General features: G+C 61.0%; 182 protein-coding genes, 5 tRNA genes and 2 pseudogenes (2 of these 189 only partly in view). 97 read left to right on the top strand and 92 right to left on the bottom strand.

The features are described 5' to 3' along the window. The 10 genes from ROSERS_RS17015 to dhaK all read right to left on the bottom strand — a co-directional run. Positions 1-715 carry the beginning of a hypothetical protein gene (locus ROSERS_RS17015; protein ID WP_041333974.1) on the bottom strand. 1,304 nt of this gene lie to the left of the window's left edge, so the window shows 715 of its 2,019 coding nt (coding positions 1-715); it begins with the start codon at positions 713-715; the stop codon falls past the left edge of the window. Positions 716-802: 87 nt separating this feature from the next. Further along, positions 803-2,875, bottom strand: a complete 2,073-nt coding sequence (locus ROSERS_RS17010; protein WP_011958009.1) for a serine/threonine-protein kinase — start codon at positions 2,873-2,875, stop codon at positions 803-805. After that, complete coding sequence (gene ptsP / locus ROSERS_RS17005) at positions 2,872-4,542, bottom strand: phosphoenolpyruvate--protein phosphotransferase (RefSeq protein ID WP_011958008.1); 1,671 nt, start codon at positions 4,540-4,542, stop codon at positions 2,872-2,874. Before ptsP ends, ROSERS_RS17010 begins: the two co-directional genes overlap by 4 nt. Then, positions 4,543-4,818, bottom strand: coding sequence for an HPr family phosphocarrier protein (locus tag ROSERS_RS17000; protein WP_041333972.1), 276 nt, complete (start codon positions 4,816-4,818; stop codon positions 4,543-4,545). It abuts the gene before it with no gap. Positions 4,819-4,866: 48 nt separating this feature from the next. After that, a complete protein-coding gene (locus ROSERS_RS16995; protein ID WP_232282646.1) occupies positions 4,867-5,262 on the bottom strand; it encodes a PTS-dependent dihydroxyacetone kinase phosphotransferase subunit DhaM in 396 nt (131 codons plus the stop codon). Between the two features lie 15 nt (positions 5,263-5,277). Then, positions 5,278-6,525 carry an anaerobic glycerol-3-phosphate dehydrogenase subunit C gene (locus ROSERS_RS16990; protein WP_011958005.1) on the bottom strand — a complete coding sequence of 416 codons (1,248 nt, stop codon included), beginning with the start codon at positions 6,523-6,525 and terminating at the stop codon, positions 5,278-5,280. Next, the gene (gene glpB / locus ROSERS_RS16985; protein ID WP_011958004.1) at positions 6,522-7,766 is read right to left on the bottom strand and encodes a glycerol-3-phosphate dehydrogenase subunit GlpB; all 1,245 of its coding nucleotides are present in this window, start codon (positions 7,764-7,766) and stop codon (positions 6,522-6,524) included. Before glpB ends, ROSERS_RS16990 begins: the two co-directional genes overlap by 4 nt. A 15-nt stretch (positions 7,767-7,781) precedes the next feature. Continuing rightward, positions 7,782-9,461, bottom strand: a complete 1,680-nt coding sequence (gene glpA / locus ROSERS_RS16980) for an anaerobic glycerol-3-phosphate dehydrogenase subunit GlpA (RefSeq protein WP_011958003.1) — start codon at positions 9,459-9,461, stop codon at positions 7,782-7,784. A gap of 21 nt (positions 9,462-9,482) precedes the next feature. Then, the gene (dhaL, locus tag ROSERS_RS16975; protein ID WP_011958002.1) at positions 9,483-10,148 is read right to left on the bottom strand and encodes a dihydroxyacetone kinase subunit DhaL; all 666 of its coding nucleotides are present in this window, start codon (positions 10,146-10,148) and stop codon (positions 9,483-9,485) included. 86 nt (positions 10,149-10,234) lie between these two features. After that, the gene (dhaK, locus tag ROSERS_RS16970; protein WP_011958001.1) at positions 10,235-11,227 is read right to left on the bottom strand and encodes a dihydroxyacetone kinase subunit DhaK; all 993 of its coding nucleotides are present in this window, start codon (positions 11,225-11,227) and stop codon (positions 10,235-10,237) included. A gap of 327 nt (positions 11,228-11,554) precedes the next feature. Between dhaK and ROSERS_RS16965 the strand changes: the two genes are divergently transcribed. Next, on the top strand, positions 11,555-11,794 hold the full coding sequence (locus tag ROSERS_RS16965; RefSeq protein WP_011958000.1) for a hypothetical protein: 240 nt from the start codon (positions 11,555-11,557) through the stop codon (positions 11,792-11,794). Here the strand turns inward: ROSERS_RS16965 and ROSERS_RS16960 are convergent, their stop codons facing one another. Further along, positions 11,795-12,079 carry a metal-sensitive transcriptional regulator gene (locus ROSERS_RS16960; RefSeq protein ID WP_011957999.1) on the bottom strand — a complete coding sequence of 95 codons (285 nt, stop codon included), beginning with the start codon at positions 12,077-12,079 and terminating at the stop codon, positions 11,795-11,797. It lies immediately after the preceding gene. Positions 12,080-12,096: 17 nt separating this feature from the next. Continuing rightward, the gene (trxA, locus tag ROSERS_RS16955) at positions 12,097-12,450 is read right to left on the bottom strand and encodes a thioredoxin (RefSeq protein WP_083763314.1); all 354 of its coding nucleotides are present in this window, start codon (positions 12,448-12,450) and stop codon (positions 12,097-12,099) included. A gap of 77 nt (positions 12,451-12,527) precedes the next feature. Between trxA and ROSERS_RS16950 the strand changes: the two genes are divergently transcribed. After that, positions 12,528-13,040, top strand: coding sequence for a GNAT family N-acetyltransferase (locus ROSERS_RS16950; protein ID WP_011957997.1), 513 nt, complete (start codon positions 12,528-12,530; stop codon positions 13,038-13,040). A gap of 6 nt (positions 13,041-13,046) precedes the next feature. Here ROSERS_RS16950 and ROSERS_RS16945 read toward each other — a convergent pair whose 3' ends face one another. After that, a complete protein-coding gene (locus ROSERS_RS16945; RefSeq protein WP_011957996.1) occupies positions 13,047-13,388 on the bottom strand; it encodes a hypothetical protein in 342 nt (113 codons plus the stop codon). Between the two features lie 298 nt (positions 13,389-13,686). Here ROSERS_RS16945 and ROSERS_RS16940 point away from each other — a divergent pair, with 298 nt between their 5' ends. From ROSERS_RS16940 to ROSERS_RS16920, 5 genes are all read left to right on the top strand, one after another. Beyond that, positions 13,687-15,237: an acyl-CoA carboxylase subunit beta gene (locus tag ROSERS_RS16940; protein WP_011957995.1), complete on the top strand. Its 1,551-nt coding sequence runs from the start codon at positions 13,687-13,689 to the stop codon at positions 15,235-15,237. Between the two features lie 386 nt (positions 15,238-15,623). Then, positions 15,624-16,088 carry an ATP-binding protein gene (locus tag ROSERS_RS16935; RefSeq protein ID WP_157041127.1) on the top strand — a complete coding sequence of 155 codons (465 nt, stop codon included), beginning with the start codon at positions 15,624-15,626 and terminating at the stop codon, positions 16,086-16,088. 2 nt (positions 16,089-16,090) lie between these two features. Next, positions 16,091-16,534 (top strand): ATP-binding protein, encoded by a 444-nt coding sequence (locus tag ROSERS_RS24300; RefSeq protein WP_011957993.1) that lies wholly within the window; start codon positions 16,091-16,093, stop codon positions 16,532-16,534. Between the two features lie 79 nt (positions 16,535-16,613). Beyond that, positions 16,614-16,976 carry an STAS domain-containing protein gene (locus tag ROSERS_RS16925; RefSeq protein ID WP_011957992.1) on the top strand — a complete coding sequence of 121 codons (363 nt, stop codon included), beginning with the start codon at positions 16,614-16,616 and terminating at the stop codon, positions 16,974-16,976. An 18-nt stretch (positions 16,977-16,994) separates the two neighbouring features. After that, positions 16,995-17,348 (top strand): hypothetical protein, encoded by a 354-nt coding sequence (locus ROSERS_RS16920; protein WP_157041126.1) that lies wholly within the window; start codon positions 16,995-16,997, stop codon positions 17,346-17,348. Positions 17,349-17,351: 3 nt separating this feature from the next. Here ROSERS_RS16920 and ROSERS_RS16915 read toward each other — a convergent pair whose 3' ends face one another. The 10 genes from ROSERS_RS16915 to ROSERS_RS16870 all read right to left on the bottom strand — a co-directional run bounded on the left by ROSERS_RS16915 (position 17,352) and on the right by ROSERS_RS16870 (position 25,824). Beyond that, positions 17,352-18,719, bottom strand: a complete 1,368-nt coding sequence (locus ROSERS_RS16915) for a DUF58 domain-containing protein (protein ID WP_157041125.1) — start codon at positions 18,717-18,719, stop codon at positions 17,352-17,354. 3 nt (positions 18,720-18,722) lie between these two features. After that, positions 18,723-19,283, bottom strand: a complete 561-nt coding sequence (locus ROSERS_RS16910; protein ID WP_011957989.1) for a TIGR00730 family Rossman fold protein — start codon at positions 19,281-19,283, stop codon at positions 18,723-18,725. Positions 19,284-19,304: 21 nt separating this feature from the next. Then, a complete protein-coding gene (locus ROSERS_RS16905) occupies positions 19,305-20,051 on the bottom strand; it encodes a glucose 1-dehydrogenase (protein ID WP_011957988.1) in 747 nt (248 codons plus the stop codon). Positions 20,052-20,148: 97 nt separating this feature from the next. Further along, on the bottom strand, positions 20,149-20,871 hold the full coding sequence (locus tag ROSERS_RS16900; protein WP_011957987.1) for an LrgB family protein: 723 nt from the start codon (positions 20,869-20,871) through the stop codon (positions 20,149-20,151). Beyond that, positions 20,852-21,214, bottom strand: a complete 363-nt coding sequence (locus ROSERS_RS16895; RefSeq protein WP_232282644.1) for a CidA/LrgA family protein — start codon at positions 21,212-21,214, stop codon at positions 20,852-20,854. The genes ROSERS_RS16900 and ROSERS_RS16895 overlap by 20 nt, the downstream gene beginning before the upstream one ends. A gap of 226 nt (positions 21,215-21,440) precedes the next feature. Continuing rightward, the gene (locus ROSERS_RS16890) at positions 21,441-22,106 is read right to left on the bottom strand and encodes an HAD family hydrolase (RefSeq protein WP_011957985.1); all 666 of its coding nucleotides are present in this window, start codon (positions 22,104-22,106) and stop codon (positions 21,441-21,443) included. Continuing rightward, complete coding sequence (gene rbsK, locus ROSERS_RS16885) at positions 22,103-23,020, bottom strand: ribokinase (RefSeq protein ID WP_011957984.1); 918 nt, start codon at positions 23,018-23,020, stop codon at positions 22,103-22,105. The genes ROSERS_RS16890 and rbsK overlap by 4 nt, the downstream gene beginning before the upstream one ends. A gap of 107 nt (positions 23,021-23,127) precedes the next feature. Then, the gene (locus ROSERS_RS16880; protein ID WP_011957983.1) at positions 23,128-23,955 is read right to left on the bottom strand and encodes an ABC transporter permease; all 828 of its coding nucleotides are present in this window, start codon (positions 23,953-23,955) and stop codon (positions 23,128-23,130) included. 208 nt (positions 23,956-24,163) lie between these two features. Beyond that, a complete protein-coding gene (locus tag ROSERS_RS16875; protein ID WP_011957982.1) occupies positions 24,164-24,808 on the bottom strand; it encodes a response regulator transcription factor in 645 nt (214 codons plus the stop codon). Next, a complete protein-coding gene (locus ROSERS_RS16870; RefSeq protein ID WP_157041124.1) occupies positions 24,805-25,824 on the bottom strand; it encodes a sensor histidine kinase in 1,020 nt (339 codons plus the stop codon). The genes ROSERS_RS16875 and ROSERS_RS16870 overlap by 4 nt, the downstream gene beginning before the upstream one ends. Positions 25,825-26,088: 264 nt before the next feature. Between ROSERS_RS16870 and ROSERS_RS16865 the strand changes: the two genes are divergently transcribed. The 4 genes from ROSERS_RS16865 (at position 26,089) to ROSERS_RS16845 (ending at position 31,244) form a co-directional block, all read left to right on the top strand. Beyond that, positions 26,089-27,519: a circularly permuted type 2 ATP-grasp protein gene (locus tag ROSERS_RS16865; protein ID WP_011957980.1), complete on the top strand. Its 1,431-nt coding sequence runs from the start codon at positions 26,089-26,091 to the stop codon at positions 27,517-27,519. Then, positions 27,512-28,486: an alpha-E domain-containing protein gene (locus ROSERS_RS16860; protein ID WP_011957979.1), complete on the top strand. Its 975-nt coding sequence runs from the start codon at positions 27,512-27,514 to the stop codon at positions 28,484-28,486. The genes ROSERS_RS16865 and ROSERS_RS16860 overlap by 8 nt, the downstream gene beginning before the upstream one ends. 634 nt (positions 28,487-29,120) lie before the next feature. Next, positions 29,121-30,178, top strand: a protein-coding gene (locus ROSERS_RS25185) for an IS5-like element ISRfsp3 family transposase (RefSeq protein WP_085979421.1) whose coding sequence is annotated in 2 segments (ribosomal slippage) — positions 29,121-29,652 and positions 29,652-30,178 — 1,059 coding nt in all. Because the reading frame shifts where the segments join, the coding sequence is not laid out codon by codon here. A gap of 115 nt (positions 30,179-30,293) precedes the next feature. Continuing rightward, entirely contained in the window at positions 30,294-31,244 is a 951-nt protein-coding gene (locus tag ROSERS_RS16845) for a transglutaminase family protein (RefSeq protein WP_011957978.1), read from the top strand. 34 nt (positions 31,245-31,278) lie between these two features. Here ROSERS_RS16845 and ROSERS_RS16840 read toward each other — a convergent pair whose 3' ends face one another. After that, positions 31,279-31,722 (bottom strand): hypothetical protein, encoded by a 444-nt coding sequence (locus tag ROSERS_RS16840; protein WP_011957977.1) that lies wholly within the window; start codon positions 31,720-31,722, stop codon positions 31,279-31,281. 106 nt (positions 31,723-31,828) lie between these two features. Further along, entirely contained in the window at positions 31,829-32,836 is a 1,008-nt protein-coding gene (locus ROSERS_RS16835) for a MerR family transcriptional regulator (protein ID WP_011957976.1), read from the bottom strand. Between the two features lie 510 nt (positions 32,837-33,346). On the opposite strand from ROSERS_RS16835, the gene pufB reads away from it, so the two are divergent. From pufB to ROSERS_RS16805, 7 genes and pseudogenes are all read left to right on the top strand, one after another. Continuing rightward, a complete protein-coding gene (gene pufB / locus ROSERS_RS16830) occupies positions 33,347-33,517 on the top strand; it encodes a light-harvesting antenna LH1, beta subunit (protein WP_011957975.1) in 171 nt (56 codons plus the stop codon). A gap of 21 nt (positions 33,518-33,538) precedes the next feature. Then, positions 33,539-33,655, top strand: a pseudogene (locus ROSERS_RS25180) (light-harvesting protein); the annotation flags it as partial. Between the two features lie 185 nt (positions 33,656-33,840). Continuing rightward, positions 33,841-35,772 carry a photosynthetic reaction center subunit M gene (locus tag ROSERS_RS16825; protein ID WP_011957973.1) on the top strand — a complete coding sequence of 644 codons (1,932 nt, stop codon included), beginning with the start codon at positions 33,841-33,843 and terminating at the stop codon, positions 35,770-35,772. A gap of 98 nt (positions 35,773-35,870) precedes the next feature. Next, entirely contained in the window at positions 35,871-36,833 is a 963-nt protein-coding gene (locus ROSERS_RS16820) for a photosynthetic reaction center cytochrome c subunit family protein (protein ID WP_011957972.1), read from the top strand. Positions 36,834-36,922: 89 nt separating this feature from the next. After that, positions 36,923-37,885: a chlorophyll synthase ChlG gene (gene chlG, locus ROSERS_RS16815; protein WP_332249055.1), complete on the top strand. Its 963-nt coding sequence runs from the start codon at positions 36,923-36,925 to the stop codon at positions 37,883-37,885. Positions 37,886-38,021: 136 nt separating this feature from the next. Further along, positions 38,022-39,242 (top strand): geranylgeranyl diphosphate reductase, encoded by a 1,221-nt coding sequence (locus ROSERS_RS16810; protein ID WP_011957970.1) that lies wholly within the window; start codon positions 38,022-38,024, stop codon positions 39,240-39,242. A 35-nt stretch (positions 39,243-39,277) separates the two neighbouring features. Further along, a complete protein-coding gene (locus ROSERS_RS16805; RefSeq protein ID WP_157041123.1) occupies positions 39,278-40,039 on the top strand; it encodes a DUF3623 family protein in 762 nt (253 codons plus the stop codon). Between the two features lie 52 nt (positions 40,040-40,091). Here the strand turns inward: ROSERS_RS16805 and ROSERS_RS16800 are convergent, their stop codons facing one another. Further along, positions 40,092-40,937, bottom strand: a complete 846-nt coding sequence (locus ROSERS_RS16800) for a universal stress protein (protein WP_011957968.1) — start codon at positions 40,935-40,937, stop codon at positions 40,092-40,094. A gap of 296 nt (positions 40,938-41,233) precedes the next feature. Between ROSERS_RS16800 and bchF the strand changes: the two genes are divergently transcribed. The 10 genes from bchF to ROSERS_RS26925 all read left to right on the top strand — a co-directional run bounded on the left by bchF (position 41,234) and on the right by ROSERS_RS26925 (position 57,120). After that, positions 41,234-41,719, top strand: a complete 486-nt coding sequence (gene bchF / locus ROSERS_RS16795) for a 2-vinyl bacteriochlorophyllide hydratase (protein WP_011957967.1) — start codon at positions 41,234-41,236, stop codon at positions 41,717-41,719. Between the two features lie 11 nt (positions 41,720-41,730). Further along, positions 41,731-42,702 (top strand): zinc-binding dehydrogenase, encoded by a 972-nt coding sequence (locus tag ROSERS_RS16790; RefSeq protein ID WP_041333960.1) that lies wholly within the window; start codon positions 41,731-41,733, stop codon positions 42,700-42,702. A 138-nt stretch (positions 42,703-42,840) separates the two neighbouring features. Next, positions 42,841-44,019: a chlorophyllide a reductase iron protein subunit X gene (locus ROSERS_RS16785; protein ID WP_011957965.1), complete on the top strand. Its 1,179-nt coding sequence runs from the start codon at positions 42,841-42,843 to the stop codon at positions 44,017-44,019. A gap of 111 nt (positions 44,020-44,130) precedes the next feature. Then, entirely contained in the window at positions 44,131-44,877 is a 747-nt protein-coding gene (locus ROSERS_RS16780; protein ID WP_011957964.1) for a DUF169 domain-containing protein, read from the top strand. Between the two features lie 72 nt (positions 44,878-44,949). After that, positions 44,950-45,141, top strand: coding sequence for a hypothetical protein (locus ROSERS_RS16775; RefSeq protein WP_011957963.1), 192 nt, complete (start codon positions 44,950-44,952; stop codon positions 45,139-45,141). A 457-nt stretch (positions 45,142-45,598) separates the two neighbouring features. After that, positions 45,599-46,867, top strand: coding sequence for a chlorophyllide a reductase subunit Y (bchY, locus tag ROSERS_RS16770; RefSeq protein WP_011957962.1), 1,269 nt, complete (start codon positions 45,599-45,601; stop codon positions 46,865-46,867). A 5-nt stretch (positions 46,868-46,872) separates the two neighbouring features. Then, positions 46,873-48,354, top strand: a complete 1,482-nt coding sequence (gene bchZ, locus ROSERS_RS16765) for a chlorophyllide a reductase subunit Z (protein WP_011957961.1) — start codon at positions 46,873-46,875, stop codon at positions 48,352-48,354. Between the two features lie 581 nt (positions 48,355-48,935). Continuing rightward, on the top strand, positions 48,936-49,898 hold the full coding sequence (locus ROSERS_RS16760) for an IS110 family transposase (RefSeq protein WP_011957960.1): 963 nt from the start codon (positions 48,936-48,938) through the stop codon (positions 49,896-49,898). A 232-nt stretch (positions 49,899-50,130) separates the two neighbouring features. Continuing rightward, positions 50,131-51,504, top strand: coding sequence for a caspase family protein (locus ROSERS_RS16755; protein ID WP_011957959.1), 1,374 nt, complete (start codon positions 50,131-50,133; stop codon positions 51,502-51,504). Between the two features lie 1,137 nt (positions 51,505-52,641). Then, positions 52,642-57,120 carry an ATP-binding protein gene (locus ROSERS_RS26925; RefSeq protein ID WP_011957958.1) on the top strand — a complete coding sequence of 1,493 codons (4,479 nt, stop codon included), beginning with the start codon at positions 52,642-52,644 and terminating at the stop codon, positions 57,118-57,120. Between the two features lie 17 nt (positions 57,121-57,137). Here ROSERS_RS26925 and ROSERS_RS16745 read toward each other — a convergent pair whose 3' ends face one another. Next, complete coding sequence (locus ROSERS_RS16745; protein WP_011957957.1) at positions 57,138-57,644, bottom strand: low molecular weight protein-tyrosine-phosphatase; 507 nt, start codon at positions 57,642-57,644, stop codon at positions 57,138-57,140. Between the two features lie 60 nt (positions 57,645-57,704). On the opposite strand from ROSERS_RS16745, the gene ROSERS_RS16740 reads away from it, so the two are divergent. Then, on the top strand, positions 57,705-58,439 hold the full coding sequence (locus tag ROSERS_RS16740) for a YggS family pyridoxal phosphate-dependent enzyme (RefSeq protein ID WP_011957956.1): 735 nt from the start codon (positions 57,705-57,707) through the stop codon (positions 58,437-58,439). Positions 58,440-58,515: 76 nt separating this feature from the next. Beyond that, on the top strand, positions 58,516-59,388 hold the full coding sequence (gene sucD / locus ROSERS_RS16735; protein WP_011957955.1) for a succinate--CoA ligase subunit alpha: 873 nt from the start codon (positions 58,516-58,518) through the stop codon (positions 59,386-59,388). 504 nt (positions 59,389-59,892) lie between these two features. Here sucD and ROSERS_RS16730 read toward each other — a convergent pair. From ROSERS_RS16730 to dnaK, 4 genes are all read right to left on the bottom strand, one after another. Beyond that, the gene (locus ROSERS_RS16730) at positions 59,893-60,081 is read right to left on the bottom strand and encodes a hypothetical protein (RefSeq protein ID WP_011957954.1); all 189 of its coding nucleotides are present in this window, start codon (positions 60,079-60,081) and stop codon (positions 59,893-59,895) included. 14 nt (positions 60,082-60,095) lie between these two features. Further along, positions 60,096-60,491 (bottom strand): ribosome silencing factor, encoded by a 396-nt coding sequence (gene rsfS / locus ROSERS_RS16725; protein ID WP_232282642.1) that lies wholly within the window; start codon positions 60,489-60,491, stop codon positions 60,096-60,098. Positions 60,492-60,764: 273 nt separating this feature from the next. Beyond that, positions 60,765-61,241, bottom strand: coding sequence for a CvpA family protein (locus tag ROSERS_RS16720; protein ID WP_011957952.1), 477 nt, complete (start codon positions 61,239-61,241; stop codon positions 60,765-60,767). A 619-nt stretch (positions 61,242-61,860) separates the two neighbouring features. After that, the gene (dnaK, locus tag ROSERS_RS16715) at positions 61,861-63,735 is read right to left on the bottom strand and encodes a molecular chaperone DnaK (protein WP_011957951.1); all 1,875 of its coding nucleotides are present in this window, start codon (positions 63,733-63,735) and stop codon (positions 61,861-61,863) included. Positions 63,736-63,991: 256 nt separating this feature from the next. Here dnaK and ROSERS_RS16710 point away from each other — a divergent pair, with 256 nt between their 5' ends. Genes ROSERS_RS16710 through aroQ form a run of 3 tightly spaced genes read left to right on the top strand, consistent with a single transcriptional unit; the run spans position 63,992 to position 74,233 of the window. Continuing rightward, complete coding sequence (locus ROSERS_RS16710; protein WP_011957950.1) at positions 63,992-68,311, top strand: right-handed parallel beta-helix repeat-containing protein; 4,320 nt, start codon at positions 63,992-63,994, stop codon at positions 68,309-68,311. A gap of 13 nt (positions 68,312-68,324) precedes the next feature. Beyond that, a complete protein-coding gene (locus tag ROSERS_RS16705) occupies positions 68,325-73,802 on the top strand; it encodes an NEW3 domain-containing protein (protein ID WP_157041121.1) in 5,478 nt (1,825 codons plus the stop codon). Further along, on the top strand, positions 73,799-74,233 hold the full coding sequence (gene aroQ, locus ROSERS_RS16700) for a type II 3-dehydroquinate dehydratase (RefSeq protein WP_011957948.1): 435 nt from the start codon (positions 73,799-73,801) through the stop codon (positions 74,231-74,233). Before ROSERS_RS16705 ends, aroQ begins: the two co-directional genes overlap by 4 nt. On the opposite strand, the gene ROSERS_RS16695 is transcribed toward aroQ, so the two are convergent. The 4 genes from ROSERS_RS16695 to ROSERS_RS16680 are packed head-to-tail and all read right to left on the bottom strand — an operon-like array spanning position 74,230 to position 77,243. After that, positions 74,230-74,913 carry a glycosyltransferase family 2 protein gene (locus ROSERS_RS16695; RefSeq protein ID WP_011957947.1) on the bottom strand — a complete coding sequence of 228 codons (684 nt, stop codon included), beginning with the start codon at positions 74,911-74,913 and terminating at the stop codon, positions 74,230-74,232. The two genes, aroQ and ROSERS_RS16695, sit on opposite strands and share 4 nt — an antisense overlap. Before the next feature lie 6 nt (positions 74,914-74,919). After that, on the bottom strand, positions 74,920-75,270 hold the full coding sequence (locus ROSERS_RS16690; protein ID WP_011957946.1) for a hypothetical protein: 351 nt from the start codon (positions 75,268-75,270) through the stop codon (positions 74,920-74,922). A gap of 17 nt (positions 75,271-75,287) precedes the next feature. After that, complete coding sequence (locus ROSERS_RS16685) at positions 75,288-76,454, bottom strand: pyridoxal phosphate-dependent aminotransferase (protein WP_011957945.1); 1,167 nt, start codon at positions 76,452-76,454, stop codon at positions 75,288-75,290. A 12-nt stretch (positions 76,455-76,466) separates the two neighbouring features. Continuing rightward, entirely contained in the window at positions 76,467-77,243 is a 777-nt protein-coding gene (locus tag ROSERS_RS16680) for an SDR family NAD(P)-dependent oxidoreductase (protein WP_011957944.1), read from the bottom strand. Between the two features lie 190 nt (positions 77,244-77,433). Here ROSERS_RS16680 and ROSERS_RS16675 point away from each other — a divergent pair, with 190 nt between their 5' ends. The 13 genes from ROSERS_RS16675 (at position 77,434) to ROSERS_RS16615 (ending at position 88,342) form a co-directional block, all read left to right on the top strand. Continuing rightward, the gene (locus ROSERS_RS16675) at positions 77,434-78,069 is read left to right on the top strand and encodes a helix-turn-helix transcriptional regulator (protein ID WP_011957943.1); all 636 of its coding nucleotides are present in this window, start codon (positions 77,434-77,436) and stop codon (positions 78,067-78,069) included. A 49-nt stretch (positions 78,070-78,118) separates the two neighbouring features. Beyond that, entirely contained in the window at positions 78,119-78,724 is a 606-nt protein-coding gene (locus ROSERS_RS16670) for a superoxide dismutase (protein ID WP_011957942.1), read from the top strand. A gap of 173 nt (positions 78,725-78,897) precedes the next feature. Then, positions 78,898-79,779: a pyridoxal 5'-phosphate synthase lyase subunit PdxS gene (gene pdxS, locus ROSERS_RS16665; RefSeq protein ID WP_011957941.1), complete on the top strand. Its 882-nt coding sequence runs from the start codon at positions 78,898-78,900 to the stop codon at positions 79,777-79,779. A gap of 22 nt (positions 79,780-79,801) precedes the next feature. After that, on the top strand, positions 79,802-80,371 hold the full coding sequence (gene pdxT, locus ROSERS_RS16660) for a pyridoxal 5'-phosphate synthase glutaminase subunit PdxT (RefSeq protein ID WP_011957940.1): 570 nt from the start codon (positions 79,802-79,804) through the stop codon (positions 80,369-80,371). Between the two features lie 29 nt (positions 80,372-80,400). Beyond that, positions 80,401-81,471: a hypothetical protein gene (locus ROSERS_RS16655; RefSeq protein ID WP_011957939.1), complete on the top strand. Its 1,071-nt coding sequence runs from the start codon at positions 80,401-80,403 to the stop codon at positions 81,469-81,471. Next, entirely contained in the window at positions 81,392-83,008 is a 1,617-nt protein-coding gene (locus ROSERS_RS16650; protein WP_011957938.1) for a R3H domain-containing nucleic acid-binding protein, read from the top strand. The genes ROSERS_RS16655 and ROSERS_RS16650 overlap by 80 nt, the downstream gene beginning before the upstream one ends. A 26-nt stretch (positions 83,009-83,034) precedes the next feature. Beyond that, positions 83,035-83,715 (top strand): dTMP kinase, encoded by a 681-nt coding sequence (gene tmk, locus ROSERS_RS16645; protein ID WP_011957937.1) that lies wholly within the window; start codon positions 83,035-83,037, stop codon positions 83,713-83,715. A gap of 17 nt (positions 83,716-83,732) precedes the next feature. Next, positions 83,733-84,071, top strand: a complete 339-nt coding sequence (locus ROSERS_RS16640; protein ID WP_011957936.1) for a cyclic-di-AMP receptor — start codon at positions 83,733-83,735, stop codon at positions 84,069-84,071. A gap of 67 nt (positions 84,072-84,138) precedes the next feature. Further along, entirely contained in the window at positions 84,139-84,648 is a 510-nt protein-coding gene (locus ROSERS_RS16635; protein ID WP_011957935.1) for a zinc ribbon domain-containing protein, read from the top strand. Further along, positions 84,638-85,447, top strand: coding sequence for a DsbA family protein (locus ROSERS_RS16630; protein WP_011957934.1), 810 nt, complete (start codon positions 84,638-84,640; stop codon positions 85,445-85,447). The genes ROSERS_RS16635 and ROSERS_RS16630 overlap by 11 nt, the downstream gene beginning before the upstream one ends. Then, complete coding sequence (locus tag ROSERS_RS16625) at positions 85,444-86,400, top strand: P1 family peptidase (RefSeq protein WP_011957933.1); 957 nt, start codon at positions 85,444-85,446, stop codon at positions 86,398-86,400. Before ROSERS_RS16630 ends, ROSERS_RS16625 begins: the two co-directional genes overlap by 4 nt. A 54-nt stretch (positions 86,401-86,454) precedes the next feature. Next, on the top strand, positions 86,455-87,321 hold the full coding sequence (locus ROSERS_RS16620) for a Rossmann-like and DUF2520 domain-containing protein (protein WP_157041120.1): 867 nt from the start codon (positions 86,455-86,457) through the stop codon (positions 87,319-87,321). Positions 87,322-87,793: 472 nt separating this feature from the next. Then, positions 87,794-88,342, top strand: a complete 549-nt coding sequence (locus ROSERS_RS16615; RefSeq protein WP_011957931.1) for an AAA family ATPase — start codon at positions 87,794-87,796, stop codon at positions 88,340-88,342. Between the two features lie 2 nt (positions 88,343-88,344). On the opposite strand, the gene ruvX is transcribed toward ROSERS_RS16615, so the two are convergent. The 3 genes from ruvX to alaS are packed head-to-tail and all read right to left on the bottom strand — an operon-like array spanning position 88,345 to position 93,522. Further along, positions 88,345-88,770, bottom strand: a complete 426-nt coding sequence (ruvX, locus tag ROSERS_RS16610; RefSeq protein WP_011957930.1) for a Holliday junction resolvase RuvX — start codon at positions 88,768-88,770, stop codon at positions 88,345-88,347. 18 nt (positions 88,771-88,788) lie between these two features. Then, positions 88,789-90,786, bottom strand: a complete 1,998-nt coding sequence (locus tag ROSERS_RS16605) for a hypothetical protein (RefSeq protein WP_011957929.1) — start codon at positions 90,784-90,786, stop codon at positions 88,789-88,791. Positions 90,787-90,804: 18 nt separating this feature from the next. Further along, on the bottom strand, positions 90,805-93,522 hold the full coding sequence (gene alaS / locus ROSERS_RS16600) for an alanine--tRNA ligase (protein WP_041333950.1): 2,718 nt from the start codon (positions 93,520-93,522) through the stop codon (positions 90,805-90,807). 677 nt (positions 93,523-94,199) lie between these two features. Between alaS and rho the strand changes: the two genes are divergently transcribed. The 4 genes from rho (at position 94,200) to ROSERS_RS16580 (ending at position 97,846) form a co-directional block, all read left to right on the top strand. Beyond that, positions 94,200-95,447 carry a transcription termination factor Rho gene (gene rho, locus ROSERS_RS16595; protein ID WP_041335610.1) on the top strand — a complete coding sequence of 416 codons (1,248 nt, stop codon included), beginning with the start codon at positions 94,200-94,202 and terminating at the stop codon, positions 95,445-95,447. Positions 95,448-95,677: 230 nt separating this feature from the next. Then, the gene (locus ROSERS_RS16590) at positions 95,678-96,649 is read left to right on the top strand and encodes a TIGR00266 family protein (RefSeq protein ID WP_041333946.1); all 972 of its coding nucleotides are present in this window, start codon (positions 95,678-95,680) and stop codon (positions 96,647-96,649) included. A gap of 182 nt (positions 96,650-96,831) precedes the next feature. Then, positions 96,832-97,380: an inorganic diphosphatase gene (locus ROSERS_RS16585; protein WP_366946611.1), complete on the top strand. Its 549-nt coding sequence runs from the start codon at positions 96,832-96,834 to the stop codon at positions 97,378-97,380. A 16-nt stretch (positions 97,381-97,396) separates the two neighbouring features. Next, the gene (locus tag ROSERS_RS16580; RefSeq protein WP_011957924.1) at positions 97,397-97,846 is read left to right on the top strand and encodes an NUDIX hydrolase; all 450 of its coding nucleotides are present in this window, start codon (positions 97,397-97,399) and stop codon (positions 97,844-97,846) included. A 55-nt stretch (positions 97,847-97,901) separates the two neighbouring features. Here ROSERS_RS16580 and ROSERS_RS16575 read toward each other — a convergent pair whose 3' ends face one another. The 8 genes from ROSERS_RS16575 to ROSERS_RS16540 all read right to left on the bottom strand — a co-directional run bounded on the left by ROSERS_RS16575 (position 97,902) and on the right by ROSERS_RS16540 (position 102,106). Next, positions 97,902-98,618, bottom strand: coding sequence for a hypothetical protein (locus ROSERS_RS16575; RefSeq protein ID WP_011957923.1), 717 nt, complete (start codon positions 98,616-98,618; stop codon positions 97,902-97,904). A gap of 204 nt (positions 98,619-98,822) precedes the next feature. After that, positions 98,823-98,913, bottom strand: a tRNA-Ser gene (locus ROSERS_RS16570). Positions 98,914-98,926: 13 nt separating this feature from the next. Further along, positions 98,927-99,018 (bottom strand) — tRNA-Ser (locus tag ROSERS_RS16565). 38 nt (positions 99,019-99,056) lie between these two features. Further along, a tRNA-Trp gene (locus ROSERS_RS16560) sits at positions 99,057-99,132 on the bottom strand. Positions 99,133-99,205: 73 nt separating this feature from the next. Continuing rightward, complete coding sequence (locus tag ROSERS_RS16555) at positions 99,206-99,694, bottom strand: hypothetical protein (protein WP_011957922.1); 489 nt, start codon at positions 99,692-99,694, stop codon at positions 99,206-99,208. Between the two features lie 133 nt (positions 99,695-99,827). Next, positions 99,828-100,490 carry a deoxyribose-phosphate aldolase gene (deoC, locus tag ROSERS_RS16550; protein WP_011957921.1) on the bottom strand — a complete coding sequence of 221 codons (663 nt, stop codon included), beginning with the start codon at positions 100,488-100,490 and terminating at the stop codon, positions 99,828-99,830. Positions 100,491-100,508: 18 nt separating this feature from the next. After that, on the bottom strand, positions 100,509-101,771 hold the full coding sequence (locus tag ROSERS_RS16545) for a lactate racemase domain-containing protein (protein WP_011957920.1): 1,263 nt from the start codon (positions 101,769-101,771) through the stop codon (positions 100,509-100,511). 11 nt (positions 101,772-101,782) lie between these two features. After that, entirely contained in the window at positions 101,783-102,106 is a 324-nt protein-coding gene (locus tag ROSERS_RS16540) for a Rieske (2Fe-2S) protein (RefSeq protein ID WP_041333940.1), read from the bottom strand. A 148-nt stretch (positions 102,107-102,254) separates the two neighbouring features. Between ROSERS_RS16540 and ROSERS_RS16535 the strand changes: the two genes are divergently transcribed. After that, positions 102,255-102,345 (top strand) — tRNA-Ser (locus ROSERS_RS16535). 48 nt (positions 102,346-102,393) lie between these two features. Here ROSERS_RS16535 and ROSERS_RS16530 read toward each other — a convergent pair. Both ROSERS_RS16530 and ROSERS_RS24290 read right to left on the bottom strand, forming a co-directional pair. Then, entirely contained in the window at positions 102,394-103,902 is a 1,509-nt protein-coding gene (locus tag ROSERS_RS16530; protein ID WP_011957918.1) for an HlyD family efflux transporter periplasmic adaptor subunit, read from the bottom strand. 40 nt (positions 103,903-103,942) lie between these two features. Next, on the bottom strand, positions 103,943-105,109 hold the full coding sequence (locus ROSERS_RS24290; protein ID WP_011957917.1) for an ABC transporter ATP-binding protein: 1,167 nt from the start codon (positions 105,107-105,109) through the stop codon (positions 103,943-103,945). Between the two features lie 571 nt (positions 105,110-105,680). Between ROSERS_RS24290 and ROSERS_RS16520 the strand changes: the two genes are divergently transcribed. The 5 genes from ROSERS_RS16520 (at position 105,681) to ROSERS_RS16500 (ending at position 111,967) form a co-directional block, all read left to right on the top strand. Next, positions 105,681-106,214 (top strand): hypothetical protein, encoded by a 534-nt coding sequence (locus ROSERS_RS16520; protein WP_232282641.1) that lies wholly within the window; start codon positions 105,681-105,683, stop codon positions 106,212-106,214. A gap of 231 nt (positions 106,215-106,445) precedes the next feature. Beyond that, entirely contained in the window at positions 106,446-107,627 is a 1,182-nt protein-coding gene (locus ROSERS_RS16515) for a COG1470 family protein (RefSeq protein ID WP_011957915.1), read from the top strand. A gap of 129 nt (positions 107,628-107,756) precedes the next feature. Further along, the gene (locus ROSERS_RS16510; protein WP_041333937.1) at positions 107,757-108,710 is read left to right on the top strand and encodes an ABC transporter ATP-binding protein; all 954 of its coding nucleotides are present in this window, start codon (positions 107,757-107,759) and stop codon (positions 108,708-108,710) included. After that, positions 108,694-109,677: an ABC transporter permease gene (locus ROSERS_RS16505; RefSeq protein ID WP_011957913.1), complete on the top strand. Its 984-nt coding sequence runs from the start codon at positions 108,694-108,696 to the stop codon at positions 109,675-109,677. The genes ROSERS_RS16510 and ROSERS_RS16505 overlap by 17 nt, the downstream gene beginning before the upstream one ends. Positions 109,678-109,888: 211 nt before the next feature. Continuing rightward, positions 109,889-111,967, top strand: a complete 2,079-nt coding sequence (locus ROSERS_RS16500; RefSeq protein ID WP_011957912.1) for a S41 family peptidase — start codon at positions 109,889-109,891, stop codon at positions 111,965-111,967. 3 nt (positions 111,968-111,970) lie between these two features. Here the strand turns inward: ROSERS_RS16500 and ROSERS_RS16495 are convergent, their stop codons facing one another. The 8 genes from ROSERS_RS16495 to accD all read right to left on the bottom strand — a co-directional run bounded on the left by ROSERS_RS16495 (position 111,971) and on the right by accD (position 129,883). Further along, positions 111,971-114,010 carry a hypothetical protein gene (locus tag ROSERS_RS16495; RefSeq protein ID WP_011957911.1) on the bottom strand — a complete coding sequence of 680 codons (2,040 nt, stop codon included), beginning with the start codon at positions 114,008-114,010 and terminating at the stop codon, positions 111,971-111,973. 99 nt (positions 114,011-114,109) lie between these two features. After that, on the bottom strand, positions 114,110-115,105 hold the full coding sequence (gene acuI, locus ROSERS_RS16490; RefSeq protein ID WP_011957910.1) for an acrylyl-CoA reductase (NADPH): 996 nt from the start codon (positions 115,103-115,105) through the stop codon (positions 114,110-114,112). Between the two features lie 22 nt (positions 115,106-115,127). Beyond that, positions 115,128-116,675: an aldehyde dehydrogenase family protein gene (locus ROSERS_RS16485; RefSeq protein WP_011957909.1), complete on the bottom strand. Its 1,548-nt coding sequence runs from the start codon at positions 116,673-116,675 to the stop codon at positions 115,128-115,130. Positions 116,676-116,751: 76 nt separating this feature from the next. Continuing rightward, on the bottom strand, positions 116,752-118,116 hold the full coding sequence (accC, locus tag ROSERS_RS16480) for an acetyl-CoA carboxylase biotin carboxylase subunit (protein ID WP_011957908.1): 1,365 nt from the start codon (positions 118,114-118,116) through the stop codon (positions 116,752-116,754). Between the two features lie 263 nt (positions 118,117-118,379). Continuing rightward, the gene (locus ROSERS_RS16475; protein WP_011957907.1) at positions 118,380-124,118 is read right to left on the bottom strand and encodes an AMP-binding protein; all 5,739 of its coding nucleotides are present in this window, start codon (positions 124,116-124,118) and stop codon (positions 118,380-118,382) included. 37 nt (positions 124,119-124,155) lie between these two features. After that, positions 124,156-127,854: an SDR family NAD(P)-dependent oxidoreductase gene (locus ROSERS_RS16470; RefSeq protein ID WP_011957906.1), complete on the bottom strand. Its 3,699-nt coding sequence runs from the start codon at positions 127,852-127,854 to the stop codon at positions 124,156-124,158. Between the two features lie 265 nt (positions 127,855-128,119). After that, entirely contained in the window at positions 128,120-128,956 is an 837-nt protein-coding gene (locus tag ROSERS_RS16465; RefSeq protein ID WP_011957905.1) for an acetyl-CoA carboxylase carboxyltransferase subunit alpha, read from the bottom strand. A 24-nt stretch (positions 128,957-128,980) separates the two neighbouring features. Further along, positions 128,981-129,883, bottom strand: a complete 903-nt coding sequence (gene accD / locus ROSERS_RS16460) for an acetyl-CoA carboxylase, carboxyltransferase subunit beta (protein ID WP_011957904.1) — start codon at positions 129,881-129,883, stop codon at positions 128,981-128,983. Between the two features lie 515 nt (positions 129,884-130,398). Here accD and ROSERS_RS16455 point away from each other — a divergent pair. Both ROSERS_RS16455 and ROSERS_RS16450 read left to right on the top strand, forming a co-directional pair. Beyond that, complete coding sequence (locus ROSERS_RS16455) at positions 130,399-131,805, top strand: hemolysin family protein (protein WP_041335601.1); 1,407 nt, start codon at positions 130,399-130,401, stop codon at positions 131,803-131,805. 43 nt (positions 131,806-131,848) lie between these two features. Beyond that, positions 131,849-133,408 (top strand): hypothetical protein, encoded by a 1,560-nt coding sequence (locus ROSERS_RS16450; RefSeq protein WP_011957901.1) that lies wholly within the window; start codon positions 131,849-131,851, stop codon positions 133,406-133,408. Here the strand turns inward: ROSERS_RS16450 and moaD are convergent. The 7 genes from moaD to ROSERS_RS16405 all read right to left on the bottom strand — a co-directional run bounded on the left by moaD (position 133,390) and on the right by ROSERS_RS16405 (position 141,712). Continuing rightward, positions 133,390-134,106: a molybdopterin converting factor subunit 1 gene (gene moaD / locus ROSERS_RS16445; RefSeq protein ID WP_011957900.1), complete on the bottom strand. Its 717-nt coding sequence runs from the start codon at positions 134,104-134,106 to the stop codon at positions 133,390-133,392. The genes ROSERS_RS16450 and moaD overlap by 19 nt on opposite strands. A 2,243-nt stretch (positions 134,107-136,349) precedes the next feature. Beyond that, on the bottom strand, positions 136,350-137,126 hold the full coding sequence (gene hisF, locus ROSERS_RS16430) for an imidazole glycerol phosphate synthase subunit HisF (protein WP_011957899.1): 777 nt from the start codon (positions 137,124-137,126) through the stop codon (positions 136,350-136,352). Positions 137,127-137,151: 25 nt separating this feature from the next. Continuing rightward, complete coding sequence (locus tag ROSERS_RS16425; protein WP_011957898.1) at positions 137,152-138,264, bottom strand: hypothetical protein; 1,113 nt, start codon at positions 138,262-138,264, stop codon at positions 137,152-137,154. A gap of 10 nt (positions 138,265-138,274) precedes the next feature. Further along, positions 138,275-138,988, bottom strand: coding sequence for a 1-(5-phosphoribosyl)-5-[(5-phosphoribosylamino)methylideneamino]imidazole-4-carboxamide isomerase (hisA, locus tag ROSERS_RS16420; RefSeq protein WP_011957897.1), 714 nt, complete (start codon positions 138,986-138,988; stop codon positions 138,275-138,277). Beyond that, positions 138,988-139,611 (bottom strand): imidazole glycerol phosphate synthase subunit HisH, encoded by a 624-nt coding sequence (gene hisH / locus ROSERS_RS16415; protein ID WP_011957896.1) that lies wholly within the window; start codon positions 139,609-139,611, stop codon positions 138,988-138,990. Before hisH ends, hisA begins: the two co-directional genes overlap by 1 nt. An 18-nt stretch (positions 139,612-139,629) precedes the next feature. After that, positions 139,630-140,664, bottom strand: coding sequence for a histone deacetylase family protein (locus ROSERS_RS16410; protein ID WP_011957895.1), 1,035 nt, complete (start codon positions 140,662-140,664; stop codon positions 139,630-139,632). Between the two features lie 91 nt (positions 140,665-140,755). Continuing rightward, positions 140,756-141,712 (bottom strand): A/G-specific adenine glycosylase, encoded by a 957-nt coding sequence (locus ROSERS_RS16405; protein WP_011957894.1) that lies wholly within the window; start codon positions 141,710-141,712, stop codon positions 140,756-140,758. Positions 141,713-141,761: 49 nt separating this feature from the next. On the opposite strand from ROSERS_RS16405, the gene ROSERS_RS16400 reads away from it, so the two are divergent. The 13 genes from ROSERS_RS16400 (at position 141,762) to ROSERS_RS16340 (ending at position 155,806) form a co-directional block, all read left to right on the top strand. Next, complete coding sequence (locus tag ROSERS_RS16400; protein ID WP_011957893.1) at positions 141,762-143,480, top strand: sensor histidine kinase; 1,719 nt, start codon at positions 141,762-141,764, stop codon at positions 143,478-143,480. A gap of 207 nt (positions 143,481-143,687) precedes the next feature. Continuing rightward, on the top strand, positions 143,688-145,142 hold the full coding sequence (gene hisZ, locus ROSERS_RS16395) for an ATP phosphoribosyltransferase regulatory subunit (protein WP_011957892.1): 1,455 nt from the start codon (positions 143,688-143,690) through the stop codon (positions 145,140-145,142). Between the two features lie 3 nt (positions 145,143-145,145). Further along, positions 145,146-146,024, top strand: coding sequence for a DUF4129 domain-containing protein (locus tag ROSERS_RS16390; protein WP_011957891.1), 879 nt, complete (start codon positions 145,146-145,148; stop codon positions 146,022-146,024). 59 nt (positions 146,025-146,083) lie between these two features. After that, positions 146,084-146,671: a hypothetical protein gene (locus ROSERS_RS16385; RefSeq protein ID WP_011957890.1), complete on the top strand. Its 588-nt coding sequence runs from the start codon at positions 146,084-146,086 to the stop codon at positions 146,669-146,671. Between the two features lie 5 nt (positions 146,672-146,676). Beyond that, on the top strand, positions 146,677-147,633 hold the full coding sequence (locus ROSERS_RS16380; protein ID WP_011957889.1) for an AAA family ATPase: 957 nt from the start codon (positions 146,677-146,679) through the stop codon (positions 147,631-147,633). Beyond that, positions 147,630-148,889, top strand: coding sequence for a DUF58 domain-containing protein (locus tag ROSERS_RS16375; RefSeq protein ID WP_011957888.1), 1,260 nt, complete (start codon positions 147,630-147,632; stop codon positions 148,887-148,889). Before ROSERS_RS16380 ends, ROSERS_RS16375 begins: the two co-directional genes overlap by 4 nt. A 168-nt stretch (positions 148,890-149,057) precedes the next feature. Then, positions 149,058-149,660 carry a Uma2 family endonuclease gene (locus ROSERS_RS16370; protein ID WP_011957887.1) on the top strand — a complete coding sequence of 201 codons (603 nt, stop codon included), beginning with the start codon at positions 149,058-149,060 and terminating at the stop codon, positions 149,658-149,660. Between the two features lie 96 nt (positions 149,661-149,756). After that, positions 149,757-150,338: a hypothetical protein gene (locus ROSERS_RS16365; protein ID WP_232282640.1), complete on the top strand. Its 582-nt coding sequence runs from the start codon at positions 149,757-149,759 to the stop codon at positions 150,336-150,338. Between the two features lie 51 nt (positions 150,339-150,389). Then, positions 150,390-151,409 carry an ATP phosphoribosyltransferase gene (hisG, locus tag ROSERS_RS16360; RefSeq protein WP_041335592.1) on the top strand — a complete coding sequence of 340 codons (1,020 nt, stop codon included), beginning with the start codon at positions 150,390-150,392 and terminating at the stop codon, positions 151,407-151,409. Further along, positions 151,406-152,737, top strand: a complete 1,332-nt coding sequence (gene hisD / locus ROSERS_RS16355; RefSeq protein WP_011957884.1) for a histidinol dehydrogenase — start codon at positions 151,406-151,408, stop codon at positions 152,735-152,737. Before hisG ends, hisD begins: the two co-directional genes overlap by 4 nt. A gap of 61 nt (positions 152,738-152,798) precedes the next feature. After that, a complete protein-coding gene (locus tag ROSERS_RS16350) occupies positions 152,799-153,056 on the top strand; it encodes a YggT family protein (protein ID WP_011957883.1) in 258 nt (85 codons plus the stop codon). Positions 153,057-153,145: 89 nt separating this feature from the next. Next, positions 153,146-154,792: a spermidine synthase gene (locus ROSERS_RS16345; RefSeq protein ID WP_011957882.1), complete on the top strand. Its 1,647-nt coding sequence runs from the start codon at positions 153,146-153,148 to the stop codon at positions 154,790-154,792. 90 nt (positions 154,793-154,882) lie between these two features. Further along, complete coding sequence (locus ROSERS_RS16340; protein ID WP_157041118.1) at positions 154,883-155,806, top strand: AEC family transporter; 924 nt, start codon at positions 154,883-154,885, stop codon at positions 155,804-155,806. Between the two features lie 189 nt (positions 155,807-155,995). On the opposite strand, the gene ROSERS_RS16335 is transcribed toward ROSERS_RS16340, so the two are convergent. From ROSERS_RS16335 to accB, 4 genes are all read right to left on the bottom strand, one after another. Then, the gene (locus tag ROSERS_RS16335) at positions 155,996-157,870 is read right to left on the bottom strand and encodes a hypothetical protein (RefSeq protein ID WP_011957880.1); all 1,875 of its coding nucleotides are present in this window, start codon (positions 157,868-157,870) and stop codon (positions 155,996-155,998) included. Next, a complete protein-coding gene (xseB, locus tag ROSERS_RS16330; protein WP_011957879.1) occupies positions 157,867-158,100 on the bottom strand; it encodes an exodeoxyribonuclease VII small subunit in 234 nt (77 codons plus the stop codon). The genes ROSERS_RS16335 and xseB overlap by 4 nt, the downstream gene beginning before the upstream one ends. An 84-nt stretch (positions 158,101-158,184) precedes the next feature. Beyond that, positions 158,185-159,366, bottom strand: coding sequence for an exodeoxyribonuclease VII large subunit (gene xseA, locus ROSERS_RS16325; RefSeq protein ID WP_011957878.1), 1,182 nt, complete (start codon positions 159,364-159,366; stop codon positions 158,185-158,187). A gap of 54 nt (positions 159,367-159,420) precedes the next feature. Next, complete coding sequence (gene accB, locus ROSERS_RS16320; protein ID WP_011957877.1) at positions 159,421-159,969, bottom strand: acetyl-CoA carboxylase biotin carboxyl carrier protein; 549 nt, start codon at positions 159,967-159,969, stop codon at positions 159,421-159,423. 192 nt (positions 159,970-160,161) lie between these two features. On the opposite strand from accB, the gene ROSERS_RS16315 reads away from it, so the two are divergent. The 3 genes from ROSERS_RS16315 to ROSERS_RS16305 all read left to right on the top strand — a co-directional run bounded on the left by ROSERS_RS16315 (position 160,162) and on the right by ROSERS_RS16305 (position 161,777). Then, positions 160,162-160,728, top strand: a complete 567-nt coding sequence (locus ROSERS_RS16315) for a D-sedoheptulose-7-phosphate isomerase (protein ID WP_011957876.1) — start codon at positions 160,162-160,164, stop codon at positions 160,726-160,728. After that, on the top strand, positions 160,725-161,663 hold the full coding sequence (locus ROSERS_RS16310) for an ROK family protein (RefSeq protein ID WP_041333922.1): 939 nt from the start codon (positions 160,725-160,727) through the stop codon (positions 161,661-161,663). The genes ROSERS_RS16315 and ROSERS_RS16310 overlap by 4 nt, the downstream gene beginning before the upstream one ends. Before the next feature lie 37 nt (positions 161,664-161,700). Next, positions 161,701-161,777: transfer RNA gene (locus ROSERS_RS16305), tRNA-Arg, on the top strand. A 56-nt stretch (positions 161,778-161,833) separates the two neighbouring features. Here ROSERS_RS16305 and ROSERS_RS16300 read toward each other — a convergent pair. Beyond that, the gene (locus tag ROSERS_RS16300; protein ID WP_011957874.1) at positions 161,834-162,592 is read right to left on the bottom strand and encodes a response regulator transcription factor; all 759 of its coding nucleotides are present in this window, start codon (positions 162,590-162,592) and stop codon (positions 161,834-161,836) included. 155 nt (positions 162,593-162,747) lie between these two features. Continuing rightward, complete coding sequence (locus ROSERS_RS16295; RefSeq protein WP_011957873.1) at positions 162,748-164,787, bottom strand: tRNA uridine-5-carboxymethylaminomethyl modification enzyme MnmG/GidA; 2,040 nt, start codon at positions 164,785-164,787, stop codon at positions 162,748-162,750. A gap of 363 nt (positions 164,788-165,150) precedes the next feature. On the opposite strand from ROSERS_RS16295, the gene ROSERS_RS16290 reads away from it, so the two are divergent. From ROSERS_RS16290 to puhE, 4 genes are all read left to right on the top strand, one after another. Beyond that, complete coding sequence (locus ROSERS_RS16290; RefSeq protein WP_232282639.1) at positions 165,151-165,726, top strand: hypothetical protein; 576 nt, start codon at positions 165,151-165,153, stop codon at positions 165,724-165,726. Positions 165,727-165,732: 6 nt separating this feature from the next. After that, the gene (locus tag ROSERS_RS16285; RefSeq protein WP_011957871.1) at positions 165,733-167,181 is read left to right on the top strand and encodes a cyclic nucleotide-binding domain-containing protein; all 1,449 of its coding nucleotides are present in this window, start codon (positions 165,733-165,735) and stop codon (positions 167,179-167,181) included. Positions 167,182-167,298: 117 nt separating this feature from the next. Next, on the top strand, positions 167,299-168,723 hold the full coding sequence (locus ROSERS_RS16280; protein ID WP_011957870.1) for a BCD family MFS transporter: 1,425 nt from the start codon (positions 167,299-167,301) through the stop codon (positions 168,721-168,723). A 256-nt stretch (positions 168,724-168,979) separates the two neighbouring features. Further along, positions 168,980-169,723: a putative photosynthetic complex assembly protein PuhE gene (puhE, locus tag ROSERS_RS16275; protein ID WP_232282638.1), complete on the top strand. Its 744-nt coding sequence runs from the start codon at positions 168,980-168,982 to the stop codon at positions 169,721-169,723. A gap of 5 nt (positions 169,724-169,728) precedes the next feature. Here puhE and ROSERS_RS16270 read toward each other — a convergent pair whose 3' ends face one another. Then, positions 169,729-170,718 (bottom strand): NAD(P)H-dependent amine dehydrogenase family protein, encoded by a 990-nt coding sequence (locus ROSERS_RS16270; RefSeq protein ID WP_011957868.1) that lies wholly within the window; start codon positions 170,716-170,718, stop codon positions 169,729-169,731. 71 nt (positions 170,719-170,789) lie between these two features. Between ROSERS_RS16270 and ROSERS_RS16265 the strand changes: the two genes are divergently transcribed. The 4 genes from ROSERS_RS16265 to ROSERS_RS16250 all read left to right on the top strand — a co-directional run bounded on the left by ROSERS_RS16265 (position 170,790) and on the right by ROSERS_RS16250 (position 175,347). Next, entirely contained in the window at positions 170,790-172,142 is a 1,353-nt protein-coding gene (locus ROSERS_RS16265; protein ID WP_011957867.1) for a response regulator, read from the top strand. A 108-nt stretch (positions 172,143-172,250) separates the two neighbouring features. After that, positions 172,251-173,636, top strand: coding sequence for a tRNA uridine-5-carboxymethylaminomethyl(34) synthesis GTPase MnmE (mnmE, locus tag ROSERS_RS16260; RefSeq protein ID WP_041333916.1), 1,386 nt, complete (start codon positions 172,251-172,253; stop codon positions 173,634-173,636). Beyond that, complete coding sequence (locus ROSERS_RS16255) at positions 173,636-174,964, top strand: DUF58 domain-containing protein (protein WP_011957865.1); 1,329 nt, start codon at positions 173,636-173,638, stop codon at positions 174,962-174,964. Before mnmE ends, ROSERS_RS16255 begins: the two co-directional genes overlap by 1 nt. A gap of 104 nt (positions 174,965-175,068) precedes the next feature. Further along, a complete protein-coding gene (locus tag ROSERS_RS16250; protein WP_157041117.1) occupies positions 175,069-175,347 on the top strand; it encodes a hypothetical protein in 279 nt (92 codons plus the stop codon). 237 nt (positions 175,348-175,584) lie between these two features. On the opposite strand, the gene ROSERS_RS16245 is transcribed toward ROSERS_RS16250, so the two are convergent. Then, positions 175,585-176,835 carry a hypothetical protein gene (locus ROSERS_RS16245; RefSeq protein WP_011957863.1) on the bottom strand — a complete coding sequence of 417 codons (1,251 nt, stop codon included), beginning with the start codon at positions 176,833-176,835 and terminating at the stop codon, positions 175,585-175,587. A 430-nt stretch (positions 176,836-177,265) separates the two neighbouring features. Here ROSERS_RS16245 and ROSERS_RS16240 point away from each other — a divergent pair, with 430 nt between their 5' ends. Continuing rightward, on the top strand, positions 177,266-178,303 hold the full coding sequence (locus ROSERS_RS16240; RefSeq protein ID WP_011957862.1) for a sigma-70 family RNA polymerase sigma factor: 1,038 nt from the start codon (positions 177,266-177,268) through the stop codon (positions 178,301-178,303). A 144-nt stretch (positions 178,304-178,447) separates the two neighbouring features. Here the strand turns inward: ROSERS_RS16240 and ROSERS_RS16235 are convergent, their stop codons facing one another. Then, positions 178,448-181,630, bottom strand: coding sequence for a VPS10 domain-containing protein (locus tag ROSERS_RS16235; RefSeq protein ID WP_011957861.1), 3,183 nt, complete (start codon positions 181,628-181,630; stop codon positions 178,448-178,450). A 180-nt stretch (positions 181,631-181,810) separates the two neighbouring features. Beyond that, entirely contained in the window at positions 181,811-183,490 is a 1,680-nt protein-coding gene (ilvD, locus tag ROSERS_RS16230; protein ID WP_011957860.1) for a dihydroxy-acid dehydratase, read from the bottom strand. Between the two features lie 112 nt (positions 183,491-183,602). Here ilvD and uvrC point away from each other — a divergent pair, with 112 nt between their 5' ends. Beyond that, on the top strand, positions 183,603-185,612 hold the full coding sequence (gene uvrC, locus ROSERS_RS16225) for an excinuclease ABC subunit UvrC (RefSeq protein WP_011957859.1): 2,010 nt from the start codon (positions 183,603-183,605) through the stop codon (positions 185,610-185,612). 925 nt (positions 185,613-186,537) lie between these two features. Here uvrC and ROSERS_RS16220 read toward each other — a convergent pair. Together ROSERS_RS16220 and ROSERS_RS16215 are read right to left on the bottom strand one after the other, a co-directional pair. Then, entirely contained in the window at positions 186,538-187,506 is a 969-nt protein-coding gene (locus ROSERS_RS16220) for a CAP domain-containing protein (protein WP_011957858.1), read from the bottom strand. Positions 187,507-187,904: 398 nt separating this feature from the next. Further along, positions 187,905-189,545: an O-antigen ligase family protein gene (locus ROSERS_RS16215; RefSeq protein ID WP_011957857.1), complete on the bottom strand. Its 1,641-nt coding sequence runs from the start codon at positions 189,543-189,545 to the stop codon at positions 187,905-187,907. 120 nt (positions 189,546-189,665) lie between these two features. On the opposite strand from ROSERS_RS16215, the gene ROSERS_RS16210 reads away from it, so the two are divergent. The 5 genes from ROSERS_RS16210 to ROSERS_RS16190 all read left to right on the top strand — a co-directional run bounded on the left by ROSERS_RS16210 (position 189,666) and on the right by ROSERS_RS16190 (position 195,437). Further along, entirely contained in the window at positions 189,666-190,547 is an 882-nt protein-coding gene (locus ROSERS_RS16210; protein ID WP_011957856.1) for a carbohydrate ABC transporter permease, read from the top strand. After that, positions 190,531-191,358 carry a carbohydrate ABC transporter permease gene (locus ROSERS_RS16205; RefSeq protein WP_157041116.1) on the top strand — a complete coding sequence of 276 codons (828 nt, stop codon included), beginning with the start codon at positions 190,531-190,533 and terminating at the stop codon, positions 191,356-191,358. Before ROSERS_RS16210 ends, ROSERS_RS16205 begins: the two co-directional genes overlap by 17 nt. Positions 191,359-191,433: 75 nt before the next feature. Then, positions 191,434-192,717, top strand: a complete 1,284-nt coding sequence (locus ROSERS_RS16200) for an ABC transporter substrate-binding protein (RefSeq protein ID WP_011957854.1) — start codon at positions 191,434-191,436, stop codon at positions 192,715-192,717. Positions 192,718-192,726: 9 nt separating this feature from the next. Beyond that, positions 192,727-194,940, top strand: a complete 2,214-nt coding sequence (locus tag ROSERS_RS16195) for a transglutaminase TgpA family protein (RefSeq protein ID WP_011957853.1) — start codon at positions 192,727-192,729, stop codon at positions 194,938-194,940. Between the two features lie 77 nt (positions 194,941-195,017). After that, a complete protein-coding gene (locus ROSERS_RS16190; protein WP_011957852.1) occupies positions 195,018-195,437 on the top strand; it encodes a hypothetical protein in 420 nt (139 codons plus the stop codon). Positions 195,438-196,414: 977 nt separating this feature from the next. On the opposite strand, the gene ROSERS_RS16185 is transcribed toward ROSERS_RS16190, so the two are convergent. From ROSERS_RS16185 to ROSERS_RS16135, 12 genes are all read right to left on the bottom strand, one after another. After that, positions 196,415-197,530, bottom strand: a complete 1,116-nt coding sequence (locus ROSERS_RS16185) for a flavin-containing monooxygenase (protein WP_011957851.1) — start codon at positions 197,528-197,530, stop codon at positions 196,415-196,417. Continuing rightward, a complete protein-coding gene (locus tag ROSERS_RS24285) occupies positions 197,527-199,107 on the bottom strand; it encodes an SDR family NAD(P)-dependent oxidoreductase (protein WP_198136313.1) in 1,581 nt (526 codons plus the stop codon). Before ROSERS_RS24285 ends, ROSERS_RS16185 begins: the two co-directional genes overlap by 4 nt. Before the next feature lie 26 nt (positions 199,108-199,133). Then, entirely contained in the window at positions 199,134-199,949 is an 816-nt protein-coding gene (locus tag ROSERS_RS16175; RefSeq protein WP_011957849.1) for a TVP38/TMEM64 family protein, read from the bottom strand. Positions 199,950-200,815: 866 nt separating this feature from the next. Continuing rightward, positions 200,816-201,433 (bottom strand): CDP-alcohol phosphatidyltransferase family protein, encoded by a 618-nt coding sequence (locus ROSERS_RS16170; RefSeq protein ID WP_011957848.1) that lies wholly within the window; start codon positions 201,431-201,433, stop codon positions 200,816-200,818. A 69-nt stretch (positions 201,434-201,502) separates the two neighbouring features. Continuing rightward, positions 201,503-202,963: a dihydrolipoyl dehydrogenase family protein gene (locus ROSERS_RS16165; protein ID WP_011957847.1), complete on the bottom strand. Its 1,461-nt coding sequence runs from the start codon at positions 202,961-202,963 to the stop codon at positions 201,503-201,505. Between the two features lie 108 nt (positions 202,964-203,071). Continuing rightward, entirely contained in the window at positions 203,072-204,655 is a 1,584-nt protein-coding gene (locus ROSERS_RS26920) for a hypothetical protein (RefSeq protein WP_442969656.1), read from the bottom strand. 16 nt (positions 204,656-204,671) lie between these two features. Further along, complete coding sequence (locus ROSERS_RS26915) at positions 204,672-206,048, bottom strand: G8 domain-containing protein (RefSeq protein ID WP_011957845.1); 1,377 nt, start codon at positions 206,046-206,048, stop codon at positions 204,672-204,674. Positions 206,049-206,508: 460 nt separating this feature from the next. Further along, positions 206,509-208,368 carry a hypothetical protein gene (locus tag ROSERS_RS16155; protein WP_011957844.1) on the bottom strand — a complete coding sequence of 620 codons (1,860 nt, stop codon included), beginning with the start codon at positions 208,366-208,368 and terminating at the stop codon, positions 206,509-206,511. Then, a complete protein-coding gene (locus tag ROSERS_RS16150; RefSeq protein WP_011957843.1) occupies positions 208,361-213,967 on the bottom strand; it encodes a hypothetical protein in 5,607 nt (1,868 codons plus the stop codon). Before ROSERS_RS16150 ends, ROSERS_RS16155 begins: the two co-directional genes overlap by 8 nt. A gap of 73 nt (positions 213,968-214,040) precedes the next feature. Next, entirely contained in the window at positions 214,041-214,895 is an 855-nt protein-coding gene (locus ROSERS_RS16145; RefSeq protein WP_011957842.1) for a hypothetical protein, read from the bottom strand. After that, entirely contained in the window at positions 214,883-217,294 is a 2,412-nt protein-coding gene (locus ROSERS_RS16140) for a DUF6603 domain-containing protein (RefSeq protein ID WP_011957841.1), read from the bottom strand. The genes ROSERS_RS16145 and ROSERS_RS16140 overlap by 13 nt, the downstream gene beginning before the upstream one ends. 28 nt (positions 217,295-217,322) lie before the next feature. Beyond that, a complete protein-coding gene (locus ROSERS_RS16135) occupies positions 217,323-219,443 on the bottom strand; it encodes an alkaline phosphatase D family protein (RefSeq protein WP_011957840.1) in 2,121 nt (706 codons plus the stop codon). A gap of 92 nt (positions 219,444-219,535) precedes the next feature. Here ROSERS_RS16135 and ROSERS_RS16130 point away from each other — a divergent pair, with 92 nt between their 5' ends. Genes ROSERS_RS16130 through ROSERS_RS26160 form a run of 3 tightly spaced genes read left to right on the top strand, consistent with a single transcriptional unit; the run spans position 219,536 to position 220,352 of the window. Continuing rightward, positions 219,536-219,955, top strand: a complete 420-nt coding sequence (locus ROSERS_RS16130) for a hypothetical protein (protein ID WP_157041115.1) — start codon at positions 219,536-219,538, stop codon at positions 219,953-219,955. A 36-nt stretch (positions 219,956-219,991) separates the two neighbouring features. Continuing rightward, positions 219,992-220,156: a hypothetical protein gene (locus ROSERS_RS26165; RefSeq protein WP_157041114.1), complete on the top strand. Its 165-nt coding sequence runs from the start codon at positions 219,992-219,994 to the stop codon at positions 220,154-220,156. 28 nt (positions 220,157-220,184) lie between these two features. Continuing rightward, positions 220,185-220,352 carry a hypothetical protein gene (locus tag ROSERS_RS26160; protein ID WP_157041113.1) on the top strand — a complete coding sequence of 56 codons (168 nt, stop codon included), beginning with the start codon at positions 220,185-220,187 and terminating at the stop codon, positions 220,350-220,352. Between the two features lie 29 nt (positions 220,353-220,381). Here ROSERS_RS26160 and ROSERS_RS16125 read toward each other — a convergent pair whose 3' ends face one another. Continuing rightward, the gene (locus ROSERS_RS16125; RefSeq protein WP_011957839.1) at positions 220,382-220,738 is read right to left on the bottom strand and encodes a hypothetical protein; all 357 of its coding nucleotides are present in this window, start codon (positions 220,736-220,738) and stop codon (positions 220,382-220,384) included. A gap of 472 nt (positions 220,739-221,210) precedes the next feature. Here ROSERS_RS16125 and ROSERS_RS16120 point away from each other — a divergent pair, with 472 nt between their 5' ends. From ROSERS_RS16120 to ROSERS_RS26910, 4 genes are all read left to right on the top strand, one after another. After that, on the top strand, positions 221,211-221,507 hold the full coding sequence (locus ROSERS_RS16120; RefSeq protein ID WP_198136312.1) for a hypothetical protein: 297 nt from the start codon (positions 221,211-221,213) through the stop codon (positions 221,505-221,507). Between the two features lie 284 nt (positions 221,508-221,791). Continuing rightward, entirely contained in the window at positions 221,792-222,991 is a 1,200-nt protein-coding gene (locus tag ROSERS_RS16115) for an NB-ARC domain-containing protein (RefSeq protein WP_011957837.1), read from the top strand. Between the two features lie 3 nt (positions 222,992-222,994). Then, positions 222,995-224,221 (top strand): tetratricopeptide repeat protein, encoded by a 1,227-nt coding sequence (locus ROSERS_RS16110; protein ID WP_011957836.1) that lies wholly within the window; start codon positions 222,995-222,997, stop codon positions 224,219-224,221. A 406-nt stretch (positions 224,222-224,627) separates the two neighbouring features. After that, complete coding sequence (locus ROSERS_RS26910) at positions 224,628-225,836, top strand: NACHT domain-containing protein (RefSeq protein ID WP_011957835.1); 1,209 nt, start codon at positions 224,628-224,630, stop codon at positions 225,834-225,836. On the opposite strand, the pseudogene ROSERS_RS26905 reads toward ROSERS_RS26910, so the two are convergent. The 4 genes and pseudogenes from ROSERS_RS26905 to ROSERS_RS16085 all read right to left on the bottom strand — a co-directional run. Further along, positions 225,785-225,904 (bottom strand): annotated as a pseudogene (locus tag ROSERS_RS26905) (transposase family protein); the annotation flags it as partial. The gene ROSERS_RS26910 and the pseudogene ROSERS_RS26905 sit on opposite strands and share 52 nt — an antisense overlap. Positions 225,905-227,712: 1,808 nt before the next feature. Further along, positions 227,713-227,976: a DUF5615 family PIN-like protein gene (locus tag ROSERS_RS16095; RefSeq protein ID WP_011957834.1), complete on the bottom strand. Its 264-nt coding sequence runs from the start codon at positions 227,974-227,976 to the stop codon at positions 227,713-227,715. Positions 227,977-227,985: 9 nt separating this feature from the next. Then, positions 227,986-228,312: a DUF433 domain-containing protein gene (locus ROSERS_RS16090; RefSeq protein ID WP_011957833.1), complete on the bottom strand. Its 327-nt coding sequence runs from the start codon at positions 228,310-228,312 to the stop codon at positions 227,986-227,988. A 59-nt stretch (positions 228,313-228,371) separates the two neighbouring features. Then, on the bottom strand, positions 228,372-229,523 hold the full coding sequence (locus ROSERS_RS16085; protein WP_011957832.1) for a CHAT domain-containing protein: 1,152 nt from the start codon (positions 229,521-229,523) through the stop codon (positions 228,372-228,374). A gap of 555 nt (positions 229,524-230,078) precedes the next feature. Between ROSERS_RS16085 and ROSERS_RS16080 the strand changes: the two genes are divergently transcribed. Beyond that, positions 230,079-230,686, top strand: partial view of an IS110 family transposase gene (locus tag ROSERS_RS16080; RefSeq protein WP_011957831.1) — the 5' portion only. Its footprint extends 355 nt past the window's final position; 608 of the gene's 963 nt are visible here — the first part of the coding sequence; it begins with the start codon at positions 230,079-230,081; its stop codon lies off the right edge, out of view.

Genomic DNA, 230,686 nt, shown 5'->3' with positions numbered 1-230,686 from the left:
CCTGCAATAGCACCGTTACCCGCCCGCCCGCACTCTGCCCGTCCCCGTTCGACGGATCGCCATCAGCAGTCTTCGGCTCCGCCAGCAGGCGGTAACTGACGCGCCAGGCGGGTGCAGGCGCGATGTATCCGATCAGGAGGTCGTGCTCACCCTCAGAGAGGCGCACAATCGCTGCCCGGCGGTCTTCCTCGCTCTGCGCCGCGCGCAGAAAGTAGGTCATATCCGACGCAGCGCGATCATCCAGGATCACCATGCGCGCGATGCGCTTCACCGGTATACTGCGCACTTCGCGCTGCTCCGCCATGTACAGCGAGACCAGCGGGCGGTCGAGCGGTTCGTCCTCATCGACGTCGATGCCGATCACCGCCCCTTCGACGGTTTCCTCGCCCTGCGCTTCGTGGCGGCGCTCAGGGTCGATCCAGAAACGCACCTGTCGCCCGCGCAGGTCGCGCAACAGATCGAGCAGGCTGCGCGTGTCGGAAAGGTGGATCGAACCGCGTTTGATCTGCGCTTCGCGGTCTTCCGGCGTCTCGAAATCGATGCCGCGCACATACCCCGCGCCGAGATCGAGCACAATCAGGCTTTTGAGAATATCGTCCATCGCGGCGCGCGGGAAGGTCAGGCGCAGTTCGGCGCCGGTGACCGAACCGCGTCGTTCAAAATAGCCGACACCGTGCCGGTAGACCAGCATCCGGCGAATGGGGAGATCGGACATGGTTTTCTCGCTTTCCGGAACATTGGCGCCTCGGCGCGAGGCATCGCGCCAGGGTGAGTATAGCAGCAAATGCGTTGGCTGTCACTATCACATCATAAGCAGCGCCAGTGCGACTGCCAGTACGATGGTCAGTCCGGTCGCCGTCAGCGCGGCGATCCGATCCCAGTTCAGGAAGCGCCGATCATCGGGGAGGAGACGCTCGAAGCCGTAGATATACCAGCGGTAGAGTACCGGTTCGCACTTTTGTGCAGTGCGCCCGCGCTGTTTTGGCTTCGTCCATTCGTCAAGGTCGAAGACGATTTCGGTGACGGGAATAAAACTGATCGCCAGTTCGCTCAGAATAATGCGCGTGTCGGAATTCAGGCGTTCTTCCGCCTGTTTGATCAGACGATCCACTTCTGCGACCAGTCGCCATTCGGGGCGAAATCCTTCGCTCGCCTGCTCACGATAGACCTCGCGCTTGCGGCAGTTGCGTTGCAGCCACTGTTCATCGATGCCGGGCAGATCGTCGTGCGCGGTCAGGAGAGTCGCCCGGCGTAGCCAGTGGAAAGTTTTGTGAACGATCAGGCGACTGACGCCATCGCAGCGTGTGCAGTGAATACCGCCCGTGCCCTGACAGTCGGGGCACGGAATGAGCGTCGGCGCGGCGGCGACCTCTGGTTGGGGTGCGACGGCAGCCTGTGCCGCGTCTGGCGTTTCGGTCGATACAGCCAGGGAGTTATGGCGCCTGCGTCCGTCTGCTGCGACGGCAGCCTGTGCGACACCCGGCGCTTCATTCAATGCCGGTGAGGTGGATGGGGCAGGGATGCGCCGGCGACCGTTGCACCGCGCGCAGATCGTCCGTCCGATCCCTTTACACGTATCGCACTGAATGACCCGTGTCGAACCGGGGAGGCGCTCCACGCCCCCCGCTTCATTCTCAAACCCCCTGGGAGCGGGGAGCTTCACCTCCCACCGGTCGAGTTCACGTTCCAGTTTGGGATCCTTGTGGTAGGTATAATCTGGTTCTTCTGCGGTTTGCGCTGGCTCGCGCGTTTCGTACAGGACGCGCAGGGTGTACCAGTAGATGTTGCGGTGCGTCGTCTGCCGGATCTCCGCCAGGCGCCCCAGTGATGGACGACGCAGACCCAGCGGTCGCGCCCGGCTCCACGCATTCAGCAAACCGGCAATCGTGCGGGGATCGTTGAGTTCTTTCGCCCGCTCGAGCGCTTCCTGCATCGGCGCTTTGATCAGGTCAGCCGCCAGCACCTTTTCAACAGCGTGCGGCGCTTCTGGCGGCGCTGGCGAAACCGGAGCGGCAGCAGGCGGTGTGCCAGCGCTAACCTGGGTTGTGCTGGAGTGACGCCGCAGCACCTGGTCGAGCGCATCGGCGGCTGCGCGGGCGCCGGGGTACCGTTTTGCCGGTTCGAGCGCCAGCATGGTGCGAATAATATCGTCAACCTCGGCGGGCACGCCGGTAACCCCGCGATCACGCAGCGACATCGGCGGCGCGAACGGTCCGCCACCTTCGCCCAAACCAGGCGTGTACGTCCACGGCAAGGCGCCAGCGAGCATCATGAACAACACGACACCCAGGCTATAGATGTCGGAGAGATGGGTCACTGCGGTGGCCGACGCAGCGTGTTCGGGGGAAAGGAACCCTGGCGTGCCCATCACTTTGTTGATGGTCGTCATCCCTGCCTTGCCCGATTCGCGGGCGATGCCGAAATCGGAGAGGAGCACTCGTTGACCGGCGCTTTCGACAAGAATGTTGCCGGTCGATATGTCGCGGTGAACGACGCCGTGCGCGTGGGCATAATCGAGCGCAGCAGCAGCACAGCGAAAGATATGCGCCGCCTGGTCGAGCGGCAAACGCCCACACTGGTTGAGCAGGTCGCGCAGCGATCCGCCCGCGACATACTCCATGACCGTATAGTGAAAGGGCGCCTGATACCCGTGGTCATAGATCGGCACGATATGTTCGTGACGCAGTTGACTGGTGATCTCCGCCTCGCGGGTGAAGCGGTCGATCCATTCGGCGTCCTGCGACAGCAGGATTTTGATCGCCACCCGCCGTTCGCGCAGGGTGCGATGACGCGCCAGCCAGACCTGGCTCATCCCGCCTTTGCCGATCTGTCGTTCCAGGCGGTAATTGCCGATCCATTCAGGAAAGGTGCTCATACGTAGATATTCAATACGGAGCGTGCTGCGGCGCGCGCTTCCGCCAGAGCGGTTTCGCTGAGACGCTCCTTGACCCCAGGGATGCTTGCCGGATTCATGCTCAACTGAAACACGCCAAGTCCAACCAGAAGCGACGCCAGTTCCGGGACGCCGGCAATCTCGCCGCAGACGCATACCGGCAGATGGGCGCGCGCCGCAGCGCCGACAGTCTGCGCGATCAGTCGCAGCACCGCAGCGGAGTGCTGCGGATAGCGGGTCGAAACATCGGCGCTGGTACGATCGGCAGCGAGCGTATACTGCGCCAGATCGTTGCTGCCAATGCTGAAGAATGCCGCCTCACGCGCGATCAGGTCGGCGGTCACCGCCGCAGCCGGCGTTTCGATCATAACGCCGACCGGCACATCGGCGCGGTGCGGGATCTGATCGCGCGCCAGCGACTCGGCGGCGGCGCGGACCTGCGCCCGCGCCCACGTCACTTCGTCGGGGGTTGTGACCATAGGGAGCAGGATGCGCAGGTCGCCGTGAACCGCCGCCCGGAGCATGGCGCGGATCTGCGTCTGGAACAGATCGGGATGCAGCATGGAGAGGCGCAACCCGCGAATGCCGAGCGAAGGGTTGAGTTCACGCGGCAGTTCGAGATACTCCACCCGCTTATCGCCGCCGATGTCCAGCGTGCGAATAATGACCGCCTGCCCTTTCATGGTTTCCACCACTGTCCGATACGCTTCGTACTGCTCCTGCTCATCAGGCGGCGTGTTTCGTCCCATGAACAGAAACTCGGTGCGAAACAATCCGATCCCCTCCGCGCCCCGTTCAAGCGCGATGCGCGCTTCCAGCGGATGGCTGATATTCGCCCAGATCGTCACCAGTTCGCCGCTCGCCATGCGTCCCGGCTGATCGTGCAGGGGATGGCGCTGCACCCGCGCCGCGACCGTTCCCGAAGCCCGGCGTTCATACGCCGACCACTCAAACGTATCAGGATCGACGATCACCAGGGCAGCGTGTCCGTCGAGCACCAGCGGCGCATGATCGGGGATCGCCAGGGTTGCGGCGCCCAAACCGACGACTGCCGGGATGCCGAAGGCGCGCGCCAGGATTGTCGTGTGACTGTTCGGTCCGCCTTCGGCAGTGACAAACCCGGCGACACGCCCATCGCGCAGGCTGACCGCCTCGGCGGGGGTCAGGTCGCTGGCGACCAGGATCGCGCCAATCGGGAGATCGTGCATGTGGCGCGCCTCGCCACGCAGTGCGGTCAGGATCGCGCGGCGCACGCTGTCGATGTCGCTGGAGCGTTCGCGCAGGTAGGGGTCATCAATCGCTTCGATGGTTTCGCGCAGCGCGCTGATGGCAACCGTCAGCGCCTGTTCCAGGCTGACGTGCCCTTCGCGCATACGCCGCGCCACATCCTGTGTCAGGGTCTCATCTTCGACGAGCAGCGCATGGGCATCGAAGATGCGTGCTTCCTCCAGGCGTCCCTCTTCGCGCAGGATCGCTGCCAGCGCCCGAAGTTGACCGGCAGCCGTTGCCTGAGCAGCAACGAGTCGTCTGATCGCCGCATCGACGTCGGCATCGATCACGTGCCAGGCGTGATGGTCAGGCAGGTAACGCACCGCCCGTCCGAGCGCCACTCCCGGCGAACCGCCAGCGCCACGCAGGTAAATCGCCATTTATTCCTCGGTTGCGAGTTGATCCAGTAATGCAGCCAGCGCTGCTACCGCCTCACGTTCATCCTCACCCTCGGCGCGGATCAAGATCTGATGCCCCTGAGCAGCGCCGAGTTGCAGCAGGTTCAACAGGCTGACCGGAAGTTCAGCCGAAGATCGCCGGGTAACGTTACGCACCGTGATGCGACTGCGAAATTCGCGTGTTTTGCGATAGAAGTCGGCTGCCGGGCGGGCATGCAGTCCTAACGGATGTCGTATCCTGACCAGTCGCTCTTCCATACACCTTGATAGCGCACTTCCACCGTCTACCTCAGAATACATACCAGACTACGGATGACTCGTCCCATGTTCCTGGACTTTCACCAGATCACGCCCGCGCAGTGCGGCTGCGGCGGTTTCTTCCAGGGTGGCGCCAACCGATGCCTCGACGGCGGCGAAGTAGGCGCCTTCCACCAGCGGTGCGTTGCTGATAACGACACGCATGTGCGGCTCATCTTCGAGTACAGCTTCGACGCTCAGCGCGGCGCTCACGAAATCGACCAGAACCAGGATGCCGTCGCTGCTGGCGATCTGCCGCAGACCCTGACGAATGGCATCGGTGCTGATTCCCAGCGATCCGTCTACCGCGCCGCCGACTGCGACGATCGGCACCTGCCCGCGGGTTACCTGTTCGGTAAACTCTTTCACGCCGCTGGCGAGACGTTCGCTGTGAGCAACGATCAACAGACCAACCATAACTTACGTCACGAGACCATACGCTTCAGCGAGGATTTCGATGGGATGGCGCGCCGTGACGCCGGCGCCGTGGCTGATCTGCCAGCGGCACGTCTCCGAGTCGCACAGCGCCATCGTGGAACCTGAACGGCGCACCATGTCGAACAGCGGCGCGCCAACGTCCATACTGATCTGATACTTCTCGACTTTCAGCCCATACGTCCCGGCGATGCCGCAACAACTGGCATGGGTTTCGATCAGTTGCAACCCTGGAACGAGTTCCAGCACATCGAGCGCCGGGCGCCCGATGCGGTGGGCGCGCAACTGGCACGGCGGATGATACGGCAGGGTGCGCTCGATGGGACGAAAGTCGGTCCGCAACTCGCCTCGTTCGTGCAGCATGCGCAAAAACTCGAAGATGTCATACGTCTGCCGGGCGACGGCGCGCACAGTGTCGCTCTGCATACCGAGCAGTTCTGGCGCTTCTTCTTTGAGTGTCAGGGTGCAACTGGTGCTGGCGCCGACGATGGGAATGTTGCGCAATGCGTAGGGCGCCAGGAGCGCGATGTTTGCCTCGTGTGCGCGGCGCGCAGCGGCGAAGTCGCCGTTCGAGAGCAGCGGCAGACCACAGCAGCGCTGATCCGGCAGCAGCACCTCAAACCCGTTGTGTTCGAGTACGGCAACCACTGCTCTGCCGATCCATGGTTCGTAGTAGTTGGCTGCGCACCCATGGAAATAGACGACCTGCCCTTTTGTGGCAACCAGCTGAGCAGTGCGCCGACGCCGGAACCAGGATCGAAACGTCGAGCGGCTGAATGGCGGGAGCGGCGCTTCCCGCGCGATCCCCAACGTCCGTTCGATAATGACCCGCAACGGCTTGAAACTGAGCGCCGCATTCGCCAGCGGCGCCTGCGGTCCTGCTCCCAGACGCCCGATCAACCCCGAGCGACTGATCAACCGGTTACGCAGCGGTATGCCACGCTCCGCCACCAGACGCGCCCGCGCGCGCGCGTTCAGTTCCGCGATCCGGACGCCGGTCGGGCACACCTCGTTGCACACGCGACATCCTGAGCAGTAGTCTACCGACTCGTCGGGAGACGGTTGACGGTCGTGCCGGAAGCGTTGCGCCTGCGGACCGACATACTTGGGTCCGGGGAAAAGGTCGGTTACTGCGCTGACCGGGCATGCCGCAGTGCAGATGTTGCACTTGATGCAATGGTCGAGCGATTGTTCAAGGGAATGCTCAATATGATCCACCGGTATGATCGTCATGATGCGGTTCCTGCCAGTATGCGTCCTGCTGCCCAGCCGGTAGCGATTGAAACGCCGCTGCGACTGCGTTCGCGGACGGTATCGGTTGCTCCAAGCGTTGCGCCGGCAACGGCGACATTGGTGTAGACCGGTGCACCGTGCATGTCGATGGGTCGGAGGCATGGATCGACCGGAACGCCAGCGGTGTAGATCGCATGCCCTGCCGGATCGAGGAAACGCGGTGAAAACCAGTCAGCGCGGTTTGCCGGTGCGCACACCGGCAGATCGAGAGCGGTTTCGCGAATAATGCCCATGTGGTCGGTGCGGATTCCGCCGCCTGCGATCCCGCCGGTCGCCAGCAGCAGGCGCTCGACCCGGTGCTCCTGCTGACGCGCCGCCGCTTCGCTCCAGACGGCAGTAAGCCAGCGTTCTTCGCCGTGACCGCGAAGAACCTCTGAGCCGATCTGAAGCCGTCCACCGGAACGTTCAATTGCATCGCGCAGGATGGTGAACAGCCGCATGCCGGGAACTGACGGCGGCAACGTTGGTATCTCAAACACCTGCGCACCGCTGGCGCGCTGAAGATCGGCAACCACGCTGAGCGGATCGCGCAAACCAAGGATGGCTGGCAGCCCAATCCGCGTCGCCGATCCGCGCTGCGTGTGGAGTTGTCTGCCGATCTCCGCCCGAAATGCCGGGTCATCGAACATGCGCGCAAGGATGACCGTGGTATATTCACGTCGGCGGAATGCAGCGGGGATGGTCAGGTACACGCCGCGCGCCGCCACTCCCTGAGCCGCAAGATTGGCGGCGATGAACGGTGGATAGAAATCGCGCAATTCGCGGAACCCGGCGATCAGCATCTCTCCGCCCAGGCGGACATCACCGGCGGCCATCGTCACCGGCATCAGTGCAACCGGGCGCAACGCGCCTGCCGCCGTGGGAAGCAGCACATTGCGCTCCAATCCGCCAACGTAGGGGTAACGGGCTGCTTCTGTCAGCGCGCGGAAGCGAGCGATTGCCTCTTCAACGGCGTGCGCACCGATCAGCGCATATGGGTGCTGTGGGTGTGTCGCGCCGATCTCGTGGATCGCCTCTCGTGGCGTGCGTTCATCGGCGCCCCAGACATCGACAGTTCCGGCAGTCCAGTGGGTCGCCCCCTGCCCCTTCGCCAGCACCAGCGGTTGCAATCCTGCCTCTGCCAGCGCCAGAGCGCCCATTAAGCCGCTCAAGCCGGCGCCGATCACGAGTGTGGTGCGCATATCGCTCCCCTATCGTCACACGATCGCTGCAATCACAACATCGCGCGACGCCTCAATCGCCGTATCCGTAGTCTCCGGCAAACGATCAACTGCCAGCGTTTCCAGGTAGTTCAACTCGTCGAGGCGCTCCTGGCGGAGTTGATCGCCCCACAGCGTTGGCGTGACGCCTTTCCAGCGTTCCTGCAGAAAGTGTGTGAGCAATGCCGACGCGGGTGGTACACCGGCAGCCTGCTGCGCGGGCGAATGCTGGTTGCGGAGTTCGTACCAGATCGCCGCAGCGCGATAGGTGCAGAACCCACCCTGGCACGGACCCATGCCGAGGCGCGTATCGCGGCGCAGATCGTCGAGATTGGCAGTGCCCTCGCTCTGGATTGCCGCCTCGAGTTGGGCGCGGGTGACAAGTTCGCATTCGCAGATCAGATCGCCATAACTATCGTCCGCCTCGACTTCCGCCAGTCGATGTCCCAGCAGATAGAACGGCGAGGTCAGAATGGCGAACCGCGCGCGTGCGCGGCGATCCTGATCGGGCGCTGCGCCGTGGTGCAACGCTTCGATAGGCAGATCCGCCGTCCGACACGGCACAGTCACCCCAAGCCTGGCGGCAACCAGATCAACCGTTTTCTCCGCCATCAGGCGATACGTGGTCCACTTTCCACCGACCACGCTGACCATCCCGGCGACCCCATCGCGCGTTTCATGGTCGAGCAGTTTGTAGGTGCGGGGAATATCACGGTCGCTGCCAGCGTCGTTTTCCTTATACAACGGGCGCACCCCTGCCCATGCCCGCAGCGTGCGCATGTGACTCACGCCGGGGACAAGCCACTCGCCCTCTTCCAGGATCAGATCGACCTCTTCCGGGGTTATATCGTACACATCCGGGTCGGGAACCGGTATATCGGTCGTTCCAAGCACCGCAACCGTGTGGATCGGCACGATAATGTCGCCATCCGCTGGCATCTTGCAGCGGTTCACCACCGTATTGACGATCCGATGATTCATGGCGATCATCGTCCCCTTGCCGGGAACGACGCTGATGCGCAGACCGGCAAGCGCCGCAATCTTCCCTGCCCACGCCCCGGTCGCATTGATGATGAAACTGGCATGGATGCGCACCGTTTCGCCACTGCGCAGGTCCTCACACACCGCGCCAATAATCCGGTCTGCCGTGCGTTCCAGTTCAACGACGCGGTGATAGGTCAGCACCTGCGCGCCGTAGCGCCGTGCATCATCCGCATTGGCGTGGGTGGCGAGAAATGAGTCGGCGGCGCCATCGCGTACCGCGAATGCCCGCCTGATGCGCGGGTTGAGCAGCGGTTCACGTTGAAGCGCCTCGCGTACCGGTATCTCTTCGACCCAAACACCGGTGCGCCGGCAGGCGGCGACAAACTGATCGGCGAAGGCTTCATCGTCCGCCGGGGTCACGACGAACAACCCGCCGGTTTCTTCGATGCAGTGCGACATGATCCGGCGCAGAATCTCATTCTCGCGCGCGCATTCCTCCGCCGATTGCGGATCCTTCACCACATAACGCCCGCCGGAATGCAGCAACCCGTGATAGCGCCCCGTCGTGCCATGCGTCAGGTCGCCCTTCTCGACCAGGGCGCAGCGAATGCCGCGCAGCGCCAGATCGCGCAGAACGCCCGTCCCGGTTGCGCCGCCGCCAATCACCAGAACATCCGTCGTCAGTGTACGCATCGTGTCATTCCTCGCTGGTATCTACAGGTTCTGCATCTCCGGCGTCCCGGTTGGCGGATCGTCATCGAGACCAACCATTGCACGGGCGATATAGTATGCAGAGGTTGCGCCAGGGTCCTGATGCCCGATACTGCGCGGACCAAGGAACGCTGCGCGGCCCTTGGTCGCCTGCATCGGGATTGTTGCGCGCATGCCTTCTTCGACGGCGGCAAGCGCGCAGCGCGCCGCCTCTTCGAGCGAACTTCCGTTCATGATGGCATCGCGGAACGTTTCAACTCCCGGTGCAATCGCATCGAGCATCGTTTTCTCGCCGCGCTGCACCCGACCACGTTCCACAATGCCTTCGAGCGCCACTTCGAGCGCCGCAGCAATATCCCTTCCGTCAATAACCGATCGTCCAGCCAGCAGCGCGCCAGCGCGCCGAAATGCCGTTCCGTACAGCGGACCGGCTGCACCGCCGACGGTTGCCAGGAGAGTCTTCCCGGTCATATCAAGGATAGCGCCAATATCGCTCTCCTGAAATGTATCGAGTTTGACGACCACCGCAGAGAAACCGCGATTCAGATTGGCGCCGTGATCTGCATCGCCAATCACCGTATCGAGTTCCGTCAATTCGGCTGCGTGGTCACGGATCAGCGCGGCAGCGCGCTCAATGAAGCGGATGACATGGTCAACGGTGATCTGCATCCGGGAAGCCTCCAAATAAACATCTCCTCACAGGTGCGTGTTGCATGGATAGCAATCAGTCGATGGTATCAGGGCTTTATGCTGAACTATATTCCCCAACGCAGCGCCGGTGTCCATGCCGGAGCATCCCATAACCGCAGCAATTCATCGTCGAGACGCGTCAATGTTACCGTACATCCTGCCATGTTGAGCGACGTCATATAATGACCCACCAGACTCCGCTCGATCGTGATATTGTGGGTCGTACACCAGCGTGCAACTTCATTGAATGCGACATACAACTCAAGGTACGTGGTTGCACCCAACCCATTGACGAACGCCAGCGTCCGATCCCCGGCGCGCAGGTTCAGGTCATCGCGAAGATTGTCGCACAAGCGATCAATAATCTGAGACACCGGCGCAAGCGTGCTGCGTTGCCAGCCTGCCTCGCCATGGATACCGATGCCGATCTCGATCTCGTGATCGTCCAGATGAAAGGACGGGCGGGCAAGCGATGGCACGGTACAGGCGGAGAGCGCAACGCCGATCGAGCGACTCTGATTGGCAGCATGGTGCGCGATCCGGGCGCACTCGTCGAGCGAGGCGCCCATCTCCGCAGCCGCGCCAGCGATTTTCTCTACGATCACAGTGGCGCCGGTGCCGCGGCGCAGTTCTGCTGCCGGACCTGCAATATCATCGGCCACGATGACCGTCGCAACCGGGATGCCCTCGGCAGTGATCATCTCGATAGCGATCTCGAAATTCATCCGATCGCCGGCATAGTTTTTGATAATGTACAGAACGCCTGCGTCGCTGGCGGCTTCGTGCGTGGCCGCCAGAATCTGATCCGGCGTCGGCGATGTGAAAATGGCGCCAGGACAGGCAGCAGTCAGCATCCCTCGCCCGACATACCCGATATGCATCGGTTCGTGTCCGCTGCCGCCGCCGCTCACGACCGCAACCCGGTCGCGGAGCGGCGCATCGGCGCGAATGACATAATCCGGGTTACGTCGCACACGGATCAGTTCTGGATGGGCGCACGCCAGACCATCAAGCGCGTCGGACACAAGCGTATCGGGTGTATTGATGAGCATCTTCACTCGTGCGCCCTCCTGGCGTATCACTATGTGACCACACTGTCATTGTTGCGCGCTGGATCGCACTACTGCGCTGGTTGTTGATGAGCAATGTACGCGCGTTATTATACCAGAAGCCGATGATCGGCATATCCCTGCAAGAAGGCGGTTTGCAGGGAATTGGGATGTGAGCGCGCGATCTGATAAGGAATGCGCTCCCCGTCTGGATGTGACGGGCGTCGCATGAATGGTGCATTTGTTCCGTCTCCGCCCGGACGGCGCAGTCAGGCGATAACGCGGGCGGTTGCGCCGTGCACTGGCTGAGAAGCCGTCGTCGTGAGGCGACGGAGAATGTCACAAAGCGTGCAGACGGCATTCAGTGGCGCGCAGGTCGAGATTTTCCTTTCGCACGGTACGGTGGGAAGCATGGGCGAGGGCAGACAGTTGCTGGGTGTCCTCACTGCTGCCGCCGATGGCGCATTCAGCGGGACATTCGCCGTGAGCGGAGTGAACGCCGGCGATGTTGTGAGTGCAACATCAACCGGCGCCTATACATCAGAGTTTGGTGCGAATGGACTGGTGGGACCGTAATTATCGCGCCGACTTGAGCACGTCGAGCAGGCGCGCAATCTCTTCCGAGTCGATGGTTGCGCCAGAGCAAAGGCAATCGCGCGCATAGGTTTCCGCCAGCAGCGCGCTCAGACTTCCAACTGCGGCCTTAACGGCAGCGAGTTGGGTCACGATCTCCTTGCAATCACGACACTCTTCAATCATCCGTTGAATGCCGCGCACCTGACCTTCAATCCGGCGCAGTCGCACCAGGACATCGTGACGCAACTCATCGCTTATCGGGCGCACAGGTCGCGGTGCGGACATCGCTTTCTCCCCTGCGCTTATGCAGCAACGGCTGCATCAAATGCCTCTTTCAGCATGCGCTTGGGACCGGCGCCGACAATCCGATTGATCTCCTTGCCGTTCTTGAAAAAGATCATGGTCGGGATTGCCATGATGCCAAACTTGCTCATCCAGAGCTGATGGTCGTCGGTGTTGACTTTGGCAACCTTGACTTTGCCATCGTACTCGTTTGCCAGTTCTTCGAGGATCGGCGCAATGACCCGGCATGGACCGCACCACGGCGCCCAGAAGTCGACAACAACCGGAATGTCGGACTTCAGCACCTGCTGCTCGAAATCATCGTCGGTGACAGTGACAGGCTTTGCCATAACGGTTTGATACTCCCTTTGCATTCGTGGTCTATACATACCTCCCAGGGGTATGCCGATACAGTATAATCTGACTGTATCATGAAGTCAAGGAGTGCGGAATGGTGATCGAGCGCATCAATGCAGCCACATTTCGTGCTGCACGCCCTGGATTGGTGGCACTGTTGAAAGACGCGGTGGAGAGCGGCGCTTCGCTTGGCTTTCTGATGCCGCTCGATACTGCGACGGCGCAACGTTACTGGGATGCCATTTGCGATGATGTTATCGAACGTCTGCGTGTATTGCTGGTTGCACGTGAAGGCGACACGATCATCGGCGCCGTTCAACTGGAGCTGGCGCAGAAACCGGGTGAGCAGCATCGTGCGCAAATGAAAAAACTGATGGTACTGCGTTCGGCGCGGCGCCGGGGCGTTGCGCGGGCATTGCTGGCGGCAGTGGAAGAAGAAGCGCGGCGTGAAGGTCGCTCGCTGCTGATCCTCGATACGCGCGAGGGCGATCCGGCGGAACTGCTGTACCAGGCGTGCGGGTACACCTTCGCCGGGCGCATCCCGAAATATGCCTGCAGCGCTGATGGATCGTTGCACACGGCGGTCATCTATTATCGGTTGCTCTGATCGTCGTCACAGCAGTGGAATGACCAGCCCGACGGTGCCAGCGATGAGCAGCGGCACGACAACGTATGCAAACCGGCGTAGAAGCCGCTGTGCACGAGCGCCAGCTGCCAGGTACGGCTCACCCACGGCGATCCATGTGACCATGCCCACCGTCAGTGCGACCATCGTGAGTTCGTAGGCTAATCGGGCGGCGTCTCCCAGATTGAGCCACACATAGTAGATCTCAAAGAAGGCGCGCAGCCAGATAACGTAACAGACGACAGCCGCAAGCGCCAGCACCGCCAGCCACAGTCCCCACACTGCAACGCTGCGCAACCATGTGCGCTCCGCTGGTTGATGATCGATCATTGTGCACCTCGTTCTCGATCACGATATTTCATCATATCAGACGAGCGTGGAGGGATAGGGTGTTGCGCGAGGAATGATATGGTCTTTGAGTAATTATTCCGCTATAGCCCGCGCAGGCGGGCTTCGCCTTGCCTAGCCGAGGGCTTCAGCCCCACGGCTAGCGCGGGATAGCGGATTTATTTCTCAATCTCCATTTCATAACCCTCAGTCTATGGATTCGTAACTGGCGCTACCCTGCCGGTGTATCTCCGTCTCGTATAATCACGCTGATGCATTGCCTATAAGGACAGGTGTGCCAATGAAGACAACTCGCGAGCGCATCGAGGATCTGCGTCGGCGGCGTGAGCGCGCACGCACGACCGATCCGGAGGCTGCGGCGAAGCAGCACGCACGTGGCAAAATGACGGCTCGTGAACGGATCGACAAATTGCTCGATCCCGGTTCATTCGTCGAGCTCGACGCTTTTGCCGTCCATCGCACCACCGCGTTCGGCATGGATCGCCACAAGCCGCTGGGTGATGGGGTGATTACCGGTTATGGTACGATCGATGGTCGGCACGTCTGCCTCTTTTCGCAGGATTTTACCGTGTTTGGCGGATCCCTCGGCGAAGTGTTCGCCGAGAAGATCTGCAAGGTGATGGACCTCTCCCTGCGTATGGGCGTGCCATGTATCGGCTTGAACGACTCCGGCGGCGCACGCATCCAGGAAGGGGTCGTCAGTCTGGGTGGCTATGCGGAGATCTTCTACCGCAATGTGATGGCGTCTGGCGTGGTGCCGCAACTGTCGGTGATCGCCGGACCCTGCGCTGGCGGCGCGGTCTATTCCCCGGCAATGACCGACTTCATCCTCATGGTCAAGGGCAGTTCGCAAATGTTCATCACCGGTCCCGACGTCATCAAGACTGTCACCGGCGAGGATGTCGGCTTTGAGGAACTGGGCGGCGCTATGACGCACAACTCGCGCAGCGGCGTGGCGCATTTCGCCGCCGACAGCGAAGAAGAAGCGTTCGATCAGGTGCGGGCGCTCCTCTCCTTCCTGCCATCGAATAACCTGGAAGATCCGCCCTATGTCCCGCCCGACGACGATCCTGATCGCATGGACGAAAACCTGCAAACGATCATTCCCGACAATCCGCGCAAGCCATACGATATGCTCCAGGTGATCGAAGCGGTTGTCGATGAGGGCAGTTTTCTCGAAGTGCAACCCTTCTGGGCGCGCAATATCATTATCGGCTTTGCGCGTCTCGACGGGCACGCGGTTGGCGTTGTCGCCAATCAACCTGCGCACCTGGCGGGGACGCTCGATATCGACTCATCGGTCAAGGCGGCGCGTTTTGTGCGCTTCTGCGATGCGTTCAACATTCCACTGATCACCTTTGTCGATGTGCCCGGATTCCTGCCCGGAACACAGCAGGAGTATGGCGGCATTATCCGTCATGGCGCAAAGTTGTTGTATGCATACTGCGAGGCGACGGTGCCGAAACTGACTGTGATCACACGCAAAGCGTATGGCGGCGCATACGATGTGATGGCGAGCAAGCATATCCGCGCCGATTTCAACGTTGCCTGGCCCACCGCCGAGATCGCGGTGATGGGCGCCGATGCAGCCGTCAAGATCATCTTCCGCCGTGAACTGGCGCAGGCTGCCGATCCGGCGGCGCGCCTGGCGGAACTGGTCGAAGACTACCAGAACCGCTTCGCCAACCCGTATATCGCTGCCGAGCGCGGGTACCTCGACGATGTCATCGAGCCGCGCGAAACGCGCCCCGCGCTGATCCGCGCGTTGCGTCTGGCGCGCGGGAAACGACAAACCCTGCCGCCGCGCAAACACGGCAACATTCCGCTGTGAACAGGGTTGATGCTGCATATCCGTTGTTCTGATGCCCTGGTTCTCCTCATTTCCCCCGCTCCCTTCTCCCGCTGGCGGGAGAAGGGAGCGCAAGAATCTCTCCCCCTCACTCCGCGTGATCGTTGCTTTCGCCTCCACATCGCGTCCAGCCTCTTGATCCAATCGATACAGCAACACATTGGTTATGCCAGCGTTCTATACTATGAGCGGCGTAGCATGGTGTACCGGTGCAGACTCGCAGTTGCGCCGATGGAACATGAACCATTGGAGGCATCGACCCAAATTCCCTATTGCTTCCCGACAGGGAGTCGTGCTAAGATGAGAGCCGTGCCTGATGCATTATGCACGATCTGTGTTCGGTGCATGCCATGAGTGGGCGAAGTGCTATGGCGGATGTGAGTCACAACGCCGGGCCGGTCGAGCGTGTCGTTGAGTTACATTTGCCCAGCCGACTTGGCTATGAAAAAGTTGCAATGGACGCAGCAGCGTCACTTGCCCGGCGCATGGGATTCAGCGCCGATCGGGTCGATGCATTGCGTACTGCGCTGGCTGAGGCGATTACGAACGCGATTGAGCACGGGAATGCTCACGATGCGCGGATGCGCGTGCTGGTGATGCTGACGGTTCGTCCGTCTGAACTGGTTGTCAGCGTTGCCGATCAGGGATGCAAACCGCTTGAGCTGGCACACCTTTCACCGCCCCCTACGATTGAAGAATCGTTTACACGGGGAGACAAGGGGGGTTGGGGTATCTGGCTGATCCGTGAGTTGATGGACGAGGTGGAGTTTACCACGGCTCCGTCCGGCGGCAATCAGGTACGTATGGTCATTCATCTGGAGAAACAGTCATAAGCATGTACGATCCATCCATCTCGTCCTCGATCGACCTTTCGATACCGAGTGAACTGGGCTATGAGCGGGTTGTGCGCGAAGCAGTCGCTTCATTTGCGCATCGCCTTGGTTTCGCAACCGAACGTGTTGAGGATTTGAAGACCGCAGTCAGTGAGGCATGCCTCAATGCCATCGAGCATGGTAATGCACAGACGCCAGGGCTGCGCGTCGATGTGACGTGTGTCTGGGATGGTTCCGGGTTGACGGTCTGCGTGCAGGATCAGGGATTGAAACCGTATTCCGGTCACGTAACATCGTGTATCGAGCAGCGGTTGCGCGGTGATGCGCCGCCACGCGGTCTCGGTCTGTACCTGATCACGCAACTGGTCGATGCGTGTGGCTTTGAGCCTTCGCCCGGCGGCGGCAATGTGTTGTATATGTGTATGCGCCGTTGTCCAAGGGCGTGATTCATAATGCGGAATTTCCTGTCCTGCTTTGATTTTGACGACGCGGCAACAGCAGGCGCAGGTGGCAGGAGTGATCAGTATGCTGGACGACGACCTGAATGTGCACATTCGTGAGCGAGAAGGTGTGGCGATCATCGATCTGATCGGTGATGTGACAACCTTCGCCGAGGAAAAGATCACGAACGCCTACAATGAAGTTTCACGCAAAGGCGCGCGCAATATCCTGCTGAACTTTCGCCAGAACGACTATATCAATAGCGCTGGCATTGCGATCCTGATCGGGATTGTGACCGAGGTCAACCGCAATAATCAGCGCCTGGCGATGAGTGGTCTCTCGCAGCACTTCCAGAAGATTTTTCGCATGGTCGGTCTGGCGCAGTATGTCGATATCTATCAGGACGAAGACGAGGCGATCCGGGGCTTTACCGCCGCAATGGCGTGATGCGCCGGGTGGGTGGCGATGGGTGATTTCTTTTTATTGTTTGTTCTCTTCGCGGCTCTCCTGCTTCTTGCTGCATACCTGTTGTGGCGCTATTGGGCGACGCTTACGTCGCTCTCTCCTGATGAGGAACGTTTCGAGGAGCGTATCGCTGCGCTGAATGAACGTCAGGCGCACCGGTACAGCGATGAAGAACTGGCGATGCCGGTCACCGAAGAAGATGCCTGGCGCATGATGGTGGAGCGTGGGCGTCGTGCGACACGCCGGGAACGTTCCACGGGGGATTTGATGCGTCGCCGCGCCCGACGCCTGACAGACGGTTCGAGCCGTCTCCTGCCCGACCGTCGTCTGCCGCGCAAACCGGATCATGAGTAACGCCTATCGTTCTCTGCGCACGTCGCCGATAACCTTCCCCAACGGCGAGATTCGCAGCGTTGCTCGCGGTCGTGGCGGGTTCACCAGCGGCAATGGTTGTCCAACCACGCAAACATACGAGCGCGCGCCGAGGGCCGCCAGCCGCTCTTCGAGAGCAGATGCACGCAATGGCGCCGGGACAATCAGCATCGCCAGCGCTGCGCCGGGTCGTCCTCGCTGCCATTCGGCGAGTGCAGGCAGCCACGCCCCGTCGAGCGCAGGTGTGATCACCGCCAGCGCTGTGCCCGACCCGCGTTCGCGCCGCACGACGTCGCCGATGGGCAGCGTCCCTGTGGCACGGACGTCTGCCAGTTCTTCCAGGATGCGCCATAGCTGGCGAGGTCCGCGTCCCGCCTGCACCAGGCGCGGACGTCCATCGTCTGCCAGGAAACCGACAAGCCGTTCTTCATCCAGCGCCTTTGCTGCAAGCGAAGCCGCAATGACGACTGCCAGTTCGAGCGGCGTCTCCCAGAAGTGCGGCGCTTCGGGCAGCGCCGATGATTGGAGCGAAACCGGTGCAGCGACCGTGCCGCTTGTGATCGCAGATTCCTGGTATGCTTCCGCACAGAGATCGAGTGCGATCCAGAGCGTGCCAGCGCGCTCCTGGTCGAACTCTTTGACCATCAACCGGTTGGTGCGCGCAACGGTGGGCCAGTGAATGTGGTTGAGCATGTCACTTGGTGCGTACTCGCGCACGCTACTGGCGTCTGGCGTCGTGTGGCGGCGAAGGATGTCGGCGCGGGCGACACTGCCGGATCGTCCCAGCGGCAATGTCAGCCCTCTCACGTGCGCCAGCGGCGGATAGATGACGATCTGCCGCGTGCGTTCTTCGCGCCATTCGTACTCGAAGATGCCAAAGGGATCGGCGGTGCGCGCCCGTAACGGACCAAGCGTGTAGATGCCGCGCTGTACACACATCGCTCCGGTTGTCCAGGTGCGATGATCGTTGCGATCAACCGAAACAACGCGCCGGGCGCTATAGCCGGGGATGGTTGAGACGTCATCGATCTCCAGCCAGAGCACCGGTAAGTGTGCGCAATTGTGAAGACACCACGTTTCTTCCAGCGTATCGCCCACCTGCGCCCACTTCTGGCTCAGGCGACGATCAAGGTGGAGCCGGGGTCCGACGTATCGTACCCAGCCGTATGATGCCAGCGTGAGGATCAGGCAACTGTACGCCAGGAAAAACAACCAGCGGTACGGGGCGGCAAGCGCAAGCAGCAGCAGCAACGGACCGACAAAAAGCGCTGGCGGTCGCCGCACCCGAATATTTCCGCCGGATGTCAACCAGCGCCATCCCCGACGCCCACCGTCAAGCATGATTCGCGTCACATATCACCGCCCGGAATTCGAGCCAGGGACCATGTGTTCCAGATAGGTCAGCGCCGCCTCACTATCGGCTTTTACGGTGTACAACCGGCGATAGCGCTCGTGCGCGAAATTCTGAGCAAAGATGTACTCGAATTGGGTCAGCAATGGATCGAAATACCCGCCGATATTGACAATAACAATCGGTTTGTTGTGATAGCCAAGCATGCGCAGGGTCATGATTTCCAGCAACTCTTCGAGGGTGCCAAAGCCCCCTGGCAGAGCGACGAACGCATTGGCGCGGTCGTCCATGATCTGCTTGCGTTCGCGCAGGGTGGCGGTCACGATCAACTCGTCCGCCTCACGGTATCCAACTTCGCGTTCGAGCAGCGTCTGCGGAATGACGCCAATGACCCGACCGCCTGCGCCGTGCACGGCGCGCGCAACCGCTCCCATCAATCCGATGCTGCCGCCGCCGTAGACCAGCGTCCATCCACGCCGCGCCATCCCCTCGCCAAAGGTGTGAGCCGCGTCCAGGTAGAGTGCCGGTACATGGTCGCTTGAGGCGCAATAGACGCATACGTGCATTGTTTTGTCTCCTTTGGTGTATTATGATGCCAGGTATCCGCCATCAACCCCCAGCACCTGACCGGTCACGAATGATGCAGCTGGCGACGCCAGCCAGAGGACTGCTTCGGCGACTTCCTCCGGCGTGCCGAGACGTCGCATCGGAATAACCGCAGCGAAACGTTCCGGGTTGCCGCCGCCAGCCTTCGCCAGCATCCCGGTTGCAATCCGTCCCGGCGCCACAGCATTGATGCGCACGCCCTGAGCGGCGTATTCCATGGCAGCAGAACGGGTCAGGGAGATAACCGCTGCTTTTGCTGCGGCATACAGCGCCACGCCGACCGTCGAGTTGCGCGCGCCCGTCGTCGATGCATTGTTGATGATGATACCCTGACCCTGCTTCAGCATCTGCGCCAGTTCATACTTCATGCACAAAAAGGTTCCGCGTACATTTGTGTCGAAAACAGGATCAAACTCGCGCTCGTCCTGATCCGCCAGCGGGGCGACCGGTCCGAACCATCCGGCATTATTGAACGCAATGTCGAGACGGCCAAACGTCGCAACGGTTGTGTCGATCAGGGCGCGCACCGCCACGGGTTGGGTTACATCGGTGGGAACGAACAGCGCCGTTCCCCCCGTCGCCCGGATTGCAGCGACCGTCTCTTCGCCAGTGCTGGCGTTGCGATTGCCGATCACCACCCGCGCGCCATGACGTCCGAACGCTAACGCTGTCGCGCGTCCAATTCCTGAACCTCCACCAGTGATGACCACGACGCTTTCATTGAACATGATCGATGTCCTGAGACGTTGCAACACGATGTTCAAGATCAGCCTGGCACAGGCGACAGTGCATGATACCACGGTGGGATGAAGATCAATTCGGTCGTTACAAACCCAGCAGTCTCGCCAGCAGCGGCGCCAGCAACGTGGTCAATGCGCCATTCAACCCCATTGCCAGCCCTGCAAACGCACCAGCCTCGGCGTGCATCTGCAATGCGCGCGCCGTACCGATCCCGTGCGACGCAACCCCGATCGCCAGACCACGCGCCGCCTGATCGTCTACTCGCAGGCGGTCGAACAACTCTTGTGCGATGACCGCGCCAATGATGCCGGTGACGATCACCAGCACCGCCGTCAGCGATGGCAGCCCGCCGATCTGTTCGGAGATGCCCATTGCAATCGGTGTTGTGACCGACTTGGGCGCCAGGGAACGCAGCGTGACTTCCGATACACCCATGGGACGACCGATGGCGACCACCGATAGGATAGATGTGAGCGAACCGATCAGAAGCGCACCGCTGAGCGGCAGCAGCATGCGGCGCAATCGACCGGCGTAGCGCCAGAGCGGCAACGCCAGCGCTACGGTCGTCGGGCCGAGCAGGAAATGGACGAACTGAGCGCCATCAAAGTAGCGCTGATAGGGTGTGCCGGTCACGGTCAGGAAGACAACCAGGAGAACAACCGAGAGAAGAACCGGATTTGCCAGAGGCCATTGCCCAACCCGCTGATACGCCAGATCTGTCAGATAATAGACCAGGAGTGTGGCGGTCAGCCAGAGGAGCGGGGTCTGCGCCAGGTAGACCCAGATGTCAGTAACGTTCGGCTGCACCTTTGTGTTCCTTTCTGCGTCCGGTCAACCGCACGAGGATCAGCAGTGCGCCGGCAGTCGTTATCATGGTGACGACGGTGCTGATCAACAGGATTGCCACGAGTGCCAGCCATTCGGACTGCATCAGTTGGACATGGTTCATGATGCCGACCCCGGCCGGTACGAAGAAGAGTGGCAGCAGACGCAGCAGCCCCTGCCCGACCTGATCGAGCCAGTCTGGCGCGCCGCGCCACAGCAGCATACCGAACAGAAGCAGCATTCCGAGTACCGGTCCAGGCGCTGGCAGGTTGAGCGCCCGCGCGGTAACCTCGCCTGCGAGTTGACAGACGAGAAGAACGGTCATTCCTCGTACCATGGTCATTTGCTCCCAAGTGTGTGCAGATAACGGTTCGTTGTTGCGGTTCGGCGGACCGATCCGCGAGTTGCGACGTATGAGTCTTGAGATCCGGCATAGCCCGCGCAGGCGGGCTTCGTACCAGCAGCGTGTGGCTTATAATGACTTTACTGCAAAAATGCACCGCTGAGACGCTGAGGGCACAGAGAACTCCAAAAACGAAACAGTTCGGTTCTCAGTTCTCACGCGCCAGCAGGTCGAGCAATTGTTCAGGCGGCAGGTCTGCCAGTGAACGCAGGCGCAGGGTATGGGGCGGCAATGGCAGCGCGTCGAGCAGCGCGACCGGAACTGCGATACAGCGCATACCTGCCGCTTCCGCAGCGCGCATGCCGTTCGGAGAGTCTTCCAGCACGACGCAGGATTCTGGCGCCACATCGAGGCAGGCGGCAGCGCTCAGGAACAGATCAGGAGCGGGTTTGACCCGCAACCCATCGCTCCGGGTGCGCACGCAATGGAAACTGTCTCGTATTCGGTGATGTTCGAGCCATCCCTCGACCCACTCGCGCGACGCGCTTGATGCGACTGCCAGGCGGATACCGCGTTTACGGGCTGCGACGATCAACTCGCGCACGCCAGGTTGAAGCGGTTGCTGTGCGCATAGTGCGACATAACGTTCACGATGTTCGCGTCGCAATGCTTCACGATCAAGGATGACGCCCGTCAATGACTCAAGTTCGCCGTAGGGATCGTAGCCATCGGTTGTGCCAAGCCCGTGCATCCATCGTTCAGGACGAAGATCCGCGCCATACCGGCGGTACTGTTCACTCAGGACGATGAAATCCGGCGTTTCAGTATCAAGGATCAGTCCATCGAAGTCGAAAATCAACGCTTTGAGTGTCACAGATGCTCCTGTGCAAGCAGGGTCAGCACTTCGTTCCGTTCCGGCATCGATGGTTGTGCGCCATGTCTGGTAACCGACAGCGCTCCTGCTGCCAGTCCCCAGCGTATGGCTTCATCGAAGGAACGCCCCTCGCTCAAGGCAACCGCCAGCCCGCCGTTGAATGCATCACCGGCAGCGACCGTATCGACCGGTGTGACGGTGAAGGGAGACCAGAACTGCTCACCTTCGGCATCGGCAGTCAGCGCACCGCAGGCGCCGAGTTTGAGCGCCACTCTGCGGGCGCCACGTGCGATCAAGGCGCGCGCTGCTGCGATTGCTCCCTGGTCATCATGAACGGCGATACCGGTGAGGGTCGTCGCTTCGTGTTCATTGGGGGTTATGATGTCCGCCAGCGCATACAGTTCGTCAGGCAGCGGCAATGCCGGCGCCGGATCGAGAATGACCGTCACTCCGCGCGTGTGCGCAGCGCGTGCCGCCGCAACGACCGTTTCAATCGGCACTTCGAGTTGCAGCAGGAGCGCGCGGGCGCCATCAAGCGCCCGTTCCAGCCGTGGAATATCTGCGATGCTGACAGCGCCATTGGCGCCTGGAACGATCACAATTGTGTTCTCTGCTGTGTCATCGACAGCGATCAGCGCCACTCCTGACGGACCAGGCGTTGTCAGAACGCCATCATCCTGCACCCCAAAGGAGCGAAGGCTGGCGCGCAATTGTTCGCCGAACAGATCATCGCCGACGCGACCGACCATGCGGGTTGGCACGCCGAGCCGGGCGCAGGCGACCGCCTGGTTTGCGCCTTTGCCGCCAGGCGCGGTGAAGAACGTATGACCGGTCAGCGTTTCACCGGGCGTCGGCAGGCGCGGTGTGCGTACCACCAGATCCATGTTGATGCTGCCGAAGACAACAACCGCCACACGCGATCTCCTCATACAAACGGCAGAGTCTCCAGCGCCTATTATACGCGGTATGCGTGAAGGCGATTGTGCGTCGTGGTCAGGCGGTCAGACAGAATCGTTCGCCGTCAGAGGTCGCGTTGTCCAAACGAACGCATCGCCAGTAGCAGCGCAACGGCAGCGTACACCACAGCGTAGATAACCATCGCCTCACTGGGGACGGAAGCGGTTGAAAACGGTCCGGGGAGATTATTCGCCAGCGGCGGTTGCATCAGATAGGCAACGCGTCGCCACAGCGCCTCAACCGGCAACAGCAGACTGGTAATAATGCCGATCCGCACCGCATCGCTCGATTGCAGCAGCGCGCCGATCTGTTCGACCCACGAGCCAATGAACGCCAGCCCATAGAGCAAAAAGAGCGCCACGCCATTCGTCAGCGTCGAGAGGCGCGTGCCGCCAAGGAGCGAGAGAGAGAGGAGAGTCAGGGCTTCAAGCGCCAGCAACGGCAGCCCGACTGCAACATTGGGGGGCCAGTATCCGACGATCAGCCACATCGCAGCAACGACGCCAAGGCTCAGCAGCCCCAGGTACCCCGTCAGCATAAGGGCAAAGCCGATCCATTTGCCAAGCAGCGTCTGCCAGCGGCGGATCGGGCGTGTCACCAGCGCCTGGATGGTATGCGTCGAGATTTCGCCAGCAACTGTATCGACTGAGGCGAAAATTGCCAGCATAATCGTCAGGAAGTGGACCACATAGAGACCGGCGATCAGCAGGAAACTCTGCGCCTGACGCTGGATCGCCAGTGGCGCGTTCCGTTCCATTTCGCGGGCAATCAGCCACACGCCGATGCCAAACAACGCCACAAACAGAGCGCCAATGATCAGCGCCGCCAGCACCATACGTCGCCGCCGCGCTTCGTGAAAGGTTAACCACGTGATGGTCAGAACTGCATTCATCTTAACGTTGAACGTTATAACGTTGAACGTTGAACGTTCCACATTCAACGTTCAAGGCCCAACCTTCGACTTTCAACCTTCAACCTTCCAACCTTCAACCTTCGACCTTCAACCTTCAACCTTCGACTTCCAACCTTCAACCTTCCAACCTTCAACCTTCAACCTTCGACTTCCAACCTTCAACCTTCCAACCTTCAACCTTCGACCTTCAACGTTCCCCGCCTTCGCGGTAGTACACCTGCGCCGCCTCCGTGCGATTGGTAACCCCCAGTTTCTGGAAGATATTCTGCAAATGATATTTCACCGTGCTCTCCTGCACCACCAGTCGTTCGGCGATCTGGGCGTTTGGCATGCCTTCTGCGAGCAGGCGCAACACATCGCGCTCGCGCTGAGTGAGACGCGCGAGCAGACTGGTATGCTGCGTCTGCGATGGATCGGCAGCCTGGCGCACCACGCGCGGAAACACAATCTGCCCATGCGCCACGTTGCGGATCGTCGCAATCGTCTGGCGAGGCGGATCGGTCTTCAGCGCAAACCCATCCGCCTGCAACTCCCACGCCGACTGCAATGCTCCTCCATCGCCAAAGGCGGTCAGAATCACAATCTTGACCGGCATGCCGCGCCGACGGATCTCGCGCAGGCATGACAGTCCATCACGGGTGGGCATCGCCAGATCCATCACCACCACATCCGGTCGTTCGCTCTCGATGAGTGCGAGGAGCGACTCGCCATCGGTTGCAGTGGCGACCACCGTCATATCATTTTCACGTTCCAGCAGACCGCGCAATCCTTCGAGCACCAGTTCGTGGTCGTCAGCAAGGACGACTCGAATCGGACGATTGAGATCGGTCATACTGCCTCCTTCGCCGGCACCCGCACAATCACGCGCGTCCCGTGCCCTGGCCGACTCAGGACCTGCAATTGCCCGCCAACCAGATGGACGCGCTCGCGCATACCTCGCAGTCCAATGTGTTCCTGCCGTTCGGTTGCGCCAGGTCCTTCCAGCGGCGGCGGATCGAATCCGCGACCTTCATCAACAACAATGAGTTCGATCCAGCCCTCGTGCGCTCGAACGCGCACCTCATGGCGATCAACGCCAGCATGCCGGTAACTGTTCGACAGCGCCTCCTGCAGCACACGGTACAGCGCAATCTTGACCGGCAGTTCCACCGGCGGCAGTTCATTTTCGATCTCCAGCGCCACCTGGTTACCGGTCAACGCCTCGTGTTGCATCGCAAGCCCGCGCAGGACGGATGGCAGCGGTCGCATCTCAAACTCAGCCAGGCGAAAACCGCTCAACGTCGCCCGGATCTCCTGCAGTGCGCTCTCCATCAACCCGTTCATACGCTCGATGATCGGTTCGATCTCCCGGCGCAGCGCTGTGTCGCCGTGCTCTTCCAGACGCGCCTGAACCAGCGCCAGATGGGATGAAACGGCGAAGAGTTTTTGAACCGGACCGTCGTGGATGTCGAGAATAATACGCTGGAGTTCTTCCTCGGTCACTGCAAGCATCCGCCGTCCGGCTTGCAATTGCAGACCCCACGTGTGCTGATGGCGATCCTCGACCAGCAGAGTGGCCAGTTCAACCAGCGCCTGCGCCATACTCAGTTCTGATGGTTGCGGCAGCGGCGACGTGGGAGCGAACTCGATCCGCAGACGCCCGACTTCGATGGCGCCTTCGCTGATCGGTATTTCCAGCGTTTGAGCGGCACCGGCGGGGATGCTGGCATTCTCGCACCGCGCAACAACCTGAGCTGGCAGGCGCGGATCGATCCGCAGCAAAAGTTCCGCCCGGGCAGCACCCAGACGACGGCTCAGTTCACCCAGCAGGCGCTGATAGGCATCTGCCAGCGCAAGCGTCGTGTCCATGCCGCTGTTCCACGCCTTTCGAACTCGATGGTGCGAATCCGGCGCGCGCCACTGAAGGGCGGCAGACCGTTTATGCCGGTTGGATCTGCTGTTCCTAACAGTATAGCACGCTGCGTGAAATATGGAACAACATGCAGGTTGACGGGGCTTGACGAAATGTGCACAAAGACGTACTATATACCTGCTCAATTCTGGCATGTACTAACCGGCAGTGTGGCCCCTCGCACGTTCCTTGCAGGGCGCCTTTTGTTTATATTGCACAAAATGTTTACCTCATACGATATTGACATTGCCTGGGACGAAATGTTCACTGCCGATGGGCGCCCGCGCCCGCATTACCTCCCCCTGTACGAGCGACTGACAACGCTCTCCGCCGAGGAGCTCTATCGACGGCAGCAGGCGGCTGATGCCGCATTCCTCAACCAGGGCATCACGTTTGCAGTATACGGTCATGGCGATGGCACAGAGAAAATTTTTCCCTACGATCTGATCCCGCGCATCATTCCTGCGGCGGAATGGTCGGTGATCGAGCGTGGTCTGACGCAGCGTATCACCGCGCTGAACATGTTTCTGCGTGATGTGTACCACGAAGGGCGCATCCTCGCAGATAACGTCGTTCCGCGCGAACTGGTCTACAGTTGCGCCTACTACCGGCGTGAAATGCGGGGCGTGCGGGTTCCGCGCGATGTCTATATTGCGATTGTCGGAACCGATCTCGTGCGCGATGCCGATGGGCGTTTTCTGGTGCTCGAAGACAATCTGCGCGTGCCCAGCGGCGTGTCGTATATGCTGGTCAATCGTCAGGTGATGAAGCGCACCTTCCCGACGCTGTTCGAGCGCTACAATGTCCGTCCAACCGACCATTACGGTCAGGCGTTGCTGGAAACACTGCGTGCTCTCGATCCGCTGCAACGACCGGACCCCACGATTGTGCTGCTTACACCCGGCGTCTACAATTCAGCATATTTCGAGCACACGTTCCTGGCGCGTCAGATGGGGGTGCAACTGGTCGAAGGGCGCGACCTGCTCGTCCACGATAACCGGGTGTATATGCGCACCACAGCAGGATTGCAACGTGTCGATGTCATTTACCGTCGTCTCGACGATGATTTTCTCGATCCGCTGGCATTTCGACCCGACTCGGCGCTTGGCGTGGCGGGGCTGTTCAATGCCTATCGTGCCGGGAATGTGGGTCTGGCAAATGCCATCGGCACCGGCATTGCCGATGACAAGGCGATCTATGCGTATGTGCCGCGCATCATTCGTTATTACCTGGGTGAAGATCCAATCCTGCCGAATGTCGAGACGTATCTGGCGTGCAATGAAACTGATCGGCGCTATATCCTCGACAACCTGGACAAACTTGTTATCAAGGCGGTCGGTGAGTCGGGCGGCTATGGGATGCTGATAGGTCCGCACAGCACCCGTGAGCAGCACGAGGAGTTTCGGCGTCGGATCCTTGCAGCGCCACGCAACTACATCGCGCAACCGACCATCATGCTTTCCCGTGCCGCCTGTTTTGTTGACGGGCGGGTGGAGCCGCGCCATGTTGATCTGCGCCCCTACATCCTGTATGGCGAGAAGATCGTCATTGTGCCGGGGGGGCTGACGCGGGTGGCATTGCGGCGCGGGTCGCTGGTCGTCAATTCATCGCAGGGTGGCGGAAGCAAAGATACCTGGGTGCTCAATGACTAAAACGCCAATGCTCAGCCGGGTCGCCGACAGTCTCTTCTGGATGGCGCGCTATCTGGAGCGTGCCGAACACACGGCGCGCCTGCTTGATGTGCATTTGCATAGCGCGCTCGATCTGACGCCAACCGCCGCCGAGCGGCGCTGGCGTCGCCTGCTGCTGGCGTTGCACAGCCAGCCGCCCGCTGCTGGCGTCACTCCCTATGCGATCACCCAGGCATTGACCTTCGATATGTCCAACAGCGACTCGATCGCGGCATGTATTACGACGGCGCGCGACAATGCCCGTCAGGTGCGTGAGCGCATCAGTTCCGAAATGTGGGAGCAGGTCAACCGCCTCTATCTCCAGATTCGTCATACCTCAATGGAAGAGATGTGGTCGGGTGAACCGCACCTCTTTTTTCGATCGGTCAAAGAAGGCGTTCACCTGTTTCAGGGCATCACCGATGCAACCCTGAGCCATGATGAGGGATGGTGGTTCATTCAGATCGGGCGGTATCTTGAGCGCGCCATGGCGACCGCAGCGTTGCTCGATGTTCATTTCTGTTCGCTCGAAGGATCGGACGCTGAGATGCTCGATTACTTCGAGTGGGTCGCTCTGTTGAAGAGTTGCACGGCGTTCGAGGCGTACTGTAAAGTGTACACTGCCAGCATTCGTCCTGAGGATGTTGCCGAGTTCCTGTTGCTGAATGCCGAGTTCCCGCGTTCGATCCGCTTTGCCGCCGATATGATCCAGGAAGCGGCGCAGTCCATCGGTCGCTCCAGCGCCCACCGCGCTACTGCACGCGTCGAACGCCTTGCCGGTCGTCTGCGCGCAGTACTTGATTATGGTCAGGTGGATGAGATTATGACCGATATGCACACATTTCTGATGTCCATTCGTCGTATGTGCGTCCAGGTGCACGATGAGATCTATCGGGCGTGCATCAGTTATCCGGCGGATGAAGCGTTGAAGGGCGAAGGCGTTCCCTGAGCGTATGCTCCCGGAGCGAAGCGCCTGCCGCTGCGGTCTGCGATAGAAGTACAAATTATGAGTCTCAAAGAATTAAACCCGGTCTGGCTCGCGCAGGCGAGCGTTGCGCCACGTAGCCGAGGGCTTGTTGAACCTCCTCGGACGACCCGCGATCAATAGTGCGCTTCCTACGCGGCGCCCGAAATGGATTTCGGTCTACGAGCGGCGGCCGCAGTGGATTTCGGTCTACAAGTGGCGACCTGCGAGAGACGACCGAAATGATGGTCTTTGAAGAAATAATCCGGTATAGCCCGCGCAGGCGGGCTTCGCCCTGGATAGCCGAGGGCTTATGGTCTTTGAAGAAATAATCCGGTATAGCCCGCGCAGGCGGGCTTCGCCCTGGATAGCCGAGGGCTTTAGCCCGACGGCAAGAGCGCATACCGGATTAAATTCTCAATCTCTATAATTTCGGTCTACACTCCGCCGGAAGCATGCGCCTCGTGCGACATTGTAGACGCGAACGATGGTCAACATATCTGAAAATGCTGTAAGCGAAAAGTTCCTTGCTCTCAATTCTCAGTTCTTAGTTCTCAGTAGACATCATCAAGATTTAGTGATATACTATTTTTGTACAATCTGAAAATGGAGAAAAACGATGTGTAAGTATCGATCCATTATCGAAAATCCGGAGAAATTACGCTCTATGACCGGACTGACCGTTGAAGAGTTCCACGCGCTGGTTCCGATCTTCCACGCCGCATTTGAAGCGTATATGAAACGTCGCACGATTGATGGCCGCGTCCGATATTGTCGTCGCTACGTCTCGTATGCAAACTCGCCGCTTCCGACAACAGAAGATAAATTGCTCTTTATTTTGACCTACTTAAAACAAAACCCAACGCAAGTGATGCACGGACACCTCTTTCAAATGAGCCAATCAAACGTAAGCAAATGGGTGCATCTTTTGCACGGAGCGCTGAACTATGCGCTTTCACAGCAAAATCTCCTGCCTGCGCGCACTGCCGACGACCTGGCGAGGCGATTGCAGGAAGAACCGTCGTGTGAAGAACCGTCGTGTGAAGAACCGTCGTGTGAAGAACCGTCGTGTGAAGAACCGTCGTGTGAAGAACCGTCGTGTGAAGAACCGTCGTGTGAAGAACCGTCGCATGCGACAAAAGCGCCCCCCTTTTTATCCATGACGGCGTAGAACGTCCCATTCGCCGTCCAAGCGACAAAGTCGACCGGGAGTTGTATTACAGCGGTAAGAAGAAACGACATACGCTTAAGAACGTTCTCATCATTGATGAGTTTGGCTCTATTCACTTTTTGAGTGACACCTACGAAGGAAGGGTCCACGATAAATGTATTGCGGATGAAGCGGGATACACCCTTCCAAACGCGAGCATTCTCTATCAAGACGCCGGATTTCAAGGATTTACCCTGCCTGGCGTCCAGATTATGCAGCCAAAGAAGAAGCCGCGCAATGGAACCCTCACGCCGCAGGAAAAGGAGGAAAACCGGCGTATCTCATCCGTTCGCGTTCGTATTGAACATGTTATCGGCGATATCAAGCGGTATCGAATCATTCACGACATTATCCGCTTCAGTTGTTCCGAATTTCGGGATATGGTCATGGAAACATGTTGCGGGCTGCATAACTTCCGAATTTGGCTGAAACGCAAAAAGCAGTCCAAAAATCAAAACGAATCTTGATGAAGTCTAGTTCTCAATTCTCAGTTCTCAATTCTCAGTTCTCAGTTCTCAATTCTCAGTTCTCAGTTCTCAATTCTCAGTTCTTAGTTCTTAGTTCTCAGTTCTCAGTTCTCCCATGTACTATCACATTCGCCATCTGACCCGGTTCCGTTACAGCGCGCCCGTCAGCGAAAGCGTGATGGAAGTGCGTATGCAACCGCGCAGCGATGGTTCCCAGCGTCTCCATACGTTTCAAATGACGACGATACCGCGCGCAACGCTGTTCAGTTACCGCGACGTTCTTGGGAATGTGGTACATCACTTCGATGTGCCCGGTCGCCACAAATTGCTGACAATCATCGCTGAAGCGCTGGTGGAAGCGCTTGAACCGCCGCCGCTGCCCCCGCTCGACAGCGATGCCTGGCTCGCCCTCGATGCACTTGCTGCCAGCGGCGAACAGTGGGAGATGCTCCAGCCCAGCCGTTTTGCATATGCAAGTGACCTGCTGCGCTCATTTGCGGATGAATTGAAGATGCAGCGCGGCAGTGATCCGCTGACAACCCTCTGCTGGCTCACCGGGCGCATCTACCACGCCTTCGAATACGCACCCGGCAGCACCCATGTGCACTCGCCGGTCGACGACGCCCTGCGCACCCGACGCGGCGTCTGTCAGGATTTCGCGCATATTATGATCGCACTGGCGCGCATGTTGGGCATTCCGTGTCGCTACGTCAGCGGCTATCTTTTTCACCGTGCTGAAGACCATGATCGCTCCGAGGCGGACGCGACCCATGCCTGGGTGGAAGCCCTGCTGCCCGGTGTGGGATGGGTGGGGTTCGATCCGACGAACAACCTGATAGCCGGTGCACGCCACATTCGCGTGGCTATCGGGCGCGACTATGCCGATGTTCCGCCGTCGCGCGGAGTGTACAAAGGTCAGGCAACGAGCGAACTCGATGTGGCGGTGCGTGTCACCCTGGTTGCAACGCCTGCGGAGACAGCCGACGACACAACGCCTGAATGGCGCGCGGTCGAGCGTTCGTTCATCGCTGAAGCGGAGGCGCAGCAGATGCAGGCGCAGCAATAGACGCCAGAATTCGTTCTATCGATCAGGTTTGATATTACGGCTCAGTTTCTTCCCCAATCGCGTAGATGGTCGCCAGGATCGCCTCTTCGAGCGCCGCCAGGTTATCGCGGTCGTGATCATCGAGCGCCACTTCGCGTCGCACCGCTTCGAAGTACCAGCGCACCATCGACTGAATGTGATGCTGCGTCACGCCGTACCGCAGCAACAGGCGAACGCTCCACTCAATCTCACGTTGCAGCACCGACGGCGCCTGCAGCGCGAGCGCCACCAGCACCAGTTGATGGAGCCGTCGGGGTGTGCGACTGAATGTCACCTGATGATACTGACTGCCGTGGCGCGATTCGATATCCGCCAGCAATCCTGCGAACGTTGACATGAGGCGATGATTGACCGCAGAACAGATCGCCTCGCGGCGTTGATCGAGCGCCTGGGCGATCTCCGGTCCACGACTGCTCAGCCACGTCGTCAATGAGCGCATATTTGCACTTTCTAGCGCCGTTCTTGCGTGTGTGCCGGGAAGAATTGCCGGCGCATCGGCATGCTGGTCTTACTTCTGCCTGAAGCCGCCAAACCGACATTCCAGATCAATGGCGAAAGAAGTGCGACTGTCGCATCCAGCGTTCTGGATCGATCTCTTCACCGAGATCATCCGCCCGGATAACCGCTTCGCGCAGGTCATTGCCGAGAAAGATACCGGGAATGCGACCGCGAAGCTCAGGATGGCGATCAAACACCTGACCGCTATAGGCGAACACCAGGCGATGGCGACGGCGACCTTCGACAATCCGGGCAATTTCGAGCAGACCGGGCACATGCTCCGCCATCGACACCGACATACACACAAGCGCCGGCGCCATGCGCATCAGGAAGCCATCAAGTCCTTCCGCCGACACGGTTTGCCCCAGGTAGATCAGTTCCCAGCCGCGTTGTTCCATCAGCAGCGAGAACATAATCAACCCGATCTCGTGCTGTTCTTCAGGCGCGCACCCGGCGATCAGACGCGGACCGATGGCGAACGGCGCGTGGATCTGCAACAACCCGAGCAGGCGCTGGCGCACGAAGTTGGTCACCACCCGCTCCTCTGCCACGCACACATCCCCCTGCGCCCAGCGCTCGCCAATATCGACCAGCATGGGATAAAAAAGATCGAGCACCAGCGTCTCGATAGGGAAGAGGGCCACGGCGGTATTGACAAGCAAATGCGCCTGGCGCAGGTTCGTGCTGAGGAGCGCCTCGGTCAATTGTGTGCGCAGATCGGGCCATCCGGCGTCCGCCAGTGTTGGCGGAGGCGGCTGCGATTGCGGCGCGCGAGGAGTAGCATTACCTGAGTCGCTGATGTCGCGCAACAGTGCGACCGCCTGACTGATCGCCAGTCCCTCCTCGGTACACTGCTTCAGCCACTTAATGATCTCGATATCGCGCTGCGAATAGAGCCGATGACCGTGATCGGAGCGAGTCGGGCGCGGAACGCCGTAGCGTTGCTCCCATGCGCGTAGTGTCGAAACATTGACCTGGGTCTGCTGAACGACTGCCTTGATATTGTAGCGTGGCACGTCTGACAGCGTCAGCAGGTGATGGACCTGCTCCAACATCGGGGTTCTCCATCTCTAGAACGGTCAAGCGTCGGCATACGCACCACGTGGTTTGCCCGGCGGCAAACCCGGGAGGAATGCCACGCACACGGTCGGCGCCGCGTATTCACCCTGCAACGTGGCAGTTCCGGCAGCAGGGTGAAGCAAGGTTGCTCGCTTCTTCCCCTCCTTTTGGCTAGGATTGTAGGGCTTTATTATAGTATACGCACAGGGATTGTCAAACGCTGTAGTGCATACTCTGACGCAGGGTTGCAACTTCATAACTCAGGCTTTTGCACACAGTCTGCATAACCCTTGCATAGTAGATGTGTGAGGGATTTTGATTGACGCGCTGGCTTTCACAGGAGTATAATCCCGGTGAAACCCGCGCATACTCTTGACAACGTGGAGCTCTGACACGCTCAGATGTGAGAAGCGACAGGCAGCAACTGGCGCGGGGGAAACGTTGTCACGCAGTTCATGAAGCACTGCGTCATCGAGTCAGGCAGATGAGGAAAGGGGGTGACCCACATGTCCGACAAACCACAGAACGACCTGGTGCCCGATCAGTGGAAGCCGCTCTTCAACAACGCAGAGTGGTTGGTTCATGACATTGTCGTGAAGACGATCTACGGCGGTCTGGTTATCGCGGTGATTGCCCATATCCTGTGTTGGGCCTGGACGCCCTGGCTCAGGTTCTAGTTAAGATTTGGAGGCGCTTGTATGAAAGATCGACCGTTCGAGTTCCGGACAGTGGTGGTGGTCTCCACCCTGATCGGCCTCGTGATGGCGCTGCTCATCCACTTTGTGGTGCTCAGCTCGCCAATCATTCCCTGGCTGAAGTAGGAACGTCGCTCATTCTGCCTGGCGATCGTAAGGAGAGGAGGACAGTGGGCTGGCACGTGGCAGCGCATCAGCCCCTGTCCTGTCTTTACGCTGTAGGTATCCAGGTGCTGGCTTTGCCTGTGGAGATGTACCATCTTCGCGTAAGCCAATCCATATGCTAGAAAGCGAGAGCACACGATATGTCCGCTGTGCCACGCGCGCTGCCGCTGCCGAGTGGAGAGACTCTCCCCGCTGAGGCGATTTCCTCCACAGGCTCGCAGGCAGCATCCGCAGAAGTCATTCCGTTCTCGATCATCGAGGAGTTCTATAAGCGCCCCGGTAAGACCCTTGCGGCGCGCTTCTTTGGAGTCGATCCGTTCGACTTCTGGATCGGTCGCTTCTATGTCGGTCTGTTCGGCGCGATCTCGATTGTCGGTATTGTTCTGGGGGTCGCGTTCTATCTGTACGAGGGTGTGGTCAACGAGGGAACGTTCAACATCCTGGCGATGCGCATCGAGCCGCCGCCGGTTTCGGAAGGTTTCAATATCAGCCCTGGCAAGCCCGGCTTCTTCTGGTTCCTGACGATGGTTTCAGCGACCATTGCTTTCATTGGCTGGTTGCTGCGCCAGATTGACATCAGCCTGAAGCTGGATATGGGCATGGAGGTGCCGATTGCATTCGGCGCGGTCGTGTCGTCGTGGATCACCCTCCAATGGCTGCGCCCGATTGCGATGGGCGGCTGGGGGCACGGCTTCCCGCTCGGCATTACGCACCACCTCGATTGGGTGTCGAACATCGGGTATCAGTACTACAACTTCTTCTACAACCCATTCCATGCCATCGGTATTACGCTGCTCTTCGCCTCGACGCTGTTCCTGCACATGCACGGTTCGGCAGTGCTGAGCGAGGCGCGACGGAATATCAGCGACCAGAACATCCACGTTTTCTGGCGCAATATCCTGGGCTATAGCATCGGCGAAATCGGTATTCACCGTGTCGCGTTCTGGACAGGCGCTGCATCGGTGCTGTTCTCGAACCTGTGCATCTTCCTGTCCGGCACGTTTGTGAAGGACTGGAACGCTTTCTGGGGCTTCTGGGACAGGATGCCGATCTGGAACGGCATCGGTCAGGGGGCACTGGCGGCGGGTCTGGCGTTGATGGGTGTCGGGTTGGTGCTGGGGCGTGCCCGCGAGACGCCGGAGCCGGTCGATCTACGCGACGAGGAGTACCGTGACGGGCTGGAAGGCACGATTGCCAAACCGCCAGGGCATGTTGGCTGGATGCAGCGCCTGCTCGGCGAAGGGCAGGTTGGTCCGATCTATGTCGGTCTGTGGGGCGTGATTTCGTTCATCACCTTCTTCGCCAGCGCGTTTATCATCCTGGTGGATTACGGTCGTCAGGTCGAGTGGAATGCAGTCATCTACCTGCGTGAGTTCTGGAACCTGGCGGTCTATCCCCCGCCGACCGAGTATGGCCTGAGCTGGAATGTGCCCTGGGACAAGGGCGGTGCATGGCTGGCGGCGACGTTCTTCCTGCATCTCTCGGTGCTGACATGGTGGGCGCGTCTGTATACACGCGCAAAAGCCACGCGCATCGGCACACACCTTGCCTGGGGGTTCGCTTCAGCACTGTCGCTCTACTTCGTCATCTATCTGTTCCATCCGCTCGCGCTCGGCAACTGGAGCGCCGCACCGGGCCACGGCTTCCGCGCGATCCTGGACTGGACGAACTATGTGAGCATCCACTGGGGCAACTTCTACTACAACCCCTTCCACATGCTCTCGATCTTCTTCCTGCTCGGATCGACGCTGTTGCTGGCGATGCACGGGGCGACGATTGTGGCGACCTCGAAGTGGAAGTCGGAGATGGAGTTTACCGAGATGATGGCGGAAGGTCCCGGCACGCAGCGCGCCCAACTCTTCTGGCGCTGGGTGATGGGCTGGAACGCCAACTCGTACAACATCCACATCTGGGCGTGGTGGTTCGCGGCGTTGACCGCAATTACCGGCGCGATAGGCCTGTTCCTGAGCGGTACGGTCATACCCGACTGGTATACATGGGGTGAGTCGATCAAGATTGTGGCGCCTATGCCGCCACTTGAGTACTGGTGGCAGCAGTTTATCTTCCGGTAAGCGCGTGTGGCGCGGGCGGATGAGCGCCATTCGCCCGCCCACGTGGCGGGGCCAGTGTTATGCCTCGTCCGCAGCACTGCTAGAGAGGAATAGAAGCGATGATCCAGCAGCCTCCAACGCTCTTTCCGGAAATCACGAATACCGTCCGCGGCAGGTTCTACATCGTGGCCGGACTCATCTCGGCCGTTATGGCCGTGGCAAGTATCGTGATTTTCTGGTGGATCTTTTATACGGTCATTCCGGCGCCTCCACCGCCGTTGCAGAACCCGATCTACGTCAATTACACCCAGGAGCCGACGAATTATATCAGCGCCGAGTCGCTCGCGGCAATGAATGCCTATATTCAGGCGAATCCGCAACCGCAGGCGGTGCAGGTGCTGAAAGGAATGACCACGGCGCAGATCTCGGCATACATGGTGGCGCATGTTTCCGGCGGTCTGAAGGTCGATTGCAGCTACTGCCACAATATCGCCAACTTCGCCCAGACGGACGGCTATCCGAATGCGGCAAAGAAGGTGACGGCACGCAAGATGATGCTGATGTCCGCCGACCTGAACCAGAACTATACCGCCAAACTGCCAGCATCTGTCGGCGGCTATCAGATTACGTGCGCAACCTGCCACAACGGGAAGGCGGCAGGTCTGGAGCCGTATCCGATCGAGATTATGAACACGCTGCCGAACGACTGGCGCCTGCCGCTTGATCTGGACTACCCTGGCGGTCTGGTCGTCACCGGTCGGAAGGATGTGTCGAACGCGGAGGTGGAGCAGAATCAGTTCGCCATGTATCATATGAACGTCAGTATGGGGCAGGGATGCACCTTCTGCCACAATTCGCGCTACTTCCCAAGCTATGAGGTTGAGCAGAAGAACCATTCCATCATCATGCTCCAGATGTCGAAGCATATTCAGGAAACATATGTTGCGCCGGGCGGGCGGATTGCCGATGGCATCATGGCCGGAAAGAGTCCTTCGTGCTGGCTGTGCCATCAGGGCGCCCGCATCCCGCCGGGTGCAGCAAAGCCGGGCCAGGTGCCGGCAGTGCTTTCAAGCACACCGTAGCCCTGGCGCCACGGGGGTGTGATGCGTGCTGTGTGATGTGTGAGCGTCATTGCGCATCACACAGCATTTCTTGTTTGTTGTGGCGTCGTATGCCTGCCGTGGCGACTTTCTTCTTTGACTCGCAGGAGAGGAAGCCAATGCCGGAATCAACCGCTTCGACCGCGTCATCTCGGGCTTCGCCCAGCCCGATGTTGATTCTGCGGCGCTCTGTTGAGCTAATGAAACCGGTGACATGGTTTGCGCCGTCATGGGCGTTTCTGTGCGGTTCTATCGCCAGCGGCGCCAGTCAGTGGACGGTCACCGATGTAGGACGTATCGCACTGGGAACACTGCTTGCCGGTCCGATCCTCTGCGGGATGGCGCAGGTCGTCAATGATTACTGCGATCGCGACGTGGATGCGATCAACGAGCCGCAGCGCCTGATTCCGTCGGGTCTGGTATCGACGCGGCAGGTGTTTATTACCGTTGGCGTGCTGGTTGTGCTTGGTCTGGGTATTGCACTGTTTCTCGGACAGTACGTCGCCCTGATGACGGCAATCGGCATGGTGCTTGCGGTGATCTACAGTGCGGGTCCGATCCGTGCAAAGCGCAACGGCTGGATCGGGAATACGATTGTCGCCGTTTCCTACGAAGGATTGCCGTGGATCGCCGGTCATCTGGCGTTTGCGCCGTTGACGTTCGGCAGCGTGTTGATGGCGGCGCTCTTCTCACTTGGCGCTCACGGCATTATGACGATCAATGATTTCAAGAGCATCGAAGGCGACCGTATCAGCGGCATTCGCTCCATTCCGGTGCTGTATGGCGAGATCGCGGCAGCCTGGACTGCATTCGTGACGATCAATGTCGCCCAGATTCTGGTGGTGATGTATTTCCTTCACACCCGCAACTGGATCATTGCCAGCATTATCGGGGCGCTGGTGCTGATGCAGATTCCGACGCAGTGGAAGTTCTTTACCATCGCCGATCCGCGCAAACGCGCCATTTTCTATAATGCCAGCGGTATTGCGATGTTCGTGTGGGGGATGATGGCGGCGGCGATCGGGTTGCGGTGATAGAACCGGTGGTGGGAAGGTTGAAGGTTGAAGGTTGAAGGTTGAGGGTTGAAGGTTGAGGGTTTCTGATGACACAAAGTCGAACCCTGATCCCTAACCTCTGACCCCTCATCCGGGGCTAGAAAGAGGAACGACGATGGATCCAGTCCTCGTGGTAGGCGCGTCGGTTGGCGGCTCGACGGCTGCCGATACGCTGGCGCGTGCAGGTGTGCCGGTTGTGATGCTTGAGCGTGATACGTCGTATGTGAAGCCGTGCGGCGGTGCGGTGCCGCCGGTGGCGTTCACCGAGTTTGACCTGCCGGAAACGCTGATCTCGCGCAAGGTGCACCACGCCCTGGTGCATTCTCCGAGCGAACGGGTCGTCGAAATCGAGGTTGCCGGCGTCAATCACAGCGATCAGGATTATATCGCCATGTGCTGCCGCGAGGAGTTCGACCGCTACATCCGTCAGCGCGCCGTTCAGCGGGGTGCGATGTTGATCGAAGGTCAACTGGTCGATCTGGCGTTCGATAAGGAGGGTGTGACTGCAACGTATCGCGAACGGTTCGGCGGCGCCCGTCAACAGTTGCGCGTCACGGCGGTGATCGGCGCGGATGGGGCGTATTCGACAACGGCGAAACTGCTGGGTTTGCCCAATCTGCCGCGCTGTATCGCCATTCAGCAGCGCATTCGCCTTCCGGCAGGCAAGATGGCGCGCTGGGAGGATACCGCCGATCTGTACCTGGGTCCTGAGGTCAGCCCCGACCTGTATGCCTGGGCGTTTCCCAAGAGCGATCATGTCGCCGTTGGCATCGGAACGGGACCTGCCCATAGCAAACGCGCTCGTGAATTGCTTGCGAATTTGAAGCATCGTATCCGCAGAGACCTGGAGGGCGGCGAGATCATTCTCGAAGAGGCGCATGCGCTGCCGATGGAACCGCGTGAACATATGGCGTTTGAGCGTGCAATGCTCATCGGTGACGCGGCGGGTCTGGTGGTGCACACCTCTGGCGAAGGTATCTACTGGGCGATGAAGAGCGGCAAAATGGCGGCTGAAACGCTGATCGAGAGTCTGCCGGACGCATCGCTCACTGCGCTACGGCGCTATGAGCGTCGCTGGTGGAAGACCTATGGCACGATGTATCGTTTCCTGGTCTTCTTGCAGAAGTGGGGGTACGGCAGCGCGCGGCAGATGGAAGTGTTCACCGACATGTGCCGCAATCTGGATGTGCAACGACTGACATTCGAGTCGTATATGCACAAGACGATGGCGCCGGTGCCGTGGCTGGCGCAGTTGCGGATGACGGCGGATATTATCGCTGCCCAGGTGCGTCACTATCTGCCGCGCCGTCGAACCGATCAACCGGCTGTCGCCTGAGGTTTCGTTCTTCACAGTCGGCAGAGATGAGGCATATGCTACTCTCCCTTGCGCCATTGCTGTATGCGGTTCTGGTTCTGAGCGCGGCAATAGTTCTGCCTGCGATTGCCGATCGTCTGTCGTCTGAGGCATTTTCGTGGTTGTACGGGTTGGCGACGGTTGCGGTGGTCGGCGCGCTCGTCGTTCTGGCGCTGATCTATAATGACCGGTCGCTCCGTGGGGTGTATGTGGCTCATCTCTGCGCCATAATCGTGTGGGTGTGGCAGGAGATCGGGTGTCGCATGTATGCCGGACCAGGGATGCGTCGCCTGGGGTTCGCGCGCCGGAGTGCGCTGTGGCAGGAAATCATGTGGGTCTTCCCCGCCGCCGGGATCGTTGCACTGACGTGGAATGGCGCCAATCAGTGGGGGGTTTGGGCATTCTTCCTCGCCTGGTGGGGACATCTCAGCATGCGCCTGACGGCGTATGCCGCCGCTCATGCGCGTGATGGCGGTCCTCTGCTGTGGCCCCCCTGGTTTGCGGTCGGCTTGCCGCCGGCGCAGGTGTTGAGCGCGATCTTTCCGCTCAGCGTCACTGCTCTGACGGCGGCGTGCGTGTGGTTCGCTACGGATGCCCTGGCGTATGGTCTGGACACAAGCGCAGGAGTTGGCGCAACATTGCTCGCCGCTCAATCGGCAGTGGCGTGTGTCGCACTCTGGCTCGATGTTCTGCCGGTGAACGTGTGGGTCTGGCGGTTGGCACAGCGGTGGCGCGGTGCGTCCATCTCGCCAATACCACAACCGGTGCACGATGTCTGAGTTTCTCCCGCAGGCTCGCAAACAAACCTGCGGGAGGATGGGCGGCGTCTGCTCAGCAGCGCATCGCAATGACGGGAATACTGGCGTGCTTGATAACCCGCGCCGTGGTGGTGCCGTGCCAGATATCTTCACTGCTGCGCGGTCCGTGAGTCGCCATAATCGCCAGATCGATCTTTTCGGCGTTGCAGTAGTTCAGGATGGCGGTATGCGCACGCCCTTCAGTTGTGGAGACAACCACCGGGACGCCATGCGATCGGGCGCGTTCGGCAAGCGCGTTGATGCGATCTTTATCGATCTGATACAGTTCGCGTGGTGAACGTGCTGCCAGGCGCGCAGCCATGTCCATTTCAGAAGGAAGCAACCGGTCGTCGCCAAAGGCATAGATCAGGTGCAGTTCGGCGCCAACCGACTTCGCAAAATCGGCAGCCTGATCGAGCGGGTCGTCGGAGCGCGGCGAAAGGTCGAGCGGGAAGAGAATGCGTTCAATCGAGGTCGGGAGTGCGCCGTTGCGCGGAAGAGCGAGGATCGGCAGCGGACCTTCGATCATGAACTTTTCGTAGTCGCTCATCATTGCCAGCAACCGATTGATGAAATTGTGGCGGGTGGGCAACATTGCCAGAATGCCGCCAGTGGTGCTGGCGATCTCGTCGAGAAAGGCGCGGCGCTGTTTGCTTTCGATTTTGAGCAGTTCAAAGACCAACCCATTGCCTGATGGCAACGCTTCAATTGCCGCTGCCATCTGTCGCTCGGCGTAGCTGCGGTAGCGTTGCCCAAGCACGTGCACGATGCGCAGAGGTCTGCCGATGGCGGAGGCGAACGCAGCAACGTTGGGCAGCAGCGCAAAACTCCGGTCGATGGCGGTCGTTGTGAACACGAGGGGAACATTATTAATGCGCATAGCGTCACTCCTGCTGGTTATGTGAGGTTATGCTGGCTCTGGTCAATCCCGGTAGTATGATAGGTACGCACAATTGTCCACTTTTGGATGTTACGATGTGTTCGACGTGCAATTGTACCGCACGTATCACACCGCTCGACGGGTTCGACGCATTCAACAGAGAAGTCGAACCGGTGTGCGTCAAACTGAGAGCAATTGTGTAGTGGTTGTAGACGTTTTCTTGAGAGGTGAATGTATTATAATCTAAGCGCACGCTTCTCACAAGTCAAAATGTATTGACCTATTGGGGGACCGCGATGTCGATGTACACGCCGGAACAGCTGGCCCGCCGCGATGCAAGCGTCTGGACGAAAGTGCAGGCAGTGCTCGCGCCGATCCAGTTCCTCGCGTTTCTGATCAGTTTTGGGTTGGTGATCCGTTACCTGGTGACGGGTGAAGGGTACATGATCGCCACCGTCAGCGTGTGGATCAAGATCGCGCTGTTGTGGGCGATCACGATCACCGGCATGATCTGGGAGAAGGAGATCTTCGGGCGCTGGTTCATGGCGCCGGAGTTCTTCTGGGAAGATGCTGGCAATGCGCTGGCGATGGTGATGCACAACCTCTATTTTCTCGCGGTCTGGCTGCACTGGTCACCCGATGCGATCATGACGCTGATGCTGGTGGCGTACTGCACCTATCTGATCAATTGCGCGCAGTTCGTCTATCGCGGCATTCAGGCTGGTCGGCAGCGGCGGATGATGCGGAGCGGCAGCGGGCAAACCGGCGTGGTTGCGCATTGATGAGACGGTCTATGAGCACGACACGCGCAATTGTTATTTCTGAACCGCATCGTCTTGAGTTGCGCGATGTGGCGCTGACGGACGCGGGACCCGATGATGTCGTGGTGCGGACAGCGTTCACGTCGATCAGCGCCGGAACGGAACGGATGTTGCTGGCAGGACGAATGCCGCACCCGATGTTACAGTTCCCGGTCGTGCCGGGATACGAAACGGTCGGTCGAATTGTCGCGCGTGGCACAGCGGTTCCGGCGGAGTACGACGGGCGCTGGGTGTATGTCGGCGGTGCGCGCTGCTTCCGCGATGTCAACCCGGCGTGGGGCGGGCAGGCGGCGACCCTGCTGGTCGATTACCGTCGCATCGTTCCGCTCGACGGGATGCAACCGGAGCACGGCGTCCTGCTGGCGCTGGCGGCGACCGCATTGCACGGCGTCGATCTGATAGCCGGGACGGGTCAGAATCTGACCGGTCGGCGGGTGCTGGTGCTGGGGCAGGGTCCGGTCGGGCAGTTTGCGGCGCGGATTGCGCGGGCGCAGGGCGCCTGGGTTGCGGTCAGTGATCGGGTTGCGAGCCGCCTGGAACGCAGCGTGGCGGACCTGCGCGTTGATGTGACGACCGACTCGCTCGTTGCGGCGGTGCAGCAACCGGTTGATACGATCATCGAGGCGACCGGGTCGATGGCGGCATTGAGCGATGCGCTGCCGCTGCTCGCGAACGATGGCACGATCATCCTGCTTGGGTACTATGACGAATTGCGCCTGCCGTACATGCCGCTGTTCCTCAAACAGGCGCGGTTGCTCACGGCGAAGGAGTGGGTGACCGGCGACTTGCAGCGGAGTCGTGATCTGCTGGCGAGCGGAATGCTCGACGCTGCAGCGCTGATCACGCATCGCGCGCCGGTTGCCCGGTTCGAGGAAGCGTATGCGACCGCCTTGAATGACCCGGAGTGCCTGAAACTGGTGATTGAGTGGGATGTTGGGGGGTGAAGGTTGAAGGTTGAAGGTTGAAGGTTGGGCGTTGAAGGTTGGAAGGTTGAAGGTTGGGCGTTGAAGGTTGAAGGTTGGGCGTTATACGTTCAACGTTGAACGTTCAACGTTGGGCGTATCTGAATTCGGGAGGACGCGATGGCGCCACGCATGATCGCAATCTACGGTAAAGGCGGGATGGGGAAGAGTTTCTTCACCTCCAACCTGACGGCACGCCTGGCGTTCGATGGCTATCGCGTGCTGCAACTCGGCTGCGACCCGAAGCACGACTCGTGCAATACGATCTTTGGCGGGCATTCGTTGCCGACGCTCGGCGATCAGTGGCGTCTGTTCAAGGAGGCGGGAAAAGAGGATCAATTGTCGATTGGCGACGTGATCTTTCGCAATGAACTGCGCCCCGGCGTCGTCATCTTCGGGTGTGAACTCGGCGGTCCCGAAGTCGGGCGCGGATGCGGCGGGCAGGGGATTTCGACCGGCTTCAAGGTGCTGGAACATCTGGGCATGAGCCGCTGGAACCTCGACTTCATCGTCATGGATTTCCTTGGCGATGTGGTGTGTGGCGGGTTCGCCACGCCGCTTGCGCGCTCACTGGCGGAGCAGGTGATCATTCTTGTCGGGCACGACCGGCAATCGCTCTATGCGGCGAACAATATCGCGCGCGCGGCGCAGTACTTTCGCTCGATGGGCGGCACGACTCAGATTCTCGGGTTGGTGGTGAACCGTGATGATGGCAGCGATACCGCCGACCAGTATGCCAGAGCGGTTGGGTTGCCGATCCTGACGCGAGTGCCGTTGAGCCGGAAAGTGCGTGAGCTTGCTGATGCGTGCCGCCTGGCACTCGAAGATGCGCAGTTCAACGAGATTTTTGGCGACCTGGCAGGGCGTATCGCGCGCCAGGAGTTGCAACCGGTCGAAAACTACACGCCGCTGGGTTATGAGGAGTTCCTGCGCGTGTTTGGCGCCGAAGAGCCGCCTGGTCGACCGGCTGCAGCGCGTGAGCAGGACCTGTTTGGCGACAAGGCGCCGACCTTTACGGTGCCGATCCTGTCGCTCAAACCGGTCATTCCGCAGGTGCAGGCGACCGATCCGGTGCAGCGCAAGGTGCAGCAGATGATCGAGGCGATCGGCATGTATGTGACCGACATGGTGCGCAGTGATCGTGATGGCATCACCGTCACCTCCGGCTCGATCGAGATTCGATTGGGTGAGCCGAACGATCTCGAACACAAAGTTGCGTTCCTGTCGGCGCTGCGCCGGTCGGGTCAGGCGTTCAGTTTCGTCGATCTGCGCTACGCCGATGCGCCGACATATCGGTAGCCAGGTGGGAAGGTTGCACGGAATCCGGATGTTGATGCGTTCTCATCTGTCAGGTACACGCTGATTGTTATCATTCGCCGACAGCGAGCGTTGGAAAAGCGAGAAGAGTGTATGCTGGCGGAACAAACCGCTGTCGATCTCAAATACCTGCATACGCTGCTGGTCGAGCGGATGAAAGTCAAGCGGCGACCGGTGGCGGTGACGTACTGCGAAGATCGACCGCCTCCAGGCTATGAGCCAGCGAATGTTGTGGCGTGCGCGATTATCCGTGAGGCGGAAGCAGGACGACGGGTGTATGTCGATGCGCACCACCACGACTGCTGGGTCGGGCAGTATCACCTTGGCTGGCTGCCGGACGCCGGGCGTCTGATCACCGAAGGGCAGTATCTGACGATGGCGCAGGGGTTTTTTACCGAAGAAGGCGCACGGCGCAACAAAGCGCAGAGTTCCGTGCTGCCCACCGGTTCGATTGCCGCGCTGGCCGCCGCGCCGCTTGACGATGTGCCGGATGGCGTGCCGGTCGATCTGCTGGTCTGCATTACCGACCCGATGCATGCCATGCAGATTGCAGGCGCGGCATCGGTGCGGGAGGGAACGTTCCCCATCGGTGAGTTGGGACCGTCTGCATGTGCGTCGATCTTTGCGACGCCGCGCCTCAAGCGCAACAGTGTCTTCGCAACCGGCGACGGCGGCGGACGGATGCACAATCGGGTGGCGCCGGGTGAGATGTTTATTGCGGTGCCGCGAGAACATTTCCGGTACATCGTCGAGTTGATCGAGAACTTCAGGATCGATCCGGAGGAGATGCGACGGTTGATCATGCCGTCGCACGCACGGAAAGGAAACGATGGGTCGTGATGCCAGCGTGGTGCTGGCGCGACAGTCGTTCGTTGTGTCCAGGTCATCATCTGACAGGCAAGGAGAGGTGCTATGGATTTCCTGATTCTTCTTCAAGCAGCCCCGTCGCCCTGGCCCGAATGGACGGGGTATCTGATCTGCTTCGGTCCGCTGGCGGCGGTGATTCTCGGTTTCATCATTGCGGCGCGCTTCACCGACAAGCAGGCGACATCAGCCTACCTGCGGCTCGATCCGGCAAAAGCGAATGAGCCGGAGCAGCAGTGAGCTGAGAACCAGGAACCAAGAACCGAGAACCAGGAACTGAGAACCAGGAACTGAGAACTAAGAACTAAGAACTGAGAACTAAGAACCCAGAACCGGGGATTGGGAACCGGGGACTGAGAACTGAGAATCAGGAACCGGAAACTGAGAACCGGGAACTGAGAACTGAGAACCAGGGACCGGAAAGCAGTCATCGGGCGCTGGATGTTCGGTGTCGGAAAGCGGAACCTGAGCGCCCGAAACCGGGAATCAGGACACGAAGAACCCGGAAGCGTCTGCTCTTCCGGGACGCGAGCGGAGTTTATAAAAACGTTCAGGTGGCGTAGTTCTGTGGTTCTCACGGAAAGGCATGCCTCAGCGTGCACCTTTCCGTTGCCATTGTAGTAAAGAGTATGTCGTCATATTTGTGAATGTTATCACCTCTCCTGTTCTCCCATCTGCTATCTGAAAGGTGCGTTCCATGGAGCCAATCGCGCTGAGCGCTGAGCAACCGCAGGGGCACACGTGCAAACTGCACCCGCAGTCGATGTGCCCGGCGTTTGGATCGTTGCGCATCCTGAGTCGGATCGAGGGGTCGCACCCGGTGATGGCGACCGATACCGGATGCCTGTACGGTTTGACATTCGTCACCCATTTCTACGGTGCGCGCAAGTCGATCCTGGCGCCGACGCTGGGAAGCGCCGAGTTGTACTCCGGCGAGATTGTCGAAGGAACGCGCGCGGCAATCGAGGCGGCGGCGCGTGAGCCGGGGTGCCGTCTTGTGCCGGTTGTGTCGCTGTGCGTTGCGGAAACGGCGGGTATGCCGGAGGAATTGCTGCCGCGCAGGGTTGGCGAGGCGGACGTGGTGCTGGTGCGGGTGCCCGCCTATGCCATTCATTCGCATCCAGAAGCAAAAGATGTGGCGCTGGAAGCGCTGCTGCGCCGACTGGGCGACCGCGAAGGACCGCGCGAGGATCGCACGGTTGTGGTGGTCGGTGAGGTGTTCCCCGCCGATCAACTGGCGATTGACGCCATCCTGCGGCGGATGGGGGTTGAGACGACGGTTGCGCTGCCGGGGCGCTCGATAGACGATCTGCGGCGCGCCGGTCGCGCTGCGGCGCTGGCGCCGCTGCACCCGTTCTACAAAGGAGTGACACGCCTCTACCGTGAATGGGGCGCATCGGTGGCAGGCGGCGCGCCGGTGGGCATCAGCGGCACGTATGCCTGGATCAAGTCAATTGGTGCGCTCCTGGACCTTGATCCGACGCTGGTCGATCAGGTTGCGCAGGAGGAGCGCGCTAAAGCCGAAGCAGTGCTGGCGGCGAAGTCGCTCAAGGGAGCGCGGGTGCTGGTGACCGGCTATGAGGGTACCGAACTGGCGTATGCGCGTCTGCTGGTCGAGGCAGGCGCCGAAGTGCCGTATGTCTCGACTTCGATCGGCGCCGACCCGCTGGCGCTGCCCGATGAGTTGTGGCTGAAAGCGCGCGGAACGCAGGAGGTTGTCTATCGGAAGGCGCTGGAAGAGGATATGGCGGCGCTTGATCGCTACGCGCCCGACTTTGTGCTCGGCACGACGCCGTTTGCAGCAGCAGCGAAGGAGCGAGGCATTCCGGCGATGTATTTCACCAACCAACTTGCGTCGCGCCCCTTCTTCCTGAGCGGCGGCATGGCGGCGACTATCGGTTTCGTGGCGGAAACGCTGGAGCGCAGCAGTCGCTATCGTGAGATGCTTGCCTTTTTTGCGGAGTGACCCAGATGCCTCCTTCACTGATTCGCGATCTTTCCGATACGTCAGGGTATTGGGCAGCAGTGTGGACGATGTGCACCATGCCGGATGTCCACGTGATCGCCGATGCGCCGGTCGGGTGCTTCAACCTGGTGGCGACCGCCGTGCCCGATTACACCGATGCGGTTCCGCATATCGAGAACATGACTCCGGCGACGATCACCGAGCAGGAAGTCGGCGGAAAGGGTACCAGCGACAAGGTTCGCTGGACGTATGAAAACCTGCGCGCCAGCGGTGCGCTCGACGGCAAACAACTGATCGTGATCTCGACCGCCGAGAGCGAGATGATCGGCGCTGATCTATCGTCGGTGGTGACGACGCTTGGCGAGGGAACGCGCTTTTACTGGAGCAATTCGCTCTCGGAAGATGAATGGTCCGGGCGCGACCGGGTGCTCCGCTGGTTGTGGGAGCAGTTTGGCGCGCCACACGCCGCCAATGTGCAACCGGCGCCGGGAACGGTCAATATCATCGGTCCCACCTACGGTTGCTTCAACTCACCATCAGACCTGGAAGAAGTCAAACGTCTGATCACCGGCGCCGGCGGGCGGATCAATCTGGTCTACCCGATGGAAGCGACGCTGGCAGACACGCCGCGCCTGGCGGCGGCGCAGGTGAATGTGGTTATGTACCGCGAGTTCGGCGCCGGTCTGGCGGGCATGCTCGGTCAACCGACGCTCTACGCGCCCTTCGGCTTGCGTGAAACGACCGGATTTGTGCGCGAACTGGGGCGGTTGCTCGGCACGACGGACCAGGCGGAGGCGTTCATCGCCGCCGAGAAACGAACCACCCTGCGCGCCGTGTGGGACCTGTGGCGCGGACCGCAGGGGGACTGGTTCGGCACTACCGATGTCGGCATCGTTGCAGGACGGTCGTATGCCGAAGGTCTGGCGCGCTACCTGGGGGATGAGTTGGGCATGAAGATTGCATTTGTGTCTGCCCGTCCACGCCGACCCGACGACCCGGACAACGATCAGATCCGGCAGATGTTGCACCGGCGCGCGCCAGCGTTTGTCTTCGGCTCAATCAACGAAAAGATCTACCTCTCCGAAGCGGGAGCGAAATTTGCGCGCTTCTTCATGGCGTCGTTTCCCGGTCCAACCGTGCGGCGCGCGGTCGGGACGCCGTTCATGGGGTACCGTGGGGCAGTGTATGTGGTGCAGGAAATTGTCAACGGGTTGTACGACACGTTGTTCAACTTCCTGCCGGTTGATCAGGCGTACAGCATGATGCGCGGCGGCCCGCCGAAGATCGAGTCGGCGCCGGGGAACCTGCCCTGGTCGCTCGAAGCGAAAGCAGTGCTTGACGAAGCGCTGGAGAAACTCCCCTATATTCCGCGCATCTCCGCCAGCCGCCAGATGCAGATGCAGGTCGAGACGCTGGCGCGCGAACGTGCGCTCAAGGAGATCACGCCCGACCTGGTGCGCGAGGCGCTGGCGAACGCCGGGATGTAGGGATAGCACATGGATCGGAATAGAACACGGATGAACACGGATGTAACGGATCGGCACGGATCGGAATAGAACACGGATGGGCACGGATATAACGGATCGACACGGATTTTTTATAGCGATGTGCAGAATAATTGAACCACGTGCGTCCTGGGTGCGCAGGCGTCCACGCCCGCATGCCGTCCTGGGTGCGCGGGCGTCTATGCCCGCATGCCGTCCTGGGTGCGCGGGCGTCCACGCCCGCATGCAGAGACTGCAGGCTGATGAAGATTGAGCGTTTATAGCATTTCTCTGATACATTGACCATTGTTCCTATCCGCCGTGTCGCGCGAGGCGCCTGCTTCCGGCGACGGGTGCAGCCCTGTCCAACAGACCTTATAAGCACTGCGCTCCCGCTCTCCGCGCCTTCGCGCCTAGTATAATCTAACGGGACACGGTATACCGTTCTGCGCCAGGTTCACGAGATCGCCGCGGAGTGTTGGGTAGCCGTGTCCTTCAACGCGACCAAGCCGAACAGTTATCTGGGCCCTCAAACCCGCATATGCTAGCAAGGCTGGCGCCGTTTTCCTCAGGAGGTTCTGTGTATGGCTTCCCGTGAGTCGCTCTTTATCGGCATTGATGTCTCCAAACAGACGCTGGATGTGGCGTTTGGCGCCGACCCGCACGCGCCACGCGAGACGATACCGTCTACCGACGAAGGTGTCCAGCTCCTGGTCACGCGACTCCAGCGCCTGCAGCCGACCCTGATTGTGCTGGAGGCGACCGGCGGGCTGGAGCGCATGGTGTTCGCCCAACTGCTCCAGGCTGGCTTGCCGACGGCGCGGGTGCAGCCACGCCGCGTGCGCGCCCTGGCGCACGCGGAAGGACGCCAGGCGAAGACCGACCGCCTGGATGCCCGGTTGCTCGCCCGCTTTGCCGAACGGGTGCGCCCGCCGCACCACCAAGCGACGGACGAGCAGCGCGCATCCTTGCGCGACCTGCTGGTCCGGCGGGAGCAGTTGATTCAGATGCGGACGGCTGAGATCAATCGGTTGACGGCTGCCGCGCCGAACCTCCGCCCGGGCATCCAGAAGCATATTGATTGGCTGGATCAGGAGATCCGTGCGCTTGAGCAGGAACGCGACAACGAGGCGGAGCGCACCGACGAGGTGCGCCGGAAACGGGAGCTGCGCGACAGCGTGCCCGGCATCGGCGCGATCACCGCACTGAACCTGCTGCTCCGCCTGCCCGAACTGGGGACCATCAAGCGCACGGAAGCGGCGGCCGTTGTGGGCGTTGCGCCGTATGCCAATCAGAGCGGCGCACAGCACAAACCCCGGCATATCTCCGGCGGCAGGAGGGATGTGCGCAGCGTGTTGTACATGGCGACCCTGGCGGCCACGCGGCGCCGTCTGGTCAGGCGCGCCTTCTATCAGCGCCTGTGTCAAGCTGGCAAGCCGCGCAAGGTCGCCATCGTCGCTGCGATGCGCAAGCTGCTGACTATTCTCGGCGCAATATTGCGTCAGCAAAAGCCCTGGGATCCGGCTGTGCATACGAGCGCCCCTTGACAAGCAACACAGTTACTCCGCGTGAGCCGGTTTGATGCACGCGGAGACGCGGAGTACGCGGAGATTAGAATACGGATGAGCACGGATAGAACGGATTTTTTAATTTGAAATCCGTGTGCATCCGTCCCATCCGTGTCAATCCGTGGTTGAGTTTCTTAAGCGAGACGCCCCCCTGACCACCTCGCATATGCTATACTTTCCACAATACTGATACGTCACTCTGCTCCAACCTATGGCGTTTACACGTGGATATGCTCTCATCATCGGGGTTGGCAGCTACCGCTTCGCGCCGCACCTCAACGTTCCGATCACTGCCGCCGATGCTGAGGCGGTGGCGACGGCGCTACGCGACCCGCGTTTGTGCGGCTACCCCGACGCCAATGTGACCCTCCTCGCCAATGAGGGCGCAACCCGCGACGGGGTGCTGGCAGCGCTGCGCACCCTCGCGCAGCGCACCACGCCCGCCGATACGATTCTGCTCTTCTACAGCGGTCACGGTGAGTACAGCGCCGATGGCGTCTATGCGCTCACCACCCACGACACCCGCTTCGATACCGGCGGTAAGGTTGTCACCGGCGCCGCCGTCAGTCAGACTGACCTGATCACCGCGCTGCGGGCAATTCCGGCTCAACGGGTGCTGGTGCTGATCAACGCCTGTCACGCCGGTGAACTCTCGCCGACCCTCGGCGCCGGTCAACCGGCAGTTGTCGGGCAGCCCTTCCCGCAGCAAACGACCGACGCCCTGCTTGCCACCGGCAGCGGGCGGATCATCATCACCGCCTGCCGCGAGCAGCAGGTCGCGTATATCGGTCCCGGTCCCCTGACGATCTTCGCCCAGGCGCTCACCGATGGGCTGCGCGGGCAGGGGGTGAGCGGGCGCGCCGGGTTCATCAGCGCCTTCGACCTCTACACCCACCTCTATTTCGCGGTGCGCGAGGCGGTGGAGCAGCGGGTGCCGCCAGCCTTGCGGCAGCAACACGGTCCCCAGGAGCCGGAGTTGACGGTACTGAAGGGGGTGGGTCCGTTTGCCGTGGCCCTCTTCCGCGGCGCAACGCAGCCCGGCGATTTCCCCACCGACCACGCGCCGCCGCCGGAGACGGCGATGCGCACGGTTGAGCCATCGCGCAGCCGTTGGGCATTCCAGCAGATCACCGGCGAGCGGGCGGTGAACGTTGCCGGTTCGGTCAGCAACAGCACGATCATCACCGGCGACGGCAACACCGTCGCGCAGGGTGACATCATCCGCACCGGCGACATCAGCGGCAGCGGGATTGCGATTGGGCGCGGGGCGCAGGCACATGTGCAGGGGGCGCCGCCTGCGGCCCGGTCGGTAGCCGCGCTCTTCGCACCGGTTGAGGCTGCAATTCGGCAGCGACCTGACGATCCGATAGTGACGAAGGATGAATTGCTGGCGACGGTCAGATGGATCGCCGATGAGGTGGCTCAGGGCGCTCAGGCCAACGAGCAGCGCCTGATCCGGTTGCTGCGTGCGCTGGCTACCACAGCGCCCGACATCTTTGCGCCGGTGGTGACGATCCTGCAAACACAGTCTATTTGTGCAGCGGCAGTACGGGCAGCGCTCCAGGTGCAGCGTGATGGAAATTGAGCAGATGTGCAGAATGATTGACATCCTGGGTGCGCGGGCGTCCCCGCCCGCATGAGGAGACTGCGGGTTGTGAAGATTGAGAATCTACAGCAGTTCTCGGATACATTGATCGTCCGGGTCTGCCCTGTCGCGCGAGACGCCCGCTTCCGGCGGAGTGTAGATCTAAATTCATTTCGGTCATCGCCGTGAGCGAGAGCGGAATTATGGCAGTTCTCAGATACGTTGACCCCTTGCCTGGATTTCTGGAGCGATCCATCGTCGGACGCCTGCGGCGGGCTGATGGAGATTGAGAAATACTTCCACTCTGCCGCGCTAGCCGTGGGGCTGAAGCCCTCGGCTAGTCAGGGCAAAGCCCGCCTGCGCGGGCTAGAGCGGAGTCATTACTCAAAGACCATAATCCCTGGCTGAGGTCGGGCAAGCCCTGCGGGCTGGATCAACCCCAGTCCTCTCGCGTATGGCAAGGATCGCAGGCTGCGATTGACGCGCTGCGCCAACCTCCCCCAGTCCTCTCGCGTATGGCAAGGATACCTGAAACGCCAGCCCCGCAGGGGCTTCCATGCGCTCAGGGAGGGCTTATGGAGATTGAGAAATAAATCCGGTATGCGCCCTTGCCGTGGGGCTGAAGCCCTCGGCTATGGAATGCAAAGCCCGCCTGCGCGGGCTAGAGCGGAGTCATTACTTAAAGACCATAATCCCCGGCTAAGGTCGGGCAAGCCCTGCGGGCTGGATCAACCCAGGTTCTCCCGCATATGGCAAGGATACCTGAAACGCCAGCCCCGCAGGGGCTTCCATGCTCTCAGGGAGGGCTTATGGAGATTGAGAAATAAATCCGGTATGCGCCCTTGCCGTGGGGCTGAAGCCCTCGGCTATGGAATGCAAAGCCCGCCTGCGCGGGCTAGAGCGGAGTCATTACTTAAAGACCATAATCCCTGGCTAAGGTCGGGCACGCCCTGCGGGCTGGATCAACCCAGGTTCTCCCGCATATGGCAAGGATACCTGAAACGCCAGCCCCGCAGGGGCTTCCATGCTCTCAGGGAGGGCTTGAGCCCGCACGTGCTGCGGTCGTCCGAGGAGGTTCAACCTCTATGAGAACTGCTATATTTCTTCAAAGACCATAACGCGAGCAGAGGGAGGGCGATGGAGGTGGGAGATTCGATCTCTACCGGCGATGTGACGGGGCAGGCGATTGCCATTGGCCACGGAGCGAGGGCCGTCTACCAGGCCATTCTCCGCCCGCTGCCGGTCGATCTGCGGGCGCTGGTGCAGCCGCTCATCGAAGCCTACACTGCAATTTTTGGCGGGCGCGATGCGGAACTGAACCGGCTCGACGCCTTCCTCGCCGATGAGCGCCATCCCTTCGGGCTGCTCGTTGCTCCGACGGGCCTGGGCAAAACGGCGCTGCTTGTCCACTGGATCAGACGGGTCCAGCAGCGCACCGACAATCGCTGGCAGATCATCTTCGTGCCGGTCAGTATCCGCTACCAGACAGCCGGTGAACAGGTGGCGTTGCGCATGCTGGCGCACAGTCTGGCCGAGTTCCACCACGATCTCGAACAGTTCCGACAGTATGAGCAATCACCGGCGGGCCTGCGGGCGCTGGTGATCGATTACCTGCGCCGCCCCCTGCCGGACGGTTCTCGATTGCTGCTGGTGCTCGACGGGATTGATGAAGCGGTCGGCTGGCAGGTCGGTCCCCTCTGCGCCGTCCCGCCCCAGGTCGGCTTGAAGATCGTCGTTGCCGCCCGGCAGCGGGCCGATATGGGGCATACCGAATGGACAGCGCACCTCAACTGGGACGCCGGACAGGTGGCGCACTTCCATCTCACGGGTCTTGATCGCGCCGCGCTGATTGCGCTGCTCAAAGCGCAGGACGAGCGCCTGGCCGCCCTGGCTGACGATCCCGCATTCGTTGCTCAGTTCGAGCGCGTCAGTGAGGGCGACCCACTGACCTGCAACCTGCTGATCAAAGCCCTGCTTGGGAATACTCTGTCTCCGATCGACCTGAGCCGACGCCCGCCCGGTCTGGAAGCCTTTCTCCGCGACTGGGTCGAAACCCTGCGCAAAAAACGCCAGGAGAGTGCCGCAATCCGCGAGCTACTGGCGCTCTGCGCCGTCGCGTATGGACCGCTGACCAGCGACGATCTATCAGCACTGGCGCCGACGGTGTTTAGCGACCAGAGTGTGATAGTTGATGCCGTGCATAGCGATGAGGTTGCCCGCTTCATCATCACCGTCGGCGAGCACAGCTACGTCTTCAGCCACCAGCGCCTGCGCGAAGTCTTCCTTGAACAGATTTACCCGCCCACAGAGCGTGAACGGTTGCACCGACGGCTGGTAGACTACGGCAAAGCCTGGTGGGCCGACCGTCATCAGCCGCTTTCCGAATACCTGCGCCGCTTCTGGCTGCTGCACTGCGCCGAGGTGGGCGAATGGGAGCGGATCCGTGAGGTGGTCAGTGCGATCGTGCCGACGAGGGACGGGAGTGGCGTTGAACAACCCTGGCAGACGGCGCGCTATGCCGCCGAGGGCAGCAACAGCGGCTATCTGGGCGACCTGGAGCGGCTCTGGACGCGGGCCGAGCAGCAGGGCGATCTGGGGCTGGCGCTGCGCTGCGCGCTGATTGCAGCCAGCCTGCGCGGCCAGAGCGGGAACCTGAGTCCGACATTACTGGTCGGGCTGGTGCAGGTCGGCACGCCGGCGGGCACATGGAGCGCAGCCGCGGCGCTGGAGCATATTGCGCTGATGCCTGACAGCGAGCGCCAGGCTAATAGTCTACAGGCGCTGCTGGTGGCGGGTATCGCTTTGCCCTGGGCGCGGGCGCTTGAGGTGGCGCTGGCGATTGCGGATAAGGAGGCGCGGGCCACAGCGCTGGCGGCGCTCGCCCCCCACCTGCCCCCGCACCTGCTCGCCGAGGCCCTCGCCGCCGCTCGGACAATTGACAACGAGGACTGGCGATCTCGGGCGCTGGCCGCGCTCGCCCCCCACCTGCCCCCGCACCTGCTCGCCGAGGCCCTCGCCGCCGCTCGGACAATTGACAACGAGGACTGGCGATCTCGGGCGCTGGCCGCGCTCGCCCCCCACCTGCCCCCGCACCTGCTCGCCGAGGCCCTCGCCGCCGCTCGGACAATTGACAGCGAGTACCGGCGATATGAGGCGCTGGCCGCGCTCGCCCCCCACCTGCCCGCCGAGCAGCAGCCCGCCGTCTACGCCGAGGCCCTCGCCGCCGCTTGGACAATTGACAGCGAGTACTGGCGATCTGAGGCGCTGACCGCGCTCGCCCCCCACCTGCCCGCCGAGCAGCAGCCCGCCGTCTACGCCGCGGCCCTCGACGCCGCTCTGACAATTGACAACGAGGAATGGCTAGAGGACTGGCTATCTCGGGCGCTGGCCGCGCTCGCCCCCCACCTGCCCCCGCACCTGCTCGCCGAGGCCCTCGCCGCCGCTTGGACAATCCGCGATGCCGATGACCAGGTCGCAGCGCTGGCCGCGCTCGCCCCCCACCTGCCCCCGCACCTGTTCGCCGAGGCCCTCGCCGCCGCTCGGACAATTGACACAATTGACAGAGAGTACCGGCGATCTGAGGCGCTGGCCGCGCTCGCCCCCCACCTGCCCACGCACCTGTTCGCCGAGGCCCTCGCCGCCGCTCGGACAATTGCCAACGAGGACTGGCGATCTCGGGCGCTGGCCGCGCTCGCCCCCCACCTGCCCGCCGAGCAGCAGCCCGCCGTCTACGCCGAGGCCCTCGCCGCCGCACGGGCGATTAGGTGGGATAGGAACCGCGCCAGAGCGCTGGCCGCGCTCGCCCCCCACTTGCCCGCCGAGCAGCAGCCCGCCGTCTACGCCGACGCCCTCGCCGCCGCTCGGACAATTGCCGACGAGGACCGGCGATCTCGGGCGCTGGCCGCGCTCGCCCCCCACCTGCCCACGCACCTGTTCGCCGAGGCCCTCGCCGCCGCTCGGGCGATTAGGTCGGATAGTAACCGCGCCAGAGCGCTGGCCGCGCTCGCCTCCCACCTGCCCGCCGGGCAGCAGCCCGCCGTCTACGCCGAGGCCCTCGCCGCCGCTTGGACAATCCGCGATGCCGATGACCAGGTCGCAGCGCTGGCCGCGCTCGCCCCCCACCTGCCCCCGCACCTGTTCGCCGAGGCCCTCGCCGCCGCTCGGACAATTGACAGCGAGTACCGGCGATCTCGGGCGCTGGCCGCGCTCGCCCCCCACCTGCCCCCGCACCTGTTCGCCGAGGCCCTCGCCGCCGCTTGGACAATCCGCGATGCCGATGACCAGGTCGCAGCGCTGGCCGCGCTCGCCCCCCACCTGCCCCCGCACCTGTTCGCCGAGGCCCTCGCCGCCGCTCGGACAATTGCCGACAAGAACTGGCGATCTGAGGCGCTGGCCGCGCTCGCCCCCCACCTGCCCGCCGAGCAGCAGCCCGCCGTCTACGCCGACGCCCTCGCCGCCGCTCGGACAATTGCCGACGAGTACTGGCGATCTGAGGCGCTGGCCGCGCTCGCCCCCCACCTGCCCCCGCACCTGTTCGCCGAGGCCCTCGCCGCCGCTCGGACAATTGCCGACGAGTACTGGCGATCTGAGGCGCTGGCCGCGCTCGCCCCCCACCTGCCCCCGCACCTGTTCGCCGAGGCCCTCGCCGCCGCTCGGACAATTGACAGCGAGTACCGGCGATCTGAGGCGCTGGCCGCGCTCGCCCCCCACCTGCCCCCGCACCTGCTCGCCGAGGCCCTCGCCGCCGCTCGGACAATCCGCGATGCCGATGACCAGGTCGCAGCGCTGGCCGCGCTCGCCCCCCACCTGCCCGCCGGGCAGCAGCCCGCCGTCTACGCCGAGGCCCTCGCCGCCGCTCGGACAATTGCCGACGAGCACTGGCGATCTCGGGCGCTGGCCGCGCTCGCCCCCCACCTGCCCCCGCACCTGCTCGCCGAGGCCCTCGCCGCCGCTCGGACAATCCGCGATGCCGATGACCAGGTCGCAGCGCTGGCCGCGCTCGCCCCCCACCTGCCCGCCGGGCAGCAGCCCGCCGTCTACGCCGAGGCCCTCGCCGCCGCTCGGACAATTGACAGCGAGTACCGGCGATCTGAGGCGCTGGCCGCGCTCGCCCCCCACCTGCCCGCCGGGCAGCAGCCCGCCGTCTACGCCGAGGCCCTCGCCGCCGCTCGGACAATTGCCGACGAGTACTGGCGATCTGAGGCGCTGGCCGCGCTCGCCCCCCACCTGCCCACGCACCTGTTCGCCGAGGCCCTCGCCGCCGCTCGGACAATTGCCGACAAGTACTGGCGATCTGAGGCGCTGGCCGCGCTCGCCCCCCACCTGCCCACGCACCTGTTCGCCGACGCCCTCGCCGCCGCACGGGCGATTGAGTGGGATTTTTCTCGCCCCAGAGCGCTGGCCGCGCTCGCCCCCCACCTGGCAGCAACCCCTGCGCTCGATGAACAGTTTGTGCCAACGCTGCGCACCCTTGCGCAACGGGGGCGCCCGGCGTTGCTCGGTGATCTGCGAGCGCTACAGCCGTGGCTGGCGGCGCTGGCTGAGCGGCGACGGCAATCCACAATGTTAGCGGCGCTGGCGACGGCGATCAGCGAGACTGGGCGGTGCTGGCCGTGATCAGGGGTGCGGGCGCGCTATGGGCGGGTGATCTCCAGGCGCTCGGCGGTGATGATGTGGGTGAGCAGGCCGCGGCAGGCGCGGTCGATCATATCGTGGACGTCGCGGAAGCGCCCGTTATAGTACGGGTCGGGAATATCGCGGAGACCGAGATCGGGCGCATAATCGAGCAGCAGGCTGAGGCGCACCAGCGAACTGCCGACCATGCGGCGCAGTGCGTCGAGATGGGCGCGCTCGGCCGCAACGATGTAGTCGAAACGCGCGAAATCGTCCGCCTGGATCATGCGCGCGCGATGGTTGCAGCGGATGCCGCGTTCGGCAAGCAGCGCGGTGACCCCCGGATGCGGCGGGTCGCCAATGTTCCACGCGCCGATTCCGGCAGAGTCGGTTTTGATCCGCCCGCTCAACCCGGCCTGCTCGACATAATGCCGGAAGATGCCCTCCGCCATGGGGGAACGACAGATATTCCCCGTGCAGACGAAGAGCACAGCAATGATCCTGTTGTTGGCGCTGCTCACCTGCATTCCTGGTGTATCATGGCGTCCAGAACATCGTGCTCTTGAACCGAGAGTATACCATAATTCATGGAGACGTTCATTGACCGACTGAGGATCGTGCGCGAGCGAATCGCCGCCGCAGCGCAGCGCGCACACCGCGATCCTGCGACGATTCGCCTGGTGGGGGTGACGAAGGCGCAGCCGGTGGAGGCGATCCGCACGGCGCTGGATGCGGGTCTGTGCGAGATTGGCGAAAACCGGGTGCAGGAGGCGGAAGCCAAAATGACTGCGCTGGAGGCGGAACGCTATCGTTTGACCTGGCACCTGATCGGGCATCTGCAAACGAACAAGGCAAAAAAAGCCGCCACGTTGTTCGATATGGTCCATTCGGTCGATAGTCTGCGGTTGGCGCAGGCTATCAACCGCTACGCTGCTGAGGTGCGTCGTGATCCGGGGAGACGTTTGCCCATCCTCTTGCAGGTGAATGTCTCTGGTGAGGCGACGAAGTCCGGTTTCGATCTGTATGGTTGGGAAACGCAGCCCGATGTGTATGAGCGTTTTTGCGCCGATGTCGAGCAGATACTGGCGCTGCCGCACCTGGACGTGCGCGGGTTGATGACGATTGCGCCATGGGCGCCCGACCCGGAAGCAGCGCGCCCCGTGTTCCGCGCGACGCGGCGCCTGCGTGACGCGCTGGCGCAGCGATTTCCAATCGCACCATGGCGTGATCTGTCGATGGGTATGACTGACGACTTTGAAGTCGCCATTGAAGAAGGGGCGACTATCGTGCGGATCGGGCGGGCGATCTTCGGCGAGCGGTAAGGATTTGTCATTCGGGCGAGAATGTGCTACCATCGCACGCACAGCGCGGGATCAATAGAGGGTAAGGAGGCGGCAGGTGAGCATTCTGGTCGATAAAAACACCCGTTTGCTCGTGCAGGGGATCACCGGGCGCGAGGGTGAGTTCCATACGCGCCAGATGATTGCTTATGGCACGAACGTGGTTGCAGGTGTCACGCCGGGTCGCGGTGGGCAGACCGCGATCGACGGCAGGGTGCCGGTGTTCAACACGGTGGCGGAAGCCGTCAAACAAACCGGTGCGAATGTTTCGGTCATTTACGTCCCGGCAGCCTTTGCGCCGGATGCGATGCGTGAGGCGGCGGCGGCTGGCATCCCGTTGATCGTCTGCATTACCGAAGGCATTCCGGCGAACGACATGGTGGCGACCTACGCCTTCATTCGTGAACATGGCGCGCGCCTGATCGGACCGAACTGCCCCGGGTTGCTGACCCCTGGTCAGGCGAAGGTGGGGATCATTCCGGGCAACATCGCCACTCCCGGTCCGGTCGGGGTGGTGTCGAAGAGCGGCACACTCACCTACGAGGCGGTCGATGCGTTGACGCGGATCGGTCTGGGGCAGACGACGATTGTCGGGATCGGCGGCGACCCGATCATCGGCACCTCCTTTGTCGATGTGCTGGAGATGTTCCAGGCTGATCCTGAGACGGCTGCAATTGTGCTGATCGGCGAAATCGGCGGGGCGGCGGAGATCGATGCCGCGAAGTATATCGCGGCGCACGTCACGAAGCCGGTCGTCAGTTTCATCGCCGGGCAAACGGCGCCGCCGGGCAAACGGATGGGGCACGCAGGCGCGATCATTACCGGCGGCGAAGGCACCGCCCAGGAGAAGATCGCAGCGCTCGAAGCAGTGGGTGTGCGCGTGGCGCGCCTGCCGACCGATATTGCTCAACTGGTCCGAGAGGTCCTGTAAGCGAGAGGCGATAGCTGATAGCCGATAGGCGATAGCCGATAGGCGAGAGGGTCACCGTTGGAGTTCGCGTGACGCACAGGCGGGCCTCGCCCTGCATAGCCGAGGGGTTCAGCCCCACGGCGAATCGAATAGAACACGGATCGGCACAGACATAACGGATCGGCACGGATTTCTTAACCATCATCCGTGCTAATCCGTGGTTAGTTTCAAAGCAGGGGAATGGTGATCCTCACAGGGGTGGGTTTTCTGGCAAGCCTCTGTGTGTCATCTCCCCTTTTAGCCATCAGAACGCCCAAACTTCCCCTTCTCCCTCAACGTTGGTGCGCCGATCCAGCGCGGGGTCGGGGGTTTCAGCCATCAGGACGCCCAAACTCCCCCTTCTCCTCTTGTGGGAGAAGGGGGTCGGGGGGATGAGGGGCAAAAGAATACCAGAATGCAGTACGTTTTTGCGGCAAAATCTGAATCTATGCAGTGCAAGCCCAGTGGGGATTGAAGGCGCCCTCGCTACTGCAACAACATCTCAAAGTTAGGCTGGTCACCGCCCGTAAAGCGACGGAAGACGCGCTGAACAAGGCGCACCGTCCCCTCACCGAGCCAGTAGGTCAGGATCGAGCCAAGCACAAGGCCAACCGCGCTGCCAACGGCTGCGCCGAGACCAAAGATGACATAGTGCGTGCGCTTACTGGCATTCATAGTATATGTCATTCCTATTGCATGACGACGACCGGGGTCGCTTTGCTCCACAGCCGTTCAAGCCGGTAACGGTCGCGCAGTTCGACAGAAAAAATGTGAACGACCACATCGCCATAGTCGAGCAGCACCCAGCCAGTGTCGGCTGTTCCCTCGATGCGCGGCTGGATATCGTACTCGCGGGCGAGTCCCTCATCGATGGCTTCGGTGATCGCCTTGAGCTGGCGTTCGCTCCCGCCGGTGCAGATGACGAAGTAATCCGCAACGCTGTTCAACCGTCGCAAATCGAGCAGGACGATATTGCTGGCCTGTTTGTCTTCGGCGAGCGTCACTGCCCGTCGCGCGATTTCTGTCGCCTGTACAGCCTGTTCCTGGATCAGAGCGCCCTCCTTCATTTCAGAGTTGTGCGACATCTCCCGATATATCTTCTCGTCTGATTCTACCAGAATCGCGGCACGCCTGCAACGTGATGACGTTGAGTCGTTGCTCACATGGGGCATCGAGCGCTCCTCTCTCCCCCTTCTTCCCTTCGTGGGAGCAGGATCAGGGGGGATGCCCACAGGGATTTTTGGCAAGCCCCTGCGCGCCATCTACCGTTTCAGCCATCAGAATGCCCAACCTCCCCCTTCTCCCCTTGTGGGAGAAGGGGGTTGGGGGATGAGGGGGCAAAGGTCTTCCTCCGCTCCCTATGACGCAAGACGCAACAGCGATCCGGTCACGACCCCCGCAGTCTGCATCAACAGCGATGCCAGCGTTGAGTCGCGCACCATCGTCGTCCACGGCTCCAGCGGATACGCCCGGATGACCTGCCCCAGCGCCGTGATCAGCAGCGCGGCATGCACGATTCCCAGCGCCGCACCCAGCCCATGGTCGAGGTTGCCGAAAACGATCAGTCCCACGTACAGCTGGAGCAGCGAGGCGAGCAGACTGGCGCTGCCGCTCACCAGCGCCAGCAGCGTGAGTGCGCCGCCCACCTCAGCCACGGCGCGACTGGCGGTGAACGACATCAGCGCGTCGGCTGCATCTGAACCGTACCGGCCGGCGACCGCCAGACCCGCCGCGAGACCGGCGAGCGCCAGGATTTGCCGCACGAGACCCCAGTAGTAGCCAGCGATGCCTGCCAGCGCCAGGATGATGCCGATCAGGATGTCGAGAAGGTTCATCGTCGATGAAACTTATAGCAGTTCTCGGCTACATTGACCATTTTCCTATCCGCCGTGTCGCGTGAGGCGCGCGCTGCCAGCGGAATGTAGACCGAAATTATGGTCTTTGAATAAATAATCCGGTATAGCCCGCGCAGGCGGGCTTTGCCTTAGATAGCCGAGGGCTTATGGTCTTTGAAGAAATAATCCGCCATAGCCCGCGCAGGCGGGCTTTGCCCTGGATAGCCGAGGGCTTATGGTCTTTGAAGAAATAATCCGCCATAGCCCGCGCAGGCGGGCTTTGCCCTGGTTAGCCGAGGGCTTCAGCCCCACGGCTAGCGCAGTATAGCGGATTTAATTTTCAATCTCCATCAGCCCCACGGCTAGCGCGGGATAGCGGATTTATTTCTCAATCTTCATCATTTCGGTCGTCGCGATTCCGGGAGTGTTCAACCTCGTCCACCTGGTTCAACCCCTGTGAGAACCGCTATAAAATTAACCACGGATCAGCACGGGTGAGACGGATGACCGCGGATGTCAATCAAAAGATCCGTGCCGATCCGTGTTCTATTTCAAACCCGTGCCGATCCGTGTTCTATTTCCAGCAGCGCTGCGGGGACGCAGCACCGCTGCGTCCCTACTACTCGACGGTGTACTCTCCCTCGACGACGCCTTCGTCTTTGCCCTTCTTCGCGCCGGCGCCGTCGCCGCCTGCGCTGGTGTAGGCGCTCTGCGACACCTGGTACATCGCCTGTTGCAACTCCGACGAAATCGAGCGCATACGGCTCTCGTTCTCCTGGCTGATCGCCTCGCGCAGGTCTTTGATCAGACCCTCGACGCGGCTCTTGAGCGCCGGATCAACCTTGTCGCCGAGTTCGTTCAGCGACTTCTCGCTCTGGTACGCCAGGCTGTCCGACTGGTTCTTCAGTTCGATCAGTTCGCGTCGCCGCTTGTCCTCGGCTGCATGCAGTTCGGCGTCGCGGATCATCCGCTCGATCTCTTCCTTCGACAGGTTGGTGCTGGCGGTGATCGTGATCCGCTGCTCCTTCCCGGTTGCCTTATCGCGGGCGGACACGTTCAGGATGCCGTTGGCGTCGATATCGAACGTCACTTCGATCTGCGGCACGCCGCGCGGCGCCGGCGGAATACCTTCGAGCCGGAAGCGACCCAGCGTCATATTGTCGGCTGCCAGTTCGCGCTCGCCCTGCAACACGTGGATGTCCACCGCCGTCTGCCCGTCGGCAGCCGTCGAGAAGATTTCGCTCTTGCGGGTCGGAATGGTCGTGTTGCGCTCGATCAGTTTGGTCATCACACCGCCAAGCGTCTCGACACCGAGTGAGAGCGGCGTGACGTCGAGCAACACCACATCCTTCACATCGCCGCCGAGCACGCCTGCCTGGATCGCCGCGCCAATCGCCACGACCTCGTCTGGGTTAACGCTGCGGTTCGGCTCTTTGCCCGTCAGTTTGCGCACCAGGTCGATGACCACCGGCATGCGCGTCGAGCCGCCAACCAGCACGACCTCGTCAAGATCGCCTGGCTTCAGACCAGCGTCCTTCAACGCCTGGAAGAACGGACCCTTCAGGCGTTCAGTCAGGTCGGCGGTCAACTGCTCGAACTTCGCACGGCTGAGGCGCATTTGCAAATGCTTCGGACCGCTGGCGTCGGCGGTGATGAACGGCAGGTTGATCTCGGTCTCCGACATGCTGGAGAGTTCGATCTTCGCCTTCTCCGCTGCTTCTTTCAGGCGCTGCAACGCCTGGCGGTCCTTGCTCAGATCGATGCCCTGATCCTTGCGGAACTCGTCGATCAGCCAGTTGACGATCCGCTGGTCATAGTCATCGCCGCCGAGGTGCGTATCGCCGTTGGTGGCTTTCACCTCGACCACGCCATCGCCGACTTCGAGCACCGACACGTCGAACGTCCCGCCGCCCAGGTCGAACACCAGAATCGTCTCGTCCTTCTTCTTATCGAGACCATACGCCAGCGCAGCCGCAGTCGGCTCATTGATGATGCGCAGCACCTCAAGCCCGGCGATCTTGCCGGCGTCCTTGGTCGCCTGACGCTGACTGTCGTTGAAGTATGCCGGAACGGTAATCACCGCTTTGGTCACCGGCTCGCCAAGGTACGCTTCGGCGTCGGTTTTGAGTTTCTGCAACACCATCGCCGAAATCTCCTGCGGCGCATATTCTTTGCCAGTCACCGGCGAGAAGACGCGCACATCGTTGCGTGGACCCTTCACCACCTTGAAGGGCACCATCTCGCGCTCAACGGTCGTCTCATCAAAATTGCGCCCGATGAAGCGCTTGATCGAATAAAACGTATTGTCCGGGTTGATCGTCGCCTGGCGCTTCGCCGTCTGCCCGACCAGGCGCTCACCGTTCTTCGTGAACGCAACAACCGACGGCGTGGTGCGGTTGCCTTCCGCGTTCGGAATAACGACCGGGTCGCCGCCTTCCATCACCGCGACGACCGAGTTGGTTGTTCCCAGGTCAATGCCGACAATCTTTGGCATAGTCGTCTCACCTTCTTCCCTGCAAAATTGTGAACTGAAGGAGCATGCACTGCGGGAACGCCCGCTGCGCCTGTCACTGCTGTTAGTTTACCCGTTTCTTGCTAATCCGCTATATGTGCAGTGTTAGAAGTGTGTTAGATTTGCCGCAGATGTTGGTACTAACATCCTATCAACTTCCTCTTGCCCGACGTGATATAGTATCATTGACACGCCAGCATCAGTCTATGGCGGTCTGTTGCCTCATCAGGAGCGATCCATGTCACGTTTCTCTTCCGCCCTCACGCTGCTCACGCTTGTGATCATCGTCGGAGCGCTGTTGCCTGTCGGTCCTGCCGCGTCAACGCCGGTCGCGCTGGCATCAGGGGTGTTTGTGGTGACGACGGCGGAGGATGCAGACGGCTCGACATGTCCGGTTTCAACAAGCGGCGACCCTGCCAATCCCTCTCCCACCTGTTCGTTGCGTCAGGCGATCAATGCGGCGAATGCCGCTGGCGGGGGTGTCATCAAGTTCAACATTCCGCCGCAGGTTCCTGCTTTTGAAACGAACGGTCTGTACCGTGCGATCCGTATTCGGATTAGAAACGATAATGAGCCGCTGCCAGCGCTTGCAGGAAATATCACCATTGACGGAAAATCCCAGGAGATCAACTGGCCCGCCCAGGCAAATCTGATCGGTCCTGAAATCATTATCGATGGATCAGAACTGATCAATCGCAGCGGCATCCGGTTGACCGGCAACAACAATGTCGTGCGCGAAATTGCGGTTGTGAACTTCAAGTCCAGCAGTTCGACACCGAGTTTCGGTCAGGGGGTTGGTATCGATGTGGTCAGCGGCAGCAATCATCGTATCGAAGGCAACTATGTCGGCATCGATCCGGTATCGCCGACGCTGACCCTGAGCGGCAACGGCTTTGCTGGCATCTGGGTCGAGCAGAGTGCGACCGATACGGTGATCGGCGGGTTGCGCACCGATCTTTCCAAAGCGAACTTCATCAGCGGCAACGATCTGGACGGGATCGTGGTGCAGGGTGCGCGCACGAAGATCCAGGGCAACTTTATCGGGGTCGGGCGCCTGCTCAGCGCCGAAACGTTTGCATTGCGCAATCTCGGCGCCGGTATTATTGTTCGCTACGCGGATGGCACGGTGATCGGTGCAACCCCCGATCAACCGGATCCGGCGTATGGCAATGTGATCGCCGGGAACAACAATTTCGGGATTGTGATTAACGGCGGCACAAATACTCAGATTGCCGGGAATTATATCGGTCTTGGGTCGAATGCTGCGTCTCAGTTGATCGTCAGCATTCCGAATGCCGCTGGCGGCATTGAGGTGCATTCTGAAGAATTTCCTGCCACGAACACACAGATCGGTCTCCCATCACCCGATTTGAGCACTAACAGGTTACGCAACTTCATTGCCGGCAACACCGGTCCGGGCATTGTCTTGCGTGGCCATAGGACGACCAATACCACAATTGTTAACAACTATATCGGCTTGAACGACCTGGGAAATCCGGTCAGCGCGCCGAACAATACCGGCGGCGGTGTGGTGATCGAGCGTGGCGCGCGAAATGTGACGGTCGGTGGAACAACGCTCAATGAGCGCAATGTGATCTCCGGGAATACCGGCGACGGCATTATTATTCGCGGTCTCAATCCACTGCGGACCACCTCCAACAACACCATCATCGGCAACTATATCGGCACCCGCGTTATCGGTTCGCTCATTCTGCCCGGTTACGGCAACCGCTCCGGCATCGTGATCGGCGATCATGTGTCCGATACGGTAATCGGGACGCCGGAGGCGCCGAATCGGATCGCGTTCAACTTCAACTATGGCGTGGCGATTACCGGCACCAATGTGCTGACGACGACGCTGAGCGATAACCCGATCATCTCCAACGGCTACGATGGCGTCTATGCCGCGTCCGCTGTCAACCTGCGCGTCACTGGCGTCAATACAGCGACGCTGATCGCCAATAACGGCTGGAATGGCGTGCGGATTGATACCGGTGAACTGGTCGCGCTGGAGAATGTGGTCGTGAGCAACAACGGCGACGATGGGGTGCGCCTGACGAATGTCGCGGACGTGACGCTCCGTTCGGTGACCGCGCAGTTGAACGATGATGGTCTCAATGTTGCAGGTGCGCTGTCGGTGCTGGTCGAAAACAGTCAGTTCAACGCCAACCGCGAAAATGGCATCCGCTACGCGGGCGGCATCACCACAACGCTGACCAATCTGACGGTGCAGCAGAATGGACAGAATGGTCTGTGGTTCACCGGCGTTCTGACGAATACGCAGATTGTGGCGACACAGGCGATCAGCAATACGCTCAACGGGTTCCTGATCAATGGCACAACCGACGTCATGACCATTTCGGGCAATGAGATCGTCGGCAACGGCGCGTCCGGCATGGCGCTGACCCTGACGCCGGGAATGGCGCCGGTGCGCGATGTGATCGTGTCCGGCAATACCCTCGACCGCAACGCCTTCAGTTCGCCAGCCTTCGGCGTTCAGATTAGCGGCGGTACAGAGGTGGTGACCGTCACCGGCAATATTGTCGATGGAACGCGCAATGGCGGCGGGTTCCTGCTCCCCGGTGCGAATCGTATGACGATCAGCGGCAATCTGGTGCGCTACAACAACGGTCCCGGATTCCAGGTGTCCGGTGGCAGCGATAGCGTGATCATCGAAGGGAATGAAGTCATCTCGAACACCCTCGGCATCGAGGTGCGCGATGCGGCGACCATCGATGTGGTCGTTCGCGGCAACAGCATCTACCAGAGCGGCGCAACCGGTTGGGGCGGCTTCGGTTCCGGCGTCGGGGTTGCCGTCAACAACGCGCAGCGCACACGGGTCGAGGGGAACTCGATCACTGCAAATCTCGGCGCAGGGGTGCATGTGCAGGGTGCGGCGACGCAAACGCGGGTGCTGGGGAATTTCATCGTCAACAACGCACTTGGCGTGCTGGTCGGCGCGCCGGTTGGCGGTCCGTTTACGCCGCCCTATCCGCAGCAGACGCAAATCCTGAATAACAGCATCAGCGGCAACGGCATCCCGCCCGACGGTCCGTTCCCGGTAGACGAAACGCTGCTCGGACGCGGGATCGTGCTCAATCCCGAAACCCCCACCGGCGGCGTCGCCGGTAATCCGAACAACGACATCGATCCGCCGCTCCAGTCGTCGTTGCGGATGAACGCAGCCGGTGTGCTGACAGGGCAGGTGGATACCACGGGCGCTCCCGGCGGGTGCCCGTCGATCGGCGGTGTGCGCTGTCTGATTCAGATATTCCGCCCTGACCAGACGATGCTCGATGGGCAGGGTCAGGAGTTTGCCGGCGAAACGGTGGTTGATGCCACCGGCGCGTTCACCGTCACGGTCGGCAGCATCCCGCGTCAACTGACGCTCACGGCGACCGACCCGGTCAGCAACACGTCGCGCTTCGCCATCTTTGAGCCGCGCCCGTCGTTGAGCATCAGTGCGCCCCAGGCGATAACGGCGGATCCGGGGCAGGTGATCACCTACACCCACACGGTAGTGAATGATGGCAATATCGAACTGAGTGATGTGCGCATCGCCGTCACGACCTCGCGCGGCTGGGAAGGGTTGTCGCCGCCGATTGCCATCCAACCGCCTGGATCATTCTCGCTGGCGCCGGGCGCGTCGCGCGCGATCACCGTTTCGGTGCGTGTGCCGACCGGCGGCGGTCCGCAGGCGGCGCCGGGCGTCGATCTGATGACGGTGCGCGTGGATGGGACAACGGTCAGCGGCGACAATACCTACACGGCGACTGCGTCGCTGGTGAATACAACTACTGTCAATGCCCGCATCTACCTTGAGTTGACGCCGGCGCTCGTCGAAGGGCGTGGCAATCCGGGCGTGGCGGTTCCGTATGTGTTCCAGGTGCGCAACACCGGCAATATCTCAGCCACAACCAGCATCACTGCGACCTTCGATGACCTGGTCTTTAGCGTCAACTGGCAGCGGTCGCTTTCGACGACGAGCCTGACGATCCCGCCGGGCGAGACGCGCTCGTTCCAGTTGACGGTTACCGTGCCGCCGGAAAGCGCCAATCCGGTTTCGGGAACCTATGCCGATGTGACGGTGGCGATCACGCCGACGCTGCCGATCGACCCATCGCAGGCCAGAACGGCGAAAGCACGGACGATCGTCGGTCAGGTGTCGCGCGCGCAGATAACCCCGGCAAGCGATGAGAAAGAAGGCAAGCCAGGCGAAACGGTGGTGTTCCTCCACGAGATTACGAACCTTGGCAACGGCGCCGACACCTTCCAGATCAACGGCACGCCTGCACTGGGCAGCGTGGTGCGCTTCACGTCACTGACAAGCGGGGTGACGATCAACAGCGAGGGGCGCTTCACACTGGCTCAGGGCGCAACCGCAATCATCCGGGTCGAGGTGACGGTCAATCCGCAACTTGCCAACGGCAATGTCGAGAATGTCTTCATCGACCTGCGCGACCTGAACGGCAATGTGATCGGCGGGGCGTTTGCGCAGGATCGGGTGCGGGTGGTGAGCAGCATCCGCAGGGTCTATTTGCCGCTCGTCATTCGGTAGAATGAGGTGCCCATTGGCGCGTGCATATCGTCTTCTCTCCGTTCTTGCGCTGCTGGCGTTCTTTGTGGTCACACCGGCGCCGCCGGTTCTGGCTGCGACGTTCACTGTCAACAGCACCGGCGATGACCCCGATGCCAGTCCCGGTAACGGCGTCTGTCAGACCGCTGGCGGTCAGTGTACGCTGCGCGCGGCGATCCAGGAGGTCAATGCGCTGACGCCTGGACCGCATACGATTGCATTCAACATCCCAACCGCGTCGTCCGGCTACAATTCATCCGGCTACTGGGTTATTCGACTGGCGAGCGCGCTTCCTGCGATCACCGTCGGGAACGTCACCATCGACGGCAGGACGCAACCGGTTGGCAATGCGAGTTGGGCGCACCCGCGTGTTGTGCTGGACGGATCGTTGATCACCGGCGGCGCGAATGGTCTGACGATCATCTCATCGGGAAACACCATCCGTCGCCTGACGATCCAGAACTTTGTGGCCAATCCGTTCGATTTTAGCGACACAACCGGCAGTGGTATTTTTATCCGCGACTCGACGAATAATCGTGTTCACGGGTGCTACCTGGGCACGACGCCGGACGGCACTTCGGCGGCGAGAAATCATCTCGCTGGCGTGCAGATACGCAACGCGGGCAACAATATTATCGGCAACCCAACGGCGGGAGCGGGTCCCGACATCGATACGGCGGGCGATAATGCATTCGGCAACCTGATTGCCGGCAATGGTCGAGGAACGTCTGGTACGTCTGCGAACGTGTATCTGACTGCCTCTACTTACGATAACGGACGCGGCAATGTCATCCGTGGCAACCTGATCGGCACGAACCTGGCAGGCACTGCGAAGATTGCTGGCGATACGGGCAATCAGCGGTATGGCGTGCTGCTCTACCAGTACCTGGATGATACGATCATCGATGCGAACGTTATTTCAGGGCATGATGCGACGTCCGGTTCCTACGGCATCTACATGTACGGTCTTAGTGTCGATGGTACGGATAGCCCGCTCGATACGGTCATCACTGGCAACGTCATCGGCACGACGAAAGGGGGAATCTCAACCACCCGCGTGCCCAACAGGGTCGGCATCTACATTGCAGGTGCGCACAATACCCGGATCGGCGGGGTAACGCTGGCGGAGCGAAACATTATCTCCGGCAATGGAACGACACCGCCAGGAGGTCATGGTATTCACCTCCGCGGTCGCTCGGTGTTGAATACAACCATTCAGGGCAACCATATTGGTCTGAACGCGAATGGTGCATCGTTTGGGCGCAGCGGAACCGACTCGCTGGGCAATCTGGGGCACGGCATATTCGTCGAAAACAATGCGCGCCAGACAACCATTCGCAACAATGTGATCGCAAATAACTGGGGGAATGGCATTCTTCTGGCAAGCGATGGGGCAGTGGTTGTCGGGAATCGGATTGGGATCAACACTGCCACGCCGCCGATTTCCGACGATGCTTTCGCCAACGGGCAGGCGAGTATCTGGATCAGCCGTGGAACGACATCAAGCACATCGCCGGGCAATCGGATCGGCGGCACGAACCCCGGCGATGCCAATATCATCGCGTATGGTCTGGGATCGACGCCGGTCGCGGTGCAGATCCGCTCCGATGGAACACCGAACACCTCGAATAATGAGGTGATCGGCAACTTTATCGGCGTGGCTGCGACCGGTCAATCGTTGCGCGCCAGTCCGTCACCGAGTTCAATCGGGGTCTACATCATTGGCAACAGTTCTTCGCTGCGGGCGGATAACAACCGGATCATCGGCAATACCATCGGCGGGTTGGGAACAGGAATCCAGATCGAGTCAACGTTTACAACAGGCAACGAGATCAGCGCCAACACCATCGGTCTTGCCAGCGCGGGCAACCAGCGTGGCGTCTGGCTATTCCAGACGAGCGGCAATACCATTGGCGGGGCTGGCGGCGTGGGGGTGAACAATACGCGCAATGTGCTGTCGTACAATACCCTGCACGGCATCCTGGTCGGCGTGAATGCGAACGGCAACACGCTGTTGCGCAACCTGGCGCACAACAATGGCGGCACATCGGGTGGTCACGGTGTGTTCGTCGACTCAACCGTCAGTCAGGTGCGCATTTCCGGTACAGAAACGCGCGACAACAGCGGCAAGGGGATCAACCGCGCGGGCAGTCCGCCGCAGCCGCCGACGATCAGCGGCATTACCGGCGGCAGTCCTCCCACCCTTCAGGTGCAGGTTCCATCTGGCGCGAACTGTGGCGCCAGCGGGTGTCGCATTGAAGTGTTTACCAGCCCTACCCGCGATGATGCTGAGGGTCCGCGCTACCTGGCGTTCCTCGATGGCGCCTCCGCTGGTGCGACGGTCAATGTGCCGGTGCCAGACTGCGACCGCTTCTTCTCGGCGACGGTCACCGATCAGGGCGGGAATACCTCTGAATTCAACCTCACCATGTTCGAAGCGCCGTTCAGTTGCCAGACCGACTTCACGCTGGCGCAGACGGGGCGCAGTCCGCCGGGAACCGGTCCGGTCAATCCGGGCACGAATGTTATCTACACCTACACGGTGACGAATACCGGCGCGTCGCCGATCACGGTCAACATCTCGCGCAACGACACGACCGGCTGGGCATCGACGCCGACGCCCTCGACGCTCAATCTGAACGCCGGGGCGTCGGAAACGTTCACCATTTCCTTTGCGGTTCCCGCCAATGCGCTGGCGGGGAACTACACCTTCAGCGTGACGGCGCAGGTCGGCGCAACACAGCGCACCGTCAATACGACCACGTCCGTCGCGCAGGTGTACGGCGTGGCGATTGCGCCAACCAGTCAAACTGCCACGTTCGCGCGACCGCAGGTGATCACGTTTACGCATATGATCACCAATACCGGCAACGGCATGGACACGATAACCGTCACAGCCAGTGTTTCGCCGAACGATGGCGCGACCGTGAGCGTGGTTGGCGGCAACTGCGTGAACCTGGCGGCGTTTTCGTCATGCACGCGACAGATTCAGTTGAACATTCCCGTCGGTCCCGGTTCGTCGCTCTACACGGTGACGGTGACGGCGCGATCAAGCGGCAATCCTGATGTTCAGGCGACGGCGACCGATACCGCTTCGGCGGGCGCTGCGCCGCAGATCACGCCCGCTTCTCAACTGAGGGAGGCGCTGCCCGGCGAAACCGTGACATTTACGCATACGGTGACAAACATCGGTCAGAGCGCCGGAACCTTTACGCCATCGCTTACTCTGTCGCAGGGCAGCCCCTGGAGCGGCGCGTTGACCGATCCGGCGCCGTTCAACCTGAATGCAGGCGAGTCGCGGGTGGTAACCATGACGGTGACCGTGCCGAATGCGCCGATTCCGGATGCTGGCACGCTGGTGACGGCGACGTTGACGGTGCTGGCAAGCGGCGGCGCGTCGGCGAGCGCCGCCAGTGTGACGCGCGTCGGGCTGGTCCCTGGATTTACGCTGAGTCCGGCAACCGTTCCAACCCTCAACCTGCCGCCGGGCGCGACGGCGGTCTTCACCCATACGCTGACCAACACCGGCAACGGGTCGGATACGTTTGTGGTGACGGCAACGTTGAGCAGCGGGCTGGAAAACCTGGTCGTTACGCCGTCTGCTCCGTTCCTGCTGGCGCGCAACGCATCGCAGCAGGTGGTGGTGCAGGCGCGGGTGCGCGATGGGCAGGCTGTCGGAGTGCAAACGATCCAGGTGACCGGTGAGCGCGTCGGGGGCGGGGTAGCGTCGCAGACGCAGACCGACACGGTGAATGTGCAGGCGGCGCCGGGGGTGCGTCTCTCACCCGGGCAGACGCAGAATGTGACGCCGCCGGGAAGCGTGACCTTCACCCACGTGCTGACGAATGTCGGGAATGTCGCCGGCGGCTTCAGCGTCAGCGCGGGTGGTTTGCCGGGCGGGTGGAGCATTGCCGGTCCGACGAACCTGGTTCCGGCGAACTGTCTGACGGGACTCGCGCCCGGTGCGACGTGTCAGTTCGATCTGGTTGTCACCACGCCGTCGCAGTTGCCCCAGGTTCCGACAGGACTGTACCCGTTCCAGGTGCAGGCAAGCACAACCGGCACCTCGGACGCAGTGACCGATGTGGCGAATGTAACGGCAGTGCCGCAGTTCCTCTTCACCGCAAATGAGAGCGGTAGCGGCGCGCCCGACACAGTGATCGGCTTCACCCACCGGGTGACGAACACCGGCAATGTGACCGACACCTACACCTTCAGCGTGCAGGTGAGCGGCGGCGGGTTCAGCGCCTCGCCGCCGGGAACGGTTGCCACCGTGCCGCCGGGATCAACGCGGCTTGTGACGCTTGAAGTGCGCATCCCGCCGGCGGCGCCGGCCGGAACGACCGGGGTCGTTACCCTCACGGCGACGTCAGCGCAGGGTGCGCCGCCGCAGAGCGTCGTCGATACGGTGACCGTGAACGAAGCCGACAATGCGCGCATCGACGTGGTTGGTCTGGCGCAGCAGACCGTCTTCACCAGCGGCGCACCGGCGACTGCAATCTATACCCTCAATCTGTTCAACACCGGCAATACGACCATCAGTTATACCCTGCGCCTGAATCCGGCAAGTCTGACCGGCGGTTGGACGGCAAGCGTCACGCCGACGCTCACGGCGATCCTGACGCCGGACGCAACAACGCCGACGCCATTGACGGTGCAGGTGAGCGTCCCGGCGGATGTGGTCGGGACGCAGAGCGTGACGGTCGAAGCGTTGCGTGGCGACGGTGCGGGTCCGGTGCTGGCATCGGCAACGCTGACCACCACGGCGCAGTTGATCGCAATCGGCGACCTGTTGACGCCGGTCGAGCAGTGGGGCTTCGGGTTGCCCGGCGCAACGGTGGTCTACACCCACACGCTGCGCAATGTGCGCCCGGTTGCCGATACTTTTGTGTTCAGCGCGCTGGCGCCGCTGGGGTACGAGGTGAGCCTGCCGCCGGCGACGTTCCTGCAACCCGGCGAGGAGCGCGAGGTGAGCGTCAGCATCCGCATTCCGACCGGCGTGCTCTCCAACACGATCGACGCCATGCGCCTGAGCGTCCAGTCGGTGTCGGATCCCAACATCGCCGCCAGTGCGCGCGAGTACACCACCATTCGCCAGGTAGTGAACGCGGTGATCTCCCCGGCGTACACGCGCGTTGTTCAGGCGGGCGACCAGGTGCGGTTGACCCATCAACTGCTCAACACCGGCAATGCGACCGACACATTCGTGTTGACATATACCCAGACATTGAACTGGAACATCGTTCTGCAACCGACGCAGCGCACACTGGGACCGAATCAGCAGGCGCCGTTTATAACGCTCGATGTCAATGTGCCGACGAACGCGCCGCCGGGTTCGGTCAACCGCATTCGGGTGCGGGCGCAATCGCAGAGCGATCCGACGAAAGTGTTCGAGGTCGAGAATCTGTTCGTCATTCCGGCGGCGTTGCCGCAGGCGACGTATGATGTCTATCTGCCGCTGGTGCAGCGATGAAAATCCTGGTGATCCACGGACCAAACCTGAATATGCTGGGGCGACGTGAGCCGGAGGTGTATGGCAGCGTCACGCTCGACGAGATCGATGCAGCGCTGCGTGAGCGGGCAACTGCGGCAGGCGCGACACTCTTGACTATCCAATCGAATCACGAAGGGGCGCTGATCGATTTCTTGCAGGCGGAAGGGTGGGACGCCGACGGGATTATCATCAACCCCGGCGCGCTGACGCACTACGGGTTGGCGCTGCGTGACGCCCTGGCGATGCTCAAGGCGCCGATCATCGAGGTGCATCTGTCGAATGTTTACCGGCGCGAACCGTTCCGGCATACCTCGGTGGTTGCACCAGTAGCGACGGGACAGATCGCGGGGTTGGGGTGGCGCGGATACCTGCTGGCGCTGGAGTGGTTGCTGGAAGAAAAACGCGCCTAATCCCACAGCCGGTAACGCAGCAGCGCCAGAATCGCGTAGAAGCCCTGACTGGGCTTCATTTTTTTGCCTTCCTCGTAGGTGCGTCCCAGATAGGAGACCGGCACTTCATAGATGCGGTGCCCGCGCTTCAGCACCTTGGCGGTGATCTCCGGCTCGATGCGGAAATCGTTGCTCTCCAGTTTCAAATCGCGCATGATCTCGGTGCGCATGGCTTTGTAACAGGTCTCCATGTCCGAGATCCAGCAGTTGAACAGAAAGTTGGTCAGGAAGGTCAACCCTTTGTTGCCGAGCGCATTCCAGAAGTACATACCGGTGTGCCGACCGAGGAAGCGTGAACCGAAGACCACATTGACGCGCCCCTGAGCGATAGGCGCCACCAGTTCGTAGTAGTCGTTCGGGTCATACTCCAGATCGGCGTCCTGGACGATGACGATCTCGCCGCGGGCGCGCGCCAGCCCGCTGCGAACGGCAGCGCCCTTGCCCCGATTGCGTGGATGGCGAATGACCGTCATCGATGGATCGCGGGCGGCTTCTTCGCACAGGATGCGATAGGTGTCGTCGCTGGAATGATCGTCAACGGCAATGATTTCCTTATCGATATCGACGGCGCGCACCTTCTCCAGAATGGCGCGCAGCGTCGCCGACTCGTTGTAGCACGGAATAATGACCGAGAGCAGCATCGTTCCTCAGCGAAATATCAGCAGAATGACCGGCAAGAGGAGCAGCCCCAGCACCACCAGCATGCCGATCAGCAGTTTGAGTTGTTCGGCGCTGCGGCGTTGCGCGAGTTGTTCACGCACATCTTTAGCATAGGGAACGTTCGGTTGTTCGGCGAACAGGATGTAGCCAAGCTGGTGCGGCGCGCGAAACGCCGTCGTCAGGATAGTCGTCACCAGTTCGCGCGCGGTGATGAACGGCGGCGCCCAGTATGCCTCATCGCGGCTGATCGGGCGACCGGTGAGCGAACAGTAGAGTTGTTCTTCGACGACCACCTGCGCATTGTTTGATGGCTCGGTTGGCGGCTGTTCGGCAGACATTGCGCGTCCTCCGACGGTTATGATCCATGCGTACGCACAAAACGCCCGATACGGTCGAGCGCTGTCTCAATCTTGTCCATCGATGCAGCGTAACAGATGCGCACAAATCCTGCGCCGTTCGGTCCGAACGTTTCACCGGGGATGACGGCGACCTGCTGCTCGCGCAGCAGGCGTTCGGCGAACATCTCACTGCTCATACCGAGATGCGCCACGTGCGGGAACACGTAGAATGCTCCCTGCGGCTCAAAGGCTGGCAGACCGATGGCGTTCAAGCCAGCGACGATTGCGCGCCGACGACGGTCGTACTCGGCAACCATCGCAGCGACATACGGCTCACCGTTGCGCAACGCTTCGAGGGCGGCATACTGCGCCACCGTCGGCGCAGACATGATAGCGTACTGATGAACCTTTCGTGCAGCGGCGACAATATCTGCGGGCGCCGCCATCCAGCCCAGGCGCCAGCCGGTCATGGCATACGCTTTGGAGAACCCTCCCAGCAGGATGGTGCGGTCGCGTGCGCCCGGCAGTGCGGCAAAGCAGGTATGGCGCACGCCGTAAACCAGGCGATCATAGATCTCGTCGGAGATCACCAGCAGATCGTGTTGTTCGGCAAGCTCGGCGATTGCCGCCAGGCGGTCACGTGGCATCACAGCGCCGGTCGGATTGTTGGGGTACCCGATCAGGATGGCGCGCGTGCGCGGCGTGATCGCGGCAGCGATCCGTTCAGGATCGACCTGAAACGAATCCTCGACCGTGGTGGGCACAAAGACCGGTTCAGCATCGGCGAAGATCACGGCAGCCGGATAAGCGACAAAACAGGGTTCAGGAATGATCACCTCATCGCCGGGGTTCAGGGTCGCAATCGCAGCGATCTGGAGCGCCTCACTGACGCCGACGGTCATCAGCACTTCGCTCTCCGGATCGTAGCGTACCCCGTAGAGCGCCTCCAGGTGGTCGGAGAGCGCGACGCGCAACTCCAGCAAGCCAGAGTTCGAGGTATACGCTGTGCGTCCCTCTTCGAGCGAACGAATACCGGCAGCCCGGATCGGCTCAGGGGTCACGAAGTCGGGTTCACCGACGCCGAGCGAAATGACATCGGGCATCTGCGCAGCGATGTCGAAAAAGCGACGAATACCAGAAGCCGGAACGCGATCCATGCGCCGGGCGATACGTTGGCGAGCCATACACCACCTTTATCAGCCAATCAACCGCATCACAGCGCGGGTGGCGCCGGGCAGCGGATAACTTATCAGAGCCAGCAACCGCCCATACCAGGGCACAACGATTTCACCGTGGGTGCGGCGCGCAATTGCCCGCACCGTTGCATCGGCGACCTGTTCGGCGGTGCATGCCGAAAGGCGGGCGATGCGCGGATACTTGTCGGCGCCAGCACGGTGCTGGAAACCAGTCTCGGCGACGCCAGGACAGATCAGCGCACAGTGCACACCGCTCCCTTCGAGTTCGAGCATCAGGGTGCGACTGAGACCGACGAGCGCGTGCTTGCTCGCGGTATAACCGCCCATATTGGGCGCAGCAACCAGTCCGGCCATTGATGCCATCATCACAATCTGCCCGCTGCGCCTGGCGAGCATATGCGGCAGGAACGCCTGGGTGCATGCCAGCGCACCAAAGACATTCACCTCCATCATAGCACGAATGTCGTCCAGGCGAGCTTCCGCCAGACGGTCGAACACACCGAATCCGGCGTTGTTGACCAGCACATCGACATGACCGAAATGGTCGAGCGCGGTTTGCGCCAGACGCGCAACGTCATCAGGGTTGCCGACATCGGTGGCGACGGCGATGGCGTGGGCAGGACCACCGAGGCTGGCGGCGAGTTGATCGAGTTTTGCCGCCGTGCGCGCTGCCAGAGCGACACGCGCGCCAGCGGCGACGCATCGTTGCGCAATCAACTCGCCAAAACCGCTCGATGCCCCGGTGATGACAATAACCCGACCTGTCAGCGATTCCATGGGCGGCATGCCTCGACGTGCATCTGAGTCTGCATAGCGGCGAGAGTCTACGCCCTGATACCTCTTCTGTCAAGCGTTTCCTCATTTGCGCATTATTCTGCCCGATTTACGAAAGCATTTGCTTGACAAAGCCAGAACGCGGGTGCTATACTGACGATGGGTACTCATACTGGTGTTGTGGAGCGTCGCTATGCTGACGGCACACCGCGAACAGGGAGAAACGCGCCAGCAGATACTGCTGCTCCTGCGGCGGAAGGGTCCGATGACAGCTGGCGAGTTGAGCGACGAGCTTGGTATCGGTTCGGTTGGTGTGCGTCAGCATCTGGCGTTGCTGGAGCGCGACGGGCTGGTGCAAACCAGTGGCGTGCGGCGTTCGGTCGGGCGGCCCAGTCATCTATACGCGCTTACTGCCGCTGCTGAGGCGCTCTTCCCCAAAGCATACGACCATCTGCTGATCGACGCGCTGGAGTTTGTCAAGGCGCAGGGAGGCGAGGAGGCGATCAACCGCCTGTTTGAGGCGCGGCGAAAGCGTTTGCACGCCGAATACGCGCCGCGCCTGGAGGGGCGCTCCTTGCCGGAACGGGTCGCTGAACTGGCGTCCATTCTGAACGAACACGGGTACATGTGCGAGTGGCGTCGCCTGCCGGACGGCGCGATTGAACTGGTCGAACATAATTGCCCCATCGATTGTGTAGCGCGTGATTATCCACAGGCATGCGTCCACGAGCGCGCGCTGTATGAAGACCTGCTCCGCGTTCCGGTCGAGCGGCAGCAGACAATTGCCGCCGATGGCCGCTGCTGTCGCTTCCGCATCGCCGATCAATGATTGATTCGCAACGCCCATACCTGATTGTCGAGAGAAGGAGGGATTATCCATGGCTTTCACACTACCGCCGCTGCCGTATGATTTTTCGGCGCTGGAACCGCACATCGACACGATGACGATGCAGATCCATCACGGCAAGCACCATCAGGCGTATGTCACCAATCTCAACGCGGCGCTTGAAGGGCATCCATCGCTGCAAAACGCGACGATCGAGGAAATCCTGAGCAATATCAATGATGTGCCGGAAAGCATTCGTCAGGCGGTTATCAACAACGGTGGCGGGCATCATAATCACACGCTCTTCTGGAACATCATGGGTCCGAACGGCGGCGGTGAGCCGACCGGCGCACTGGCGCGCGCCATCAACGACACGTTTGGCAGTTTTGCCGAATTCAAGGCGAAGATCAAGGATGCAGGCATCAAGCGTTTTGGCAGTGGCTGGGCATGGCTGGTGAAGGATAAGGATGGCAAACTCCACATTTACAGCACGCCGAACCAGGATAGCCCGCTCATGCAGGGGCACATCCCGATCCTGGGTGTTGACGTATGGGAGCATGCGTATTACCTGAAGTACCAGAACCGCCGCCCCGACTATATCGACGCCTGGTGGAACACGGTCAATTGGGAAGCGGTTGCCGCACGTTTTGAACAGTAAATCCGGGCATACAGTCGTCCGCGAACGAAGAGGTCAGAGGCGACGCAGATGCCTCTGACCTCTTTGCTTCCCCAATCCGCGACCATGGACAATCTATGGTACAATAATAGACGATAATCGTTGCAGTAAAGACCAGATACCATACGTTGGTCGTTGTATGAGGAGTCGGACCCATGGATAAGTCGACCTGGACGACAAAGGTCGGCCTGGCGCAGATGCTGAAAGGCGGCGTCATCATGGATGTCGTCACGCCAGAGCAGGCGCGGATTGCAGAGGAGGCTGGCGCTGTTGCGGTGATGGCGCTCGAGCGCGTTCCTGCCGACATTCGCGCGCAGGGGGGCGTGGCGCGCATGAGCGACCCGGAACTGATCCTGGCGATCAAGGAGGCGGTCACCATCCCGGTGATGGCAAAGGCGCGCATCGGTCATTTTGTCGAGGCGCAGATCCTGGAGGCGCTGGGGATCGATTATATTGACGAGAGTGAAGTTCTGACGCCAGCGGACGAAGAGCATCACATCAACAAGCATAAGTTCCGCGTTCCGTTCGTGTGCGGGTGCCGCAACCTGGGCGAAGCGCTGCGCCGGGTGGCGGAGGGTGCGGCGATGCTGCGCACCAAAGGCGAAGCCGGCACCGGCAACGTTGTCGAGGCAGTGCGCCACGCGCGCGCGGTCTACAGCGAAATTCGCCGCCTGCAATCGATGGACGAAGATGAACTCTTTACCTACGCCAAAAACATTCAGGCGCCCTACGAACTGGTGCGCCAGGTGGCGGAAACAGGGCGCCTGCCGGTCGTCAACTTTGCGGCTGGCGGGATTGCCACGCCTGCGGACGCGGCGCTCCTGATGCAGTTGGGTGTGGATGGCGTGTTCGTCGGGTCGGGGATCTTCAAATCGGGCGATCCGGCGCGGCGGGCGCGCGCGATTGTCGCGGCGACAACCCACTATAACGAACCGGAGATCATTGCAGAAGTCAGCCGTGGGCTGGGTGAAGCGATGGTCGGCATCGAGATCAGCAAAATTCCACATGATCAGTTGATGGCGGAGCGAGGCTGGTAACGCATTCCAGCAGAAATCGTCTATGACGGTAGGAATTCTGGCGCTTCAAGGGGATTTTCGTGAGCACGAAGAGATGCTGCGGCGCATCGGCGCGCCAACCCTCCAGGTACGGTTGCCAAAACATCTTCAGCATGTCGAACGCCTGATCATTCCCGGCGGCGAAAGTACGACGATTGGAAAGTTGCTGGCGATGTACGGTCTGATCGATCCGCTGCGCGCCCGTATCCGCGATGGAATGCCGGTATGGGGCACATGCGCCGGCGCGATACTGCTGGCGCAGCGGATTGCCGATGGGCGCGCCGATCAACCGTCGCTGCGTCTGATGGACGTCACTGCCCGGCGAAATGCATTTGGCAGTCAACTTGAGAGTTTCGAGGTTGATCTGCCGGTTCTGGGGTTGGGAGATGAACCGCTGCGCATGGTCTTTATTCGGGCGCCGGTGCTCGAAGACCTGGGACGCGATGTGACACCGCTGGCGCACCTCGATGATGGGCGTGTTGTCGCTGCCCGGCAGGGGACCATGCTGGCAACCTGTTTTCATCCGGAATTGACGCCGGATGAGCGCATGCATCGGTATTTTCTCGCTATGTGAACGGCGTCGTCCGACGCCGGAGAACACGCATGATCCGACCGGTTACGCTGAGCGACATCTGGACGTTAAGACGAAAACCGCGCAGCCAGGTCACGCTGTACAACGAGGCGATGCTGGCGTCGCCTCACCGTCCTTTCTGGTTCGCTCTGCGCTGCTGGCTGGAAGGGAGTGCGCAGGATTGCGCAACCTACGTCTATCGTGAAGGCGCACTCAGTGCTGTGGTGCAGTCGATAGGGCGGCGTGGCCGTCCTGAGCATGACGTTGCGCTGATGGCAGCGTATGGCGGTGGAAATGGTCATCCGACCGATCCAGATGTGTGGTTTCGCCTGCTCGAGTCATTGTGTACAGAAGTCGGTGCGGCGCGTATTCAGCGCATCTATGCAGCGCTGCCACAACGTCATAATGAGCTGCGCGAGATCTTTCGCCAGGCAGGGTTCATCGGGTATGCGCAGCAGTCGGTGTTGCGCCTCGACGGACCGGATTGGGATCAGGGGACGACGCTGGCGCCCATGCGCCCGCAGTCGAACCATGACGTGTGGGCGATCCATAAACTCTACGGCGCTGTGACCCCCCGACAGGTGCAACTCTTCGAGGCGCGCGATGCGCGATCGTGGATGCTGCCGCTTGATCGCGTCTGGCGTCGCCCCTATCGCAATGCCTGGGTGCTGGGCGCCGGCGACCGTATGGCGGCGTATCTCCATCGCACCACCGGTCCGGTGGGTCATGTCTTCTCACTGCTGATCAGACCCGAAGCGCGTGAGCAGATGACTGATGTGCTGCGGTTCGGTCTGGCGCAGATCCACGATGCGTTGCCGGTGTACCTGGTGCTGCGCGATTATCAGCAGGAACTGTTTCTTCCGGCGGGCGATCTCGGCTTTCATCCCGTTGCCGATCACACGTTGCTCTGCAAACAGACGACCGTTGCAGCGCGACGTTCCCTGCTGACCCCCGCGCTTGAAAGCCCGGAGACCCACCCGCCGATACCAACTATCTCCTCTCAATGTGAGGATCGACGATTCTATGGCAGTGCAACAGGATATTACCAGCAATATCGAATTACTTCTGGCAACGCTTCCGGCGCCTATTCGTCAGGCGATTGAAACGGGTCCCGATGACCGGGAGGACCTGCTGGAAGTGATCATGGATCTTGGTCGACTCCCCGAAGCGCGCTATCGGAATCACGAACGTTTTCTCAGTGATCGCGAAGTCACGCAGGAAGATATCGACTATGTCATTGGTCGAATCGGCGCCTTCGGCGAAGATAACCGTGCGGGCATCCCGCGCACGCTGCACCGGATCTCGGCGATCCGCAATCGTACCGGTCGCGTGATCGGGTTGACCTGTCGTGTCGGGCGCGCCGTCTTCGGTACGATCACGATCCTGCGCGATCTGATCGAGTCGGGGAAGAGCGTGCTGCTGCTGGGACGTCCCGGCGTCGGCAAGACGACGATGCTGCGCGAAACGGCGCGGGTGCTGGCGGAAGATCTGCGGAAGCGCGTTGTGATTGTAGATACGTCGAACGAAATTGCCGGTGACGGCGATATTCCCCACCCCGGCATCGGGCGGGCGCGCCGCATGCAGGTGCCGCGACCGTCGGAACAGCACGCGGTGATGATCGAAGCCGTCGAAAATCATATGCCGGAAGTGATCGTGATCGATGAGATCGGGACGGAACTCGAGGCGCTGGCTGCGCGTACCATCGCCGAACGCGGCGTTCAGTTGATCGGCACGGCGCACGGGCAGACGCTCGAGAACCTGTTGTCGAACCCGACATTGTCCGATCTGATCGGCGGCATTCAGGCGGTGACGCTTGGCGATGAAGAGGCGCGCCGGCGGGGAACACAGAAGACGGTGCTTGAACGAAAGGCGCCGCCAACTTTCGACATTCTGGTCGAAATTCAGAACTGGGATCAGGTGACAGTCTATCCCGACGTTGCCAGCGCGGTGGATAGTCTGCTGCGCTCCGAGCCGCCGCAGGCGGAGGTGCGCCGACGCACTGCTGACGGTGAGATCGAAGTCTTTCCGGCTTTTACCGGTGAGCATGCTGTTCCGTCGATCCCGGGCATTCGTCGTGGCGGCGGGCGTGAACGTGGGGAGCGAAGCCCGCGTGTATCGTCGGCGCCTGCCGCTTCCAGCGTCGGAATGACACCGCAACGTATCTACCCGTTCGGTGTCAGCCGTGATCGTCTGGAGCGGGCGATTGCCAGCCTGCACGTTCCGGCGACCATCGTGCGCGACATGGGTGAGGCGACGATGGTGATGACCCTGAAGAATTATTATCGTCAGGGATCGCAGCGTGTGCGTCAGGCGGAAGAGCGTGGCGTGCCGGTTTATGTGTTGCGGAACAATACCCTGGCGCAGATGGAGCGTCAACTCGCCGATGTGTTCAATATCAGTCTGAGCGACAATGGATTGCAACGCCGGGCGGATCGTGATGATGATGCTACCATGACCGAGGCGCTGCTGGAGGTCGAAACAGCGATTACGCAGGTTCTGAACGGCGAACGTTCGTCGGTTGAACTGCAACCGCAGAGCAGTTATGTGCGCCGGTTGCAGCATCAGATGGCGGAGCGCTACAACTTGCAATCGGAGAGTCGCGGACGCGAACCGAACCGACGGGTCAAAATCTTTCGTTAGGGCTGCACCATGATCGGCGATGATCGATGAGCCTGTTTGTGACATTCGAGGGTCCTGAGGGAAGCGGGAAAAGCACGCAGGCGCGTCTGTTGTACGAATCGTTGCACGCGCGGCGCTTCCCGGTCATTCTCACACGGGAACCGGGCGGCACGCGGATCGGCGACCTGATCCGGCGGATTGTGCTCGATCTTCAGCATACCGAAATGGCGCCGACGGCCGAGATGTTGCTCTTCTCGGCGGCGCGGGCGCAACTGGTCAGTGAGGTTATTCGTCCGTATCTGGAGCAGGGCGGCATTGTGCTGTGCGACCGGTACGCCGATTCGACCTTTGCCTATCAGGGGTACGGTCTGGGGCGCGATCTGGCGGAATTGCGCGTGATTACAGCGGCTGCTACGGGCGGCTTGCGCCCCGATATAACGTTCTATCTCGACATCAGCGCCGCAGAGGGACTGGAACGCAAGCGTCGCAAAGGTGCGCGTTCAACCGGTCAGCGTGGCGCCAATAATGATGAGTGGAATCGTCTCGATGCGCGGGAACTGGAGTATCATCAACGGGTCGAAGCCGGCTATCGCGAGCTGATCGCCGCAGATCCAGAACGCTGGCGCGTGCTCGATGCACGGCAGTCGATCGAGGCGCTGGCGGAACAGATCGGCGCAATTGTCGAGCCGTATCTGGCATCGATCACGCGGTTAGAAACCGTGCTGTAGATGGATAAGGTGCACCCATGAAACTGATCATTGCCGTCGTTCAGCGGCAGGACGCGGGGGATCTGATCGAGGCGCTCACTGCTGCCGGTCATCGGGTGACGCGCATCAGCAGCGAGGGCGGCTTCTTGCGCGAGGGAAATGTGACACTGCTGATCGCCGCTGAGGATTATCAGGTCGATCCTATTCTGAAAATTGTGCGCGAGCACTGTTATACGCGGACGCGCTACGTGTCGCCGCTGCCGCCAGTTGCCGAGTCGGGCGAATTCTACCCGCCAACGCCGGTTGAGGTGCAGGTGGGCGGCGCGACGGTGTTTGTTGTGCGTGCCGCCGATGTGCGTCGCCTCACGCCGTCATAGGTGTTGATGACCGTTCCCGCAGGTCGATAAACCTGCGGCAGGGTTCATAATCTGCAAGGAGTGGATCTTGGATTTTCGCGCGATCATTGCCAACCTGGCGCCGGTGGCATCGGTGCTGGCATGGATGTTGCTCGCCTATCTGATCCTGCTCTGGGCGGCGTCGGTGCTGTGGACGTACCGCGATATCCATAGTCGGAGCGAGGATGTGGCGGTGCAGGTGCTCGCGGTGACGCTGGCGCTCGTGCTTCCATTTGGTGGTGTGCTGCTCCACCTGATTCTTCGTCCCCGTCAGACGCTGGCGCAAAAGTATGAGCGTATGCTCGAGGAAGAGTATCTGCGCCGCAATCTGGAAGATCCCCACGTCTGCCCGACCTGTCAGCGAGCAGTCGATCCGGAGTTCATCCTGTGCCCGCATTGCCAGACGGCGCTGCGCCGGCGTTGCGCTGCATGTAACCGGGTTGTCGATCTGACCTGGAGCGTGTGCCCCTACTGCGGTGATGACGGCGCTGGCTCGCTGCCGCGCCCCTCCCATCGTCAGCGGGTCGAAACGGAGCGAATGAACCTGTATGATCGATGACTCGCCACGCCACAACTGGCGCCGGCACATCTACCCGCTGCGTCTTGCGTTGCTGACGCTTCTGCTACTGCTCATTGCCGCGTGCGGTCCCGAAGCGCCTCAGGCGACCGATCCGCGTCCGATTGCCACCCGTCAGGCGATTGTGGTGCGTCCATCTCCATCCGACGCAGAGCGACCGCGTCCATCAGGCGTCACTCCAATCCCTGCTCCGACCTCCATACCTGACGATCCGCCGGTGTCGGAACCGGCGCCGTTCGACGACCCGCGCGCGCAGGGTGCGCCCGATGCGCCGATCACGGTGGTGGAATTCAGCGATTTTCAGTGTCCGTTCTGCGCGTCGTTTGCACGTGAGGTTCGACCGCTGATCGAAGAGCGGTATGTTCGCACTGGCAAGGTTCGGCTTGTCTACCGCGATTTCCCGCTGATGAGCATCCATCCGGGGGCGCTGCTCGCGGCGCATGTCGCCAACTGCGCCGGTGAACAGGGCGCGTTCTGGCAGATGCATACCCGAATTTTCGAGGGGATGACGCAGCGCGAGTGGTCGTCGGGAGACGCGAATGATTTTCGCACCTTCCTGCGGTATGCTGAGGAACTGGAACTCGATGCGGGCGCGGTGCAGCAGTGCGTCGAGAGTAATCGCTACGGCGCGCAGATCCAGGAAGACATCCTTGCAGGGCAGCAGGCAGGCGTTCGCAGTACGCCATCGTTCCTTATCAATGGTCAGTTGCTTGTGGGCGCACAGCCCTTCGAGGTCTGGGAACAGATCTTCGAGCGTATCCTGAGCACGCAAAAACCATGAATCCTTCAATTACCGATGTTCCAGGCGTCCTGGCGGGTCACGCGCAGGACAATGAAGCGTTGACCGGTTGTACGGTCATTCTGACCCCCGAAGGTGCGGTTGGTGCAGTCGATGTTCGGGGCGGCGCTCCGGGGACGCGCGAGACTGATCTCCTGGCGCCGGTCGCCACCGTTGCGACGGTGCATGCCGTGGCGCTCTGCGGCGGCAGTGCGTTCGGTCTCGCAGCCGCGACAGGAGTGGTTCAGTGGCTTGCAGAACGGGGCATTGGCTTTCCAACCGGGGTGCGCAATGTGCCAATCGTGCCAGCGGCGGTGATTTTCGATCTTGCAATTGGCAGGGCTGATCGGTTTGCCGATGCTGCGATGGGGTATGCGGCATGCAACGCCGCTGGCGCAACCGTCGAGGAAGGGTGTGTCGGCGTGGGGATCGGCGCGACGGTGGGGAAAATCCGGGGGATGCAGTACGCTATGAAGTCCGGCATCGGTTCATGGAGCGAACGCCTGACGGATGGCATCACGGTTGGCGCCCTGGCTGTCTGCAATGCGTTCGGTGATGTGTATGACGAGCGCGGTAGTCGCCTGCTGGCAGGTGTGCGCGCCGATGATGGATCACTTGCCGATACCATGGCGTTGCTGCGCGCAATGGTGGGCGTGCCGCCGTCAGAGGGGCAGAACACGACCCTGGCAGTGGTGGCGACCGATGCGCGTCTGACGAAGGCGGAAGCGACGAAAATGGCGCAGATGGCGCAGGACGCGCTGGCGCGAACGATCCGCCCGGTGCATACCCCGTTCGATGGCGACACGGTCTTTGTACTGGCGACGGGACGACGTGCATCGCCGGGTTTGCTGCCGCTCGGCGCGGTTGCTGTTGATGTTCTGGCGCGCGCGATCGAGCGGAGTGTGACGCAGGCGTGGTCGCTGGGTGGCGTGGTGGGGTTGAAGGGTGGAGGTTGAACGTTGAAGGTTGAAGGTTGGAAGGTTGAAGGTTGAAGGTTGAAGGTTGGAACGTTGAACGCTTTGATAACAATCGGCTTCATTGGCGTTGGGCGGGCTGGCGGGGCGCTGGCGGCAGCGTTCCATAGCGCTGGATATCGTGTCGTTGCGCTCCACAGTCGCAGCATTGAGCGCGCAACTGAACTGGCGCACCAGATCGGCGCAGCAGTGGTTGAGACTCCAGTCGCTGTCGCTCACGCAGCCGATCTGGTGTTTCTCACCGTGTCCGATGCTGCGGTGACACCTGTGTGTCGCATGATTGCCGCAACCGGTGGATGGCGCGCCGGGCAGGGCGTCGTTCACTGTAGCGGCGCATTCGGGCGCGAAGCACTGGTTGATGCGGCTGCAAGCGGCGCATGGATCGGCGGGTTTCACCCGTTGCAAACGCTTGCCGGGGCAAAAACGGCAACGCGTCTGCGCGGCGCATATATCGCTATCGATGCCGATCCGCCGCTTGCCACGATCCTGCATGCGCTGGCGCACGCAATTGGCGCAATCCCGTTCGATCTCGATGCGCGTCATCGCGCGCTCTACCACGCTGCTGCCGTCATGGTCGCCAACTATACCGTTGCGCTCTACGCCTGTGGAACAGCCTTGCTCGAAAACATCGGATTGCCGGAAGAAGTGCGTGCGCACGCACTGCTGCCATTGCTGCGCGGCGCTGTCGAAAGTCTGGAAAACGCGCCGCCGGATGTGGCGCTGACCGGACCAATCGTGCGTGGTGATGATGGCACGATTGCGCGTCATATCGCCGCCCTTGCGACGCATATGCCGTCGTTGCTGCCCCTCTACCGCGAGTTGGGTCGTGTCACACTCTCGCTGGCTCGTGATATTCCCGCACAGCAGGCGCAGGCGCTGGCAGCGCTGCTCGATGACGGTTGAAAGTTGAAGGTTGCCCGTTGACGGTTGAAGGTTGCAGGTTGCCTGTTGCAGGTTGCCCGTTGACGGTTGAAGGTTGCAGGTTGCCTGTTGCAGGTTGCCCGTTGACGGTTGCAGGTTGAAGGTTGCCCGTTGACGGTTGAAGGTTGTGCGTTGTGCGTTGCAGGTTGGTTGCAGGTTGCAGGTTGTGCGTTGCCCGTTGCAGGTTGCAGGTTGCAGGTTGTGCGTTGCAGGTTGCAGGTTGAAGGTTGCGGGTTGAAGGTTGCACGTTGCACGTTGCATTTTCAGTCCGTTCCCGGTTCCCGGTTCTCAGTTCCCGGTTCCCGGTTCCCGGTTCCCGGTTCTCAGTTCCCGGTTCCCGGTTCTCGGTTCCCGGTTCTCAGTTCCCGGTTCCCGGTTCTCAGTTCCTGGTTCCTGGTTCTTAGTTCTCGGTTCCTGGTTCTCAGTTCTCGGTTCTCGGTTCTCGGTTCGACACATGTCCATAACACAGATCCAACGTCCTCTGCTGATCGCAATGAAAGGTCACCCCGGATCCGGCAAGAGCGCGGTGGCGCGCGCGCTCAGCCGCCGTCTTCGTATTCCCCTGATCGACAAGGACGACATCAAGGATGTGCTGGATGGTCACGTCGAAGATGCTGGCGGGCTGGCATACATCGCCATGTTCAATGTAGCGCGCCGCCAGTTGTTGCAACATCTGAGCGTCATCTGCGACAGTCCGCTCAGCGAAATTGGCGGCTACACAACCGCCTGTGTGGTTGCGCACGATACCGGCGCACGTCTGCTGGTCATCGAATGTATCTGTTCGTCCGAGGAGGAATGGCGGCGGCGGATCGAACAGCGGGCGGCATTACGCCTGCCGGCGCATCATGTGACGACGTGGGAACACCTTCAGGATCATCTGCGCCGACGGGCTGAGACCTCAAATTACCCGATTCAAGAGCCGTATTTGGTGGTCGATACGTATGCGCCGCTCGAAGACGTGCTCCATACGATCCTGGAGTGGATCGAATCGGTATGCCGGTAGGTTTAGCGCTGAGAGTCGAGAAAATCCTGCAAGATGATCGACGCTGCCACCTCATCAATGCGCGCCCTGCGCTGTTCAGGCTTGATTTTGAGATCGATCATCATGCGTTCAGCGGCAACTGTTGTGAGTCGTTCATCGACGAAGAAGATCGGAATGTCGATGAGCGGACGCAGTTCATCGACGAACTGTTGCACCAGCGTCGCCTGCGGACCAATGTCGCCGTTCATGGTCAGCGGCAGCCCGACGACCAGCGCCGTTACCTGGTAATCGCGGATGAGGGTGAGAATGCGTTTCAGGGCGGTGGAGCGTGGTACGGCGCGGATTGTTGTCAGCGGCGAAGCCAGCATGCGGGTCGGGTCGCTCAATGCTACGCCAATGCGCCGCTCGCCGACATCGAGCGCCATCACCCGTCCGGGTTCGCTGCTCATCGCCCCCTCACTCCTTGATCACGATAGTCTGGCAGGTTGCACATCGATGAGGAAGTCGAACCCTGGCAGCGTCTCGATTGCTGGCAGGCTATAGGTGCTGATCGCCCCCTGTTGTACAAACTGCTGGAGCCGCGTTTCGGCATCGCTGCGGGATGCGCCGACCAGGTCCCTTCTGATCTGATTGAGCATATCGTTCGTCAGCGTTCCATACTCGGTGCAGGCGATTGCGCCATTGATCGTCAGTTTCGAACCGTCCCAGCGCCATCCGGCGACATCGAACCCAACCCGCTCGTTTGGATTGCACGGTGTGCCGCGTTGCAGAAAATGCTGCGGGACAACCTGTTCAAGTTGCTTGCTGACCAGACGATCACGAGGGGTCGCCAGGGCGCTGAATCGGGTGCTCACCGTCACCCGGAAGACTGGATTGGCAGGATCGACCGGTTGACCGAGGGGTGGCTCAATCAATGGCGGGTTATACGATTCGGGACGCGCCAGTTCGATTGTGTCGGGGGTGATGGTTGTCGGATCGATAGCCAGCACATTTTGATCGATCTGGCGGGCGAGTTGTTCCATCCCGGCGTTATACAGGCCCGTCAGCGCGTCACCGAGGACACGTTGCACATCGGCTTCGGTGACGATGCGTTGCGCTTGCTCACTGCCGCCGCCGATCGCGTCGTGTCGGATCAGCAGATTTCCCCGGTCGCTGATGATCGGTTGCATCCCAGGGATAAGGATCTGCGTCAACGCATTGCTTCCGACGTTCGAGGCGCTGCCGGGCGAGCGGGCGACGACATTGACCACAACTTCGCCGTAGGTGGTGCTTCGTCCGCGATCGCTCACGGTAGTGACCGCCGCCGGCACGGTAACCTGTCCTTCAATAACGAAACGCACCTCAGCGCCGGCAGGGTTCAACCCCAGGAGTTCCGTGCCTTCAGGGAGCGGGAAGGGTTGTTCAATGACGTTGATAATGCGTACCTGACCGGTTGCCCGTCCGGCGGGCGCCACTGTTTCACTCGTCACCTGCCCCTGAACGGTGAAGGATGCCTCCGCCTGTACGACTGCCGCCTGGATCGACGACGGATTCGTACCGGGATCAGCGGTTGTGATCGGAATAACTTCTCCACGGAAAGGTTGCGTGCGGCTCTGGATCACCGGCGGTCCGACAATGATCGACACACGGTTCGCATGATACCAGCCGAACGCAATCAGCAGCGCAACAATCAGGACTGCGATGGCGATACCAATGATCATGGTGCGATCGCTCGTGCGGGTGGGGGCGCCCGCAGTGCGTGGCGCGGTTCGCACCGTCGCGCGTGACTGCGACTGTCGTCGTGGCGCGGGTGCGCTGCGTCGCGCCGTTTCATGGGCGGACGCGCGCTGTTCCTCGTCCGCGCTGAGGCGCACATCGGCGGCGCTGACCCTGCGGGGCGGGGGAGCGGCGGAAGGCGGCGGCGTTTCGGGTTGCGTCGACGGCGCTGCAACCGTAGCAACCGCATCGGAGAAGTCGTCGAGGGAAGCGGCAAACGCCGCATCTTTCTCCGACAGGTCGGCATACGGATCGCGTGACGGCACATCGTCCAGGGCGCGCAGGAAGGCGGCATCGCGCTCATCGATCACAGGTCTGGCGGGGGGAGTCGTCGGAGCAGGTGTTGCGGGTCGCGGCGATGGCGGATCGCCCACCGCCATCGTTTCCAGACCACTGGAGCGCGCTGCTTCGAGCACGTTCGCATCAGGGCTGATCACCAGCACACTGATGCCATCGCGCTGGAGGATCAACCGCAGCGCTGTGAAACTGCGCCGCCCTTGCAGCGCCGGCGCCCCTTCAGGAACCAGCAGTTGGACGCTGCTGGCGCGTGCTGCGCGCACACGTTCGATAATACCATCGAGTGTATCAGCAGGCACAACCGGCACGACTGCTGATGCCGGGTTGGATGCCAGAATGGCGCTGAGCACTGCTGTGATCCCTGTCGGTGGTGTTTTGGGCGGGAGAGGAATTGGTGACGTCTCATCCGACATGTGTGGATCTCCTCGGGGTCAAACCCCCGCCTGCGCCGCTATCACTGCGGCAACATGCTCCAACGCTTGAGGTATCTTCGCACTATCACGTCCGCCAGCCTGCGCCATATCGGGGCGACCGCCGCCGCTGCCGCCGACGATCGGCGCAAGCGCCTTCACGAGATTGCCAGCATGGATCCGTTTCCCCGCCAGATCGGGCGTTGCCATTGCCAGAATCTGGGCTTTGCCGTCGAATACCGTCGCCAGCACCACCACGCCCGACCCCAATTTGTCGCGCAGCCAGTCGCCCATTTCGCGCAATCGCGCGGCGTTGGGCGCTTCGACCTGTGCTGCCAGGAAGCGAATGTCGCCCACCGATTGCACGCTGGCGAGCAACCCTTCCAGGTTGGACCGCGCCATGCGGGCGGTCAACTCATCGAGGGCGCGCTGACGTTGCTTCAATTCGGCGATCAACGCCTCGACACGCTCGACCAGTTGAGTTTGAGGCGCTCCGACGCGAGCGGCAACCGCCTGGAGTGTTGCAATCTGGGCATCGACCCACGCTTCGGCTTCAGGACCGGTCAATGCCTCGATGCGTCGCACGCCAGCAGCGACGCTACTTTCCGAAATGATGCGGAACAGTCCAATCTCGCCGCTCCGCCCGACATGGGTTCCGCCGCACAGTTCACGCGAGCACATCGGAAAGCCTGCCAGTTCGCGTTCAGCCAGCGCAGCAGGTGAAGGCGCATCATGACCGTTGACGCATCCAATCGTGACCATGCGCACCACATCGCCATATTTTTCGCCGAACAGCGCGATAGCGCCGGCTTCGATAGCCGCCTGATAACTCAACTCCTGCCAGACAACCGGCGTATCGGCACGGATCCAGGCATTGACGCGTCGCTCGATCTCGTGCAGTTGTTCCGGGGTCAGCGGGCGCGTATGCGTAAAGTCGAAACGCAGGCGATCCGGCGCAACGAGTGAGCCAGCCTGCGCGGCATGTTCGCCGAGCACATCACGCAGGGCGCGATGGAGCAGGTGGGTTGCGGTATGGTTGCGCATAATAGCGGCACGACGCCCACTATCGACGTGCGCGTCGACCGGATCGTGCAGCATCACGCTGCCACTCTCGACCACGCCATAATGAACAATCACGCCGGGCACGGGTCGTTGCACATCTTCGACCCGGACACGACCGCGCGGACCGATCAGGACGCCGGTATCACCGACCTGACCACCGCTTTCGGCATAGAACGGCGTGCTGTCGAGCGCGATCTGCACCTGTTGACCGGCGCTGGCTTCGGCGACCTGATCGCCAGCGACGACAATCGCCTGCACCACGCCGCTGCCGGAAACCGCCGCATAGCCGGTGAAGCGGGTTGGCGGCAGATCGATCCCCGCCCATACTTCCGCCTCGGCTGCCCGTTTGAACTGTGCCGCACGACGGCCCCGGTCACGCTGTTCTTCCATGCGCCGCTCGTATCCTGCCTCATCGACGGTCAAACCGTGTTCGGCAGCGATTTTCTGCGTCAGATCGAGCGGAAAGCCATAGGTATCCTTGAGCGTAAATGCATCATCGCCAGGAATGACCGTACTGCCGCTGGCGCGCACCCGTTCAATAACACTGTTCAGAATGCTCATTCCGCCCGAAAGGGTGCGCAGGAACTGGCGTTCTTCCAGATCGACCGTTTCCAGGATAAAATCGGCGCGTTCGCGCAATTCGGGATAGACCGCACCCATCTGCTCGATCACCGCTGCGACGATCTCCGCCAGGAATGGCTTCTCGAAGCCGACCGTGCGACCCTGGTAGACTGCGCGGCGCAGAATGCGGCGCAGCACATACGACCGCCCTGTATTGCCTGGAAGCACCCCGTCGGCGATCAGGAACGCCACCGCGCGGCTATGGTCGGCGACGGCGCGGTAGGGCGCAACCCGCGCGCGATAGGTCGACTCGTCCGCGCCGAGCAGCGCCAGCTGGCGCTCAATCAGCGGAATGAACAGATCGGTCTCATAGGTGGAATGAACCCCCTGCATGACCATCGCCATGCGTTCGAGCCCCATACCGGTATCGACCGACGGGCGATGGAGCGGTTGCATGGTGCTGCGCTCAAACTGCATGAACACATTGTTCCAGATCTCGACATAGTTCGGATCGTCGGAATTGACCCCCTGCGCACTCATCGCCCGCAGATCATCGCCGATATAGATCGTAATCTCGGAACACGGACCGCACGGACCGGTATCCGCCATCACCCAGAAGTTGTCCTTGCGTCCGAAGCGAAGAACACGGTCCGGATCGGCGCCGGCTGCAACCCACAACTGCGCTGCTTCGTCATCAGGCGGCACCTCGTCGTCGCCCTCGAAGACGGTAAACCACAAACGTTCAACCGGGAGTTCGAACACCTTCGTCAACAACTCCCACGCCATGGGAATCGCCTCGGATTTGAAGTAATCGCCGAAGGAGAAGTTGCCGAGCATCTCGAAGAACGTATGGTGACGCGGCGACGGACCGACCTCTTCGAGATCGTTGTGCTTCCCCGAGACGCGCAGACACTTCTGAACCGTTGTGGCGCGGGTGTATGGGCGTTGCTCCAGTCCCAGGAACGTATCCTTGAACTGCACCATACCGGAGTTGGTAAACAGCAGGGTTGGATCATTTCCAGGGATGAGCGATGAACTGGGTACCCGGACGTGACCGCGTTCTTCAAAGAAACGCAAAAACTGCTCACGAATCGCGGCGCTGGAAAGTTTTTTCATAGCGATAATAGCCTTTGCCAGACATGTCGCCCCACAGAGGCGTCTGGAAGAAGTACTATGTGGTAATGTCGTATGCATTGTACGGCATATGAGCGCGCTGCGTCAACAATGCCGCCGGCGGATGGTGCACGAAATCTTGACAGGTGTGCTATAATAGCCATGCGAGTGAAGCATTGCGTTGGCAATCCTCTAGATCTCGCATCTGACGCGACTCCAGAAGTCAGACATTCCCCTGGAAAGCGCCAGGCGTCCACCATACTGTGGTGTAACTCTGTGTTTCATAATGCAGTCATAGCGTAGCTCTCCGTAAGCAATGCGGCTGCAAGCCTCCAGTATGGTCGAGCGCCGTTCATGTAGCTTATCTATGAAAACAACGCGCCAGTTGCTGATTGGCACATACATTATTCCCATATCAATAGAATCGGCGCAGTACGATCACCTCTGAAGTCTGAAACACATGGCGCTGCTGCGCCGTGTGTCAACAGAACATACCATGCCACAACGACGCACGTTTTGGTCTATCTGGAACGATTGAGTAAGCATCCGCTATGTTACGGCCGGCGTAGAGACGCGTCGGCAAGGAGTCTTCTGTGCCAAGAATGAGAACGAAAAATACCACCAACAATGGCGGCGAGCCGGTCGCCGAGTACACCGAACCCGTTCGCGACAAACCGATCATCAATGTTGCCGAACTCGAGAGCAAAACGCTCAATGATCTGCGAGAACTGGCGAAAGCGAGCGGTATTACCGGCGTCAGCAATCTGAAAAAGCAGGATCTGATCTTCAAACTGCTGCAAGCGCAGACGGAAGAGGCGGGCCATACCCTGTCCGACGGTGTTCTCGACATTGTCGCCGATGGGTATGGTTTCTTGCGCGGTGAACGGATGTTGCCCGGACCAAACGATGTCTATGTGTCGCAATCGCAGATTCGGCGGTTTGGGCTGCGCACTGGTGACCGGGTTTGGGGGCAGATCCGTCCGCCGAAGGAGAGTGAGCGGTACTACTCGCTCCTGCGCGTCGAGTTGATCAATGGGATGGATCCGGAAACAGCGCGCAAACGCCCGTCGTTTGATCAGTTGACGCCGATCTTTCCCAACGAACAGATCAAACTCGAAACGGAGCCGCACCTGCTGGCAACACGTCTGGTTGACCTGGTGGCGCCGATCGGTCGTGGTCAGCGCGGTCTGATCGTGTCGCCGCCCAAAGCAGGGAAGACGTTGCTGCTCAAGGCGATTGCCAATGGCATCACCACCAACTATCAGGACATTCACCTGATGGTGCTGCTCATCGGTGAACGCCCCGAAGAAGTCACCGATATGCGGCGCTCGGTCAAGGGCGATGTCATCTCGTCAACGTTCGATGAGCCGGTCGAAGACCATACGAAGGTCGCCGAGATGACGCTGGAACGCGCCAAGCGACTGGTTGAAGGCGGGCAGGACGTTGTGATCCTCATGGACTCGATCACCCGTCTGGCGCGTGCGTACAACCTGGATATGCCGCCGAGCGGGCGCACGCTCTCTGGCGGTATCGATCCGGTGGCGCTCTACCCGCCCAAGCGCTTCTTCGGCGCTGCGCGCAATATCGAGAATGGCGGGTCACTGACGATCATCGCTACCTGTCTGGTCGATACCGGCAGTCGAATGGACGATGTGATCTATGAGGAGTTCAAAGGCACCGGGAATATGGAACTGCACCTCGACCGCAAACTGGCGGAGAAGCGTGTGTTCCCGGCAATCGACATTACCCGCAGTGGTACGCGCCGTGAGGAACTGTTGCTGCCGCCCGACGTGCTGCGTCAGGTGTGGACGCTGCGTCGTATGGTCAGCATGCTCGGCGAAGGCGAGGGTACTGAACTGGTCCTGACCCGCATGATGAAGACGCGGAATAATGCCGAGTTCCTGGCGACGTTGAGCAAGGCGAATTAGAGAACTGAGAACTGAGAACTAAGAACTAAGAACTGAGAACCGGGGACTGGGAACCGGAGACTGTGCGCCGGAGACTGGGAACCGGGGACTGTGCGCCGGGGATTGGAAACCGGGGAACTTCGCACCGGGCGTCGAGATTGTCGGAAAACGCCGTTCATGTCTACGGAAGGATCCGTTCTTCGGATATTCTGTTCGTACCAGCATCATAGTGCATGCAAGGAGTGGTATCCATGCAATGCCCGACATGTGGCGCTGTTCTTTCACCAACCGCCAGATTCTGCTCCCAGTGTGGCACTCGCATTGCAGCGCCACCGCCGCCAGCCGCACCGCCACCGCCGCCTTCCGAGCCGACGCCATCATCGACGGGTGATCTGTACGCATACGGCAATCAGATGGGTCAGCGGTTGGACCTGCCTGACCCGACGGTGACCGCGCGTGGGCGTGGTGTGACCGGGATGGAATATCAGATTGTTGGGACGACCTTGCAGGCGGTCATTCTTGAACTTGACCCTGGCGAGACGGTCTACTCCGAGTCGGGCGCGATGTCCTGGATGTCGGGCAACATCCAGATGGCGACCAACACCCGCGGCGGCGGGCTTGGCGGGATGTTCAAGCGCGCCATCTCCGGCGAGAGCCTGTTCCTCAACGAGTTCACCTCGGCTGGCGGCAAGGGCATCGTCGCCTTCGCATCCGATTTCCCCGGCAAGATCGTGCCGGTTCCGCTTCTCGAAGGGCAGAGTATGATCGTCCAGAAGCAGGCGTTCCTCTGCGCCGAGAAAACGGTCGGGCTTGATATCCACTTCCGCAAGCGCCTGGGCGCGGGGTTCTTCGGCGGCGAGGGGTTCATCATGCAGAAGTTAACCGGTCCGGGGGTGGCGTTCGTCTGTCTGGACGGCGAGATCGTCGAGTATACGCTGGATGCGGGGCAGGTGCTGAAGGTGGACACCGGGCACGTGGCGATGTATGAGCCGACGGTGGAGTTCGACATCGAGATGGTGAAGGGGTTCAAGAACATTCTGCTGGGCGGCGAAGGGTTGTTCCTGACGACGCTGCGCGGACCGGGGCGCGTCTGGTTGCAGACGATGCCGACCGCCAATCTCGCCAAAGCTGTTGCCGGATATATATCGTTTGGCGGGAGTAGTCGAAGTGGGAGCAGCGGCGATGTGATTGGTGATGTGATCGGCGGTCTGCTCGACCGGTAGGGGATTCAGTGCAAGGGGTGGGAAACCCCGGTCTGGCGGCAAGGCGGGTGATGAACCCGCCTTTGTTGTGACGGAGCGTTATGTTGGTTAGACCCCTCGATGTGCACCGCACGCCGGGGAGTTGCGTGCTATAATGCGCGCAGTATGTATTCGTTGTTTGTGCATCTGGAGTTTGGATGACTATGAATCTCTGGCACGAGCTTGAGTCCGGTCCCAACACGCCGGAAGTGGTTCACGTTGTTGTGGAAATTCCGAAAGGCTCGCGCAACAAATACGAGTATCACAAGCAAACCGGGGCGTTCAAACTGGATCGGGTGCTCTATTCGGCGGTTCATTACCCTGGTGATTATGGGTTTATTCCGCAGACGTACTACGATGATGGCGATCCGCTTGATGTGCTGGTGATGACGAACCTGCCAACCTTCACCGGCTGTATTGTCGAAGCCCGTCCCATTGGCTTGTTCCGCATGACTGACCGTGGTGAGCCGGACGACAAGATTCTGGCAGTGTTGCACTATGATCCGTTCTTTGCCGATTTCAGCGACTACACACAGTTGCCGGCGCATTATCTCAAAGAAGTCGAACACTTCTTCACGGTCTATAAAGACCTTGAAGGCGCCCGTGTCGAACCGATCGGATGGGAAAATGCCGTTGTAGCCAAGGAACGGGTCTGTTACGCGGTGAACCTCTACTGGGACATGCGAGCCGGACGCCTCCCCAAGCGTGTGTAGCCTGGTATGCTGACGCATGACATCTGACAAGCACTCATCGATGCCTGATCAGCGCGTCGCCTACTCCGCAGGAGGCGTTATTTACCGTGTCAATGGCAATCGGTTTGAAGTGGCGCTGATCGCCACCCATGAAGGACGACGCTGGGGTTTACCCAAGGGTCACGTGCGTCGCGGCGAGACGGCGGAAGCCGCCGCAGTGCGCGAAATCGCCGAGGAAACCGGACTGACCGGTGTTGTCGAACGCCATCTTGCAACGATCGAGTACTGGTTTCGCGCCGGATCGACGCGCATTCACAAGTATGTCGATCTGTTCCTCGTGCGCTATACGGGGGGGGCGCTGATGCCGCAGACGGCTGAGGTCGATGATGTGCGCTGGTTTTCCCTTCAGGAAGCGGCGGAGAGAGCCAGTTTCGCCCGTGAACGCGATGTGCTCAATCAGGTGCGTCAGCTTCTGGAGGGAAAATGACGTGGGCGAAAGCTCTGCCCTCGCCCATTCTTCCTGAAAGGTTCTCCCCTGATCGCTACGTTGTGCTCGATGGGGTTGGCGTCGGCGTGAGCGGCGCTGCCCACCATCCCCGCCCGTGGAAGCCGCGCCCGCGTGGGGTGAAGAAGAGCGATCCTTTCTGCTCTAGCTTCGCATAGATGGTATCCGCCTGCGCCTGGGTCAGATCCCCATCAGCGACCGCCTGGCTCAAGCGGGTTTTGGCTGCAGCGAGCGCTGCGTCGATAACCGCCTGTTCAGTGGTTCCTTTCGCCTGGGCGATCTGTGCCAGCGTCTGCCCGCTCCGCAGTTGGGTCAGCAGTTCAGTCGTGGTCATCCCCAATTTCTGGGCAGCGGCTTCAAGCATTGCCTGGGGAAGATCGCGGAGCGCAGTTGCCGCCGGTCCCGGAATGCGTCCCCGTCCCCGCAGGACGCCGATGTCACCGTTCTGGAGGCGCGACTTGAGCGCATCACCCTGCGCCTGTGTCAGTTTCCCCTGTTGCACCGCGTCGTCAATCGTTCTGTTCCCGGCGGTCGTGATAGCGCCGTCGAGCGTGGCGCGCTGGATGTTCAGCGTAGCGGCCAGATTGTCGAGAAACGCATCCCAGAGCGATCCATCGGCGGTCCAGATTCCGGGATGCGCCGCTTTGGGTGATTGGGCGCTGGCGGTTGTTGCAGCAAAGATCGGACCGATAGCAATGCCGAGTGCAACTCCCATGACCATTGCCCCGATCAGCAGGAAACGTAGTTGTTTCATACCCTGTATTCCTCCATGTCAACTGTGCGTGTGCGGTGTCGTGTGTCCGCTGCGTCTATGGTAGGAAAAAATTGTTAGGAAGATATGTAGATCGTTTGAGGAAAGGATGAACGATCACGTGGAGACGCCTGGATCGGAGGCGCCTGGCGATGGGAGACAGGGATGCTACGTTCAGGGAATGCGGAAAGGTGTGACAGGGAGAAGTGGCGGGGAGGGAGGGATTCGAACCCTCGAGGGGATTGCTCCCCTAGCGGTTTAGCAAACCGCCGCACTAGGCCAACTATGCGACCTCCCCGTATTGTCCTGGATGGCGGAGGGGGTGGGATTCGAACCCACGGGCCTTGTTGAAGGGCCGGTCGTTTTCAAGACGACTGCATTACAACCACTCTGCCACCCCTCCCCTGTCACGAAGAGCGCCGAAGCGCCGCCTCATTGGGGTGGCAGGCGGGACAGGAATCGAACCTGCAACCTGCGGATTTGGAGGCCGCTGCTCTGCCAATTGAGCTACCCGCCTGCGTCGGCGATCATAATAGCATATCGATGCGATTTTCGCAAGATCGCGGCGGTTGAGCGGTTGATCTCCGGCGCTACGTGGCAAAACCGAGACTTCCCTGCAGCCCATTGCCACTGATCGCATCGATCGTCGTTTGGGTAATACTCTGGACGATCTGGATGATCCTGGCTTCCAGTTGCGCGAACGGGCGTCGATCCGATCGCGCGAGCGGCGCGAACTTGCGCGCTGCCTCGAAATACCAGCGAATGTGGGAAATGAGGTGGACCTGCTCCACCCGGTACCGCTGAAGCACGGGCCATCCCCATCGATATTCGCGTTCGATGACGGAGATCGACTGCAACCGTAGAACGACCTGGATCAACCGATGAAAGCGATGAGGGGTACGTTCATAGACCATTTGTTGGAACTCGGTTGCATCGGGGCGCGATGGATCATAACAGAGCGTCGGGAAAGCATGTTTGAGGCGTTCAGTGACTGTACGGCAGATATGTTCGCGCTGCATGTCAAGCAGTGTCGCGTACTGGTCTCCCCGAACCGCAAGCCACTCATCCAGAGGAACCATGACCTGCTCCTTTTCGGTTGCGTTATGGTGTCGAAAGGCTGGCGCTCGACAGAAATGTCAGCCAGTCACAGGGGTCATGCCGTCACGCACTAGCGTACCACAAATAAGCCAGAAAGAAAAGACCAGATATGGACTATTTTTGGTCCATTGTTTCACGGACAATCGCAACGCCGGAACTTGTGCCGATGCGTGCTGCACCGGCAGCAATCATAGCGTGGGCGTCCGCCAGTGTGCGAATGCCGCCGGCAGCCTTGATCCGGGCGCGATTGCCAACGACCGCGCGCATGAGCGCTACATCCTCGACGGTGGCACCGCCTGATGCAAACCCGGTTGAGGTCTTCACAAAATCGGCGCCAGCTTCAACCGCAAGGATGCACGCGCGTCGCTTCTCTTCGTCGGTCAGCAGAGCGGTTTCGATGATGACTTTGCAGATCGCTCCGCCGGTATGCGCTGCTTCGACGACGCTGCGGATGTCGTTGAGCACGTGGTCATTGTCGCCGTGTTTGAGATGACCGATGCTGATGACCATGTCGATCTCACGCGCGCCGTCGGCGATTGCCTGGCGGGTCTCGAAGACTTTCACCGCTGTGCTGGTTGCTCCCAGCGGAAATCCGGCAACCGAGCATACGACAGTGGCGCTTCCCAAGAGTAGCGCGGCTGCCTGTGCCACATGCACCGGGTTGACACAGACGGCAGCGAAGCCGTATTCGCGCGCCTCAGCGCATATCTGTGCGATCTGCTGCGGTGTTGCATCGGGTTTCAACAGCGTATGATCGATCATTCGTGCGATGTTCATCGATTGCTCGCTTTCAGTTTATGGAACGGTCAGTCGTGGCATGGTCAACAGCGCATGCGGCACATCCAGAAACTCGAGCGGCGCGTCGGGCGCCAGTGAAAATGCTTCACGCGCCAGACGATCTGCCAGCGCAATCCCGGTCGCCATATCGGGCGCGGCGTGCATATGGCAGGCGCGCACAACGTCGGGATGCTGCGCGCCGACGACGATGATCGGATGGCGCACCAGCGTCTGCGCCAGGATGTAGGCGCGTTGCGCTCCGGCAGGAAAGCCGGTCTGTCGCAGGTCTTCCAGAAGGTGATGAGGTGATGGTGCGCGTGCCAGCGCTTCGAAGAACCGTCGTTCGCCAGCGCCCTCGCCAGCGCCTTCCGGTATTGGCGCCGGTAACAGGATCGGCGCGCCGGGGAGAAGCGGGGTGCGTTCCGCCAGCGCCAGATAGGTTGCTGCACGACTCGCCTGATACAGATTGACCGCTTTGGGTCCCTCGACCCCTGCACACGCCACGTGCACCGGATGGTTCACCGGCGTTTCGTAGATCGTGCGCGCCTGCGCTACCAGATAATCGTGGACAGCGACTGGCGGACCGGCGGCGATTATGAGCGGCTCTCCCGTCTCGTCGAGGATGGTGTTGACCACGTAGCGCAATCCGATGCGTTCGCCGCCAGCCCGCACGAATGCCTGAAACGGGTTGCCTTCGATTGATCCCAGGCGAGTGCCGGCATGGTCGAGCATCACGGGTCCGTGGGTTGCGCTGATGGTCGCCTCGCCGCCGCAACCAATGACGACTGTTTTCGCGCCGCCGGAATAACCGGCGTACTGGTGCGGTTCGACAACGCCGGTTGCCAGAAGGAGGTCGCATTCGACACACTGCCGGTTGACGACCAGCGGTATGCCGTCGATGATGCCAAGATCGACGAGTCCGTCGGGATCGAGTGCATTGTGGTCAACAATACGGTAACGGGCAACGATGGCAGGTCCCAGTTTTGCCAGGCGTTCGGTGGCAGTCGAAGGGCGATGCAGACCAGTGGCGCAGATCAGGGTAATGTGCTCCGGAGCGATCCCGCACGCCTCAAGTTCATTCAGGAGACCGCCGACCAGGTGTTCATCGGGGCAGGCGCGGGTCGCGTCGGTAAAGGCAATGGTCACGCGCATGCCTGGTCGAGCGAGATCGGTGAGACGCCGGTCACCGACGTGGATCGTCGTGGTATGCGACGCAACGGGGGTATGACTGATAGCGCGAGTCACCCGCCAGGATGGCGGCAGCGGCACGGCATCGTTCATGACGTTCTCCATCAATCGGGCCAGTCAAGGACGACAAACACATCGTTCCCTTCGATGCGCGTCTCATAGGTTGGAATGCGAATGCCAACCGGCGGCACGATCGCTTTACCAGTGCGGACGTTGTAGGTCCATCCATGCCACGGGCATGTGACCGTCTCGCCGATAAGGACGCCGGACGAGAGAGGACCGCCCTCGTGCCGGCAGGAATCGCTGAAAGCGTAGATCACGCCTGCGACGTTTGCCAGTGCGATGGGCAGGCCATCGATCTCGACATAGATCATCCGACCAGGCGGAATGTCGTGGTATGCGGCGACACGCACGATGTCACGAGCCATGGTGCATATTGTAGCATAGCGGCTGGAATCGTGTATAATATACTGCCGGGCGTTGCAGGGAGACGGCAGCGCGACCTTCGCAACGGTCATAGTGCCGTGCCGCAGACGCGAAGCGTGTGAGGTAGTACGGTTGTCCAGATGAATGCAGGGGGAGGTCGCATAGTGGCCTAGTGCGCGGCACTGGAAATGCCGTAGGGGGTAACACCCCCTCGCGGGTTCAAATCCCGCCCTCCCCGCCAGGTTAGCAGCACGCCAGGGGTCGCAGCGCGATCCCTGGCGCGTTGTTGTTACGGTTGACCGATCGCAACCGAAGCGGTCATATTCCAGCGCAGGCGAGGGTTGTGTTGCGCCGGGGTGATGATGACGCGGTAGGTAATGTCGCCCTGGCGGTTCTCGCCGAGTTCACGGATCCGTGTGACGCGCCCCTGCATTTCGAGGCCGGGCAGTGCATCGAAAGTGATCGTGACCGGTGCATCAGGTTGCACTTTGACGATGCTGAGTTCGGTCAGGTCGGTTGTTTCGATCTGCCAGGCGCCGGGATCGCCGATGGTAATCAATGGTGTGCCAGGGGTGACATACTCGCCCGGTTTGATATTGACCGCAGCAATCAGACCACCGAATGGCGCGCGCAGGGTCAATTCATCGAGTTGTGTCTGTGCCGCCTGGAGCGCGGCAGTGGCGCGGCGTACATCGGCCTCTGCTTCGGCGATCTGCGCAGCAGTAGGACCGGCTTTCAACCGTGCCAGGTTGGCGCGGGCTTCCGCCAGCGTCGCTTCGGCGACGGCGATGGCGCCGGCGCGTTCTTCGCCACGGAGTCTCTCCAGGCGCGCCTGGGCATCGGCGACTTCAGCGCGCGCCGCAGCGAGTTCATCGTTGTTTGTGCTGCGGACAATGCGGTCATACGCCGCCTGCGCCTCGACGACGCGCTGCCCGGCGGCGCTGACGCCCGCCGCTTCCGCCTGACGCGCGGCGTCGTATGCGATGCGCGCCTGTTCCAGGCTGCTTTCGGCGCTCCGCAGCGCTGTTTCCGCCTGAACGAACGCATCGTAGAATTTGCGCTTCTCAGCTTCGTTCAATCCATAACCGAGCGTCGGGTGTTGACCGTCGGCCTGTACGCTATCCCACTCATTTTTTGCGACGACCCACGCTGATTGAGCGCGGGTGAGCGCTTCGACAGCCTGTTCCATCCGCAGACGGGCATCGGTCTTGGCGGCGGAGAGACGCGCTTTTTCGGCTTCGAGCGTGGCGCGTGCTTCTTCCAGGCGTGCGCCTGCCTGAACGACTTCGGGGCGGTTGCTGGCGCGCTCAAGTTCTGCAAGGCGCGCACGCGCCTGCTGGAGACGGGCTTCGGCGGCAAGGATGTCGCGGTCGGTGACATTGCCGCGCACCTGCTGCAATTGTGCTTCGGCACGCTGCACCTGCGCTTCGGCAGCGACAATCTCCTCTTCGGTCGGTCCTGCTTTCAGACGCGCCAGTGTCGCTTCGGCGCGCGCCTTATCGGCTGCCGCCTGTGCAACGATTGCCTCTTGTCGTCGGGTGTCGAGCACGAGCAGCACCTGTTGCGCCTGAACTGTGTCGCCTTCTGATACAAGCACGTCCGCCACCACGCCGCTGCTATTCATCGCCAGCGCAGCGCTGCGTGCCGGCACAACGCGGGCTTCGGCGACCACGCGCTCATCAGCGCGCACAGGCGGTATGGGGGTGGGCTGGATGGCGGTCGCCTGACCGCCACAGGCGGTCAGCGCCAGAAGCGCTGCCGCTGTCATCACCGTTCGTTTCATCGAGAACCAGAACATGCGCCTGCCTCACTCTCTCTGTAGACGCATAAAGACGGGACTACATGTCGTCGTGGGTTGCTGCCTGCGTTCGTGAATGACGTTCGCGCGCAACCCGTTCAATGGCGTTCCTGGTGGCTTCCGATTCCGCCAGTAACGTGTGGAACTCCTGCTGATCGAGCACTGCCGCATCGCAGCCGGTCGCAAAACTGGCGCGCACGCCAGCGGTGCGACGCCCCTGGTGCAGCAGACCGATTTCGCCGAAGTAGGAACCGGTGCTCAGGTGGTTGACAATGATTTCGCCGCCGTCGGGATGTTCGATGAACACCTCGACGTCCCCTCTGGTAATGATGTAGAAGTTGTCTGCCGGGCTGCCCTGCTCGATAATGACAGCGCCGGGAGCATACGTGCGGATGTCGGCGTGACGCATCACCCAGCCCAGTTGATCGAGCGTCAGGGCGGGGAGCGCCTGTGCAACGTATTCGTTGACGATCCGACCGTCGGCGATGATCACAGCGCGACTGACACGCCGCGCCATATCGCTGTCGTGGGTGACCATCAGGATCGTTTTGCCCTGATCGACCAGCTTCTCGAAGAGGGTGAACACCTGTTGCGCCGTTTTCGAGTCGAGGTTGCCAGTTGGCTCATCGGCAAGAATGATCGGCGGATCGTTGGCGAGGGCGCGGGCAATGGCGACTCGTTGCTGCTGCCCGCCGGATATGGCGGATGGCAGTTTATGCGCCTGGTCGGCCATGCCGACCTGATCGAGGAGCATCATCGCCCGTTCGCGTCGTTCGCGCGGCGTGAACATGTTGCAGAAGTCCATCGGCAGCATCACGTTCTCGACCAGTGAGAGCGCGGGCAACAACTGGAAGAACTGAAACACGATCCCGACGTTGCGCCCGCGCCAGACGGCCATCTCACTCTCGTTCAGGGTGTGTACAGCGGTATCGCCAATGAACACTTCGCCCGATGTGGGTCGGTCGATCCCGGAGATCATGTTCATAAGAGTGGATTTGCCGCTTCCCGACTTGCCGATGATCGCCACGAATTCACCGCGGTCTACATTGAGCGTGATGTTGTCGAGGGCGGTAAAGGGTCCTGCGGCTGTCTCGAATACTTTGGTGACGTTGCGCAGTTCGATCAACGTGTCGTTGCCATGCCGATAGGTGCTGTTGGACGGTGTGGCAGTGACGGTTGCTCTGCGTCGAAACCAGCCTTTGAACACAACCCGCTCCTTACTTTTCTGAACCGGTCATTGGATGGGAGTGCGCTGTGCGATCGTTTCCGTCTTGTTTGACGCCGTATCACGCCGGTTGTTGCACAATATCGCCTTGTGGGAACATGGTAACGCGAGAGATGCACTGCGGATAGAGACCGGAGATAGATATCGAGAAGGATTGTTTCGCGTTCGGTATCATCCAGAGGGAATATGCCATTATGCGTGAATATGCTAAGATGTGTGGTGGAAGCGGGGGTGTCGAAAGCGTGCGAAAGGAACTGTTCACACCTGGGGTAACACACGCGCCTGGGAGCGAGGGCGTCCTGCCCTGGTCGCGTCTACGAGAGCAAGATGCCCTTGCTCCCATGCGAAATGTGAACACTTACGTGCGAAACCGGTCGTGCGACCCGGATGCACGCTTCAACGCGAAGGCATAGTTTACAAACCCAGGACGGTTCTGCCGTCGGAGCGAGTCGTGCAGACGCTGCAACCAAAAAATCCATACATTCGCATTGCGCTGCGACGCGCTGCCAGGGGTACCGGCTCGTCGGACACGTTTTTAGACCGGAGAACCGCTGTGCAACACCTGCCAGACCTGTCACGGATACTGGGCGGCATGCGCTGGGCGCTGGTCGGAGCGATGGCGTTGCGCGCCTATGCTTCAGAACGCCTGACGCAGGACGTAGATATCGTGATCCACGCTGCTGATGAACAGGCTGCGCGGGTTGCGTTCATCTCGGCTGGCTACCGGATTGGCGGCTCGTTGCTGATTGGTGGATTTACCGCGCATCCGGAGGAAGGCGTCGGGTACAGCATCGATGTGCTGGCGTTCGACGAACCCTGGCTGAACGAGGCGCTGGCGCAACCGATGTATGATCTCGCCGGTTTCCCGGTGTTAGCGCGACACTTTCTGATCCTGATGAAACTGCAGGCAGGTCGGGCGCAGGATGTCGCCGATATAACCCGTCTGCTGCGCCGGGCGGATCAGACTGAACGCGCCGTTGCGCGCGCGACGGTGGCGACGTATGCCCCCGATCTGCTCGACGATTTCGATGCGCTGGTCGTGCTGACCGATCTGGAGTTCGGAACCGGATCATCGGCAGCAACGTGATCATTACGTCTGGGTTTCATATGTCGCCCCTGTCCTGTCTGGCAGAAGCGTGAGATCACAGGATGAATTGTGCTTCACGCCTGGCGAGCAGGCTCTTAGCAAACGCTAACCTGGCGCCAATACTGTTCTAACGCTCATCCTCTACAATCTTCCGCTGCCAACAAATGCTGCCGAATCATGCCGTAGGATGGCGATCATCGTTCCAGTTTCAAGCAGGAAAGGAGGCAAACGATGCGAATGTTTCGCATCATGGGGCTTGCTTTCACGCTTCTTCTGGCACTCAGCGGCGTGAATCCCGTGCTGGCGCAGGACCAGCAACCGCAACCGGCTCCGCAGGACCTTTTCCTCTTCACTCGTTACCCGGTTCAGGAAGCCACCATCGGCGATCCGGTGACGATCAGACTGACGCTGGGTAGCGATACGACGCCACAGATCGTGCGCCTTGCGGTGCGTGACCTTCCAGAGGGATGGAATGCCAGCTTCCGCGGCGACGGAAAGACCGTTCAGGCGGCGTATGTCGCTCCGAAAAGCGATGCATCGCTCGATCTGCGCATCGAGCCGCCAGAGAACGCATCGGCTGGCGACTATCGTTTGACGGTGGTTGCCCGCGGCAGCGCGCGCGAGGTAACCCTTCCAATTGAGTTGATCCTCAAAGCGAAGGAGAAATCGTCCGCCGGTTTATCGTTCAAAGTCGATCTGCCGATGCTGCGTGGAACGCCCGATACCACCTTTCGCTACAATGTGACCCTGAAGAATGAAAGCGATCGGGAGACGCCAGTCAGCCTGCTGGCTGAAGCGCCGCGCGGCTTTCTGGTCGATTTCAGGCTCTCCGGTCAGAGTATCACAAGCGTTCCCTTTGGACCGAACGAATCAAAGAGCCTGAGCATCGAAGTGAAGCCATTCCCGGATATGCCAGCAGGTACATACGAGATCACCGTGCTGGCGCAGGGTGGCGAGAGTCAGGCTACAACGCGACTCGTCGCCGAACTGACCGGTCAACCGAAGGTGGTGTTGACCACCCCTGACGGTCGTCTCTCCGGCGAAGCGCGCATCGGCGAGAAGACCGCGTTCACTCTCATTGTGCAGAATACCGGCAGCGCGCCAGCCCGGAACATTCAACTGAGCGCTGTGCCGCCAGCTGGCTGGACGGTTGAGTTCGAGCCGAAGCAGATTCCCGAACTGAACAGCAACCAGCGTGTCGAGGTGACGGCGAATGTCCAGCCATCGAACCAGGCGATTGCTGGCGACTATGTGGTCACCTTTGTGGCGCGCCCAGACGAAGGAGCATCAGAGTCAACCGAGTTCCGGGTGACCGTGCTGACATCGACCCTCTGGGGGCTTGTCGGCGTTGCCCTGATCGCGGTCGCTGTCTTTGGAGTGGGGATGGCAGTGATGCGCTTTGGGCGACGCTGATCAGCGCGTTTGTGCGGCGGATGTTCGGATGATGCATTCCGACATCCGCTCCCGTTTGTGCACGACGCAATGGCACACGATGTTCTTGCAGAGATTGCCTGTCTGATGGATTGGCGTCAGGAGGCGGCAATGGACGAAATTGTTGTGGAGTGTCATGAACTGACCAGACGCTACGGCGACTTTGTCGCTGTTGATAGCCTGAATCTGACCGTGCGCAGAGGCGAGATTTTTGGGTTGTTGGGTCCGAACGGCGCCGGTAAAACGACGACCATCCTGATGTTGCTTGGTTTGACCGAGCCGACGGCGGGAAGTGTGCGGGTGCTGGGGCTGGACCCGACGCGCCAGCCGTTGAGCATCAAGGCGCGGGTTGGCTACCTGCCCGATCAGGTTGGTTTCTATGACGGGCTGACTGCACGCGAGAATCTGATCTACATTGCGAAGTTGAACGGTATTCGCGGCAGGGAGATGCAGGAACGCATCCGTGAGTCGCTGGAACAGGTCGGTTTGAGCGATGTCGCCGACCGGCAGGTGAGAACATTCTCACGCGGCATGCGGCAACGCCTGGGTGTCGCCGAAGTGCTGCTCAAGCGCCCGCAGTTGATTGTGATGGACGAGCCAACGCTGGCGCTGGACCCGGAGGCAGTGCGTGAGTTTCTTGAACTGATCCGGCGTCTCAAATCTGATGGGATCACGATTATGCTCTCATCGCACCTGCTCCACCAGGTGCAGGCGGTCTGCGACCGGGTAGGGCTATTCCACAAGGGGCGGATGGTGCTGGAAGGAACCGTCCACGATCTGGCGCAGCGTGTGCTTGGCGGTGCGTACCGTATTCATCTGGAGGCTGAAGGCGGACCCGCCGTCGAGGAAGCGCTGCGTCGTCTGCCTGACGTGATCCAGGTGGTACGTGATGGCGTCCAGACCTACCACATCGAGACGCGGAGCGATCTGCGCGCCGACGTAGCACGCAGTGTGATCGAGGCAGGGGGAAAGGTACTGGCGCTGAGCGCCGATATTCCGCGTCTCGATGAAATATATGCGCGCTATTTCCAGAAGAAAGAGGTGGCATATGCCGTCGCAGCCTGAACGTGTTCCGGTTGGGCGACAGCGTGAAGGCTCTCCATGGACCGGTCTGTGGGCAGTGGTCGCAAAAGAGATGGCAGACCACCTGACCAGTGTGCGGATGTTGATCCTGGAAGTGCTGATCGTGCTGACCGCTTTCGGGACAGTGTATGCCGCAACGCAGAGTCTTCGCGCTGGCGCAGGCGGATCGTTTCTGTTTCTCAATCTGTTCACCACGGCGCGCGAGCCGTTGCCAGCGTTCGTTGGCTTTCTGGGGTTGCTCGTGCCGCTGATCGGCATTGCCCTGGCGTTCGATGCGGTCAACGGTGAGTTCAACCAGCGCACGATCTCAAAAATTCTGGCGCAGCCGATCTATCGAGATGCGCTGCTGTTCGGCAAATTCCTGGCTGGACTGGGGGCGCTGGCGCTGACGCTTTCAGCGATCTGGCTGCTGATTATTGGCTTAGGGCTGTTGCAGCTGGGAGCGCCGCCAGACGGCGAGGAAGTGGTGCGCATACTGTGGTTCCTGCTGGTGACCATCTTTTATGGCGGGATCTGGCTGGCGCTGGCGATGCTCTTTTCAATCGTCTTTCGTCAGCCAGCCACGGCAGCGCTGGCTTCAATCGCTGTCTGGCTGTTCTTCACCGCTTTTTGGGGGATCATTGCCGGTCTGCTGGCGCAACTGTTGCGCCCTGCACCACCTGGCGATGCGCTGGCATTGATCGAGCAGGTGCAGCTGGAACTTGCGCTGGCGCGCATATCGCCCAACACGCTCTATGCTGAAGTTGCGCTGGCGACGCTCAACCCGGCAGTGCGTGCGCTGGGGTTGATCCTGCCAATTCAGTTGCACGGGTCTGTGCCAGGGTCGCCACTGCCAGCTGCGCAGAGTGTGCTGCTGACCTGGCCGCATGCCACGGGTCTGATCGCAGCGACGATCCTGATCTTCGCGTTGGGGTATGTGCTCTTTCAGCGGCAGGAGATCCGCGCCTGACCGTCGCAAGGCGGCGCCGCTTCACACCTTTCCCGGCATCTTACCCCGAGTCGTGGGCGAAGGCGCCGCCTTCGTCCATCCTGCCACGCTGCCAGCGCAGGCGTTCGTTCGCCCCTTCCGCCTGTGCCTGCGAGGAACTTCCCGACGCGGAATTGCGTCTCCTTTCATATGACGTTACAATGCTCAGCATAGCCATAGCAAAGGAGTAACCATGAAACACGGCTCTATGGGGCGCGCGGTAGCGCTGGCAGTTATCGCACTGGCGCTTGCCGCCTGTGGTGTCGCACCGATGGGGTCGCCACCGGCGGCTGCACTCCCGGTGGAAGGTGCAACCGCTGTCAGGCCGCCTGCCGTTTCACCGCCTGCGGCGACGTCGGCGCCGGCGCCAACTCCTTCGCCTGCGCCGCGCTCATCGGCGGGCGGCGTCGAGGTGATCACCGGCGAATTCGAGTATACCAACGACATCATCACCGTCTACTACGTGGAACATGCGGTCGGGCTGGTCGATCTCTACGGGTTCGTCACCCGCGATGAGGAGTGGGAACTGCCGGTTGACAGTCAGGTGTTGGGACCTCTGACGATCGATACGGATCAACAGCGCGGTACATTCCGTCTGTTGCTTCCCGCGCGCCCTGCCGGGACGATGGTCGATGTCGATAATGACGGTCAGCGTAATGCTGGCGTGCAGGTGTTTGTGGTGGCGTACTGGCCCAACCTGTACGGCGGTCCGTTTTCCGAAGGGGATGATCGCAGTTTTGGCTGGCCCGCCTATCTTGCTTCGACGATCAATGATCCGGAGAATAACGATGAAGTGACCGGCGGCAAACTGGTGGTGTGGTCGCCGGACGATGCGCAGCAGTTTCCGACAGATTTCGGTCCTGATGGGTTGCTGTTCACCGATGACGATCCGGTTGGTTCGCTTCCCGCCGGGTATTCGGTGATCGATCTTGATCGGCGACCGTTTGCCATCGAGCGCGACCGCGAGGTGCGGATCACGCTGTATGAGCCGCCGGATGCAGCGATCAAGGATTTCTCCGATCTGTCGTATACGAAGGCGTTCGATGCGATGTTCAACAGGGTGCGTGTGGAGTACGCCTTCAACGGCATTCCTGGCAAAGCGCCGGATTGGGATGCGCTCTACGCCGAACTGGCGCCGCGCGTGGCTGAGGCGGAGCGTCGGGCGGATCGCAGGGCGTTTTTTGACGTGCTGTTCGATTTTGCGTATGCCTTCCGCGATGGGCATGTCGGCGTCAGTTCGCCGCTGTCCGGCGCGCTGTTCCGTGAACGGGCGTCCGGCGGGTACGGTTTTGCCATTCGTGAACTGGATGATGGTCGGGCGCTGGTGATGTTTGTGACGCGCAACGGTCCTGCCGATCGCGCCGGGATGCAGGTGGGGGCGGAACTGCTGGCGTTCAATGGCACGCCGGTCAAAGAAGCGATTGCCGCAGTTGAGCCGCTGGGCGGTCCGTTTTCGACCGATTTTGCGCTGCGCTATCAGCAGGCGCGCTACCTGTTGCGTGCGCCGGTTGGAACATCAGCGCAGGTGACCTTTGCCAATCCGCGCAGTGCGCCCCAGACGGTCACACTGCGCGCCGTCGAAGAGCGCGATAGTTTTCTTGCAACGTCGATCTATGAGGAGCGCAATCCGGCGGCGTTGCCGGTTGAGTTCGAGCAGCGACCGTCCGGTGTCGGGTATATTCGCATCAACGCCAATTACGACGATCTGAACCTGCTGATCAGGCTGTTTGAACGCGCGCTGAAGACGTTCGACGACCTGGATGTTCCCGGCATTATCATTGATATGCGCCAGAACAACGGCGGTGCGCCGCTCGGGCTTGCCGGTTTTCTGACCGATCAGGAGATCATTATCGGTCAGGATGAATACTATAGTGAACGCACCGGTCGTTTTGAGCCGGAAGGTCCGGTTGATAAAATTCTACCCAACCAGAATCAGTACCGTTTCGATAAAATTGCGCTGCTGGTGGGTCAGGCATGCTTCAGCGCGTGCGAGTATGAGTCGTATGGGTTCAGCAGGGTTCCAGGCGTGATCGTGGTTGGTGAAACGCCAACTGCGGGGGTGTACGCCGAAGTGTCGCGCGGGCAGTATGTATTGCCGGACGGTATCTTCCTGCAAGTCCCGACTGGTCGCACGCTGTTGCCCGATGGAACGCCGCTGCTGGAGGGCGTGGGGGTTGTGCCGACTATTCGCGTGCCGGTCACTGCGGAGACGGTGCTTTCTGATCGCGATGTGGTGCTGGAGCGGGCGGAGCGCGAGATCGTCGGGCGCTGACTTCTACCGTAGATACTCGCTCACCTGTCGCACCCGGTCGGCGACTCCGTACCAGATCAGGAACCAGAGGATTGTGAATGTCAGGAGGGCGCCAGCGCGCTCACGATGCTGGAGTTTTGCCAGCGCCGCGCCAGCGCCCACACAGAGTGCCGGATAGATGAAGATCGTCCAGCGCACCGGCTGGTCGCTGATCAGCAGCGTTCCCAGGCTTGCGCATGTTCCCAGCCAGCATGCCGCCAGCGTCGCGCCCAGACCGCCGCGCCGCGAGCGGTTGATCAGCACTGCACCCGTGACCCCGATCGCCAGCGCAAGCGGCGCCACAGGTGCGCCGGGGGTGAAGATCAGACCGGAAATCCACCAGTTCAGTTTGCTCAGCAGTGGATCGCCGGGCGGGCAAACGATGCCCTGTACGGCAAGCGCTGCCTGTGCGATCCGACGCTCTTCCGCCACATGTCCGAATGCTGAGTAGAAAAGCGCCAGCGCTGCAATACCGGCAACCGCAAAAGCGCCAATCGGTTGCCAGGGAAGCGCTGTACGCCAGTACGTGGTGACCGGTGTTTGATCCGATGGTCTCTGCCAGACCGTGCGGAGCAGGAGCCAGACTGCCAGCATTGCGCCGGTCGAAAGCGCAACACCGCCGTGGCTGAGCAGGATGATGAGGGTCAGCATTGTCCCGACGAGCGCAGCTCGCCACGACACCGTATCCCTTGCCTGTGTCAACCAGATCATGAGGGGCGCCACCCATGCCTGTGCGATCAGGTTTGCCATTTCGCCAACCGAATAGGAGCGCAGGATCGGCGGCGCAACGGCGTAGAGCAGCGCGCCGTACAGCGCCGCGCGCCTGCCTGCGTCCGCGCGTCGGAGCAGCAGCCAGATGATCGCAGTCGTCGAACTCTCCAGCAATGCTGTGCCGCTCTGCACCAGCAGGGTCAGCGCCGCGCGATCGGCGCCGGTCAGCAGCACGAAGGGAAGGAGCGCCAGATACCCGCCAGGAGGGTAAGGTTGCGGTCCGGCGCCAGCGCGACAGGGGAGACCTTCGGTAAACAGCAGGATGCCGCGCGCCACATCCGCCAGATTGTTGACGTGCAGCCCCAGATCGCTGGTGAGTGCGTAGGGGTGCACCATTCCTGCCATGCGAACAAACCACGCACCTGCGGTCACGCCGGCTGCGGCGGCTGTATCATCTGCCGGTTGTGTCGTTGTGAGCGCAGCGTCAATGACCGGTATCAAGACGTAGGCTATCCAGATCAGGATGGCGATGGTCGGCGCGACGATCGTCAGGTCCATTCGACGGGCAGCGATCATCCAGGCGAACAAGAGCGCTGTTGCCAGCACAGTGAGCGCCGTGATCGTCGTCGGGGCATGCGCCCGATGCAGGATCGCAGCAGTACCGGTCAGCGCTCCGGCGAGCCAGGCAAGCGTCATCCACGACGGGCGATAGGGCGTCGTTCCAATCGGCGATGCCACAATGCGGAAGACAGGCATCCCCAGGATGCGCGGATCGGTGGCGACGTTCAGGCGCGGCGTCTCGAAGGTCAGGCGAAGATCACCGGATGGGTCGGTGCGCACAAGGAGCATGTATGTCCGGGGCTGCGCGTCGATCTGAAGCGATACCGGCAGGTCGTCAGCAGATCGCCAGACGCCGATGACCGGACTGCCATCGGGTCGTCCGCTGGCGGCAGTGACGCGCAGCAACCAGAGGTCGCCGCCAATGCCGGGGAGCGTCACCGTTGAGGTATCGCGCGTCCAGCGGTATGGTGGGGCATCCGCTGCGTACCACGGACGGTCTGGCAGATGCGCCGGTTCGGGGTCGTTGAAATTGTCGAGAAACGGGGTATCGAAACCGCGCTGACGCGATACCCGGTCGCCGCCAATATCGAGGCGCACGGTCGGTGCAGCCTGATATGCCAGTGACCAGAGCGCCAGCGCGACTCCCAGCGCACTCCACCACAACGGCGCACGCGCTGCCACAGCGATCCGCCTGACTTCGGCGGTGAGCCAGTGCAGCAACGTGGCAGCGGAACGGAATGAAAGCGACGTCACGACAATAAACGCCGGAAACCAGCGCGGATGTCAAACGGTCGCATGTCGCGCTTCGCGCACCGTGATCGACTCTTCATTGCGCTCACAGGACATGCCACGTCAGGTATTGACATCAATAACGATACGCCCGCGCACCTGACCGGCGACGATCTCATCACACAGTTCCTTCACCCGGCTGAGCGGTTCGACGCGACTGATCCGGTCGAGCAGATCGACCGGAAGTTCGCGCGCCAGGCGTTCCCACGCGGTGCGGCGACGAGCCGCCGGACACGTAACCGAGTCGATGCCGATCAGACGCACACCGCGCAGGATAAACGGAAACACGGTGGTGGTCAAACTGGCGCCGCCAGCATTGCCGCATGCCGCCACTGCGCCGCCGGTTGCGGTGGCGCTGAGCACGCGCGCCAGCACGTCGCCGCCGACCGTATCGACGGCGCCAGCCCAGCGCTCCGATTCGAGCGGACGTCCTGGCGTTGCCAGTTCGCTGCGCGGGATGATCGTCGCAGCGCCGAGTTCACGCAGATAGTCGTGGGTCTCGGTGCGACCGGTGGAAGCGGCGACGCGATAGCCGCGCTGCGCCAGGAGTGCTGTGGCGATGCTCCCGACGCCGCCGGATGCGCCGGTGACCAGCACCTCGCGCTCTCTCGGTTGAATGCCCGCCTCTTCGAGCGCCATCACCGCCAGCATAGCGGTAAACCCGGCAGTGCCGATTGCCATCGAGTGCAGCAGGGTCATACCATGCGGCAGAGGAACCAGCCATTCCGATTTGACGCGCGCGTGCTGCGCGTACCCGCCCCAGTGACGTTCGCCGATGCCCCATCCGGTGAGGACAACCGGATCGCCAGGATGGTACTCCGGGCTGGAGGACTCAATCACCGTACCTGCCAGGTCGATGCCGGGGACCATCGGAAAGAAGCGTGAAATCTTCCCCTTGCCGGTTACGTTTAAACCATCCTTGTAGTTGAGGCTGGAATAAACGACCTGGACCAGCACATCTCCCTGCGGCAGATCATCGTTCGTCAGTTGGCGAAACTCAGCATGGATCGCGCCATTTTCCTGGGTCAGCACAAGGGCTTTGAACGTATCCTGACTCATATCCGCCCTCCCTCTTGTTGCGTCACCGCTTCTCCGGCAGCAGCGTGTAATCGGGGAAGTTGCCGTACAACCGCTCGCCAGGAGGACCGACAGTGACTGCCTGCACCAGATACTTACCGCCGACGAAGCATCCCTTCCAGCTTTGCCCGATGCCGCCGAACACTTCGTCCCGATCGCCGCGTGAGCGGATGGTGTTGATGCCGACCTTGAAGGCGCGCACTTCGGCAGCGATCTGCTGTGCCAGACGCTGATTGTCGCAGGCGACCGACGCCACCAGGCAGCCGTTGGAGACGTTCATCTCGTTGATCAACTCTTCCACGCTATCAACCACCACAATCGTGTCGACCGGACCGAACGGCTCATTGTGGTACAGACGCGCGCTGCGCGGAACATTCAGCAGCGAAACAGGCGCCATATAGGCGGAAATATCCTGGTTCGGCAGGAAATCGTCTGCACAGAGGGTTCCCTGATACAGACTGATCGCACCGCCGCCGATCGCTTCGCTGATCAGCACCTGAAGTTCATCAACCTTGCGGCTGTTGATCAGCGGTCCAAAGTCGAGCGTGGGCAGCGGCGCCTCTGGATGATCGACCAGGGTTGGATTGCCGATGCGCAACGATTTGAGCACCGGCAGGTACATATCGAGGAACTGCGGGAAGAGTTGACGCTGAACCACAAAACGAACATAAGCAGTGCAACGCTGTTTACCGTAATCGAAGCCGCGGCGCAACTGTTTCGCCAGCAGATCCCACTGCGTGAACTGCCAGATGCCGTAGGCGTTGATGCCTTCCATCTCGAGCATGTAGCGCTTCTCGCGGTCGTACAGGCTGGCGGCGATGTCGCGTCCGTTGGTTTTGCCGCCGACGAATGCCAGGCAGGCGATCTCCGGTCCGCGCACCAGCGCTTCGGAAAGCTTCCCGCCGGAGCCGCTCACCAGCGAGACCGGCAGTCCGCAGCGTCGCGCCAGCGCCAGTGATACGGTCAGTGCAAACAATCCGCCATCGCTGGGCGTTTTGGCGATCACCGGATTGCCTGCCAGCGTCTGCACCAGCATGGCGTGCACCAGCACCGACAGCGGGTAGTTCCAGGAAGCGATGTTTGAGATCAATCCAAGCGGCGTGCGTCCTTCCAGCATGGATGGAATCTGCTCGACATACCACTCGACGCCGCTGATACAGCGATCAACATCGGTCATTGCCTGAGCATAGGGTTTCCCGATCTCCCACATCAGCAGTCGTCCGATGAGTTCACGATGTTGACGCAGCAGGTGGACGCATGCATCGACGCGCTGCTGGCGTTCAGCAAGGTCAGTTGTCGACCAGGCGCCGAATTCGGCGGCAGATGTGGCAACGGCATGACGGGCGGTGTCGAGGTCGATCATCGGATAGTAGCCGAGAGCCGTGCCATCAACGGGTGAGAGGAACAGTTTGGGATGACCAGGACAGCACCACTCGCCGCCGATCAGGTTGAGCGGATGTCCTTCGTGGCTGAATGCTTCAGGAACGAGGGTCTGTGCCTGTTCCAGCAGGTGTGCCCATTCCACGCCGGGGGCGATGATCTTGTTGCTCATAGGTGTCGTGTTCCGTCATGATAGTGAAGGGCGCAGTTTCCTGCGCCCTTGAAGTCGCTGCGCAGATGTGTCCGATCTACTCCAGTTTGCTCTCCTTGATACGCTGTACCAGATCTGGAACGTACCGCGTCGAGATTCGGCCTTCGCGGAACGGTGGATCTTCGAGCATCGCCAGCGTGAATGGAATGGTGGTATGAATGCCGGTAATCACAAATTCACGCAGCGCGCGTTCAAGGCGAACGAGCGCTTCGTTCCGATCGGCGCCCCACACGATCAGTTTCGCCAGGAGCGAGTCGTAATAGCCGGGTGGAGCATACCCGGCGTACAGGTGCGAATCGACACGCACCCCCGGTCCGCCGGGCGGCAGGTAGTACTCGATCTCTCCACCCGACGGCATAAAGTCGCGGTCAGGGTCTTCAGCGTTGATGCGCGCTTCGATAGCGTGCCCGCGCATCACCACGTCCGACTGCTTGATCGTCAACGGTTCGCCAGCCGCAATGCGCAACTGCCATTTGACCAGGTCGATGCCGGTGACCATTTCGGTGACCGGATGCTCGACCTGGATGCGTGTATTCATCTCGATGAAGTAGAAGTTGCCGTCCGGATCGAGCAGGAACTCCATGGTTCCTGCATTGACATAATTGATGGCACGGACGCCTTTGAGCGCTGCTTCGCCCATGCGCTCCCGCAATTCGGGCGTCACGGCGGGCGAAGGCGCCTCTTCGACAATCTTCTGGTGGCGGCGCTGCGACGAGCAATCGCGTTCGCCGAGGTGAATCGCGTGACCGTACCGGTCTGCCAGCACCTGAATTTCGACGTGGCGCACCTGCGGCAGGTATTTTTCCATCAGCAGGGCGCCATTGCCGAACGCCGCCTCCGCCTCGGCTTTTGATGTCGGGTAGGCTTTGATCAACTCCTGTTCATTCTGCGCAACGCGCATCCCGCGCCCGCCGCCGCCGCCCGATGGTTTGAGCAGCACCGGGTAGCCGATCTGATGCGCAACCTCGACCGCTTCTTCGAGGGTGCGCAGTTCGCCGCGTGATCCCGGCACGGTTGGGACCCCTGCATCGCGCATGGTTTTCCTGCCCAGCGCCTTGTCTCCCATCATCCGGATGGCGTGGGCGTCAGGTCCGATAAACGTGAGTTTGTACTCCGCGCAGATTTCAGCGAAGTACGGATTTTCGGAAAGAAAGCCGTAGCCGGGATGGATCGCTTCGCACCCGGTCATCAACGCTGCGCTGATGAGCGCCGATGGATTGAGGTAGGAACGCGCCGATGCAGCGGGACCGATACAGACGGCTTCGTCAGCCAGGCGCACAGCAAGCGAATATTTGTCGGCTTCGCTGTACGCTACAACGGCTCGCACGCCAAGTTCGTGACAGGCGCGAACGATACGAACCGCAATTTCGCCACGGTTGGCGATGAGCACTTTGTTGAACATGGCACCCGGGCTTTCTGTCAGAACAGGCGCTTTGACCCTTTCATATACACATACCCGTGTACGAACAGAGAGTGAGGGGTCAAGGGTGCGGGGTCAAGAGTGCGAGGTTAAGGGTGCGGGGGTCGGAGGCGAAGGGTCAGAGTCCTTGCCTTGACCCTTACCCCTCGCCTGATTGCCTTACCACCTGCAACGTTCAACGTTCTCACCTTCAACCTTCAACCGCTTCCCGCTCGCCTCACGCCTCACGCCTCTCGCCTCACTGATTATACCCCATGTTCCAGGTTTTGAAGCATTTCAGACCACGCCTCGTACAGTTCGTCTTTGTCTTTGAGACCTGCGCGCGGAAGCGCATGGTTGACAACGTAGGTCGCACCCTGATGGCGATTCTCCCACATTGCCTGATGCGCCTGGGGCAGTTCGTGCCACTGAACAAGGGTTGGTTCCGTGATGCTGAGCAGTCCTGCGCTAATCTCGTCATTCAGGCGCACGATCTCGTATGCATTCGAGAGGTGCGTGCCCCAGATATTCGCCGTTGGCATGTAGATCCGCCGCTGGCGCATCCAGACCTGCGGGGCGAAGAACGAGTAGCGACGCCCATCCATATTCTCGAAGTAGACGACGCGACCGGTAAACGGCTTGATCAGCATAACGCTGACCGCCAGTGAGTCGTGACCGGCGCGCTCGATAATCAGATCGGGATACCCGCGTGGATTATCGTTGCTGCGCAGGAACTGTCCGACCGCTGATCCTAGCGGCTTGAAGGTCAGGTCGTTGAACCGGCGCACTGCCGCCTTGAAGGTATTGATGTCGCTCTTCGCATCGGGCAGCGGCGGCATCGTTTCGGGCCAGTCGAACTCATCGCCATAGCGGCGCTGCAACTCTTCCAGGCTCACGACACCCTTGAGCGATGCGCCGAATCCCAGGCTCAGCACAAATTCGCGCTGTGCGTCGGTGTAGGTCACCACAACGATGCGCGCTCCCATCGCACGCGCCGACTCGATCGCTTCCAGGCCGACCTGATCGACGAGACTGACGCGATGCTCAAGGGTATCTGGCGCAACACCGGACTCGTACCCCTCGTCACCCAGGTATGACCGATCATCGACGCCGTAGTAGATCATAACCGCTTCACCGGCGCGCAATCCCGCCCGACGCAGTATCTCCACCGGGTCGGCAGCGCCCGGCTTGCCGAGGAAGGTGAAGTGGTAGCCGCTCGACGCGCCGTAGAAGGTCAATGTCGGGATATGACCATCGTGCGGTTCGCCAAGCAACTGAAAACTGCGCGGGAACGCCGTTTCTCCGGCGTGCGAAACGACGTAATCCGCCAGATGACCGCCGTTTTGCGCGCGGAAGTCGTCGAGCAGCGGACGCCCGGCGGCTTCCCACTCTGCCCACTTCGCCGGATCCTCCGGCACGCGGGTGAAGATCCCGGCGTAGCGCGGATCGCGACGGTTGATGACGCCGACGGCGCCAGCTGCGCGCACAACCGCTGCACGCTCCTCCGAACTGACCATGCCGGTGACATACAATCCGTTGCGCGCAGCCGAACGTGTTGCATCCAGACCGGTACCGGTCGCGGCGCCCTCAACAAAAATGCGGCGACCGGGCTGAATCTTGAGCGTGGTGAACAGCGCGCGATAAATCGTTCCCAGTGTCAGCATATACGACCCTGCCGCTTCGAGCGTCAGGTCGGGCAGAATGTGGAAACACTGCGGCGCCTGCGCCACCATGAATTGCTGGTGCGATGCATCGGGCGTATTGTACCCCTGGATGACAAAATCGGCTGCCATCGGATCGAGACCGACCATCGGCGAGAGGAGATCGTTCTGACCAGAATAGATCGATACCAGATCGCCGACCTTCAAGCGCCCTTCGCGCTTCACCTCCTCGCCGACTGAGACAATCAACCCGACGCCGCCAGAGCCGGTTACGTGCCAGTCGCGGTCGTGCTCATCGAACAGGCTGACCGGAATGCCGGTAATCGCCCAGATGTCGTTGAAGTTGACTTCCGAAGCCAGAACGTAGAGCAGGACATCGTTCGGACCGGGCTTATCGACAGGGATGATAATCTGTTTCTCTGCCTCGATTGGGTCGCCGTGGACAGGCGCTCCGGTGATCTCATCGCGCACGGCAGCCATGGCGTACTGCGCCACAGGGATCGGCGTGACGCCGGGGAAGAACGGCGTGCCGATCGGCAGGAGCATACCGGCGTCGATCAGGCGTTTCTCTTCGTCAGGGGTCAAATGGATGCGTCGGCGTGTTGGTAACGGCGCGCTGCGCTTGTCCAGGAAGTCCTGAATGCCGATCTTCCCTTCATCGGGAGCAACGACTGCTTCAGCGAACAGGCGCGCTTCGCGCTCCAATCCGGCCATCAAGCCGCGGGTAAAGCCGGTGCGCAGCGCATCAGTGATCCGCTCGATCGCTTTTGATCGACCGGCCCACTGCGCCTGATGGGTGAGCCGGGTAATCAGCGGATTTTGCAGCGCCTTCTCAAGCAGTTCCGCCATCTGCGGGTCTGGCGCTTCCCACTGTGCAGTCAACTCACGGCGCAGTGCATAGGCTGTCGGCAGGGGGGGCCACAACGCTTCGCCTGCAGTTGCCGGGTCGTGGAATGGCAAGAAGAAGGTCGTCGGATCCTCCGACGTAGTGGGAATGATCCGGAGTTCGGTCGGTTTACTGCCAGGTTGCGCCAGGATCATCTCGCGCGCCATCCGGGTTGCAACGGTCAACGCATCCTCGTGCCCATATGCAACCTTATCGACCAGACCGATCTCATAGGCATGCTCGGCATTCAGCGTCCGCCCGCCCATAATGATCTGGAGCGCCTTGATCAGACCAGCCTCACCACGGCGGCTGTAGAGCAGGCGCGGCAGACGTTGCGTACCGCCATACCCCGGCAGCAGCCGCAGATTAATCTCCGGTTGCCCAAATTCAGCGTGCGGATCGGCAACCCGATAGTGGCAGGCAAGCGCAAACTCCATACCGCCGCCGAGCGCCACGCCGTTGATCGCCGCGATGCACGGCTTGTTCATCGTCTCGATCTTGCGGAATGCCAGGTGGGCATTGTTGGGCAGCGCCAGCGCATCTTCGATAGTGTGCATCTCTTCGAGCATCTGCTTGATGTCGGCGCCAGCCACAAAACTCTTCGTACCGCTGCCGGTAAAGATCACAGCTGCCACGTCTTCACGGCGCGCCAGGTGATCGACAATCGTGTTGAGTTCATCGAGCGCGCGTTCGTTGAGAGCGTTCACCGGCGGGTTGGTGACCGTCACGATTGCGATGCGCAGGGTGCGTGTTCCAGGTGCAACCGCCACGCTGCCATCGCCAGCAACCGCAGGACGTTGCTGAACCGGATGGTATTCGATCCGGAAGTAGCGGTAGCGCTCGAAGATGCGCTGTTCTTCCGCCATGCGCTGCTTGCGCTTCCACGCTTCGATCTTCTCTGCGATTTCCTTCAACGACTCAGGGTTGCGCAGCGTTGTGGTGTCGCCCAGCGGCTCATCGAGCATGAGGTTGCGCAGGAAGCGCCGCATATACTTGCCGGATCGCGTCTCGGGGAAGGCGCTGACTTCGATATAGTCCTCCGGCACGCTGACGGCGCCCTTTTCATTGCGCACCAATTCGTTGAGGCGGCGGCGATCCTCGCTCGTCAGCTTGCGCCCCGGCGCCGTCAGAATGAACGCCACCGGCGTCAACCCCTTCTCGCGGTGCGGCGCACCGACGACGATACAGTTGCCGACCGGCGAGTCAGGTGTAATGATCTTGTCGCGCAGGATGGCGCCCTCGATCTCCTCAGTGCCCATGCGATGACCGGATACGTTGATCACGTCATCGGAGCGACCGTGCAGCGTGAAGGAGCCATCGGGGTACTTCATGGCGAAGTCGCCCTGGATGTACCCCCATTCACCGTTGGGACCACGCCGCCAGTAGGTTTTGACAAAGCGCTCAGCATCACCGCGCCAGCGTGGTGCGGCAGCGCCGTTCCCGCTCTGCAACGCGGCGACCCATGCCTCGAACCCTTTGACGTCGCCCCAGATGGTGCGCGTCAGGTAGGGGTAGGGCGCGGTAATGACGATTTCACCCTTTTCCTCGTAATCGGCGATGCGATAGCGTGGCGCTTCCGCACCGGATGCGTCGCGGTCGCCGCCCTCCAGCACCCACACCTCGCCAGCGATCCAGGGCAGCGGATAGGTGTGCGCATCAGGGCGGAGCGGAAAATCTTCGTTGCCGTAGAAGTGCGTCCAGACAATGCCGCCATGCTCGGTTGCCCAGTACGAATTGATATACTGTGGCGACATCAGTTCCATGCCGAACTGCTGCACCGCAGGGCTGACCGGCTCAGCGCAGAAGGTGCAGACGCGCAACGATGACATGTCGTACTGACGCGCATCGGCAGTGTTCTGCGGGTCGGACATGACCGTTTTGAGGAAGGTCACGCCCGCCTTGAAAATGCGCACCCCGTAGCGTTCGATAATGCTGGCGAAGCGTCCAGCAGACGGGAAGACCGGTGAGCCTTCGGTGATAATGCCGGTGCAGCGTGTCGTCAGTGTGGCGCAGATCATGTAACTCTGACCGGTGATCCAGCCCGGATCGGCAACGACATAGATCGTATCGCCCGGTTCGGCATCGAAACTCACCTTCATCGTATGGGCAACGCCGGCGACATAGCCGCCGTGAACATGCACCACACCCTTTGGTTTGCCGGTGCTGCCTGAGGTGTAGATGATGAACAGCGGGTATTCCGCATCAAGCGGCTCGGCGCGACTGGTAGCGTACAGCGCCTGCACGAACTTCTCAGTCGGCAAGTTGAGGAGTTCTTCTTCGCTGTGCACCTCGATGCCAGCGGCGCGTGCGTTTGCCAGAATGGTCTCCAACGCCTTTGCCATCAGTTCGTGACTCCAGCGGTCGCGCTCCGGTCGCCACAAAATATCCTGACCGGTATGGCGCACGACGATAACCGCATCCACACGCGGCGGGGTGCTGACCAATGCCTGTGCGACAGCGGTGCGTGCACGCGACTGCGCCAGGGCATCGATGCCGGTCAGACTCTCGATGGCCCGTCCGACAGCGCGCATGGCGTCGCTGCGCTCAATGGTGATGTCGTCTTTGAGCGCCTCGCGCACCTGCGCCAGGATGCTCTCGATCTGCTGCGGCGCCAGCAACGCTGTGCCTGGCGTGGGTGATCCTTCGCCGCCGCTGAGCGCCGCTTCGATAATGGCAAGCGCCGTCTCGACCGGTACGAACTTATCGAGCGCCTGATCGGTGTACTGCTCTTTGTACGCGACGACCTGTGCATTGCGATAGGCGCCATCGCTGGTGATCACCAGGCGTGCGCCTGCGTTGTGAATGCGGTCGCTGAGGGTCTTATCGGAGAAGCCGCCGAATACCGGCGTGTAGATGATCCCCAGGCGCTTGGCTGCCTCAGTGTAGTAGATCTGTTCCATGATATTGGGCATGTTCAGAGCGATGCGATCCCCCGTCTTCAGCCCCAGATCACGCAGCACCTGCGCCGCTTTGACCACTTCGAGCATTAGTTGCTTGCGGGTCACGGCGAAACTGACAACCGGACCGCCGCGTCCATTGTTGAGCGAGGAGTCCCAGCGGTCACCTTCGAAGTAGAACGCCACCTCATCGCCATACCCGGTCAACACGTGGCGATCCACCTCGTTGAAGCAGGCATTCGTCAACCCGCCCTCGAACCAGCGGTAGAACGGCGGATCGTCGCCGTTGAACGCGCGTTCCCACGGCTCATACTCAGGACCGTAGGGCACATCGACAGGTGCGCCATCGCTGTGGCGCAGTCCTTTCCAGCAACCGCCCTCTTCATCCCAGGTGATCCATGCGCCAAGGCGTCGGTCATACCAGTGAATGGCGCTACGGGCGATTGCGCCATGGAATGCGCCGGGGTCGGCGAGCGCGGCCTGGCGCTGCGCCTCCCAGTCGGCGCGCGTGCGCACCGGATTGGTGCGCGGCGGGCGAAGAGCGGATTCGATGGTGGTCATAGGTCCTTTTCTCCTGACAAGATCCCCAGTATGTATTTTATACGGTTATTGCATTCCCGCGGTAGATGCGCGCCCGGTAGCGACTTTCGAGCGGCGTTGGAAGAGGTGCGCTGGTGAGCAGCACGGCATTGACGAAGCGTTGCAACTCTTCTTCCTCCTCTGCCGGTGTGCGTGGCTCTTCACTGCGCGCGCGTCGGGTCAGGTCCACCTGATTGACCGGCACGTGCGGCATCGTGCGCTCACTTTCTGCACCGGCGGTTGCGGTGAGGGCGTGCAGCGTCGTTTTGATAAAGTTTGCCAGTGCGAACTCTTCCGCAGTGGATCGCGCCGAGGTTGGCGGTGTGACAAGGGTGACATTGGCGCCCTCGATCAACCCCGCTTTGCGCACAACCCGGAAGTGATGGGTGATGTGCTGTTCGACCAGTTCCTCGAACTCAGGCGTCGTCAGAACATTGCTCCAGTCGCCGTTCTGGGCGCTGAGCGCCCGTGACGGCAATGGACGGAACGGCGTCGAGATGACCGGTCCGGGGCGACCATACTCCGCCATCGCGCGATCAATGCCTCCCTCAATGTCGCCGCCGGTCGGAATGATGACGAAACGCCCGGCAGCTTCTTCATCGGCAAAAACAGTCGCCAGTTCGGCAGCCGCCTGCTCTGTCTCCGTCAGCAGCACAACGCGCGCAACGTGGATTTCATCAAGGAACGTGCGTGCAAGCAGCAGCAGATGCTGTCGCAGATGCTCGCCAATGAGGTAGACAACGCTTCCCGCCATGCGCTCGAGCCGCTGCCGCCCTGGTTTACCGAACAGTTCACCTTCGGTCACAGTGCGCTCGAAGCGCAAACCACCCGATGGATGGAACGTTTCACCGGTCACATTACGGTCAGCCAGGTAGAATACGGTCGCCAGCGCCACGTCAAACTCGGTCGGCATGCGTTGCAGATGCAGCATGCCAAGGATGCCATCACGCACCTTGATCGCCTCGCGCTCGATCTGCGCCTCGGTGAAGAACGGATCGGGCGGCTCATTGGTCAACGCACGCCGGTCGCCAGCGGTGATGTATCCGCCATTCTCCAGGCGATTGAGCAGTTTTCGCGCAATGGTGGCATTCATCAGGTACGATTGAGCGCTCCCGCCAGCGTCGGTCGTCTCGCGCAGCATGGTTGCCAGGCGGCGCACCGGCGCAGGCATGGCCGGGTTGTCGGCGATCGTCTGGAGATCATTCACAAACAGATCCGGCAGCAGCGCAGCGATCACGGCGCCTTCGTGGCGCGCCGCCAGGAGAGCGGCAAAAACCTCATTGAGACGCTTATTTTCGAGGATCAAGCGGGCGCGACGCATAAATAGACCGGGACGATTGGCGGCGCCTTTCAACCGCTCCCCCTCCACCGGTCCGGGAGCGATGGCATTGATCTGAATCTCCGGTCCCAGGAAGCGCGCCAGGCTTTCGACCATTGCGCGTTGACCCGCTTTGCTGACCGCATAATCGGCGCGGTTGGGGTAGGGGATCGCCACATACTTTTCGCCGCCGAAGTACGATGAGACGTTCAGGACATACGCGCCGCCTGCCGCTTTCATTTGCGGCGCGAGCCGACGCAGCAGCGCATAGTTGCTGATCAGGTTGGCGCGCAGCGTATGGCGCCAGGCATCAACCGGCATATCGATCACCATTTCTTCGGCGCCGGCAATGCCCGCATTGTTGATCAGATAATCGACCTTGCCGAACACCCGCAGCGTATGGTTGACCAGCCGCTCCAATCCATCGATGTCAGAAACATCGCTGTTGGGGAAGATTGCAACGCGCGACTCGGCATCGGGGTAACTGGCATCACGCACCTCACGCACGATCAGGGCGCGCATCTGCTCCAGTTGTTCAGCATTGCGCGCCGCCAGCATCACGTGGGCGCCGGAGAGCGCCAGCAGACGTCCAATCTGCGCGCCGATCCCCGCGCTGCCGCCGGTAATCAGCGCAACCTTGCCCATATGCAGACCGAACAGACTTTCCGCCCAGCCGAAGCCCGGATTGTGCACGCCGATGGTACTGACGATTTGTTCGGGAAGATACAGATTGATCTCGGCGATACGCCGGTCGCTGCCCAGCAGTTTTGCCACCCAGGCGCAGGTAAAGTCGAGGTTTGCCGACTCTGAATTGACATAGCGGATCAACTGATTCGCCCATACTGCTGCGCCCGGTTGATCTTCGTGCCGGTGCGCCGGGTTCGCCGCATCGTACTCGCTCTCGTGACGCCAGACGCGCGCCAGTTGTTCGACCGCAGCGCGCAGAATATCGGCGTACCGGTTCCCCTGCTGGTCATCCGGGTTGCTGACGAAGAGCACCCGATGCGCCCGCGAGCCAGCGGGATGTTCTTCCCAGAATCGCGCCAGTTCGCGCGCCAGCGCGATAGCGCCAACCAGTTCCTGCTCCAGGAAGCGGTCAATAATCCGGTCATCCACATCGATCAGGCTTTCGGTTGGCGCATGGCGGAGTGAAGCGGGCAGAATGACCGCGTGGTGCAGCGTTCCCAGTTCTGCGCGGATGCGTTCAAGCGTCTGCGCAGCCGCGCGCGAGTCGAGCGGATCGAGATGCACCAGACGGGTTTCAGCGACCATCGTCGGGCGACCGTACATATCGGCTGGAGCGACGTGGCGCGGTTCGCGCAGCAATGCCGAGGCTTTTTCCAGCGCCTGCACGTCGCGGAACCCGACGACCACCGTCGCCCGACAGGAGCGCAGTGTGTCAGATAGCGCAATTGCATCATCGACCTGATCGCCGGCACAGATCAGAATGACGTTGCCGGTTGCATCAACGCTGCGCAGACCGGGGCGCGACACGAATGTCGTGCGGCTTTCGACCGGCGCCTCCATGCCGTGGGTCACCTCAAAGGCATGACCGGTGAAGGCTGCCGATTCTTCGCTGGCAAGAAACACGGCCGTATTGGCGACATCGACCGGCAGCGGGAACCGTTTTGTCACTTCGCCCTGCGTATCAGCGCGACTCAGGCGCATAAGCCTGAGAAAACTTCTGGCAGTTTCGCCTTCGGGTTGCCCCTTCAGGGCATCCATCGCCTGGAATACCGTATGGATCCGCTCACTCTCGATCGGTCCGGGGTAGATGGTATTGACCCGAATCCCACGCACCCCCAGTTCGCGCGCCAGCCCCTGGCTCAACGCATTGAGCGCCGCTTTGGGCACAACGTAGGCGATACGTCCGTAGTAATCGGTGCGCGAAAAGATCGTCGAAACATTGATAATGCTGCTGCCAGGCGGCATATAGGGGGCGGCGGCGCGGGTCAGGTTCCAGGCGACGCCGACCAGATTTCCGACCGCCTGCGCCAGCGTTTCGGTGTCTGGCGGGTGCACCTCAGATGGCTCGAGCGGAATATCGACCAGGCGGCGCCGCGGTCCGGCGCTGCCAGCGTTGTTGACCAGGATATCGATGCGTTTCAGGGGTGTTGGAACATCCGCACCGCCGTGAACGATCTGCGCGATGGCGGCGCGCACCTGCGCCATATCGCTGCCGTCCATCCGCAGTGCCACGACGCGATCCGGGGCGATGCGCTCTTCGTCGATCAGGCGGCGACGGTAAGCGGCAAGTTTCTCGACATTGCGCCCGGTAATGACGACGGTAGCCCCTTCTGCCAGGAATCGACGGGTAATGACTTCGCCGATGTTACCAGCGCCGCCGGTGATCAGAGCCACTTTTCCTTCGAGGCGGTCGTGTCGCCGCGTTGTGCTCATGGGTTTCTCTCCTCTTCCGATGGCGCCCGCCACACTGCGGTATGATGCACTGTGGCGGCGCCACAGACCTCTGGTTTCGTGAGTATGCGTGTGTGACGCGGAACGGTCCTGATCATCCGGACGTGCGTCAGAATGTGAGGGTTGCCGGAATCACAGCCCGTCGCGGTGCGATGCGCCCCGATAGCAGCAATGAGGACCGTTTGCCATTCGCAAGTATTGTCTTACAAGAGAACTGTGATCCTATCATCACAGCAGCAGTTACAGTTCAATTCACAGTGTGAAGGATCCCGGATGCATCTTCCTCGTACCGTCCAATCGCCCGATAGCGCTCATAACGATGTTGGAGCAATGTCTCGATATCGAACGCCAGCAGTTGGTTCAGATGCCGACGAATAGCGTCACCCAGCGTTGCGACCATCGTGGTCGGATCGGCATGGGCGCCGCCGGATGGTTCAGGAACGATCTCGTCGATAATCCCCAGTTCCAGCAAGTCCTGCGCCGTTATCCGCATCGCACGCGCTGCATCGGGCGCTTTCGCCGCGTCGCGCCAGATGATCGAGGCGGCTGCTTCCGGTGAAGCGACCGAGTAGATCGCGTGCTCCAGCATCAAGATTCGGTCTGCCACGCCGATCGCCAGCGCGCCGCCGCTACCGCCCTCACCGATGACGCACGCAATGATCGGCGTCTTCAAACCTGCCATCGTCAGGATGTTCTCGGCGATTGCGTTCGCCTGCCCGCGCTCTTCCGATTCGCGGTTGGGGTTGGCGCCTGGTGTGTCAATGAAACAGATCACCGGGAAGCCGAACTTCTCGGCGTGCTGAAACAGCCGCAGCGCTTTGCGATACCCTTCGGGGTGCGGCATGCCGAAATTGCGCCGGATGTTTTCGCGCGCATCGCGCCCTTTCTGGTGCCCGACCAGCACGACGGTTCGCCCTTCAAACGTCGCCACGCCGCCGACAATCGCTGCATCGTCACCGAAACGCCGGTCGCCGTGCAGTTCGACGAAATCGTCGCACAACCCGCGAATATAATCGAGGGTGCGCGGGCGCTGCATATGGCGGGCAAGTTGCACTTTGTCCCAGGGAGTAAGTGTTTGTGTCATGAGACGTCCCTTCAGCCACGCATGTCAGAGAGAAGCCAACGCTGTTACGATCGGTTCGGACTTGTGCGCTGTGGCACGACCTTCAGCCGCGTAGAGGCGCAGCAGTTTCGCCAGGGTGCTGTGCAACTCACTGCGCGGAACGACCATATCAACCATGCCGTGCTGAAGCATAAACTCGGCAGTCTGGAAATCTGCCGGAAGTTTCTGGCGAATCGTCTGCTCGATGACGCGACGACCGGCAAACCCGATGCTGGCGCCCGGCTCGGCAATAATGATGTCGGCGACCGAAGCGTAGGAAGCGGTGACGCCGCCATAGCAGGGATCGACCAGCACGGCGATGTGCGGTTGACGGGCAGCGGCAAGGCGGGTCAGCGCCATGTTGACTTTTGCCAGTTGCATCAGCGCAATAACCCCTTCCTGCATCCGTGCGCCGCCACTGGTATTGATCGTGAGCAGCGGAATGCCGAGCGCCGCAGCGCGTTCCGCTGCACGCGCCATTTTCTCGCCGAACACGCTGCCCATTGAGCCGCCGATGAATTCAAAGTCGCATACTGCAACTGCCAGACGGCGCCCTTCGATACTCCCAACGCCGCTGACCACTACATCGGCAAGACCGGTGCGGCGCTGCGCCTCGCGCAACTTGTCGGCATACGTCTCTTTGGGCGACACAAAACCCAGCGGATCGGCTGGACGCAGGTGGGCGTCGTGCTCGACGAACGAGTCTTCATCCAGCAGCGCCAGCCACTCGCGCGCCTTCAGACGCATATGGTAGCCGCAGCGGCAAACCTTCATGCGTTCCGCCAGTTGTTTGTGGTAGATCAGTTCGCGGCACGATGGACACTTGATCCAGACATTGTCCGGAACATCCGCCTCGACGGATTGTACGACGGTGAAACTCTTGCGCGATCGTTGGATCAACTCTTTCATCCGGTCCTCCCTCTGACACCAACTGTGATGGTCGCCCGACCGCAAACCTTCGCGCATGTGAACCACACATCAAAGTGTGTTATCGACAGCAAGAGCCTTGGGGGCGCACCACGTGAGAAGAGCGTGCTGGTCACATTAAAACATGCTCATATGCTCATGACGCAGTATACCATTGTGAGTTTTGGAACAAAACAATCGGAAGTACAGGTTTCGCATCCCCATGAAGATGACAATCCCCACCAAATGGCGGGGAGAGGCAGTGCGTTCTCCTGGGGACTCCTGCAACTTGAAGTATCGTCAGAGTTTTTCGAGGAGTTCGCGTAGTTTCGGCGCGACGTCCGCCAGTTCGTCGGGAAGGTGATCACCGCGCAGAATGGTTTGCCCCAACGGCGAACTCTTGAAGTCGAGCAGTTCGCTTTCTGCAACAAATCAGTACGATTACTTGACAGGCGCTGTGCACACGGTATACTTTTACATACGGTATGCGATGGTACCAGCGCGTGCCGAATGATCGTATGACAGATTCCGCAAACTCGAATATCCTCTTCGAAAGCCTCCTGATCCTGCTGCTTATCGTCGCCAATGGCTTCTTTGCCGCTTCGGAGATCGCAATTGTCTCTGCGCGCAAGGGGCGTCTCGAACAGCAGGCGGAACGGGGTGACGCTGGCGCGCGCACGGCGCTCGCGCTGCTGGAATCACCGAGCCGTTTTCTTTCAACGGTTCAGGTTGGTATTACGCTCCTGGGTACATTTGCGGCGGTTTTTGGCGGTGCAAGCATTGTGAAGGTGCTGGATGCCTGGTTGCGCAGTATTTCTGGGTTGGCGCCCTACGCCGGGGCGCTGGCGCCGGCTATCGTGGCGCTGACCATCAGTTACTTCTCGCTGATCGTCGGTGAGTTGGTGCCAAAGCGTCTGGCGTTGCAGAACGCTGAGCGAGTCGCAGCGACGGTCGCTCCAATCATGGCGTTGCTGGCGCGTCTGGCATCGCCTGTGGTCAGTTTTCTGACCTTCTCAACCGAGGTTGTGTTGCGGTTGCTTGGTCGGCACAATGTGGCTGAAATGCCGGTCACCGAGGACGATATTATGGCGCTGGTGCGCGAAGGCGCTGCCGATGGCACCGTGGCGGACGCTGAGCAAACCGTTATTCACAATGTCTTCAAGTTCAGCGACCGCACCGTTCGTTCTTTGATGACGCCGCGCACGCAGATTACCGCTCTTGATGTCGACACGCCAATTGAAGAAGCCTTGAGGATCGCTACGGAGTCGGGCTATTCACGTATTCCGGTGTACGAAGGCTCGCTCGATCACGTGATCGGCATTCTGTATGTCAAGGATCTGCTGGCGTTCTGGGGGCAGTGTGAACCGCCGAATCTGCGCGAACTGCTGCGCCCGCCAATGTATGTGATCGAGAGTCAACGTGCAGCGCAGGCGTTTCAGCAACTGAAGCAGAACCGCAACGCGCTGGCGATCGTCCTTGATGAATACGGACAGGTCGCCGGGGTGATCACCATCGAAGACATGCTCGAAGAACTGGTCGGCGATATTTCCGACGAATATGACGATGAGACCGATGAGTCGATCGTGCGCCGTGACGATGGCAGTTACCTGGTCGATGGGCTGACGCCGTTTGCCGATCTGCGCGAACGTCTCAAATTGCCGCCAGCCGATGATCTTGTCCGTGAGCATGGGTTTGAAACCCTTGCCGGTTTCCTGCTGGCGTTACTTGGTCGCATTCCTGCCGTCGGCGACAGTGTGAAGTGGGAGGGGTATTCCTTCGAGATTGTTGATATGGATGGGCGGCGGATCGATAAGGTGCTGGTTGTTCCACCGCGCCCGGCGGTTGATCAGACGCAGCATGTGCTGGCTACACGGGCGATGATGCCGAAGACGAGCCACACCAGCAAGATCGAGGCCGCTCGATGATCTGTTGCCTGTTCTGGCAGGCGTGCCTGATCGCCATCGCACTATGACTCCCAGGACCGCTCGCTGGCTCGACCTGCGCCTGGTGCTGATCAGCGCACTTGCGGGGCAGTATGTTGCGCTCCAACTGCTGACCGGCGTCCAATACTGGGATAGTCCTCGCAATCTGCACTGGGGCATCGTTGCTCAGAAACTGCCGCGTTTTCTGATCGATGCCGAAAATCCCTATGATCGTGTGAATGGGTTTCCTCCCGATCCGGTCTCCCTGGCGCCAGCCGGATTAGCGCATGGGCGCAGTGGTCCGTTGCATCCGTGGTGGGGTCCCCTGTACCTGATGATGTTTGGCGCGGTCTGGCGACTGAGCGGCTCGTATACGCTTCTTCAGGCGGTCGTTCCGGTTGCTGCCGGGGGTGTGGTGATCCTGACCTGTGCTTTCGGGTCACGCTTTATCGGGCAGCGCGGAGGTGTGCTGGCGGCGGCGCTCCTGGCGCTCTTCCCGGTGTTTCGCGAGCATGGTCCGCTATCATTCGTTGAGCCGCTCTCTGCACTGCTGGTGATGGGTGCGCTATGGGCGTTCCTCGAACAGCGCACCTGGCTGGCGGTGCTCTGCGGTACGCTGGCGATGTACGGCAAAATCGATCTTGCGTTTCTCTACCCCGGCGTTGCCGGATTGACCTGGCTATTACAATTGCGCGGCGAACGACCGCTGCCTGCCCGTCATATGTTGCTGGCGATTGGGATTCCAGTGCTCGCGCTGGCGCCGTGGGTTCTCCTGATCTACGGTGTTATCGGTCGTCCAACAACGGTTGGCGGCGGTGCGCAGATTGATGTCTTTTTGACTATTGCGCCGCAAATGCTGGAGCAGATGTTCACATTGCCGCTGACGCTGGCGATGGTGATGCTTCTGTTGCTGCTTGCCCCCGCTGTTCTGGCTGTCGCGCGCGGCAGTGCGGGAATGGCGACGACGATGCTCGGCGTCTGGATGGCGCTCGGTCTGGTTGTGCTGCTGGTCTACTCCGCGCTGCCTGGTGCAAGCAATAATCCACGGGTGTTCATTCCGGCATTGCCGGCGCTCTGTATCCTGACCGCTGCCGGAGTGATGCAGTTGGGTCGCCGTGTGCGTCTGATCATGCTGACGGTCATTTTTACCGTTTTTGTGATCGTGAACAGCGTTGGGGTGGCGTACCAGGTGTTGCAGGCACGGGTGACATCTGCGGCAATGCCGGTGTGGTCAGCGCTGCGCGATGCGCCACCTGGGGTCATTCTGACCGATCAGTACTGGCAGGCGGCGTTATACACCCATCAACCGGTGACCTGGTTTGAGCATGATCCGGTCTTTCAACGCAACATCATGCATCATGCGACCAATTTCCGCCGGTATCTTGCAGGAGCGCCGATTCGCTACATCGTGCTGCCACGCGATCCGGATGCAGAGGCGAAGCGCCTGGCGTCGCCGGAAGCGCAATGGTACGCCGCATTGCCCATTGGACGGGATCTTGGTTGGAGCGCAGAGCCACTGGCATCCGATGATGTGCGCGCATACCTGGATGCGACTTATCCGAAGCGTATGATTGGAGAGTATATGGTTTATGTAGTTGAACCTTGATCCGGCACTTCGCGCTTGCGTTCCTTTTCGTCGCCTACCCACTCGGCGGCGCCATCCGCCCAGTACTCCTTCTTCCAGATCGGCGCTATCTCTTTGACGCGATCCATGATCCACGCCGCCGCCTCGAAGGCTTCGCGGCGATGCGGCGCTGCAACCACGACCAGCACCGCCGTTTCGCCGATCTCCAGGCGACCGATCCGGTGGTGAACAGCGATCCCGCCGGTGTTCCAGCGTGTGCGCGCTTCCCCGGCGATCTGCTCCAGTACTGCCTCCGCCATACCGGTGTAGGCTTCATATTCCAGAAATGCGGTTTTGCGACCGCCGAAATGGTTGCGCACCACGCCGGCGAATGTAACAACCGCACCCATATCGGGTGACTGCACCAGCGCAACCAGTGGCGCGGGATCGAGCGGCTCGTGCGTGACGACGAAGGCGCGGGGTGCGCCGCCGCTCACCGGCGGAATGAATGCGACCTCGTCGCCATGGTGCAGGGACTGATCGGGTGTGGCAAACTCCTGATTGACTGCAAACAGCAAGCGACCGCTGTACCCTGCCAGGCGCGGGTAGCGTTCGGTCAGCAGCGTCCAGAGCGCCCCAACGGTTGTTCCCGGCGCAAGGGTCAGCGTCTCGTCGCTGCGCCCGGTTATCTCACGATGCGCCGCAAAGTAACGCACAATAATGGTGATCGTGTCGGCCATACCATCAATGTTCCAACGTTCAACGTTCCAATGCTCCCACGTTCAACGCTCAACGTTCGTAACTACTCAGGCTGCCTGGCGTTCAGCGATTGAAATCGCCCCTGGAAGGCTTTTCGCCGGGCGTCCACCTGCGTGGACGCTGCCACGGCGACCGCATAGGCGGTCGCCCGGCGCGAAGCGTCCTCTCAGGCGCGGTTTATGGAGATTGAGAAATAAATCCGCTATACGCCTTGTGCCGTCGGGCTAAAGCCCTCGGCTAGGCGAGGCGAAGCCCGCCTGCGCGGGCGAGAGCGGATTATTTACTCAAAGACCATCAACCGCACGCCTGAGCAGTTGCCAACATTTCAACGTTCAACGCTCCCACGTTCCCACGTTCAACGTTCAACGTTCAACGTTCAACGTTCAACGCTCCCACGTTCTCACGTTCCCACGTTCAACGTTCAACGTTCGTAACTCCTCAGTTGCCTGGCGTTCAGCGATTGAAATCGCCTCTGGAAGGCTTTTCGCCGGGCGTCCACCTGCGTGGACGCTGCCACAGCGACCGCATAGGCGGTCGCCCGGCGCGAAGCGTCCTCTCAGGCGCAGTTTCAACCGCACGCCTGAGCAGTTGCCAACATTTCAACGTTCAACGCTCCCACGTTCAACGTTCAACGTTCGTAACTCCTCAGCTACCTGGCGTTCAGCGATTGAAATCGCCTCTGGAAGGCTTTTCGCCGGGCGTCCACCTGCGTGGACGCTGCCACAGCGACCGCATAGGCGGTCGCCCGGCGCGTCCTCTCAGGCGGGGTTTCAACCGCATGCCTGAGCTCAGGCTGCCTGGCGTTCAGCGATTGAAATCGCCCCTGGAAGGCTTTTCGCCGGGCGTCCACCTGCGTGGACGCTGCCACAGCGACCGCATAGGCGGTCGCCCGGCGCGAAGCGTCCACACAGGCGCGGTTTCAACCGCATGCCTGAGCTCAGTTCAGCGATTGAAATCGCCCCTGGAAGGCTTTTCGCCGGGCGTCCACCTGCGTGGACGCTGCCACAGCGACCGCATAGGCGGTCGCCCGGCGCGTCCTCTCAGGCGGGGTTTCAACCGCATGCCTGAGCTCAGGCTGCCTGGCGTTCAGCGATTGAAATCGCCCCTGGAAGGCTTTTCACCGGGCGTCCACCTGCGTGGACGCTGCCACAGCGACCGCATAGGCGGTCGCCCGGCGCGTCCTCTCAGGCGGGGTTTCAACCGCATGCCTGAGCTCAGGCTGCCTGGCGTTCAGCGATTGAAATCGCCCCTGGAAGGCTTTTCGCCGGGCGTCCACCTGCGTGGACGCTGCCACAGCGACCGCATAGGCGGTCGCCCGGCGCGAAGCGTCCACACAGGCGCGGTTTCAACCGCTCAGGCTGCCTTGGCGTTCAGCGATTGAAATCGCCCCTGGAAGGCTTTTCGCCGGGCGTCCACCTGCGTGGACGCTGCCACAGCGACCGCATAGGCGGTCGCCCGGCGCGAAGCGTCCACACAGGCGCGGTTTCAACCGCTCAGGCTGCCTGGCGTTCAGCGATTGAAATCGCCCCTGGAAGGCTTTTCGCCGGGCGTCCACACCGGCGCGGTTTCAACCGCATGCCTGAGCTCAGGCTGCCTGGCGTTCAGCGATTGAAATCGCCCCTGGAAGGCTTTTCGCCGGGCGTCCACACCGGCGCGGTTTCAACCGCTCAGGCTGCCTGGCGTTCAGCGATTGAAATCGCCCCTGGAAGGCTTTTCGCCGGGCGTCCACCTGCGTGGACGCTGCCACAGCGACCGCATAGGCGGTCGCCCGGCGCGTCCTCTCAGGCGGGGTTTCAACCGCATGCCTGAGCTCAGGCTGCCTGGCGTTCAGCGATTGAAATCGCCCCTGGAAGGCTTTTCGCCGGGCGTCCACCTGCGTGGACGCTGCCACAGCGACCGCATAGGCGGTCGCCCGGCGCGAAGCGTCCACACAGGCGCGGTTTCAACCGCATGCCTGAGCTCAGTTCAGCGATTGAAATCGCCTCTGGAAGGCTTTTCGCCGGGCGTCCACCTGCGTGGACGCTGCCACAGCGACCGCATAGGCGGTCGCCCGGCGCGTCCTCTCAGGCGGGGTTTCAACCGCATGCCTGAGCTCAGGCTGCCTGGCGTTCAGCGATTGAAATCGCCCCTGGAAGGCTTTTCGCCGGGCGTCCACCTGCGTGGACGCTGCCACAGCCAACCTTCAACGCCCAACGTTCAACCTTCAACCTTCAACCTTCAACCCTCACAGCCGCACCGGCACGCCTCGTTCTGCCAGATACTGCTTGACGTCCCGGATAGTATAGGCGCCGAAGTGGAAGATCGACGCCGCCAGCACTGCATCGGCGCGTCCTTCGACCAGACCGGCATACATATGTTCCGGCGAACCGACCCCGCCGGAGGCGATGACGGGAACGTTGACTGCTTCAGTAATAGCCCGGAGGAGATCAATGTCGTACCCGCCGCCAACGCCATCCTCGTCCATACTGTTAATCACGATCTCGCCAGCGCCCAATTCCACCCCGCGGCGCGCCCATTCGATAGCGTCGAGACCCGTTGGACGCGGATCACGTCCGGTATGGGTAAACACCTGCCAGCGGGGCGGTTCGTCCGAGGCGTTGACCCGTCGCGCGTCGATCGAAAGGACGATACACTGACTTCCGAAGCGACGTGCGCCATCCTCGATCAATTGCGGATTAAGCACGGCTGCGGTGTTGATCGATACCTTATCGGCGCCGGCGCGCAGCATGCGGTACATATCCTCGACGGTGCGCAGCCCGCCGCCGACTGTGAGCGGAATGAACACCTGCGCTGCGGTGCGCTCGACCACATCGACCATAATCGCGCGTTCATCGCTACTGGCTGTAATATCGTAGAACACCAGTTCATCAGCGCCGCCAGCGTCGTAGGCGGCAGCAAGTTCAACCGGATCACCAGCGTCACGATGGTTCAGGAAGGCAACCCCTTTGACGACCCGACCTGCTTTTACATCAAGGCATGGAATGATACGGCGTTTCAGCATCGTGTCTCTCCGAACGATGAGCGTCTCACCGCTCCTGCGGCGCGCGACCACGTTCCACCTGCTCGGCATGGATTTCGTCTGCCTGAGCGCGGAGCGCCGCCAGTAATGTTTCAATCAGGCGCACATCTCGACGTTCCAGATCGACGAGATACGCCAGGCTCTCGCGTTGAACGTGCTCAACATGGCTGGCTGTGCGATTCTGCCGCTGTTCCAGTTCACGCAACCAGGCATCGATGCGATCAAGCCAGGTGTGCAACTGACGCAGATGCTGCTCCTCGGTTTCCGCGAGCGACACAATCTTTTCGTCCTGTTGCTGACGGATCTCTTCCAAACGTTCCTGATTCATCAGGAACCGTTCGGTCGAGATGCGTTCAACCCGCTTGATCTCGCCAGTTATCTCGTTGATCCGCTCATTGATCGCCGTTATCTGAGGCGGTAACTGCTCGGCAAACAGATCGATATGCTGACGGATTTCATCGAGGCGGTTGAGACGACTGGCATGCGCCTCGAGGGTGGGATGAATATCCGCGATCAATTGCTGCGCTTCGACTGCCTGACGACGCAGACTCTGCTTTTCGATCTGGAGGTCCTCGCTCAACCGCCGCATCTCGTCGCGCAGCGCCTCATCGGCGGCAGTGGCGTCGTTCAGGCGAGCCTGGAGGGTGCGATGCCGCTCTTCGGCTTCTTTGATCTGCGCATTCCAGGATGCAATCCGTTGCTCCAGTTCATCGATGCGCGGGAAAAGCGGCGCAATCGCGTCGCGGTCCTGGCGTCGCGCCTCACCAAGTTGCTGAATCTGCGACTGCATCTCGCGCATGGGGCGCAACCCTTCGTCGATTTTGACCAGCGCACCGGCTACCTCTTTCCGCAGCGCCGTGATGTCGCGCCGGTAACTGTCGAGCGTCTGCGCCATTTCCTGACGCTGGCGGTCGAGCAGTCCCTCTATTTGGGAGACGCTTGCTTCAACTCTGCGGATCTGCTCCATCGCCCAGGCGTATTTGTTTGACTGCTCTTTCAGCAGGCGGCGCAGTTCGTCTATCTGCCCCTGAAGGTAGACGAACTGTGATTGTTCGGCGGCGCGGAGGCGCTCTTCTTCGTATTTGCTGGTCGGTTGAGCTGGCTTGCCGGGGTTGGTCATACAGACTCCTTCACTGCACTGCGGCGAGCGCATCGCTCAGCGAGAGGTCGCCGGTGTAGAGCGCACGCCCGACAATTGCGCCCTCGACGCCAACCTCCGCCAGACGACGCAGGTGGTCGATCGTGCTGATCCCGCCTGATGCGATAATGGCAGGACCGCCGGGACGAACAAGCGCGCGGGTTGTTGCGATATTGGGTTCCGAGAGTGTGCCATCACGTGCGATGTCGGTGTAGATCACGCGCCGGACTCCCAGCGCTGCCATCCGTTCGACCAGATCGATGGCGCTGATAGCGGCGGTTTCGGTCCACCCGGCGGTGGCTGCCATATCGTTGCGAGCATCGACGGCGATAGCAATCGCATCGCCGAACTGCTGCACCAGTTGCCTGATGAGTTCCGGGTCGTGAACGGCGGCTGTGCCGAGAATGACACGCTGGACGCCGAGTTCCAGCGCGCGTTCGACCGCTGCGATGCTGCGCAGTCCGCCGCCAAGCTGCACTGGCGCATCGACCGATTGCACGATCGCGCGGATGATGTCGGTGTGGACTGGGTGACCGCTGCGGGCGCCATCGAGATCGACGAGATGCAGGCGTGGCGCGCCCTGTGCGACCCAGCGATGCGCAACCGCGACTGGATCATCATCGTACACGGTAACGCGCTGAAAATCGCCCTGGTACAGACGCACACATCGCCCGCCTTGCATATCGATGGCAGGAATGATTTCCATCACAAAACCCCTGCCCATGCGACAAAGTTCGTCAGCAATTGCAATCCGCAGCGACCGCTCTTTTCGGGATGGAACTGCACTGCTGCCAGATTGTTGCGAATGAGCGCACTCGGAAAAGAGACGCCGTACTCTGTCATCGCAGCCGCATCGCGTTCATCCGTCAGATCGCAGTAGTATGAATGGACAAAATAAAAGTCACTGCCGTCGTCGATGCCGGTGAACAGCGGATGCTGCGCTGCGTGAGGCGTATAGTGCACCTGATTCCATCCAATCTGCGGCGCCTTGAGTCCGGCTGGCAGGCGTCGCACCACCCCGCCAACAATGCCGAGGCAGGAATGCAATCCGAACTCCTCGCTCTGTTCGCAGAGCACCTGCATTCCCACACAGATGCCGAGGAACGGCGTCCCCCGTGCAATAACGTCACGAATAGCGGCGACAAGTCCCAGGCGTTCCAGGTTCTGCATGGTATCGCGGGTTGCCCCAACCCCGGGCAGAATAACCGCCGGCGCGTCGATCACAACATCCGGGTTGCTGGTAACTTCGAGCGGTGCGCCAATCCGCTGGAGCGCCCGCATGACGCTGCGCAGGTTACCGGCGCCATAATCAATAACGGCAATGCTCATAGGAGTACAATGTTCCGATTATCCGGCAAGCAGCGGGTGATTCTGATGCATACGCGCGATCAGCGCCGAAATATCCGGCTCTGGCTCATTTGACGGTCCGAACGGGTCAACAACAGTATCATCGTTTGCCAGAACTTCCAGGCATGCCAGAACACTTGCCGCCAGCGCTTTCAGGTTGTAGCCGCCCTCGAGCACCAGCGCGATACGTCCGTTACAGACCTCTTCAGCCGTTTCCTTCAGGCGGCGCGTCAGTGCAGCATACCCGGCGACCGACAGCGTCAATGGTCCAAGTGGATCAGCCCAATGGGCATCATAACCGGCGGACACCAGGATCAGGTCTGGACGATAACGCCGCAGCGCCGGAATGACGACATCATCGAACAGGCGGGCAAACCCGGCGTCGCCGACGCCGTGAGGGAGCGGAAGATTCATCGTCGTGCCGCGTCCTCTGCCCGAACCGATCTCACGTTCGGCGCCGGTGCCCGGGTAGAGCGGCGAAGCGTGCGTCGAACAGAAGAAGACCCGATCATCATCGTAGAAGATATCCTGCGTTCCGTTTCCGTGATGCACATCAAAATCAACGATTGCCACCCGTGTGACTCCCAGATGGTCGATAGCGTGGCGCGCAGCAATGGCAACGTTGTTGAACAGGCAAAACCCCATGGATTCGGCTCGGGTCGCGTGATGACCGGGTGGACGAACCAGCGCAAACCCATTCTGCGCCGACCCGCTGACGACCGCGTCAACGACCGCCAGGGTCGTGCCAGCAGCCATGAGCGCCGCATCCCAACTCGCCGATGTAGTGTATGTGTCGTGATCGATCCACGATCGCGGGCGTGTCGCCGACCAGCGCACCACTTCAATCATCTGTTCGGTGTGAACAGCGCGCAGTTGCGCCTCAGTCGCCGGACGCGCCGGAACTTCGAGCAGCACTGAACGTAGACCACTGGCGTTCAGTGCAGCAGTAATCGCATGCAGACGCGCCGCCTGCTCAACGTGCTGCGGCTCGTCGTGGGCGGCGTGGCGCGGGTTGATGGCAATGGCTGTTCTCATGACTCTGCATTATAGCACAGGTGCTGCGCCGCTTATGGCGCAACCTCCGCTGGTCAGGATGTGCATACTCCTGTGTCCATCATTGGCGCCTTCATTCCTCCGGAAGTCGTACCCCATTGCCATGCCACACGACTAATCCATCGCGCTCCAATCCGTTGAGGAGGGTCACCAGCCAGGCTTCATCTTCCGGGGTATAATCGGGGCGCACTTGTGGTCCAAGTTCTGCCAGGTCAAGGGTTGTGCCGGGGGGTAATGCGCGGAGCGCGGCAACAGCACGTCCGCGGAAGTAGCGATTCGATCCGACGAACGGGCGTTCACGATGTTCAGCAATGCGTTTGCGCACCGGCGTCGCTTCAAGATGCCCGTCCGACGTGCGGCGCGCGGCATAGTCGCAGCACAGATCGCGCAGTGGACAGCGCCAGCATGCTGGCGAGTCGGCAGTGCAGATCAGCGACCCCAGTTCCATCAACGCCTGGTTCCACATCCAGCTGCGCCCGGTTGGGAGCGCTGCCTGCGCCAGCGCCAGCAAATCTCGTTCGTTGACCGTTGCCGCAGGATCGGTCAATGCGCGGCGAATAACGCGCCGGATGTTGGTGTCCATGAATGCCACATCCTGCTCGAAGGCAAAACAGGCGATAGCACCAGCGGTGTAGGGTCCGATGCCCGGAAGCGTCAGCAGCACAGCGACATCGCGCGGAAAAACGCCGTCGAAGCGTTCGACGATTTCACGTGCTGCGCGTTGCAGATTGACCGCCCGGCGATTGTAGCCAAGCCCCGACCACAGACGGATGACCTCTGCGGTCGGTGCGTCTGCCAGCGCCTGAAGCGTCGGGAAGCATGTAAGGAACGCTTCGTACTTCGGCAACACGCGATCAACCTGTGTTTGCTGGAGCATCACCTCTGCAACCATAATGCGGTATGGATCGCGGGTGCGGCGCCAGGGGAGGTCGCGTGCCGCCTCACTGAACCAGTTCATCAGCGCCTGATGGAACCTGGTAAACGCCGGTAAACTTTCGTTCTTTTGGATGATACTCTTACGTATTGTCATAGCGTTATCTTCATAGTACAGGCTACGATGAAAAACGTTTGAACTTCCAATGCATCCATTTCCTGCCGACCCGTCTTCCGTTTCCGACGCCAGCCAACCGACTTCGCGGTGGGTCGTTGCGGGGTGGATGGCGATTGTTCTCGTGGTTCCGTCCGCTCTGGCGCTTGAGCGCATATTCCCCGCTCTGGATCGTCCGTATCCTGTAGCGTCGCCGCTCTACTTTGCAGGGATTGCAAGCACTGCGGCGATCATCGGAACGGTGGCGCTGGTCATCGTCATCACAGCGTGGCAGGCGCTCGACAATCGCATGCTGGCGGTTGGTCTGGGATTGCTGGGAGGTGCTGCAACGGCTCTGGTGCATGCGCTGTGGGCGGCATCACAGCCCGATGCAACGCCTGAATGTCCCATCATCAGCCTCGCTATCGTCGGCATCTGGATTGTGATCGGCACATTCGAGGCATCGCCTGTCGCCCAGGATCGGCGGCAGCGTGCGTGGCGATATGTAGCGCCTTTTACCATGCTCCTCGCCTTCAGTATCGGATGGCTGTTCGTCCCTGTGGCACCGGAGATCGAAGCGCTCATCCGTCTGTTGACCGTGATCGCCTGCGGTTTTGCGCTCTGGCGGTACATTCAATTATACCGTCGATCATCGATCCGTCTCTCGCCTGCGTTCCTGGCTGCTCTTGCATTGTTGGGAGAAGCAACGACAATCCAGCAGATCGCCGCGCCGGTATACAATCTCTCGTTCTGGTTGTCCCACGCTGCAGGCATTGCCGCGCTTGCATTGATGGCATACGCTGCATTTTTTGAGGTACGTGACCGAAGGCAGCGTGGCCTTATCGATCGCGCCGCCTTCGAACTGGTGCGTCCGGCAATGGTGGAAGCCATAGATGCGTTGATTGAGTCGCTGGAGCGTCGTGAGCCGCTTTCGGTGGAACTGCGCACCCGGCTCCAGCGCGATGCCAGCCTGTCTCCTCTCCAGATCGACGCGCTGGAGAACCTTGCCATCACTGCCGCGCGTGAGCGACGTCAGCGTGAAGAGTTGGAACAACTCGACGCAATGCGCCAGCAGAGCGAACGCAACGTCACATTACTGGCACAGATGGTCATCCACGATCTCAAGAATCCGTTGACGGCGTTGATCGGATTTCTTGAGTTGTTGAGCACGGGCGAGTTGAACGACCCGCAACGTGCGCTGATCGAGAGTGCGCTGCGCACCGGACGCAACCTGGCGGGATTGGTCGATGATCTGCTCGATCTGGCGCGTTACAACGAAGGTCGTCTGCGCCTGCGTCTGAGTGATGTATCACTTCCCGATCTCTGCGCTGAGTGTGCCATCGAACTTTCCGGATGGCTGGCATACGAGTCGAAAACCCTGATCCTCGATGTGCCGCAGACACTCCCGACAATACGCGCTGATAGTCGTTTGCTGCGCCGGGTTTTGCTGAATCTGCTCTCGAACGCGCTCAAACACACCCCCTACGGAACGACGATTATGCTGCGCGCCTGGCGTGAGCCGCATCCCGACGGCGGCGAGCAGACGGTTATCGAGGTCGCCGATACCGGTCCGGGCATCCCCCCTGATCAGATCGAACGGATATTCGAGCCATTCGTTGGGGCAGGTGAGAGTCGCCCTGCTCGTCAGAGCAGCACCGGTCTGGGGCTTGCCTTCTGTAAAATGGCGGTTGACGCCCACGGCGGAACCATCGAGGTCAGCAGTTTCCCCGGCGATGGCGCAACGTTCCGCATCAGGCTGCCCGATCGTTGACCACTTGTGACACTGTGACGGATCGGGTACAATGCCGGTGATGTTGCCGGATTTCTCAGGAGAAGGGAGGCACAGGCGCTCGTGCTGGACGCCTGTGTTTGTATCTGCTGTGCGTTGCGCCGGGCAGGTCATAGCGCCTGTGCGTCGCAGGGTGAGAAATGAACCCTCCAGGCTTGTATCTTCCCGTTCGGATGGAGTGACCGATCTGTGGGATCAAGTATCGATGCTGTGCGCGGTATGCGCGATATCCTGCCGTCGGAAGTGACGGTGCAGAGAGCAACAGCTGCAGCAATCGAGCGCGTGCTGGGTGCGTATGGCTACGAACCTATCGATCTGCCGATCATCGAACAGCGCGACCTCTACCTGCGCAAGCTGGGTGAAGAGCTGGTCGGCAAGGTCTATGAGTTCACGTTCAACGGGCGTGATCTGGCGTTGCGACCGGAGTGGACGGCTTCGGTCCTGCGCGCTTATGTTGCGCGTATGCAGGATCAACCGCTGCCTCTGCGCCTGCGTTATGCCGGCCCGGTCTTTCGGAATGAGCGACCACAGCGCGCCACCTATCGTCAGTTCACGCAGATCGGCGTTGAGTTGATCGGCGGCGCGGCGCCGCGCGCCGATGCCGAGTGTCTGGCGCTGGCGTGCGAGGGGTTGGTCGCGGCAGGCGTGACGCGCTTTACAGTGCGCATTGGTCATATCGGTCTGATTCGCTCGCTGCTTGCATCGCTGGGGTTGAGTGAACGAACCCAGGGCAGGCTGGCGTGGCGACTGGAACGCCTTCGTGAGCACGGGGTCGCAGCAGTGCGCGCAGAACTGGACGCGCACCCCGCTTCATTCCCTGTTGATCCTGCGCTTCTCGATGGGATCGACGATCAGCGCGCCGAGGCATTGCTGCTGCACGCGCTGCGTGAAATCGGAGTCAACCTGCGTTTCGGCACTCGACCGCCAGAAGCGATCGTTGGTCGCCTGGTACGCAAACTGCGACGCAGCGAGTCGTCCGAGCAGATTGACCAGGCGCTCGAATTGCTTGACCGGTTGTGCCGGATCGAAGGCGGACCCGACGAGGCGCTGGAACGTGCCGGAGCGTTGCTGCGCGATTATCCTGTGACCGGTCTCGAGGAGTTGCATGCGATCCTGCGCCTGGCTACAGCGCACAGCGTGGCGCCGGAGTGTCTGAAGCTCGATTTTGGGTTGGGTCGTGGGTTGCACTATTACACCGGCATGATCTTCGAGATCTACTCGGACGACGGCTTGCAGTTGTGTGGCGGCGGGCGCTACGATGATCTGGTGAATGCGCTGGGCGGGCGTCAATCGACACCGGCGGTCGGTTTTGCCTACGGGTTGGAACGGGTCGTGGCTGCGGCATCGCCTGCTGCCGCTCTTCCCTGTCCGCCGGTTGTGATGGTGGTTGCAACCGACGATGGCAGTTATCCGTATGCGCTGGAAGTGGCGCGCCTCCTGCGGGCGCACGGCTATACGGCGATGACCGATGTGCGTATGCGCGGTGTGAGTAGCAACCTGCGCGACGCTGATCGTCGGGGTGTGCGTTTCGTTGCCGTGGTCGGCGCCGATGAGCGTGCGCAGCGGTGCATGTCCTGGCGTGATCTGGAGCGACACGAAGAGATGCTCATTGCTCTGACGGATATCCCGCCGATCAAAAGGTGATCTATGTCACAGCATATACGGCGGCGTCTTACAGGGTGGCTGGTCGTCTTGCTTGGTGCGCTGATCGTGCTGGCTGCCGGATTGCCGTCGGTGATTCTGGAAGCGGGCAAGCCATTTCCCTACGACCTCTTTGCGCCGCCTGTGCCAGCGCGCGCCGCTGCAACCGGCGAACCGGTCGGAATGGGATGGCTGGGCGTCGTGTTGCTGACCCTGGGATTGTTCATTGTGGTTATGACCGTCTTCTCGCCTGATTTTCGACGCTGGCTGGTGCGGAATCTTCCTGTGTATCTGCTCATCATGCTGACCGTCTACCTCCTCATGGCGAATCTGCGACCGCCGACATTCGAGCCGCGCAGTGCACCGGCGCAGACGATCGGTTCATCCGGTCAGGACCTCGAATCGACAGATATCGTCGTTCCTCCTGAACTGGTGACCAATCCGCCGGTGTGGCTGGTCACACTGATCAGTCTGGCGCTTGCATCGGGTCTGACGGCGGTTGCCTGGTGGATGCTGCGCCGGTTTCCGCGGAGGTCGGCATTCGATGACCTGGGGAGCTCCATCGCTGCTGAGGCGCAGGCGGCGTTGCGCGATCTGGAAGCGGGTGCCGATGTGCGTGACGCTGTCACGCGCTGCTATGTCGAGATGGTGCGTGTTCTGCGCACCGAACGAGGGATTGTGCGCGCTCCGGATATGACGGCGCGTGAGTTTGAGCAACGCCTGGCGCGCACCGGTCTCGCCGAAACACATATTCGTCGCCTGACGCGCCTGTTTGAACTGGTGCGCTACAGTCCACGCATACCGGGTCTGCGTGAGGCGCGCGAAGCGGAGGAGTGCCTGCGCGCCGTTGTCGAAGCCTATCAGTCGCGTGATGGAAAACGCTGATAACGCTCTGTTCGTGGAGCGTGACACAGCGAAGGCAAAGTGAAGCGGAAGACAGGCATATGTGGCGACGACGCCTGATCCTGATCCTGACGGTGATTGCAGCAGTTGAGATTGTCGCTCTGGGGATTCGCGGCTTCCTGGCGGAGACGCTGATTACACCGCTGCTCTATCTGATCTGGGGAGCAGTGCGGATCTTCGAGAGCATACCGCAGGGGATCATCTGGCTTACTTTTGTGCTGGCAGCCAGCATTGTCGCGCTGGTGAGCGTGTGGGGCGGACGTCGAAATGACGCTCAACACGCCGATGCCGGTGCTCCTCGCGGGCGCGTCTATGAGTGGCAGCGTCTGGTAGCGCTTGCACAGCGACACGACTATTCACGCTGGCGGTTGGCGCAACGTTTGATGATCTTACTGGCTGAAACGATGGCTGCACGCGAGCGCGTCGAACTTCGCGTCGCTCGCCAGCGTATTGCAACCGGCATGATCGACGCGCCGCAGGATGTCGTCGATTTTCTTCGCGCTGGCGCCGATTCGTACCGTCCACGTCGCAGCATATTCCTGCAACGTGGCGAGTCAGCGCTCGATGTCGATCTGGATCAGGTTGTTGCCGCCGTTGAGCGTCTTGCACGCGGCGAGAATCGTGAGTGAACCGTATGCGAGAACAGTATGCCGATGTTGCCCTTCTCGGTCAACGTGTGATCGAACAGGTTGAACGTGTCATTGTCGGCAAGCGGGCTGTCCTCGAGCAGATTATGGCAGCGACGCTCGCCGGCGGACATGTGTTGCTCGAAGATTACCCCGGTCTGGCAAAGACGCTGATTGCACGCAGTTTTGCAGCGGCGCTGGGGCTTGAGTTCCGGCGCATTCAGTTCACGCCGGATCTCCTGCCAGGCGACATAACCGGCGGCTATGTCTACAACCGTGCTGCCGATCGCTTTGAGTTGCGTCGGGGACCGGTGTTTGCCAACATTGTTCTGGCGGACGAGATCAACCGCGCCTCGCCGAAGACCCAATCAGCGCTGCTGGAGGCGATGCAGGAGCGCCAGGTAACGCTCGAAGGCGAGACGATGCCGCTGCCGGAACCGTTTCTGGTGTTGGCGACGCAAAACCCTATCGAGTACGAGGGAACCTTTCCACTGCCTGAAGCGCAACTTGATCGCTTTTTGATGAAACTTTCGATTGGATACCCGTCGCCGGAAGAAGAGCGCGAGATCCTGCGGCGGCGGCGTGAGCGTCGGCGCGATGATGCGGTCATCGAGCAGGTGACCAACGCCGAAGAATTGCTGGCGATGCGCGATGCTATCGAAGATGTGTATGTCGATGCCGACATTGAGGAGTACATTGTGCGGTTGGTGGCAGCCACGCGCAGTGATGCGCGTGTGGCAGTCGGCGCCAGTCCACGCGGGTCGCTGGCGCTGCTCAAACTGGCGCGGGTGCGCGCTGCGCTCGATGGACGCGATTTCGTCATTCCCGATGATGTCAAAGTTTTTGTTCGCCCGGCGCTGGCGCACCGTCTCATCCTGACGCCCGATCTCTGGATGCAGCGTCGTGCTGCGGAGGAAATCCTGTCTGCCGTGCTTCAGGCGATCCCGGCGCCGGTTATGCGATGAGAGCGACGTTCGACCACCGTAACCTGATCGCACTGGGTGCGCTGGCATTCGGGCTGGTGCTGTCTGGACTTGCCACGCTCAACAGTGCGTTGATCGTGCTGGCGATCCCGCCCGTCATCTTCATTGGCGCGGCACTGCTCGATATGCCGGAAGTTGTGCAGTTGCAGGCGACGCGTACATTGAGCACAGAGCGCGCATCGCCGGGCGCGACAATCAATGTGAGCGTCACGGTTACAAACGATGGGACGCGCACTGTACCTGTCGCAATCAAAGATGTACTGCCCGCAGGATTGGAACTGATCGCAGGGCATCCCACAGGTATAGCGCTGCTCACGCCGGGGTCGTCGGTGACAGTTGCGTACACCGTTCGTGGCGCACGCGGGTTTCACCACTTCAGCAGCGTGCAGGCGGTAGTGAGCGATCATCTTGGGTTAAACCGCCGCCGGATCGAGGTCGCAGCGCCGGGCAAGATCCTGATTGTGCCGGAGGTCGTGCGGTTGACCCGTCTCGGCATTCGCCCTCGGCGCACGCGCATCTACTCCGGAACGATCCCGGCGCGCCAGGGCGGGGCAGGCGTCGAGTTCTTCGGAGTGCGCGAGTATCAGGCGGGTGACCCGGTGCGCTGGATCAACAACCGCGCCAGTGCGCGTTTCCCCGGGTCGCTCTATGTCAATGAGTTCGAACAGGAGCGCGTTGCAGACATCGGTATTATTCTTGACGCACGGCGCGGCAGCGATGTGCAGGGCAACCGTCATACGCTGTTCGAGTATAGTGTACAGGCTGCTGTCGCGCTGGCAGATGCTCTGATAGGGCAAGGCAACCGGGTCGGGTTGCTGATCTACGGGCATGCCATCGAGTGGACGTTTCCCGGCTACGGCAAAATTCAGCGTGAAAAGGTGTTGCGCGCGCTGGCGCAGGCACGTACCGGCGACCGCGCCGCCCTCGCCAGCCTCGCCGATATTCCAACACGCCTCTTTCCGGCGCGCTCACAGATCATCCTGATCAGTCCGCTGCAACCGGGCGATGCTATGCCCATTCTGCATATGCGCGCGCACGGCTACGAGGTGCTGGTTATCAGTCCCGATCCGGTTGCCTTCGAAGCGAACGTTTTCGGACCCCGGGCGGCTCTCGCCGTGCGGATCGCACGTATCGAACGTCAGGCTCTGCTGCAACGTCTTTATCTGGCTGGGGTGCGTGTTGTCGACTGGAATGTGGAGACGCCACTGGCGCAGGCGCTGGCGCGTATGCAGCGCTGATGAATGTCGCAATTCTGTGCTATACTGTGGCTCCTGTGATAGTGAGTCGGTTGAGCAGCAAACCGTGCAGCGGTGCGACAGTTGCGGGCGACAGTGGGAACGAAATGACGAGAGGCGGCGTGATACCGGAGCATACGCTCACGCCACACGCGGGAAAGGGGGACAATGATGAGCGCCGTGATACCCACAGCGAAGCCAGCGATCATCTACCCGGAAAGCGATGGACAGCCGATGGCGGACAACACGCTGCAATTTCGCTGGATTACGGTAGTGCAGGGCAATCTGGCGGCGCTGTTCGCCGACCGCCCGGATGTGTTCGTGGCGGGCGACCTGTTGTGGTATCCGGTGGAAGGGCGCCCCGACATTCGCCGCGCGCCGGATGTGATGGTCGCCATCGGCCGCCCGAAGGGAGATCGCAGCGCGTATCTCCAATGGGAGGAAGGGGGACAGCCGCCGCAGGTGGTCTTCGAGATATGGTCGCCGGGCAACACCATGAGCGAAATGGCGCGCAAGCACGAGTTCTACGTGCGGTACGGGGTGAGCGAGTACTACCTGATTGACCCGCAGCAGGGCGAGGCGGTAGGATGGGTGCGGCAGGGGGCGCGGCTGCGCATGGTTGACGAAATGAACGGGTGGGTCAGTCCGCTGCTGGGAGTGCGGTTCGCGGTGACGGAGGAGGGCGTGGACCTGTTCTACCCGGATGGTCGCCCGTTTCTGACTTTTGAAGAACTGGCGCGGGCAGATGCGGAGGAGCGGGCGCAAGCGGAGTAGCGGCTCCGTGCCCTGCGCGAGCGTCTACGGGCGCTGGGGATCGACCCGGACAATGCATGATGCGTCAGCAACTTTTCATCGATGAGGGTAATCGCGTTGAACGGAAAACACACGGATGGAGGGAGAACTGCGTCGCCTGCATTGCAGCAGGGGACTGTACATCCAGCGCGTTCCGGCGGATCGCTGGCAGTTGTTAGCGCGATTGTCCTGGCAGCTGCATTGCTCGCGGGTGGACTGATTGCAGCAAGTGAGACGCTCTTTGCGCTGGCGCCAGCTGCCCTTGGCGGTGTGTGGGTAACCGGTGCGATCCTTCAGCGTGAATGGACGCGCACGATTGCCATGCCCGGTTTGATCGTCGTTGCTGCTGGTGCGACATTTACTCAGGTCGCGCCACTTGTTCCGCTTGCTGGTCTGGTTATGACGCTGGTTGCCTGGCGTCTCGCCGATCTTGATCGGCGTCTGGCGCTGACCGATATGATTGTTGATGAACGATCACTGCGACGTGTCCATTTCATTCGTTTACTGATTGTTGCAGGGGTGGCGTTTGTGGCCGGCAGCCTGGCGACTGTTGTGCGTGTCGAGATCGGTTCAATGGGAGCGTTGATCGCTGGCGTGCTGGCGGTGGTCGGTCTCAGTCGTCTTGTTGTACTCCTGCGTCGTATCATGCGCGACGCCTAGCATGGCGGGATGGCCGGTTTCGGAGAGATGGCAATTCTTCAGAGAAGCGATATGACGTTGCGTTTTGCCATACCATCGAAGGGCAGTTTGTACGATGGTACGATCGCCTTTCTTGAGAGCGCCGGATTGCGCGTGGCGCGCCCGAATCCACGCCGTTACACGGCTTCCATTCGCGCACTTCCCGGAGCAGACGTGCTGCTTCATCGACCGACAGACATCGTCGAAAAAGTGGCGGCAGGCGAAATCGATCTCGGGATTAGCGGTCTTGATCTGGTGGAAGAACTGCGCGGCGACCGTGATGATCTGATCGTTTTGTTTGATGATCTTGGCTATGGCGCTGCCGAACTGGTCGTCGCCGTCCCGGAGACCTGGATCGATGTGACGTCCTGGCATGATCTGGCGGATCTGGCAGTCGAGTTGCACAGTCAGGGCCGTCCGCTGCGTATTGCAACCAAATACCCGTCGCTGACCCGTCGTTTCTGCTATGCGAATGGCATTAACTACTTCCGTCTCGTTGAGTCGCAGGGGGCGACCGAAGCAGCGCCGGGGCTTGGGTACGCCGACATCATTGTGGATATTACGGAAACCGGCGTGACGCTGCGCGATAACCAGTTGAAGATCGTTGGCGAGCCGATTCTCCGTACTCAGGCATGTCTGATCGCGAGTCGTCGCTGTTTGCGCGCCAATCCTGCGGCGCTGGCAGCAACCCGTACCGTGCTGGAACTGGTCGAGGCGCGGCGGCGCGCGCGTCGTTTCGTGCAGGTGACGGCGAATATCGCCGGTGAGTCGGTGGAAGATGTGGGACGTCGTGTGGCGGTCCGCTCTGACCTTGCCGGTGTGCAGGGACCGACAATAGCGCCGGTCTGGCCCAGCACGTCGCGCGCTGCGGGTGCACCCGGATGGTACATGGTCACGCTGCTTATACCACAGGATCGGGTGCTCGATCTGACGGCGCATCTCCGTCAACTCGGCGGTGACACCATCACGGTTGTACCGGCGCAGTATGTGTTCGATGCAACCTGCAGCAGTTATCATCGTTTGCTGGAGTTGCTCGAGGAACAGACGCCATGACCATTCCTGTCTTCGAAGATCTTTCTATTGCCCGTCGCACTATTCTGCGGCGTGTGCCCTTCGATGAGATCGATGTTCCTGTATCGCTGCTGAATGCTATCGAGGAGCGCTTTGGCGCACGGTTGACTCCTGCCGAAGCGGTTGATCAGATCCTGCGTGATGTGCGCGAACGCGGTGATGATGCATTATGTGATTGGGCGCAGCGTCTCGATAATTACGCCGGTCCGCTGGAGATTGCGCCGGAACATTGCGCTGCGGCGCTGGCTGCGCTCGATCCTGCACTGCGGGAAGCGATCAATCTGGCAATTGCCAGGCTCACACGCTTCCATCAACGTCAGGTACGCACCTCGTGGATCGAGTTCGACGCTGAAGGAGCGCTCGGGCAGATCATCACACCGTTGCGACGGGTCGGCATCTATGTTCCGGGTGGCGCTGCGCCGCTTCCATCGTCCCTTCTGCATGCCGCAGTTCCGGCGCGCGTCGCCGGTGTTGAGGAGATCATCGTCTGTACACCGCCGCAGCGCAACGGCGAGATCGATCCGACCGTGCTTGCTGCCGCAGCTGCCGTGGGAGTTTCACGGGTGTTCGCCATTGGCGGCGCGCAGGCGATTGGAGCAATGGCGTATGGCACGGCAAGCGTGCCGCGTGTCGATAAGATCGTCGGTCCTGGCAATCTCTTCGTGGTGCTGGCAAAGCGTGCGGTCTACGGTGTCGTCGGGATCGAGTCGCTCCCTGGTCCTACCGAGACGCTGGTCATCGCCGATGCGCACGCCAATCCGCGCCTGGTCGCCGCCGATCTGCTGGCGCAGGCGGAACATGTGCTTGCGTCCGCGATTCTGATCACGCCTGATCGGGCGCTTGCCACGCAGGTTCAGGCGGAAGTTGCGCGGCAACTCGAACTGCTTCCGACACAGAACGCCGCCGCCGCTGCTGCTGCCATGACCGGGCGTGGCGGTGTCGTGCTGGTTCCCGATCTCGATACCGCCTTTGAGATCGCCAATGAATACGCGCCGGAACATCTCTGTCTGTTGATCGATGATCCCTGGCGCCATGTCGGAAAGGTGCGTAACGCGGGCGGTGTGTTCCTTGGCGAACGTTCCTTCGAGGTGCTTGGCGACTATGTGGCCGGACCATCGCATATCATGCCGACCGGCGGAACCGCCCGCTTTGCTTCCCCGGTCAATGTGGACGATTTTCGTAAAATGATCTCGCTTGTGGCGCTGAACGATGCAGCACTGCGCCGGATCGGACCGGCTGCGGCGCGTCTGGCAGATGCCGAAGGTCTGGCGGCGCATGCGGCTGCGGTGCGGGCAAGATTGGAAGGTTAAGGGTAAGGTCTGGTATAATGCTGGTGTTCTGAACAGATGCTGCGTGAGGAGGCGGGCAGGTATGCCGTCGAGTTTTATCGAAAGTTTCATCTTTCTCCTGATAGAAGTGTTGTCGCTGGCAATTCTTTTTCGCGTGCTGCTCTCATGGGTCGATCCGCTGGGCAATATGCGGATCACGCAGATGCTTCGCGATCTGACGGAACCGATCCTGGCGCCGATCCGCAGCATCCTGCCACAAACGATGATGTTCGACTTTTCGCCGATTATTGCAATGTTATTGCTACAGGCTATCAGCATGCTAATCCGCTCCGCATTGTGATGATCATTGCCTGATCGGGCAGGATACGCCGGCAGAGGAGCAGGTTGTTTTCGAGCCGGTCAGGACTGATTCCCTGGAAAGTCTGGTCAATGAACCAGGAGGTCATCGTCACATCGTCAGAAATCTCTCGGACGACGTCCCATTCTGCACGTGTGTTGCTCAGCACCGTCTTCCTGTGCGGTGTCGGCACGTTGGGCGTCGAGATGATCGCCTCACGCCTGCTTGCCCCCTATTTCGGCACGTCGCAGCCGATCTGGGCTGCAATTATCGGTCTGACGCTGGTCTACCTGGCAGTCGGGTATCACTTCGGCGGGCGCCTGGCTGACCGTCATCCTGACGAGCGGGTCCTGTACCGTATTGTTCTGCTATCGGGAGTTGCGACGGCGCTGATCCCGCTCCTTGCCGCCCCCATTCTTGGTTTCGCGCAACGCGCCGTCGCCGAACTCGCGGTTGGCGGCTTCATCGGCGCGCTGTTTGGCGTGCTGGCGTTGTTCGCTGTGCCGGTCACGTTGCTGGCAATGGTCGGACCATTTGCAGTGCGTTTGCAGTTGCACCGCGCGGCAGCCGGCGTGCAGGTTGCCGGCGCTGCCGCCGGAACGGTCTCTGCCATCTCGACCGTTGGCTCAATCGTGGGGACATTCCTCACCGTTCTGGTGCTTATTCCCGCAATTGGCACCACAGCCACGACGTATGTCTACGCTGGTTTGTTGACCGTACTCGGCGCGGTTGGTGTGCGCAACTGGAAGGCGCTGGCGGCGCTGGCGCTCACAGCAGCGCTCTCAGGGTATGTGCTTTTCACGGCGGGACCGGTGAAGGAAGCCGGATGTGCCGGATGCACCCTGATCGCTGAATACGAATCGCCCTACAATTACATTCAGGTTGCGACGCGCCGCGACCCGGAGTATGGGCAGCAGGTCGTGCTGCTGCTGAACGAAGGTCTGGCGATCCATTCGATCTACAACACCGCCTACGATGGCGATCCGCTTGATACACTCACCGGCGGCGGACCATGGGACTACTTTGCGATTGCGCCGTTTGTTGTACCGGGGCGTGATCCGACGACGGTGCGTAGCCTGGCAATGCTTGGCTCAGCGGCGGGAACGACGCCAGCGCAGTTTCTGGCGATCTACGGACCTGAGACGCGCATCGATGCAGTCGAGATCGATCCCAAAATCATCGAAGTGGGACGACGCTTCTTCAACATGCGCGATGCCTCAACCGGTCCAGAGCATCCGAATTACCACGTCTACGCCGAAGACGCGCGCTTCTGGCTGGCGACGCAGGGCGGCGTCTACGATGTCATCGGCATGGATGCCTATCACCAACCCTACATCCCCTTCCATCTGACGACGGTCGAGTTTTTTCAACTGGTGCAACACCATCTTGCTCCCGATGGCGTGGCAGTCGTCAATGCCGGGCTGGGTCCCAATGGCGACGACCGCCTGAGTCAGGCGATTGTTGCGACCATGGAGCAGGTTTTTCCTCAGGTTTTTGTGATCGAAACGGCGCGTCTCAGTAATCAGATCATCATTGGCGTGAATCGCAACGTCGGCGATGGATACGCCAATCTGCTCGATGCATATGAGCGTCTCGAACATCCGGCATTGCGGCGCACCCTTGAACGGGTGTATATTCCAACGCGCCAATCTACGGCAACCTTCGCGCCTTTCACCGATGATCGCGCACCGGTTGAGCGTCTGGTCGATCTCCTGATTTTTGATACGTTGATACGTTAGTCATCTTTCCATCTTGATGATGGACGATGGGGTGCGTTTGCGCCCTGTGAGGAATTGTTTTGTGCATTGCACCGCCGATGGATGGGTTGCATGTTCATCGTTTCGGCTTTCATTGAAGTCCTCCTCCCGGTGACGGTGGTCGTGGTGTGCGGATATGCGCTGCGACGCCGCTTCGAACTGGATCTCCCATCACTCAATCGCTTAAGCATGTATGTTCTTGGTCCTGCATTGATCTTCACCACGATTGTGCGGATCGATGTGACCGGCGACGAGGCAGCGCGCATCATTGCCGCGTCTGTGGCACTGTGTCTGGGAATCGGGGTCGTTGGGCTGATTGTCGGTGCGCTTATGCGCCTGGATCGCAGCAGCCTGATGGCATTGCTTCTCTGCGTGATGTTCATGAACTCGGGCAACTACGGTTTGCCGACAACACGCTTTGCGTTCGGTGAAGCCGGTTTTCAGCGCGCACTCCTCTACTTCATAGCGCAGACAATCCTGGCGCAGACGCTGGCAGTACCGATCGCCAGCGCCGGACGCGGCGATCTCAAAAGCGCAGTGCGGCAGATGTTCGCCATGCCGCAGATCTATGCGGTCGCAGCGGGTTTGCTGGCGCGCTTCAGCGGCATCGATCTGCCGCATCGCGGTGATGCACTGGGCAGTGCGTTTCGCGGCGTGGCGCTGATGGCTGATGCCGCATTGCCGCTCCTGCTGCTTTTGCTGGGCATGCAACTGGCAAATGGAACCACGGTGGAAGACGTTCGGTTGACCATGGTGGTTGCCGGGTTGCGGTTGGGGGTTTCACCGCTTATGGCGTATGGTCTGGCGCGCGCGCTGGCGCTCGATGACCTGGCGCTGCGGGTGGTGGTGCTCGAAGCCAGTATGCCCACAGCCGTCAATATGGTGCTCTACTCGCTCGAATTCAACGCCCGTCCGCGATTCGTCGCAGGGGTAGTGGTTGTCACGACGCTGATGAGCCTGGTGACTCTAACGCTGCTCCTGAGCGTATTGCGGTAGAAGAGGCGAGAGGGTGGGGGGGTGTTGAACGTTCAACCTTCAACTTTCAACCTTCAACGCCCCAACCTTCAACCTTCAACGCCCCAACCTTCAACCTTCAACGCCCCAACCTTCAACCTTCAACGCCCCAACCTTCAACCTTCAACGTCCCAACCTTCAACCTTACAACCTTCAACCTTCAACCCTTCTCTACCCCCGCACCACCAGATACCCGATGAGGAGAATCAATTGAAAGACAACCGGGATCAACCCCCCGCCGATGAGTTGTCCGCCGCGCCAGTCGTACAACGCGCTCCACAACCCTGCCGCCAGCCAGAATGACCACCCGATTGCGCCCAGCCACAGGAGCGCCGCAAGCGGTTGAGCGCCGACAAGAAGCGCAACCAGCGCTGCCAGCATAAGGAACAGGCGTGGTTGCTGAACCCGTGGATAGAGGTACAGCGGACGCGCTCCCTCCTCACCGCCGCCGCTCATCTCGTCGAGCGCAGCTGTGGCAAGCGATACCAGGGGCCATTCAAGGAGCGCCAGGAGGGTCATAATGAATGAAGCGACAATCAGGCGTCCGTCTGGAAGGATATGCTGAACGAGTGAGCGATCGGCGAGCAACATCAGTGCAGGAAATACTGCGACTCCGAGCGCAGCCGGCAGCGTGTGCAGCAGTCGTCCGACGACGATCTGCTGAGTTGTGGGGTCGGCGCGGCTCTCCTCGACCAGGCGGGTGGCGGCTGCGGTCGACTGAACGCTCAGCAGCAGGAGATCTGATCGCGCATCACTCTGGAACGGAGGCGCCTGCGTATCGCCGGTTTCCTCGTGATGCCGCATAACCTCCAGCACAATGCGTTGGAGTAACGCATCGGCGTTGCTGATAGCTGTGGTGATTATGATGCCGGGGGAGAGCGAACCATCGTAGAGAAAACTTACGATCCGCGCATCGACTGGCAATCCGTGTGTGACCTGGATCAGCACGACCTGACTGTTTTCGGAGAATTCGGTCACCTTCATAACGCGCAGGCGTGACCAGGGGAGCATGTATGTACGCCGCAGGCGGCGGATGGCCAATCCCTTACTGTGCGCTTCAAGCGCCGGCAGAAGATGGTATACGAATGATGCAACGCCGAGCAGGAAGAGCAGGACGATATGCGCTTCGACCAGCAGCCACCACGGCGCCGGAAGAAGTCGCAGGTCAAGTTGATTGAAGACCGGCAGCCGACGTACTGCAGGAAATGTTATCGCCAGATAGGTCATGATCAGCGTCAGATACCGCAGGATCGCAACCGCCGCAATGATCGCCGCCGTCCACGTCAGGGTGGCGCGGATGCGTCGCGGATACTCGCCAGCTACAACATCGCCGGAGAGGGCGACCGCAGGCGGCGCACCGTCATGCTGGGACGAGCGTTGCGCAAAAAATGACAATGGGCTGAGCAACAGGCGGAACAACGGTGAACTCGCCCCCTCCTGCAACTCGACCTGTCGTCCGGTCGCCATGGTGCGCGCTACACGGTCAGCTTCGCTGAGGAGCGTCTTGACCAGGTCATCGAACTCACTGATCTGTGATGTGATCAGAAACGCGGGGCGGAAACCCAGGCGATAGACGAAACTGTACCAGCGATGCCATCCGGTCAGCCAGCCACGGTCGGTTTCGACCAGCAACACATAGCGATCACCGGCTTCGGTGACTTTGATGGCGCGGATATTTTCCCAGGGCACGGGCAACCAGTCGTTGACAAATGCCACCAGCATGCCGCGTGCGCTGGTGCGCACCATCGGCAGACTGTTACGCAGCAGAAGCGCCGCCAGTAACGCCAGCGCCAGCCAGAGCAGTGCGGGCAAGAGATCCGCCAGTATGGTCGGCGCTGGCGTATCGGCAGTGTTGATCGCCTGCACCAGATCGTCGAGCCAGGGAAGTTGAGCGAACAGCGTTGTATCGACTGAATAGATCGACCAGAGCAGGCGCAGCACATCACGCCCCAGACGCACCGACGCCAGGGTGACAGCAACCGCCGACAGGAGTTCTATGGCAACGATCACACGGAGGGGGTAGCGATGAACTTTTTCGATATTCACACGTCCGCCTCCGCAGCGGCAGGCGACTGATCTCCCATCAGAGTGCGCACGCGCAGCGCTGCCTGATCGAGCAGGCGTTGACACGCTTCGGCAGTTGCGACGCCTTCTTCGTAGAGCGCCAGCGCCCGCGCAAGCGGGAGATCGCCGGTCTCAAGCTGCTCGACAATCTGTTGCAGACGGATGTACAGCGTCTCGTATTCTTCACCCGGAACAGGTTCATTTGTGGTCATGGCATTTGATGCGGGATTATCAGGCGATTCTATCTCTACATGAACGATGAGCGGAACAGGAATCGCATACGGGTGAGAGATGCACTATTCGACACGGGCACGAAAACTGCCACGGCGTACTGTGACCTCGATCCAATCATCAGGTGCAACCAGAGACGCATCGGTGATCAACGCTCCGGTTGTTGATTGCACCACAGCATAGCCACGGTCAAGCGTCGCCAGGGGGCTGAGCGCCTGGAGGCGACCGCGCACGCCATCGAGATGGGCGCGCGCCAGCGTGATACGTCGTTCGAGCGTGATGGTTGCGCGGTGCATCAGGTCATCGATGTGCTGGCGGTCGCGTCGGATCCGGCGTTCAGGCGAACAGAGGACCAGGCGCCGGTTCAGATGGGATACTCCATCGCGTGCAGTTGTCAATCGCTGTGTCACCGCTGCGTCCAGGCGGTTGCGCAACTGGCGAATATCGTCGAGCAGTTCGGTCATATCAGGAGATGCCATCTCGGCGGCTGCGGAGGGGGTCGGTGCGCGCACATCGGCAACAAAATCGATCAGCGTGGTATCGGTTTCGTGCCCGACGCCGCTGACGACCGGAACCGGACTGGCAAACACAGCGCGCGCCAGTCGTTCGTCGTTGAACGTCCAGAGATCTTCAGCGGCGCCGCCGCCGCGCGCCACGATGATAACATCGACATCAGCCTCGTAGAGGGCACAGAGCGCCTCGATAATTGTATCGACAGCGCCGGCGCCCTGCACCTGGCAGGGGGCGAAGAGCACTTCGGCGAGCGGATAGCGACGCCGCAGAATATTGAGCATATCCTGAAGCGCCGCACCCGTCGGCGATGTGACGATGCCAATCCGGTGCGGCAGCGGCGGCAACGGGCGCTTCCGCGACTGATCGAACAGTCCTTCCGCAGCAAGACGCTCCTTCAGGCGTTCGAACTGCGCCTGGAGCACGCCGATGCCTGCCGGTCGCAACGTATCGACATACAGTTGCACCTGACCGCGCACCTCATAGAACGCCACCCGCCCATGGGCGAGCACGGCGTCACCGTTGGCGGGCAGCGTCGCCATACGTGCCGCGACCGACTTCCACATCACCGCGCCAATCTGCGCGTCGCCCTCTTTCAACGTGAAGTAACAATGACCGGAAAAGTGACGATTAAAACTCGAAACCTCCCCCTCGACCCACACATCGCTCAACAGATCATCGGCGTCGAGCAAGTCGCGCAGGTATGTGTTGAGTTGCGAGACGGTCAACAACTGCATGGCAATGAACTGACAGGCGTTCCTATCGACGTGTGTTGAGGGATAACACGTTCGTTACAGCGGCTCGATAACCATCAATGGCTGCCCATACTCCACCGGTTGCGCATTCTGCACCAGAATACGCACGACCCGACCGGCAAACTCGCTCTCGATCTCGTTCATCATCTTCATCGCCTCGATAATGCCGACCCGATCACCGACATTAATGATGTCGCCTTCCTGCACGTAGGGCGGATCCTTCGGCGACGGCGCGGCATAGAATGTTCCGACCATTGGCGCAGCGATGATCTTGCCCGGCGGGAGGGCGTCCGGCTCCGGAGCGGGTGTTACCGGCGGCGGCGTCTGCACCGGCGCCTGAACGATACCGATCGGCGGCGCCGAAGATTGCACGTTTGCGGCAATCGATGGTGTGACGAACATCGGCGCCGGCGTATGGGGATGCAGCGACGGACCTCGCTTGATATGCAGGCGTGTCGTGCCGCGCTCAATCGAGATCTCATTCACATCCGTGTCGCTGATCATGCGCAGTAGTTCGCGCACGGCGCTCAAGCCGAACTCGTCCTCGATCGACTGCACAGTGTGATCGCGCTCACCTTCGCTCATAGTGCTGCTCACTTCCTGCTCTGGCGGTGCATATGAGAGACTTTTCACAACGCATTATAACACGCAGCAGGTACGATGTGACGCACGCATCATCTCTCCAGGTTTTGCGGTACACTCATGATGAGGGTGCACGCAGAACGGCAGGCGCCGATTGTCAAAGAACCTTTTTCATCTATCCGGGGAGGACAGTTCATGAGCGTCGACAGGTATCTTGCTTCGCTGGCTGAAACGCTTGCAGCCGTTCCCCGTGAGCCGCTGCGCGCGATCGAAGAGACATTGTGGCAAACGTATCTCCGCGACGGGACGATTATTATCTGTGGAAATGGCGGCAGTGCTGCAACCGCGTCGCATTTTGCGTGCGACCTGGCGAAGTGGACGATTTCCGACGGGCGCCGCCGTTTGCGTGCGCTTGCGCTGACCGACAATGTGCCGGTGATGACGGCATGGTCGAACGACACGGCGTATGAGCGCGTGTTTGTCGAGCAGGTCATGTCGCTCTACCGTCCTGGCGATACGCTGGTCGCCATTTCAGGGAGCGGCAATTCACCGAATGTGCTGCGCGCGGTTGAGTGGATGGCGTCGCAGGGCGCCGTGACGATTGGACTGACCGGCTTTAACGGCGGGAAACTGGCAACGCTGGCGCAGATTGCGGTCGTTGTTCCCAGCCATTTTATGCCCGAAGTCGAAGATGTGCACATCGCTATTTGCCACAGCCTGGCAGTGGCATTGGGTGAGCGGATTGGCATCGAATGTCTATGACACTCGTCCTTGGTCTCGATTTTGGCGGCACGAAACTTGCCGCCGGTCTGGTTGATCTTCAGCAAGGCAGTGTGCTGGCGCGCCGCTCGATGGCAACGCCGGTGTCCGGTGGCGCGTCTGCCAGCCTCCAGGCGATGCTGGCAATGGCGCAGGCGTTGATCGCGGCTGCGCCTGCGCCTGTGCAGGGCGTCGGCATCAGTTTTGGCGGACCGGTTGCAGCGGATGGGCGCACGGTGCGTCTCTCGATGCACGTTGCCGGATGGGATCAGGTTCCTCTGGCGAGGCATGTCGAGGGGGCGCTTGGGTTGCCTGCTATCGTTGCCAATGATGGCGACGCGGCAGCGCTGGCGGAGTACCGTTTCGGCGCCGGGCAGGGTGTGCGCCATCTGCTGTATCTGACCGTCAGCACCGGTATTGGCGGCGGCATAATCATCGACGGGCGCCTGCATCGTGGCGAACGCGCCTGGGCGGGCGAGGCGGGGCATCAGGTGCTGAAGCCCGACGGTCCACCCTGCCCATGTGGGCGCAACGGCTGTCTGGAGGCGCTGGCGTCGGGTTTGTCGATCGCCCGCGAGGCACGGTTGCGGTTGCGGGGACCTGACGGCGCAACCAGCGCGCTGGCTGCCATCCCGTCCGATGCGTTAACCGCGCAGCATGTCGCAGAAGCAGCGGCGGCTGGCGATGCGCTGGCGCGCACGGTGTGGAACGAGGCGATGGGATGGTTAGGGATCGGCATCGCTTCAGCCGCCAACCTGCTCAATCCCGGGCGTGTCGTGCTTGGCGGCGGGTTGACCCGCGCCGGTGCGCTCCTGTTCGACCCGGTGCGCCACGTCGTTGCGCGACGTGTGATCGATCCAGAAGTGAGCGTCGTGCCTGCCGCGCTTGGCGATGATGTTGGCATCCTGGGGGGTGCGGCGCTGCTGCGCGAATCTTGACAGCGCCCGGCGTGGGTGCTAGAATGCGAATGGTGCTGGCCCCGTAGCTCAATTGGATAGAGCGGCAGCCTCCGGAGCTGCAGGCTACTGGTTCGAGCCCAGTCGGGGTCACCAGCAACAACACCCCTGAGTCTCCCGCAAAAAAGTCTTTTCACTGCAGCGGCGCAGTTTTACGCTGTTGTCCGCAAACGTCGCAGGATGTGCGCCAGCGCCAGCAGCACTTCGCGTCGGTACCCCGCGACAGTCTCCGTATCCTTGAGTTCCAGCCGATCATAGATAGCGTCGATATATTTGCGCACGGTCGTTACTCTGATTCCGAGTTGATGGGCGATTGCCTCGGTGGTGCACGCCATCCGCTCCGCGACCGCGCGCTGTTGCGGCGTCAATTCATCGAAGCAGCGCGCCAGTTTGACGACCGTTGCCGCTACCGCCGGTTCAAGCGCGTCCAGAAACATCTGCTCCCACGAGTCGGTCGCTGCGTGGTCGATGCCAGGCTGGAAAAACACATCCTGGCGCAGTGCATGGGTGATCGCGTCGTGCAGCGCCTCTTGTGGGCTGCCTTTCGCCACATACGCCAGACCGGTATAACCGCTGGTCAGCAGCGGCAGTATCGGTGCAATCGTGCCGCCATAGGCGCTCCAGATCACCACAGCCACCGCCGGATCACGGCGCTTCAAGGCATGCACCAGCGTGATGCCGCGTGAGCGCGATTGAGGGATTGGTTCCGCCGGATTGTCGCGGAGCGCCAGATCGACAACGGCAAGCCGGGGTGGCGGATGCCCGGCAATCAGGGCAGAGGCATCGATGTAGGTCTCGGCAGTAAGCACCGTAAATCGGAGCGACTCGAGATACTGACCGAGCGCCCAGCGGGCAAACGGATCGTCCTCGATCACAAATGCCGTCGCAGGACCTGAAATGGGCACGGACATACGGTGCTCCACGGCGATTCAGGACCGGTACGAACGTTAGAACTTTCCGGTGATGGTCAGAGCAACCAGGGCAGAAGGATTGAGCACTGTCTCACCAGCGCTGCACAATCATACCATAACCCGGCGCCCTCGTATGCAGATGAACTTGCTGGCATTCACCCGGTGTGCGGCAGCGATGGGTGAGGCGTTTCGACCGGCGTCGCCTGGCGTGTCTGTCGTTCGAGGGCGACGAGGAGCAGCGCAATATCGGCGGGGTTGATCCCCGCCAGGCGCGCCGCCTGCCCGATGGTCGCCGGTCGAAAGCGTTGCAATGTCTGCCGCGCCTCGTTGCGCAACCCGCGCAGCGCGGCAAAGTCGAAATCGGGCGGGATGCGCCGCGACTCCATGCGGCGCAATCGTTCAACTTCGCGCTGTTGTTTGAGCAGATACCCGCTGTACTTCGCTTCGATGTCGACCTGTTCGGCGACATCGGCTTCGCATGCTGGCAGGTCGAGCGCTGGCTGGAGTTGCCGGTATCGCACCTCGGGGCGGCGCAGCACTTCTTCGGCGCTCATCTCACCGGTGAGCGGCGCAATTCCGGCAGCGCTCAGACGGGCGTTGATCGCTGCCGACGGGTACAGGCGTTTGCCGCGCAACACAGCGAGCAGGCGCTCCACTTCTTCGCGTTTGCGCTCAACGACCGCCACACGCTCACGGTCGACCAACCCCAACTCGCCTGCGAGCGGCGTCAGGCGCAGGTCGGCATTATCGGCGCGCAGCAGGAGGCGATGCTCGGCGCGCGAGGTGAACATACGGTACGGCTCGCGGATCTCTTTTGTGACCAGGTCGTCGATCAGCACGCCAATATAGGCTTCATCACGACGAAGAAGAACAGACGGCTTCCCCTGAACGAAACGTGCGGCATTGATGCCAGCCATCAACCCCTGCGCAGCCGCTTCTTCGTACCCCGTCGTACCGTTGATCTGACCGGCGAAGAACAACCCCGGAGCGCGGCGCGACGACATATCGGCAGCGATCTCGCCGGTCGCAAGCGCGTCATATTCGATGGCATACCCGGCGCGCATCAGTTCGACGCGACGGAGCGCCGGGATGCTCCGCAGCATCGCCCACTGCACATCTTCCGGCAGCGACGTGTTGCATCCCTGTACGTAGACCTCGTGCGTCGACCAGCCTTCGGGTTCGAGGAACAGCCCGTGACGCTCCTTGTCGGCGAAGCGCACGATCTTATCTTCGATGGAAGGGCAGTAACGCGGACCAACCCCTTCAATGATCCCGCTGAACAGCGGCGCGCGATCCAGGTTGCGCCGTACAATCTCGTGAAACTCCGGCGTTGTATGCACCAGGTAGCAGGGCAATTGCGGACGCCAGGCATCGAGGAGTGGTTCAGGATACGCGCTGGCGGGAGGACCGCCGAATGCCGGTTCGGGAGGCGCTTCGTTCAGGGCGCGATAGTAAAAGCCGAAGAACAGCGGGGTTGCACTGCCGTGCTGCACGCTTGTGAGCGAAAAATCGATTGTGCGCGCATCGATGCGCGGCGGCGTGCCGGTCTTGAGCCGCACCAGCGGAAAGCCAAGCGCAGCGAGATCTTCACCGAGCGCAGTGGCAGGCGCTTCGCCCGCCCGTCCTGCGCCCCAGATCGCGTCGCCGGTGATCGCCCTGCCGCGCAGAAACGTGCCGGTTGTCAGCACCAATGCCCGACACTGGTAGATCCGCCGGGTATGGGTCACGACTGCATAGTGACCGGGGCAAAGCGCTTCCGCATCGTCGGTATCGCTGCCATTGCGATTGATTGGTCGCGGTAGAATGATACGCTCGATCATCGCCTGGCGGAGATCAAGGTTGGGGATCGTTTCGAGCGTCTCTTTCATCACCTTCGCGTAGAGGCGCTTATCCGCCTGAGCGCGCGGCGCCTGCACCGCCGGACCCTTGCTCTCGTTGAGCAGACGGATCTGGATGAAGGTGCGATCGGTCACGCGCCCCATCAGTCCGCCCAGTGCGTCGATCTCACGAACCAGATGCCCCTTTGCCGGTCCGCCGATCGATGGATTGCACGACATATGCGCCAGTTTATCGAGATCGATGGTCAGTAGCAGGGTACGACATCCCATGCGCGCTGCGGCATGCGCCGCTTCGCATCCGGCGTGCCCTGCGCCGACAACAATGACATCGTAGATATATGGATGGGTACTGTGCATAGATGTGTTGTGGAATGGTTGATCCGACAAGACCGCTCAAAAGAAACGCGATGAACACCGGTCTTGCCAGCCTGTTTATCATTACAGTTGCCACGGAGACGTTGGTGCGGTCGTCTGGATGGACAACTTCAATAATAATTATACAGTGAGTCTGCTGCAAAAAGGGCAGGTCACCGCTGAGGCGCAGTGTTCGCAGAGGTGAATTCCATAGCGGGTCACGCACACGCATGCTTCGCTATGCATCCATCATGGTTCGTTTGTAGGGTTCTCCTTGCCCTCGGCGTCTCAGCGGTGCATTTTTGCAGCGAAGTTATACAGTGTTTTGAAGAGAAGATCAGGGTGATGTGCTACAATGAGCACGTCATGAACCGCTGTGCTGCGCAACATACCGGCGTGCTTCTGCGCGTTCCACTGTGTGTGGCATGCGTCGTACTCATGCTCATTGGATGTACAACCGTTCCTGCGACGGAGGAACCGCAGGCGGGCGGTGGATTTTCGCCAGAAGTTGTGACCGAGAGTTTTTTCGAGGATCTGCAACGCGCGTTGCAGGACCCGAATCTGCAACAGGAAGAAACGCGCAGTTTCTGGGCAGAGCGTTTATCGGGGTACTTTGCTCCGGCGGAGCGTGACACGCAACGCCTCGCCTTGCGGCGTGCGCTTGCATCGTTCGCAACCGGTCTGCGTCAACTGGCGGACGATGAGACCGCCATATTCGAGTTTCGCGGTTTTGAGCCGGTGGAAAAGATCGCCGACGATGGTGAGCGGGCGCTGGTGCGTCTGCCGTCGGCTACGATTTCAATGATGCTGATGCGCACCAACGAACGCGGTTCATACGTTTTCTACGAGCAAACCATCAGCCTCAGCCAGGTCATCGGGCGTCCTGATGGCACCGTGCCGGTCATCAAAATCGATGGACGGTGGTATTTGACCGAGGGATGAGCAGCGATGGGGGCAAAGACTGCGCCGTTCGATCAGCAACGGATGCCAGCATCTTCAAGTGATACGGCGGTACGCTATCGAGAGCGGCGTCAGCAACAAACGCAGGCGCTGGCGCAGCTCGACTGTCTGAAAGGCGTCACGCCCGATACCCTGGCGCGCCTTGCGGCGTGCGCAACGTTACGTGCATTCGTGCCCGGCGCAATCATTGTGAATGAACAGCGTCCCATCGCGTTTCTCTCGTTCATTCTTCGCGGTTCTGTCAGTCTGACGCTCCATGATCGGGCGGGGCGTCAGGTGTTGATTGGCGTTCTCAGCCGTGGTGATTGTTTGGGGGTTGCAACGCTGTTTGGCGACCGTTTTCGCGGAGCGACAGTGCGTGCTGAAACCGTCTGTTATCTCGTGCAGGTCCCGCTGACGGAGGTTCGTGCAATGCTGCCCGGTTCGCCGGAACTGGAACGGGCATTGCGCCAGATCTATCAGCAACGCCTGGTCGAGGGCACGCTGGGTCGCGTGCCGCTCTTCAGTCGCCTGTCGCCGGCTGAACGCATCCATATCGCCAGAGTGTTGCGCCCGATGCAGTATAGTCGCGGCGCGATCGTGCTCCGGCAGGGGGCGATCGGTGATGCGCTGTATATCGTCATGTCGGGTCAGGTGGTTATCGAGCAGAACGGTCAGGTGATCGCTTATCTTGAAGAAGGCGATTTCTTTGGCGAAATGTCGCTGCTGACCCATCAACCGCACAATGCGGACGTGCGGGCGCTAACGCCGGTGGAAGCGCTGGCGCTGCCGGTCCAGGATCTGGAGGCGCTACTGGCGAGTCGTCCGGAACTGGCGATGCAGTTGCGCGAAGTCGTCGAGCAGCGCAAAGCCGCGAGTCGGGCGATCCGCAGCGATGCAGAGCGTCAGGCGCAATTATCGGCGATACTTGAACATGGATTGCGCCGGGGAACCCACATTCTGGTGCGCGACCTGAGTCTGTGTAAGCCCGGGTGCAGGATTTGCGAAGATGCCTGTGCATCACGTCACGGCGCCGGGCGCATTCATTTTTCCGGTTTGACCTTGAACGGTATCGAAATCGCTGATGCGTGTCGGCAGTGTCGTGTCGGAGCGGAGTGCGTCGAAGCATGCCCTGAAGATGCAATCGTCTGGAATGAGAGCGGCGCACTGTTCATTACCGATGCGTGCAACGGGTGTGGCGCGTGTGTGCCGGCATGTCCTTACCATGCTGTGGACATGCGTTCCATCGCTCCGCCGCATCAGTCGCCGCTCTGGGGATTGTGGCAGCGATTGCAGCGCTGGCGCATGCCGGTCATTCCGCTGGAAACGGATCATCAGACGCAACAACGAGCAAACAAATGCGACCTGTGCCACGGATACAACGATCTGGCATGTGTCAGCGCCTGTCCGACCGGCGCCCTGCGGCTTGTGTCGGTTGAGGAAGTGTTCCCGTTATGAGCCGGTTGTTCGCTTGACATGACCATATGGGCGCGTTATGATGACGCCGTATCCGTCATCAACACGGTAACGGTGAAGCTGCGTATCAGCGCATGAATGGCTCCTTGAGGAGGCGCAATGGCGACTGGAAGCCAGGGTGTGTCCGGTCTGGCGCAGCGCGTCAGTGGCTGGTTCAGCGATCACCAGGCGATTGCCTGGTGGACGAATGTGCTGCGTCTGGGCTTGTTTCAACTGGGCATGGGAGTTGCACTGGCGCCGATCACCGGCACGCTCAACCGTGTGTTGATCGGTGATATGCACATTTCGGCTGCTCTTGTCGCTTCGTTAATGGCGATCCACTACTTTGTCTCGCCGGTACGCGCAGTCTTTGGGTATCGGTCGGATGTGGAACGGGCGCGAGGGCGCTGGCGCATGCCCTATGTGGCATTGGGTCTCATGCTGACATATGGCGGGTTGGCGACTGCACCGTTCTCGTTGATCCTGCTGGGTCCCAACGACTCGATGCCGTTCGCAATCGCGCTCATCATCTGTACTGCGATTTTCCTGGCATACGGTGTCGGCGTCAATATCGTCGAAACAACCTATCTGGCGCTGGTCAGCGATATTACTCCGCCGCGCGACCGCGGGAAGGTGCTGGCGGTGCTGTGGATGATGCTGGTCGTCGGCACCATCGTCAGTTCGATCATCGTTGGCGCGATCCTCGAACGATATTCGCCGGTGCTGTTGATCCAGGTGATGCAGGGTTCGGCGGTCATCTTCGCTGTGCTGGCGACGATATCGCTGCTGGGGCGTGAGCAACTGCGCCCTGATGGAACCCTCGTCAACCATACCGATGATATTCGTGTGCGGTTGACGCTGGTCGAGCAACTCCGTGTGGTCTGGCAGCAACCGGGGTTGCGCGCGTTGTTCGTTGTGCTGTTTGGCGGCACGCTGGCGCTCGCCACACACGATGTGTTGCTCGAACCGTATGGTGGTCAGGTGCTCGGCATGAGCGTCGCCGCCACAACGCGGTTGACGGCGTTGTGGGGCGTGGCGATGATCATCGGGATTACCGCCGCAGGTCTGGCGTTGTGGCGTGGATACTCTCCTATCGGAGTAATTATTGGCGGGTGCATTTCCGGCGCGCTTGGGTTCCTGGTGGTCATCCTGGCAGGCGGAAGCGTCGATGTGAATATGTTCCGTGGCGGCGTGGTGTTTATTGGTATCGGTCGCGGATTATTTATCGTTGGTTCGGTGGCGTTGATTATGGCGCTTGCCGACCGCGCGCATGCTGGATTGTTCATTGGTCTGTGGGGTGTGACGCAGGCGCTGGCGCAGGGTTTCGGCACGGTGGGTGGCGGTCTGGCGCGCGATATTGCGCAACAGCAAACCGGCAGCATCCTGCTCGGATATACTTCGGTCTATGCCGCAGCACTGGTTATTCTGCTCCTTACCCTGGGGTTGATCATGGTGTTGCGCCTCGGACGTCAGCTGCGCGAGGGCGCCGTCCGCTCACCCTGGTCAGGGTTGCAGGATCTGCCCGGCGATCAGATTCTGTTCTGACAGGCAAGAGGCACGAGGCGAGAGGCGAGAGGGGATGAGGAGTTGCAGGTTGCAGGTTGCAGGTTGAACAGTTGCAGGTTGCAGGTTGCAGGTTGCAGGTTGGACGGTTCTCAGTTCTCGGTTCTCGGTTCTTGGTTCTTAGTTCTCGGTTCTCGGTCCTTGGTTCTTGGTTCTTAGTTCTCGGTTCTTGGTTCTTGGTTCTCGGTTCCTGGTTCTTCACATGCCCGACATATCTCCAGTTTTCACCCGATACCTTGTGCCTCTGCTTTACGCGCTGGTTCTCTGGTGGGTGTCGACTGCCATTATTATTCTGCTCTATCGATTGCCGCAGCGTACCTATCGCCTGAGTTTCGCTGCGCTCACGGCGGTCGGGCTGGCGTCGCTCTACGGGGTGTGGCTGGCGCGTGACGATACCGGTATGCTGGGGGCGTATCTGGGATTTACCTGTGGGACGCTCCTGTGGGGATGGCAACTTGCCGGGTTCTACATGGGGTTTGTTACGGGACCGCGTCAGGAGCCGCTGGTCTGGCACCCTAGCAGCTTCGTTCGGTTCGGGCAGGCAGTGCATGCGAGCCTGCATCACGAACTTGCCGCCCTTGCCGGGGCTGTCGTTGTGGCAGCGCTCAGCTGGGATGCTGCGAACCAGACAGGCTGGTGGACGTACCTCCTCCTCTGGTTGATGCATCTGGCTGCCAAAATCAACATTTTTCTGGGTGCGCGCAATTTTCACGCCGGATTGCTGCCGGATCACCTGCGTCACCTCGGCATCTTCTTTCGCTATCGCCCGATGAATCTGTTCTTCCCTCTTTCCGTCACCGCTGCTGTCGTGGTGGCGACATTGCTGGCGCGCTGGGCGCTCCACCCTGATGCGACCGATTTTGAAGCGGTTGTTGGAACGCTGCTCAGCTTTCTTACCCTGCTGGGCTTGCTCGAAATCTGGTTGCTGATGACCCCGCCGGTGGGCGCCATGTGGGGCGAACGCCGGGTGGACGTCGGGTAGGCGTATTACCAGTAATGAACCAGTGGTATATCGGTCATACTCAGCAATCCGGACTCGGCTCTGCGAATGCTGGCAATCGCGTTGACGGCGATAGCAGCGGTCGCACTATCTCCATGGATGCCGCCGGGGATCGTCATACGCAGCGGTGGATCGCCATCGATCTCAACAGTATCCTGCGGATTGGGTGCACCAACGTACATCTGCAATTCAAGAGCAATGACTTCGCGCTCACCAACGTAGCCGCGCGCGATCTGACGCACGCCGGCGACCTGCCCGACGGCGACGGAAACGTGTTCGGTGGCGATTGCGCGTTCGGCAAGGACGGGCATAATCGTGTCATCGCCAGCATCGAGTTGCCATCCGAGCGTTGCTGCGATCATGTGAAGAGACTCAGGCAATCCAACGTGGCGCACCGTGCCTTCATGCACACGTTGCGCGAATTCGTCGGGTGTCAGCCCGGCGCCAATCTTGCGTTGCAACGGAGCGCGTCGCTGCGCTGCATCAACGATGCGCAGCACACGAATGGCGCGCACCCCGGCGCACACCGCCGTCAGCATAACCGGCAACGCATCCATTGCATAACCAGGGTTGACCCCTGCACCGAGCAGGGTGACGCCAGCAGCGCGTGCCGCAGCATCCAGATCCGCTGCTATCTGTGGTTGGGCGCTCCACGGGTAGGCGAGTTCCTCGCATGTCGAAATGACATCGGCGCCGGCGGCGATACATTCCTGCAACTGCGGTACAACGGCGGCAAGCGACGAAAGCGTGGCATGCAGCACGACATTGGGGCGCGTGTTTCTCAGTGTCGTTGCGGCATCGGCGCTGACGGAAATGCCGGTCGCGCCAATGCCCAGCAATTCGCCCAGATCACGACCGGCTTTCTGCGGATCGATATCAACGGCGCCGACGACCTGGATGCCAGACCGCGCGCAGGCGAGACGTGCAATGCTCAGACCGATTGGGCCGAGTCCGTAACAAACGACGCGTGTCGCCATACGTTTCTTCCTTATGCATCGATACTGGTCATGTTATAATAGCGCGCCGTCAGAAGAAATGTCAATTTCTCATGAAAACTCCAACCATCCTGATTATTGACGATGATGTCGTGTTGCTGGCGCGGCTGGCGACACAACTCAAAGATGCCGGATATGAAACCATCCAGGCGACCAGTGTGCGTCAGGTGGAATATGTCCTTGACAGTGCAACGGTTGATCTGGCGCTACTGGAGCCGGCTATTGATCGCCAGGCTGGCTGGGAGTTTCTGCCCCGCCTGGCGGCGCGTACACCAACCATTGTGATCAGCGGCGATGGTCTTGAAGAGGATGTCGTGCGTGGACTCGACGCTGGCGCCGTTGATTATCTGACCAAGCCGTTTCGCACCGGTGAGTTGCTCGCCCGTCTGCGTGCACATTTGAAATCGAGATCGACTCACGAGATCGTTCCTTCCCAGGACACGTCTTCTACCACTCCTACCGCGTCTGCGGCATCGCCGGCAACCGCGTCCAGGGTGATCGATCTGGGTGACGATGACGACATTGCCGATGATGCGACCGCTGCTGTCGCAAACACGCACGACCGCCATTCGGATTCTGGGGGTTCTACGAAGCGCCTGCGTCGTGCGCGTCCTTCCGATGACGAAGAAGAGGCGGTCTTTATTCCGCATGCTGAGGAGCGTGGTCTGATCGCTGATCACACGTCAATGCCGGTCGATGAGTTGCGGGTCGCCGAACTGGAGCGGCTGCCGCTTGGCGCACGCCTGCACGCAGCGCGTCAACGGCGGCGCATTACACTGGTGCAGGCGGAACTCGATACGAAAATCCGCATGTCCTATATCCAGGCGATGGAGGAGGAGAAGTTTTCCCTGCTGCCGCACGGTGCGATGACCGAAGCGATGGTGAAGACGTATGCCGCCTACCTGGGATTGAATGTGACCCATGCACTCGAAGAGTATCGTCAGCGCCACTACACTGCGCCGGTCGAACCTCTGTTCGCCCTGGGAGGAACGTCGCTGCCGCGCTCTGCGCCACCCTGGTGGGTATGGGCTGCCGTGGTGTTGCTGGCGCTGGTGATCGGCATTGGCGGCATTCTGGCGATCGACCCGGCAGGTGTTGCGGCGCTTGGTGAACGGGCACGCATGCTGTTTGTTCCACCGACTGCGACCCCGACGCCAACCCTGACGCCAACCTTCTCGCCAACGGCGACATTCACACCGACTGCGACACCAAGCCCGACGCCGACAAGCACCGCGACGCCAAGCCCGACTGCTGAACCAACGGCCACGCTGGAGCCAACCGCCACGCCGTCTCCAACGGCGCGCCCGCGTCCGACGGTGCGCCCGCAACCGACACTCGCGCCGCCGACGCCTGAACCGCCAACACCCGAACCGCCGACGCCCGAACCGCCACCGGTTCAACCGTAATGTGTCCGGCGCACGCTTTCCCGGCGCAGTCGGGCGAGATCCGGTACAATGACGCCAGAATCTTGATCGGCAGGATGCATGCCTGCCGGGGCAACCCGGTTCTGTCGTATGCTGTATGACGACACAATTGCAGCCATTGCGACGCCGCCCGGCGAGGGTGGCATTGGAATTGTGCGCATAAGCGGAAGAGATGCGTTGAAGATCCTGGAGCGCATCTTCGTGCCGGTGCGACCTGGTCGGTGGAAACCCTACCAGATGCGTTATGGTCGTGTGGTTGACCAGAACGGCGCAGTCGTGGACGAGGCGCTGGCAGTGTTCATGCGCGGTCCACGAAGCTTCACTGCTGAAGACACTGCCGAAATATCAGTTCACGGAGGACCGCTGGTTGTCGAGCGGGTGCTGCAACAGGCGCTGGCGGCTGGCGCGCGGGCGGCCGCTCCCGGCGAGTTCACCATGCGCGCTTTCTTGAATGGGCGGATCGATCTTGCTCAGGCAGAAGCAACGCTTGACATAATCACAGCGCGAACGACGACAGCGCTGGCGCTGGCAGAGGCGCAGTTGGGCGGATGGCTCTCGCAGGAACTGCACCGCATCCGTGACCTGTTGATGGACCCGCTGGCATACTGCACAGCACTGGTCGATTTTCCTGAAGACGAAGTCGATCCGCAGGACATCGAGACTCCCCTGACGGCGGCAGTTCAGGCGCTCGATGCGCTGGTTGCGTCAGCGCAGCACGGGATCATCTATCGCCAGGGCGCACGCGCTGCGTTGATCGGGCGTCCGAATGCCGGAAAGTCGAGCCTGTTGAACGCACTGCTGCGCGTTGATCGGGCGATTGTGACGCCGATCCCCGGCACGACGCGCGATACGCTTGAGGAAACCGCCAGTCTGGGAGGCGTGCCTGTGGTGTTGACGGACACCGCAGGGATCGTGGAAAGTGACGATCCGGTCGAGCGTCTTGGCGTGGCACGGAGTCGTCAGGCGGTGAGGCTGGCAGACCTGGCGCTGCTGGTCGTTGATGTGTCACTCCCGGTTGCTGACGATGACCGCGAGATTGTCGCGTTGACCGAAGAGAAACGCACGATCCTCACGCTCAACAAAATCGACCTGATCGACGCCGATCGGTCGATCATCGCAGCGCGGCAGCGTGAATATGAACAGATCCGCGGCAAGGCATTCGACGCGATGGTGACCGTCTCAGCATTAACCGGACAGGGTCTCGACGAACTCGGCGCAACGGTGGCGCGTCTGTTGCTGGGTGCGCCAATAGCGGCGGATGGGCGTCTGGTGACCAATGCACGCCATCGTGATGCACTGGCGCGCGCAGCGGATCATGCGCGCGACGCGCTTACCGGTTTCCAGCAGGGTGTCTCTCCCGATCTGCTGGCGGTTGACCTGACAGCGGCGATCAACGCTATCGGCGAAGTGACCGGCGAGTCGGTCGGCGAGGACCTGCTGCATGCCATCTTCAGCCGGTTTTGTATCGGGAAGTGATGATGATGCAGTGGCAACGCCTCGAACGTTCCCTCCGTCCGCTCAGTCTTGTCCTGCTGGCGGCGTTGATCTTTATTGCGGCGCAGGGCACAGGGATTGAACTCTTCTTTCACCTCAGTTATCTGCTGATCAGCATCGTGGTGGTGGCATATCTGTGGGCATGGCTCAATCTGCATGGTCTCAGTGTACGACGTGAGACATTCTCGCACCGGGCGCAGGTCGGCGACGTGGCGCGCGAGCGCGTGACGCTGATCAACCACTGGTTTCTGCCGCGACTCTGGGTTGAAGTGCTGGATCACTCGAATCTGCCATCCCACGGCGCTGGATTCGTCGCCTGTCTGCCCGGCAATGAGCAGCAACGCTGGGTGGTGCGAACTCCCTGTACCATGCGCGGAAAGTTCCGCCTGGGTCCGGTGACGCTGGCGAGCAGCGATCCGCTGGGATTGTTTCGTCTGCAACGCGACATTGCTGGCGCAACCGATATTCTGGTCTACCCGCGAACCGTTCCGTTGCCGGAGTTTGTGCTGCCCGGCGCAGAATTGCCCGGCGGTCAGAACCTCAGGAGACGTACGCACCATGTGACGCCGAATGTCGCTGCGCTGCGCGAGTATCAACCGGGCGACAGTTTCAACCGGATCCACTGGCGCAGCACAGCGCGTCTTGGCAGATTGATGGTGAAGGAGTTCGAACTCGACCCGACCGCCGAGGTGTACATTCTGCTCGACATGAATGAGCACGCTCAACAGGCGCTGCGTCAGGCGGAAGCGATGCCCGTCGCGCGTGATCAGCGGACTGCCGAGTCTACCGAAGAATATGCGGTGCATGCTGCAGCGTCGGTAGCACGGCACGTGCTGGATCAGAACCGCGCCGTGGGATTGATCGCCTGGGGGCAGCACCGTGAAGTTATTCCGCCAGAACGCGAAGTGCGGCAGCTGTACAAGATTCTGGAGGCGCTGGCGGAACTGCGCGCATATGGCGCGACCTCGCTGGCGGAGGTGCTGAGCGCGGAAAGCGTGCGCTTTGGACGCAATTGCACGCTGGTGGTGATTACTCCCTCGCTCGACGAGCGCTGGGTGACCGGTGTGCAACATCTGCTCTACCGTGGTGTGCGCATTGTTGCTATCCTGATCGATGCACATTCGTTCGGCGGCGGGCGCAGCAATCAGACGATCCGTATGCGTCTGGCGGAATTGCGTGTGCCGACCTATGTGTATGGTCGCGGGCAGGCGCTGGCAGCGGCGCTTGCTCGACCTGCCCCTGGCGATCAGCAGCACGTCGATGGGATGCCCCGGCGCGATGACCTGGTGCGCCCTCATCGGGCGGGATAACGAGCGTGGCGCGCGCTCTAAACATCACGCTGGCGCTATACCAGAGGATGGATGAGATGAACCGGCGCTCCTGCAGGGGTGACGACCAAAACGAGGTGCACTGCTTGACTGCCCGGTGCGCGGGGGCGTCTGTGCGGCAGCCCGCCGGGGTGACGACCCAAACGAGGCGCGCCGCTGGCATGCTCAGGCAGGCGCACGTGTCGGGTGATGTTGCCGATGGATTTCTTTCAATCTCTTCGCGATACGCGCTCTTCCAAGGGCAGGCGCGCGTGTCGGGTGATGTTGCCGATGGAGCAGACGGACGTGGCGGCGCTGGCGTTTCGCGCTATGCCGCTGCCCAGGGGTGCAGACCCAATAAACAGGTCGTGCCGGTTTATCTGTAGGATTTGCTATCATTTCCCCCTTCGAGTAATGCCAGGATAAAGAGCAGGGCGATTGTTGCCCGACTGAGGCGTGCTAGCATACTAGTATGCTATTACACATTGACTCTGCTCCTCCTCCCCTTTCATTCTCACGTGTAGAGTTTTCGGGTGAGATGAGCGATGTTCTGCATTCCCGTGCGCTTTTGCCCCTCATCCCCCCTGCCCCCTTCTCCCACACGGGGTTGAAAGGGGGGGGATTTAGGGCGATTTCAGGCATTGGGACGGGTCATAGATATGCATGGTTACGCTGTCACCTATTTTGGGCAAGGGCTCCGGGCGCAACCACAAGCGGACCCAACAACGCCCTTGCGCCAGCAACCAGCGCAGGTGCTGCATCCCCCGCCGGAGCAGGCTGATCACCCGCTGCGCCGTGCCGCTCCAGCGACGGCGCGGCGGCGCGCCGGTCGTCGGCGGCGCCCGCTTCAGGCGACCGGGCGGAACCCCCTGCTGTTCTGCATCTTCGATCCGCGTGCCGACGGCCACCGTCCACAGCGTGACCGTCGCCACTACCAGATACTGCCAGGCGACTGCATCCGGGTCCGTCACCTGACCGCGTTGCCAGTCCCAGCCCATCGACTTACTTTGGCGGAAGCCCGCCTCATCCCAACTGCGCAGGGCATACCACGCGGCATCCACCTGCGCGGGCGGCAGATCGGTCAGCAGCACCCACGGTTCCGCATGGTCGGCGCCCCACGCCACCGCCAGCGTGCCCGCAATCCGCTTGGGTGCGTGCTTGAAGGCGACCCCCACGCCCACCCATCCATGCCCCGGTCCGGGCGCCAGGCGCAGCACCGACTGGCGCGCCTGACCGGTCGGCGCGAAGGTCGACGTGGTGCGCACCCGCATGATGGGATGGAACTGCTGCGACCGGATGGCGTGCCACAGCCGGGGGCTCCACAACCCCTGATCCGCCAGCACGAGGACCTCCTGGTCGAGCGGCAGCGCGCTGCGGGCCCAGCGCAGCATCCGCTCCCAGTGCGGTTCCCACGCACCCGGTTGGTTCGCCGGGACGATCACCCAGGCGACCGGCAGGGCGGTGCCCCGATAGAGGACGCTCATGCGCAGCAGAACGACGTCATCGCGCCGATGGGAGGCATCCAGCCCAAGCACCAGCGGTCCGCCGGTCCAGTGCGCGCGAATCCAGCGGAGCAGGTCGGCGCCGCACGCCAGCGGACTGACCACCGGTGGCGCACCCGCTGCGGGTGGGTCGGCGGTGTCAATGCGATGGGCCGGGGCGGCGATCCAGGCATCCCAGGCGTCCGCCAGGGTGGCGGCGCGGGCGATCCCGGCAGTGGCGAGCGCGTGCACCAGCGCGGGACGATTGGCGCTCCCCGCCAATAAGGCGCCCAAGACCCAGCGGGCCAGGGCGCGGCGCCGGTGACGCGACAAGCGCGGGAAGAGGGTCTGGATCTGCTGCTGCAGCAACCGTTCTGTGGACGTGCGGGACATACCATCCTCCGTGTCTCGCGATCCTTCCATGATCATGATACCGACGGATCGGCCCGTGCGTTCGGTGGAACGGAAACGGTTGACAATCTGCCTGCGAATCCCCCCCCTTTCAACCCACACGGGGAGAAGGGGGAGTCTGGGCGTTCTGATGGCTGAAACGGGAGATGGCGCGCAGGGGCGTGCCAAAACATCCACCCCTGTGAGCCTTCCCCCTGCCCCTCTCTCACACGGGGAGAAGGGGGAGTCTGGGCGTTCTGATGGCTGAAACGGGAGATGGCGCGCAGGGGCGTGCCAAAACATCCACCCCTGTGAGGAAGGTCTTCCGGGGATAGGTTCTTAAGAATATTCAACGATTGAACATCCATCCGTCAACAGCGTGCGTAGCACACGGTACACGGATAGATTCACATAAAGCTACCGGAGTACCGTGATGAATCAGGTCCAAACCCGCGCCAACGACCAGCATCGTGTTGAAGACGATCCCGGTGCTGAGGAGATCGACTCTTTCTGGCTGACCGATATCAGCGATCTGGATGAAAAACGCCTCTCCCGCAGTGAAACCATCGATGACTCAACACAAATGTATCTGCGTGAGATCGGGCAGGTCAGCCTGCTGAGCGCCGAAGAGGAGATCACGCTGGCGAACGACATTCGCGCCGGTCGAGAGGCTCAGGAGCGATTGAAATCGCATCGCTTCGAATCGCTCGCCGAGCGCCTGCTGCTTGAACGGCGCGTGATGCAGGCTGAAGAAGCGCGGCGACGCCTCATTCAGGCAAATCTGCGTCTGGTCGTCAGCATTGCCAAAAAGTACATTGGCGGACCGCTCTCCTTCATGGACCTGGTGCAGGAAGGGAATATCGGTCTGATGCGCGCGGTTGAGAAGTTCGATGCTGGCAAAGGTAATCGCTTTTCGACGTATGCAACCTGGTGGATTCGTCAGGCGATTACACGCGCTATTGCCGAGCAGAGTCGCCTGATCCGGTTGCCGGTGCACTTGAGTGATGTCATTGCACAGTTACGTCGTGTTGCCCGACGGCTTGAGCAGTCGCTGGAGCGCGAACCAACCGTCGAAGAGATCGCTGCGGCTATCGATATGCCGGAGCACAAGGTCAAACTCCTGTTGCAGGCGTCGGCGCAACCGATTTCGCTGGAACAACCGATCACCAGTGATGGGGAAGGGCAGATCAGTGAGTTGCTGGCTGACGACGATGCCGATGCGCCTATGGAAATCGCAACCCGGCGCATGCTCCAGCATGACCTGGCGCAGGCGCTGATGGAACTGCCCGACCGCGAGCGAGCTGTGCTCCAGTTGCGGTATGGCTTGACCGACGGACGCCGCCGCACGCTGGAGGAGGTCGGATCCGCCTTTGGCATCACCCGCGAGCGCACCCGACAGATCGAGGCTGATGCGTTGCGTCAGTTGCGTCGTCCTGGCATTGGTGCACGGTTGCAGGCGTATCTGGAGTAGGAAAGAGCGTTCGGGGATGGGAAACAGTGTTGCCCATGCGTGACGTTCCATCGCTGGCTTCGTTCCCATCCCCTGCCTGCACAACCCGTCCGAATGTCAGATATCTGACTCCATCTCCGAATCCGACTGCCGTCTGTCCAGATGTTACGTTGATGGTACCGGCAGCATAATTGCCCCGAAGCCAGCACCGGCAATCGCAGCGTTCAACGCAGGCAGATCGCTTTCGATCAACGCCTCGAAGTGCGCTGTCTGGACGGCAATGCGCGCTGCGAGGTCTTGAAACGCCGCTTCAGCCGCGCTGGTCGGACGGTAATCGCCAGGTTGAACCACTTCGGCGACGTTCATCAACTTCTCCAGCAAGCGCACCCCGTGGTTGAGATTATCCGCCCATCCAGGGCGCAGATCGGGCACGAGGAGATGCTGCTCGATCTCCAGCACCCTCTCGCGCAACGCCTTTGCCTGCGCTGCGACCGGTGCGCCGTCGGGCAGCGTCTCAGCGCGCTTCGCCCAACCATCGAGTTGGGCGCGCAGATCGCGCATGCGATTGATCGTCTGCACGACCGTGCTGAGCGTTTGATGAATCCGCATCGCAAGGTCGTGCTGCGCCTCCAGGTCTTCCTGCGTGGCGGTGGATTGCGGGTCCTGCACGATGACGAATTCCTGTGCAGTTTCGGCATCGCCAGCCTTCAGCGTCACACGGAAGGCGCCGGGCGCCACAAACGGACCTTCGATAACCATGTCAGCAGGAGGGTCTTTGCCTTCGATCCGGGGCGCAGGCGCATGACGCATGTCCCAGACGAAACGGTTCCATCCCGCCTTCGCCGGGATCTTCGGTTCTTTGTCATCCTTCTTTTTCTCGCCATCGGCGCTTTCGGGCGGTTTGCTGCGGAAACGGCGCACCAATTCGCCCCGTGCGTCGAAGAAACTGAGCGTGATCGCTTCGGCAGGCGTCTCTTTCAGATAGTATGTGACGATGACGCCTTTCGGCGGATTCTGTCCTACATCGAGATAGCGACGTTTGATTGCGCCATCAGGCTGTTTTTCGTTGATGAATGCGCCGCCAGTGCTGCTCAGGTATTCTTTGCCCGGATTGTTGCCCGACCAGTCGATGCCGGGGAGAATGCGCTCAGACGTGCGTGGCGCAAACAGATGCACCGGCGCATCGAGGATGTCCGCAGTCATTGCGCGTAACGGCGTTATATCGTCGAGGATCCAGATCGAACGACCATGCGTGCCGACGATCAGGTCGCTGTCTTTGATCAGAATCTCGTGGACCGGCGCGACCGGCAGGTTCAACATAAAGCGCATCCACGACGCGCCATCGTCGAACGAGAGATACAGACCGGTTTCCGTCCCGGCGACGAGCAACCCGCGACGCACAGGGTCGGCGCGGATGACGCGCGTAAAATCGTGCGCCGGAATACCGGCGTCGATTCGTTGCCAGGTTGCGCCGTAATCGGTGGTTTTGTACAGGTACGGATGATAGTCGTCGAGTTTGTAGCGCGTCGCCGCGACGTACACCGTCGCCGCATCGAAGGGTGACGGCTCGATGCAACTGATCAGCGTCCATTCGGGCAGTTCTGGCGGCGTGACATTCTGCCAGGTCAGTCCGCCATCACGCGAAAGATGGATCAGTCCGTCGTCGGAGCCAGCCCAGAAGACGCCCCGTTCGTGCGGCGACTCGATGAACGCGAAGACCGTCGCATACACCTCGGCGCCGATCGAGTCGCGGTTGATCGGTCCGCCGGTCGGTTGCAGCGTTGCCGGGTCGGCGCGCGTCAGATCGGGGCTGATCGCCTCCCAGTTTTGTCCTTCGTCGGTGGTGCGGAAGATCATGTTGCCGCCGATGTAGAGTGTATTGGGATCGTGCGGTGAAATGACGATGGGGTAGGTCCAGGCGAAACGGTATGTATGGTCGATAGCACCGTAGCCGCCCATATATTCGGGCCACGTGGTGATCAGGCGAATCTGGCGAACGCGATGATCATACCGCTGCAAACAGTTGCCGCCGCCGGGCGATGACCCGATCGCGCCGACGTACACGATATCTGGGTTGTCGGGGCGCACTGCGATATAGCCGCTCTCTCCCGTCCCGGCGATCCAGCAATCGCCCCACAAAATGCCGCCGTGCCGCGATCGAGCCGGTACAGCGATGCTTGAGTTATCCTGCTGAGTGCCGTAGACCACGTAGGGTTTGCGATTGTCCACTGCCAGGTGGTAGAACTGCGCCGTCGGCTGGTTGTAGATCGTGGACCAGGACTCGCCGCCGTTGAACGATACGCATGCGCCGCCATCATTCCCCTGGATCATGCGACGGTTGTTGCGTGGGTCGATCCAGAGATCGTGGTTATCGCCATGCGGCGTTGCAACTTCAACGAACGTGCGTCCGCCATCGGTCGATTTCCATAGACTGAGATTGTTCACCCAGATCGTCTCCGAATCGAGCGGATCAGGGGTGAGGTGCATGTAGTACCAGGCGCGCGAGATCAGGTTCTGATTATCGGAAACTTTTTCCCACGTGTCGCCGTAGTTGTCGGATCGGTAGAGCCCGCCTTCTTTTGCGTGCTCGATCAACACCCAGACGCGCCCGGATCGCGCCGGTGATGCAGCCACCGCCATTTTGCCCTTCAACCCTTTCGGCAACCCCGGTCGATCAGTGATATCCGTCCAGGTCTCACCGCCATCGCTGCTCATCCACAAACCACTGTCTGGTCCACCGGAAGAGATCTGCCAGAACGAGCGGTACGCCTCCCAGACGGCAGCATACAGGAAACGCGGGTTGTTCGGATCGAGCGACAGATCGACCGCGCCAGCTTTGTCGCTTTTGAACAACACCCTGCGCCACGTCGCCCCGCCATCGATGCTCTTGAAGACGCCACGTTCATCGTTGGGTCCGAAGGCGTGCCCGAGCGCTGCAACCCAGACAATATCCGGGTTGTGCGGGTGAATGCGAATCTTGCCGATGAAGCGGGTGTCGGTCAGTCCGACGTGTTTCCAGGTTTTGCCAGCATCGACACTTTTGTACACACCGTCGCCATGCGATACATCGATCCGGATCGTTGTTTCACCTGTGCCAGCGTACAGAACATTCGGATCGGAATCGGAAACCGCCAGCGCGCCGATTGCAGCCGTGTTGAAAAACCCATCTGAGACGCACTCCCAGTACATCCCGCCATCGACGCTCTTCCAGACTCCGCCGGCGCACGCACCGAAGTAGAACGTTCCAATGTCGCGCGGATCTCCCGCGACCGCGACGACCCGCCCGCCGCGGAACGGTCCGATGCAGCGCCATTCGAGTAAGCCGGTAAAATCGGTGGGGAAGGACATGGACAACTCCCTGGATGCAGACCCGCCGGTTGACGCCGACGGGAGAAGGGCAAAGTAGCAGTTCAGAGTCGGAGAAAGCCGGGTGTGTCATGCAGGCAATGAAAAGGTCGGCGCGCAAGCGAATACCACCTCGCACCGACCGCCATCCGTCGAAGGCGACTGTTCATTGACCCAGGCTGTTCATGGTGTCACCAGCACGGCGCCTTCGGACGCTGACGACACCAGCGCACCGTAGCGCGCCATCACGCCCCACTCATAACGCGGCGCTGGCGGCTGCCAGGCGAGCAACCGGTCGGCAATCTCTTCTTCTGACAGCAGCAGATCAACACGGCGCTCGTCGAGATTGATCTCGATCTCATCCCCCTCCTGCACAATCGCAAGCGGTCCGCCTCGCGCCGCCTCCGGCGCCACGTGTCCGATCATCACACCGCGCGTCGCGCCGCTGAAGCGTCCATCAGTAATGAGCGAGACCGACTGCCCAAGTCCGGCGCCGACAATCGCGGAAGTAACGCCGAGCATCTCGCGCATGCCAGGACCGCCGCGCGGACCTTCATAGCGAATAATCACAATATCGTCCGGTCGAATTTCACCGCCGACGATAGCGGCCATTGCCGCCTCTTCGCCATCGAAGACGCGCGCCGGACCGCGGTGGTAGGTGCGCTCATAACCGAACAGTTTGACCACCGATCCTTCGGGCGCCAGATTGCCGCGCAGCACCAGCAACCCGCCTGTCGGCTTGATCGGATTATCGAGGGGACGGATCACATCCTGACCTGGCGTTTCGACAGCATCCGCCGCCTCTTCCGCCAGGGTGCGACCAGTGACGGTGATCGCATCGCCGTGCGCGAAACCGCCGTCGACCAGGCGTCTCGCAATCACCTGAATGCCGCCCGCCTGATCGACGTGAATGGCAGAGTACTTCCCGCTCGGCATCAGGTCGCAGCAGAGCGGTGTACGACGACTGATCGCGTCGAAATCGTCGAGCGTTAGCGGCACGCCCGCCTCACGCGCCAGCGCCAGCAGATGGAGTACCGCGTTGGTCGAGCCGCCGGTCAACGCCACGCTGGCGATCGCATTCTCGAATGCCGCCCGTGTCAGAATATCGCGCGGCTTCAGATCGCGTCGCAGCACATCCATAATCAACTGCCCGGCGCGGTATCCAACCGAATCTTTGCGCGGGTCGGCAGCCGGCACCGCAGCCGTCCCCATCGGCGAGAGACCGATAATTTCCATCACGGTTGCCATCGTGTTGGCAGTGTACTGACCTCCGCATGCTCCCGGACCGGGGCACGCGGCATCTTCGATCTCTTTCAGTTCTTCGTCGGTCATCTTACCGGCGGCAACTGCACCGATCGCTTCGTACACATGCTGGATGGTGATCTCTTTGCCGCGCCAGTGACCGGGAGCAATCGATCCGCCGTAGAGCAGGAAGCCGGGGATGTTCAGGCGCGTCAATCCCATCGCTGCTCCGGGGATCGTTTTGTCGCATGCCACCAGCGCGATGATCGCGTCGAACATATACCCGCGCCCCATCAGTTCGATCGAGTCGGCAATCAGGTCGCGGCTGATCAGCGACGCCTTCATCCCTTCCGTACCCATGGTGACGCCATCGGCGATAGCGACGGTGTTGAACTCCATCGGCGTGCCGCCGGCGGCGCGCACGCCTTCCTTGACCCGCGCCGCCAGCGCGCGCAGGTTGATGTTGCATGGCATCGTCTCGATCCAGGTATTGGCGATGCCGATGATCGGTTTTGCCAGGTCTTCGTCGGTGAAGCCGATTGCCTTGAGCATGGCGCGCGCCCCGGCGCGGGTGCGCCCATCGGTAATGGTGCGACTGCGGCGTTTGAGGTCGCTAGACATGGCTCCGTCCTTCCGTGATAGTGACGATCATTCTGAATGAACAGAGGTGCATCCCCGATTGTACCACTTTTTCCGGGTGAAGCGGAAGGTTCCAGAATGGTATAATACAGGTATGCCTGACCTGACGCATACCGCAATCGCGGATCCGACCGCCTTCGAAGAACGGTTGCGCGCTGTTCCGCTCGCGCCCGGCGTCTATCTCTGGAAGAACGCCCAGGGGAAGATCATCTACGTTGGCAAGAGCAAGCGTCTGCGCGATCGGATGCGATCCTACTTCAACCAGACTGGCGATCCTTATGGGAAGACGGCACGACTGGTCGAACAGATCGCCGATTTTCAGGTGATCGTCACGTCCACCGAACTCGAAGCGCTGTTGCTCGAAATGACCCTCATCAAGCAGCACCGTCCGCGCTTCAATGTGCTGTTGAAGGACGACAAGAGTTACCCGTACATCAAAGTAACGTTGCACGAAACCTGGCCCCGCATCTTTGCCACGCGCAACCCGCGCTGGGAAGAGGGCGCGCGCTACTTCGGACCCTACTCCAGCGCTGGAGCGGTCTACCGCACGCTCGACCAGCTCAACCGGCTGTTCGCCTTTCGCCCGCCGTCGCGCTGCCCCGACGACAAGTTCAACCGCCATCGGCGGATGGGTAAGCCATGCCTGTACTACGACATCAAGCGATGCCTGGGTCCGTGCGTGCCGGGGCTGGTGAACCAGGAAGAATACCGCGCCACCATTGAGTCGGTGTGTCGTTTTCTGGAAGGGAAGAGCGACCTGGTGGTGAAAACGTTGCGCCGCCAGATGGAAGAAGCGGCGGAACGGCTCGATTTCGAGCGCGCCGCCCGGTTGCGCGACAGCATCCGCGACATCGAGTTGATCAGCCAGCGCCAGCAGGTGCTGCGCCACGACGATGCCGATCAGGACGTCATTGGCCTGGCGCGCGAGGAAGGGATGGCGGTCGTTCAGGTCTTGTGCATTCGCGCCGGGAAACTGATCAGCGCCGAATCGTTTCCGCTGCAAAATGCCGAAGGGGAGCGCAACGAAGACCTGCTTGCCTCATTCCTGACCCAGTTCTACGATACGGCTGCTGAACTCCCCGCAGCGTTACTGTTGCCGATGCCGCTCGATGAACCGGCAGTGATCGAGCAATGGCTGGCGCAGAAAGCGGGGCGCAAAATCACACTGCACACGCCACAGCGCGGCGAAAAGCGTCGTCTCGTCGAACTGGCGGAACAGAACGCGCGCCAGAAACTCGAAGAACTGCGGTTGCAATGGCTCAACAGCGAGCAACGCGCCGTGGCAGGGTTGAGCGAGGTGCGCGATCTGCTTGGCTTGAGCGCACTGCCGACGCGCATCGAATGCTTCGATGTCTCGAACATCCAGGGAAGCCACGCCGTCGGAGCAATGGTCGTCTTCGAGCGCGGCGAGCCAAAGAAGAGCCGCTACCGCAAATTCAGGATCAAAACCGTTCAGGGCGCCAACGATGTCGCGTCGATCCAGGAAATCCTGCGCCGCCGCTTCCGTCGCGCTGCGATGGTCATCGGGGAAGAAGAACAGCAATCGGAAGCGCAAAGGATGAACGGCAGCGTCAACGGTCCGGCGGAAGCGGACGACCAGGAAGAAGCGGAGAAGACCGACACGCCGGGGTCGCACGCCGACATTGAACGCCAGGAAACCTGGGCGGAACTGCCCGATCTGATCCTGATCGATGGCGGCGTCGGACAACTGAACGGAGCGATCCAGGCGCTGCGCGATCTGCGCTTCGACCACATTCCTGTGGTTGGGGTGGTCAAAGGACCGAACCGTGATCGCTTCGACCTGCTGCTCCCCGGTGCGAGTGATGTCATCGTGCTTGAACGCGACAGCGCTGCGTTGCGCCTTATCCGCATGATCGACGAAGAAGCCGACCGTTTCGCAAAAGACTACCACCGCAAACTGCGCAGCAAATCGGCGACATCGTCGCGGCTCGAAGAAATCCCTGGCATCGGTCCGAAGCGGCGACAGTTGCTGCTGAAGCGCTTTGGGTCACTCGAAGGCATTCGCAACGCCACCGTCGATGAACTCGCCGCCGTGCCGGGCATGACGCGCAAAGCCGCCGAAGAGTTGAAGAGTATGCTGTAGGGTTGCCCCCTGCGCTCGTGCCGCCCCGCTCCGACGCTTATGAAGATGGAGAGTCAGGTCTGGTATGCCGAACCAGCCGTGGAGCTAAATCTCCTGGCCAGGGGAAGCGACGCGGGGATTGTCGCGCCGACGCTGCTGCCGATCGCTAAATCTCCTGGCCAGGGGAAGCGACGCCAGCCTGTGCGGGCTGGTGTGCGCCGTCGGGGTCAACCCCTCGGCTATGGGAAGCGACGCCCGCCTGCGCGGGCGAGAGCGGAGGAATTACTCAACAACTATAAGCCCCCGGCGATCCCCTCGCAGGCGCTTACAGGGGCAGGTTTTCGGGAAGCCCTTGCATTCCTTCTCTCGTTTTGGGCTTCAAGATGCCCAGACGCCCCCTTCTCCCCTTGTGGGAGAAGGGGGTTGGGGGGATGAGGGGCAAACGGGCGCCGCAACGGAGTGGTCGTCATCGCGGGACGACCGCGTTTCTGGCGCTCCTTCTCCGGTTGCAGGCATCTCGCCGGGTGCGCGCCGGAGGCGCGCGCACCCAGGGCATCTCCGCTTCCAGCGGCAGGTTTTTTGGCAGGTCCCTGCGTGCCATCTCCGGTTTCAGGCAGCAGAACGCCCAGACTCCCCCTTCTCCCCGTGTGGGAGAAGGGGGTTGGGGGGATGAGGGGCAAACGGGCGCCGCAACGGAGTGGTCGTCATCGCGGGACGACCGCGTTTCTGGCGCTCCTTCTCCGGTTGCAGGCATCTCGCCGGGTGCGCGCCGGAGGCGCACGCACCCAGGGCATCTCCGCTTCCAGCGGCAGGTTTTTTGGCAAGCCCTTGCGTTCCTTCTCTCGTTTTGGGCTTCAGATGCCCAGACTCCCCCTTCTCCCCGTGTGGGAGAAGGGGGTTGGGGGGATGAGGGGTCCAAAGCGCACGGGAAAGTTGACTTACCCCTTCACCGCACCACCAGCGGCAGGTACACCTGCCGCGGTGACGGCAGCATCAGCGGTATGGTGGGTGTGACCGACGGCGATAAGGAGGGTGTGCGCGTCGGGGTCGGGGAGGGGGTGCGTGATGGGGTCAGAGAGGGCGTGACCGATGGGGTCAGGGTCGGTGTACGCGTCGGGGTCGAGGAGGGGGTGACCGATGGGGTTGGGGTGGCGGTATTGTTGTTTGTTTGCTGCACCACGATCGTATCGCTTGCCTCGTGGATGGTCGTCCCGCGCCGAATTTGCACGAAAACGGTGCGCTCCCCGTTTCCTGTCGCCAGCGTCCAGGTGGAATTGGTGGCATATGGTTGCCATTCCGTCCAGTTGACTCTATCATTGCTCAGCCGCATCTGCTCTGCCCACCCCGCACCATAAATGTACAGGTTCACCGTCGGCGAAGTCGTGACGGCCGCCTCGCCGTTGATCACCACCGGGTAGGTATTCCAGCGGCAGCCGAAGGTCTGCGACCAGAAATGGCCGTAGGTCGTGCCGCTCCGGTAGGTGTAACCAACGCCAATTTCGCACAAGCCAGTCCGTAGGATATTCGCTCGATGACCGGAGCTATTCATCCAACCCTCGATAGCGGTCTCAGGAGAGGCATAACCGCCTGCCAGGTTCTCAGCGGCTATGGAATAGGCATAGCCAAAATCCTGAAAGCGCCGCCCCATATCGCGCCCAAGACCGTCGGTGTGCGACAGGGTATTCCGGCTGGCGTTGTCCTCCACGATGTAGACCGCTGCCTGCTGCAGGATGTCGTTGCGTTTCAGCGGCGACAGGCCATTAGCCATCCGTACCTCGTTTGTCAGCTCAATAACCCGTTGTATCGGGTCAGTTTGCGCAAGAAGTGATTGTGTCAATGGCGGAGCGTTGAGAACAAAGAGAATAAGACTGAGGCAAATCAGAAAGCTTATAATGCGGAGACATCGGATTGACACGGGTTGACCTCCCCATTATTTTCCAGAATGATCGACGTTTGTGCATGCATTATGGACTTCTGGCAGCCTCACAGTCTGTCCTGATACCTCGCGTTGCGGAGGTGGCGCCGCGGGGCGCGACGGGCAATGCTTGCAATGGGTATATCACCCTCCTTTTCAGTTTTTTGTTCTGCTTGTCATCATCAGATGAAAGAAATGTCATCTGCGCGCGCTGCACGGCGCCGGTGGCGAGGTGATTGTAGCGCTGTATATAAAGACATTCGTGGCAACCCGTTCAATCTGTGGGTATCTGTGGTTTATTCCCAAAGAGCGCACAGCCAGGCGCCGGTGTTATTGCTTGCCCCGTTAACTATCGTCCGCGTCTGCTGTGTCGCGTGAGGCGCCTGCTTCCAACAGCATCAACGCGGCGCTTCCGTCATTACTTCGGCTGCGCGTTTCGCATACGCGGCAAGGTCGTCCCGTCCCCGCTCGCGCCAGGCATAGACCCAGATAGCGAGTTCTTCGCGCACTTCGGACGCCTGATCGAGGTGCGCCAGCATCCTGGCGCCCCGATCCGGTTCGCCATGCCACACATACGCCATGCCGAGCGCCTTGTGGGTCGCCTGATCGGCGGCGAACCATGTCTGCGCCTGTTCGAGCGCATTGATCGCCCGTGGATAATCCCCCAGATCGAGCGCCAGCATGCCCAGCCGTTTCTGAACCAGCGGCGAAGCGGGGGCGATCTGCAAACCGTAGTTGATCCACGTCACAGCGTCGTGCATCAGCGTGGTGCGTTCCTTCTGCGTCAACTCGTCGGCAAGCATCGCGCGCGATTGGAGCCAGGCGGCATAGTTCACGGCGCCAGCAGCCGCGAGATGCGGTCCACTCACGATCAGAACCAGCGCGACCGCAGCAATCGTGATCCCGACCTGCCTCCGACGGTGTGGATTGGGTCGCCGGGCGGCGCGCGCGGGGATGTCAACCGGTTGGTGCGGTGCCGCAGCCACGATGCTGAAGAGACCGAACGCCAGCAGCATCGTGGTCCAGGACGTGTCGTACTGTGGCGCATCGGAAAGCCCGTGGATCAGTAGAACCACGCACCCGATTGCTGCGCCCTGAACCAGCGGCGTTTGTGCGTGCAGTATGGGTGCAGTTCGCCGGAACGAAGCGATGAGCAGCCAGGCGAAGCCGATCAGCCCGACAATGCCTTGCGCCAGCCAGACGCCGAGAAACAGGTTGTGCGCATAACTGATGAACGTGGGAAGAATGAGCAACTGAAAGCGCGAATACATCGGACCGAAGGCGCCCGGTCCGATGCCGCTGAACGGAAAGTCGAGCGCCAGAAAGAAACTGTTGCGGTAGACTGCCAGGCGGTCTGCGGCACGCAGCGCAGCGGACGCAAGTGCATCCTGCGTCGCGGGGAGGTTGACCAGCAGCGCGATGAGACCGATGCCAGCCGCGCCGGCAACAACCAGGCTGCGCCAGATAGAGCGTGGGATGCGTGCGTCGGAATCCTGCGCATATCTCTGGAGGCGCACCAACCCCCAGAGCAAGCCAGCGGCGATCAGCGCAACAAACGCACCACGCGAAGACGTCAGCAGCACGCCGAACGCCACCAGAGCGGCACCGACGCTCCAGGCTTTGCGTTGTGCGCCATGGACGCTCAGCGCTATGCCGACGATCAGCGGGAGCGCTGGTGCAAGAAACGATGCCGCTGCATTTGCATCGATGAACACCGGCGTCACATCTGGGAAAGGTGCACTGGTCAGTCGCCCCAGCCAGGCGGACAGCCCCAACTTTTCGTGAAAACCAAGATGGCGATACTGCACCGCCAGCAGCACACCGTAACTGATGCTCCAGGCGCCGATTCCCGCAGCGACGCTCATCAATCGGTTGCGCAGGAACGTCACAATCCCCAGATAGAGTATTATTCCCAGTGTCAGCGTCAGCATCCACGGCAGGCTCTGCTCCGGATCGCAGGCGACGAGGGTTCCCAGGAGACCGCCGGTGACAAACAGTATCAGTGGCATCAAAAACGGAACCGCGTTCAACTGTTTCATGGACTCTCCTGTGCGCATATCACTCCGTATAGTACACGCTCAGGCGGGCAGACTGATGACAGAAGCGCTGCTGAGGATGAGAAAAGTATCATAATTCACCCTGGACACCAGCTCAATCCTATGCGCACCCATACCCGATACCGGCTTTCACTCTACCTGTTGCTCACGCCATTTCTCGCTGGCATCACGCTGCTGGTCGTCATTCCGGCAGGATTATCGTTCGCACTGGCATTCACGTCCTATGACGCACTCTCGCCGCCGGTGTGGCGCGGAGTGCAGAACTATCGTCATCTGCTCGCCGATGATCTCTTCCGGCGTGCAGTCGTGAATTCACTGACATTTCTGGCATTGACCGTACCGTTGCGCACGTTGATCACGCTGGGACTGGCATTGCTGCTCAGGCGTCCGCGTCGTGGCATCCGCTTCTACCGCGCTGCGGTCTACATGCCGACCGTCATTCCCGGTGTAGCATATGCGCTGATCTGGCTCTGGATTCTGAATCCGGTCTACGGACCGCTCAATCTGGTGTTGGGGGCGCTCAATCTGCCGACGGCGGCGTGGCTGGTCGATCCGCGCACAGCGCTACCCGCACTGGCGCTTGCTGCCCTGTTCCAGATCGGTGAAGGCTTCGTCGTATTGCTCGCGGGGCTACAGCACATTCCCGACGATTACTACGATGCGGCTGCGCTCGATGGCGCCGGGCGGATGGCGCTTTTCCGACACGTGACACTGCCGCTGCTGGCGCCATGGCTGTTCCTGGTGATCATTCGTGACATCATCGCCAGTGCGCAGAACACGTTTACACCCGCCTTACTCATGACCGGCGGAGGACCGTACTATGCAACACTGTTTTTGCCGCTGCTGATCTATCAAACGGCATTCGACCGCTTTCGTTTCGGCGAGGGCGCAGCAATGACCACCCTGCTCTTTGCAGGCGTCGGCGGATTGATCATGCTTGTCTGGCGTATTTCTGGCGGATGGGGGTATGATGATTCGGTCTGAACGAACACCCTGGCGCACTGCCGGGTTTCACCTGACAGCGCTCGGTGTTTCGCTGATCTTTGCTGTGCCGGTGATCTGGGTGCTGGCTGCATCGTTGCGTCTTCCCGGCACGCCGCCGCCAATCGACCTCGAATTGATCCCCGACCCGATCATCTGGTCGAACTATGTTCAGATCTTCGAGTTGCTGCCACTGGGTCGGTACCTGCTCAACTCATTCGCGGTTGCTGCGCTGGCAGTTCCGCTCACGGTCGTGGTTGCGTCGTGGGCGGGGTTCGCACTGGCGCAATTGCCGGAACACGTGCGCACTGCATTTCTTGCCCTGGCGATTGTGGTGCGCATGACGCCGATCACGGCGCTCTGGTTGACGCGCTTTCTGGTGCTGAACGAACTGCGCCTGATCGACTCGTATGCAGCGTTGCTTGCGCCGGTATGGTTGGGTTCCAGTCCGCTGTTTGTTCTGATTTTCTACTGGAGTTTTCGCCGCATTCCGGCGGATGTGATCGAGTCGGCACGACTCGATGGTTTGGGGGCGCTGGCGATCTGGAGACGCATCGCGCTGCCGCTGGCGCGCCCGGCGATTGGCGCAGTCAGCGTTTTGACATTCGTGCAGTACTGGAGCGATTTTATCAATCCGCTGCTCTACCTCAAGTCCGAGTCGCGCTATACCCTTCCGATCGGATTGCGCCTGTTGCAGCAGATGGACATCACCAGCTGGCCCCTGCTCATGGCGGGTGTCATGGTCATGATCGCGCCGATCATGATCCTGTTCGTGCTGGCGCAACGCGCGTTTTGGGTCGAAGTGCGCTCATGAAAGGCTGCCGCGATGCTGTGACGGGCGACACGCTGCTCCTGCTCCTGCCCTGAACAGCGAGAATCTGGAGGAGATATGACTCTGACACGCAGATATGGCTTGTTTGCGCTATTCGTTGTTGTGCTTGTCGCCTGCGCCACGCCGCCGCCAGCGCCAGCAAGAGAAATCACGTTCATGGTATCTGGCGATGCTGCCGAAAAAGCGGCATACGAGCGCCTGGTGGCAGCATTTCGAGAACGCCATCCAACGATTCAGGTGACGCTCATCCACATTCCGGGGCAGAGCGATTATCGGAAGCGACTCGGTATCGATTTTGCTGCGGGCACACCGGCAGATATCGTCCTGATCAACTACCGGCGCTACGCTGCCTTCGCCGCCAGAGGCGTCCTCGAGCCGCTCGGTCCGTACCTGGCGCAGAGTGCAGTTATCAGCGCAGACGACTTTTATGCCGAAGCAATGACCCCCTTCATCTGGCAGGGCGTGATCATGTGCCTTCCGCAGAACCTTTCCAGCCTGGTTGTCTACTACAACCGCGATCTGTTCCGCGCTGCCGGGCTTCCTGACCCGTCGCCGGATTGGACGTGGAACGACATGCTGGAGGCGGCGCAGCGGTTGACGCGCGACGCCAACGGTGACGGCGTGGTTGATCAGTATGGTCTGGGAACGGAGGTGTCACTGTTTCGGCTGGCGCCGTTCATCTGGCAGAATGGCGGCGATGTCGTCGATGATCCGCAGACGCCGACTCGTCTGACGCTCGACACACCGGCGGCGCGCGAGGCGATCCAGTGGTTCGTCGATCTGCAAGTCAAACACCACGTGACGCCCGACGCGGTGGCAGAGGCAGCCGAGAGCAGCGAAAGCCGATTTTTGAACGGTCGTCTCGGCATGTTTCTGAACAGTCGGCGTGGCGTGCCAACGTATCGAACCATCACTGATTTCGATTGGGACGTCGCCCCGCTGCCACGCGGGAAACAGCGCGCTGGCATTCTCCACGCCGATGCCTACTGCATGGCGCAGGTCAGCAAACAGAAGGAAGCAGCATGGACTTTTATCGAGTTCGCCAATTCCGTTGAAGGGCAGCGCATCATCGCCGCAACCGGTCGCACCGTGCCATCGCTGCGTGCGGTCGCCAGTTCGCCGGTCTTTCTCGATCCACACACCAGACCGGCGAACAGTCGGGTGTTTCTCGATGGCATTGCGTTCATTCGCGCAGTACCGGTCATGGAAACATGGGTGGACATCGAAGATATAGTGGCGGAAGAATTGAAGCGCGCCTATTATGGACAGGCAAGCGTTGATGACGTGATTGAAACGGCAATCACCCGGACGCGCCCGTTTTTTACCCGGCGCGATAGATAGAGCATCACCGTGGGACAGTTTCGTCGCATACCGGTTCAACGTCTCGATTGGACGCTCGTCGTTCTTGTGATCCTGGCAGTTCTGGCGCCTGGATTTGCCGCCATCGATGCAACGCTGCCACTCTCGTCGGGTGCGTTCTTCTGGGGCGGCATCGCAGGATCAGGACTGGGTGCAATTGTCGGGTATCGCGCTACGTCTTGCGCTTCGCGTCGGGCGCTGCGCATTGCAGCGTTGACCCTGATCTGGTTCATTGGTCTTGCCCTTCTGCTGCTCAGCATTGGTCAGGCATTGCCAGCGCTCGACGTCGCCGCTGCCGACATATGTGCTGCAATCTCGTGGGCATGGAAGGTAGCATGGCGCGATCCAGCCGCCGGTGAACCGCCGCAAACGCTGACACTGGCGCTCTGGCGTGTTGCCCTGTTCCGCTTCCGCGACCAGCTCATCGCTGCGCCGGCTGGCGGAGAACGCGGTGCTGCGCTCATGCTGTCGGTCGCCGGCGCGACCCTTACCTGGAGTGGTGCGTTTCTTACCGGCATCGCCATCCGCACCCGCCGAACGACGTTGACATATGGTTTGCCCTTGCTCATTGCGCTTGGGATCGTGGCGATTCCCGGCGGCGGCAGCGGCAGCCCGTTGATTATCGGCTCTGGCGTCTGGCTTGTGCTTGCCGTTGCCAGTGATTTTCGACGGCGTGAGACGATGTGGGATGCTGCCGCCATCGACTACTCAACCGAACTGTTCCGCGATATGGTGATCTGGGGCGGGTTGCTGACTGCCGGTGCGCTGTTTGTCGCATGGGCGCTGCCGCTCTGGCCCGGCAACCCGCTGGCGCGCATCTTCGTCCGTGACGACGCGATTCCTTCCGGTCTGGCGGTGCTGGAGCGTTCGATTCGGCGCCCTCTGCCATCGGGCGGAGTTGCAGACATTGGCGTACCGGTTTTTGCCGAACTTCCGCTTGGTCTCTCGCTCGAGCAGGGTCCGCCGGATCAACTGGCGCTGCGCGTGACGTTGAGTGCGCCGCTGCCGCCTGCGCGTGAGCCGCGCTACTGGCGTGCGCGAATCTTCAACCGCTACACCGGCGATGGGTGGGGCAGCAGCGCGCGCGTCGCCGATGAACCGCCGGTTGCCTTTCCGAATGAACCTCTGCCTGGAACGATCATGCAGTACGTCGAAGACCTGCGGCCACAACGTGCCACGCTGGTTGCGCTCCCCGACCCGCTGTTCGCCGACATACCAGCCCGCGCCGAACGATTGCGTGATGGATCGCTGATGGCGCTCGTTCCGGTCGGCAGCGGTGCGCGCTACCGAGTCCTGTCGCGGTTGCCTGAACAGGCGCCACCCCCGGAGAGACGCCAGCCGGGGGGCGAGGCAGTCGATCTCGGACCGTATCTGGCGCTCCCCACGAGCCTGCCGATGCGGGTGCGCGACCTTGCCGTCGTCATTGCAGGCGATAGACAGGGGGACGAAGCGCGCGCACAGGCGCTGGAGCGCTACCTGCGCAATCTCCCCTACGCCTACGAAGTCGAGCCGCTTGCTGACGGCGTTGATGGCGTCGATCACTTTCTCTTCTCGATGCGCAGCGGCTACTGCACCTACTACGCCTCCGCAATGGCAGTGATGGCGCGTGCGCTGGGCATCCCCTCGCGTCTTGCGGTCGGATATGCGTCGGGCGAATATGACGAACGTGCTGGCAGTTACCTGGTGCGCGAAGCCGACGCGCACGCCTGGCCCGAACTCTTCATCGCCGGGCGGTGGGTGGCGTTCGAACCAACGCCGGTTCGTCCGCTTCCGGATCGCGGCGCCATTGCACCCTCACCAGCTCCGGTTGCAACGCCGGTCGAAGCTGCACCTCCTGATCGGATAAGAGGTGTGCTCATCTGGCTTGCCGTCCTGAGCGGTGTGGCCGCCCTGACCGCTGGCGGATTCCTCCTCGGTCGGCGTCCACCGCGCGACACGCCGATCGCGCGCGCGCAGCGCGACCTGGAGCGGTGCGGCGCCCGTGCAGGTGTCGAGTGGTCTCCAGGCGCGACGATCCACGAATACGCAACGCTGGTCGCGCTGCGCGCGCCGGAGATCGCTGCCGACCTGATGACGCTGGCGGCGATCCTGACCGAAGCCCGTTACAGCAACCATCGTCTGGACTCTGCGGCGCTGGCGCAGATTGAGCGGGCACTGACGCGACTGCGATCCTGGCGTCCAACGCGCAGGTCGATTCGGTCATGATGCAACATCAGGCAATAACCAGCGTATGATTCTACAGGTATGCAGATGCGCCATGTGCGCTGGAAAGGATCAAAGCAATGCAGCATCAACCGATCGTCATCGAGCAGCGCAGCGGACCAAACCTGTTGATCCGCGCGCTCTACTTTATCGTCTTTGGATTGTGGTTCAGCGGCATCTGGGCTGCAATCGCGTGGGTGTTGTGCGTCACCGTCATCGGTCTACCGCTTGGATTGTGGATGCTCAACCGACTGCCGCAGGTCGTGACGCTGGCGCCGCAGCGCAGCGATCTTATCATTGCCAGCGGTCGCGCCTATCGCGCGGATGTGCCGCAGCGGCCGTTTCTCCTGCGCGCCGTCTGGTTTGTGTTGATCGGATGGTGGCTGAGCGCACTGTGGCTGGCGCTCGCCTGGGCGTTGTGCGCTTCCGTGATCGGGATGGTCGTTGCGTTCTGGATGTTCGACCGTGTGCCGGCGATCATCACGCTGGCGCGTCGCTAGCGCCCGACACGAACTTTAGCCTGTACCCGCCTCTGATCGGGCGAAGCGAATACCTTCGCCCGATCTCCGTCCGGCGCCTTCCCTCACCAACGTGCAGCGACAACGTCGCTGCCCCCTGAAGCGCAGCATGCGCCTGTTCAACGTTTCACCACGCTGAAACCCTGAACATATGATACTTCCACGTTCACCGCACGACGCCGGTTTTGACCATCCCTCTCAAGAGTAGAGTTCCTGGGAGAGATGCGCGGTTTTCTGCATTTCCGTGCGCTTTTGCCCCTCATCCCCCCAACCCCCTTCTCCTACAAGGGGAGAAGGGGGAATTTGGGCGTCCTGACGCCAAAAACGAGATAAAGAATGCAGAGGCTTCCCGAAAAACCCACCCTTTCAAGAATGCCCTCGTCCTCTGGAAGCGGAGCACCCCTGTGCAGCACGCGGGGAGCAGTGGCATATGGTCCTTGAAGAAATAATCCGGTCTGGCCTGCGCAGGCGGGCTTTGCATTCCATAGCCGAGGGGTTCAGTTCCACGGCGCGCCGTCGCCCTGAAGGGCTTGGCGAGCAGGGCAAAGGCCGCTGACGCGGTCTGCTGGCAAGCCCGCGCAGGCGGGCTTCGCCTCGCATAGCCGAGGGGTTCAGTTCCACGGCAAGAGGCGCATACCGGATGTATTTCTCAATCTCCATGAGCCCGATGGCAGGGGCGAATACCGGTTTATATTCTCAATCTTCATATGCCAGGTTGCGTCTCGTCGTTCATCCCGGTCGCTCCACACTACTCCACAATGAAAGGGGGAAGAGCACAGTTTGAGAATAGGATGCTAGAATGCTAGCATGCTAGTACACCTCAAAACGGTGGTGACCTCTCTGCCCTTCATCCTGGCATCCTGGTATACTCCGAAGGAGCAATGATAGCAAATCCTATCGGTACGAAGATTGAGCATTTACAGCAGTGCTCAGATACGTTGACCCTGGCGTTGATGCCATCAGCGTAATGCGCCAGCGGTGCGCCGGTCGTGCAGCGTAGTGTCCGCCTGCGTAGCGATGCCATGAGCCGCTGCGCGCACCACGCGACCGAGCGCCTGGAGCCATCCTTCGGTTGTCGGGTAGGTGTATCCGATACACACCAGCGTTGGATGGCGCCGCGCGCGCCAGTATCGGTCCACAACCGGGCGACCGCTCGCATCGCACGTGACCAGGTGAGCCACCGGGTCCAGCGCCGGACGGTACCCGGTCGCCAGAATGATTGCGTCGAAAGGAGCGCGGCGACCATCCTGAAAGACGACGCTCCCGGATTCGATCTGTGCCACGCCGGGGTAGACGGCTACCCGCCGCCGGGCAACTGCCTGCGGCAATTCATAGCCGACGACAGGATAGTGGAAGAGCGGCGAACCTGGCGGTAGCGGCAAACCGAGATGTTGAAAGTTGCGTCGCCGCAACAAACGCGCCCCCAACCATGGCGGCAGGGTGCGCAACAACCATGCAGCCAGACGCATACCGGCGGCGGATCGTGGTCTGGGCACAAAAGCGACGCCACTGCGCACGACGATTGCCGTCTCGACGCCATGCCCGGCGAGATCGACGGCGATTTCGGCGCCTGAGTTGCCCGCGCCAACCACCAGCACTCGTTGCCCGCGAAAGATATGCGGGTTGCGGTAGTCGCGGCTGTGCAGGATCAGACCGGCAAAACGCTCTTCGCCCGGCAATCGGGGACGTACCGGCGCACTCCAGATGCCGGTTGCCATCACCAGCACGGACGCATCCGCTTCTCCGCAACTGGTATCGAGCCGCCAGCGATCACCATCGATGTCGGCGCGGCGCAGTTCGATCCCTTCCTCGATGCGCAGATCGAAGTGCTGCGCATACTGGTGCAGGTATTCCAGAAACTGCGCGCGGCTCGGAAAGTCGGGATAGTGGGAAGGCATCGGAAAACCGGGCAGCCCGGATACATGCTTCAACGTATGCAGTCGCAGGCGGTCGTAATGGTGATGCCACGCCTCGCCGACACGACCCCGTTCGATCAGGCGATACGGTCGATTGCGGCGCGTCAGTTCCGCAGCCATCGCAAGCCCCGCCGGTCCGGCGCCGATGATCGTGATCATGGTCGCCCCGCCTTCACATCGCCGGATACGGCTTCCAGACGCTCGAAGAGCGTTTTCCGCATGGCATACATGGTCAGCGTCGGCGCCACGCTTCCGATCAGTGCAATCGCCTGGTTGGTTATGCCCGGAATCACCCTGGCGCGACGCCGTTCGACAGCAGTTGCGATGCACGCCGCCACACGTTCCGGCGCCATCCGACGACTCTCGCGCCGGTTGTCGGGACTGTAGCGCCGCGCATGGGCGGTGCGCGTCGGTCCGGGGTACACCGTTATTACGTTCATATGCCGCTGCGCCAGCGCCACCCGCAAACTGCGCGCATATGAAGACAAACCATCTTTGCTTGCTGCGTAGACTGCCGCTCCGGGGTAACCAGTGTAGACTGATAGCGACGCGATAAAGACGAGAGTCGCGCGGGGCGCCAGCAGTGCGAAACGCAGCAGTCCGGCGGTCAGGTGGAGCGGCGCGCGCAGGTTGACATCGATCACGGTCAGTTGTTCATCGATGGCACTGGCTGCAAACGCGCCAACCGCATTGATTCCGGCGCTCTGCACCACAACGTCGGCGGCGGGAAGCGCGGCGAGATGGCGTAACGCCCGGTCGATCCCTTCTGAATGTGCAAGATCAGCCTGGATGAATGTCGTGGCATCCTGAACGGTGCGGTTGATCTGCGGCGCTTCACGGTCGATGATCGTCACCAGCCAACCGTCACGCGCATACCGTTCGACAACTGCGCGTCCGATCCCATTTGCGCCGCCGGTCACAACACAGTGCCGCCGACCGCCAGTGGAAAGCATCCCTGGCGGATGGGTCGTATCGCCAATCGTATGGTGCGGTGCGACCACCTGGCGAGCGGCAACCGCGTCCGCAATTTCGCCCGCATGCCTGCCGACACGACGCAGCAGGCGATTGACCGATCCAATCGTCGTTACTGCGGCGTTCCGCTCGATAGCACGCACGATCCGCTCCGCCGTCCACATGGGTGATGGAAAGCGACGCGCATTGACGCGGTCGGGCGGCACGCCGGATTTTGCGTGCATGCCGGTGCGTGTGGCGCCTGGATGCACAATCTGAACCCCGACCCGTCCGCGCAGTTCTTCGCGCAGGCTGCGGGCAAACCCTTCCAGCGCCGCTTTGGTTGCGCCATACACTGCGTAGTTGGGTGCGGGCAATGCTGCCGCTATCGACCCGATAAACGTCACGTGTCCGTGTGCTGCGATCAGAAGCGGAAGCAGCGCGTGGGTGAGCGCAATCGGCGCGCGCAGGTTCACGTCCAGCAGCGCATCGATCGCTTCCGGCGTCTGATCATCGACCGCGCCGTATGAGCCGATCCCGGCGCAGTGGATGAGCCGATCAAGGCGGGCGACGCCTCGTTGCCGCAGAACGTCGGCAACCAGCGCGGAAGCGAACGGTTGCGCCAGATCAACACGACAATAGTCACTGCGCAGATCTGGCGACACCTCTTCCGCCGGGCGCCGCCCGATACCGAGCACCCGCGCCCCGCGCGCACGATAGATCTGCGTCAGCGCCCGACCGATGCCGTCCGTTGCGCCGGTGATCAGAACGACAGACTGCGACATGTTGCGATTCTGGTGCAGTGTGACCATCAGGGTATGCGTTCCAGTGTGCCCGACGAATCCTCTGTTGGTGGTGACGCATGTGGAGAGTCGGCAGACACGACCAGAGTCGTTAATTGCTGTTCTTTGCGGCGCAGCATCCGCGCGATCACAATGCCAGCAACGAACAACCCGGCGGAGCATGCCAGCGTCCACGGGTTCACCACCGAAATGCTGAAACGTCCGGCGAGAATATCGTCCAGGGCGAGCGAAGCGCCAGCAAGCGTAAAGGTCAGCGTGCCCGGCAGTGCGCCGATGACCGATCCCAGGAGATACGGGCGGTAGGGGATGCGTAAAAAACCTGCCAGATAGTTCACCAGATCGTAAGGCAGATAGATCAGACGCATCATCAGGATCGCGCTGAAGGCGTTCGCCTGCAATCGTCTGGTGTAGCGCCCAACCATCCCCTCAAGCGCGCCTGCCTTCCCTTCGGGCAAGACTCCAGAACCAAACGCCCGCCCAAACCAGTATGCCAGCGTCGCCGACATGTTCGAGCCGATGATCGCAAACAGTGTTCCCCAGAACGGACCCCAGATCGCACCTCCGATCAGCGTCACGATCACTGCGGAGAAGAACGCCAGCGGACGCAGGGTATAGATCAGGATGTAGATCAGCGGTCCGAACGGCGTGCGCAGCAGATCGATCGCCGCCTGCAACGTCTCTGTCGGGGATGCGCCGCTGGACAGGCTGTAGCCGAGAAATGCACCCGCCAGCGCCAGCCAGATTGCGCTGGCGATGATCGTTTGCCGGTGATGCGCCAGAGAGCCATCCCGACGATGGAGTGGCGCAGATGATTGGTGTGGCATTGAGCGCCCTGTCTTTATTCTACTGTGAAGTGCAAAACAGTTGACTGCTGGAATTGTGCGCATCCGACGGGCATGCGGGCGTCCCGCCCGCGCACCCACAGCGCGCCGCCGACGGTCACGCGGGCGGGACGCCCGCGCACCCGGCACGCCCGCGCACTCACAGCGCGCCGCCGACGGTCACGCGGGCGGGACGCCTGCGCCCCCATTGTGCGCCTCAGACGGTCGTGCAGGCGGGACGCCTGTGCCCCCATTGTGCGCCTCAGACGGTCGTGCAGGCGGGACACCCGCGCACCGATTGTGCGCCTGAGACAGTCGTGCGGGCGGGACGCCTGCGCCCCCATTGTGCGCCTGAGACGGTCGTGCGGGCGGGACACCCGCGCACCGATTGCGCGCCTCAGACGGTCGTGCGGGCAGGACGCCCGCGCACCGATTGTGCGCCTCAGACGGTCGTGCGGGCGGGACGCCCGCGCACCGATTGTGCGCCTCAGACGGTCGTGCGGGCGGGACGCCTGCGCCCCCATTGTGCGCCTGAGACGGTCGTGCGGGCGGGACACCCGCGCACCGATTGTGCGCCTCAGATGGTCGTGCGGGCGGGACGCCCGCGCACCGATTGTGCGCCTCAGATGGTCGTGCGAGCGGGACGCCCGCGCCCCCATTGTGCGCCTCAGACGGTCGTGCAGGCGGGACGCCCGCGCACCGATTGATTGCGCGCCTCAGACGGTCATGCGGGCAGGACGCCCGCGCACCGATTGTGCGCCTCAGACGGTCGTGCAGGCGGGACGCCCGCGCACCCGGCACGCACGTGGCTCAATCATGTTGCATTTCGCTAGAAGATTGCCGTCGTATTCGTCTTCGATGTTCTATAGTCACCCATCTTTCATATGCCACAGCGCCCAGCCTACCCGTTGACTGGCGGTGACCAGCACCAGCGTCGCCATCAACGAAAACAAGAGAACCAGAGCGTTGGGAAACAGCAGGAAGAGCGTATAGAACACTATCGTCTCGGCGCCTTCGATCAACCCCGCTGGCATCGTCACCGACGTGGTTTCGCCCCGCGACGCAGCGCCAGCGTTGCGCTTCTCCAACATAGCCGCCAGATACATCCAGCTTGCGCTGTTGAGATAGAAACTTCCCAGCAGCACTGCCAGCGCCAGCAGAACGGCGGATTCTCCGCTTGCGAGCGCCAATCCCAGCGGTATGGCCGCATAGACGACATAATCGAGCATGATGTCAAGGTATGCTCCCAGATCGCTCTGCGTGCCTGTAACCCGCGCAATGGCGCCATCGAGTCCATCGAGCGCGCGGTTCATCAACCAGAGACACACCGCCGCCACATACGCGCTCTGCCAGGCGGCGACGGCAGCCGCAACACCGACGACAGCCGCCAGAACAGTAACGACCGCGGGATGGATCTGGCGAACAGGACCGCGTACCAGCCAGGTGAACAGCGCATCTTTCGACTCGCGCAGCGTTTTGTCGATCATGACGGTATCCAGGGCAATGGGGAGTCGCCGATCATCTCCTGACAGGGCGAAGCGAAACACAACCTGGCTTCAGGATTGCCGCGCCTGACGATCAATCGCGCTGGCGAACGACGCTTCTCCACGGCGTTGGAACCAGCGATAGCGCAGGTAGGCGCTCAGTTCGCCACGCAGATTGGTAAGCGTGTCGCGCAGGAACATGTCTGTTGCCTTCTGGATTCCGCTGGAAAACGTCGGATACGGGTAGACGGTGCGATACAGGCGGTACATCGAGATGCCTTCCTGGATCGCCAGTGTAAAGAAAGAGATCATTTCCGACGCTTTTGGCGCAACAATCGTCACTCCGAGAATCTTGCCGGTCAGACGCATCGCATCGACCATAATGAAACCATGATGCACTTCGTCAGTATATCCGCGATCAGTCTGCGTTGCCAGATCGATATGGATTCGCCTGACCAGATTCGGATGGTAGCGCTGTGCAATCTGCTCCGGCTTCATCCCCGTCGTCGCCACCTCCGGGTTGCTAAAAACAATCTCTGGATAGAACGGTTCAGGCGTGCGCAGCGGCAACCAGGGAAAGGCGATCTGTTGCACCACGCGGCGTCCCTGCGCATTGGCGGAATGGGTGAACGCAGAAGTAGCAGTCACATCGCCGACCGCATAGATATTCCGTACATTCGTGCGACCATACGCATCGGTTTCGATCCCCGCCTGGGTGCTGAATCGTACACCGGCCGTCTCCAGCCCCAGACCCTCCACGTTGCGTTCACGACCCACAGCGATCAGCACATAGTCCACGTCGTGCAGCGACATGACCCGTCCGGCGTGTTCGACGCGCAAGGTCTGAGTGGATTCGTCGTAGGAATGGGGGCGCGCGTTCAGGTGGAGCGCGATCCCTCTGGCGTGCAGCGACGCCTCAATCACGCGGGAGACGCCGGGAAGATGACGGATCAGCACCCGCGGGGCGATGTCGATGATGCTCACCTGGCTGCCCAGGTCACGGAACGCAAACGCCAGTTCGACGCCAATCGCTCCCCCGCCGATGATTGCCAGATGGCGCGGCGCAGTGTCGATCTCAAAGATGCGTTCACTGGTCAGGGCGCGCGCTGCTGGCAACCCTGGAATGGCGATCATACGCGGTCGCGCACCGGTTGCCAGCACAATGTGGCGTGTTGTCAGGATGCGCTCGCCACCATCGGGCAGGGTAACGGCGACTCGCTCCGGGCTGACCAGACGCGCACGACCGGATATCAGGCTCAGGTTGGCGACTGCGCCGAACTCCCGCGTCTCTTTGTTGCGCAGGGCATCGCGCCTGCGACGCACTGCGGCGAGCACGGCGCTGGCGTTGCTGTCGCCTCGACCGGCGAGGTGGATGAGGGTTTTCGATGGAATGCAGCCGGTATTCGTGCAATCTCCGCCAACGTGGCGCGCCTCGATCAACGCGACCGGTTTGCCCAGGCTGGCAAGCCCATAGGCGACGGTTAAACCGCCGGAACCGGCGCCGATCACGATCGTATGAAAATGGTCGGTCACTCGTCCTCTTTCATCACTCGCTGCACCGGTCACGACTCGACCAGATGAGTCTCATGTACTTCTACGGTTATCATGCCGGTATTGGGTTGGAGGGGTGTATTGGCGCTCCTACGGCTTGAACACGCGCAGATACGTGGCGCGGTACAGCATTTCATCCGACAGCGGATCGGTCGGGGCGCCTCCCGGCAATGCGAGCCCGCCGCTCACATTCACCCATACCTGTTGATTCGCGTGGTCTTGCCATACACTATTTTCGGTAGCAAGCAATGCTGCGAACGAACCGACCGGCGTCAGGTGGCGCACCGGCGTATTGGGCGCCTGAATATCCCGGTATAACTCGCGGGTGGTGAGGTATGCCTGTATCGTTGCACTCCCGCTGAATGGTACTGAGAGAATCAGTCGATCAGAGGTCGAATGCATGTTCGAGAGCACAAGCATAACTTCCTGTGTCGGCAGAGGGTGACTGACCAGATTGTCACGGAACTCGATCCGGTAACGACCATCGGGAACGGCGGCAAAATGGCGCATGTGCGACATAATATTGAACGTGTTAAGGTTGCCGCTACTCCCGTCTTCTACAATCCAGGCACCGATCGGCTGCATATTGTGATCGAGACGAGTGATCGTGAGCGGCATCACCGGCTTATAGCGATCGCTCCCATCAATCCTGAAGCCGGAGACGCCGTAGTACGGACCGGCGCAACTCCTGCTAAGATGCTCGCCAGCAACCGGCATACACGTCCGTCCGGCGGTCAGGAAGGGAATGTCGTACACCCAGTAATTCCCTGCCGGTCCCCAGTATCCGTGCGGGTCCCACAGCGCACCGGCGAGTGCGGCATTCCCGACCGGCGTATTGATGTTCGGCGAAATGACCCGTCGTCCCGGATGGCTGTTGATCAATCTGTTATTGGGATTGCGCACCATTCCGCGATCAACCGGGCTGGTGTAGTAGTCGTTGGCGGCGAAGGCGCCGCTGGCGCGGTCAATGCGGTCGTTGAGCGGAAAATTGACAATCACATTGTGAGCGATGTCGAAGGTGCTATGGTAGCTGGCAACCGCGACATTCGGTTGGTTCGATGTGGGTGGCGGCGTGCTGTTATTCAGACTCACGCCAATAATCAGCGAGTCGGATATCCGACCATTGTCACCGGCGCCGGCGAAGAACATGCCAGCATTATCGGCAGAAACAAAACGGACGTAGTCGGGCCAGGAGGTTCGATTCCACAACCCATTGTCTCGGTTTTTGTACGTTGTAATGTCGCTGAACGTAAAACGCACGCGGTTGGCGCTGTAGCGATCCTGTCTTTCATCACTGGTCGGCACGTACTTGCTCTCGCGGGTGTTCCCTGTATCGTCGAAGGGAGCAAAGTCGAGGTTGATGCCCGGCTTGTTGTTCGAGTGTGCGACATTATGACTGAACACTCCCAGTTGGGTGTTGATTGGACGTATCGGGACCAGTTTGCTCAAGCCGAGCGGACGTTCCGGGAACGCCAGCCAGAACCCATTGCCAGCCGCGTCGGCGGCGACATTTCCGCGCACGATATTGTCGGGATTGGTCAGCCAGAAACCCGACGGACCACGCAGGAAACCTTCGCGATCACTCGGCAGGATCGGTTGAGGCGGTTGCCGCACCTTCAGCACCAGATTGTTTTCAATCAGGTTGCGGCGCTCAACCGCGTCTTCCACAAAGATGGCGTGACCGGCGATGTCATAGCAGATATTGTTGCGAATCGTTGTGCCATTTGTGGCATGACGTTATGCAGCGGTTGGTCGAATTCCAGATGCTTGAGTTGGTGACCAGTTGCTGAGTCGCATCACCGATCAGGCTGCCGTCTGCTGCATACGAAAGCAGATGGAAGTGGATCGGATAGCGACCGGGACGCCCGCCCTGTCCGACGCGCCGCAGTTCAACGCCATCGAGGCGCAAGACCCCGCTCCCCATCACCATGATCTGAGCGCCAAAGCGGTCATTGCGCCAGCGTGCATCATCGGCGCCCTGAATCACGATCTGACGCGAGAGCAGTCCCACTTCGGCGCGTTCATCGAGCACGAGCGGCGTTACTTCCGTTGTCGGCGTCGTGGTCATTCCGGTGGAACTGACATACTGCAACCGACCCCAGCGTGATGTTTGCAGAGGCGTCGCCAGCGTGACCCGGGCGCCGTTCACCGCCTGTGCTGTATGTCGTTCGGTTTCCGCCACACCGTAGAAGTCGGTTGGCGCGATGACAATCTGGGCGCCGGGCTGCCAGTTCACCGTATCGCTGAGGGTAAGCGTGGTTGCACCGGCAGCGGCATGGTCGTTCAGTTTCGTCCACACACGATTCGGCATCACGCCATACGCTTCGAAGGAACCGCCCATGAGCAGTATGCCGCGCGTGCCCATTCCCATCACATCTTCGTTCGGATTGGGCGCGTTGAGGGTAATCGTCGCGCGATGGGCGAACGGTTCGGCTGGCGTGCCAATGCGCAGGCGTCCCTGACCATGCAGCATGATCCAGCCGACAGTCAGATCGAGATCGCGCCGATCAAAGACCAATTCGCCTTCGATGGTCAGACTCTGTAACGGCGGCGGGCTGACATCGAGCAGAACGACCTTGCCCGCCGGGATGGTTGCCGCATCTCCACTCTGCGGCACACGCCCGCCCCACGTCGCCGGGTTCGACCAGCGCTCGCCGGATTGCGCTCCCGGTGCGCTGCGGATCACCAGCGGCAGGAATACGCGGTACGCATCAGGCTGAACGGTGAGCACACCGCTCATCCCTGGATCGAAATCGCAAACAAAAGGATAGCGTCCAGGCTCAACGAATACCTGATGCCGATCTGATCCTAGCGCGATGACCGGCGATCTCCAGCTGCCATCGACAGAGCGGAGACGGTGTGCCTGTGTGTCGTTATTGCGCCAGACAACCGCGGCGCCAGACTCAACCTGCACGTCCATCGGTGCAGGCGGATCGCCAGACGCAAGCGTGATCTGTACAGAGGGGAAATGCGCTGATGAGGGAGCGGCAAGGCTCAAACCGGCGGCGAAGAGAATGGAAACCAACAATGCACATACCGACGCGATCAGGGCTGGATTGCGCTGCATGGATGGGATCGCTCCTTCCTGGGAATGCCTGTCCTGTTGCGCCTGTTACGCATGGAACCGACGCGCCACACGAGCGTAGGAGCAACGTACAGTTGATCGGTTCGTTTTAGCGATTTTTTGACTTTTAGATCAGCATAGCATGCCGTGATGCAACAGGGTGGCGCCAGAATGCAGTACTTTAGTGTGAATGGTTACTATGCGGGATACACCTTCACCAATGCCGGGTTTGAACTGAGGGTGCATGCAACGCTCATTGCGCTCATCTGTACAAACATGAACGAGCAATCAAGGTATGTTATGCACGATACAGCAGCCTGGCTTAATCCCGTCCCGAGAGATAGTTCACGCCAGCATTAACACCCCGGTCTCGAAGAACCACTTCGAGCGCACCGCCGATGTGCTCTGGGATAGTCGTTCTTGATGCACAGCTTGAGAGTGACCGCATAACACCCAATAAATATCAGGTTTCCGGCGGAGTAAACGGCGCTGGCGCAAGATAGTCAAAGCGCAGATTGCTGGCTCCCTCACCGCGCCCGGTGGCTTTGCGCGCGCCAAACCAGATGACGCAGCGGCCATTGTGCCAGCGCGTGCGCTGAAAGGTCTGTCGCAGATCGACTCCGGCACGGGTAATGGCTTCTTCATGGACGAAGTATGGCTGTCCATTCGCCAGACCTTCGCGTAGCAATGCAGTTCGCGGGCGAATCTTTTCAGGGCGGTTCGGGTCGCGCGCAATGACGCGCGGCAACGCGGCGCGCTGTAACTGTATCTCGCGATTGCTGCCCGGTATATGAACCGGAATGAAAGGAATCCAGTTTTCGGGTACATTGTTCGACATCACCTGATAACGTACTGGCGCAGCGGCAACTGGCGGCGGCGCGGGAGCCAGATTCACCAGGCGTTCGTAGAAACGCCTGAGATCGACGCCAGCTTCATAGCCCGGCAGGCTTTCGCCGGTGACCATAGTGATCCGCGTTTCAATGCCCCAGACCATATTGGCCATTTCATCGCGAATAAAGGCGACTTCTTCGAGCGGGCGGCTTTCCTGAATCTTGGGCACAGTCGGCAACAGAATGGCGCGCATATCGGCCTGAACGTTATCGTCACCATAGACGGTGTGAGTATACATGTTCCAGCGCTGCCAGTCTTCGTCCTGTCCGCGTCCGGCTGCTTCGATCCAGATCCGTTCGCCAAACACATTGGTGACCGCCAGGCCCTGGATGCGCGTGCTGACGCCGATTGGCAGGGTCAATGGGAAGAGGAACCAGTCGTTGGCATACAGCAGGCCGAATTCGAGCAGCATCAGTTGCGCCAGGTCCTTGGCGCCAGCATTGATAGCGCCGAAACTGGTGCGCGAATCTTCAAACGTCCACCAGCGGGTGTTGGGCATGCCTTCGAACCGTAACTCTGTGGGAATGAACGACCAGGTCGGCGCAGGCAGCGCGCCGGGCGGCGTCGCCGGAACATCGGGCTCAAGGCGCGCGCGGGTTGGATCGATGTCGAGGTTGTACCAGTCCAGTCGCCCCTGGTAATACTCTTCGGCTTTGAGGACGCCCGCACCGGTTGGATCGGGCGAGGAAACGCTAAACTGGTATTCGAGATGATCGGGCTGCCAGGCGTCGGGTTGCGCCGCACCAGGTTGGATCAGCAACCGTTCAAACCACGCAATAAATCTGGTCTCAAGCTCCTCAACCGCCACATGGTCGGCAGTGGGAATGCTGGTTCCCTGATAGGCATGATGGTTTGGGTCGCTCTTCAGAAATCGGTAGAGCTTGTAGCCGTCCATCGCGTGGCGCGCCACTGCTGCGACGGTCTGCCAGGTTGCGGCATGCGAGCAGACCTCGGCATCAGCCTTTTGCGCCGGGTCGGGCGCGTCGATGGGATACAACGCATAGAATTCTTCGCGGAAATCGCCGATTGACGCCAGCAACTTGAGCCACTGCCGCCCCATCAGCAAGCGAATGTCGAGCGAAATTGGCTGATTGCCGCGCTCGAACGGGATAGGTCGCTGCTCGACCTGTGCTTCGAGCGGCAGGCTGTAGTCAAAGGGCTGCGGCGCGTGCGCACCGGCCTGGTAGGCGTCGAAACGCGACATCTGCAGGTGGATTTTGGCGAAGACCGGTGAACCGGCGTCATCGCCCTGGAATTCGCCAACCTGCCACTGGCGGGTGAGCATCCAGAGCGCGTCGCGTATTTCGGCTCTGAGCGAGCGCTGGAAATCGTGCGTGCGCGGGCGACCCTCGAGGCGGTTCCAGAGGGTGATGGTCGGTAACTGGCGTCGCACCAGAGCCTGCTCAATGTTGCTGATGATTCTTTCAGGCATTGTCACCCTCGCTTGCAACAGCCGAGTACACATTATTGACCAGTGCATAGTTCAGGGCGATGGTGATGGGATGCATGGTCACTGCTGAGATGGTCGCGGGCAGGTAACGACCGTAGTCAGTGCTGGCAATATGGTCAGGCTCGATTGCCCGTCGCCTGGCGAGTTCCAGGGTTTCATGCAGAGTATCGACCAGATCGGCCCATTGCCATTTGCCGTCGATCACCGGCGGTACAGCAAGGAGCATGACCTGCGGCGGTTCAGCATTCGGACGGTCATAATGGAAGCTTACGCCGGTCGTTTCTTCGGTGGTTGGGATGATTTCAGTCCATTCATCAAGGAGGAGACCGCACTGCGTCGCGTTTTTGTCGAATGGCTCGGTGAAGTGCGCGGTATACAGCAGCTTGTCGGTTTCGAGCAGATAGTCTTCCGGGTAGGGCAATGCCAGCCAACTGTCATCGTCCAGATATGGCAGTTGTAGCGGATGCAGATCCAGCGCTGCCTGGGCAAGTGCGTCGGCTAGCATGGTTGCCGCTTCCCAGTGGTGCGGCATATCGCGCACCCGGGCGATGCCGTAGAGCCATTCGTCGACCGGGAAGTCATTGCCAAGCGTCACGGTCTGGTGTCGGAGCAGCGCGTCGCGGCTGGCGTAGGCTTTCTGAAGTTCATCAGCCTGATTGGCGTCGAGGGTGAACTCTGGTATGACCATGAAATCAGGCGAAAGGAGCGTATGTGCGGCGTGGGTGAAGGCGTTGGCGCGCGCATTCTCGCTGGTCGCGGCTGCATAGGCTGCCAGATCGTCGGTCGCTGTCCGGATGCGGTTGTCGATGTCGGCGATCAGGTTCTGTATATGGCTGTTGGTATCCTGGGTGAAGCGGATGATCTCGTCTTTGTCGTTGTCCAGCTCGAGCCTGACGAAGTCAAAGGTCTCCATGCCCGCAGCGGCAGTTTCGACACTGGCAAGCAGACCTGAGAGGGTTGGCGGCGGCGCGTTCAGAATGCCAGTAAATTCGGCGCGTTTGTTGGCGAACGCCAGACGTTGCGCTGGTAGCAGCGCCAGGTAGTCGGCGGGCGTAGCGCCTGGCGCAAGCCGGGTTGGAGTGATGACCACCTGTTTTTCAATTTCTTGCAACCTCGCGAAACGCGCCTCGTCGCTGGTTTGCGGGTCGAGTGCGCCATAATCGAGCAGCATTGCGTCGAAGGCGTCAAGTTTTGCCTGCCAGCGCACTGCCAGGTCGCGCACTTTGGTCATCAGCGCGGTGTAGCGCGTCTGACGCCATTCAAGTATGGCGCCAGACCCGGTCTGGGGCAAGCCATACAGGTTTAGTTCCGCCAGCGCGTCAATAACGACATTCAGGTGAACGTCGATACCTGCGACCAGCCCGTCACGCTGAGCGACCGCATCGGACAGCAAGGTCGTCAGCGCCGTCGCCAGATCGCGGAGGCGGGCGGGCGCACCAGCAGGATCGTTGAGATTGGAAATCAGATGATTCAGACGATCAGTATGGTAGACCGCTGCGGCGGCTTGGGTCGTGCCGGTCTCGGTCGGGATTGAGAGGTCGGTGGATCGCAGCGGGCGGGTTTCCAGCACGAGTGGGCGTACCTGATTGACAAGCGCACCCACTTCGAAGAATGAGCGGAGCGGCGCGATCGATTGTGTGTAGCGAATAGCGACCGTTGCATCGAGCGCCAGACCACTGCTGACATGGCGGCGAATCGCGTCGTCGAGCGCTGTCATAGCCTGTTCATCGGTCGGCACGATCATAAATAGCAGATCGATTGGCTGCAAGCCCAGCTGTGCCTGAGTAACGATCCGGGTACTCTGGACGCCATCGTTCGTCGTTATTACCACCGCCGTTCCTACCTGATCAGGCGGCGGAAAGATCCGGCTCAACCAGTCGTTGAGGGCAGGTTCAGCACTGGCGCGTGGTGTCATTGCCATGCCCATGATCGGTGAACTGGTTGGCGTCAACCCTGGCTTGAGATGCAACCCGAGCCGTAAGGTCAGCCCCAGGCCGCTGCGCGGCGTTGTGACCACGTCGGGGATGAGTGGCAGGTTATCGCCCGATAGTGACTCCAGCGTCGCTGCGGCGCGGTCGTAGTTGCCCTGGACGACCTGGTGGATCCCTTCAGCAAGGCCAATGTCGGCGACGGCGTCGTTGGTATCGAGCAGACGCATCAGCTCGGCGGCGAGAACGTCGCCAGCAGGCGTACCCGGCGCCGGCAGACCGGCAATGCCATATGGATAGGCGCGAGGTGTAGCATTCTCGATATGATTGACCAGCGCCTCGCCATCGACGACATTCCGCGCTTCGATCGCCGCGATCGACCCATGATCGGTGGTTTTGGTCTTTTTCAGCCGGTTTGCCACCAGCGGGAAGCGATCGCGCAGTACATAGATATACTGGTCGACTTCCGCCAGTGTATGGCGGTCGTGCAGACCGCGTTCGAGTTGATATCCCAGCAGCGCGCCAAGGCTCTGACCGTTGCGCAGGCCTTCGATAATCGCCATGGCGCGGCGCACCCGGTCTGAGGAGAGATTGACCGCGAAGACTTCGGCGTTATCGGAAGCGGCGGTGCTGATATAGGCATTCCGCAGCACGGCAGCGGTGACGGCATGATTGAGCGACGGCGCATGAATATAACCGGCGTTGGCAGAGTCGCGCATTAACGGCGGGTCGCCATCGCGCTGAAAAACGGCGCGCAGTTCGTCGTTGGTCAGGTGAACCGGACGCAACCGGGCAGGATTGGGACGCAGGTTCTCCACCCAACCGTAAGCGCCGAGATACAGTCCGGTGCGCGAAGAGCCTTCTACACCAATAGAACGCATCACGCTCAACTGGTAGAGCGCCAACCCCTGCAACCATGCATCCAGGCGGTAGGAGCAGGTGTCGAGATGCTCGACAAAGACGCGTTCCAACACGGCGGTAGGGCGGTTCTTGAGGCGCTCAAGCGCGGCGATCTGTTCGCGCAGACGAGCAGCATCGTTCAGTGTCGCCAGGCGTGAGGTGATGTAATCAGCGACTCTGACATTCGGCCGTCCCTCGGCGATCGCCGGTTGCGTGTCGTACAGCAGTTTGAAGCGACTTTCGCTGGATTGGACCTGTTGCTTGATATGGATGAACGGCGCTTCGCGTCGCGCCGCCAGCACGGCGTCGCTATCCAGCAGATCGGCGCGTTGATACAGGCGAATGCTCGTATCGTAGTAGCCAAGCATCAGCGCATGGCGCAGCATCAGATACAACAATGCAGTTGGCCGGTCGGCATCAGGCAGACCTGTCTGGAGGCGCAGGGTTTCCAGCGATGTGTTTGCGGCGTCAATCAGCCACTCGATATAGTTGCGGCCGTCGGCGGTATAGTCGCGGATGGGTTTATCTTCGGAGAGTGGTTGATCGTCGACCAGTTTTGTCTCATCGATTGGAAACGGCCTGGCGAAGAAGAATTTATCCAGCAGATCGGGTCGTTCGCGTTCGCCGGGATCATAGCCATGGTCGCGCAGTACGTCCAGTCCCTGTTCGAGTAGAGCGAGCGCAACAATCAACTGCTCGAAAAAGCCGCTGAGATTCATGGTGTTGAGCGTCTGCGCCAGGCTTTCAGCATAGCGCTGGTCAAACTCAACTGAGTTGGGATGCAACCCCAGGATTTCCAACAAGATCTGATGTGGATCGCCGGTGGCGCCAACATGCGCCACACGGTCGCGTAATGTTCCCCATACGCGATAGGCGCGCATCAGCACGTCATAGAGCCTGTTCAGATAGGGCGAACCAGCGGAAATCCGCCTGGCGATGCCAATGTTTGCGGCGAGATAGCCGTCTACCGGTTGGTCAAACGCCATACGACGGTAGGCGGTGGTCGGCAGGATGCCGTATGGCTGCCGACCAATGCGCAGCGCTGGCAGCATACCACGCCCGCTGACCAGGTGGGTGTAGAACGATCGGACGAACTCAATCGCGGCGTCGCTGAACACTGGCGAGAGCATGGCGCCCAGGGTATAGCCCAGCGTTGCCGGAAAGAGGGCGATATTCATCGCCTGGGCGTCGCGAATGTCGCTATTGGTCGCACCGGAAACCGTATTGATGATCGAACTGTCCAGACCGAGCAGTTGCGTCAGCCAGATCCCGTCATACCGTTCGAACCAGTCGGCAGCCGGGTCAAGCGCACTATTCCCGCCATTGAGGATCTCATAGCTGGCATCCGCATCATCCATACTCGAATAGCCGGAGGTCGCATCATCAGTATTGTTGGTCGGCGTTCCTTGTGGCAACAGGCTCAGTCCGGCGCGGCTGTAATGATGGTTGGTGAGCAATTGTTCGAAGAGTTGCCTGCCTGCGGTCTGATCGGCAGCGAGACGGACGCCAAGCGCCATCAGCCTGTCGAAGCCAAGGTTGTACTGTTGCGGGCTGAGATTGACACGAAACGCCATGCCTCTGGTCAACGCTTCTTCAAAATCGACCATCCAGCGCATCTCGGCGCTAACCTGAATATCAGCGCCATCCTGGCGGATCTGGTTGCCTTCATCCGCCAGCGGGTCCGGGCCGGTCGTGAGACTGGCGGGGATCGCGGCGCCGATTTGTTCGAGGGTCAGGATATCGCCGTTATAGCCGAGCAGCACCAGGCGTTCAGGCAAGACATCAACATGTGGCGCCTTCGACCAGGCGCGGCGTTGGGCGTTGGTTTCGTCGGGGGAGGGAAAGGTGACAAATGCGACGACGACGGTGGTTGTGGCGCGGGTATGCCCGGCGGGCGGGTCGTCGCTCAGGTTGAATGGTCGGTAGTCTTTCAGGATCATCGTCGCTGTATCATCACCGATCGCCGTGACCAGCGCCTGATACGCGGCGTCGATTGCGGCTGCGTCGCTGGCGGCGCGCCAGACAGCGCTCCAGTAGGCGCGGGCATGTCCTTGGGTGGCGACGTCGAGCGGGCTGGTAGTGGGGATGACCAGCACGCGGGCAGTTGCGTCGGGTGCAGGTTGGTCGGCTTCGTTCGTGGGCCGGTAGGTGCGTTCGATCCAGATGGCGCGCCCGACGCCATGACTGGCAACCAGGTTGCGCCATGCCGCACGACGGAGATTCTCGTCGCCAGCAGCGCGCCAGAGTTGAGACCAGTAGGTCTGGGCGTTTTTGAGCTCGGTTTCGCTTAGCGACGCTTCGAAGGCGTCGATGGCGCAATCGTCGGGGTAGACGCGCACCCATAACTGGTGCTGCATTCCATCGGGTGTGGCAATCTGTTTGAAGCGGGTTTCGAGGCGGAGCGGCAGGAGCAGGATTGGATAGAGATCATTGAGCTGTTCAATCGACTTCCGTGGGTCAGCGAGGGGCAGGAAGGCGTCGAGCTGGCCAGCCAGGTTTTCCTGGAGCGCGCCGAGTCGCTCGCGCAGCGCTGCGATCTCGCGGACGGTTGCGTCGTGCTGCGCTGCCAGTTGTTTTTCCTGGGCGCGATGGCTGGGGTTTGCCGGGTCAAAGAAACGCTTCAGTCGCGCCTGACGGGCTTCGATGCGCTTGAGTTTCTCACGGGCGAGGAAGAGGGCTTCGTCGCCGGCTTTCAGCGCGGTTTGCGCCTGCTGTAGCTGCTGCTGGAGCGATTGGAAGCTGGTGTCGGACATTCGTTTGGTCCTCTACTGGCAGGAGTTATGCCATCAATGGCAGGCGCCTCGGCGCGTTCGTCGTAGTGCAACGTCACGATCTTGGTATCATCTCCGATGCATGCACGGCGACCATGACGGGCGCCTGATACAGGATATAGGCCACTTCGGCGGCATGAGCGTCTCTGTGCCAGCGTACGCTCTGGTCATCGGCAGCCTGGTCGATCTTCTCGTTCTCGGTGGATGGCAGCGTCTCCAGGGTGATCGTCGGCGTGGCGCTGGTGATCTGGATATAGTCGCCAGCCTGCGCGTCTGGCACGAGATTGCCCCAGGCCAGATCATTCCAGACGTAGATATGGTCAGCGGTTCCGATATCCAATCCAAAACGCGGTTCACCAGGGCGCTCCTTAATCACGAAGAACCATCCTGGATCGTCGGTCTCGTTTTCGCCAGTGCCGCCGATCGCCGCTTCGACGGTCAGGTCGAAGCCGAAGAAGTAGATATCAGGATCAACTTTGGCTTCGTAGAGCGGCGTCTTGACCTTGTCGCGCGGCGGGTTTTCCGCCAGCGCCACGCCAGCGTCGTCCAGCTGGCGTTCGACAGCGTTGTCGATCGTGCCATCCGCTTTTCGCTGCCATTTTGCGCGGTGGGCGTAGATGACCGCCGTTGGGTATTTCTTGAGCAGTTCGCCGCGGATCACCAGCACGATTTCCTCTTCGTTCGCACCGCCGGTTTCGCGATTGTCGTGGTCGCCCAGTTTTGAGAACTTCGACCAGCGGTGCAGTGGTGGAATATCACGCAGTTTTTCACGTAAGACTTCGGGATCTTCGGCGCTGCCGTGCAGATAGCCGGTGACATCCCAGAACTGGCGGAAATAGCTGCCGCGCTGGTCGGTGACATATTCGCGCCAGAGGAGTTCGCGGGCGAATTCATGGTTCAACCCGACCATGTAGGCTTCGATAAAGGCCTGGTTGGTCTCAAGCAGCGAAATGCTGTTCTGCTGGATGAAGTTGAGATTGGGCAGGAAATTGTCTTTACAGTATTCGATGTAACTGCAAAATATGCCATGACCCGGATGCGCGCCAGCGGATAGTTGAGGATATTAATCGACAGGCGATCCGGCGTGGGGAAGGGCAGCGGCGGTGGCTGGAACTGCGGATGGAATCCGCCGACCGAGATAACGAAGTTGCTGGCGCCGCCCCAGGCAATCAGCACACCCATACCACCTTCGATCGTCATCACCAGCACGCGCGAATCATACAGGGTCGCGAAGAACCAGGCGCGTTCTCTATCGGGCTCGTACGCACCGATAAAGCCCACTTTCAATTGCAGCAACGCTGCGTTTTCATCCGGCAGAATCACCTTCAGCACACCAAGAATCGCGAAGGTTCCCGGCGGGATCTGGATCACAACCCCCAGTGCGAGGCTGACCAGCGTGGGCGTGCCCCAGCCAATCTTGAGCATGCCGCCGACCAGAAAGGTATCGTTCTGCGGTGGGAAGAAGACGCGCAGGTCACTGATGATGCGCGCGGCGTTGGCAACGATATTTCTTGGGAACAGAATACTCTCGGCTGCGCCCGACTTGATGCCAGCCGCCATGGCTTCCAGCCGCATAGTGCGGTTCAGCCCGAAAATGCCGCCAATGCCGATCCAGGTAAAGCCCAGCCCCAACTGGATAGGGGCGCCGAACTCAACCGCCAGAATAGCCACCAGCGCGAAGCCGTCGCTGCCATCGGGCATTTTGGTGGTGATCACGCCCAGCGCGGTCAGGGTAATGATGCCTGCGATATCCAGTTCCAGTCCGCCAGCATATTCACCACGGTCGTAGTCGAAATTCAGGAAGCCGCCACCGCGCACCGGCCCGGCATTAACCGCCAGGCCGACGCCGTTGGGCGGCTTGAAGCCCAGCGTGAATTCGCCGTCGTCGAAAATAACCAGCCCTGACAGGCCGATCCGATCAACCGACGCCTGCAGCACGCCAAGGTCAAGACCAAAACTGAGCGAACCTTCCAGCTTGAAGCCAGGGTCTCTGCCAGCCTTTTCGCCCAGCGCCAGGCCGACGGTCAGGGTATTGAACTGAAGCGGGCCAAGCGTTTCGTGCAGCGGAATACTGACCATCAGCCCGGCGCCGCCGCCGATGAAGAAGCCCTTTTTCTTTGAATAGCCGATATTGAAATCGAATTTAGTTTCCAGTTTACCGTCGCTGGTAATTGCGTTGAGGATGGTTCTCAGAAATCCATCAGCCGAGTCGGTCTTCAAAACAAACGCGCTGTCTTTGATTTCGCCTTTGATACTCTGATCGGTAACGCCGACTTTGCCTTCGATCTTGCTGCTGCCGATCCGGAGATGGACGCCATTGGCGTCGCCCCAGATGATCTCTCTGGCGGGCTTTGACTTATAGATCAGGCTCACTGTGACCGAGGCGTCGGTTGATGAGGGGAAGCTATGCGAACCATCGCCGATATACACCAGGAAATCAGGACCGTCGGTCGCGAACTGGAAACTGAGATTGTCGGTGATTGGCGCCTCAAGTGCGCCTTCGCCCTTGATGCGCATCAGCAGACCCGGACCGCCATGATCGCGCGGCAGCAGCGCCATACTCAGCAGCAGCGCGCCCTTGACGATATTGTTCGACGAATCCCTGGTTTTGCCGCTCAGGCGGATCGTCAGGGTGCGATTATTGACCGCATCGCCGATCGGACTTGTCGAACCAGGCCCGGCATCATAGCCATAGACAAAATCGGCTTTCATCAGCGACGCCACGATAACGCCAGACACAAACAGAAACACATCGGATACCTGTTTGGCATGAGCTTCAGTCTGAAGATCGAGCGCGTCGCCAAACACCTCATCGAAATAGTCGCCAATTCTGAAGAACAACCTGACGATGCTGCCGAAATGGATCGCCTGATCTTCGAGCAGTTGCAGCGCTCTGGCGGTGATATACACTCCCGGCAGGCGCACGCGCAGATATGAGATCGTGGCCGCCTGCAAGAAGAAACTGACCGCCTCTTCGACGATAAACCCGGCCGGGGCGTTTGAGTCAGCTGCCGCCGCTGACTGAACAAAGTCAATCAGCGCCTGAACGATCTGCGTCAGGTCGGAGAGCGCGCTGATAAACGCCTGCAGATCGACGTCATCGGCGGCCCGTTCGCGATAGGCGTCGATGCTGGCGAGCGAGGAGGGCGGGATCGTCAGCGACTGCGACGACTGCGCGGGATCGAGGCCGAGCGCCAGCAAAATCTCGCGGCGAATGGCGCTATCGCCCACGCTGCGCGCGATCGGATCCAGGATCTGGCGCAGTTCGCTGACCAGACGCTGCAAATCATTGCGGGTGTCGCTGCTCACAGGCGTATCCTCACACTACCGCTGGGTTTCAGCGTATCGTCGGCGGCAGGTCGGTCGTTGGCGCCAGGCTGAGTTCGTGCACAGTATATGCCTGGGGATCGGCGGGTTTCGCGCCATCTGGATGCATGTACATCAAGGTATGGGTGACTTTCAGCGTCACGCCGGTTCCCGAAAATGAGACCAGTCCAAGATTCGACGCGAACACCACCGAACGCGCGATTTTGGCTTTCAATCGCTTTTCAGCGCGCTCCAGCACTTTGATATAACCATCGTCGGGGGTAGCGGGAACAATGTCGGGGTTAATCGGCCCGACTCGCCCGTCGGCCGGACAGGCGTTGGGACTGCTGTCATCGGGGCGCAGATCCTTGACCAGGCTCACCCGCCATGCCCAGTCGGGCGCGACTGCAATACTGCTCCCTGGTTCCCAATTGTCAGCGGGCAGCACCACCGGGGTGCGGCGGAGCATCGCGCGGATGTTGCGGGGTATTGCACCGCTGGGGACGTGTACCCGCCCAATGAGATCGGTTGGGTTGCTCCAACCCAGTCGTGACAGCGGATAGTATGCGTTGTGCAGGATCTCCTGGGCTGCAACCGTTTCGAGTGCACGCTTGGCACGGATGCCCCATTCGTTCTTGAGCGCGCTGGATGTGAGTTGCACGATGCGGCCCGGTTGAGGTTGAGCATTCTTCCAGTAATCCATTTCCGCGCTAAAGCTATAATGTACGTCGCCGGAGAGAATGACGACCCTGCCCATCTGGTTGAAGCGCGCCAGCAATGCCTCGAAGCGTTCGGTATGCAGCGACCAGGCTTCCATATCAAATTCGAGATAACCGGTAATTTCGGGCTCGCGCCTCATTACAACTGACGAGATAAAATCGAAATAGCCGCGTGCGCCGATGGGTTGCGCCAGTTCCTCGATTACCGCCAATCCCAGCACTGGTGCAGCGGAAACCACAATCAGAATCTCGGCGCCAGGCGAAGGGGCGAACGAATCTGGCAACTGTTCGTCGAGGGCGACATCGGAAACCAGACCGGGCGGCGTATATCGACCGCTGAACGTTCGCCGGGTGCGTGTATCCAGCACTACTGTCGTCGTTGGCCCGCTGGGGACATGGAAATGCCACTTGACCAGCGGATCGGCGCCGCCAAAACCATAGAGCGCATCAAGCGCGTTGGCGGCCGATTGCGCGGGGCCGCCGGTTGCGGGGAATAACGCCTGCGCGTGGGTCAGCAGCGCGGCATGATCGCCGGTCGTGTAACGTTTCGGATCGTTGCCCCATGCCTGAAACAATGCGAAAGTCGTCAGAGCATTTCGCATAATCGTGACGCCTAAGGGACTGGTCAGCACCCGGTCGCGCCAGTCCTGGGTCAGATACCAGTCGTCGGTGACTTCGTGGTCGTCGAAGATCATGTAGGTGGCGATGTTCGCCAGCGCCCGCTGCACATTGGGCAAGGTTTTCTTGAAGGCTTTGACATCCTCAAGCTGATCGGCGAACAGATCGCGCTGTTTGTACCATTGCTTGATCTGCTCTTTGCGCTTGTCGGCGGGATAGAGCGACTGAAGATGGGCTGGCAGGCCGTTTACCGTCGTGTCGGCGTCGGGGCAGTCGGCGCTTGAGCCGGAACAGTCGGGGAAAACATCATCAACGTCAATAAACGAATCCCAGAGGACATTCGACCAGGAGAACAGATAGAGCGCGCAGTATTCACCGAATGAGAGCGCATGACAGGCAGCCTCGTGGCTGGAAAACTGTGCCTGCTGCTTAATCAGTTCCTGGCGCCACGACGTAGGGAAATTCGTGCTATCGGCGACAACCCTGATATCGCCAGTGGAGGTTCTCAGCGGCAGTTCTTCCGAAACCCCAAGCAATGCGTTGCCGGCAACGGTCAATTGCGGCAGCAGCATAATAGCAATATCATCGGCATAGATCTGGTCGCCGGTCAGGAACAACTGTTGCGGTCGGGTGTTGGCGTCGGTCTGGGTACGCTCAATGATCTTATCCAGCGGCGCCAGTCCATCGACGCCAAAGCCATGTGCTTTACGGCAGGAGCCATGAACGATTTTCAGATTGTCGAGCGACATAGCAGGCAGCGTAAAGCCGGGCAATTGCCCGGCGAGGTAACCGAGCGCCAGTCTGGTTGGTTCCATCGCTGGCCCGGCGTCTTCCAGCAGACGCAGCGTATTCAGATCCTACCTTGATTGCTAGTTGACGACCACCGACACCTCTGGCACGATCGCGGTTGCCCAACCAACATCATCGCCAGGAGGAGCCGACGGTCGCTCGCCCGATAATAGCCGCTTTTGTCGTGATTGACACGTTGATGGAACGCCTGGGGCATCGCAGTGATGTGCGGGCGCAGGTCCCCGACTCCGAGATTCTGACGATTGCCGTCGTCGCCGCCAAGTATGTTGGCAATCATCACGAACGGGCGGTGCAGATCATGCACGGGTGCGGCTATCTGTCGGGGCGGATCAGCGTCGCGCGCTTCAATCGTCGCCTCCATCAGCTCGCTGATTGGATGGTCTGGATTCCGGACGTGTTGGGGGAGGTGTTCACCACGGGCGACGTGTTCATCATCGATAGCCTCCCCCTGCCAGTCTGCCGTCGTGTGCGCGCCCGGCGCTGTCGGAAGGCGCCGGGGCGCGAATGCTGCGGGTAGTGCGCGGCGAAACGGGAGAAGTTCTTTGGATGGCGTGTGCATCTGGTCTGCCGCCCGGATGGCGTGCCCGTGCGCGTTCAGATGCTGCCCGCAGGGGTGCATGACCTGACACCCGTGCATGAACTGGCGTATGGCCTGCCCGCTGGGGCGCGGCGGTTGGGCGTAGCGGCGAATAATTATTCGCCGCAACAGCGCCGCTGATGCGGCGAGCATCCTGGCGGAGACGGGGGTGCGCCTGGTTCCAGTGCGCCGGGCGAACATGCGTCCGCACGCCTGGTTTATGGACGCCATCGAATTGCGCGCGCATCGTCGTGGCATCGAGATGACGAACGGTCAACAGTCAACTGGAGAAGATGGGCGCTGGACGCTTGACGGCAGGCGCCAATGCCGGGTTTGAACTGAAGGTGCACGCAACGCTCATTGCACTCATCTGTACGAACATGAACTAGCAATCAAGGTATCCTGGGACGAACTCCCTCCGGTGAAGACCAGGTTATAGCTGTAGATCTGCCCTGGAATCAGCGGGCTTGCGGTAAGGTCGAGCGTGACCAGCGCGATATGCAGTTTCGCGCCGATCGGAATGGATGCAGCCGTCGCCTTCCATCCCGCCAATGTATTGCCGAACAAGACACCGGAACTGCCGACATTGGTGATACCGGTCCAGATGCCAAGTTCTACCGTGCGCGCATCGGAAAGGGCAACCCAGACTGCTACCAGCGTTGGTTCGACGCGTCGCACAATCGGCCCAGCCAGAATGAGCGGCAGGTTGTTGAAATCCGGCATAGGCGCACTCGCTCCATGGATAACGACTGCCGATCAGCGGGGATCAGCGGCGTCAGCCTGGTGAATCACCGTACAGGCACGAAGACGCAGGAGCGGAACGCAGCGAATAAGGACGAAGACGGAATGCCGACTTTTGCAGAAACTGCCGTGTCTGACGCGGAGTACCAGCAGTTCAGTATGCGACGTCAGGGAACATCGTGGATGCAAAATACGCGACGCAATTGTTCCTATTATATCATTTGTGTCAAGGCATGCAAAGTAGGCCAGCAATTGGGGGTGCAGTCATGAATTGACAAGAAGTTGAGCGCTCCGTATGCGCATCCCCCAGCGTGCGGGCGCGGCAGCGTCCTTCGTTCGCCCAGCCCGCCGGTTCAGCGTCGGGCGGGACGGCGCGGCTGGTTCCGCAGCATGCGCATCCAGCGGGGCTGGTCTGGCAGATGCGTGCGTCGGAGCGCCGGATCGCGTGCAGACGGTGAAACAGCACAGATGGGTCGAGCGCTGGTCGCTGGGGATGGGTCCGTGTGCCGACCTCAGCCGGTATCTGGAACAAGCGTTTGCCTGGCCCGGCGCGCAGTGGCGCCGCTGGATCGAACGCACCCGTTGGCGTGCCGGACGGGAAGCAACGCGCCAGCCCATGTGGATTGCCAGCGCTGCCTGTCCCTGGTCGTTGACCCTGGACGGAGCGCTCGCCCGGCTGCAGGCCCATTGGACGATTGAAAACCACCCCCCCGATCCCCCCGCACGCGGGGGGGTCTGGGGGGGTGCGTGATGTCACGGATGATGAGGACCACGTGCACGGGCGGATGATCGGGCATGGGGTGAGCAGTATTCGGAACGGCGCCATCACGCTCCTGCGTTAGCTGGACTATCGGTCCATTCCCGATGTGCACCGGGCGATTGCCGCGCAGCCCGCGTTGGCTTTCGCTCTCCTGGGAGGATAAGAAAACCCCTGGCGCACTTTGCTTGCTCTGGCACGTGCGGAGTTTGCTGGCTATAATGTGAGCTACCGGGTAAGCTAAGCTAACCTCCAAACAGCGACACCTGGTGAAACCAATGGACAGTGATCAGCCACAGCAGAACCAGGATATCAGCGGCGCAGGCGCTGCTGGCGTGGTCGGTGACGCGACGAATAGCCCAATCACCACCGGCAACAACAACACCATTATTCAGTCTGGCCGCGATACTGTACTGTATACCAATCTCCCGCCACCCCCTGCGCCTGGCAGCGTCCCACTGAAGCCTGCCCTCATCATCGGGCGCGACAATGATCTCCAGGCGCTGAAGCAACGGGTTGGCATCTCGGCCAAAGGCGAAAGTCCTGCCCCGTTGAAGGTGCTGACCGCAATACGCGGCTGGCCGGGTGTCGGCAAGACCACCCTGGCGGCTGCGCTCGCACACGATCCGGATATCAACGCGCGTTTCCCTGATGGAGTGCTGTGGGCCTCGCTTGGCCAACAGCCAGGACTCTTCGGTGAACTGGCCGCCTGGGGACGTGCCCTTGGTGTGCCGGATCTTAACCAGGCGCATACCGTTGAAGAAGCATCTAACCTGCTGCGCGGCCTGCTGCGCAACAAGCGCTACCTTCTGATTGTCGATGACGCCTGGCAGGCTGAGCACGTGGTACCCTTCAATGTCGGCGGCAGTGGTTGCGCGTTGCTCATCACCACGCGCCTGCCAGAAGTGGCCCGCGCAATCGCCCCAACGCCCGATGATGTCTATGTGCTCGGTGTGTTGAGCGAGACCGATGCGCTGGCGCTGCTGCGCACCTTAGCGCCGACGGTAGTTGCAGAGAACGAGGCGACCAGCCGCGAACTGGTCAAGGATCTGGAAGGTCTGCCGCTGGCTATTCAGGTGGCCGGTCGGCTGCTCCACACTGAAGCAAGCTATGGCTTTGGCGTCGAGCAATTATTGGTCGATATCCGCGAGGGCGCAAGGCTGATCCAGGCTCAGGCGCCAGCTGATCGCGCCGAAGTTGCCAGAGAGACAACGCCCACCGTTGCGGCGCTCCTGAAAAAGAGCACCGATCTGCTGGATGCCCACACGCTCGACTGCTTCGCCTACCTTGGCGCCTTCGCGCCGAAACCGGCCACCTTTGACGCTGCGGCGATGCAAGCCGTGTGGGAGGTTGACGACCCAAGGCCGATCATCCGCACCCTGGTTGACCGCGGCCTGCTAGAGCCCTCAGGCCAGGGCCGCTTCTGGATGCACGCGGTACTCGTATCTCATGCAAAGTCGTTCTTGACAGAGGAGTGAAAAGTGCCCTCGCGTCGCATCTCCGATCTTCGCCACGCTCGCTACTACGCGCGGCGCTGTGCCGAGGCAGAGCAGCAGTACCGTGATGGGCGACAGGAGAGGGGGTTGGCGCTCTTCGACCAGGAGCGCGCGCAGATCGATAGAGCCTGGAGCCGATTGGTGAGCCAGGCGCATACGTCCGACTCTGAGATCCTGGTTCTTATCCTTGCTTATGCCGATGCCACTGCTTCGATCGGTGAGATTCGCTACCGACTGCACGAAGAGCGCATTCCTCGTCTTGAAGCGCAACTGGCCGCTGCCCGAAAACTGAAGAACCGACGGGCTGAAGGCCAGGCACTGGGGAACCTTGCTCTTGCGTTCGCGTATGCGGGAAAGTACGAACAAGCTATCGCGTACTATGTCCAGCGGATTGCGCTGGCACGGTTGATCGGTGATCGGCGCGGCGAAGGCGTTGCCCTGGCGAACCTCGGTTGTGCGTACAAGGATCAGGGAGCATATCGGGAGGCGCTGCTGTGCCATCAGCAGGCGCTTGAAATTGCCCAGGAACTCGGAGATGCGCGGGCTGAAGGGGCGCAATACGGCAACCTGGGCAACATCTTTCAGGTCATTGGCTACTATCGCAGGGCGATCGATTTCCTCGAACGCCATCTCGCAATTGCGCGCAGAGTCGGTGACCGTCGTGGCGAGGGGAACGCGCTCAGCAACCTGGCTCTGGCCTATAACAGTTGCCGTGATTACCAGAAAGGCGTTATCTATGCGACTGAAGCGCTAGAGATTCTGCGCAGCATCGGGGATCGGCGGGCTGAGGGCAATACACTGACCAACCTGGGCGGCGCCTACCTTGGCCTGGGAAACTACAACCAGGCGATCGCCTGCTTTGAGCAACAACTCATGATCGCTCAGGAAATCGGCGATTTGCGTGGCGCCAGCGCGGCGCTTGGAAGCCTTGGCGTGGCCTACAAGCGACTGGGCAATATCGCCGCAGCCATCGACTCGTATGAGCAAGCCCTGGCAATCGACCGGCAGATCGGCGAGCATTCGGCAGAGGCAATCGATAGCTGGAACCTGGGGTTGCTCTATGAGCAACAGGGCGACCTCCATCGTGCCATCGAGCGTATCCAGGTCTACGTCGATTTCGCTCAGTCCGTGAACCATCCTGATGCCGAACGTGATGCACGATGGTTGGAGACATTGCGTCGAAGACTGGGCGAGTTGGAAGCACAAGAGTAAATGTATGCCTTCACTGCGCGATGCAAAGATTAAGCATGCTCAACACTACGTCGAGGTTTCCAATCAATTGAGTCAAAATCGATATGTTCACTCGGTTGGTCAAAAAAGCCGGTATTCCGCTGATCTGCGTTCACGATCAGCGCCATACCTGCACCAGCATGATGCTGTCAGATGGCGAGCCGTCGACGATGGTCCCCGCCCTGCTGAGGCATCGCTCGCCAGCGACGACCGCGATAATCTATGCCTGTGGGCTTCCTGGCGCTGGCGCCGAAGCTCGCACCCGCACCCTGTTCACTCACATTCGCGCTTTGCCATGCTCTACTCAGCGTCACCCAACGCCCGCTCCCGTGATACAATCCAGGCAAGCGGGACATATGCCGGTAGCCGATGATCTTCAACGCAGCCCATGTCTCCTGAGCGCGAATCTCGCTGGCAGCGCTTCCGCCGCGCGCTCGGCGCTGCGGTGATTGCCGTGCTGCTCTTCGCCAGCGGCATCGTCGCCAACCTGCTGTCGAACGATCTGGAAGCGCGATTTTCCGAACTCGCCGGCTATACGCAATGGCTCTACGCCGCTGGCGGCATCAGCCTGCTGCTGGCAGTCATGCTTGCCATTCGTGATCAGCGGGCAGCGCGCGATGCAGGCCAGACCATTGACGGCGACTCTACCACGGTCGGCAACATCAGCAATAGTCAGGCCGTTGCGGTCGGGAGAGGCGCGCACGCTGAAGTCCATTACCACTACTACACTCCTGTCGCACAACTGGCAAACGAACAAGAACGCCGCGACCGGCGCACCATGATCGCCCGCCAGCGGTCGATCTGGATCGACGGCGTGCTCAAGCAGTCGCTCTGGAACAACGCTCTGATTGACCTGGGACTGGCTGAGCGCCCTGATGCGGTACCGCAGCCATATCGCTACCGTATCGCCAGTCGCGCGCAGGGTCAGAAGGATCGTCTGCTGCCCGCCGACACGCATGTCATCAACGTCTACGACCAGCATCAGGGCGCGCTGCTCATCCTTGGCGCGCCGGGATCGGGCAAGACGACGCTGATGCTGGAGTTGATGCGTGACCTGCTCGAACGCGCCGATAAGGATGAGACCCACCCGATCCCGGTGAAGTTCGATCTCTCGGCCTGGGGCGCGGATCGTCCGCCTATCGACGCATGGCTGGCGACCCAACTCAACACCCAGTATGGCATGTCACGGCAGGCAGCGGTAGACTGGGTGAAGCGCGGCATGATCCTGCCATTGCTCGATGGCCTCGATGAAGTCGCGGCAGAGCGGCGCGCGGCCTGTGCGGCAGCGATCAATGCCTATCGCCAGGAGCGCGGCCTTATGCCGCTGGTGGTCTGTTGCCGTGAGCAGGAATACGCCGAATTGTCAGATGAACTCCGGCTGCATGGCGCGGTCGTGGTGCAGCCGCTGACCGACGAGCAGGTGCAGGCATATCTGGATCGGGGCGGCGAACGACTGGCTGGCGTGCGCAGGCTTATCGCCGACGACCCGGCGCTGCTGGCGGAGGATGCCGCAAGCGGTGTGATCGCTGCGATATCTCCTGCGCTGTTCGTCACTATCTGTGTCTTTATGGTGTGGCGCTTCTTCTTGCCCGAGTAGAACTCTGGCTGTCGTTCGGCATCCTTGGGCCTGTTGATCAGCTGCTCGGTGGCGTCAAGCCAAGCGATCCCCTCTTCGCCGAAAGCCGCCCGCAGCACCTCCAGTAGGTCTACCGGTCTCTCCCCCTCGGGCAGCAGCTCCAGAACCTGCGGCGCAGGCACATGCCGCCGTATCAACGGCAGCAGCCGACGCAGATCACGCGAAATCTGAACCTGATCGATGCCAAACCACACGCCGATGAATTCCTGTGCCAGATGCAGCCGCAGATACGTGATGCGGCTACCACCCTGATGAGAAGAGGCGCGGCAAAGGGACGCCCCGCCCCGCCCGCCCGCTTCTGGCCCGGTCGCTCATGCCGCTGGCGTTCGTACTCTTCAAAGTCCGCCTCGATCCTGCTAAACATCGACCAGAACCGGGGGGCCGTCAATCCCGTCAGGTATTTGCCCCACTTGTCGTGGTGCGCAAGAACGCTTCGGTTATCATCCCTTCCCTCCGTTGCGCAGCGACTGGAGCGCCTTTCAGTTCAGCGATTGAAATCGCCTCTGGAAGGCTTTTCGCCGGGCGTCCACCTGCGTGGACGCTGCCACGGCGACCGCACAGGCGGTCGCCCGGCGCGAAGCGTCCTCTCAGGCGCGGTTTCAACCGCATGCCTGAGCAGTTACCCTGGCAGCAGCCGACGCAGATCACGCGAAATCTGAACCTGATCGATGCCAAACCACACGCCGATGAATTCCTGTGCCAGATGCAGCCGCAGATACGTGATGCGGCTACCACCCTGATGAGAAGAGGCGCGGCAAAGGGACGCCCCGCCCCGCCCGCCCGCTTCTGGCCCGGTCGCTCATGCCGCTGGCGTTCGTACTCTTCAAAGTCCGCCTCGATCCTGCTAAACATCGACCAGAACCGGGGGGCCGTCAATCCCGTCAGGTATTTGCCCCACTTGTCGTGGTGCGCAAGAACGCTTCGGTTATCATCCCTTCCCTCCGTTGCGCAGCGACTGGAGCGCCTTTCAGTTCAGCGATTGAAATCGCCTCTGGAAGGCTTTTCGCCGGGCGTCCACCTGCGTGGACGCTGCTACGGCGACCGCACAGGCGGTCGCCCGGCGCGAAGCGTCCTCTCAGGCGCGGTTGCAACCGCATGCCTGAGCGGTTACCTCAGCGGTAGCCTTGACCGCACAGTTCAGCGTGGACGCTGCCACGGCGACCGCGTAGGCGGTCGCCCGGCGCGAAGCGTCCTCTCAGGCGCGGTTTCAACCGCATGCCTGAGCAGTTACCCTGGCAGCAGCCGACGCAGATCACGCGAAATCTGAACCTGATCGATGCCAAACCACACGCCGATGAATTCCTGTGCCAGATGCAGCCGCAGATACGTGATGCGGCTACCACCCTGATGAGAAGAGGCGCGGCAAAGGGACGCCCCGCCCCGCCCGCCCGCTTCCGGTCCGGTCGCTCATGCCGCTGGCGTTCGTACTCTTCAAAGTCCGCCTCGATCCTGCTAAACATCGACCAGAACCGGGGGGCCGTCAATCCCGTCAGGTATTTGCCCCACTTGTCGTGGGTGCGCAAGAACGCTTCGGTTATCATCCCTTCCCTCCGTTGCGCAGCGACTGGAGCGCCTTTCAGTTCAGCGATTGAAATCGCCTCTGGAAGGCTTTTCGCCGGGCGTCCACCTGCGTGGACGCTGCCACGGCGACCGCACAGGCGGTCGCCCGGCGCGAAGCGTCCTCTCAGGCGCGGTTTATGGAGATTGAAAATTAAATCCGCTATACTGCGCTAGCCGTGGGGCTGAAGCCCTCGGCTAACCAGGGCAAAGCCCGCCTGCGCGGGCTATACCGGATTATTTATTCAAAGACCATCAACCGCATGCCTGAGCAGTTACCCTACAAAAATGATACCGCAAAAACGCTCAATTGTGAATCAACTCTAATGGCAAGGTGATCGACCAGATGGCGTGGCATCGATTTACGGTTATTGGTGACGAGGCAAAAATGATTCGCCTCACACCAGAGCAGAATGTCAGGATCGAGCGTGCCACGTCGCTGCGCGCCGGGATCACCAATGATCCAGGCTTCGAGATCCGGCGCGGCGCGCAGCAGTTCGCGGCGCAATAGCGGATTGATGTGTTCGTCGAGCAGATAACGCACCGTATGTTCTCAGGAGGCTGGCTGCTGCGCGGCTCTTAACTGGCGCAATGTGAGAATCACTGGGGGCGGATTCCGTTCCTGATGTTTGCGAGCTGTAGAACTGAACGCCAACCAATCAGCAAGGTAGTCCGTGAGTCGCTCGCGATCATGCAAATACCAGAGGATTGTGGCATACACCTGCTCCAGCGTCAGCGAAGGAAAGCGCGCCGCAATCGCTTCAGGAGTCTGGCCGCGATGCACATATTCATACAACACGCTCTCGATGCCGATGCGCGATCCTTTGATACGGAAAAGACACACAGCGTACAGACGCAGCGTGCCGCGTCCCTGTTGCACGCGCTGCGACCTTGCGCAGCGTGTCGCGTCCCTTTCGCATCCGCTACGACCTTGCACTGCTACCGCTCAAGCAGCACTGGCACATCCGCATCCCCCACGCCCAACAGCCGCATCCGGTCGCGCCCGGCGGCATACGCCGCGCGAACATCGTGCCCGGCGGCAATCGCCGCATAGAACCCCTGGGCGAAGGCGCGCGCCGCGTCGCTGCTGATCGCTGCGCGCATCGCAATCAACGGCGGCATCCCCAGACCCAACGCGCTCAGGCTGGCGGCGGAGTCACAGGCGCTCAGGATGACGCAGCGCAATGATGGCGTATTGGCGAAGGTCTGCAACAGCGCAGCGCGTGGCACGGGATGCCGGTCGCCATACGAATCCTGGAACAGCAGGTCGCCGGCGTCGCCGTGGCTGAGAATATGCAGGAAGGCTGGCTTGAGTCGCAGCAGCGCCTGGTGCAGGTCCTCCGGCGTGGCGCGCGGCAATGGCTCGATGCGGAAGCGTTCCGGGTAGGGCGCGAGACAGTCGCGCAACGCCCGTTCCTCGATCTCCCAGTTGAGCGCAGCAGTACCGCGTGGCGCGGCATACGCCGCCAGCACCACCTGGGGCGCGGCGGGCGTGGATGCCGCAGCGCCGTGCGTGATTGTCTGTTCGGTGGCGACATGCACGGTCTGCGCATGGATCGGCCCGCTGATGGTCGGGCCCGTGGTCACGTGTTTGTCACGGGCGACAACATCACCGATCTGACCGATGACATTGCCGCTGCCGAAGTTGATGCCGCCCGATTGCTGAGTAACGGTGATCGGTCCGTGCACATCGCCGGCAACCGCCGCACCGACCTGTGCTTTGCCGCTGATCGTCTGGGTATGACTGCGCTGCGGCGGCGCAGGTTGCGGCTGAATCCGGCGCAACTCTTCAACGATGGCGCGCAACTCGGCGATGGCGGCAGGATCGTGCTGAAATACGGCGACGATCTGCTGTGCCACCCGCTCCTGGCTCTCCGGCTTGTCGGCTTCGTCTTCGAAGATCGTCAGCGCCGCTTCAGCCTTGCGCTGACCCCGGAAACGGCGCTGGAGCATGCCCCAGGCGCGTCCCAGGATCTTCATCGTCGTATCTGTGGCGTTCTCGCCAATCTTCGCCAGCGCGCCGCCGGCGATCAGCGGGGCGATGCCCGTTACCAGCAGCCGGGCAAGATCCAGCAGTTGGGTGGGATCCATGCGACCTCCGATAGGCGATAGGCGATAGGCGATAGGCGATAGCCAATAGTACTACATTGTAGCTTTGCAGATAGTCATGCTGAGGCGCGACAACCAAATGTATGGTCTTTGAATAAATAATCCGCCATAGCCCGCGCAGGCGGGCTTCGCCCTGGCTAGCCGAGGGGTTCACCCCGACGGCAAGAGGCGAATACCGGTTTATATTCTTAATCTCCATTAGCCCGACGGCAAGAGGCGCATACCGGATTAAATTCTCAATCTCCATTAGCCCCACGGCTCGTGCGGCATAGCGGATTTATAGCAGTTCTCAGATACATTGACCCTTGTCCGGGTCTGTCGTGTCGCAGATGACGCCCACTTCCGCTGCGCTCCCCATCTCCGCGCCTAGTATAATCTAACGGGACACGGTATACCGTTCTGCGCCAGGTTCACGAGATCGCCGCGGAGTGTTGGGTAGCCGTGTCCTTCAACGCGACCAAGCCGAACAGTTATCTGGGCCCTCAAACCCGCATATGCTAGCAAGGCTGGCGCCGTTTTCCTCAGGAGGTTCTGTGTATGGCTTCCCGTGAGTCGCTCTTTATCGGCATTGATGTCTCCAAACAGACGCTGGATGTGGCGTTTGGCGCCGACCCGCACGCGCCACGCGAGACGATACCGTCTACCGACGAAGGTGTCCAGCTCCTGGTCACGCGACTCCAGCGCCTGCAGCCGACCCTGATTGTGCTGGAGGCGACCGGCGGGCTGGAGCGCATGGTGTTCGCCCAACTGCTCCAGGCTGGCTTGCCGACGGCGCGGGTGCAGCCACGCCGCGTGCGCGCCCTGGCGCACGCGGAAGGACGCCAGGCGAAGACCGACCGCCTGGATGCCCGGTTGCTCGCCCGCTTTGCCGAACGGGTGCGCCCGCCGCACCACCAAGCGACGGACGAGCAGCGCGCATCCTTGCGCGACCTGCTGGTCCGGCGGGAGCAGTTGATTCAGATGCGGACGGCTGAGATCAATCGGTTGACGGCTGCCGCGCCGAACCTCCGCCCGGGCATCCAGCAGCATATTGATTGGCTGGATCAGGAGATCCGTGCGCTTGAGCAGGAACGCGACAACGAGGCGGAGCGCACCGACGAGGTGCGCCGGAAACGGGAGCTGCGCGACAGCGTGCCCGGCATCGG

Origin of the sequence: Roseiflexus sp. RS-1 (genome assembly GCF_000016665.1) — a bacterium.
Classification (GTDB): domain Bacteria; phylum Chloroflexota; class Chloroflexia; order Chloroflexales; family Roseiflexaceae; genus Roseiflexus.
Note: the sequence above shows the minus strand (reverse complement) of the source record. Positions and strands in the feature narration are given on the sequence as shown.

Bases quoted from the DNA above. Each gene is read 5' to 3' on its own strand.
- hisA (WP_011957897.1), bottom strand. From the start codon at position 138,988: ATGGAAATCATTCCTGCCATCGATATGCAAGGCGGGCGATGTGTGCGT.
- ROSERS_RS16835 (WP_011957976.1), bottom strand. From the start codon at position 32,836: ATGTTGGAGCAGGTCCATCACCTGCTGACGCTGTCAGACGTGCCACGC.
- ROSERS_RS16255 (WP_011957865.1), top strand. From the start codon at position 173,636: ATGATGATGCAGTGGCAACGCCTCGAACGTTCCCTCCGTCCGCTCAGT.
- ROSERS_RS16540 (WP_041333940.1), bottom strand. From the start codon at position 102,106: ATGGCTCGTGACATCGTGCGTGTCGCCGCATACCACGACATTCCGCCT.
- ROSERS_RS16670 (WP_011957942.1), top strand. From the start codon at position 78,119: ATGGCTTTCACACTACCGCCGCTGCCGTATGATTTTTCGGCGCTGGAA.
- tmk (WP_011957937.1), top strand. From the start codon at position 83,035: ATGAGCCTGTTTGTGACATTCGAGGGTCCTGAGGGAAGCGGGAAAAGC.
- ROSERS_RS16805 (WP_157041123.1), top strand. From the start codon at position 39,278: ATGCTACTCTCCCTTGCGCCATTGCTGTATGCGGTTCTGGTTCTGAGC.
- hisF (WP_011957899.1), bottom strand. From the start codon at position 137,126: ATGCTGAAACGCCGTATCATTCCATGCCTTGATGTAAAAGCAGGTCGG.
- ROSERS_RS16845 (WP_011957978.1), top strand. From the start codon at position 30,294: ATGTACTATCACATTCGCCATCTGACCCGGTTCCGTTACAGCGCGCCC.
- ROSERS_RS16450 (WP_011957901.1), top strand. From the start codon at position 131,849: ATGACTCCCAGGACCGCTCGCTGGCTCGACCTGCGCCTGGTGCTGATC.
- pufB (WP_011957975.1), top strand. From the start codon at position 33,347: ATGTCCGACAAACCACAGAACGACCTGGTGCCCGATCAGTGGAAGCCG.
- ROSERS_RS16655 (WP_011957939.1), top strand. From the start codon at position 80,401: ATGATCCGACCGGTTACGCTGAGCGACATCTGGACGTTAAGACGAAAA.
- uvrC (WP_011957859.1), top strand. From the start codon at position 183,603: ATGCCTGACCTGACGCATACCGCAATCGCGGATCCGACCGCCTTCGAA.
- ROSERS_RS16720 (WP_011957952.1), bottom strand. From the start codon at position 61,241: ATGAACCTTCTCGACATCCTGATCGGCATCATCCTGGCGCTGGCAGGC.
- ROSERS_RS16340 (WP_157041118.1), top strand. From the start codon at position 154,883: ATGTTCATCGTTTCGGCTTTCATTGAAGTCCTCCTCCCGGTGACGGTG.
- ROSERS_RS16965 (WP_011958000.1), top strand. From the start codon at position 11,555: ATGTCACAAAGCGTGCAGACGGCATTCAGTGGCGCGCAGGTCGAGATT.
- ROSERS_RS16370 (WP_011957887.1), top strand. From the start codon at position 149,058: ATGAGCGCCGTGATACCCACAGCGAAGCCAGCGATCATCTACCCGGAA.
- ROSERS_RS16150 (WP_011957843.1), bottom strand. From the start codon at position 213,967: ATGTCCGACACCAGCTTCCAATCGCTCCAGCAGCAGCTACAGCAGGCG.
- ROSERS_RS16640 (WP_011957936.1), top strand. From the start codon at position 83,733: ATGAAACTGATCATTGCCGTCGTTCAGCGGCAGGACGCGGGGGATCTG.
- ROSERS_RS26910 (WP_011957835.1), top strand. From the start codon at position 224,628: ATGTCTCCTGAGCGCGAATCTCGCTGGCAGCGCTTCCGCCGCGCGCTC.
- glpA (WP_011958003.1), bottom strand. From the start codon at position 9,461: ATGCGTACACTGACGACGGATGTTCTGGTGATTGGCGGCGGCGCAACC.
- ROSERS_RS16880 (WP_011957983.1), bottom strand. From the start codon at position 23,955: ATGAATGCAGTTCTGACCATCACGTGGTTAACCTTTCACGAAGCGCGG.
- ROSERS_RS16390 (WP_011957891.1), top strand. From the start codon at position 145,146: ATGTCACAGCATATACGGCGGCGTCTTACAGGGTGGCTGGTCGTCTTG.
- ROSERS_RS16865 (WP_011957980.1), top strand. From the start codon at position 26,089: ATGTTTACCTCATACGATATTGACATTGCCTGGGACGAAATGTTCACT.
- ROSERS_RS16870 (WP_157041124.1), bottom strand. From the start codon at position 25,824: ATGGACACGACGCTTGCGCTGGCAGATGCCTATCAGCGCCTGCTGGGT.
- ROSERS_RS16240 (WP_011957862.1), top strand. From the start codon at position 177,266: ATGAATCAGGTCCAAACCCGCGCCAACGACCAGCATCGTGTTGAAGAC.
- ROSERS_RS16650 (WP_011957938.1), top strand. From the start codon at position 81,392: ATGGCAGTGCAACAGGATATTACCAGCAATATCGAATTACTTCTGGCA.
- ROSERS_RS16345 (WP_011957882.1), top strand. From the start codon at position 153,146: ATGAACCAGGAGGTCATCGTCACATCGTCAGAAATCTCTCGGACGACG.
- ROSERS_RS16410 (WP_011957895.1), bottom strand. From the start codon at position 140,664: ATGAGAACAGCCATTGCCATCAACCCGCGCCACGCCGCCCACGACGAG.
- ROSERS_RS16745 (WP_011957957.1), bottom strand. From the start codon at position 57,644: ATGCAGGTGAGCAGCGCCAACAACAGGATCATTGCTGTGCTCTTCGTC.
- ROSERS_RS16860 (WP_011957979.1), top strand. From the start codon at position 27,512: ATGACTAAAACGCCAATGCTCAGCCGGGTCGCCGACAGTCTCTTCTGG.
- ROSERS_RS26915 (WP_011957845.1), bottom strand. From the start codon at position 206,048: ATGCAGCGCAATCCAGCCCTGATCGCGTCGGTATGTGCATTGTTGGTT.
- ROSERS_RS16085 (WP_011957832.1), bottom strand. From the start codon at position 229,523: ATGGATCCCACCCAACTGCTGGATCTTGCCCGGCTGCTGGTAACGGGC.
- ROSERS_RS16710 (WP_011957950.1), top strand. From the start codon at position 63,992: ATGTCACGTTTCTCTTCCGCCCTCACGCTGCTCACGCTTGTGATCATC.
- ruvX (WP_011957930.1), bottom strand. From the start codon at position 88,770: ATGAGCAGCGAACCCGGACGGGTGATGGCGCTCGATGTCGGCGAGCGG.
- ROSERS_RS16185 (WP_011957851.1), bottom strand. From the start codon at position 197,530: ATGATCACGATCATCGGCGCCGGACCGGCGGGGCTTGCGATGGCTGCG.
- ROSERS_RS16730 (WP_011957954.1), bottom strand. From the start codon at position 60,081: ATGAATGCCAGTAAGCGCACGCACTATGTCATCTTTGGTCTCGGCGCA.
- ROSERS_RS16810 (WP_011957970.1), top strand. From the start codon at position 38,022: ATGGATCCAGTCCTCGTGGTAGGCGCGTCGGTTGGCGGCTCGACGGCT.
- ROSERS_RS16950 (WP_011957997.1), top strand. From the start codon at position 12,528: ATGGTGATCGAGCGCATCAATGCAGCCACATTTCGTGCTGCACGCCCT.
- ROSERS_RS16285 (WP_011957871.1), top strand. From the start codon at position 165,733: ATGGGGGCAAAGACTGCGCCGTTCGATCAGCAACGGATGCCAGCATCT.
- ROSERS_RS16585 (WP_366946611.1), top strand. From the start codon at position 96,832: ATGAATCTCTGGCACGAGCTTGAGTCCGGTCCCAACACGCCGGAAGTG.
- ROSERS_RS16295 (WP_011957873.1), bottom strand. From the start codon at position 164,787: ATGCACAGTACCCATCCATATATCTACGATGTCATTGTTGTCGGCGCA.
- dhaL (WP_011958002.1), bottom strand. From the start codon at position 10,148: ATGCAGATCACCGTTGACCATGTCATCCGCTTCATTGAGCGCGCTGCC.
- hisH (WP_011957896.1), bottom strand. From the start codon at position 139,611: ATGAGCATTGCCGTTATTGATTATGGCGCCGGTAACCTGCGCAGCGTC.
- bchF (WP_011957967.1), top strand. From the start codon at position 41,234: ATGTCGATGTACACGCCGGAACAGCTGGCCCGCCGCGATGCAAGCGTC.
- ROSERS_RS16625 (WP_011957933.1), top strand. From the start codon at position 85,444: ATGAATCCTTCAATTACCGATGTTCCAGGCGTCCTGGCGGGTCACGCG.
- ROSERS_RS16215 (WP_011957857.1), bottom strand. From the start codon at position 189,545: ATGAAACAGTTGAACGCGGTTCCGTTTTTGATGCCACTGATACTGTTT.
- ROSERS_RS16465 (WP_011957905.1), bottom strand. From the start codon at position 128,956: ATGACACAAACACTTACTCCCTGGGACAAAGTGCAACTTGCCCGCCAT.
- ROSERS_RS16210 (WP_011957856.1), top strand. From the start codon at position 189,666: ATGCGCACCCATACCCGATACCGGCTTTCACTCTACCTGTTGCTCACG.
- ROSERS_RS16590 (WP_041333946.1), top strand. From the start codon at position 95,678: ATGCAATGCCCGACATGTGGCGCTGTTCTTTCACCAACCGCCAGATTC.
- bchY (WP_011957962.1), top strand. From the start codon at position 45,599: ATGGAGCCAATCGCGCTGAGCGCTGAGCAACCGCAGGGGCACACGTGC.
- ROSERS_RS16245 (WP_011957863.1), bottom strand. From the start codon at position 176,835: ATGTCCCGCACGTCCACAGAACGGTTGCTGCAGCAGCAGATCCAGACC.
- ROSERS_RS16825 (WP_011957973.1), top strand. From the start codon at position 33,841: ATGTCCGCTGTGCCACGCGCGCTGCCGCTGCCGAGTGGAGAGACTCTC.
- ROSERS_RS16400 (WP_011957893.1), top strand. From the start codon at position 141,762: ATGCATCCATTTCCTGCCGACCCGTCTTCCGTTTCCGACGCCAGCCAA.
- accD (WP_011957904.1), bottom strand. From the start codon at position 129,883: ATGAAAGAGTTGATCCAACGATCGCGCAAGAGTTTCACCGTCGTACAA.
- ROSERS_RS17000 (WP_041333972.1), bottom strand. From the start codon at position 4,818: ATGGAAGAGCGACTGGTCAGGATACGACATCCGTTAGGACTGCATGCC.
- ROSERS_RS16940 (WP_011957995.1), top strand. From the start codon at position 13,687: ATGAAGACAACTCGCGAGCGCATCGAGGATCTGCGTCGGCGGCGTGAG.
- moaD (WP_011957900.1), bottom strand. From the start codon at position 134,106: ATGGCCGACACGATCACCATTATTGTGCGTTACTTTGCGGCGCATCGT.
- ptsP (WP_011958008.1), bottom strand. From the start codon at position 4,542: ATGGCGATTTACCTGCGTGGCGCTGGCGGTTCGCCGGGAGTGGCGCTC.
- dnaK (WP_011957951.1), bottom strand. From the start codon at position 63,735: ATGCCAAAGATTGTCGGCATTGACCTGGGAACAACCAACTCGGTCGTC.
- ROSERS_RS16760 (WP_011957960.1), top strand. From the start codon at position 48,936: ATGGCTTCCCGTGAGTCGCTCTTTATCGGCATTGATGTCTCCAAACAG.
- ROSERS_RS16790 (WP_041333960.1), top strand. From the start codon at position 41,731: ATGAGCACGACACGCGCAATTGTTATTTCTGAACCGCATCGTCTTGAG.
- ROSERS_RS16690 (WP_011957946.1), bottom strand. From the start codon at position 75,270: ATGTCTGCCGAACAGCCGCCAACCGAGCCATCAAACAATGCGCAGGTG.
- ROSERS_RS16205 (WP_157041116.1), top strand. From the start codon at position 190,531: ATGATGATTCGGTCTGAACGAACACCCTGGCGCACTGCCGGGTTTCAC.
- ROSERS_RS16470 (WP_011957906.1), bottom strand. From the start codon at position 127,854: ATGAGCACAACGCGGCGACACGACCGCCTCGAAGGAAAAGTGGCTCTG.
- ROSERS_RS16740 (WP_011957956.1), top strand. From the start codon at position 57,705: ATGGAGACGTTCATTGACCGACTGAGGATCGTGCGCGAGCGAATCGCC.
- ROSERS_RS16235 (WP_011957861.1), bottom strand. From the start codon at position 181,630: ATGTCCTTCCCCACCGATTTTACCGGCTTACTCGAATGGCGCTGCATC.
- ROSERS_RS16385 (WP_011957890.1), top strand. From the start codon at position 146,084: ATGTGGCGACGACGCCTGATCCTGATCCTGACGGTGATTGCAGCAGTT.
- ROSERS_RS16485 (WP_011957909.1), bottom strand. From the start codon at position 116,675: ATGAGCAACAAGATCATCGCCCCCGGCGTGGAATGGGCACACCTGCTG.
- ROSERS_RS16680 (WP_011957944.1), bottom strand. From the start codon at position 77,243: ATGGAATCGCTGACAGGTCGGGTTATTGTCATCACCGGGGCATCGAGC.
- aroQ (WP_011957948.1), top strand. From the start codon at position 73,799: ATGAAAATCCTGGTGATCCACGGACCAAACCTGAATATGCTGGGGCGA.
- ROSERS_RS16605 (WP_011957929.1), bottom strand. From the start codon at position 90,786: ATGTCGGATGAGACGTCACCAATTCCTCTCCCGCCCAAAACACCACCG.
- ROSERS_RS16155 (WP_011957844.1), bottom strand. From the start codon at position 208,368: ATGCCTGAAAGAATCATCAGCAACATTGAGCAGGCTCTGGTGCGACGC.
- ROSERS_RS16875 (WP_011957982.1), bottom strand. From the start codon at position 24,808: ATGACCGATCTCAATCGTCCGATTCGAGTCGTCCTTGCTGACGACCAC.
- ROSERS_RS24285 (WP_198136313.1), bottom strand. From the start codon at position 199,107: ATGTCGCAGTCTGTCGTTCTGATCACCGGCGCAACGGACGGCATCGGT.
- ROSERS_RS17010 (WP_011958009.1), bottom strand. From the start codon at position 2,875: ATGAGCACCTTTCCTGAATGGATCGGCAATTACCGCCTGGAACGACAG.
- ROSERS_RS16945 (WP_011957996.1), bottom strand. From the start codon at position 13,388: ATGATCGATCATCAACCAGCGGAGCGCACATGGTTGCGCAGCGTTGCA.
- trxA (WP_083763314.1), bottom strand. From the start codon at position 12,450: ATGCAAAGGGAGTATCAAACCGTTATGGCAAAGCCTGTCACTGTCACC.
- ROSERS_RS16170 (WP_011957848.1), bottom strand. From the start codon at position 201,433: ATGATCGACAAAACGCTGCGCGAGTCGAAAGATGCGCTGTTCACCTGG.
- ROSERS_RS16960 (WP_011957999.1), bottom strand. From the start codon at position 12,079: ATGTCCGCACCGCGACCTGTGCGCCCGATAAGCGATGAGTTGCGTCAC.
- ROSERS_RS16380 (WP_011957889.1), top strand. From the start codon at position 146,677: ATGCGAGAACAGTATGCCGATGTTGCCCTTCTCGGTCAACGTGTGATC.
- ilvD (WP_011957860.1), bottom strand. From the start codon at position 183,490: ATGTCTAGCGACCTCAAACGCCGCAGTCGCACCATTACCGATGGGCGC.
- ROSERS_RS16530 (WP_011957918.1), bottom strand. From the start codon at position 103,902: ATGTTCTGGTTCTCGATGAAACGAACGGTGATGACAGCGGCAGCGCTT.
- pdxS (WP_011957941.1), top strand. From the start codon at position 78,898: ATGGATAAGTCGACCTGGACGACAAAGGTCGGCCTGGCGCAGATGCTG.
- ROSERS_RS16455 (WP_041335601.1), top strand. From the start codon at position 130,399: ATGACAGATTCCGCAAACTCGAATATCCTCTTCGAAAGCCTCCTGATC.
- ROSERS_RS16785 (WP_011957965.1), top strand. From the start codon at position 42,841: ATGGCGCCACGCATGATCGCAATCTACGGTAAAGGCGGGATGGGGAAG.
- ROSERS_RS16575 (WP_011957923.1), bottom strand. From the start codon at position 98,618: ATGAAACAACTACGTTTCCTGCTGATCGGGGCAATGGTCATGGGAGTT.
- ROSERS_RS16375 (WP_011957888.1), top strand. From the start codon at position 147,630: ATGAGAGCGACGTTCGACCACCGTAACCTGATCGCACTGGGTGCGCTG.
- ROSERS_RS16755 (WP_011957959.1), top strand. From the start codon at position 50,131: ATGGCGTTTACACGTGGATATGCTCTCATCATCGGGGTTGGCAGCTAC.
- deoC (WP_011957921.1), bottom strand. From the start codon at position 100,490: ATGAACATCGCACGAATGATCGATCATACGCTGTTGAAACCCGATGCA.
- ROSERS_RS16820 (WP_011957972.1), top strand. From the start codon at position 35,871: ATGATCCAGCAGCCTCCAACGCTCTTTCCGGAAATCACGAATACCGTC.
- ROSERS_RS16800 (WP_011957968.1), bottom strand. From the start codon at position 40,937: ATGCGCATTAATAATGTTCCCCTCGTGTTCACAACGACCGCCATCGAC.
- ROSERS_RS16145 (WP_011957842.1), bottom strand. From the start codon at position 214,895: ATGGTCGGGTTGAACCATGAATTCGCCCGCGAACTCCTCTGGCGCGAA.
- ROSERS_RS16905 (WP_011957988.1), bottom strand. From the start codon at position 20,051: ATGTTCAATGAAAGCGTCGTGGTCATCACTGGTGGAGGTTCAGGAATT.
- ROSERS_RS16125 (WP_011957839.1), bottom strand. From the start codon at position 220,738: ATGCCGGATTTCAACAACCTGCCGCTCATTCTGGCTGGGCCGATTGTG.
- ROSERS_RS16935 (WP_157041127.1), top strand. From the start codon at position 15,624: ATGGCGGATGTGAGTCACAACGCCGGGCCGGTCGAGCGTGTCGTTGAG.
- ROSERS_RS16115 (WP_011957837.1), top strand. From the start codon at position 221,792: ATGGACAGTGATCAGCCACAGCAGAACCAGGATATCAGCGGCGCAGGC.
- ROSERS_RS16580 (WP_011957924.1), top strand. From the start codon at position 97,397: ATGACATCTGACAAGCACTCATCGATGCCTGATCAGCGCGTCGCCTAC.
- ROSERS_RS16895 (WP_232282644.1), bottom strand. From the start codon at position 21,214: ATGACCGTTCTTCTCGTCTGTCAACTCGCAGGCGAGGTTACCGCGCGG.
- ROSERS_RS16405 (WP_011957894.1), bottom strand. From the start codon at position 141,712: ATGACAATACGTAAGAGTATCATCCAAAAGAACGAAAGTTTACCGGCG.
- ROSERS_RS16175 (WP_011957849.1), bottom strand. From the start codon at position 199,949: ATGCCACACCAATCATCTGCGCCACTCCATCGTCGGGATGGCTCTCTG.
- ROSERS_RS16510 (WP_041333937.1), top strand. From the start codon at position 107,757: ATGGACGAAATTGTTGTGGAGTGTCATGAACTGACCAGACGCTACGGC.
- ROSERS_RS16350 (WP_011957883.1), top strand. From the start codon at position 152,799: ATGCCGTCGAGTTTTATCGAAAGTTTCATCTTTCTCCTGATAGAAGTG.
- ROSERS_RS24300 (WP_011957993.1), top strand. From the start codon at position 16,091: ATGTACGATCCATCCATCTCGTCCTCGATCGACCTTTCGATACCGAGT.
- accC (WP_011957908.1), bottom strand. From the start codon at position 118,116: ATGTTCAACAAAGTGCTCATCGCCAACCGTGGCGAAATTGCGGTTCGT.
- ROSERS_RS16840 (WP_011957977.1), bottom strand. From the start codon at position 31,722: ATGCGCTCATTGACGACGTGGCTGAGCAGTCGTGGACCGGAGATCGCC.
- ROSERS_RS16555 (WP_011957922.1), bottom strand. From the start codon at position 99,694: ATGGTTCCTCTGGATGAGTGGCTTGCGGTTCGGGGAGACCAGTACGCG.
- ROSERS_RS16775 (WP_011957963.1), top strand. From the start codon at position 44,950: ATGGATTTCCTGATTCTTCTTCAAGCAGCCCCGTCGCCCTGGCCCGAA.
- ROSERS_RS16265 (WP_011957867.1), top strand. From the start codon at position 170,790: ATGAAAACTCCAACCATCCTGATTATTGACGATGATGTCGTGTTGCTG.
- ROSERS_RS26925 (WP_011957958.1), top strand. From the start codon at position 52,642: ATGGAGGTGGGAGATTCGATCTCTACCGGCGATGTGACGGGGCAGGCG.
- ROSERS_RS16925 (WP_011957992.1), top strand. From the start codon at position 16,614: ATGCTGGACGACGACCTGAATGTGCACATTCGTGAGCGAGAAGGTGTG.
- ROSERS_RS16920 (WP_157041126.1), top strand. From the start codon at position 16,995: ATGGGTGATTTCTTTTTATTGTTTGTTCTCTTCGCGGCTCTCCTGCTT.
- bchZ (WP_011957961.1), top strand. From the start codon at position 46,873: ATGCCTCCTTCACTGATTCGCGATCTTTCCGATACGTCAGGGTATTGG.
- ROSERS_RS16615 (WP_011957931.1), top strand. From the start codon at position 87,794: ATGTCCATAACACAGATCCAACGTCCTCTGCTGATCGCAATGAAAGGT.
- accB (WP_011957877.1), bottom strand. From the start codon at position 159,969: ATGAGCGAAGGTGAGCGCGATCACACTGTGCAGTCGATCGAGGACGAG.
- ROSERS_RS16500 (WP_011957912.1), top strand. From the start codon at position 109,889: ATGAAACACGGCTCTATGGGGCGCGCGGTAGCGCTGGCAGTTATCGCA.
- ROSERS_RS16990 (WP_011958005.1), bottom strand. From the start codon at position 6,525: ATGACGATCATACCGGTGGATCATATTGAGCATTCCCTTGAACAATCG.
- ROSERS_RS16685 (WP_011957945.1), bottom strand. From the start codon at position 76,454: ATGGCTCGCCAACGTATCGCCCGGCGCATGGATCGCGTTCCGGCTTCT.
- ROSERS_RS16910 (WP_011957989.1), bottom strand. From the start codon at position 19,283: ATGCACGTATGCGTCTATTGCGCCTCAAGCGACCATGTACCGGCACTC.
- ROSERS_RS16675 (WP_011957943.1), top strand. From the start codon at position 77,434: ATGCTGACGGCACACCGCGAACAGGGAGAAACGCGCCAGCAGATACTG.
- ROSERS_RS16300 (WP_011957874.1), bottom strand. From the start codon at position 162,592: ATGTCCGTGCCCATTTCAGGTCCTGCGACGGCATTTGTGATCGAGGAC.
- rsfS (WP_232282642.1), bottom strand. From the start codon at position 60,491: ATGTCGCACAACTCTGAAATGAAGGAGGGCGCTCTGATCCAGGAACAG.
- pdxT (WP_011957940.1), top strand. From the start codon at position 79,802: ATGACGGTAGGAATTCTGGCGCTTCAAGGGGATTTTCGTGAGCACGAA.
- xseB (WP_011957879.1), bottom strand. From the start codon at position 158,100: ATGACCACAAATGAACCTGTTCCGGGTGAAGAATACGAGACGCTGTAC.
- ROSERS_RS16315 (WP_011957876.1), top strand. From the start codon at position 160,162: ATGAGCGTCGACAGGTATCTTGCTTCGCTGGCTGAAACGCTTGCAGCC.
- ROSERS_RS16280 (WP_011957870.1), top strand. From the start codon at position 167,299: ATGGCGACTGGAAGCCAGGGTGTGTCCGGTCTGGCGCAGCGCGTCAGT.
- glpB (WP_011958004.1), bottom strand. From the start codon at position 7,766: ATGCGCACCACACTCGTGATCGGCGCCGGCTTGAGCGGCTTAATGGGC.
- acuI (WP_011957910.1), bottom strand. From the start codon at position 115,105: ATGAGTCAGGATACGTTCAAAGCCCTTGTGCTGACCCAGGAAAATGGC.
- ROSERS_RS16545 (WP_011957920.1), bottom strand. From the start codon at position 101,771: ATGAACGATGCCGTGCCGCTGCCGCCATCCTGGCGGGTGACTCGCGCT.
- ROSERS_RS16515 (WP_011957915.1), top strand. From the start codon at position 106,446: ATGCGAATGTTTCGCATCATGGGGCTTGCTTTCACGCTTCTTCTGGCA.
- ROSERS_RS16200 (WP_011957854.1), top strand. From the start codon at position 191,434: ATGACTCTGACACGCAGATATGGCTTGTTTGCGCTATTCGTTGTTGTG.
- alaS (WP_041333950.1), bottom strand. From the start codon at position 93,522: ATGAAAAAACTTTCCAGCGCCGCGATTCGTGAGCAGTTTTTGCGTTTC.
- ROSERS_RS16475 (WP_011957907.1), bottom strand. From the start codon at position 124,118: ATGACCACCATCGAATCCGCTCTTCGCCCGCCGCGCACCAATCCGGTG.
- ROSERS_RS16630 (WP_011957934.1), top strand. From the start codon at position 84,638: ATGATCGATGACTCGCCACGCCACAACTGGCGCCGGCACATCTACCCG.
- mnmE (WP_041333916.1), top strand. From the start codon at position 172,251: ATGCTGTATGACGACACAATTGCAGCCATTGCGACGCCGCCCGGCGAG.
- hisG (WP_041335592.1), top strand. From the start codon at position 150,390: ATGACGTTGCGTTTTGCCATACCATCGAAGGGCAGTTTGTACGATGGT.
- ROSERS_RS16425 (WP_011957898.1), bottom strand. From the start codon at position 138,264: ATGACCAACCCCGGCAAGCCAGCTCAACCGACCAGCAAATACGAAGAA.
- ROSERS_RS16310 (WP_041333922.1), top strand. From the start codon at position 160,725: ATGACACTCGTCCTTGGTCTCGATTTTGGCGGCACGAAACTTGCCGCC.
- chlG (WP_332249055.1), top strand. From the start codon at position 36,923: ATGCCTGCCGTGGCGACTTTCTTCTTTGACTCGCAGGAGAGGAAGCCA.
- ROSERS_RS16695 (WP_011957947.1), bottom strand. From the start codon at position 74,913: ATGCTGCTCTCGGTCATTATTCCGTGCTACAACGAGTCGGCGACGCTG.
- ROSERS_RS16505 (WP_011957913.1), top strand. From the start codon at position 108,694: ATGCCGTCGCAGCCTGAACGTGTTCCGGTTGGGCGACAGCGTGAAGGC.
- ROSERS_RS16190 (WP_011957852.1), top strand. From the start codon at position 195,018: ATGCAGCATCAACCGATCGTCATCGAGCAGCGCAGCGGACCAAACCTG.
- ROSERS_RS16270 (WP_011957868.1), bottom strand. From the start codon at position 170,718: ATGGCGACACGCGTCGTTTGTTACGGACTCGGCCCAATCGGTCTGAGC.
- ROSERS_RS16135 (WP_011957840.1), bottom strand. From the start codon at position 219,443: ATGGAACCAACCAGACTGGCGCTCGGTTACCTCGCCGGGCAATTGCCC.
- xseA (WP_011957878.1), bottom strand. From the start codon at position 159,366: ATGCAGTTGTTGACCGTCTCGCAACTCAACACATACCTGCGCGACTTG.
- ROSERS_RS16780 (WP_011957964.1), top strand. From the start codon at position 44,131: ATGCTGGCGGAACAAACCGCTGTCGATCTCAAATACCTGCATACGCTG.
- hisD (WP_011957884.1), top strand. From the start codon at position 151,406: ATGACCATTCCTGTCTTCGAAGATCTTTCTATTGCCCGTCGCACTATT.
- ROSERS_RS16290 (WP_232282639.1), top strand. From the start codon at position 165,151: ATGAACCGCTGTGCTGCGCAACATACCGGCGTGCTTCTGCGCGTTCCA.